Source organism: Deinococcus sp. KSM4-11 (assembly GCF_004801415.1).
Lineage (GTDB): Bacteria > Deinococcota > Deinococci > Deinococcales > Deinococcaceae > Deinococcus.
Window position 1 is genome coordinate 445,794 of sequence record NZ_SSNX01000001.1, and the last position, 228,416, is coordinate 674,209.

The following is a 228,416-nucleotide window of genomic DNA, read 5'->3' on the forward strand; positions in this document are numbered from 1 at the left end:
CCATCGATCAGGCCGAGGCGCTCGCCGCCGCCCGCCCCGACCTGATCGACTACCACCGCGTGGAAGGCGCCAAGCACATCCGCACCTGGAACATCGACCCGAAAGCGTACGACGCCCAGTTGGAAGCCTTCATCGAGAAAGTGTTGCCGGGGGTGAAGCGTGACTGAGCCTTTGATCATTGTGCAGGAGGTCGTGCGGCACTGGTATAAGGAGGAGCGTGGCGGAAGAGCGGCGCAACTGCGAGCACAACTGCCCCGCGAGCTAGCTCTTCCCGTCTTGAGCCCAAAGCAGACAACTAAACTCGTTCACCACCGTGTTAGACCGTTTTTCAGAGATGGAGTTGTTCACACGCCATCCGACCTTAAAGAATACGGCCGTATCCCGGTTGATTCGTTCCGATCGGTTGATATCGTCCTCTCGAATGACTCGATGACTGTTCTGCTTCGTCCGCGCCGCAGTGGCACGCCTCGAAAGAGCTGGCTGATCACGATTGGAGAGTGGGGACAATTTAGATGGAACGAGCGAATTAGATATGAATCGACGTGGGGATATGAGGAAACCACATTGAACGTAGCTCTACTATTACACTTAGAATTTACGACCTCTATTTTTACGGCGATGAAGCCAACTCGTGCATTCGATGATCTGGTAAGTTTGTATTGAATCTAAGGATTTATGCAGTCTTTTGATTATCCATCACCAAGCCTCTAACGCTTACTTAAAAGGAGTAACCACTATGCGTGACGCTGTAATTGTTTCTGCTGTTCGGACGGCCGTGGGCCGTGGGGTGAAGGGCACGCTGGCGAACACCCGCCCGGATGATCTGGCCGCGCTGGTCATGAACGAGGCCGTCAGGCGGGCCGGAATCGAGGCTGGACTCGTCGAGGACGTCTACCTGGGCTGCGCCATTCCTGAGGCCGAGCAGGGCCTGAACGTGGCGCGGCTGGCGGCATTGCGGGCCGGGATGCCGGATTCGGTGGGCGGCGTGACCGTCAACCGCTTCTGCTCCAGCGGCCTCCAGACCATCGCCATGGCGGCGGCGGCCATCCAGACCGGGCAGGCCGACGTGATGCTGGCTGGGGGCGTGGAGTCCATGAGCATGGTGCCCATGAGCGGCCACAATCCCAGCCCCAACTTGGAACTGGTGGATCAGCGTCCCGGCGCCTACATCGGCATGGGCATGACCGCCGAGAATGTGGCCGCCAAGTACGGCGTGAGCCGCGCGGATCAGGACGCCTTCGCGCTGCGGTCGCACCAGCGGGCAGCGGCGGCGCAGGATGCCGGGAAGTTCGACGCGGAGATCATTCCGGTGCCGGTGCGCGTGGACAAGGTGAAGGGCACGAAGCTGAAGTCCGAGACGGTGCCCTTCGACAGGGACGAGCTGATTCGCCGGGACGCCAACCTGGAGGACATGGCCAAGGTGCGCCCAGCGTTCAAGGCGACCGGATCGGTCAGCGCCGCGAACTCCAGCCCCTTCTCCGACGGCGCGGCGGCCGTGCTGATGATGAGCGGCGAGAAGGCGCAGGAACTGGGCCTCAAACCCCTGGCGAAGTTCCTGGGCTTCGCGGTGGCCGGAGTCGATCCGGAGCTGATGGGCATCGGGCCGGTGAAGGCCGTGCCAAAGGTACTGGCACAGACAGGCCTGACCCTGGCGGACATCGACCTGATCGAATTGAACGAGGCGTTCGCGGCGCAGTCCCTGGCGGTGGCGCGCGAACTGGGCCTCAACGAGGACATCCTGAACGTGAACGGCGGCGCGATTGCGCTGGGCCACCCGCTGGGGTGCACGGGCGCGAAACTCACGACCAGCGCCATCTACGAACTGCAGCGCCGGGGCGGCGGGAAGGCGCTGATCACCATGTGCATCGGCGGCGGTATGGGCGCGGCTGGCATCATCGAGGTCTACCCGGCCGAGGGAGCGCAGGCGGCAGACTGAGACCTGAATAAGGGAAGGGGACGGACACGCCCAGTCCGTCCCCTTCCCTTGTGATGCTCAGCGGTTGAGGAATGCGGCCGCGTTCTTCGCGAGGGCCGGACTCACTTTCAACGCCTGAACGGGATGGGCTATGGCGTACGAGTGGGCCAGCGTCCGGGCCGTCTGGAGAGCTGCGGCTGGTGCCCCGACGGTGGCCGTGGTGACGGTGGACGTCTGGATCACGGCCAGCGTGTAGGACGCGAGGGCATTCCCGTTCGCGTCGTACGTGGTGGCGCTGCCCTCGATGGTAGACTTGCCCTGGTAGGTGCCCAGTGCGCCGTCGGCATCGGTTCCGATGAAGTAGAAGTTGGGGTTGCCCGCATTGGCGTCGGCGGTGAAGGCCACCTGCAGCTTGCCGGCGGCAGTGAGTGGCCCCATCAGACTGAAGCCCTCGCGGGTCTTGGCATCGTTGACGTACGGGCCGAAGGCCGCCGTTCGTCCTGCGTTATACACCTCATCGTCGAACAATACGGCGCCACTGTCGATGATCGCGCCTGTCGAGTCGGCCAGGCCCCAGGCCCACAGTCCCTGGTACAGCGTGGTGATGTCATACGCGGCGCTGGTTCCGACGTTCCCGGCGGCGTCGTAGGCCTTGGCCGTGAAGTTCGTGCGGGTGGTCAGAATGTCGATCGAGGGCGACGTGAACGGCGCGGTCGTGTCGGTGCCCACAACCGTGCTGCCCTGGTAGAACTCGACCTTGGTGACGTGGCGGTCGTCGCTCGCGGTGGCGGTCAGGGTGACCGTGCTGTCGGCCGCCACCGCGCTTCTGGACAGGGACACCGACGGTGCGGTGATGTCCGGACCGCTGCTGGTGGTTCCACCACACGCAGTCAGGATCAGGGCGGCGGTGAGGGTGGTCAGGAGAATGGATTTCACGCCTGCACTCTAGAGTCGAGCCGAATCGGGCAACGTCGCACATGACGCAGGCGCGGGCTTCACACAGGGGCCGTCCACCAGTCGTCACAAGGGGTAACCGGCACCGTGCGCTTGTGGCGGGTGTTCAGGAACATGGTCTCGATGCGCGCGGCGGCGCTGTCGTCGATGTCGCGGCCTTCCAGATATGCATCGATCTGGGCGTACGTCACGCCTAGGGCGGCTTCGTCGGGCAGGCCGGGGCGGCCGTCCTCCAGGTCGGCGGTTGGTACCTTCTTCCAGGTGCTCTCGGGCGCGCCGAGGTGCGCGAGGAGCTGCGCGCCCTGGCGTTTGGTGAGGCCGGTCAGGGGAGTGAGGTCCACGCCTCCGTCGCCGTACTTGGTGAAGAAGCCGGTGACGGCCTCGGCGGCGTGGTCTGTGCCGACCACCAGCAGGTTCAGCTGACCGGCGATGGCGTACTGCGCGACCATGCGTTCGCGGGCCTTGACGTTGCCACGCACGAAGTCCCGCAGGTCGGTGCCCAATGCGTCGGCGGCGGCTCGGGCGGCCGCGTCGGCGCTGGGGCGGATGTCCACCGTGACGGCATGATCCGGGTGGATGAAGGCCAGTGACACCTGCGCGTCGGCCTCGTCGGCCTGCGTGCCGTAGGGGAGGCGCACGGCGATGAAGGTGGCCGCGCCGCCTCCGGCCCGCACGCGTTCGGCGGCGAGCTGGCACAGCCGGCCTGCCAGGGTACTGTCCTGCCCGCCGCTGATGCCCAGCACGAAGCCGCTGGCCGGGGTGGTGCCCAGGTACGCGCACAGGAACGAGACGCGCCGCTCGATCTCGGTGGCGGGGTCGATGTCCGGCTGGACGCACAGGTCGGCGCGGATGCGGTCGCGGAGCGCACTCATGATCCGGAGTATGGATCATGGCGGGGGCGGCCCGCGTACACTCGCGGCGTGACGCCCTCACCGCCCCCTTCGGCCCTGTTCACGGACCTGTACCAGCTGACCATGATGCAGGGCTACGTCGAGCAGGGCCTGCACGAACAGGAGGCGGTATTCGACCTGAGTTTCCGCCGCCGGCCGTTCCGGGGCGGGTACGCGCTGTGGGCGGGCCTGGAACCCATGCTCGACGCGCTGGAGGGACTGCGGTTCACGGAGTCCGAACTGGCCTATCTGGATTCACTGGCCCTGTTCCGCCCAGTCTTTCTGGACATGTTGCGCGGCTGGCGCTTCACCGGGCGCGTGGAGGCCTTCCGCGAGGGAAGGGTGGTCTTCGCCCACGAGCCGCTGCTGACCGTGACCGCGCCGCTGTGGGAAGCGCAGCTCGTCGAGACGCTGCTGCTGAACACGCTGAATTTCCAGACCCTGATCGCCACCAAGGCGGCACGCTGTGTGCTCGCCGCCGCGTCCAGCCCGCATGGAGGCACGGTCGTGGAGTTCGGTGCGCGGCGGGCGCAGGGGCCTGACGGTGCGCTCTCGGCCACGCGGGCGGCCGTGGTGGGGGGCGCGACCGGCACGAGCAACGTGGAGGCCGGAATGCGCTACGGCGTTCCTGTGACGGGCACGCACGCGCACGCCTGGGTGGAGAGCTTCCCCGACGAGCTGAGCGCCTTCCGCGCGTATGCGCAGTCGTATCCGGAAACCACAACCCTGCTGCTCGACACGGTGGACACGCTGGGCAGCGGCCTGCCGAACGCCCTGACGGTGGCGCGGGAACTGCGGCAGGCTGGGCATGAACTGCGCGGCGTGCGGCTGGACAGCGGCGACCTCGCGTACCTGTCGCGCCACATCCGCGCGCAGCTCGACGCGGCAGGTTTCCCGGATGTGCGGATCGTGGCCAGCAACGACCTGTCCGAGGACGTGATCGCCGCCCTGATCGCGGAGGGCGCCCGCATCGACGTGTACGGCGTGGGCACACAGCTCGTCACGGCGGGCGGCAGTGGGGGCGGCGCGCTGGGCGGCGTGTATAAGCTGGTGCAGCTGAACGGACGGCCCCGCATGAAACTCACCGCCGATCCCGGCAAGGCCAGCGTGCCCGGCGTGAAGCGGGTGTGGCGTGGGGTCGAGGGTACGGAAGCGGACGCGGCCTACACCTGGGACGTCCTGACCCTGGGCGATCCGCCGACCCCGGGGATGGTCGTGAGCGATCCCGTCAATCCCCTGCGCGCGGCGCGCCTGCCCGCAGGCCTGCACTGGCAGGGTGCCCGCGAGACCGTCATGGAGAACGGCGTCCGCACCGGCCCGCCCGAACCGCTGCCGGACGTGCAGAACCGTGCGCGCGCGGAACTGGCACGGCTGCCCGCCGGAACGCGCCGGCTCCTCAACCCGCACGAGTACCGCGTGAGCCTCGCGCCGGACGTGGCGGCTCTGCGCGACCGGGAACGCGCCCGCCTGCTGGAGGCATCCCACCCGTGAAGGCGCCGGATGGCGCGGTCTTCATCGGCCGCTGCCAGCCGCCGCACGCGGCGCACGTGCAGAGTGTCCTGGCGGCCCTGGACGCGGTGCCGCAGGCGCTGGTATTGCTGGGCAGCGCGAACCTGGCCCGCAGCGTCCGCAATCCGCTGAGCGCCCCCGAACGCGCCCGGCTGCTGCGCGGCGCGGTGCAGGAGGCGGGTGGCGACATTCACCGTCTGACCTTCCGCCCGATTCCAGACCGCTTCGACGGGGCACGCTGGGCAGCCGACGTGAAAGCGGTGGCCGAGGCCGTGTTCGGCGCGGAGGCCCGGATTGCCCTGGTCGGCCACCACAAGGACGAAAGCGGCGCGTACCTGCGCTGGTTTCCCGGATGGACGCGCCGGCCGCTGCCCGGCGTTCCCGGTCTGGACGCCACCAGCATCCGGCGGGCATGGCTGACCGGAGCGACCCTGCCCCAGGGAATCCCTGTCCGCGTGGCTAAGTGGCTCGACGCCTTCGCGGCTCTGCCCGCCTACGCCCGCCTTCGGGACGAATGGCTGGCCGTCGAACTGGCCAACGCTGCCCTGCCGCCCGGAATCCGGCTGGACGAGGAACGCTGGCTGCACGTGCAGGGAGGTCAGGTGTGGCTGCACATCCGGCAAGGCGCCATCGGCCAGGGGCTGTGGGAGCTGCCGGGTCACGTCCTGCCCGCTGGTACCTGGGCCGCTGGGCAGGGCGTCGTCTTCGACCATCCCGGCCGCGCCCTGGTCGGCCAGGCCATCGCCCATGTCTTGCAGGGAACGCTCCCGCCCGGCGTGGTCGGTCATCCGGTACCGCTCCGTACGGCCCTGGCCCGGCCGCGCCGCTTCCACGAAGACCACCACGTCATCCTCACGCGGCTGCTGGAGGCGGGCTGGCCGGATACGCCTACCTCTTCAGGTCGTTCGGTTCATCCCTGATCCAGCCGGTCGTCTTGCGCAGGTTCATCTCACCGAAGGCGCGCAGCCACTCGGTCTCGCTCAGCGTGTTCAGGTCGCGGCCCGCGTACTGTTCGAGCAGCACGGCGCGCATCACGTCCGCCTCGTAGTCGCTGGCGCTCTGGCGGCCCAGGCGCTCCAGCACGGCGTCCGTGGTCAGGTGCTCGTCGATGGTCATGTCAGGCCTCCTTGAGGGTGATGGGGGAGACGGATGCTCTGGCCTTGAGATGCATCCGGCAGGGTCGTGTCCGTGCAGGCGACCAAGGAGTGCGATCCGTCCTGCATTTGGTCGGTGCTGGGCATGGCCGCACTGTCGCGCATCCAGGCGTGCAGAACCGGGGGGCGCCTGACCGTTCGCCTTGCGGTGTTCTCAATGAAGGCCCGGCCCCGCAGGGCCTATCTGCGCTACCCTGACCGGATGCCGGACGCTCCCGCTCCCCGTTCCCGCCTCCGGTTGCGGGTGTCGCCGGCCGCCGAGGCGCACGTCCGGGCCGGGCACCCCTGGGTGTACGAGTCCAGTCTGCGCGCTCAGAACCGCGGGGGCGATCCGGGCGAACTGGCCGTGATCTACGACCGCCGCGACCGGTTCCTGGCCATCGGCCTGTACGATCCGGACTCGCCGCTGCGGGTGCGGGTGCTGCACCAGGGCACGCCCGCCACCCTGGACGACGCGTGGTGGGCCGCCCGCCTGGACGCCGCGCTGGAACTGCGCGCGCCGCTGTTCGGGCCGGACACGGACGGCTACCGGCTGGTGAACGGCGAATCGGACGGCTGGCCGGGCCTGGTGATCGACCGGTATGCGCGCACGCTGGTCGTGAAGCTGTACACCGCCGCGTGGTTCCCACACCTTCCGCGCGTCCTGGCGCTGCTGGCCGACCGCTTCCCGGCCTTCGCGGTGGTGCTGCGCCTGAGCCGCAACATCCAGCAGCGCGCGGCCGATGGGGGGCTGTACGACGGTCGGGTTCTCGCCGGAAACGTCGGGAACGGTACCGTGGTCTTTCACGAGACGGGGCTGGCCTTCGAGGCGGAGGTGGTTCGCGGCCAGAAGACCGGATTCTTCCTCGACCAGCGCGAGAACCGCCGCCGGGTCGAGAAGTACGCGCGCGGGCGGCGGGTGCTGAACGCCTTCTCGTTCAGTGGCGGTTTCAGCCTGTACGCGGCGCGCGGCGGGGCGAGCGAGGTGATCAGCCTCGACCTGAGCGCCCACGCCCTGGCGAGCGCGGAGCAGAATTACGCCCTGAACCCGAAGCTCACGGCCCCGCACGAGACCGTGCAGGCAGACGTGTTCGCGTGGCTGGCCCACACGGATCGCGAATTTGATCTGGTGATCCTCGACCCCCCGTCGCTGGCGCGGCGTGAAAGCGAGCGGGCGGGCGCCATCCGCGCCTACGGGAAACTCGCCGCCGACGGGATCGGGCGGCTGGCGAGGGGGGGCATGCTCGTCAGCGCGTCGTGCTCCGCGCACGTCAGCGCCGAGGAATTCTGGGACGCCGTGCGGGACGCCGCCGATCGCAGTGGTCGGACGTGGCGGGAGCTTCACACGACCCGTCACGCGCCGGATCATCACGCCTCGTTCCCCGAGGCGGAGTACCTGAAGGCGATCTACGTCCAGCTCGATTGATCACGCCCCGGCTGGTCATGTAAACAGGGAGGTCGGATAGGACGTAGGAGAAGAGATTCGGCCTGGGCGATCCGCCCACCTTCAACTGCGTGTGATTACGCTCCTGGCGTAACATGGTGGTGTGGAGGCCATACCGCGCAAGATCATCCACGTCGACATGGACGCCTTCTACGCGTCCGTGGAACAGCGGGACGATCCGCAGCTGCGGGGTCGGCCGCTGGCCGTCGCCTGGGGCGGCCGACGCTCCGTGGTGCTCACGGCCAGCTACGAGGCCCGCCCCTACGGCGTGCACTCGGCCCTGCCGCTGTACCGCGCGCTGGAACGCTGTCCTGACCTGCGCGTCGTGGAACCGCGCTTCGAGGCCTACCGCGAGGTCAGCCGCCTGATCAGGAGTGTATTTCAGACCTACACGCCTCTGGTGGAACCCCTCTCGCTAGATGAAGCGTACCTGGACGTCACCACGCCCCGGATGGGCGGGCCGAGTGCCACGCGCATCGCGCAGGCCATCAGGGCCGGTATCCGCGAGCAGACGGGCCTGAGCGCCACGGCGGGCGTCAGCGTGAACAAGTTCCTGGCCAAACTCGCCAGCGGAATGAACAAACCCGACGGCCTGACCGTCATCCTGCCTGCCGAGGTGGACGCCCTGCTCGCTCGCCTGCCGGTGGGCGCGTTCCACGGCATCGGCCCGGCCACGGCGGCCCGGCTGGACGCGATGGGCATCCAGTCGGGCGCGCAGCTCCGCGCAGCCTCCCAGGACGACCTCGTGACGCGGTTCGGCGCGATGGGCACGCACTTCTGGCGCATTGCCCACGGTCTGGATGACCGTCCCGTCGAACCGGACCGGCCGTCCAAGAGCATCGGCACCGAGGAAACCTACAGCGACGACCTCCGCACGATCCAGGCTGTCCAGGCCCGGCTGCCCGTGCTGGCTGAGGGCGTCGAACGCCGCCTGGCACGGGCTGGACTGGCCGCGCACACCGTGATCCTGAAACTGAAATTCGACGACCGACGGGTCATCACGCGCCGCGTCACGCTGCCCGGCGCCGTCCACCGAGCGCCGGAATTGGCGGAACTGGCCGCCCGCCTCCTCACGTCCGGCCTCCTCGCCGGCCGAGGGGTGCGGCTCGCCGGGATCACCGCCGCCGGCCTGTGTCCGGTGGGGGAGACGCCCAGCCAGCCCCAGCTGTTCGGCGGCCTCGCCTGGAACGCCTGACCCCCGACGGAGGCTAAAGGTGGCGTCAGGAGTTGAGGACACGCCGCGACCCGTGGTCAGTTAGCGTGAGGGATCATGCCCACCCACGTGGTTCCAGCGACCGTGCTGCCCCGACGTCTGACCATCCCGCTCCTGACCATCCTGAGCGCGCTGCTTGGGGCCTGTGACGACGGCACCACGGGTGGAGGCACGCCGCAGCCCGTCCCCGTCTCCACGATCAGCGGCACCGTCACGCTGCCCGGCGCGACCTCCACGGCCCTCCCGCACACGCGCCCGCTGCGGCCCGGCGAGGTGCTGCGGGCCTCCGGCGGTCAGCCCTGGGCCGTGCAGGGCGCCGCGCACTCGACGCTGCAGTCCGGCGCGGTCATTCCCGGCGAGTACCTGATCGTGTCGCGGACGGGCCTGTCGGCCCAGACGGTCTCCGCCACGCTTTCGGCGCTCGCGGTACCGACGGTCGGGACGCTCCGGCTCGCGCGGGCGGCGGGTGCTCCGACCATCGGCCTGTCGCTGTACCGCGCAGACCGTCGCCTGAGCGCGGTGCAGTCCAGCCGCGTCCTGACCACCCTGGCGGCCCAGCCGGGCGTGATTAGCGTCAGCGCGAACCGGCGCATGGATGCCCTGGCCACGCCGAACGACATGTACTACCCACTGCAATGGCATTACCCCGCCATCAACCTCCCGGAAGCCTGGAACCACACCACCGGCAAGGCCATCACCGTGGCCGTCGTGGACACCGGCATCATCACCCATCCGGATTTGTCCGGACAGGTGCTTCCCGGGATGGACTTCATCAGCGACATCACCCAGTCCGGAGACGGGGACGGCATCGACACGGATCCCACCGATCCTGGCGGGAGCGAGTACCACGGCTCCCACGTTGCCGGAACCATCGGCGCCAGGAGCAACAACGGTATCGGCGTGGCCGGCGTCGACTGGGCCGCGAAGATCCTGCCGGTGCGCGTGCTCAACCAGAACAGCGGCTCGCTGGCGGACATCCTGATGGGCACCCTGTGGGCGGCAGGCGAGAAGGTCGACGGCGCTCCCATGAACCCGAATCCCGCCCGCGTCATCAACCTGAGCTTGGGCGGCGCCGGCGACTGCACGGCCGCCGAGCAGCAGGTCTTCTCACAACTGAAGGCCAAAGGGGTTGTGACCGTCGTCGCGGCCGGGAATGACAACGTGGACGCCACCACCATCTCGCCCGCGAACTGCGCGGACGTGATCACGGTCGGCGCGGTCGGCCCGGACGGTCGGCGCGCTCCGTACTCCAACTACGGCCCGCGCATCGACGTGATGGCCCCCGGCGGGAATTCCAGCCTGGGCGTGACGGTCGGCGCGGACACGTACCCCGGCGGCGTCCTGAGCACCACCTACGACGACGCCACCAGCACCTACCAGTACGAATTCCTCGACGGCACCTCGATGGCCAGCCCGCACGTGGCGGGCGCGGTGGCTTTGCTGCTGGGGCAGAATCCTGCCCTCACGCCCGCCCAGGTGCTCGCCCGCTTGAAGGCCAGCGCCGTTCCGCTCGGCAGCCGGTGTGACATCACGGACGGATGTGGGGCCGGGCTGATCGACGCCAGCGCCTTACTGACGGGCGTGACGCCCACACCCGTCCCGACACCCACCCCGACCCCGCCGAGCAGGCCTCCCCTCGTCGAGGCACTGTACATGAATCTCAGCAATCCGGCTCAGCCACCCGATTACCGCCGCAGTGCCTCTATTCAGCTGCCCCTTGATAGTTTGGCCCCTGGATACGTCCTGAAAGACCTCCAGGCGGGATCCTATCTCGTTCGCGCGTGGCAAGATCTTAACGGCGACGGGAAGGTGAACGAGGGCGAACCCTACGCCGAGTATCCTAACTACATCACCGTCACGACCACCGCACAGGACATCACGGGCATCGACCTGACGCTGCAGGCCTACTCGGTGCAGTCCGCCGGGCTGAACGGCTCCAGGGCTTCCCTCGCCACTGTGAAGGCGGCGCTGGAAACGCTGATCCGCATGGGCCGCTGAACGAAGGCCCGCTAGACTCCGGCACATGCAACACCTCCGAGCCGTGATCCTCGATCTGGACGACACCCTCTTCGATGACACCGCCTGCACCCGCGCGGGCCTGGGTGCCCTGGCCACCCGGCACGGTATCGACCTGCACCCCGATGACCTGTTCGCCCGGCACGCCGCGCACATTCACGCCATCGATCCCCTGCTCTTCCGGGGAGAGATCGATGCCCACGGCGCCCGCGTCCTGCGCTTCACGCGCCTGCTGACGGAACTGGGCGTGCCGAACCCGGACGGCGAGGGGGCCACCGTCACGTACCGAGAAAGCTACCGCGCCCACTGGCAACTGCTCGCGGGAGCTAACACCCTCCTGCACACGCTGCGCGGGCGCGGCCTGAAAACCGCGATCCTCACCAATTACGTGCGCGAGGTGCAGCACGAGAAACTCTCGCACTTCGGCCTGGACGCCCTCGTGGACGCTGTGCTGTGCATCGAGGACGTGCCCGCTCCGAAACCCGCTCCGGGGGCGTATCACGCCGCCTGCGCCGCTCTGGATGTCGCACCCGCGCAGACCGTGATGGTCGGCGATTCGTGGACGAACGATGTGCAGGGCGCACGGGACGCGGGCCTGCACGCCGTCTGGATCAACCGCCGTGGGCTGGCCGCGCCGCTCCCGGACGTGGCCCAGGTCACCGCGCTCGATGAATTACCCGGTGTGCTCGGCCTGGTGGGCCGTGCGGCTCAGCGCTGACGCCAGCCGCTCCAGATCGGCCTCCACACTCCACAGGCCAGGCAGCACGTACTTCTCGATGATTCCCAGCGATTCCGCGTCCTGCTCTGGACGCGTGTGCTCGTGCAGCATCCAGCCGATATCCGCCGCCAGATCCTCCAGCGGCCGGCGGCACAGGTAGAAGCCCAGCGTATCCAGATCGGTCGTGAACTCCGTCCCCAGCCCCGCACGGTACGCGGGCAGGACCTCCGCCAGACGGGCATGCAGCATCCACAGGTCATGCTCGGGCGGGGCCAGCCGAGCCGTCTCCCAGTCGACGAGCCACAGGTTTCCCGTCGCGTCCCGCATGACATTCCCGCCGTGTGCGTCCGTATGGCACACCACGAAGGGCTGCGCTCGGTGACGGGCGCGTTCCGCGAACGCCTGGGCGCGATCCAGCACACTCAGGATCGTTGCACGCTGGGGAACCAGCAGGTCGCGCAGAGCTAGCAGCCCCGGCCGCGCGTCCGCTGGCAGCTCATGGATGGTTCGGAGGGTGTCCGTGAGCACAGCCTCGAACGGCATTCCAAACTCCTCGGGGGGCATCGGCAGAGCGGAGGTCTCTGGCAGGAGGCTCGCCGATCCCGCGTGCAGTTGTCCCAGCAGCAGCGCCAGCTCGGGCAGCGCCGTCTCCCAGTCCGCTCCCAGATTCACCGCGTCAATCCACGCGTAAGCAAAAACCCGGTAGCCATCGATGTCTGCCACCCACCCACCATCGACGGTCGGCATGGGCTCGGGTACACGGCCCAGCGTTCCCGTCGAGCGCAGGGCCTGAAGCAGCGGCAGTTCTGCCAGGGCACGCGCGGTCACCTGCTCGCCGTACACGGTAGGTGGCATGGCCTTCAGGAAGCACTTCCCGGACGGCCCCACGGCCCGGTAGGCAGGCGCGGTACCGTCCGGCAGGAAGGTCAGGGACTCCACGTTCAGACCGAAGGAAGAGCGCACGGCGGCGAGGAGAGCGGCGTGGTCGATGGGCGGCTCGGTGGCCATTACAGCGGAGGGTGACCGAGCTGGTCGACGAATCCGGCCTGAAGGCCGAGTAGTTCCTCAAAGGGCACCACATCGCGCTGACGTTCCGAGACTGAAGGCCCTTGAGCCCAGAGGAACGGATACACCAGAACACCCTCATCCCCTGACATTCGGGCGCAGTCCTGCTCCCAGCCAAGCCACCGCACCGTGGCATAAAACTGTGCCAGAGCACCAGCGGATGTCATCCACTCTAGGAAGTCGGTGTACCCCATGCCCAGGGGTTCCCACGCGAGCAAATCTGGAGCCAAGTAACTGACGCGTCCTGGGTCTGGCCCAAACGCGCCACCATTGAGTGCGAACTGCCCGCCCAGGACGTCATCGGCCACGACCGCATATCCACGGCCAGGGTGTGGATTAGCGTTCTGAAACCCCCGCTGGCAGCGAGGATGACCGCCAGCACCGCGCAGCCGGAGCCAGCCATGATCGACCAAGAGACCCGCAGAATGAAATACAAGTGCGCCCAGCGGACTCCTCAGAGTGACCTGAGTAAAGAGCAGTGCTCCGCTGGCATGTTCTGGTGTAGCGGGCAATACCTCAACCGGTACTGCCGAGGTACCGAGGACGCCTTGCACCTGCGGCCAGGCGGGATCGTGAACCTGAATGAGATCAGTCAGTGGACGGGTCACGGCAACAGCCTACACAGCCCTGGCCAGCACATTGCCAACAGCTACAGCACGTGCCTGCCATAATTTCAGCCCGCCACCGTCGCTTGCTTTTCAGCTCCTTCTCCGGCTAGGTGCAGCCACGTGCTCATGACGCTGTCGGGGTTCAGGCTGACCGAATCGATGCCCTGTTCCATCAGCCACCGGGCCAGGGCAGGGTGGTCGCTGGGGCCCTGCCCGCAGATGCCCACGTACTTCCCGGCCCGTTTGGCGGCGGCGATGGCCTGGGCCATCAGGGTCAGGACGGCCTCGTTCTGCTCGTCAAACAGGTCGGCGACCAGCCCGGAGTCGCGGTCGAGCGCCAGCGTGAGCTGCGTGAGGTCGTTGCTTCCGATGGAGAAGCCGTCGAAGTGTTCCAGGAACTGGTCGGCGAGGATCGCGTTGCTGGGGATCTCGCACATCATGATGATCTTCAGGCCCCCATCTCCATCGACCGCACCGTCGCCGCGCCTGAGGCCGTTCCGGCCCAGGATCTCGATGATCTGCGCGGCCTCGCCGACGGTGCGGACGAAGGGAATCATGACCTGCACGTTCGTGAGGCCCATGTCGCTCCGCACGAATCGGATGGCCTCGCATTCCAGGGCGAAGGCGGCGGCGAAGTCCGGACTGCGGTAGCGGCTGGCCCCGCGGAAGCCGATCATGGGGTTTTCCTCGGTGGGCTCGTAGGCGCGCCCGCCGATCAGGTGGGCGTACTCGTTGCTCTTGAAGTCGCTCAGGCGGACGATCACGGGCTTGGGCGCGAAGGCGGCGGCGATGCTGGACACGCCCTCGGCGAGCTTCTGGCGGAAGAACTCGCGGGGGCTGGCGTACCCGGCCGTTTTCACGTCGATCTGGGCCTTCACGTCCTCAGGAACGTCCGGGTAGTCGAGCAGGGCGCGCGGGTGGATGCCGATCACGTTCGAGCAGATGAATTCCACGCGGGCGAGGCCCACGCCCTCGTTCGGCAGGGCCGCGAAGCTGAACGCCCGGTCGGGCGAGGCGACGTTCATCATGATCTTCAGGCCGATCTCGGGCATGGCGTCCAGTTCCACGCGGTTCACGCGGAAGGCGAGCCGGCCCTCGTACACGGAGCCGGTATCGCCCTCGGCGCAGGAGACCGTCACCTCCTGCCCGCTGCGGAGGTCGCGGGTGGCGGTGCCGCTGCCGACCACGGCGGGAATGCCCAGTTCGCGGGCGATGATCGCGGCGTGGCAGGTGCGTCCACCCCGGTTGGTCACGATGGCCGAGGCGCGTTTCATGACGGGTTCCCAGTCAGGATCGGTCATGTCGGCGACCAGCACGTCGCCGTCCTGCACGCTGTCCATCTGCGAGATGTCCTTCACCACGCGCACCGTGCCCGCCCCGATCCGGTTGCCCACGGCGCGGCCCTCGATCAGCACCGGGCCCTGGCCGGTCAGCTCGAAGCGTTCCATAACCTTCCCGGTGCGGCTCTGCACGGTTTCCGGGCGGGCCTGGAGGATGTAGATCAGGCCGTCCCGGCCGTCCTTGCCCCACTCGATGTCCATGGGGCGGCCATAATGCTCCTCGATCGTCACGCACTGCCGCGCGAGTTCCGTCAGGTTGCCGTCCGAGAGACTGAACGTGGCCCGCTCGGATTCCGGCACCGCCAGCGTCTGCACCCCACCGCCATCGGCATACGTCATCTTCTTCGCCTTGCTGCCCAGCGTGCGGCGCAGGATGGCCTGCTTCCCCGCCTTCAGGGCAGGTTTGTACACGAAGAACTCGTCCGGATTGATGGCGCCCTGCACCACCAGTTCGCCCAGGCCGTACGCGGCGGTGACCAGTACGGCGTCCCGGTAGCCGCTCTCGGTGTCGAGGGTGAAGGCCACGCCGCTGGCCCCCAGGTCGGTGCGGACCATGCGCTGCACGCCCGCCGAGAGGGCCACGTCCGCATGCGCAAAATTGTGGTGGACGCGGTAGGCGATGGCGCGGTCGTTGTACAGGCTGGCGAACACCAGCCGGACATGGTGCAGCACGGACTCGATGCCGCGCACGTTCAGGTAGGTTTCCTGCTGCCCCGCGAAACTCGCCTCGGGCAGATCCTCGGCGGTCGCGCTGGATCGCACGGCCACGTCCGGGTCGGGCACGCCGGAGTCCAGTGCCAGGGCAGCGTAGGCCTCGCGGATCGCGTGTTCCAGGGCGGCGGGCAGCGACGCGTTCTCGACCCAGCCGCGAATCTCACGTCCGGCGGCGACCAGCGCCGTCACGTCGTTCACATCCAGCGCCGTGAGCGCCGCGCCGATCTTCTCCTCGATCCTGTTCTCGCTCAGGAACAGCCGGAAGGCGTCGGCCGTCGTGGCGAATCCGCCGGGCACGCGCACGCCCGCCCCCGCGAGGCCCTGGATCATTTCGCCGATCGAGGCGTTCTTGCCACCCACGATCTCCACGTCGGTCATCCTTAGTGTACCCAGCACGCGAATCATATCCATTGGCTTTCTCCGGTGTGACGAGGCTTTTCGGGTAGGTGGCGGAGGGGATTAGTGTGTCGAACTCCCGTCAGCTTACCGGCAAAGCGCCCCGCTGTCCGTCACCCGCTGGGGGACTCGACCGGGTTCCGACTATCTGGGTCACTCGACCGTGAAATCCGGCCCGGGCCATGCCACTGTGGCCCATGCCGGAGCCACGCACCGTCCTGATCGTCAGCGACCACACGGGCCTCACCGCCGAGAGCATTGCCCGCGCCCTGCTCACGCACTTTCCGCAGGTGCCCCTCAAGTACCTGCGCCGCCCATTCACAGCCAACGTGACCGCCGCGCAGAGCGTGGCCCGCGAGGTCAGCGCCCTCGCCGCGCGGGGCGAGCGGCCCATCGTCTTCACGACCGTCACCCAGGCGGACGTCATGCGGGAACTCCAGGCCGCACCTGCCGCCGTCTTCGACCTGCTCGGCCCCGGCCTGGACGCGCTGGAGCAGGAGTTGACCGTGCCGGCTGTCCGGCAGGTGGGCGGCCACCACGACATGCACGACCCGCAGGACTACCTGAACCGTATGGACGCCTTGGACTTCGCCCTCGCCACGGACGACGGCCTGGGCGACCGGCAGTACGGCCTGGCGGACGTGATCCTGGTCGGCGTTTCGCGCGCCGGCAAGACCCCCACGAGCCTGTTCCTGGCCCTTCAGCACGGCGTCCGCGCCAGCAACTATCCGCTGGCCGAGGACGACTTCGAGCGCGACAGTCTGCCCATCCCGCTGGAGGCCCACCGCGCGAAACTGCACGGCCTGACCATCGATCCGCGGCGGCTGCACGCCATCCGCACGCAGCGCAAGGCGGGGAGCCGGTACGCCAGCCTGGAACAGTGCGAGTTCGAGGTTCGGCGCGCCGAGCAGCTCTTCCAGCGGGCCGGACTCCCGGTGCGCGATACGACCTCCGCCAGCGTGGAAGAGATCGCCGCCGGGATCCTGACCACGCTGCGCCGGGGATAGGCTGCGCCATGGCCGCCGACCTGCTGGACACCCTGCTCGACTCGTGGGATCGCACCAACCGCATCATCGTGAACCTGCTGCGGGCCCTGCCGCCCGGCGGTCTGGAAGCCCGCGCCCTGCCCGGACATCCCACCGTCGCGCAGATGCTCACGCACGTCGCGTACGTGCGGCTGGCGCTGGTCGAGGAGAATGCCCCGGAGGCCGCCCGTCCGATTCCTGAGGAGGAATGGCGCGCGGAGACTGACCCTGACCGGATTGCCCTGGAGCTGACCGGGAGTGCGGCGGCCGTGCGGGACGCCGTGCGCGGCCGGATAGTGCAGGGACGGATGCTGGACGACCGCTACGATCACCCGCTCCTGCTCCTCCAGCATCTGATCTGGCACGAGGGCTACCACCACGGCCAGATCAAACTTGCCCTCCAGGCCGCCGGAATCCCCATCGCGGACGAGGCGGTTGGCCCCCTGACCTGGGGCGTGTGGATGCGCCGGAGCTGATAAGAGGATGGGGCGGGTCTGGGAGCGCGTTCCAGACCCGCCCCATCGCCTCTATCAGAGGTTCTTGGGGCCCTGCACCCGCTCAGCGCCGCGTGCGGTAGCGGCGGATCAGGGTATTCGTGCTGCTGTCGTGCTTCAGCTCGGGCTCCTGCGCCGCGTGCAGTTCGGGCACGATCTTCCCGGCCAGCACCTTGCCCAGTTCGACGCCCCACTGGTCGAAGGAATTGATGTTCCACACGGCCCCCTGTACGAAGACCTTGTGCTCGTACAGGGCGATCAGGGCACCCAGGATGCGCGGCGTCAGGCGGTCGGCGAGGATGGTGTTGGTGGGGCGGTTGCCTTCGAACACGCGGTGAGGCGCCAGGTCCGGCGTGACACCCTCGTCCAGCACCTGCTCCAGCGTCTTGCCGAAGGCCATCGCCTCGGTCTGGGCAAACACGTTGGCCATCAGCAGGTCGTGGTGCGGCGCTTCATCGCCGAGTGGCAGCGGGTTGAGGGTCTGACAGAACCCTATGAAATCGCAGGGAATCAGCTTGGTGCCCTGGTGGATCAGCTGGTAGAAGGCGTGCTGCCCGTTCGTGCCCGGCTGCCCCCAGATGACCGGGCCCGTCTGATAATCCACGTGCTGGCCGTCCAGGGTAATGTGCTTGCCGTTGCTCTCCATGTCCAGCTGTTGCAGGTACGCCGGGAAGTACGCGAGGTACTGGTCGTAGGGCAGCACGGCGTGGCTCTGAGCATCGTGAAAGTTGTTGTACCAGATGCCCAGCATGCCCAGCAGCACCGGCAGGTTGCTCTCCAGCGGCGCGGTGCGGAAGTGCTCGTCCATATCGTGAAAGCCCGCAAGCAGCTCCCGGAAGCCGTCTGGGCCGACCGCCAGCATCAGGCTCAGGCCGATGGCGCTGTCCATGGAGTAGCGTCCCCCCACCCAGTCCCAGAAGCCGAACATGTTCGCCGGATCGATCCCGAATGTCTGCACGGCCTCCGCATTGGTCGAGACGGCCACGAAATGCCGGGCCACGGCGGCGTCGTCTTTCAGCGCTGCGAGCAGCCACGTGCGGGCGCTCCGGGCATTCGCCATCGTCTCCTGCGTGGTGAAGGTCTTGGAACTCACGATCACCAGCGTCTCGGCCGGGTCGAGGTCGCGGGTCTTCTCGACGAGGTCCGTGCCGTCCACGTTCGAGACGAAGCGCAGGGTCAGGTTCCGCTGCGCGTAGTGCTTCAGCGCCTCGGCGGCCATGACCGGCCCCAGGTCGCTGCCGCCGATTCCGATGTTCACGATGTTCTTCAGGGGCTTGCCGGTATAACCCAGCCACGTGCCGCTCCGCACCTGATCCGCGAAGGCCGCCATCCGATCCAGGACGTCATGAACGTCCGGTACCACGTTGCGGCCGTCCACCATCACCGTGGCGTCCCTGGGCGCCCGCAGGGCGGTGTGCAGTACGGCGCGGCCCTCGGTGACATTGATCTTCTCGCCCGCGAACATCGCGTCACGCTTCTGCGGCACGTGGGTTTCGCGCGCCAGGTCGAGCAGGAGCTTCATCGTTTCGTCCGTCACACGGTTCTTGCTGTAGTCCAGGTAAAGGCCCGCACCCTCGGCGCTCAGGCGTTCTCCCCGGGTGGCGTCGGCTCCAAACAGGGTGCGTAGAGTCATGTTTTTGCTGTCCTGAGCGTGTTTTTCCAGGGATTGCCAGGCAGTGGTCTTGGTGAGCGTTGCCGTCATGTGTGAACCTCCTGAGGAGCCCGGCCCGGTGGCCTACCCCCGAACGATGCCACGATACCCCCCCGCCCGGAGGGCCGGAATTAATTGTCCACGCGGTGAGAGGGACGTGTGAACGCGCCCCGTAACCTGCCTCATGCAAAGGAACCGACCACTCACTCCATGGGAATCGCGGGGCACCCCGGCCAGTGCGCTCCCCCACCGTCGCCCCGGTCAGCCTGCTCCCCAGCGCAGTGGCTACACGCCACAGACCCTGACCTCCGCCTTGATCGCCGAGGAACAGCGTCAGGTCTTCGCGATCCTCAATCGCCTGCGCCAGGCCCGCCTGCGCTGAGCATCCGACCCGCACCGGACGGTGCCCGTCTCCCGCCAGTTCGTACCAAGCGGCCCCCACCGGATTTCGACCGGTGGGGGCCGCTTGGGATTGGTAAGACTGCTGGCTTACTCCTGATCAGGCGTGGTCGAGGCAACCACCGCGCCAGGGGCCAGGGCACCGTACATCAGCAGCGAGAAGCGATCCTGCCAGTCACGCTGCACTTCCCGCTGGTCGCGGTGCCCACCGTGCAGCAGGGCCAGCAGGCAGGCATCGACCAGCAGGGCGCTGAGCATGCCCACGTTCGCCTCGGGTCGAAGGTTGCCCTGGTGCTGCATGGCCAGCAGTACCGGCTCGACCAGGGCGCCCAGCGTCAGGGCCGTTCTCAGGCCCGCTCCCGGCTGGCCGGACGCCGACTGGGCCGGGCCGACCGGCGCTGTTCCGTGGGCCTCCGGCGCCACGTGGGCAGTGCCCAGCACGGCCTGTCCGACCGCGCCCGCCAGGTGGCGGTAGCGGACGCCCAGGTCAGCCATGCGCGTGGTCACCTTCTCCCAGACCTGCTGCGGATTCGCGCCCGCGTGCAGGCGGGCCAGGGCGTCGTCCCGGCTCTCCGCGACGGCCTTCTCGAAATGGGCGAGGAGCATGTGCACCTTGCTGGGAAAGTATCGGTACAGGTTCGTGCGGCTCACGAAGGCAGCGCGGGCGATGTCCTGCGCGCTGGTGGCTTCGAGACCGCCACGCGCGAACAGCTCGAACGCGACCCGCGCAATGCGGTCACGCCTGGCCTGCTCCTGCTCGAGACGGTCTACCTTCACACGAACAGCATACTGTGCCCGATCTGCGGGAATGTTCGGGCCGCCTGATCGGGTGTTCACGTGCCCTTGGGATGCTGAGCGCCATCCCACTGTGGCTGGCGTGGCTGGAGCAGCCCTGCATTTCCCACCATACCCCCAACGCCCCCCGCTCGCTGTGAGGTCTTCGCCTGACAGCTCATGAACCCTGGGCCTAGAGTGGCTTACCGGGGCCCGCCCCAGGGCAGGCGCCGCCGGGAAAAGGCGAGGTGAGGTCTGTGCACATCTACAAGCTGTCCGGCCGGAACGTCGAAGTCACCGATGCAATGCGCGACTACGTGGAGGACAAGCTCACGCGGCTTGACCGGTACCACGACCAGATCACGGACGCGCGGGTCACCCTGACCGTCCGCGATGTCCGCGACGCGGCCCGCCGCAACCGGGTCGAAGTGCAGCTGAACGTGCCCCACGGGATTATCCGCGCGGAGGAACACCACTCCGACATGTACGCCGCCATCGACAAGGCCAGCGACGTGCTCGAACGCCAGCTGCGCAAGTTCAAGACCCGCTACATGAAGCACCGCCATGACGCCGTGCCGCAGCCCGAGCCCGGCCCGGCCGAGGCGGATGTGAACGCCGGCTACGACGATGTCAGCGAGTTCAGGCCTGAGATCGTCCGCACCAAGCGCTTCGAGCTGCGCCCCATGAGCCCGGAGGACGCCGTGGCCCAGATGGAGGCCCTCGGGCATGATTTCTACGTGTTCGTGCACATGAAGTCCGGGCATTCCGCCGTCGTGTACCGCCGCAAGGACGGGCACTTCGGCCTGATCGAACCGAGCGCCTGAACGCGGCGTGATCCGGGGGTGGGGCGCGTCCCCACCCCTCACGTTGTGTTCACGTGCCCCGCAGGCCCGGCGCGGCAATCTGCTAGCCTGCGCCTCGTTGTGATCGCGTACGTGATCAATCCAGGTACCAGCGGCGTGAAACTCGCGTGCGCGCTCATCAAGCCGAGCGCCAATCCCTCGCTGCCCGGCCAGCTGCGCGTGACCCTCACCCGCGATGAATTGCCCCTGGACGCGCCGCCCACCGCGGCGGATCTCCCGGAACTCGTCCGGAACATCCTGGAACTCACCAAGGACTGGGAAGCGCCGGACGTCATTGTCGGCCGGGGGGGCCTGATCGGGAAAGTCAGCGCCGGCACGTACCCGGTCACGCCGGAACTGGCCGAGTACGCCGTGCAGGGCGAGCGCTCGCAGCTGCCCGGCAACCTGGGCGGCCCGCTCGCGCTGGCGGTCGCGCAGGAACGGGGGGTGCCCGCGTATATCGTTGATCCGCAGAGCGTGGATGAACTCCTGCCTGAGGCGCGTGAAACGGGGCTGCGCGGCCTGAAGCGGGTTTCCCAGTTCCACGCCCTGAACGCCCGCGTGGTCGCCCGTCACGCCGCCCACGAGATCGGCAAACGGCTGGCCGAGGCCCGCGTGGTGGTGGCGCACCTGGGAGCGACCACCTCGGTCACCGCGTTCGAGCAGGGTCGCGCCGTCGACACGAGCGGCACCGGCCCGGACGGCGGCCCGCTGGGCGCGCTGCAAAGCGGCCCGCTGCCCGCCCGGATGCTGCTGGCCCTGGCCCGCGAGCACGGAGAGGAACGTGCCCTGGAGCTGCTCGCCGCCGGGGGTGGCTTCCTGTCCCTGGCGGGCAGCGCAAACCTCAAGGAACTTGAAGCGCGGTCTGCCAGTGACCCCGAGGTGCAGGCGGCGGTGGCCGCCTTCGTGCATCAGGTCTGCAAGGCCGTCGGCGCCCAGACCGGAGCGCTCCGGGCCCGCCCGGACGCCATCGTGATTACCGGCGGCATCGCCAAGTGGGAGGACGTGGTCGACCGCATCGAGCGGCGCCTCGCGTGGATCGCGCCGATTCTGGTCATTCCCGGCGAGCTGGAACTCGAAGCCCTTGCGGAGGGCGCCGGCCGGGTGCTGCTCGGCCTCGAGGCCGCCCGCGAGTGGAAGGCGCCCGCGTCCGCCGGGAGCTGAGTGGCCCGCCGCGCGCCAAGGGTCTCTCCAGCGCCGATCCGCGCGACCTCAATGTGGCGGGTCGATCAGGTGTTCCTGGCCCGGCGCGGCATGCGCGTCGAAGTGACCTGCTCGCTTGTGAACGATCAGGGCGGCCTGCGCAACCTGTCCATCACGGCGCCAACGGACGACCCCACCCAGGCTGTGCGGCACGCGGCGCGCTTCATTGCGGGGAAGGGCAACGTGAGCGGCGCGCGGCAGGCCCGCGTGCGCTGGACACGCGAACAGGCGACCACCGCGCAGGACGCCCTGATCCGCGACCGCGCCCTGGAAGATGAATTTCTCGACGAGTTCGAGGAGACCCTGGCCGCCGTCCGGGATCAGCAGCGCTGAGTGGTGCTCCAAACGCACCGTGGCACGGTGATGAGCGAACGTGCAGGGAACGGGCACTTGTGCCGGTGGGCGGCAGGTGTACACTCGCCTCTACACACCTGACTGTCTGCCGGCGTCCGTCCGCCAGCCCTGCCGTTCACCCTGAAAGGATCGGTGGTTCAAGTGCCCGTCCGTATTGTGAGTGTCGCCGCGCACAGCGGCGCTGGTAAAACCACGTTGACCGAAGCCCTGCTGCACCGTAGCGGGGCCACTTTGCGTCTGGGCCGTGTGGAGGACGGCACGACCGCCAGCGACCACACCGACGCCGAGCGGGCCCACGGCTTCTCGATCTCGACCGGCGTGGTTCGTCTGACCCACCGCGACACCGAGATCACCATTCTGGATACGCCCGGCTACGCGGACTTCGTGCGGGAGATCCGGGGGGCTGTGCGCGCCGCTGACGCCGCCTTGATCGTCGTTAGCGCCGTGAGCGGCGTGGAGGTCGGCACCGAGCGCGTGTGGGCCACCGCCGACCGCTTCTCCATGCCGCGGCTGGTCGTGGTCAACAAGATGGATCGCGAACGCGCGGACTTCTTCGCGGTGCTAGCCGACATCAAGGCCAGCCTGAAGGGCTCCTCGGCGGCCGTCGCCGTGCCTGTTGGAGAGGGAACGGACTTCACGGACGTCGTGGACGTCTTGAGTGGTCGAACCTCCGGCGGGCAGGCGGCGCCGGACGCCCTGCGAACCGTGCTGCGCGAGGCACGTGAGAACCTCGTGGACACCATCGTCGAGACGGACGACGACCTGATGAACCGCTACCTGGAGGGCGAGGAGATCACGGAGGACGAGCTGCGTACCGCCCTCCTGCGCGCCACCCACACGGGCACCCTCTACCCAGTGCTGCCCGTGAGCGCCACGACCGGGGTGGGTCTGGATGTCCTGAGCGACCTGCTGGTGGATGGCCTGCGCTCGGGGCGGGAACGCGGCCCCGTGACCGGCCTCGACGGACAGACCCGCGAGCCCCGCGCGGACGCGCCCTTCAGCGCCCGCGTGTGGCGCATGAGCATCGACCCCTTCGTGGGAAAGATCGCGTACATCCGCGTGTGGAGCGGCACCCTGAAACCCGGCGACACCGTGCGGAATACCACGCGCGGCATCGACCTGAAACCCGCGCACCTGTACGTCATGAACGGCAAGGATCTGACCGAGGTACCGGCACTCCAGGCGGGCATGATCGGCGTCCTGACCAAACTCTCGGATCTGCACACCGGGGACACCCTCGCCGATCCGGCCCAGCCCATCGAATACGACCCGCTGTGGCTGCCTGACCCGGCCCACACCGTCGCCCTGCATCCCGTCACGCGGCAGGACGAGGACAAGATCGGCGTGGCCATCGCCCGCCTGATGGAGGAGGATCCCACCCTGCACTTCACGCGCGAGGCGCAGACGGGCGAGCAACTCCTGAGCGGCATGGGCGACATGCACACCACCATCGCCATCGAGAAACTCGCTGCGCTGGGCGTGAACGTCACCACCACGCCCCCCCAGATTCCGTACCGCGAGTCCATCCACGCGAGCAGCGAGGCGCAGGGCAAACACAAGAAACAGAGCGGCGGGCACGGCCAGTACGGTGATTGCAAGATCCGCATCGAGCCCGGCGAGGGCTACGGCTTCAAGAGTGCCGTGGTGGGCGGCGCGATTCCCGGCAAGTACATTCCCAGCATCGAGAAGGGCGTGCAGGACGCCATGCTCCGGGGAAGCCTCGCCGGGTACCCCCTGCAGGACATCCACGTGACCGTGCTCGACGGCAGTTACCACGACGTGGACAGCAGCGACATCGCGTTCCGCACCGCTGGCAGCCTTGCCCTGAAGAATGCGCTGGAAGGCGCTCGGCCCGGCCTGCTGGAACCCGTGATGCTCCTGAAAGTCCGCGCGCCCGCCCAGTTCACCGGCGATCTGATCGGCGACCTCCAGACCCGCCGCGCCCGCGTGCAGGGCATGGAACCCGAAGGCACCGTCATCACCGTGACCGCCGTCGTGCCGCAATCGGAACTGCAGACCTACTCCGCCGACCTGAGAAGCCTGACCGGCGACCGGGGCGCCTTCAGCGTCAAACCACACGGATATCAGGACGTGCCCGAGCACATCGCCAGGAAGGTCATCGAGGATCGAAAGGCCGTCCTGGCGAACGCCTAAGCGTCAGTCAGGAGCTTGCCCTGTCCAGAACGCACTGAACGGGTACCATCGAAGCTGCCCGCTGTCGAGCTCGCGTTCGCGCCATACGAACTGATCGCCTGCACCAGGCGTGGTGGCCAGAATGTCCTCTGGTTGTACGACAGCCGGATTGAGGCGTGTGCTTCGGAGATGGATGACCTCACCGAATCGCGTCAGCAGCAGGGTGTTGTCCGACCGGGTGATCCTGAGCAGTTCCGTCGCGGCGTTGTACGTGATGACCGTCTGGGCGGCCAGCCGGGCCGTAGAGGGAAGAGCCACATCTGCCGTCTGAGGCGGAGTGTCCAGTGCGAGCTGATACTCGACGGTGCCGCCTGTGGCCAGGGAGACGCGGAGTGCATCACGCCCAGTCAGCCACTCGACATCAAACATCTGCACGTCCTCTGTTCTGGCCTGGAACACCTGCTGCTCCGTTCGGGCGTTGAAAACCACCAGTTCGGCGCCGCTATACCTGAGCGCGGCCAGGAGTGGCGCTGTACGGTGCCAGCGAACGCTGGCCCACACGTCGGAATTTCGGCCGGTGGGCAGTTGCCAGACCACTAAGCCGTCTCTGGCATGAACCACGGCCAGCAGGTTGTACTCGCCCGCAGCGGCGATGAACTCGCCGTCATGGCTCCATGACGTTGCGTACACCGCTAAGCCGAGATCGACATGCCACTGTTCCACACCGGTCGCCGCGTTGAGGATGAGAAGCGCCTCGGAATGGGAGCCGACCGCGATCCACTCGCTGTCGGGGCTGAAGGCCAGGCCCTGTGTCCACTCGCCAAGGTGATGCGACCAGATGATGGCACCAGATGACGCGCGAATCAGCGTGACCCAGCCCTCCTCACCGCTGGAGCACAGCAGTTGACCGTCCGGGCTCCAAATGACTGTGACAATCGCGTCCTGTTGAATGCGTGCGTGCCAGCGCGTGTGACCCGTTCGCGCGTCAACAATCCTCAAGTGGTGATCCGCCTCAACAATGGCAAGCCCAGAGCCGTCAGGGCTGACGCGGTCGAACTCCATGGGTCGTTCACCAGGGAACCCCTGACGGTCTTTCTTTCGCTCCTCTCCCAGCCGATCGAAGAGTGTGATGATCATGCACTGGCTTCCACAACCGGCATGTATTCGAGGAGGGTTCGACATGGGCTCGGAGGGTGCAACGCTGCACTCTCACTTTTTCCAGCATTCGTCATGACACGGGAATCCGGTGGTCAGACTTCGTTGCTGCGGTCACCTCGTCGGCCGCGCCGCTGAACTGGGCGGCGTAGAGCCCGGCGTACAGGCCGTGGCGGGCGAGCAGTTCCTCGTGCGAGCCCTGTTCGACGATCTGCCCGTCCTGCATGACCAGGATCAGGTCAGCGTCGCGGATGGTGCTCAGCCGGTGCGCGATCACGAAACTCGTGCGGTCGCTTCGCAGGGCGGCCATGGCCTGCTGCACCAGCAGTTCCGTGCGGGTATCCACCGAGGAGGTGGCCTCGTCAAGGATCAGCAGATCGGGGTTTGCGAGGAAGGCGCGGGCAATGGTGATGAGCTGCTTCTCGCCGGCGCTGATGTTTCCAGCCTCGTCGTCGAGCACGGTGTCGTAGCCCGCGGGCAACGAGTGCACGAAGCGGTCGACGTAGGTGGCCTGCGCGGCGGCGAGGATCTCGGCGTCGGTGGCACCGGTGCGGCCATAGGCGATGTTGTCGCGGATGGTGCCGGCGAACAGCCAGGTGTCCTGCAGGACCATGCCGATCCTTGAGCGCAGTTCCCGCCGGGGCAGTTCCGTGATGTCCACACCATCCAGCGTGATGCGCCCGCCACTGAGTTCGTAGAAGCGCAGGATCAGGTTCACCAGCGTCGTCTTGCCTGCGCCGGTGGGGCCGACGATGGCGACCGTCTGGCCCGGCTGCACGGTCAGGTTCAGGTGCTGGATCAGAGGCCGGTCCGGAGTGTACGAGAAGCTCACGTCCTCGAAGCGGATCTCTCCGCGCGCCACAGGCGTCGGCCGCGCGGCTGGCGTGGCCACCGCGTCCGGCAGCTGTTCAGGCGCGTCCAGCACCTGGAAGACCCGCTCGGCGCTGGCCACGCCGGATTGCAGCAGGTTCGCCATGGAGGCCACCTGCGTCAGCGGTTGAGTGAACTGCCGCGAGTACTGGATGAAGGCCTGCACGTCGCCCAGCGAGAGCTGCCCGGACGCGACCCGCAGGCCGCCGACCACGGCGATGGCCACATAGTTGAGGTTCCCGAGGAACATCATGGCGGGCATGATCGTGCCGCTGATGAACTGCGCTCCGAAGGCCGCGCCGTACAGTTCGTCGTTCTTGACCTTGAAGGACGCGTCGGCCTCCTGCTGGCGGCCGTAGAGTTTCACGAGGCCGTGCCCGGTGAAGGTCTCCTCGATCAGGCCGTTCAGTTCCCCGGTGTGCTTCCACTGCCGCACGAACAGCTTCTGCGAGCGTTTGGCCACCGCGCCGGTCAGGGCCATGGACAGCGGAATGGTGACCAGCGCGATCAGGGTGAGCAGCCACGACAGGCTGAACATCATGCCGATCACGGCGACCACTGTCAGCAGCGACACCAGCAGTTGCCCCAGGGTCTGCTGCAGGCTGGTGCCCACGTTGTCCACGTCGTTCGTCACGCGGCTCAGCAGTTCCCCGCGCGGCTGGCCGTCCACGTAGGGCAGGGGCAGGCGGTTGAGCTTCGCAGCCACGTCGGTGCGCAGGCGCGACACGGTGCCCTGGATGACGCTGGCCAGCAGGTAGCCGGACAGCCACTGCAGCCCGGCCGCGATCACGTACAGGCCCAGGGCGAGCAGCAGCACGCGGCCCAGCGCGGTCATGTCGATGCCCTGGCCGGGCGTGAGGGTCATGGAGGCGAGCAGGTCGGCCATGCGGCCCTGGCCGCTGGCGCGCAGCCCTTCCAGCGCCGCCTCCTTGGTCGTGCCGGCGGGCAGACGGGCGCTGATGAACCCGGAGAAGATCAGATCGGTCGCGCGGCCCAGGACACGCGGCCCCAGCGCACTGAGCGCCACGCTCAGCACCGACAGGAGCACGATCACGGCCACCTGGGCGCGGTAGGGCGCGAGCTTGCCCAGCAGGCGGCGCGCGGACGGGCCGAAGTTCGACGCCTTCTCACCGGGCACGCCCATCTGCATGTGGGGCGGCCCGCCCCGGCGGACGCCGGCCGGGCCACGCCGGGCCTCGGCGGCGCGTTCCTCCTCGCTGCGGACGCCTTCGCCACGGGTCATGCGGCCACCTCGTCCTGGGCGGCCTGCTGGGACTGCACGATTTCCTGGTAGGTGGGGCAGGTCAGCAGGAGGTCGTCGTGTGTTCCCTGGCCGACGGTCCGGCCGTCGTCGAGCACGATGATCTGGTCGAAGTCCACGATGGTCGAGACCCGCTGGGCGACCACGATCATGGTGGCGTGCTGCGTCACCGGTTTCAACGCGCGGCGCAACCGGGCGTCGGTGGCGAGGTCGAGGGCCGAGAAGGCGTCGTCGAACAGGTACACGTCCGGGCGGCGTACCACGGCGCGGGCGATGGCGAGGCGCTGGCGCTGGCCGCCGGAGACGTTCGAGCCGCCCTGCGCGATCTTCGCGTCCAGGCCGCCGTCCATGGCGGCCACGAAGTCCTCGGCCTGCGCGATCCGCAGGGCGTCCCACAGTTCCTCGTCGGTGGCGTCGGGTTTGCCGTAGCGGAGGTTGCTGGCGACCGTGCCGGAGAACAGGAAGGGCCGCTGCGGCACGAAGCCCACGTGCGGCCACAGGCTGTCCAGGTCGAGGTCGCGCACGTCCACGTCACCCAGGCGCACGCTGCCGCCCGTTGCGTCGAACAGGCGTGGAATCAGGTTCAGCAGCGTGGTCTTGCCCGCGCCGGTGCTGCCAATGATGGCGGTCGTCTGGCCGGGTCTTGCCGTGAAGGACACGTGCTCCAGCACCGGCACCTGCGCGCCCGGATACTGGAACGACACGTCCCGCAGTTCGATATCGGCGGCATGCAGCGCAGCGGTGACCGGATGTGCGGACGGCACCACCGAGGAGTCCGTGTCCAGCACGGCGCTGATCCGCTCGGCCGACACCGAGGCGCGCGGAATCATCATGGACATGAAGGTCGCCATCATGACGGCCATCAGGATCTGCATCAGGTAGGCCATGAACGCGGTGAGTGCGCCGACCTGCATCTCGCCGTTCTGCACGCGGCCCGCGCCGAACCACAGCACCGCCACCGTGGACACGTTCAGCACGATCATCACGATGGGGAAGACCAGGGCCTGAAGGCGGCCTACCGTCAGGGCCGCGTCCGTCAGGGTGGCGTTCGTTTCCCCGAAACGGGCGGTCTCGACGTCCTCGCGCACGAAGGCCCGCACCACGCGGATACCGGTGATCTGCTCGCGCAGCACGCGGTTCACGGAATCGATGGCGGTCTGCACGATCCGGAACTGCGGCAGCATCTGCCGGATCACCAGGCCCACGCCCAGGATCAGCAGTGGTACGGCCACCGTGATCAGCCACGACAGGGCCACGTCCTGCCGCAGCGCCATGATGATCCCGCCGATCATGGAGATCGGGGCGTTGACCATCATCGCCAGCGACATGAACATCAGCGTCTGCACCTGCGTGACGTCGTTGGTGGTGCGCGAGATCAGGGTGGGTGCGCCGAACTGCGCCACCTCGCGCGACGAGAAGGTGCCGACCCGGTGGAAGATTGCGGCCCGCAGGTCACGGCCCAGGCCCATCGACGTTCGGGCGCTGTAGTACACGGCCCATACGGTCGCGCCGATCTGAAGCAGGCTGAACAGCAGCATCCACCCGCCGGTGTGCAGGATGAAGGCGGTGTCGCCTACGGCCACGCCCTTGTCGATGATCTCGGCGTTCAGGGTGGGTAGATACAGGGCGGCCAGGGTCGTCGCCAGTTGCAGTGCCAGCACGGCCAGGATGGCTCTGGTGTACGGCCGGGCATACGTCAGGATCAGGCGGATCAGCATCGGAACTCCTCCGGCGGCGCTGAACTCACGGCGCGCCGCTCCACTCCGGCATGATGCGCCCATCTGGCCCGCCCGACCTCCGCCGAATGGCCAGTGGTGCCCGGCCGGGTCACGGCGCTACGATTGGGTGAGGAAGAGTGCCGCGCGGGTCACACGGCGCGTCCCTGGGGGCAGGGAAGATCGTCGGGGCTCCGGGACGGCGGGCCAGACGTTCGCCCGGGGACGTGTAGCATCGGGCGCATGACCCCTGCCGTGATTGCCGATCTGCGTTCCGATACCGTCACCACGCCCACGCCTGCCATGCGCGAGGCCATGGCGCAGGCGGCGGTGGGCGACGACGTGTACGGCGAGGATCCGACCGTCAATGCCCTCCAGGCCGAGGTGGCGCGCCTGACCGGTCATGAGGCGGGGCTGTTCATGCCGTCCGGCTCGATGACCAACCAGGTGGGGATCGCCGTGCACACGCGCCGGGGCGAGGAGGTCATCTGCGCCGAGGGCAGCCACATCTACGAGTGGGAGCTGGGCATGATGGCCGCGTTCAGCGGCGTGGTGCCGCGCTTCGTGCCCGCGCCGCTGGGGGTGCCCGCGCCGGAGGACGTCCGCGCGGCCGTGCGGCATTCGGTGCACCAGTCGCCCACCGGCCTGATCAGCCTGGAGAACACGCACAACAAGGCGGGCGGCACTGTGATCCCGCTGGACGTCCTCGCGCAGATCCGCGCTGTGGCCGACGACGAGGGTTTGCCCCTGCACCTCGACGGCGCGCGGGTCTTCAATGCCGCCGCCGCGCTGGGCGTGCCGCTCTCCGAGATCACGCGGCACTTCCACACGGTCAGCGTGTGCCTGAGCAAGGGGCTGGGCGCGCCGGTGGGCAGCGTGCTCGTCGGCAGCGCCGAGCATATGAAGGAGGCGCACCGCTACCGCAAGATGCTCGGCGGCGGCATGCGGCAGGCGGGCATTCTCGCGGCGGCGGGCCTGATCGCCCTGCGCGACGGCCCGACCTGGCTGCAGGACGACCACAGCCGGGCGCGCACCCTCGCCGAGGCCCTGGTCGGGGCCGGGTATGACGTGAACCTCGCGGCTGTCCAGACGAACATCATCTATGCGACCATCCCGGACGCCGCTGGGCGCAGCGCCGCGTGGGCCGAGAAGGGCGTGCTCGCCAATGCCCTCGGGCCGGATTCAGTGCGCTTCGTGCTGCACCATCAGATCGACGACGACGCGCTGGACGGCGCGATCCGGGTGCTGACCGCCTGACCGCCGCCACTCCCCCCAAGGGCGGAGGACGGCTGCGGGCCGCTCAGGGTAGGCTCTGGGTATGACCTGGCCGGACGCTCCCCTCGTTGCCGCCGACACCCAACCGGGTTCCACCGTCCCGCAGGGTGCGCCGGGCGTCCGGGCCGTCGACGGCAACCGCGCCGCGCTGACGCTGCTGATCGTGCAGAACGTGGTCGCGGCGCTGGGCGTGGGGCTGGACGTGCCCAGCGGCGGCAAGACCCTGCACGTGGGCCTTCACCTGCCGCTCGGGAGTGCGCTGCTGCTGTCGTTCGCCGTGCTGGTGCTGGTGGCCTTCACGGCCTTCCGCCCGGCCATGCGGGCACTCATGCAGGATTCCCGCTGGCGCACCCCGCCGTCGTGGGGACTGGCGCTGGCGGCCTTCGTGCTCGCGTTCCTGGTGTCGCGGGCCTTTGCGCTGGCGTATGTGAGTTTCTTTCCGGACTCGATCAGCGCCGTGCCGCAGTTCCTCACGACGGGCTCGGCGCTGGTGCCCATGCTGCTCGCGGCGGGCCTGCTGGTGCCGCTGGCCGAGGAGATCGCCTTCCGTGGGCTGATGATGCGCGGCCAGGAACGCGCCGCCGGATTTACGGTGGCCGCGCTGGCGACCACCGCCGCCTTCGCGGTCGCGCACGGCGTGCCCGCCAGTGTGGCGGGCATCCTGCCCTTGGCGTACGTGCTGGCGCGGCTGGTGCAGCACACCGGCAGCCTGTGGAACTCCGTGATCGTGCACGCGCTGAACAACACGCTGTCCATCGGTCTGGGCTCGCTCCTGGCCGGACAGAACCTGGGCGATGCCAGCCAGGCTGGCGCGGTGCTCGGCAGCTCCTCGCTGAAACTCCCGCTGGCCATCGGGGCGCTGCTGTTCGGCGTGGTCGTGCTGGTCGTGCTGCACCTGTGGCTGGTGCCCCGCCGCGATTCCACGGAACGCGTGGCCCCCGGCCCCTGGCTGAGCGGCGCATACGTGGTGATCGTGCTGTTCGGCGTGGGCACCATGCTCTCCACCTTCCCCGCCGTCACGCACCTCTTCGGCACGTTGCGCGGAGCGCTGCACTGACGTGATGGCCCCACCGGGCATCATCGACCGCCTCAAACGGCTGGCCCGGAGCCTCAAGGCTGACCTGCACGCGCTGTCCATTGCCGCTCGCGATCCCCGCACTCCATGGGTGGCCAGGATCATGGCGCTGCTGGTGCTCGCCTACGCCCTGAGTCCCATCGACCTGATTCCCGATTTCATTCCGGTGCTCGGCTACCTGGATGACCTTCTGCTGGTGCCGGCCGGCCTGTGGCTGGCCCTGCGCCTGATCCCGCCGGAGGTGATGGCCGACGCCCGGGCACGGGCGTCGGCGCACCCGGCCCGATTGCCTCGCAGCACGCTGGGACTGGTCTTCATGCTGCTGGTCTATGCCGCCCTGATCGCGCTGCTGGGCTGGTGGTGGACGCACCGCGTGCATCCTGCCGGGTAGGATGGCCGGGCATGGCCCGCACCCGCATCCGCCCACCCGATCCGCTGCCCATCCTGAACGAACCGGCCGCGCCGCTGCCCACGCTGCTGCTGACGGGGCCACGGGTGTTCGCGGCGGCGCTGGCCCCCACCACCCCCCGCGCGTGGCGCTACGGGGCGGTCGTCGTGCTCAGCTCGGTGCTGTCCGGGCTGGCCTACACCCTGGTCGTCCGTCACGCCACGGTGCACGCGGCCACGGTCGCCGAAACGCCGGTTCCGGGGCTTCCCGCGCTGCTGGTCGATGTCCTGGGCGGCATGTTCCTGGGCCTGCTCACGGCTGTCCTGATGTGGGGACTGGGGTTCCTGGGGGCCGGACGTGCGGCCCGATCCGCCGAGGTGTACGGCGCGAGTTTTGCCCTGCTGCCGCCCCTGTGGCTGCTGGTGATCCTCTGGACGCTGCTGACCCCGGCCGCCGCGTGGCTGCCCGACGCGGCGGCGCTCCAGGCCGCCGGATCGAATCTCGGGAATCTCCAGATCGCGGGCCTGCGGACGGCGGCCGGCACCCAGGCGGGCTTCCTGCTGCTGGTCGTGACGCTGCTGGGCACCGTGGCCCAGTGCGCCCTCGCCTTCCCGGCCCTGCGGGTTCTGACCGGCAAGCCGCTGCGCGCGGCCCTGGGGAGCCTGCTGCCGCTGCTGCCCGCGCTGCTCGTCCAATTCGTGGGGGTGGCCCCGCTGGCCATCGCCGCGCTGTCCCGGCCCCCCGGCGCCTGACGGAGGTCACGCGCTGCGGTGACCCTCTAAATAGGTCTACGACGCGCCCGATCCCAGCACGCTGTGCGCGGGATCCCACAGGCGCCACAATTCGTACACGCCGACCAGGGTGTGCAGCACGACCTTGGCAGCAATTCCGGCCAGCAGGCCGATCAGGGTGCCCCACGCGGAACGCAGGGAGTCCGGTACTGACTTGCGCACGACCAGCAGTTCCGCCAGGAATGCCCCCGCGAGCGGTCCCAGGATCAGCCCGAAGGGAATGACCGGCAGCAGCCCTACTATGCCGCCGATCAGCGCGCCCCACATGGCCTGCCGGCTGCCTCCATAGCGCCGCGCGCCCCACGCCGACGCGACGTTGTCCACGCTCATGATCAGCACGGTAATCACCGCGAAGGTCAGCAGGAAGGGCACGTCCGGCCACGCTTGGAAGCCGTCGAGCAGCGTGGCGACCACGGTGCCCAGAAAAATGATCAGCGTGGCGGGCAGGCCGGGCACGAAAGTGCCGATCATGCCGACGATCCACGCGAGCAGGAAAATCAGGAAGGGAAGGGTCATCTCGGTCTGCGGGTACGCGTTCCGGTGCGCATGGGTTCCGCCGAACAACGAAAACCCCCACACGGTGGTGGGGGGATCTTTGGTTGCAGGGACAGGATTTGAACCTGCGACCTCCGGGTTATGAGCCCGACGAGCTACCAGACTGCTCTACCCTGCGATACCTTGAACAACGCACTGTCCATATGCTGCTTGGCGTTACATTTCGCGTCCCAGAGGGCCTTTCCTCTGAAGCGCTCAGGAATAGTACCCCTCAATCCCGGAACTGTCAACTGTGCCTCACGTGCCGGTCTCCGCCGCTCGGGAAGCTGGGTCACGGCCGCTGCCCCGGCGGGCCGCTACGCTGGGCAGGTGGACGACTCCGACAGCGACATCCAGGCCCGCAAGATGCACCACATCGAGGCCTGCCTGCAGCCGCAGAGCCAGTACCAGACGGTCACCACCGGCCTGAGCCGGGTGCCCTGGCCATACCGTGCACTGCCGGAAGTGAACCTGGACGACATCCGGCTACAGACCTCCTTCCTGGGCCACCCTCTGAGCGCCCCCGTGCTGATCGGCGCGATGACCGGCGGAGCGCAGCGGGCGGAGACCATCAACCGCCATCTGGCCGTCGCGGCCCAGCGCCTCGGCCTGGGCATGATGCTCGGCTCGCAGCGGGTGATGCTGGAACGCCCCGAAGTCACGCCGACCTTCCAGATCCGCGACCTCGCGCCGGACATCCTCTTGATCGGGAATCTGGGGGCCGCGCAGTTTGGCCTGGGCTACGGCGTGGCTGAGGCGATCCGCGCCGTGCGCGAGGTGGGGGGCGACGCCCTGGCCATCCACGCCAATCCACTCCAGGAAGCCATGCAGGTCGGCGGTGACACGCGCTGGCACGGCCTGGCCGAACGCCTCGCGGACGTGATTCCCGCGCTGCCCTTCCCGGCCCTCCTCAAGGAGGTTGGGCACGGTCTGGACGTCCGAACCGCCCGTGCGGCGGCGGCGGCGGGTTTCGCTGCCCTGGACGTGGCCGGAGCGGGCGGAACGAGCTGGGCGCGGGTCGAGCAGCTCGTCCGCCACGGGCAGGTGCGTTCCGCCGACCTGTGCGAGTTGGGCATACCAACCGCGCAGGCCCTGCAGGACGTGCGCGACGCCGTGCCCGGCGTCCCCCTGGTCGCCTCAGGGGGAATCCGCACGGGCCTGGACGCCGTCCGTGCCCTGGCGCTGGGGGCCCAGGTCGTCGCTATTGCCCGGCCGCTGCTGGAGCCTGCGCTGGACAGTGCCGACGCCGTCGAGGCGTGGCTGGCTGCCTTCATTCATGAGCTGCGCACCGCCCTGTTCGTGGGCGGCTACGCGAGCATCGACGAGCTGCGCCCCGCCCTCGGCTGGCCGCGAACCCTGATCTCGCGTTCTTAACGCAGACGGCCCAGCGCCTTGCGGATCAACGCGTCGGCGGACTGGGCCGGGTCGGCAGCCAGCAGTTCCGCCACGGCAGCCCGCACCTGCGCCTCGCGGAAGCCCAGGGCGAGCAGGGCGTCCACCGCGTCCCGCCCGGCGGTCGTGGCGACCGGCGCGGCGCGGCCCCCGCTGCCTGTGGCGGGCGCGGCCAGATGCTCCGGCACCTTGTTCTGCAGCTCCAGCACCAGCCGCTCGGCGGTCTTCTTGCCCACGCCGCTCACGCTGGACAGCAGTTTCACGTCGCCGCCCAGCAGGCCCTGCGCCAGCGCCGACACGGGCGTGGCCGACAGCAGCGCGAGCGCCAGCTTGGGGCCCACGCCGCTCACGCCCGTCAGCAGATCGAAGAGCCGCACGGAATCCTGATCCAGGAAACCGAACAGCAGCTGGGCATCCTCGCGCACCACGAACCGAGTGTTCAGCTCGGCCGGCTGGCCCACGACCAGCTTCGCCAGCGTCCCCGCCGGACACTGCACCTCATAGCCGACGCCGCCCGCGACGACCACGGCGCTGTTCTCGCGCACTTCACGCACCACGCCGGACAGGAAGGCAATCATGAAGGCGATTCTAGAGCAGTTCTCCGAATTCTGCGCCCAGAACAGGGGATTTCTGGTCAGTCAATGCTCGTCCGGCACGGCTCAGGTCGAAGGCCGTGGACGCTCTTCGGTCAACGGTATCAGCCCGGAGCGCCGGAGCGTCCGGCGTTCAGAACCGAGGCTCCTCGCCGCGCCATACTGCCCGCATGCCCACCATCCGCCCTGCCCGCGAGTCCGACCGGGACGCCCTCTACTCTATCTGCCTGGAAACCGGCGACAGTGGCGAGGATGCCACCGGCCTGTACGCAGATCCGCTGATCCTGGGGCACGTGTATGCCGGGCCTTACCTGTCGTACGCGCCAGATTTCGCGTTTGTGCTGGAGGACGCTGAGGGTGTGGGTGGTTACGTGATCGGCACGCCCGACTCGCGCGCCTTCGAGGCCACGCTCGAACGGGAGTGGTGGCCGAAGCTGCGTGCCCAGTACCCAGATCCGGCCGCGATTCCCCGCGAGTCGCGCACGCCCGATGAGCGGATCATGGCGGTCATCCACGACCACACCCGCAAAACCAGTGACGTGTACGACGCCTACCCCGCCCACCTGCATATCGACCTGCTGCCGCGCATGCAGGGGGGCGGCAATGGCCGGGCCCTGATGGAGCGGCTGTTCACGGCCCTGCGGGACGCTGGCGTCCCCGGCGTCCATCTGGGGGTGGGGGGGCGCAACACCCGCGCGCAGGGCTTCTACCAGCACCTGGGGTTCCGGGAACTGGAACGGACGAATGGCGGGATCACCCTGGGCTACATGCTGTAGAGCAGATCAGAGGCGCTGGATGGATCGCCCCGCGCTCAGGGCGGCCAGTGCGGCGGCCATCGCCCCGGACACCACCGCGCCCCACACGAAGCCGTGCGCTTCGTGTCCGCTGGGCGAGGCGAGCAGCAGGGGGCTCAGGAACTGCCCCAGGAACACGGCGCTGCTCATGCCCGCCGTGACCCGTCCCCGCCACGCGGGCGGCGTGAGGTCGGCCAGCCAGGTGTACAGGTTCGGGAAGACCAGGCCGCCGCCCAGCCCGCCTACGAGCAGGCCCGCGATGACCAGCGTCAGGCCCGTGGCGGCCGAGACGAGCACCCACCCGGCCGCCACCAGGGCGAAGCCCAGCGCCGCGACCCGCCGGGGATCGAAGCGGCCGGCGGCGCGGGCGTACGCCAGTGAAGTCACGGCGGACGTCAGGGCAAAGACGCCCAGCAGGAGGCCGGTCAGGCCGGGGGCCGCTCCCAGGGTGCGCAGCAGGAAGGGGCCCTGGGCGGGCATCAGGTAGAAGACGATCATGTACCCCAGGGCCAGGGCGTAAATCACGGCGATGGAGCCCCAGCGGGGCGGCGTGGTGTCCACGGTCTCGCCTGGCAGAGCCGTCGCCACCCCGCGCGGCAGTCTCAGCACCAGCGGCAGCAGCAGCGCGGCCAGCAGGTACAGCGCGAAGGGGGAGCGCCACGACTGCGCGGCCAGCAGGCCGCCCAGCGGGAACAGCAGGGCCCCGCCGAAACTGGCGAAGGCCGCCTGCTGGCTCAGGAAGCGGCCACGAGCGGGGCCACTGAACAGGTCGTTCACGAGCGCGCCCGCGGCGGTCATGGTGCCGGCGACCGCGAGACCCAGTACGACCCGCCCGATCAGGACGCCGCCCAGCGTCGTGGCGATCAGGCCGCTCGCGCCGCCCAGCGCGTAGAGCACCAGCGACCCGAGCAGCACCGGCCGCCGGCCGTAGCGGTCGGCCAGGCTGCCGCTCAGAGGAGCGCTGATGGCGATGACCAGCCCCACGATGGTCAGGGCCAGCTTGACCAGAAACGTGGCGTTCGGCGTGTCGGCAAAATGGGCCTGCATGGCGGGCAGGGCCGGGGCGATGGTGGCTCCCGACATGATCGTGAGGGCGGACAGCAGCAGGATCGTGACCTGGGTCAGGCGGTCGGGCAGCGCGGCAGCTGGCGGTGACGCTGTCCGTCGGTTCACGATGGTGGGAGCGGGCGTGGTCATGACCGCCACACTAACTTTATAAAGTCAAGCGGAACGGGTCTCAAAGCACAACTGTGGCAGGATCCCCGGCGCTACACTGGCGTCATGCTCCGCCCGGCCTCCTCCATGAGCATGCGAATGCCCCGGCGGGCCTGAGACCTTCGGGCAGGCAGCGGGGCGCACTTTCCAGGGAGTGCGCCCCCTTCACCTGTGCCCACAGGTCACACGGATTTCGCACCACTCGAATTCTGTGGATGCGTCTTCCTGCCTCCTGCTCCCTGCCAGCAGACCGGAGCTGGACACGGCGCGGCATTCAACCGGAGTGCGTATCCTGTGCAGGTTGACCGGCGTGCCTCCCATCAGGGCAAGGGCCGGAAAGGACGAACACATGAGCGACAGCAACTCGTTTTTCATCACCACCGCGATCGACTACGCCAACGGCGCCCCACACATCGGGCACGTGTACGAGAAGATCCTCGGCGACGCCATCGCCCGCTACCAGCGCCTCGCCGGACGCGACGTGACCTTCGTCATGGGCACGGACGAGCACGGCGAGAAGATCAGCAAGGCCGCCGCGAAGGCGGGCGTGACTCCGCAGGAACTCGTGGACGACCTGTCGGAACGCGCCTTCCAGGGCCTGTGGAAGCGGCTGGAGATCAGCCAGGACTACTTCATCCGCACGACCGACACCCGCCACAAGAAGTTCGTGCAGCAGGTGCTGCAACGCGTGCACGACAGCGGCGACATCTACTTCGCCGAGTACGAGGGCCTGTACTCGGTGGGCGCGGAACGCTACGTGACCGAGAAGGAACTCGTGGAGGGCAGTGACGGTGTCCGCCGCTACCCCGGAGACAAGGACGCCCCGGAACTGCGGCGGGAAGCGAACTACTTCTTCCGCATGGAGAAATACCAGGAGTGGCTGCGCGCCCACCTGCTCGCCCACCCCGACCTGATCCAGCCCGCCGGATACCGCAACGAGGTGCTGGAGATGCTCAAGGAGCCCATCGGCGACCTCAGCATCAGCCGCCCGAAAAGCCGCGTGCCTTGGGGCATCGAACTGCCCTGGGACGCCGATCACGTGACCTACGTGTGGTTCGACGCCCTGCTGAGTTACCTCACGCCGCTGGTCAGCCAAGGCCAGGACGCGGCCGTCAGTGGTCAGGCATGGCACGTGATCGGCAAGGACATCCTCAAGCCGCACGCGGTGTTCTGGCCGACCATGCTGCACGCCGCCGGGCTGCCCGTGTACCGCCGCCTGGTCGTGCACAGCCACATCCTCGCGGAGGACGGCCGCAAGATGGGCAAGTCCCTGGGCAACGCCATCGACCCCGAGCGGCTCGTGAACAGCTACCCCGTGGACGCGATCCGCTACACCATCCTGCGGGAAGCGTCCCTGAGCGCCGACAGTCCGTACGGTGAGGGCATCCTGGTCGCCCGGCTGAACAGCGACCTCGCGAACGACCTGGGCAACCTGCTGTCGCGCACGGTCAGCATGATCCAGAAGTACCGGGGCGGCGTGATCCCGGCCGCGCACGAACCCACGGACCGAGAACGCGAGATCGAGGCTGCCGCGCTGGCTCTGCCCGGCCAGATCCTGGGCCTGGTGGACGACCTGAAGATCAACATGGCCATCGAAGCCGCCATGAACTTCGTGCGCGACCTGAACCGCTACATCGCGGAAAGTGCGCCGTGGAACCTCGCCAAGTCGGAGGACACCCAGCGTCGCCTGGACACCGTGCTGTATACCGCCGCCGAGGGCCTGCGCGTCGCCAGCGTCGCGCTGGAGGCCGTGATTCCCGTCAAGGCCCGCGAGCTGCGTGCCCAGCTCGGCCTTGGAGGTCAGACCTACGCCCTGCACGGTGCGTGGGGCCTCACGCCCGCCGGAACGAAGGTGCTGGGCGGCGCGATCCTGTTCCCCAAACCCGAGGCCCAGCCAGACGCCGTCCCCACCCCCGCGCCCCGCAAGGAGACCCCCGCCGTGACCCAGCCCGCTCCCGCCATGTCTGCTCCCGTGACTCCGGTGGCCAGCGCCACGCCGGCCGCGTCCGAACCCCTGATCTCCATCGACGACTTCGCCCGCATCGACCTGCGCGTCGCGGAAGTGGTGGCGGCCGAGGCGGTCGAGAAGGCCGACAAGCTGCTGAAACTCACCGTGAAGCTCGGTGGGGAGACGCGCACCGTCGTCAGCGGCATCCGCAAGTGGTATGAGCCCGAAGCGCTCGTCGGGCGCAAGGTGATCCTGGTGGCCAACCTGAAGCCCGCCAAACTGCGCGGCATCGAGTCGCAGGGCATGATCCTCGCCGCCGAGGACGACCAGGGGAACCTGGATCTGGTCGGCCTGACGCTTGACCTGCCGAGCGGCACCAAGGTGCGGTGAACGCCCCGCCACAGCCCGCCCGGGGCGAGGCGTACACTGGCCGCATGCCATTCGTGGTGGTGTCCGGACTGTCGGGCAGCGGCAAGAGCACCGTGCTGCGCACCCTGGAGGACGCTGGATTTTTCACCACCGACAACCTCCCGCCGGAACTGTGGGGAACCCTGCACGATCTCGCGCGTGCGCGCGGCCTGCACCGCATCGCGGTCACAACCGACGCCCGCACCCGCGAGTTCCTGAGCGCCCTGGACGACAGCTACGCCCGCCTCGCCCGCCGGGAGGAGCAGCTGCACATCCTGTTCCTGGAGGCAGACGCCAGCGTCCTGATCAAACGCTTCAACTTCACGCGGCGCGAACATCCGCTGGGCGACACGCTGCTCGTCGACTTCGCCCGCGAACGCGACTTGCTCGCGCCCATGCGGGGCATGGCCGACACCGTGATCGACACGACCAACCTGAGCGCCAAGGAACTCTCCGAGCGGGTGCTGGCCCTCCTGAAACTCGACCATGACTTCCGCCTGAGACTGATGTCTTTCGGCTTCAAGCACTCCCCGCCGCGCGACGTGGACCTTGTGCTCGACGTCCGCACACTGCCCAACCCTTACTACGATCTGGAACTGCGCCCGAAGACGGGCCTGGATCCGGCTGTGGCCGCCTACGCCTTCCAGGGCGAGGATTCCGAGGCCTTCTACACGGAACTGCGCGACTTCGTGCGCGTCGCCGCCGAGCGGGCCAGGAAATCCGGGCGCCACGGGTACACCGTCGGGATCGGCTGCACGGGCGGCCAGCACCGCAGCGTGGCCGTGGCCGACCGGCTGGTGCGTGACCTCGCGGACCTCAACCCGCAGGTCACGGATCACCGCGACATGAAGGAGGATCAGGGGTGAGCGACCCCCCGCTCAGCCGCGACACGGACTTCCGCACGGAGGCCCGCGCGCGCGGCGAGCACGTCCGCCGCCGCGCCCGGGTGTGGATGGCGCCGGGCATCGGCGTGAAACGCTGGCTGGCCCTGTTCATCGCCTGCACCTTCGTGGGCGCCGTGGGATTCCTGCATTTCACGTGGACGGGGCCGCTGCATTTCATCGCCACGAAGTGGATCTTGTGGCTCAACAACCTGATGACGCCGGGCGTGCTCCCCCTCTACGTGGTCGGCGTCGGGGTGACCGTCCTGGCGTTCGTCGGCGCGCTCGTGAGCATCTTCATGCTCAACCAGACCATGTTGCAGGGCGTAGGCAGCAAGCCGGGGCAGGCCGTAGACAGCATCCTGGAGCAGCGCAACCTGTCGCGCGGGCCACGCCTGGTGGCCGTGGGCGGCGGGACTGGCCTGTCGAACCTGCTGAGCGGACTGCGCAGTTACTCCAGCAACATCACGGCGGTCGTCGCGGTTTCGGACGACGGGGGTTCCAGCGGGCGGCTGCGCGAATCGCTGCAGATGATCGCTCCCGGTGACCTGACCGACTGCTACGCGGCCCTGAGCGACAGTCCCGTCATGGCCCGCCTGCTGCTACACCGCTTCCAGCGCGGTGACGGGATTGAGGGCCACACCTTCGGGAACCTGATGCTGGCCACGCTCTCCGAGGAGCAGGGTGGCCTGGGTGAGGCCATGAAGGACATTCACGAGGTGCTGCGGATCCGGGGACGGGTGTACCCCGCCTCGACCCGTCCTACCACGCTGGTGGCGCAGCTCAGCGACGGCCGGGAGATCCGGGGCGAGAGCCGGTTCGCGACGCAGGTCGGCACCGCCCGCATCACCAGGGTGCGCCTCGATCCACCGGAACTTCCTGCCCTCCCGGACGTACTGGACGCCATCCGGGAGGCCGGACAGATCGTGCTCGGTCCGGGCAGCCTGTTTACCTCGATCATCCCGGCGCTGCTCGTGCCCGACATCGCCCGCGCCATCCGGGAGTCGTCGGCGCCCGTGGTGTACGTGGCCAGCCTGATGACCGAACCCGGAGAGACCGACAACCTCACCCTGGAGGAACACGTGCAGGCCATCACCGCGCACCTGGGCCGCGCGCCCGATCGGGTGCTGGTGAACAGCGCCAGCCCCCCGGACGATGTGATGCGCCGGTATGCCGCCGCGGGCGCGCACCTGCTCGACCTGCATGGCGCGAGCCCGGATCTGCGGGGCCGGGTGACCCAGTTGCCCCTGATCCAACACGGACAGGCCCGGCATGACCCGGAAGCGCTGGCCCAGGCGTTGATGGCCCTGCCCTCGCGCCCCACTGCCTGATCAGCACGCCGCTCGCCCCTCCCTGCCTACGCCACGCCACCGTTCCGGCCTCGGCACGCTGCTAGGCTCTGGAGATGACGGCGCTGGAAGAAAGCCAAGAGCAGACCACGGTCCGCAACCTGGGCGTGCAGGCACGCGCCGCCGCCCGCGTGTTGCGCTCGCTGCCCACCGAACGCAAGACCGCCGCGCTGCGCGCCATTGCCACCACGCTGCGGAACCGCCGGGCGGACATCCTGGCGGCGAACGCCCGCGACGTGGCAGCCGCGCTCGTCAGCGGCCTTCCCGATGCGATGGTCGCCCGCCTGCACCTTGATGACCGGGTACTGGACGGCATCGCGGCGGACGTCGAGGCGGTCTCACGCCTGCCCGATCCGGTAGGGGAGACCACGCCCGAGGTCACGCAACCCAGCGGCATCCGCGTGTCCACCCGGCGCGTCCCGCTGGGGGTGCTGGGCGTGATCTACGAGTCCCGCCCGAACGTGACGGTGGACGTGGCCGCGCTGGCCGTGATGAGCGGGAACGCCGTGATCCTGCGCGGCGGCAAGGAAACCGTGCACTCCAACGCCGCCCTGGGCGACGCCGTGGCTGCCGCTCTCGCCGCGCAGGGCCTCCCGCCACAGGCCGTGCAGGTCATCCGCGACCCGGCCCGCGAGCGCGTACTGGAACTCCTGAAACTCGATGACCTCGTGGATGCCATCATTCCGCGCGGCGGCGCGGGCCTGCACCGCTTCTGTGTGGAGAACGCCACCGTGCCCGTCATCGTCGGTGGAATAGGCGTGGTTCACCTGTACCTCGACCAGTCGTTTACCCGCGACCCGGCCGACGTCCAGATCGCCGTGCAGATCATTCGCAACGCGAAGGTGCAGAAACCCAGCGCGTGCAATGCCCTCGACACCCTGCTGATCGACCGGGCCGCCCTGCCAAGCCTGCCCGCGATCGCGCGTGACCTCGCCGCGCAGGGCGTCACGCTGCTCGCCGATCCCGAAGCCCGAGTCCGGCTCGACGCGGCGGGAATCCGGGCCCAGCCCGCACAGGACGGCGATTTCGGACATGAGTTCCTGGCGCTCACCGCCAGCGTGAAGGTCGTGTCCGGCCTGGACGAGGCCCTTGACTTCATCGCTGCGCACGGCAACCACACCGACGTGATCCTGAGCCGAGACGCCGCTCAGATTCAGCGCTTCGTGCAGGACGTGGACTCGGCCGCCGTGGTCGTGAACGCCAGCCCACGCTTCAACGACGGCGCACAACTCGGCCTGGGCGCGGAGGTGGCCATCAGCACCCAGAAACTCCACGCCCGCGGCCCCATGGCCCTGCGGGAACTGACCACCACGAAGTGGGTCGTGATGGGAGACGGGCAGATCCGGTCGTGACCTCGCGAGAACTTACTGCGGTCGCTGACACTGTCACCATCGGCCACCTTCCGACGGAGAGGAAGCCGGGCTGAGGCGGTTGTTCGTCAGCTGTCTCCTTTATCCGCTGCCGAGGTTCTGAACCCAAGAGTCAGCGGTTGCAGGCGAACCCTCCCCAGCCCTACACACCGACCGGTACATCCACCCCGAGTTCCGCCAATACGGTTCTGATCGCGGGGGCATCGATGCCGCTGCGGGCGTGGACGCTCTCGACACTGGCATGCTCCTGGAACGCGTCCGGAATGCCCAGCACGCGCACAGGAGTCTTCAGGCCCCAGGCGTTCAGCGCTTCCAGAACAGCGCTGCCGAAGCCGCCCACCACCGTGTTGTCCTCGACGGTGACGATGGCGCGGGCCCGGCTGGCGATGGCCCTGAGCATGGTCTCGTCGAGCGGTTTGACGAACCGGGCATTCACGACCCCCACGCCATCCAGATCCGCCGTGGCCCGCAGGGCGTAGTCCAGGCCCTTGCCGCCCGCCAGGATGACCACGTCGTCGCCCTCCCGCAGCCGTTCCCAGGTGCCCCACTCCAGGGTCGGCCAGGTGCCGTCCGGGACGCGTTCGGTGGTGCCGCGCGGGTAGCGGATGGCGAACGGTCCAGCATGTTCCTGGGCGTACTTCAACATGCCGCGCAGTTCGCGGGCATCTTTGGGCAGGCCAATCCGGACGCCGGGAATGGAACGCAGGAAACTCAGGTCGAACACGCCGTTGTGGGTGGCCCCGTCCGCCCCGACGATCCCGGCCCGGTCGATGGCGAAGGTGACGTTCAGGTGCTCGATGGCCACGTCGTGCAGCACCTGATCGTAGGCGCGTTGCAGGAAGGTGGAGTAGATCGCCACGATGGGCCGCAGGCCCTGGAGGGCCATACCGGCGGCGGCGGTCACGGCGACCTCCTCGGCAATGCCGACGTCCAGGTAGCGGTGCGGGTGGGCCTTGCTGTACGCGACCAGGCCGCTGCCCTCGCGCATGGCGGGCGTGATCACGAAGGTGCGCGGATCCAGTTTCGCGAGTTCGGTCACGGCGTCCCCGAAGGCGTTGCTCCAGGAGTACGCCGTGCTGGACACGAAATCACCGGTCTCCGGGTCGAACTTGCCCGGCCCGTGCCAGTAGATGGGATCGGCCTCGGCGTAACTGAGGCCCTTGCCCTTCTTGGTGACCACGTGCAGGATCGTCGGGCCGTCGAGTTCCACCAGACGTTCCAGCAGCCACACGAGTTCCTGCACGTTGTGGCCGTCCACCGGCCCCACGTACCGCACGCCCATCGTCGCGAAGGGGTTCACGCTGGCCGGATCGAAGAAGTGCCGGGTGCTGCTCTTGGCGCGGCTCATGAAGTTCGCCAGCGGCCGACTGACCGCCTGCACGGCCTTCTTGCCAGCGCCTTCGCCCTCCTGGAACCACTTCTGCACCTGCAGGCCGCGCATGAACTTGTTCATGGCCCCCACGTTCTCGGAGATGCTCATCTCGTTGTCGTTCAGGATGATCAGCATCTTGCGCTGCTTGTCCCCGATCGTGTTCAGCGCGGCCAGCGCCATGCCACCGGTCAGCGAGCCGTCGCCGATCACGGCGGCCACGTGGTAGTCCTGACCCAGCGCGTCGCGGGCCATGGCCATGCCCAGCGCGTTCGCCAGCGAGGTGCTCGCGTGCCCCACGGTGATCGCGTCATGCTCGGACTCGCTGACCTTCGTGAAGCCCGACAAGCCGCCCTCCTTCTTCACAGTGGCCATCTGGTCGCGGCGGCCGGTGAGCATCTTGTGCGCGTATGCCTGATGCCCCACGTCGAACAGGATGCGGTCACGCGGCGAGTTCAGCACGTAGTGCAGCGCCACGATCAGGTCGGTCGCACCGAGCGAGGACGCCAGGTGCAGACCGCCGACCGAGCAGACGCGCACGATCTCGTCGCGCAGTTCCTGGGCCAGTTGCGGCAGCTGGTCGCGCCGGAGTGTCTTCAGGTCGTCCGGGGAATTCACCGAGTCCAGCAGGCGCTGGGGAACGGGCACGAGGTCGTGGGATGTCATGGTTGTCCTCCCGTGCGGGCGGTGAAGTTGCGGGCGGTGAGCAGCAGGCCCTCGGGCGTGCGCACCTCGCCCACGAAGGGCGTGAACCACACCTGCTGCGTGGCGGGGAACAGGCCGCCCAGCGTGTCGCTGATCTGGCGGGTGACGACCCACACGTCGAAGGTGCCGGCCGGGGTCTGCACGAACCGGCGATCCTGCACCAGGTAGCGGTACGTCAGGGTGCCCTGACCCTGCACCGTACCGTCGTCTGCCCGGATGGTCACCTGGCTCTGCCCGTCCCAGCTCAGGCCGACCTTCCACGCCCCCTCGGCGGGGTACTCCAGCCAGGGCGGGGTGAGCTGGACGTTCACGCCGGGCTTGTTCAGGCCGTGCAGATGAACGCCGGCAGGGTCATAGGTGCGGTACCACGTCTGATCGGCCCCGCGTCCAGTGAGCTGCGTGGCCTGCACCGCCTGAGCGCCGTACACGGTGGCTCCCCTGGCGTTCAGCGAATATGGCAGGCCGCCGCTCGCCTCGCCTTCCGGAATGTACGACCACGCGAGGCCTGTCTCATGGGGGTAGAAGGACACGCTGGTCACTGGAGTGGAACTCTGCACGGTACCGGTGGCCGCGCGGGGCGCGCAGGCCCACAGCGCCGGGCTGAGCAGCGCGGCGGCCAGGGTCGCTCGCAACAGGGAAGGGCCGGTCATGGGACACAGCTTAGAGGGCCGCTGCCCCTTTGGTCTGTCATGAAACATGAATTCGCCCTGACCTGGAATCGAGAGGGTGTGCTGACCGGACGCGTTCCCGTGTGTCAGCGGGCCGAGACGGATCAGCCCGCCTCTGCCAACACTGGCGGAGGCGGGCTGCGGAGAGGTGAGGCTCAGCGGTCGTTCGTCGGCCCCTGCACCTTCGCCTTCAGCGCCGTGAAGGCGTCCTCGATGGCCTGGTCGCGGCCCAGATCCTTGAGCTGCGCGTCGAAGTCGCCTTCCTTACGCAGATCGGCGGACGCCTTGTTGCGGTCTTCCATGCCCGCTACCTTCTGCTCCATGTCCTCGAACGCGTCCATCGCTCCGCCCGCCTTGTCGAAGCCCGACACGCGGTCGAGCGTCGCGCCAGCCTGAGCAGTCTTCTGCCGGGCGGCCAGCAGGGACTTCTTGGATTCCATCTCGTCGATCTTCGCTTCCAGTGCCCGCAGCTGGGTCTTGAGCTGGTCGATGGTCGTGGTCTGCACGGTGCGCTGCTCTTCGAAGCCGGCCGCGAGATCCTTGGTGTTCTGCGAGCGGCGCAGGGCCTCGCGGGCCAGCTCCTCGTTGCCGCCGCGCAGGGCCTCTTCGGCCTTCTTCGCGTACTCGTCGCTCAGGCGGCGGTTGGTGGTCGCCTCGCGGTCGAGCTTCGCGGCCTGGGCCATGGCGTCAGCCACCTCGCTGCGGGCCTCGCCGTACGCGGAGCGCATGTCGCGCAGGGCCTGCTCGATGATCATGCTGGGATCTTCGGCCTTGGAGATCAGGTCGTTCACGTTGGCGCGCAGCAGTCGGGACAGTCGGTCAAGGATGGTCATGGTGGTTCCTCCTGAAAGGGCGCGGTGCATGGGGCGGCCGTCGCCGGGAATGATGCCGCCAGCATGGTGCGGTTCCGCGGGTGCGGGGCGGCCTGGTTCGGCATCCATCATTACGCAGCCGTGCCCGGCTGGGTTGCGTCTGGAACCGCCGGGGCCGGATTCTTAAGACCGCCTGAAGACTGCGTGAGTGCATGGCGGCACTCCGGTTCAGCCTACGGGCCACCCCGGTTGAACCCAGACAGGTCACAACTGGACTGGGAACGATCCGGGTACCACGAACCCTGCCGACGGGCCGGGGCGTTCGTCGGAGTAGCTGATCGCCCTTAGGATCAGAACACGATGGGCTTAAGGCCGATGCTGTCCGCTCCACAGGCGACCGTCATGTCCTTCCCGGCGGGCGTGACCGTGCAGCCCAGGGCCCGCAGGCCCGACACCGGGAAGATCAGGTTCTTGCCGTCCGTGGCAGGAGCCAGCGGCAGCTCGACGGAACCGCCGTCCGTCTGGGCCTTGCGCTGACCGACGGTGACGGTCAGGGTGGACTGATCCGGCACGCTCAGGCGAAATTTGCCGGCCCCCAGGCTCGTGACCTTCACGACGCCCGCCAGATCGCTGCCGAGCACGTAGGGCTGACCACGCGTGATGCCCGCCGGGGCCTTGGGTGTACCGGCAGCCGCCGCGCGCGCCTGCACGGCGTCCACCACGACCAGCGATTCCTGATCCGCCAGGGTGCTCAGCAGGACGAAGGCCCCCACCGGGTCGCCCGCCTTCGCGGATACGAGCAGCGTGCTGGCCTTGCCGGCCGTCTTCCAGTCGCCCACGGCGCGGGTGGTGAGGCGACCTTTGATCAGCGGACGCAACGAGGCCGCGCCGCTCTTGACATACAGGCACACTGCGCTCGGGCTGAGTTTCAGAGCGGCCGGGCAGGTCACGATCTGACCGCGCACGGCCGCGCTGATGTCCACCGCCACCGCGCTGACCGCCTGGGTTGTCGCCGACGACGGTGCCGTCGGGGCGGAGGGAGTGGGCGCCGGGCTGGACTGCGCGCCCGCCTGCATCCCGAGGGTCAGGGCGGCCAGGGCCAGCAGGGTGAGCGTGCGCGGAGGCCGGGCGAAATGATGAGAAGGCATATGCGGGCATCCTATGCGTCCTGCATGAGCGGCGACTTTGAACGGTGGCGGTGGCCTCCGGCGGACGTTGTGCGCGTCCCGGACGGCACGGATGCCGCCTGGGGCGTGAAGGTCTTCACAGCGGCGCGCCGGGTGGGCCGGATATCGTCTGCCCTGATGGTCAGTGCCCCCGCCCGCCCCGCCCGCGCACGAAGCGCCGCCGAGAAAACCCAACGCCGAGACGACATCCTGCGGGCCGCCGAACGCCTTTGGACGACGTCCACCTACACCGACCTGAGCATGAACCATGTGGCCCGCGAGGCCCAGTTGGCCAAAGGCACCCTGTACCTGTACTTCGACACCAAGGAGGAACTGTTCCTCGCGCTGGTGTCCGAACACCTCCAGACTTGGATGACCGACACCATCCGGCTGTTGCAGGAGCGCCAGCCGGGCACGCCGGCCACCGTGGCCGACGCCCTGCTGGACGCCAGTTCCGATGTGGTGCCGCTGCGCCGACTGCTGCTGCTGCTGGGCACCGTGCTGGAACGCAATGTCCGCCCGGAACTCACCCGTGACTTCCGGCGTGAGGTGACGGCCCGCGTCCAGCTGCTGGTCGCCCACCTCCCGTTCAGCCGACAGACCAGCCTGCGCATCCTCCAGCACCTGTATGCATTGGCCATCGGCTGGCAGCACCTCGCCGAGGAGTTCACCGGCGCGGCGACGCCTGACGTGACCGGCGTGCCGACAGCGGATCCATATGCCGAGGAATTCGAACTGGCCATGCGGGCGGTCATCGACCGGATCGCCGTCCAGGATCTGGTGACCGGCCAGGCCTGAGCTAGAAGCTGTTTGGTTCCTGGACCGCTGCTGCCTTCCCGGCAGTTCCACGACGTCGCCTACTGCGGTCGACTGGAGTGTCCAGCGCGTGGAGCGGGAGCCAGCCAGGGGTGAGTCCATCAGGGCGGCCTGTCCTTCGCGGCTGCGTATGCTCTGGGAATGACCGGACCGTCCCCTGCCGCCACTCCCGCGCCTGACCCCATGAACGTTGCCACCCTGACCATCGCCTGCCCGGATCGCAAGGGCATCGTGGCGGCCGTGTCGCAGTTCCTGCACAACCACGGCGCGAACATCATCCACAGCGACCAGCACTCCACGGATCCGGCCGGGGGCACCTTCTTCATGCGCATGGAGTTCTACCTGGACGGCCTGGATCTGGCCCGCGAGGCCTTCGAGCGGGCCTTCGCCGGCGTGGTTGCCGAACCCTTCGGCATGGACTGGCGGCTGTGGTACCGCACGGAACCCAAGCGCATGGCGATCCTGGTCAGCCGGTACGACCACTGCTTTTTAGACCTGCTGTGGCGCAAGCGGCGGGGGGAACTGCACGTGGAGATCCCCCTGATCATCAGCAACCACGACGACCTGAAGCGCGACGCGGAGATGTTCGGGATTCCCTTTCACGTGGTCAGGGTCACGAAGGAGAACAAGGCCGAGGCCGAGGCCGAGCAAGTGCGGCTGATGCACGAGGCGGGCGCGGACTTCGCCGTGCTCGCCCGCTACATGCAGATCCTCTCCGGCGATTTCCTGCGGGGCTTCGGTCGGCCCGTCATCAACATCCACCATTCGTTCCTGCCCGCCTTCGTCGGCGCGAACCCATACCGGGCGGCCTTCAACCGGGGCGTGAAACTGATCGGCGCGACCAGCCATTACGTGACCGAGGAACTCGATGCCGGGCCGATCATCGCGCAGGACGTGATTCCCGTGACGCACCGTGAAACGCCGGACTCGCTCATGCGCATGGGCCGCGATGTGGAACGCCAGGTGCTGGCCCGCGCGGTGAAGGCCCACGTGGACGACCGCGTACTGGTGCACGGCAACAAGACGGTCGTGTTCTGAGCGGGGACGGCCCGGCACGTCAGGCCCTGCTGGACGAGGGCGACCGTCTGGCCCGCGATCTGGCGCAGACGCTGCACGTCACGCTGGAAGGGCAACCGCGTGTGATCCTGCTCGGTCGATCCCTGGCCGTGAACCTGATCCCGGCCTTCCAGGAGACCCTGGAGGTCATCAGCCGCCGCGCGGGACGACCCCTGCACGCCCTGCTGGTGACCGACGGGCGCGACCGGCCAGTGCTGCAGGTGGTGGACGGGGACGGAGTGATCCGCCGCGCGTTGCCCGCCGACGACCTGATCCGTGACCTGTTGTACATGCGGGGACGGCTGGAGCCGACGGTACGCGGCCACCTGCAGGACGGCGTCTCCGGTGACGAGCACCATGCGACGCGCGCTCTGGTGGCCTGCCTGAAAAGCCGGGCCGTCCTGAGTGCCATGCAGCGACTGGTGTCGGCCCTGCTGATTCCCTGAGTCCACGACTGTGATTCCCGCTACGCTGAGTCCATGTCGATCGTGTACCTGATCCTGCTCACCCTGCACAACATCAACCGCTGGCTCGTGCTCATCACGGGCGTGTGGACCCTCGTCCGCACCATTCCGGGCACGGGGAGCCGCAGGCCGTTCACCGCCGCAGACCGACGCCCGATCGTGGCGTTCACCGGCACCGTTCACCTGCAACTGATCCTGGGCCTGCTGCTCTTCGCCTTCCTGGGAATGCAGCACATCCCGGTGTTCGCCGGAGCGCCCAACGCGGGCTTCCAGTGGCAGCACCTCGGCCTGGGGCTGCTGGCGGCGATCACCGCCACCGTCGGCAGTGCCCTGAGCCGCCGCGCCCCCACCGATCAGGGCAAGTTCCGCGTGGCGACCACCTGGACGGTCGTGACCCTGCTGCTGGTGCTGCTGCTGATTCCGTGGTGGCGGCCCCTGCTGCGGCTGTTCACCGCCTGACGATTCGCCCGTCAGGCCACGCCAGCCACGCCAGTGACCGGCCAGCGCTGGCGTGGGGCTTCTGCCCGTTGCTCCTGATGCCGCTCGAAGCGCCCATTCAGGCTGATCCGCTCGCCGAAGGAGTGCGGCGCTTCCGGCGTGAAGCCAAGCGGTGTGAACCGGGCCGACAGGTGGAGCATCGCCTCGGCCTGCTCGACCGTCGGTTCACCCAGCGTGTAGTGCCCCGTGTGCCCCGCGAGGCCCAGCAGCAGCGCCTCGGCCAGTGCCATGGGCAGGCGCTCGTGCCCCGCGTGCGCACCGGCGTGGCGCCGGATGCCCCTGGCACAGCACAGGCCGCCATCCACAACCTGCACGTCCGGACGGTCGAGCAGCAGGGTGGGCCGGGTCACGCGGGGTCGGGTCTCGTCCAGCACGACGGCATTCCGCCCCAGGTGCCCGGCGCGCAGGTCTGCGGCTGCGCGGCTGAGCAAGACGACCAGGCCGCAGGACGGCACCCCGCCCAGGTCGGTCGAGACGTCCGTCCGGCCGTGTCCCAGGTGCTGCTGCATCTCACGCAGGGCACCCGCATGTCGGCTGATCAGCAGCAGCGGCTGCTCGGTGCGCCGGGCGAGCAGCGCGGTCACGCAACGCCCGATGCCGCAGGCGGCCCCGACGATCGCCACGCGCGTAGTGGCTGGGCAGTGGGCGAGCAGCCGCACCACACTCTGGAAGACCAGCGCGGCCGCGAACGCGTCTCCGGTCGTGAGGCCGATCTCGTCCACTCCACGCAGGGCCAGCCCCCGCGCCGTGGCCAGCGCCGTCAGGCCGCCCAGGCCGACCGTCTGCGCTCCCAGCTTCTGGGCCTGCCCGATGGCCCGCCCGATGGCCTGGCGGGCACGCGGCGTGCCCGCCTTCAGTTCCGCTGGGGTCACGGGCACGGCGATGATCCAGCCGGCCGGCCGTTCCGGGTTGTCCTCGGAACGCAGCGTGTCCGTCGTGACGGGGGGCAGGGACAGGCGCCGGGTCAGGCGGGCGCCGGGCAGCCACGCGAGCGGTCCGGTCACCCGGCCCACGACCCCGACCCCCTCCGCCCCGGGATGCGTCAGGTACGCCACCGGATGACGCGGACGGTAGGTCGGCACGGCCTCGGAGTCGATGTTCATGCGGACAGTTTGCGCGGCCCGGCATGATCGAACCATGACCACTTTTCGCCCCGGCGTGACTGCCCTCAGCGGCTGGGTTCGATGATCACCTTTCCGGTCGTCTTGCGATCCAGGATGTCCTGGAAGGCGCGGGCACTGTCCGCCAGACCGTAGGTCGGCCCGACCTGCGGCGTGACCTGCCCGCTGCCTACCAGGGCCGTGAGGGCCAGCGCGGCCTCGGCGGTGGCGGCCCGGTCGTACATCAGGCTGGTCAGCCACAACCCGGTCACGGTCAGGTTGCGCTTCATCAGTTCCACCGGGCGGAGGGTCGCCTGCTCGCGGCTGGCGTTCCCGATCACGATGATCCGGCCCTGGCCGGCGGCCATGTCCAGGCTCTCCTGGAAGCGTCGGCCACCCACGACCTCCAGAATCAGGGGAACACCCTGGCCGCCGGCTGCGTCCCGGACTTTCTGCACGCGCTCCTCGTCGTCCTGGAGAAGCGTCACATCCGCGCCCAGGTCACGCGCGAGCTGGAGTTTCTCATCGGTGCTTGCCATGGCGATGACCTGCATCCCCAGGGCCTTCGCCAGCTGGATGCTGGCCGTGCCGAGTGCCCCGGCCGCCGCCTGCACCAGCACCCACTCGCCGCTCGTCCCGCGCCCCAGGGTTTTCAGACCGTGGTACGCCGTGAAGTACGACACGGGGAAGGCCGCCGCCTGGGGGCCGGTCAGGGTCTGCGGCACCGGGATCAGCCCGGCGGCGTTCACGACCGAATACCGCGCCAGGGCGCCCGAACCGCCGAGCGCCGCGACCCGCTGTCCGACCTGCACGCCCGTGACACCTTCGCCGAGCGACTCGACCAGGCCCGCGAATTCCATGCCGGGCGTGTACGGAACCTTCGTGCGCGTGAGGTACTCGCCCGCCACCGCCAGCACGTCCGCAAAGTTGATGCCGACGGCCTCCACCTCGATGCGCACCTCGCCGGGGCCGGGGGTGGGCACGGGCACGTCGCGCAGTTCCATCACGTCGGGCGGACCGAGCCGCTCCACCACCATCGCCTTCATCGTGTCCGTCATGGCGCCAGCATACCGGCAGTTCCCCAGGAAGTGAACGTTGACGTACACCATGAACGCTTACGTGTTTGACCGGGTACAGCAATCGTGGAAAGCTATGGGCCGCACACCGCAATCCAGTCCTCGCCCCATCCCAGGAGGCCCAATCCATGAGCATCGTCGACCACTCCCGCCAGGATGACATTCTCGTTCTGACCATCAACAACCCGCCCGTAAACGCCTTCTCACCCGGCGTCCCCGAGGGCCTGAAAGCTGGCCTGGACGCCGCCGCCAGCGACGACGGCGTGAGGGCCGTCGTGATCATCGGCGGAGGACGGACGTTCGTCGCCGGGGCGGACATCCGGACCTTCAATCTGCCCCGCGACCAGGCTCCAGACCTGCGCGGCACCATCGAGAAACTCGACGCCTTCGGGAAACCCACCGTCGCCGCCATTCACGGCACGGCACTCGGCGGTGGCCTGGAACTCGCCCTGGCCTGCACGTACCGCGTGGCCGTGCCTGACGCGCAACTCGGCCTCCCGGAAGTGAAACTGGGCGTCCTACCCGGTGCGGGCGGCACGCAGCGCCTGCCCCGCGTGGTCGGCGCGCAGAAGGCCCTGGACATGATGCTGAGCGGCACCCCGATCCGGGCCACCGAAGCCAGCCAGCTCGGCCTGATCGACCGGATCGTGGACGGTGACCTCCTGGCCGGTGCCGTCGAGTTCGCCCGCGAGCTGGCCGAGGCCCGCCCCCTCCCGCGCATCAGCGACCGCAGCGTGCCGGGTGCCCGCCCGGACGTCTTCGCCGCCGCCCGGGTGGGCATCACGAAAACGCACCGGGGCCAGCTCTCGCCGTCGCTGATCATCGACCTCGCCGAGATGGCCGCCACCACGCCCTTCAAGCAGGGCTGGGACGCCGAGGCCGGGAAGTTCATGCAGGCCAAGGACTCGCCACAGTCGCGCGGCCTGCGCCACCTCTTCTTCGCCGAACGCGAGAGCGCCAAGATCCCAGGCATCACGAAAGACACGCCCACCACGGACATCCGCCGCGCCGGGATCATCGGGGCGGGCACCATGGGCGGCGGCATCGCCATGAATTTCCTGAACGTCGGCATTCCCGTGACCATCGTCGAGACCACCCAGGATGCCCTCGACCGCGGCCTGGGCATCATCCGCCGCAACTACGAGAACTCCGCGAAGAAAGGCCGCATGACTATGGACGACGTCGAGAACCGGATGTCCATGCTGACGCCCACCCTGGACATGGCCGACCTGAACGACGCCGACATCATCATCGAAGCCGTGTTCGAGAACATGGACGTCAAGAAGGACATCTTCACGCGCCTGGACGCCATCGCCAAGCCCGGCGCAATCCTGGCGAGCAACACCAGCACCCTCAACGTGAACGAGATCGCCAGCGTCACGAAACGCCCCGAGAGCGTCATCGGCCTGCACTTCTTCAGCCCCGCGAACGTCATGAAACTCCTGGAGATCGTCCGCGCCGACAAGACCAGCGACACCGTGCTGGCGACCAGCATGGCCCTCGCCAGGAAAATCAAGAAAGTCGGCGTGGTCGTCGGCGTGTGCGACGGTTTCGTCGGCAACCGAATGGTGCACCGCTACGGCGACGAGGCCCGCAAAATCGTCGAAGAAGGCGCGCGCCCCGAGGACGTGGACGCCAGCATGAACGAACTCGGCCTCCCCATGGGGCCGTTCCAGATGAGCGACATGGCGGGCCTGGACATCGGCCATGCCATCCGCCAGCACCAGGCGAAGGTGCGCGGCGAGCCCAAACCCGACGGCTGGCTCGACCGCATCGTCGAAACTGGCCGCAAGGGCCAGAAGACGCAGGGCGGCATCTACGACTACGACGAGACGCGCAAGCCCAGGCCCAACGCAGAGATGCAGAAACTCATTGAGGACTACCGCGCCGAGAAGGGCATCGTTCCCCGCGAGATCAGCCAGGAGGAGAGCACGCAACGCCTGGCGTACTCCCTAGTGAACGAGGGCGCGAAGATTCTGGAAGAGGGCATCGCCCAGCGCGCCGGGGACATCGACGTGATCTACATCTACGGCTACGGCTTCCCCGCCTACCGGGGCGGCCCCATGCAGTACGCCAGCGAACAGGGCCTGAAGAACGTCGTCGCCGACCTGGAGAAGTACGGCCAGACGCCCGCGCCCCTGCTGAAGCGGCTGGCCGACGAGGGCAAGACCTTTGCGGACTTTGATGCGGAGAAGGGGCGGGCCTAACGTAGATCGGCGGCTTGGAGCAGTGTTCCGCCCGACGCGGACGCAATCGCATTAAGTTCAGATTCTGAAACGGTGCCCTCGGCCAGCAGAATCACCGGAAAGCGAGCGAGCTCTGGGTACTCCTCCCCTCCAAACTGAGGATCGAAGTTGTCGCGCAGCATATATTTCGCCTCCTTGCCTTCTTGCACGAATCTGTATAGCTCGTAAAGTCCGATGTACGAGGACTCGCGCGGTTCGAACTTGACTCCCAGGAACGCCTCAAGCACTTTCTGAATCTCCGCGCGGTTTCTGGAAATGTACCCAATTCCGACCATCTGACCAGCCTAACGACCAAAGGAGTTTCCGCATGCCTGAAGCTGTCATTGTTTCCACTGCGCGCACGCCCATCGGGAAGGCCTACCGGGGCTTCCTGAACGACACGCACGGCTCCGACCTGGGCGCGCATGCCGTCACCCACGCCGTCCAACGGGCCGGGGTCGATCCGTCCGAAATAGAGGACTTAATCATGGGGGCCGGGAACCCGGAAGGGGCGACCGGCTCCAATATCGCCCGGCAGATCGCGCTGCGCGCCGGATTCCCCGTGACGGTCAGCGGCGTCACGGTCAACCGCTTCTGCTCCAGCGGTCTGAACACCATTGCCCTGGCGGCAAATCACGTGATGGCCGGGCAGGGAGACATCTTCGTGGCGGGTGGTCTGGAGAGCATTTCCCTGACGCAGAACGAGCACGCGAACAAGTTCCATCTGCGCGGCGAGTGGCTCATGGAGCACAAGCCGGCCATCTACATGCCCATGCTGGAAACGGCAGAGATCGTCGCGAAGCGCTACGGCATCACGCGCGAGCAGCAGGACGAGTACGCGCTCCAGAGCCAGCAGCGGACAGCGGCGGCGCAGCAGGCCGGGAAGTTCGACCACGAGATCGTGCCCATGACGGCCACCATGAAGGTGCAGGACAAGGCGACCGGCGAGATCAGCGGGCAGGAAGTCACCCGCACGCTGGACGAGGGGAACCGTCCAGACACGACCCTGGAGGGCCTCCAGAAGCTCAAGCCGGTGTTCGAGGGCGGCGTCATCACGGCCGGGAATGCCTCGCAACTGTCCGATGGCGCGGCGGCCGTGGTCGTCATGAATGCTGACGTGGCGCGTGAGCGCGGTCTGGAACCCCTGGGGCTGTTCAAGGGCTTTGCCATCGCCGGATGTGAGCCCGACGAGATGGGCATCGGCCCGGTGTTTGCCGTGCCTAAGCTCCTGAAACGCCATGGTCTGGGTGTGGAGGACATCGACCTGTGGGAACTGAACGAGGCCTTCGCGGTGCAGGCCCTGTACTGCCGTGACCGACTGGACATCGACCCCGCGAAGTACAACGTGAACGGCGGCAGTATTTCGGTCGGGCACCCCTACGGCATGAGCGGCGCTCGCCTGACCGGGCACGTCCTGCTGGAAGGCAAACGCCGGGGCGCGAAGCATGTGGTCGTGACCATGTGCATCGGCGGGGGCATGGGCGCGGCGGGCCTGTTCGAGGTGCTCTGACCCGGAGCAGGCGTCATTTGGCATCAGCGGCGCGACTACAATGCCCGGCATGTCGGACGTTTCCATGAACAGGCCGGGCGAGATTCGCAGGGATGACCTCGTGGCGTGGCTGAATGATTACCTTCACGTGGGCGCGTTCAAGGACGTGAGCCTGAACGGGCTTCAGATCGAGGGCACAGACGTAATCCGGCGCGTGGCCGCCAGCGTGGACACCAGCGTGAAGACCCTCCAGCATGCGGCAGACAGCGGTGCGGACATCCTGCTGGTGCATCACGGACTGTTCTGGGGCAAACCCCTGCCCATCACTGGCCCGCACCGGGAGCGTATACGCACGGCCATCCAGGCCGACCTGAACCTGTACGCGGCGCACCTGCCGCTTGACGCGCATGCTGAGGTGGGGAACAACGCGATGATGGCGAGGGCACTGAGTCTGGGGGGAATCATCCCGTTCGGTGAATTCGCCGGGCAGACGATCGGCGTGGCGGGCGACCTGCCCTTCGAGCTGTCTTTGCAGGACTTCGCGGATCGCATCCAGAAACTGACCGGCGAGATCTGCCTTGTGCATGGAGGGGGCGTGCCCACCGTGCGCCGTCTGGGTATCTGCTCTGGCGAGGGCTCGGGCCTGATTCCGGAAGCGGCGGCGCTGGGCCTGGACACGCTGCTCACCGGCGAGCCCGCGCACAAACACTTCAATGACGCCTTCGAGTACGGCGTGAACGTGGTCTTCGCCGGGCATTACGAGACCGAGGTGTTCGGCGTGCGCGCCCTGGCGGCGAAAGTGGAGGATCAGTTCGGCCTGCCGTGGCAGTTCCTGCACCATCCCACCGGCCTGTGACGGGACTGTTCCTCACCTTCGAGGGGCCGGAGGGAGCGGGCAAGAGCACGCAACTCGCCCGGCTGGTGGCACGCCTAGAAGCGGAGGGCATCGCCCACACGGTCACGCGGGAACCCGGCGGAACGCCCCTGGGAACCCGTGTGCGCGAGGTGCTCCTCGATCCGGCGCTGACCATCGACCCGCTGCCGGAATTCCTGCTGTATTCGGCAAGCCGGGCGCAACTCGTGGCGAACGTCATCCGGCCCGCGCTGGACAGGGGAGACGTCGTGGTATGCGACCGGTACGCGGATTCCAGCCTCGCGTACCAGGGAGCCGGGCGGGGGCTTGATGCCCGACTGCTCGGGGACATTACGCGGGCGGCCACGGGGGGCCTGACCCCACACCTGACCGTGCTGCTCGACCTTGATCCGGTGCTGGGGCTGGAGAGGGCCGCGCGGCGCGGGCAACCGGACCGGCTGGAGCGAGCGGATCTGGCGTTTCACCAGCGGGTGCGGGACGGGTTCCTGGTGCTGGCAGAGCAGGAACCGGCCCGATTTCTGCTGCTCGACGCCGTGCTGGCCCCGGAGATCCTGGCGGATCGGATCTGGCATGCCGTGCGGGCGCGGGTTCACACGGTGCCGGGTCAAGGCCGCACGAACCCTATTTCCTGAGTCGTCCCTGTGTGCCCGCGCCCGGTTCGATCTTCACGCCGGGCACCTTCACTTCAAAGATCGTGCCCCAGCGTTTGCCGGTGATCAGCAGCGTGCCGCGTTCAGGCACGTAGGCGATGCCATTGGGCACGTCGTCGAAGGTCAGGGGGCGGCCCCCCTGGATGGCCTGGGTGCTGGCCTCACGGGTCAGATCGGACACGTCGATCCAGGCGGTGACCCGGCCCGTCTGCGGGTCGATCCGGGCGATCCGGTCGCTGAGCCACAAGTTGGCGTAGACGTTTCCCTGCACGTACTCCAGCTCGTTGAGGTTGCGGATCGGCTGGCCGTCATCGGTGACGTTCACGCTGCGTTTCACCGAGAACGTTTTCAGGTCGCGCCACACCAGGGTGGCACTGCCGTTGCTCATGATCAGCTGTTTGCCATCGGTGGTCAGGCCCCAGCCCTCGCCGGTGTACCGGTACTGGCCGGTTTCCTTGAGGGTGGTGGCGTCGAACGTGAAGGCGATGCCGTCCTGCCACGTCAGGTGGTACGCCGTGCCGCCCACCACGGTGATCCCCTCGCCAAACGCCGTGGCGAGCGGGGTGGAGGCGGCGACCTGCACTTTCCCGGTCTTCAGGGTCGAGATGCGCACACCGGAGTCGCCAACCTGCCCGGTGCTCTCGGCATACAGGCCGCGCCCCAGGTACTGGAAGCCTTCCGTGAAGGCATTCCGGTCGTGTGGAAAGCGCGCGACGACTGTCGGGACGATGACCGGAGCGCGGGCCGGGAGGGGAACAGTCTGGCCCAGGCCCACGGGGGCGAGGAGCAAGGTCACGGTGAGGGCAGGGAGAACGCGCACAGCCCCATGGTAGGGGCTAACTTTTCCAGGCGCGCTGCTCGTCTGCTCCGCGTGAAGATCACGTTCAGGTCGACTGGACGGCGCGGGCCGTCGCTCGAACGGCCTCGTGCGGGTCGTCGATCAACGCGTGGAGCGCCTCCGGCTCGGCCCACTGACCCAGGGCCCACGCGGCCGCCTCCCGCACCTCCCAGGCCGGATCGGTCGTCCCGGCCAGCAGCAGGGTCCAGCCCTCCGGCGCGCGGGTGTTGCCCAGCACGGTCAGGGCGTTGCGCGCCATGCCCTTGCGCCTCGGCCGGAGGAACGCCGTCCCAGCGAAGGCCCGCTCGAAGGCGCGTTCGCCCGTGTCGAAGAACCGGGAAAGATCGGGGAACGCCAGGTTCGGATCCGGCCGGAGCAATGCCGCCAGTGGCCCCGCATGCTCACTCCACGGGCAGACCTCGCTGCACACGTCGCACCCGAACAGCCAGTCGCCCATACCCGAGCGCAGGTCATGCGGCAGCGGCCCCCGGTGCTCGATGGTCAGGTAGGAGATACAGCGCCGCGCGTCGATGGCCCGGTCGTCCCCGATGGCGTTCGTGGGACACGCCGAGATGCAGCGGCTACAGCGGCCACAGCGATCCGGATGTGCGCTCACTGTTCCCTCGAAGGGCAGATCGGTCAGCAGCGCCGCCAGCGTCACGAAGGCGCCCAGGCGGGTGCTGACCAGCATGCCGGACTTCCCGCGCCAGCCCAGGAAGCCCTGCGCGGCGTACAGGCGTTCCATGACCGGGCCGTGATCCACGTACCCGCGCGCGCGCACGCCCAGGGCGGCGGCCTCCGCTTCCAGGCGGTTCAGGATCGGCTGGAGCTGATCGTGGTAATCGGGTGTCCAGGCGTAACGGGCCACCCGGCCCACGCGAACGCCGCCCACTGGTTTCGGTGGCTCCGCGAAAGCGTGCGACACCCCCAGCACGAGCACGCTGCCCACGCCCTCCAGCCGGGACGCTGGATCGGCGCGGGCCGGCAACTGGCGTTCCAGGTACGCCATCCCCGCGTGCCGTCCGGCGGCCAGCCACCCGGCGTACTCGGTCACCGCGTCCACGGGTACCACGGCCGGAGCCCAGCCAACCGCGTCCGCGCCCGAGTGCTGCGCGAGGTCGGCGAGAAGTTCAGCGGCACCCATGCCCGGAAGTATGCCGTCCGGACCGTGATGCCGCTGTCACTCGCTGAACGGTGGTGCGTTACAGGCTGGCTTTGGCGAGCGTCCAGGCGTTCTCGAACACCTCGCCACGCTCCGGCCGGGCCATCACCCGGCCCAGCCCCTGGGCCAGGCTCATGGTGGGAATGTTGACCTCAGTCTGGCGCTTGATGCCCTCCCACGCCGCCTCGCAGCGGGCCGTGTCGCCAGCACCGGCCATCAGGGTGAACCGTACGCCGTCGCCGGAGAGTTCCAGGCCGCACAGGTCGCCGTTCTCCCGGCCGCAGCGGGCTGACTTGAACGTCACGTTGTGCAGGTTCTTCCACTTCAGGGTGTCGGCCACGAAGCCAGCGAACAGCCGGGCGGGCAGGTCCTTGCGCCCGGAGTACCGCACGGTCAGGTGCGTGACGCGGGGCAGTTGCCGCGCAGCGTCCGGCGAGTCGAACACCTGCGCCAGCGCCTCACGCCACGGTGCGCTGCGGCTCCAGCCCAGGTCGGCCAGGGCGTAATGCCGCGCCGGGGGAATATCCAGCGTCAGCGAGTCGCAGATGATCTGGTCGGCCACGTCGGTCAGCTCGTGCATCAACACACCGCCGGGCTTGGTGTCCGCGCCCCACCACACGTGGTTCACGGTCGCCGGGCGCAGCAGGGGCAGGATTGCGCCCTGGAGCTGCTGCGGGTTCGCGTCGAGAATCAGGCGCTCCACGTACAGGCCGCCCGCCTGCGGCACGAGGCTCGCGTGCACCTTCAGGTCGTCGCTGCCGTCCATCACGCCGATGATCTGCCGGCCCGCGAAGCGCCCCTCCAGCCCCGCCAGGGCCTCCTCGACGCGCCTGACGTGCGCGTGGACGGTCAGGGCCACGATGTTGCCCGTGTACGCGCGGGTTTCCACGTTCGTCTGCGCCCACAGTTCGTCCAGCGTGGCCTGCGCCTTGCGGACGCTGGTGTCCACTGGCCCCAGGCGTTTGAGATCCGTCGCGTAGGTCACAGCCGTCTCCAACGACGATCCGGGCCGATCAGCTCGTCGGCGGCCTCGGGACCCCAGGTGCCGGAGGTGTAATTCGGGAATTCGGGGGCGCTCACGCCATCCCACGCTTCCAGGATGCCGCTCACGAGCTGCCACGCGTGATCGACCTCATCCTCGCGGGGGAACAGGGTCGCGTCGCCCAGCATGGCGTCCAGCAGCAGGCGCGAGTACGGACTTTCCAGCTGCGCGCCGAACGCGTCGTAGCGGAAGTCCATGACCACCTCGCGCAGCACCATCTCCTGCCCCGGCGTCTTGGAGCTGAACTTGAGATTCACACCCTCGTCCGGCTGGATACGGAATGCCAGCACGTTGCGTTCCAGGCCGCCGGGGAAGATGCCCAGCGGCGGGCGCTTGAACACCACGGCGATTTCCGTGACCTTCTTCGGCAGCCGCTTGCCGGTACGCAGGAAGAACGGCACGCCCTGCCAGCGCCAGTTGTCCACTTCCAGCTTCACGGCCACGTAGGTCGGCGTGGGACTGCCCGGCTTCACGTTGGGTTCCTGGCGGTAGCCGGGCACCTTCTCGCCGTCCATGGTGCCGGCCCCGTACTGGCCACGCACGGCCACGCTCTTCACGCGGCCTTTGGGGATTTCCTTCACGGCGCGCAGCACCTTGACCTTCTCGTCGCGGATCGCGTCGGCATCGAAGGCGGCGGGGGCTTCCATGGCGGTCAGGGCGAACAGCTGCATCAGGTGGTTCTGCAACATGTCGCGCACCACCCCGGCCTCCTCGTAGTACCCGGCGCGGCCTTCCAGGCCGAGATCCTCGGAGGCGGTGATCTGCACGTGATCCACGTAGCCACGGTTCCACAGCGGCTCGAAGATGGCGTTCCCGAAGCGGATCGCCATCAGGTTCTGCACGGTCTCCTTGCCCAGGTAATGGTCGATGCGGTAGACCTGCGATTCGTCCCAGACGCGGTGGATGGCGTCGTTCAGGGCGCGGGCGCTGGCCAGATCGCGGCCGAAGGGTTTCTCGATCACGATGCGCCGCCAGCCCTCGGACTCGTCTGCCAGGCCCAGGCGACCCAGGCCGCTGCTGATCGGCTCGAACAGGCTGGGTGGGGTCGAGAGGTAGAACAGGGCGTTCTTGCGCCCGCCGTGCGCCTCCTCGGCGCGGTCGAGTTCCTTGCCGACCAGGTCGTATACCTCGTCGCCCGAGAAGTCCCCGTACTCGTAGTACAGCAGTTCCCGGAACTTCTCCAAGTTGCCCGGCTGGATCGCGTCGGTCTCCTTACTTTCCTTCAGGGCGGAGAGCGCGTAGTCCTTGAACTCCTCGTCCGTCATCGCCTGGCGGCCCACGCCGACAATGTTGAACGCGCTCCCCAGCAGGCCGTCCTGCCACAGGCCGAACACGGCGGGCAGCAGCTTGCGGCGGGCGAGGTCGCCCGTGGCCCCGAAGATCACCAGCGTGGCGGGTTCGGGGGCGCGGTTACGGCGCATGTGCGTCCGGAAGGGGTTGTGGCCGTCGCCGCCGGGAACTGCCGCCGGAACGCGTTTGCGGGACTTGCGCTGCGCCGGCTCGGCCTTCTGGGCTGGCTGGGCCACTCCGACGTCCTTCGCGGCGTCCTTCTGTTCCACGGCGGCGCGGACTGCGCGGGCCGTCGTCGCCTTGGCCGGGGCTTTCGCTTTGGCCACGCTGGTGCGGGCAGGGGAGGTGGAGGGGGCCTTCTTCGCGGTCGCGGGCGTCTTGGCCGGGGGTTTGGCGCTGGTTCCCGCCGCTTTCTTGGGCTTGGTCATCCCTTATCCCCGACGCTCTGCTTGCCCGTCTCGCCGAGCTGCTCGGCCTGGGAACCCGTGCCGCCGCCAGAGGCCGCGTGTATGTTCTCGGGAGCGGCCACCTTCGGGTGATCCCCGGCCTTGACTTCCGGCACCATGCCTTCCTTCTTGGGGGACTCCAGGGTCTTGACGGCGTGCCCGCCGAACGAGCGGCGCATGGCCGACAGCATCTGCCCGGCGTAGCTGACGTCCTGCTGGCTGCGGAAGCGCATCTGGGTCGCCAGCGTGATGACGGGCGTGGGCACGCCCAGTTCGATGGAATCAATGATCGTCCAGCGCCCCTCGCCGCTGTCGGCCACGTAGTCCGACAGCGAGTCGAAGTCGGCGGAGTTTTTGAGCGCCTCGGCCGTCAGGTCGAGCAGCCACGACCGCACCACCGAGCCGTGTCGCCACAGTTCCGCGATCTGCGCCATGTCCAGGTTGAAGTCCTGGTGGGCTTTCATCAGTTCGAAGCCCTCGGCGTAGGACTGCATCATGCCGTACTCGATGCCGTTGTGAACCATTTTCACGTAGTGCCCGCTGCCCGACGGGCCCATGCGTCCCCAGCCCCGGTCGGCGGCGGGCGCCAGCGTCTCGAAGACCGGCCGCAGGCGTTCCACGGCGTCTTCGGATCCGCCGATCATCATGGCGTACCCTTCGGCCAGGCCCCACACGCCGCCGGACGTGCCGACATCCACGAACTTCAGGCCCTTGGCGGCCAGTTCCTCGCCCCGGCGCTGCGTGTCGTGGAAGTTGCTGTTCCCCCCGTCGATGATGATGTCGCCGGGAGCAAGCCGGGCTGCGAGGTCGTCGATGACCGACTGGGTGATCTTGCCGGAGGGCACCATCACCCACACGGCGCGCTCGCCGGGATCACCGAGCGCGGCGATGAAGTCATCCATGGAGCGTGCGCCCTGCGCGCCGTGGGATTCGATATTTCGCAGGGCGTCCTCGCTGCGGTCGTAGCCGACCACGTGGTGCCCGCCCTGCTGGAGCCGGAGCACCATGTTCCCGCCCATCTTGCCCAGGCCGATCATGCCGATCTTCATTCCGTACCTCCCGTGGTCGGAAGCGCTTCCACGCTCCCTCCCACTTTCGATGGGCATGATACGCGTGGCGGCCCAGGGCGCTAGGCCACCTGACCTGAAGAAACGGTAAGCGCGGGCGCGGGCCATGGGCGGAGACGCCGTGACCAGCGGGACGAATGCGGGGAGGAGCAGATGCTACCGTGACGCCATGAGCGTCCCCGCCCCCACCACGCCTGCCGCCCTGCTCGACCGGGCAGCGAGCGGCGCGCGGCTCACCCACGGCGAGATCACGGCCCTGTACGACCTGCCTGTGCCCGAGGTCGCCTCGGTCGCCAACGCCCTGCGTGCCGTGCGCCGTGACCCCGCCGTCGTGACCTTCCTGATCGACCGCAACATCAACTACACCAATGTGTGCAACGTTGGCTGCAACTTCTGCGCCTTCTACCGCACCAAGCGCCAGAAGGACTCGTACACCCTGGACTACGAGCAGATCTCCCAGAAGATCCGTGAACTGGAAGACGTGAACGGCACCCGCATCCTGCTCCAGGGCGGCGTGAACCCGGAACTGGGCCTGGAGTACTACACCGGTCTGCTGCGCCATGTGAAGGCCCACCACCCGACCATCCGCATTGACGCGTTCTCGCCCGAGGAAGTCTTGTTCATGGAGAAGACCTTCGGGCTGACCCTGGACGAACTGCTCGACACCCTGATCGAGGCGGGCCTGGACGGTCTGCCCGGCGCGGGCGGCGAGATCCTGGAAGACGATGTGCGGGCCAAGGCTGCCCCGGCGCGCATCCGCAGCGACGACTGGTTCCGCATTCTGGATGCCGCGCAGCGCAAGGGCCTGTACACCATCGCCACCATGGTCATCGGCTTCGGCGAGAGCTTCGCGCAGCGGGCCAGCCACCTCACCAAGATCCGCGCCCAGCAGGACAAGGCGCTGCGCGACTACGGCGGGAACGGATTTTCCGGGTTCGCCATGTGGACCCTCCAGACCGAACACACGCGCCTTGCCGGCAAGGCTCCCGGCGCGACCGCGCACGAGTACCTGCAACAGCTCGCCATCGCCCGGATCGCGCTGGACAATATCCCCAACATCCAGGCGTCTTGGCCCGCGCAGGGCTTCAAGGTCGCGCAGGCCGCGCTGTATTACGGCGCGAACGACCTGGGCTCGACCATGCTGGAAGAGAACGTCGTCTCTGCGGCCGGCGGGCATGGGCGGCACCAGGCCACCGTGCGCGAGCTGATCCGCATTGCCGTCGATGCGGGCTTCACGCCCGCCATCCGCAACAGCCTGTTCCAGATTATCGACTGGCCCGATGTCGGCGCGGCCCTCCACCAGCTCGACTCGAATCCGGAGCGTGAGCGTGCCGTCGGTGCTTCCGGTTAACGGGCCGGACACCGGCGTCGCGCGCAAGACCATGCTGGCCCTGGCGTACATCCTGTGCGAGCGTCGGCCACACGGCCCTCCGTCCGGCGCGGCCGGGCCGGGTGAGTGGGAGGCCGAGGCGCGCTTCCTGCTGCCCACGCCCACGGCCTTCCTGGAGGCACTGGAGGCGGCCGGGCTGGCCGACCGGGGCCACCCCACCGATCTGGGCGTGCAGGTCAGCACCGACATCCTGTTCGAGGACGGAGACATCGTCGGGCAGACCGTGGTGAGGCCCGAGGAGATCCACGAGTTACTGCCCCATGTCGATGACCCGACCCGCTTGCGCCTGCACGCCTGGGACGCCTTCGCGAAGGCCCTGGAACTTGACGGGCAGGATGCCCGCCTGGTCATCTGGTTCATCCGTTGAGTCGCGCGTCGACTGCTATCCAGCGTCACGGTGACGCGCGGCCTGCCCCCTATGCTGGGCGCATGATCGAGTCCCTCATCGGCCACACGCCCCTCGTGCAGCTCCAGCGCGTCATCGAGCCCGGCATGGCAGACGTCTTCGTGAAGCTCGAGGGCCAGAATCCCGGCGGGAGCATCAAGGATCGCACGGCCCTGGGCCTGATCGAGGACGCCGAGCGCCGCGGTGTGCTGAAGCCCGGCGGCACCATCGTGGAACCCACCAGCGGCAACACCGGCATCGGGCTGGCGCAGGTGGCCGCCGCCAAGGGCTACACCCTAATCCTGTGCATGCCCGCCAGCATGAGCGAGGAACGCCGGCGCACCCTCGTGGCGTACGGCGCGAAACTCGTACTGACCGAACCCAAGCGCCGCATGCTGGCCGCCATTGAGGAGGCCGAAAAGATCGCCGAGGAGACCGGCGCCGTCATGATGGGCCAGTTCACCAACCCCGCGAACCCCGCTGTGCACGAGGCCACGACCGGCCCGGAACTGTGGGAGCAGATGGATGGCCGCATCGACGCGTTTGTCTATGGGAGCGGCACCGGCGGCACCATCAGCGGTGTGGGACGGTACCTCAAACGCCAGAACCCGTCCGTGCAGATCGTGGCCGTGGAACCCGCGCGCAGCAACGTCCTGACTGGCGGCGAGATGGGCACGCACGGCTTCCAGGGCATGGGGCCGGGCTTCATTCCCGCGAACCTCGATCGCAGCGTCATCGACGACGTGATCGACGTGTGGGAAGAAGACGCCTACCCGCTGGCCCGCCGCCTGGCCCAAGAAGAAGGGATCTTTGTCGGGATGAGCAGCGGGGCGATGGCCTGGGGAGCGCTGGAGGTCGCCCGCCGCCTCGGGCCCGGAAAGCGGGTTGCGACGATTGCCTGCGATACGGGCGCGCGCTACCTGACCACCTCCCTGTTCAGCGACGAGCCCGGCACCCCAGCCGGCTACCAGCCGTACTCAAGGGAGCTGCTGACGCCCTGACCGTCAAGACTGCAGTCACTGGCATTCGCATCATCGACCGTCAGGCTGTGGCCGGGGGCCGCCTACTCTGACCTGGCTGCCCGACCGAGCCTGGGTGATGGGCTCGATCTTGAGAGTCGGGCACGAGGGAACGAACCCTCGGCATTGCCGCAGGATGCAGCCGCTGACCTGAACGGGGCACCGTGGAGCGTTGTCACCTAGAATCCGGAATTGTGGGACGCTGGCACGGGCGAACCGGGGGAAGTCGCTAGACTATTCGTCTAGACCACTCCCTGCGAGGTTCCCCGATGACGCTGGACGACATCCTCAACGCTCCATCCCCTGCCTCCGCGTGGATTCTCGCCCAGGACTGCGCGGAAACCGGCCTCCAACCGGACGACATCCGTGCCGAGATGCTCCGCCGGATCGGGCAGATGCGGGACAGCATCCAGCGCGGCCTGAGCAGCGACGCGCGGAGCATCACCGGAATGGTCGGCTGGAACGCGAAAGGCCTATGGGATGCCTCCGACGCCCTCCAGAGCCCCCTGCTCAAGCGGGTGCAGGCCTATGCCATGGCCGTCAACGAGGAGAACGCCCGTATGGGCAAGATTGTCGCTGCGCCCACGGCCGGGAGTGCCGGCACCATCCCCGGCGCCCTCATCGGCGTGGCCGACCATCTGGGTCTTCCCGACGAGCGACTGGTTGATCCCATGATTCTCGCCGCGGGGGTCGGCAAGGCCATCAGCAAACGCATGTTCATTTCCGGCGCGGCCGGGGGGTGCCAGGCCGAGATCGGGAGCAGCGCCGCTATGGCTGCCGCCGCCATCGTCGAACTCCTAGGCGGCACGCCCCGCGCGGCCGTCCACGCGGCCAGCATGGCCCTGATGAACACCATCGGGCTGGTCTGTGACCCGGTCGGCGGGTACGTAGAGGTGCCCTGTGTGAGCCGCAACGCCTTTTATGCCGTGCATGCGGTGAGCGCCGCGCAACTGGCCCTGGCCCAGTTGGAATCCTTCATTCCGCCCGATGAGGTGCTGGGCGCGATGGCCTCGGTGGGCCGCATGATGCCCGCCGCCCTGCGCGAAACCGCCGACGGCGGCCTGGCCCAGACGCCCACCGGCCTCGCCGTGACCGCCCGTATGGAAGGCAAGGGTGGGGAAACGGGCGGGATGATCGAACTGCCGATGGCTTAAGGCGAGCCGAATGTCCACCTGCACGATTGGGCGACCCTGTTGCTGGGCTGAATTCAGCTGATTGGTGAAGAAGGATGCCCCATCATCAGCGGGACGTCGATTCCCAGGGCCTCGCGAAGTTCCGCGTGCGAGTCGAGGAACCTCGTCACGCCGACCTCGGCCAGCGCGTCACGCCCGTCGTGCGAGAGGTGGCCACCGGCCAGCAGGCCCCAGACGGTCGCGCCGGACGCCACGCCTGCCCGAGCGCCGGGTGCACTGTCCTCCACGACCAGACAGCGGGTCACGGGCACGCCCAGTTGCGTGGCGGCGTACTCATAGAGCGCCGGGTCCGGTTTGCCTACGCCGCCCACGACGGAAGGATCGTAGGCATGTGGGCCGACCAGTGCCGTCAGTCCGGCTCCATCGAGTTTCAGGTGCAGGCGATTCTTCTCGCTGTTGCTCGCCACGGCGAAGGGGATTCCGGCCGCTTTCAGGGCGCGCAGCGTGTCGGCTGCACCGTCGATGACGGGCACATGCGAGAACGCGCCGTTGAAGCGCTCTCCCAGCATGGGCAGGAAATCCTCCGGCGCTTTCCAGCCGCGTTCCTCGTCGAGCTGGCGCAGCACGCCCTCGAAGCGTTGCCCGCTGGTCAGTCGGGTGATCTCGGCGGCACTCAGGTGCAGGTCGCGTTCCGCGAAGATCTCCGCCCACAGCGCCCCGATGATCGTCTCCGTATCGATCAGGACGCCGTCCAGGTCGAACAGGACGGCGGCGAAAGAGCTGCTCACAGGTCGCTGTCCGGGCCGTGCTCCCACCCGGCCAGGATGTGCACATGGGTGTGGAAGACCATCTGCCCGCTGCCAGCACCGCAGTTGACCACCAGTCGGTAATCCGGCGCATGCTGCCGGGCGACCTTCACGGCCGTCAGCCACAGATCGCCCATCTCGGCCGCGTCGGTGATCTCGTCCACCCGGGTCGTGACTTTCTTGGGAATGACCAGCAGGTGGATGGGCGCCTTGGGGGCAATGTCCTGAATGGCGATGTACCGGTCGTCTTCATAGACGATGGTGCTGGGAATCTCGCGCGCGATGATCCGTTCGAACAGCGTGGGCTGGGCGGTCATGCTTCCACTCTACGCGGCATCTGCAAGGGCGCGCCGCCTGAAAGACATTGACCTGACGACACATACTCGACCTGGATGAACTGTTCTGCCTGGCTCCATCCGGCGCGCATCTGGCCGGACGATCTTCATTCCACCTTCATCTTGGGGGGAGGCGTGATCCGATTCCCATGTGGCCTGCTTATACCCACATGTAAGCGAAGACCGGACGGTGCCCGCACCCGAAGGACAAGGCCAGCCCCCAGACCTGATCGAGGTTCACGCCATCCTGGCGTGCGCCGAGGCCGGTCACACCCCGTAAGCAGGAGACGATCATGACGAACATTGACGACCAGAACACCAGCACCCCCGAAGGCATGAACCGCCGCGCCGCCATGGGCTTCCTCGGCAAGATCGGGATGGGCACCGCCGCCCTGGGCCTCGCCGGCACCGGCGCGCTGGCGGCACCCACGAAGAACATCGATGGCGACGTCCTGAACTTCGCCCTGAACCTCGAATACCTGGAGGCCGCCTTCTACTTGGCCGCCGTGGGCCGCCTGTCGGAACTCAAGGCCATCGGCGGCGACGCCGAGATCAAGCTGCCCGCCAGCCTGGACATGATGCGCGGCATGCAGTTCAAGGACAGCGGCGTGCAGGCCCTCGCCAACGACATCGCCGAGGATGAGCTGTCGCACGTGAAGTTCCTGCACGGCGCGCTCGGCAAGGGTGCCGCCATGCGCCCCGTGATCGACCTGGCCGGTGCCTTCGACGCGGCCGGGCAGGCGGCCTCGGGCGGCGCGATCAAGGGCTTCAACCCCTACGCGGCCGACCTGTTCTTCCTGCACGGCGCGTTCATCTTCGAGGATGTGGGCGTCACCGCCTACAACGGCGCGGCCACGCTGATCACCAACCCCGCGTACCTCCAGGCGGCGGCGGGCATCCTGGCGGTCGAGGCGTACCACGGCGGCGCCATCCGCGCCATGCTGTACCAGCAGCGCCAGGTCACGGCGGCGGCGGGCCTGTACGTGGGTCAGGTCGTCCAGGCGATCAGCAACCTGCGCGGCAAGGTCGGCGGCGGCAAGGACATGGGTCTCACCGACGCGAAGGGCATGGCGGTTATCGCCCCGGCCGACTCGAACGGCGTGGCCTTCTCCCGCAGCACGCGCGAAGTGCTGAACATCGTGTACCTGGCCCCCGGCGCACACAAGGGCGGCTTTTACCCGAACGGCCTGAACGGCAGCATCAAGTAAGCCCTGCTCCTGCGGGCGGCCCGGACATGGTTCCGGGCCGCCCTTTATTCGTTCCGCGTTAGCCTGGGCGGGTGACCCGCGACCTCACTCCAGCGGCCCTGCGCGCGGCGGCCCGCCGAACCCTGGAACGCCAGGCGACTCTCCAGGCGGCCCTGAACCACATGGGCTTCGTGCAGGCCGACCCGATCCGCGCGCCCGCCCGCGCGCAGGATCTCACCCTGATGCAGCGCGTGTCCGGCTACCGGGCCGGCGATCTGGAACGGCTCTACCCCACGCTGGATGTCGAGGAGGACATGATCCCCAATTACGGGTTCATGCCCCGCCACGTGCAGGCCATGCTGCACCCGCGCGAGGTCGCGTCCACGCGCATCGAGCGGGAACATCCGGAACTGCTGGATGAGGTGAGGACGCTCCTGAACGAGCGTGGCGAACTTCACCCGAAGGACGTGATCGCGGCGCTCGGCGCCCGCACGGCCACCAACTACTGGGGCGGGCAGAGCAGCGCCACCACGCGTGCTCTCGATGCCCTGCATTACCGGGGCGAGGCCCGCGTGACCCGCCGCGCTGGAGGCGTGCGCGTGTACGGTGTCGCCCAGCATCTGCACGGCGTCCGCGCGGCTCCATTGCCCGACCCTGAGCGGCTGCGCGCTGTCGTCCACCTGCTGGCCGCGCTGTACGGCCCACTGCCGGAGGCCAGTCTGGGCCACCTGATCTCGCTGTCGGGTTTCGGCCTGCCGCACCTGCGCTCACCCCTGCGGGCCGCCTTCCGCCACGCGGTCAAGGAGGAACTTGGCGCGGCGAAAGTCAGCGGCGTGAAGTACGTCTGGCTCCCGGAACGCAATCCGCACGCGGCTCCCACACCACGCGGAGTCCGGATCGTCAGTCCCTTCGATCCCCTGGTGTGGGATCGCCGCCGGTTCGAGCACCTGCACGGCTGGGCGTACCGCTTCGAGGCGTACACGCCGCCCGCCAAGCGCACCATGGGCTACTACGCGCTCCCAGTGTTTCAGGCCGAGAAGGCGGTCGGCTGGGCGAACCTGAAAGTGGAAGGGGGAGATCTCCTCTCGGAGATCGGACTGGCCCCAGGCATTCGCGAGACCGGGGCCTTGCGTCGCGGCATCGACGTGGAACTGAACCGGTACCGGGCGTTTCTTGGCCTCCCCACCTGAGCATGATCCACACGACACTCAGACGCCTATGATGGGCTGGATATGAGCGCAGCAGCAACGGAACGCAAATACTTCGGCACAGACGGTGTCCGGGCCGTGGCCGGCGAGTTTCCACTGACGGCCGCGTGGGTGATGGGCCTAGGCGCCGCCGCCGGCGAGGTTCTCCTGCAGGGCCGCCCTAAGGCCCGCGTGGTGATCGGTAAGGACACCCGGCAGAGCGGCGACATGCTGGAGGCCGCCCTGGCAGCGGGCCTCACGAGCCGTGGGGTCGATGTCGTGCACGTCGGCGTCCTTCCGACGCCTGGCGTCAGCTACCTGACCCGGCACCTGAAGGCCGATGCGGGCGTGGTGATCAGCGCCTCGCACAATCCCTACGAGGACAACGGCATCAAATTCTTCGGCGCAGACGGCCAGAAACTCAGCGACACGACCGAACTGGACATCGAGGCCGCCCTCGACCGGGTGACCACACTGGCCCCCGTGACCGGCGTGCGGATGGGCAGCGTGACCAACTACACCGAGGCGGAGCGGCTGTATGTCGAGTACCTCAAGTCGCACGCGCCGAACCTGCGGGGCCAGCGGATCGCGCTGGACTGCGCGAACGGCGCGGCCTTCCGGGTGGCCCCACGCGTGTTCCAGGCGGCGGGCGCGGACGTGTTCGCCGTGTACACCACCCCGGACGGCCACAACATCAACCGGGGCTGTGGCAGCACGCACCTGGAGCACCTTCAGGCCATCGTCCGGGATGGCCCCTACGACCTGGGCGTGGCCTTCGACGGTGATGCCGACCGCGCCCTGTTCGTCGATTCGCGCGGCAACGTGGTGCACGGCGACCACATGCTGCTGCTGAACGCCCGCGCGCGCGGCGAGAAGGCCGTGGTCACCACCATCATGGCGAACATGGCGCTGGAGGTGAAACTCCAGGAGTCCGGCATTCCCCTGGAGCGCACGGCCGTCGGCGACCGCTACGTGCACGAGCGGCTGCATGGGCAGGAACTGCACCTGGGCGGCGAGCAGAGCGGGCACATCCTGTTCCTGGACGTGTCTCCCACCGGGGACGGCGTCCTGACCGCCCTGCTCACGCTGGCGAGCATGCAGAGCCAGGGCACGACCCTCGACACGCTGCACGATGATCTCGTCATGTTTCCCCAGACCCTGGTGAACGTGCGTGTGGGCGACAAGAAAGCCATTGCCCGCGACGAGGTCGTGCAGGCGGCGGTCGAGTCCGCCGAGGCGCGGCTGGCCGGGCGGGGCCGCGTGAACCTGCGTCCCAGCGGCACGGAGAACCTGATCCGGGTCATGGTGGAGGGCCAGGACAGCGAGGAGATCCATGAAATCGCGCGGGAACTCGCAGCCCTGGTCGAGACGCGCGGACAGCGCACCGTGTGAACGCCGCCCACAGCGGGGCCGCATTACGTTCACAGTAGAATGGCCGGTATGACCTCCGGCTCTCCCGACACGCTGGTGCTGATCGACGGGCATGCGCTGGCCTTCCGTTCCCTTTTCGCGCTGCGGCGGGGCGAACCGAACGTCCCGCGCCTCACGAACGCGCACGGCGAGGCGACCGACGCCATCCACGGCTTCATGAGCCTGACGCTGCGGCTTGCGAAGCAGCGCTCCAACCAGGTCATCGTGGTGTTCGACCCGCCGGTCAAGACCTTCCGGCACGAGCAGTTCGACGGGTACAAGGCCGGGCGTGCGGAAACGCCGCCCGACCTGCACCGGCAGGTGGATCGCATCCGCGAGATCGTGGACGCCGTGGGGCTGCCCCGCCTGGAGGAACCCGGCTACGAGGCCGACGACGTGATCGCCACCCTGACCCGCATGGCCGAGGGCACGGGCATGCAGGTGAGGATTGTGACGAGTGACCGCGACGCCTACCAGCTGCTTGACGACCACGTCCGCGTCATCACCAACGATTTTTCGCTGATCGGCCCGGACGAGGTCTTTGAGAAGTACGGCGTGACCGTGCGTCAGTGGGTGGACTACCGGGCCCTGACCGGCGACGCCAGCGACAACATCCCCGGCGCGAAGGGCATCGGCCCCAAGACCGCCTCGAAGCTGCTCCAGGAATACGGCAGCCTGGAGGGCATCTATGAAGCGGCCAGGGCCGGTACCCTGAAGCCCGACGGCACCCGCCAGAAGCTGCTGGACTCCGAGCAGAACGTGAAGTTCAGCCACGAACTGTCCTGCATGGTCACGGATCTGCCGCTGAAGGTGGAGCTCGGCACCGGCCGACTGCCCGGCAATCCAGCGCGGCTGGAAGAACTGCTGACGGAACTCGATCTGCACGCGGTGCGGCGGGCGCTGGCCAGCCTGGATGCCCGCGACGCGTCCATGCCGGACTCCATTCACGATCAACGCGAGCAGTCCGGCCCGGCCCACCCGGAACGCGACCCAGGGCACGGGCCGCTGCCCACCCCAGAGGTGCAGCCGTGGAGAACGCCGGGCCAGAACGTCGTGTGGGGGTACGTGCTGTCCCGCGAGGACGACCTGACCGCCGAGCTCGTCGGGGCCGCCGTCTTCGAAGCCGGTGACGGGCCCGGAACGGTCAGGACAGCCCCCACCCACGAACCCGACGAGTGGAAGAAGGCCGCGGTCTACGCCACGCCGGTGGGTCTGTTCGGCGAGCCGGAGGCGGCGGCGCCCCTCACCAAGACGCAGCAGAAGGCAGCGGAGAAGGCGCAGCGTGAGGTCGAGAAGGCGGCCGCGAAACTCCGCGACCAGTTCCCTGCCACCGTGGACGATGGGGAATTTATTGGCCAGAAGCGGGTCACTGCCGCTGCAGCGAAAGCGCTGGCGACCCACCTGAGCGTGCGCGGCCTGAACGTTGAACCCGGCGACGACCCCCTGCTGATGGCCTACCTGCTCGACCCGGCCAACACCACCATGACCGCCGTGGCCGAGCGCTACCTCAAGACCTCCTGGCCCGCCGATGCCGCCGGCCGCGCCGCCCAGACGGCCCACCTGCTGGACATCCTCCCTGGTCAGCTCGACGCCCCCCGGACCACCCTCTACCACGACATGGAGGTGCCGCTCTCCAGCGTCCTGGCCCGCATGGAGGTGCGCGGCGTAAGGCTTGACAGCGAGTACCTGCGCAGCCTGAGCGCGTCCACCGGCCAGCGGCTCGCCACGCTGGAGGCGCAGATCCACTCGCTGGCCGGGCGCGAATTCCAGATCCGCAGCCGCGATCAGCTTGAGGCGGTGCTGTACGACGAACTCGGCCTCGCCAGCGGCAAGAAGACCAAACTGACCGGCAAGCGCAGCACCGCTGTGGCTGCGCTGGAACCCCTGCGGGACGAGCACCCGATTATTCCCGCCCTGCTGGAATACCGTGAACTGGAAAAACTGCGCGGCACCTACCTCGACCCGCTGCCGAACCTCGTGAACCCGCGCACGAACCGGCTGCACACCACCTTCGCGCAGGCGGCGGTGGCCACGGGCCGCCTGAGCAGCCTCAACCCGAACCTACAGAACATTCCCATCCGCAGCGAGACCGGCCGCGAGATCCGCAAGGGCTTCATCGCGGATCACGGGTACTGCCTGATCAGCGCCGACTACTCGCAGATCGAACTGCGCCTCCTGGCACACATTGCCGACGATCCGCTGATGCAGCAAGCCTTCCTCGAAGGCGCGGACATCCACCGCCGCACCGCGTCCCAGGTCCTTGGCCTGGACGAAGCGACCGTCACCGCGAACCAGCGGCGGGCCGCGAAGACCGTGAACTTCGGCGTGCTGTACGGCATGAGCGCCCACCGTCTGTCGAATGACCTGGGCATTCCGTATGCCGACGCCGCCGGCTTCATCGAGGTGTACTTCAGCACCTACCCCGGCATCCGGGGCTACATCGACCGCACCCTGGACTTCGGCCGGCAGCACGGCTACGTCGAGACCCTCTACGGTCGCCGCCGCTACGTGCCGGAACTCGTGGCCACCAACCGCACGCTGCGTGAGGCGGGCGAACGGCTCGCGTACAACATGCCGATCCAGGGCACCGCCGCCGACATCATCAAACTCGCCATGATCAAGCTTGACCGGGAACTCGATGCGCTGGGCGCGCGCTTACTGCTGCAAGTCCACGACGAACTGCTGATCGAGGCGCCCGAGGACAAGGCCGACGCCGTGGCGGCCATCACCAAGGAACTCATGGAAGGAGCCGCGCAGCTCAAGGTGCCACTGGCCGTCGAGGTCGGCGTGGGGCCGAACTGGTACGACACGAAGTGATGCTGTGGCAGGGTAGCCTGCGGCCATGACCATCAGGGCATTGTTCTGGGATATCGGCGGGGTGCTGCTCACGAACGGCTGGGATCGGGAACAGAGGGCCGATGTGATCCGCCGGTTCGGGTTGGACGTCACCGAGTTTACGGAGCGCCACAAGCTGGCTGTGCCGGAGCTGGAACTGGGCCGGATGACGCTCGACGAGTACCTGTCTCAGACGGTGTTCTACGCGCCTCGCGACTTCACCCGCGAGGCCTTCCGTACGGCGATGGAAGCTGAGAGTCAGCCGCACGAGGACGCTCTGGCGTTGGCCCGTGACCTGTCGCAGCGGCACCGGTGCTATTCGCTGAACAACGAGGGCGCAGACCTGAACGACTGCCGCATCCGCACGTACGGCCTGCATGACGTCCTGCTGGGCTTCTTTACCTCGTGCTACCTGGGGGTGATGAAGCCGAACCCGGCGATCTACCGCCTGGGCCTGAGCCTCGCCAACGTCCGGCCGGACGAGGCCGTGATGATCGACGACCGCGCGCAGAACGTGGAAGCGGCCCGGTCGGTGGGCATGCAGGCGGTGCAGTACGTGAGCGCCGCGCAGCTCCAAGAAGAGCTGGCGGCGCTGGGTGTCATTTGAAGGCCTGGCTTCAGACCTTGACGAATTCCTGAACACCCATCACGAACATCACCGCGCCGCCCACGGGCACCTCAACGGGATCGCTGACCATGCTCTCGTTCTGCTCGCCCATGGGAACGCTGGGGGCGACCAGGCGGGTGCGGGTGCGGCAGGTCTGGCGGACGAGTTTCTTGAGATCCTCCATGCGCTCATCGCTGACGCCGATCATCAGGGTGGTGTTGCCCTCGCGCAGAAAGCCGCCGGTGCTGGCGAGCTTGGTGACGTCGAAGGAGTGGTCGGCCAGGACGCGCATGAGCGCGGAGGCATCGGCGTCCTGAATCACAGCGAGAACCAGCTTCATGCCGGGCAGGATATCAAATGCCGTGTGCGGATACGGTCAGGGCCAGAACGTCTGTCAGCAACGAAAAAGCCCCCGGTCTGGGGGCTCGTCGTGGTGTCCGGGCGTGCGCTCAGGCGACCTGCTTCTTGCGGGTGGTGGGCTTCTCGGCGGCGGCCTGTTCCTGTCCAAGCGCCTGCGTTTCTTTCAGGCGGAAGATCACCAGGCTGCCCACGAAGGTGCAGGTGATCATGCCGTGCGCATTCAGCAGGCTCAGGGCGGCCATGACGTCCTCGCGGGTCAGGCGCAGCTGCTCGCTCATATACAGGGCAGAGTCGGCGCGGCCTTCGAGGTAGTCACGGACTTTCTTGGCGTCGATGGTCAGGGGCGTGGCCGGCACGTCGGCCAGACCGGGGTCGGCGAGGCCGTAGACGGCGCGGGTGCCGGTGCCGGGGAGGCGGCGCACACGACCCTGGTCAAGCAGGCTGGCGAGCGCGGCGCGCAGGTGAGACAGCGCGAGGCTGGTGGTTTTGGCGAGTTCGGTCTCGACCCATTCGGGCTTGCTTTCAAGAGCGCGCAGCACCAACTTCTCGTTGGCGCGGCGGGTTTCCTGCAGGTCTTCAAGGGTGGGGGGATTGAACATGCGGGCCTCCGTGGGGCACTGCGGCATGATCCTTGTCGGGTATGGCCGCAGGTTGAGGGGTGTTCATTGACCGGCTGGGGTGTCGGGAAGGGGCAAGCCAGGCAGTGAACCGAGTACAAGTGCACCGTTCAGCGCAACTTTCCTATTATATTCATTTTTTCTCTCATTTTGGATGAGTGAATGGGGTGTTGACATTGATCTTGAGGGCAGAAATGCCGGTGCGGTTGCGCTGGGTCGCGCGGTGCACGGCACTTTCATGTGAAAATACCGTCCCGATTTGCTGGACAACTTGAACGATTCAGACTGCTGGCGGCCGGTGCTCCGTTGGGCTGTGCGGTGATTATCGAAAGGGCCGTTCGCAGACCATGCAACGTCACACCCCGCGAGCGCGTACCCTGCACCGGACACCTCCACGTCCGCACGGGAGACGCATGCTTGAACTGCACGACATCACCAAGACCTATGGCACCTACCAGGCACTGCGGGGCGTCTCACTCCGCGCCGCCGACGCGGAAGTCTTCGGGCTGCTCGGCCCCAACGGCGCGGGCAAGACGACCCTGCTCCGGATTCTGGCGACGTTGCTGCGGCCCACCAGCGGCAGCGGCACCGTGAACGGGATCGACCTGCTGAAGGATCCGGAAGCGGTGAGGCGCATTGTGGGCGTCGTGAACGGCGGTATGGGCCTGCCCGCCCGCCTCACGGGCCGGGAGGTGCTGCGATCCTTCGCTGGTCTCTACGGAATGGGGAAGGTGCAGACGGAAGCCCGCATCGTGGAACTCGACACCCGCCTGGAACTGGGCCGCACCCTGGACGTCCGGGCGGGCGAATACTCGTCGGGCATGAAGCAGAAGGTCGTGATTGCCCGCGCGGTACTGCATGATCCGGCCGTGCTGATCCTTGACGAGGCCGCCAGCGGCCTGGACATCTTCGCCCGGCGCACCCTGCTCGATTTCGTGCAGGCCAGCCGCGCGCCGGGCCGTCTCACGCTGTACTCCACGCACGTCATGAGTGAGGCTGAGGAAGTCTGCGACCGCGTGGCGATCCTGCACCAGGGCCAGCTCCTGACGGTCGGCACCATCCCGGAGGTGCTGGAGGCCACCGGGGAGCGCACGCTGGAACGCGCCTTCTTCGAACTCGTCCAGGGTCACGATGACCGCCAGGGAGCTGCCCATGCCGTCTGAACGCCTCCGCCCGGCCCTGGTGTGGCAGATCGCGGCGCGCGACCTGCTCTCCACCATCCGTGACCGGCGCACGCTGAACGCTACGATCCTCATGCCCATGATCCTGATCCCGCTGTTCACCCTGGGCCTTCCCCTCATGCTGGGCAGTTTTATTGGCGGGCAGCAGCAGGAACGCCAGAAACTCGGGGTGGTCGGTGAGCTGCCGCCCGCCCTGCGCGCCGCCCTCACCAAGGACGAGACGTTGGCCGACGGCACGCTCGTCCGCGCCGGCGTGATCCTAGAGCCGGTGCCGGATGCTCGCGCCGCCGTGCAGTCCGGGACGGTGGACGCCGCCGTGCAGCCCGCCACGCCCATTCCTACGCAGGCTGGGCACGCCCAGGGCACCCTGGAGGTCTACGCCAAGCTGAACAACATGCGCGCCCAGGCGGGCGCCTACTCGAAGGTGCAGGACGTGGTGAACGCCTACAACCGCACCCTGACCCTCGACCGCCTGAAGACCATGGGCCTGGATGCCGGTGTTCTCACGCCCGTCACGCTCAAGAGCGTGGACGCGAGTCCGCCGCAGGAACAGCGCAGCGGACAGCTCGCGTTCCTGGTACCCATGCTGATGCTGCAATTCATTCTCAGCGGGGCCATGGCGACCGCCGTGGACGCCACCGCCGGAGAAAAGGAACGCGGCACTCTCGAAAGCCTGCTGGTCGCGCCGGTGCGGCGGGGGGAGGTCGTGGCCGGGAAACTGCTCGCCACGACCATCACAGCCCTGACCAGCGCGTGCTTCAGCGTGCTCGGCTTCATCCTCAGCGGCCTGCTGGTCGGCGTGTTCACACGGGGCCGCAGCGGAGCGAGCGCCGAGATCACGCAGGCGATGGGTGGTCAACTGACCCTAGGGGTCGGCGGCGCCCTGGCCCTGCTGGGCGTCGCCCTGAGCGCCGCGCTTCTGATCAGCGCCCTGCTCATCACGGTCGGAATCTACGCCCGGTCGTTCAAGGAAGCGCAGACGTACATCGCGCCCCTCTCCCTGGCGATCGTGCTGCCCGCCGTGATGTTGCAGTTCAGCGACTTCCTCACACTGAACACCGGCCTGTACGCCCTGCCGCTGTTCGGCGGCATGCTCACCCTGCTGGAAATCGTGCGGGGCAGCGTGACCCTCTCTCACGTCGGCGTGGCAATCCTCGCGAACCTGGTGGGCACTACCCTCCTGGGCCTGCTGGCCCGCCGCTCGTTCAACCGCGAGGAAATCATCTTCAGGAACTGATCGGCCGGTGCCCGAGGGACACCCGCCTGCCGGACGGCACGCTGGAGCGACCTACAATGCACGGCGATGCGCCTGGCGATCATCGCGGACATTCACGGAAACGCAGACGCCCTCGACGCCGTGCTGCGGGACGCCCACCAGCAGGGCGCGGAGCGCGTGATCGTCAACGGCGACGTCGTGAACCGTGGCCCCGATTCCGTGGAGGTCATGACCCGCCTGCTCGCCGAGCCTGGCGTCCGCTTCACCTTGGGAAACCACGACGACCTGCTCCGGCTGTGGCAGACGCGCAGCGCCACCCTGCCCGCCGACTGGTTCGACGATCCCTTCTGGGGGGCCACCGCGTGGAGCACCGAGCAACTCGACCGGGCCGGCCTGCTGCATGTGCCGCAGGATTGGCCACACACCCTTGTGCTGGATGAACCCGGCCTGCCTCGCGTGCTGATCGCCCACGGCACCTCGGAGCATTACCGTGAAGGGCTCAGCGAACGAACCCGCCCGGAGCGCGTGACAGCTCTCCGGCAGGCGGCCGACGGTTCCGTCTATGACGTTCTGATCGGCTCACACATCCACCGCCCGGCGCACTCCACTACAGCAGGCGCAGTCGTCATGAACACGGGCGCAGTCGGCTTTCCCGCCAATGGCGACCCCAGAGCCCAGTACCTGCTGCTCACGGCCACCTTGACTGGCTGGGACGCCGAGTTCCGCGCAGTACCCTACGACCGCAGCGGCGTCATCGGGCGCTTCCAGACCAGCGGCCTGCTGGGCACGGGCCTGAGTGCCACCATCTTCCTGGAGGAACTCCTCAGTGCCCGCAGCCTCTACACGCCGTACTGGGAGTGGACGGAAGTGGGAAGCCTCCAGCGCACGCCGGAGACCTGGAACCGATTTCTGAACGGCCAGCTCACGCCCCTTTACTGACTCGGGAACAGTCTTGGCCTGTCCGCTGTAGTGGTTCACAGACGAAGGCCCGCTCCAACGCTGGAGCGGGCCTTCGTCTGTGGGCTGTTATTTCAGGGTCGGGGGGATAAGCACGGCGTCGATGCTGTACACAACGCTGTTGCCGGCCGTCATGGGCACCGAGTTCGCCAGCATGGCACCGGTGATGGTGGTGCCGTTAAGGACACCCAGCATCACGTTGCCACCGTCGCCCTTCAGGTCGATGCTGCTACCTTCCAGGCTCTTGAGCTGCGCCACGTTCAGGCCGGCGTCCACCACCTTGCCGCTCACGACGTGGAACAGCAGCACCTGCTTAAGTTTGGCCGGATCAGCATTGAGCGTGTCCAGAGTCGCCTGCGGCACCTTGGCGAAGGCATCGTTGGTCGGCGCAAAGACGGTGTAGTCACCGGTGGCCAGCGTGTCGGCCAGCCCAGCTTTCTGGATCAGCGACACGAGCGTGCTGTACTGCGGCAGACCCTGAAGCAACGCCACGACGTTCGCGGGAGCTGCCGTGGTGGTGGTCGCCGTGGTGGTGGTCGCCGTGGTCGTGGTAGCGGCCGCAGCCGTATCTGTGGTGGTGGTGGTGGCTGCAGTGGTGTCTACCGTGGCAGCAGGAGCCGTAGGAATCACGAGGTTGGGCGGCAGGAGCACTTTGTCGATCACGAAGACGGTGCCGTTGCTGGCTTCGATGGGCGCGCCGTCCACCTTCGCATCGCCGACCATCTGCATGGTGCCATCCGAGGAGACGTTGATGCTGTCCCCCTCGGCGCTGGCGACCTGCTTGAGCGCGGCGAGCTGCTCACCGGTCTGCTTGCCGACGACCACGTGGTACATCAGCACCTTCTTGAGCGTGGCGGGATCGCTGGCAATCAGGGCCAGCTGATCCTGATCCAGAGCGTCGAAGGCGGCGTTCGTCGGAGCGAAGATGGTGTACTCGTTGGCCATGATCACGTCGGTCAGGCCCGCATCGCTGAGCAGGTCGCGCAACGTGGTGAAGCGGTCATCGTTCACGATCACGTCGTACAGCGTGTTGCTGGCCATGCTGTCGTCCGCCTGGGCGCTGGTGTCCGCGGCGGCCGTCGTGTCTGTGGTGGTCGCGGTGGCATCGGCTGCGGTGGTGGCGGTATCCGTTGTGGTCGTCGCCGTGGCCGTCGTATCGGTCGCCGTCGCGTCGGTCGTGGCGGCAGCGTCCGTGGTAGCCGTGGCGTCCGTGGTGGCGGCCTCGGTCGTGTCGGTCGTCGTGGTGGCTGTATCACTCGCCGTGGCCGTGTCGGTCGTGATGGTCGCGCCGCTCAGCGGAAGCGCCGGAATCGAGGAAATATCCACGGCTGCAGGCGCAGCATCCGTCGCCGGAGCGGGCGCAGGGGTGGCATCTGCGGCCGGTGCGGCCGGAGCCGGGGTCGCGTCGGCCGCCGCCGCTGGGGCAGGGGCGGGAGCAGGCGCCGCCTCGGCCACGGGTGCAGGCTCGGTCACAGCCGGGGCCGCCGTGTCCATCGCGGGCATCAGCACGGTGTCGATCACATGGACGATACCGTTGCAGGCCATCACATCGGTCTTGGTCACGTTGGCGTTGTCGACCATCACGGATTTGCCGTTGACGGTGATCAGGACGCTGGAACCTTCCAGGGTGGTGGCACTCGACATGGTGACGACCTTCGCCGCCGGGGCCTTGCCCTTCACCACGTGGTACAGCAGGATCGACTTGAGCATGGCCGGGTCATTCAGCGCAGCGGCCAGCGTGTCGCTCGGCAGTTTCGCGAAGGCGCCGTTGGTGGGCGCGAACACCGTGTACTCACCGCTCTGGAGCGTCTGGGTCAGGCCGGCCGAATCGAGCGCCGTGGCGAGCGTGCTGAAGTTCGGGTCGCCCATGACGATCTGCGCGATGGTCTTGCAGGCGGCGGGAGTGGCGGGAGCAGCTGGAGCGCCGCCACCACCGGCGAGCGCCGGGGTGGCAAGCATCAGGCCGAGCGTGAGCAAGCTGGTTTGCTTCTTCATCAAATCACCTCTGAGTGAAACTGGATTGCCAATTGTCCGAGTCCCAATCTTCCCCAGAACGTCTGGAAATGCAACCAATGGCGTCAGGTACGCAGGTCGTCTAAATGAACGCACGCCGGGATTTGGGTGACCTCTCACGGTCGCCTCATTCGTGCAACGGGTCAGTTCCTGCAATTGCCGCTGAACGATTCAAGCCCACCAGCTGCTTGAGGGCCGCCCTACTTCCCGAAGTAGTCCGGTAGATCCGCCTCGGTGACCAGCACGTCGCGTGGTTTGCTGCCCTGGTGCTTGCTGACGATGCCCATGGCCTCGAGCAGATCCATCAGTTTGCCTGCGCGGGCATGACCGACTGACAGGCGCCGCTGCAGTCGGGACACACTGCCCTGGCCCTCCTCAATACAGATCTGCGCGGCCTGCCTTAGTAGGGGATCGCTGAAATCCATGTTCGACCGATCGGTCGTGGGGCCGGAGGCCTCGATGCCGCCCTCGAAGTCCGCGCCGTAGGTCTCGACGAATACGTCTTCGAACACCTGCCGCCGTAACTCCTCGGTGATCCGCACCGATTCCAGTTCACTGATGTACGGCCCCTGCAACCGCAACGGTTTGACTAGGCCCGGCTGGTAGTACAACATGTCGCCCATACCGGTCAGGCGCTCGGCCCCCATGGCGTCCAGGATCGTGCGCGAATCGTGGCTGCTGCTCACCGCGAAGGCGATGCGCGCCGGGACGTTCACCTTGATCAGGCTGGTCAGGATGTCCACGCTGGGCCGCTGGGTCGCCAGAATCAGGTGCATGCCGGTCGCGCGGGCCATCTGCGCGAGGCGCATGATCGCGGACTCGACCTCCTTGGGACTTGTGATCATTAAGTCCGCAAGCTCGTCGATGATGATGACGAGGTGCGGCAGTTCCACGTCGCCCGTCTGGCGCATCTTCGCGTTGAACTGCTCCAGGTTCTTCGCGCCGACCTGGGACATCATCTTGTAGCGCCGTTCCATGTGCGCCACGGCGCCCAGCAGCACACCCGCCGCGTCGACCGGATTCGTGACGACGCTCCGTACCAGGTGTGGAATGCCGTCGTAGGGCGTCAGTTCGACCATTTTCGGGTCGATCATCAGGAAGCGCAGTTCGGTCGGCAGGTACTTGAACAGCAGCGAGGTGATCAGGGTGTTCACGCACACCGACTTCCCGCTGCCGGTGCTGCCCGCGACCAGCAGGTGCGGCATCTTCGCCAGGTCTCCGACCATCAGTTCCCCGTCGATGCTCTTGCCCAGAATCACCGGCAGCCGCGCCCGTGTGGCCCGGAACGACGGGGCGGCCGCCGCCTGGTGGAAGGTCACGGGTTCACGGTCGGTATTGGGCACTTCCAGGCCGATCACGCTCTTGCCGGGCACCGGGGCCTCCACACGCACGCCCCCCACGGCCAGCGCGCGGGCCAGATCGTTGCTGAGACTGGCGATGCGGCTGATCTTCTCACCCGGCGCAGGTTCGATCTCGTAGCGGGTGACCGTAGGGCCGCGCGCGAAATCGACCACGCGGGCCTGCAGATTGAAGTGCCGCAGGGTCTCGTCAATTAGCCCGGCCCGTTGTCGTGCCGCCATGTCGAGCTGGGCGGAGTTCGCCCCCACGAGCGGTACCGGATCGAGCAGGTCGTAGCCGGGCAGGGCTAGCGGGAGCGCGCCGACGGCAGGCCGCATGGCAAGTTCAGCGACGTCGTCTTCGGAATCCTCGTCCCACGGTGCGCCAGCTGGAGACTTCGGCGCCTTCGCCTGCACGCCGCCGCTGCCCAGCAAGGGCGTGACCTTCCGTGGAGGAACGGGCTCCAGGGTAGCTGGGACATCCGGCATCGGGGTCTCCGAACCCCCCGGGCCGAAGGGGAGATCTTCGTCCTCCCAACCGTGGAATGGGTCGAGGGCGCTGGCAGACTCGCCGGGCGATACCTGACGCTGGGCCGGGAGTACGGCGATCGCGCTTGGGGAACTGTCGAACCTGGACAGCCCGCCGAAGGCGACCGGCGCCTGAGGCACAGGCTCCGTGCCAGCGTCCAGTCCACCGGAAAAATCGAAATCGAGACGCGGCGGTGCCGGGTCGCGCGGCATGCTCATGGCCTCCGCCCGGCGCAGGGCTTCCTCCTGCGCGCGGGCCAGCCGGGCCTGCCACTCCTCCGCGTCGCCCAGCGTGCCATCCGGATCGGCGGCCAGCGCGCTCGCCAGTACGTCCGCCACCTCCGTGGGTGCCCGGTCGAAGGCGGCCGCGAGTTCCGGCCAGCCTGCATATTTCACCGCCCGCTCCTGCCACACGATGAACTCCGAGGTAAGCGCCTGCCAGCCCTCCACGCGTTCCCGGTGCGCGGGCCATTCGCGCGTCAGGATGCCCGTGTCGGCCTTCCCGAGCGCCTTCTCGGACAGCTTGCGTTCGCGCTCCAGTTTGCCTGCGCGGCCGGCCAGACGCTGCAGATCCATGACCATCGAGCGGCGCAGCCGCTCCAGGGTGCCGCTGGCCAAAGTGCTCGGCAATTCCACGCACAGCTCGTGCCGGCCCGCGCGCAGATCGTTCGCGAGCGCTTCGACGTTGGCTCCTGCCTCCGGCGCTTCGCCCGCCACCAGATCCCGCAGATCCCGACCCGCATTTCCCACGAAGGTCTTCGTGACCTCCCGCCACGCCGCCAGATCCCGGTCGAGGTGCTTGAGTCCAGCCTCGTCCAGCGATCGGACGCTCCGCTGGGTGGCCCGCAGCTCCTCGTGCTGCGCGCGGAGCTCCTTCGAGTCCGGATAGAGCCGGCGTAGGGCGTCTAGCTCACGTGCCTGGGCACTGAGGGTCTGCCGCGCCTCGCTCCGCGCCCGCGCGGCTCCCTGGCCCTCCTGCCGCGCCTCGATCACGCCCTGCACACCGGCACTCGCGCCGCCCAGCAGCACGCTGACCTTTCTGAACACGCCCTTGAGAACGAACAGGGGAGACAGCCGCAGCATCAATTCCGCTCCGAGCGTGAACGTCACCACTGGCACGATGACCGCCATATAACTCATCGCCCGGAACAGTGGCGCCATCACCAGTTCCACCAGCTGACCGGCCCTGCCAGGCTCGACCACATCGTGTGCCGCCATGGCCGACAGCACGACGATCACGCCACCCGTCACGCGGCGCGTCAGGTTCCGCAGGTCGCGCCCCAGGAACACCAGCACGCCGTACGCCACGGGCACCAGCGGCAGCAGATAGGCTCCCCAGCCCAGCCACGTCAGCAGGGCCGCGCGCGCCTCTGCCATGAGGCTCACCGTGCTGCGGCCCGGCACAGGATCGCCGGCACCCATCAGGACGGTCACGGCCAGGAAAATACCGAGGGCGAACAGAACAAGCCCAAGTGCCTCACCGTCGAAGCGGCTGACCGGGGGTGCGCTTTTCGCACGAGCTTTCGCCATGGGCCGCAGTGTACCCCACCACGGCGTGGGAACGGGCATCATTGCGCGGCTGGCACAGCATTTGACGTGAAGGATCGGTCAGCAGAAGGCGGCGCATAATGCCCGCGTGACCCTCCACCTTCCGGCCGCCCTGATCGAAGCGCTCTGGGCGCACGCTGACCGGGAAGCACCGAACGAATGCGTGGGCGTGATCGGCGGCACTAGCGAGGGCAAGAGCCTGCACGCCACCGCGCTCTACCCCCTCGTGAATATCGCCTCGAGACCCGACTTCGAGTACCTTGCGGATCCCGGTCGCCTGCTCCGTGCCCTGAAGGCCATGGACGCCGATGGCCAGCACCTCGTCGCCCTGTACCACAGTCACCCGAGCGGCCCCGCCTGGCCGAGCCAGACGGACACCCGCCTGGCCGTCTACCCCGTACCCCACATCATCGCGGATCTTCGGAGCCGAACCCTCCAGGCGTTCCGGCTGCCAGAAGGTGAACTGGTGCCAGTGCGCACCACTGTTTGAATCTCAAGATATTCAGAACCGTTAACCACAGCAAACTGGCCCCAGAAACAGGGCCAGTGTCTGTCGATTCCCGAATCTATTTGCTGAGCGTCCCAATGATGCTGAACATGGGGAGGAACATCCCGGCCACAATCGTTCCGACGATACCGCCGAGAAAAACGATCATGATCGGCTCAATGGCAGCGGTCATCCCCTCGACGGCCTCATCCACTTCCCGATCATAGAAGTCACCGACTTTGTCCAGCATGGAGTCCAATGATCCGGTTTCTTCGCCAATGGCCACCATGCTGACCACCATGGGCGGAAAAATCTTGCTGGTGGCCAGGCTGGAACTCATCTGATCCCCAACCATGACCACGTTCTTCGCATTTTCGATGGCTTCCTCGACGATCGCGTTGTTGGCGGTGCCCTTGGTGATCTCGAGACTCTCGATGATGTTGACGCCAGAGCTGATCAGCAGGCCGAACGTGCGAGCAAAGGAGGCGATGGCGCTTTTCTTCAGTAGATTACCGAAGATAGGAATACGCAGCTTGATTTCATCTATGATGTGCCGCCCTTTGGGGGTCGCGTAGTACCAGCGATACAGGAACGTCACGGCGGCTCCAATGACGACAATGTACAGAGTGCCGTGCTGAAGGAAGTTGGAGGTGGCCATCAAAACCTTCGTAATCGTGGGCAGAGGAGCGTTAAGCTGTGCCAAAATCCCGGCGAACTGCGGAACGATCGTTGTCAGCAAGAAGTAGGTAATCAGGAGGGCGAAAACCAACACGATCACGGGGTACGTCAGTGCACTCTTGATCTTGCCGCGCAGAGCGAGATCCTTTTCCTGAAAGTCGGCAATCCGTTCGAGAACGGCGTCCAGGGTACCGCTGGTTTCGCCCGCCCGGACGAGGTTGACATATAGCCGGTTGAACAGCTTTGGGTACTTGACGAGCGTCTCGCTCAGGGGGGTGCCGCTCTCCACGTCGGTTCGCATGGCCTTCACGATGTCCTGGAAGCCCTTGTGCTCCAGCTGACGCTGCAGGATCGCGAGGGACTGCACCAGCGGCACGCCCGCATTGATCAGCGTGGCCAGCTGCTTGCTGAAGATCGCCACCTGCTTGAGACTGGGAGGCCGGTCACTCAGGAAAGGAATCTTGACATCGGCGCTCAGGCCGGCCTTCGGCGGCTTGATCTCGACGATCATGAGGTTCTTCGCGCGCAGGGCGTCTCGCACCTGGGCCAGCGAATCGGCCTCCATCTGAGATTTCAGCACCTTCCCGGAGCGGTCGCGCACACGGTATTCGAAGACAGGCATACCCGCCGAGTATAGTCAGGTGGTCTTGCGGTCGCCTTACAAAGCGCAGTTCTGCCATGCTGGCCACCGTGTGAGGAAGGAAACGCACATGCACACTGATCTCCCATCCCTGCCGGGCGACTGGCCCACCAGCATCACGTCAGCCGTAGAGCGGTTGATGGCCGGTCAGGTCGTGGCCTACCCGTCTGAAACGGTGTGGGGTCTGGCGGTACACCCGGATGCGGCCGCCGGGGTCGAACGGCTGTGGCGACTCAAGGGTCGTGACCCGCTCAAGCCTCTCCAGATGTCCAGTGCAGATGTCGAGTGCGCCCTCCTCCTCGCTCAAGAGGATGCTGAACTCACCGCGTTGGCCGCGCTGTGGCCCGGTCCGCTGACGGTGGTGGCCCCTGCGTCTGACCGCTGCCCGCCTGCCTTCGCGCCGGGTGGCCGGGTGGGCCTGCGCGTGCCCGATCATCCGGTCGCCCAGGCCCTGTTGCGTGCGGCCGGGGGCTACCTGGTGACCACGAGTTGCAACGTGTCTGGACGCGCCCCGGCGACCACCTTCGCGGAGGCTACGGCCATGGGGCTGGCGAATCAGGTGCTGCCCGATGGAGGCATTCGGTCTGCCGGACTGGCCAGTACGGTCGTCATCGTTCCCGGTGGCGAGGTGCTCCGGGAAGGGAGTGTCGGCACCGATCAGATCAGCCGTCTCCTCCAGGCCGCGCGCCGGGATCAGGCGGACGGCCTGTGACCTACCCGCCTCGGGCGGTGATCGGTGCGGCCCTTCTCGCCGCCGGCCGCCCTGTGGCCGCGAGGGAACTGGCCGACATCCTGAGCCTCGACGAGGCGGCGACCCGCACCGAGGTGGCGGCGTTCGCAGGGGCCCTGGCGGAGCACGGCCTCGGCTTCGCGGTGGAGGAGGTCGCCGGAGGGTACCGCCTGGTGGTGCCGCCGGGACTGGCGGGCTCTCTGGCCCCTTTGCTGGCCCCGCCCGCCCTGCCGGCCCTGAGCGCAGCGGCCCTGGAGGTGCTCGCGGTGATCGCATACCGGCAGCCGGTCACCCGTGCGGAGATCGAGGCAATGCGTGGTGGCAGCGCGGGCACGGTCGTGACCCTCCAGGAGCGTGAGCTGGTGAAGGTGACCGGCACGTCCGACGCAGTGGGCCACCCGCTGCTGTACGGCACGACCGAGCGCTTCCTGCTGGAGTTCGGTCTGGGCAGCCTGGCCGACCTGCCCCCCTTGCAGGGTGAGGACTTCGCCCATCTGCTGCGTGGGTAGGGCGGCCGTTGCTCCCGGTGGGGGGGCGCGCAGGTGCCTTGCCCTTCTGGAGCGGATGACAGAAGATGACAGGTGGCCTCGAGGATCTGCGCGATTGATCCCGGGGGCTCCTCTCGAATGACGAACACCACGGCCAGCCTCGAAACTTTCGATTTTCTGGAACTCCTGTACCTGCTGACGGATCAGGGTCGCAGTGGCGTCCTGACGGTCTTCCGGCCGGACGGTCAGTTTCAGGCGTGGATCGAGGGCGGCCGCGTCCGTCACCTGGAGTTCGGACGCGACCGGGGTACCAAGGCGCTCGTCACGCTGATGGCCGACCCGCGCGGGCGCTTCCAGTTCGATGAGGGCCTCACGCACTCCGATCCACGGATGGATTCCCCCCTGGACGAGGTGACCCTGGAGGTGCTGGACGCCCTGCCGCCGCCACCGCTGGGCTTCGACGGCCCGGCCCGCTTCACGTCCAGGGAGCGCCTAGGCCGACTCCGCTGGACCCTGCGGGAACAGGCCACCTTGCAGATGGTGGACGCCCAACGGCCGGTGGCGGAGATCGGCGTGGATCCGGAGGCCCGGCGCCTGCTGGAAAAACTGCACCGGATCGGTCTGCTCACCAGCCGCAAGTCCCGCGTGGCCCGCCTGACTGTGACGGTCACGCGCGAGGTGCAGGGGGTGGCCCTGGTCGATGAACTGATCTTCAAACGCTGGAAGGAAGATACGGTGCGTCACCCCCAGAGCATTGCCGTGCGTACCGATGACGGTGAGGTGTACACCTTGCCGGTGCGGAGCGGCAGCAACCTCGCCGCGCTGCTGATGCTCCCCCCGGAACTGCTGATGCGTACGGGTCTGCGGGCGGGCGACAGTGTCCTCGTGCGTCCCATCTGAAGCCGCGCGGAGCAGCGTCGCTCCCAGCGCAGGAGACGCCGCTACACTGGCACGGTATGTCCGGCCTGCACACTGCCACCTCCCTCGTCCGAGCCGTCCTGGCCCGCGAGACCACGCCGAGCGATCTGCTCACCGAGACCCTGGCCCGAGCCGAGGCGGCCGCCGCCCTGAACGCGCTCGTGAGCCTCAATCCGCACGCCGGGGCGCAGGCTGAGGCGGTCGAAGCCCGCGTGGCCGCTGGCGAGCCCCTGCCATTGGCGGGCCTGCCGGTCATCGTGAAGGACAACATCAACGTGACCGGCACCCGCACCACCTGCGGCAGCCGCATCCTCGACCGATACGTCAGCCCGTACACGGCCACCGCCGCGCAGCGCCTGCTGGACGCCGGGGCGGTGATTGTCGGCAAGGCCAACATGGACGAATTCGCCATGGGATCCAGCACCGAGAGCAGCGCCAGCGGCCCCACCCTGAACCCCTGGGACACGGATCGCGTGCCCGGCGGCAGCAGTGGCGGGAGCGCGGCCGTGGTGGCTGCCGGGATCAGTTCCGTCGCGCTGGGCAGCGACACGGGTGGCAGCGTCCGGCAACCGGCGGCCCTGTGCGGCGTGTACGGCCTGAAACCCACCTACGGCCGCGTCAGCCGCTATGGGCTGGTGGCCTATGCGAGCAGCCTCGACCAGATCGGGCCGCTCGCGCACCACGCCGAAGACCTTGCCCTGCTGATGAACGTCATCGCCGGACACGACCCCCGCGACGCGACCAGCCTGGATGCTCCCCCTAAGTTCCGGGCGGGCACCCCGGATGACCTGCGCGGCCTGCGCGTGGGGGTGATCCGCGAGAGCTTGGACGGCAACACCCAGGGCGTGACCTCGACATTGACCTCCACCTTGGACGCCCTGCGCTCTGCGGGCGCGACCGTGCAGGAGATCAGCATTCCGGAACTGAAGTACGCCATCGCCGCGTATTACCTGATCGCCATGCCGGAAGCCAGCTCGAACCTCGCGCGCTTCGACGGCATGGTCTACGGCCACCGCGAACCCGGCGCGGACGTCACAGCCAGCATGACCCTCACGCGCGAACGCGGATTCGGACGGGAAGTGCAGCGCCGCATCATGATCGGCACGTACGCCCTGAGCAGCGGCTACTACGACGCGTACTATTCCCGCGCCATGAAGATCCGCCGCCGCCTCGCGGATTCCTTCGCCGCCGCCTTCCAGAGTGTGGACGTCCTCATCACGCCGACCAGTCCATTCCCGGCCTTCCGGCGGGGCGAGAAGTCCAGCGATCCCCTGGCCATGTACGCCGCCGACGTGGACACCGTGGCTGTGAACCTCGCCGGCCTGCCCGCCCTGAGCGTCCCCATGGGCTTCGAGACCGTGAACGGGACGGAATTGCCCATCGGGATTCAGTTCATCGCCCCCGCCCTGCACGACGAACTGCTCGTGCGAATCTCGGGCGGACTGGAGGGACTGGGAGTCGTTCAGGCCAGAGTCGCTCCCGCCTTCGCCTGAAAGGACGGAATCTCCTGGTCGGCCTGAATTCACTCTTCAGCTCCCAGATCTGCTCCGTCAGTCCGGCAGCGCCGCGCAGATCTGGTTGCGTCCGCTGTGCTTGGCGCGGTAGAGCTGCTCGTCGGCCACAGAGATCAGCTTCTCGTGGTTCGCGACCAGCGGTTCGCAGGCGACCCCGATCGACAGCGTGACCACTAGCCGGGGGTGGATCTGAGTCCAGTCGTACGACCGCACGAGATCCTGCACGCGCTCGCATACGCTGATGCCCTGGGCGAGCGGCGTGTTTGGGAACACGAACAGGAATTCCTCGCCCCCATACCGGCCCACCGAGTCCATGGATCGGACGGCGGCCTGGAACAGCTGCGCCACCGTCCGCAGCACCTGATCGCCCACCAAGTGAGAGAACTGATCGTTGATCTGCTTGAAATGATCGATGTCCGCCATGGCCACACTCAGGGCCCGGCGGGTGACGCGGGCCTGCGTGTACTCGTCCTGCAACAGGTTCTCGATGTGCCGGCGGTTGTACAGGCCGGTCAGGCCGTCCTCCGAGAGCTGGCGTTCCAGCAGCCGCGACTGCTCCTCGAGCATGTTCACGAGGCTGCTCTTCTCGGTGTTCGACCGCTCCAGCGCCTCGTTTGCGCTGGCGAGTTCGATGGTTCGCAGGCGGTAGATCTCCGCCTCCGATTTCGCGCGTTCCACTTCCAGCTGCGACATCATCGAGCGGGTCTTCATGGCCGCCACCTGATCGTGGATCTCGCGTTCGATCTCGTGGTGTTGGCGGTAGAAGTGGAAGGCGTCCGCGTGCTGTCCCTCGTGGGCAGCGATTTCCGAGAGCTGCTGGTAGATCAGCATTTCCAGGTCGCGCATCCCCCGTCCCTGGGCGGCTGACAGGCCATCCAGGTAATAGGCGCGGGCCTCGGCGTACTCGCCGAGCGTCTGGTGCAGGCGCCCGAGTTCGAAGCGGTTCCAGGGTTCGTTGGTCGGAAGGTCCGCCTCGACGGACTGCTCGATCGCCTCACGCAGCAGCACCTTGCCCCGTTCAGGATCGCCAAGCCTGGCGGCGGCCTTGCCGGCCGTGGCCAGCCCAAGGTTCATGACCGCGAGGTTTCCGGTCTGGCGGGCCATCGACACGGCCTCCTGGGCGGCCTGAGCGGCCAGCTCGATCTGATCCAGGTCGAAGGCGATGGTCGCCATGGTATGTAGGGCATCCTCCTGACCGTGGAGCACGCCCAGATCGCTGAACAGATCCAGGCTCTCCTGCACGAACTGCTGCGCCTGAGTCCAATCCCGGTTGCGGTAACTGAGGTTGCCCAGATTGTGCAGCAGCTGGGCTTCCCGCAGCCGATCCATATGATCGCGGGCGATCCTGAGGGCCACGCTGAGCTGATCCGTCGCCTTGGCGTAATCCTGCAGGTTGTTGTACACGGCCGCGATGAAGTTCGCGCAGTCCGCCTGGAGTCCGGGATCATCGAGCCGCACTCCGATGTCCATCCCCTGCGAGAGGTGGGCAAGGGCCTCCTCGTAATTGCCCGCATCGAAACAGTAGTACCCCTGCGTGCGGTGCGCGAGGCCCAGCACACGCTCGTCCGTGCCGTTCCGGGCGATCTCCATGGCTCGCGCCGCCAGGTCGGCTCCGACCCGGCTGTCACTGCGGCGCACCGCCCAGGCCCGGTCGATCATTTCCTTGACTTCCAGGGTCTCGGCATTGGGTGTCACCACTCGGCGAGCGGGCAGTTCAGGGCTGGTCGAAGTGGGGCCGGAGGTCGAACCGTGCGGCGCGGCCCCCCCCTGGATCAGGCGCAGTAGGTGCTCCACGATGTCCGGATCGAACTGCGATCCTGCCTGCTGGATCATCTCGTCCAGCGCGGACTGGACGGGCCACGCTTCCTTGTAGGGCCGCTCGGTGATCAGGGCATCGAACACGTCGGCCACCGCGACGATCCGGCCGCTGATGGGGATGTCGGTCGAGGCCAGTCCGCGCGGATACCCGCTGCCGTCCCAGCGTTCGTGGTGCGTCATGGCGATCTCCTCGGCCACGCGCAGGAGCCGGGATTTGCTGCCCTCCAACACCTTCGCGCCGATGACCGTGTGGAGCTTCATACGCTCGAACTCTTCGGGGGAGTAGCGGCCGCTCTTGAGCAGGATGTCGTCGCCGACGCCGATCTTGCCGATGTCATGCAGGCGCGCGGCCCAGCGCAGCAGGTCGATCTCCTCCTGCGGCAGCCCCATGGCCTCGGCCAGGGACGCGCTGAGTTCACCGACCCGGCGGGTGTGTTGCCCAGTCTTGTCGTCCCGGTACTCGGCAGCGAGGCCCAGGCGGTTCACGATCTCGATCTGCACGGCCTCGAGTTCCGCCGTGCGCAGGCGCACCGTCTCCTCGGCCTGGATCCGCGCCAGCTGGGATGCGTCGTTCAGCTGTCGGTACATCTCCGTCTCGCGCCGCGCCCGCTCGGCCTCGAACCGGGCGGTCATCGACTGGGTCTTGCGCTCGTTTTCCTCGGTGAACAGTTCGCGTTCGAGATCCCGGTACGCCCGCAGGTGCGGGTAGGCCTCCGCGAGCTTCGCCTGGGCTTCCAGCCCCTGGAACAGGCTTTCCAGGATCGAGAGCTTCGAGGCGTGAAGTTCGTGGGTCGTGGCCAGGGCGAGGGCCTCGTCCAGGGAGGCGCGGGCCACCTCGGCATGTGACCGGCGGAATTCCAGGCGGCCCAGGCTGAGCAGGGCGTTCACCCGCCCCTGCACGTCGCTGGTTTCGGTGGCCCAGTACGCGGACTGGCTGAACATGTCGTGCGCCTCGTCCAATGCTCCCTGGTCGAAGTGCACCTGCCCCACGTTGTCGTACAGGTCGATCAGGTGATGGGTCAGGTCATGATCCCGCGCCAGACCGATGGCCTGGGTGAGGATCTTCTGGGCCTGCTCGAACTGCCCGAGATCCTTGTGGGCCAGGCCGCTCATTCCCATAGCACCCAGTTCGGTTTCCAGGTCGCCGCAGCGGCGGGCCTGCTCCAGGCCGGGTACCAGGAACGACAGCGCCTGCGCAGGCTGCGCCATGGTCAGGAAGATGCGGCCGATATTCACGTTGCAGGCCGCGCGCACGTCGTCCGGGATTTCCGAGTACTGGTCGCATAGCTTCTGGCACTGGTACAGGGCCGAGAGGGCGTCTGCGTGCGCGCCCAGGTACGACCACACCATGCCGATGTTGTTCAGGCACAGGCCCTGACCCACCCGGTCACCATTGCGGGCGCGCAGTTCCACCTCGCGTTGCAGGGCATTCACGGCCACGTTGAACTGACTGCACTGCTGCGCCGCGGTGGCGAGCATGGACAGGGCCTCGACCTCCTGCGCGTCGTCCTCAAGCTCATGGGCCGTGTCGGCGTAGGCCCGGCAGGCGTCCACGAGATCCTCGCTGCTGCCCAGCTGGGCCAGTTCCCGGCAGCGCGCCGCGTGCAGGGCGAGCAGCTCGGCAGGACTGTCCGTCACGTCGGCCTGCGGGTCGTCTCCAGCCCGTGGGGACAGGCCCAGCAGCAGATCATCCATCGGTTCACCCATAGTATCGCCTGTCTGCCGAGGCTGCCCCGGGCGGTGTCTGCAGGCCTTCGAGCGCGCGCTTGAACAGCTCCGACACCGAGGCGCCGTCCTCTGGACAGACTGTGTCCGCGACCAGCAGCTCGATCCTGAAGGGAGCGCCGGTCACGAAGTCGTTCAGGGTGCCGCGCAGCCGATCCTGCCAGCCGCGCACCGCGTCCAGTCTGTTCAGCCCGGCGGGAATCCGGAGCATGGCCGCGAAGGTGGCGCCGTTCAGGCGGTAGGCCCGGTCCTCCGCACGGCGGCAGGTGTCCAGCGCCTGGGCCAGCTTCGCGATCAGGTCGTTGCCGCCCGCGTACCCCACGGTGGCATTCACGAAGCGGATGTTGGCGACCTCGACGATGGTCAGCACGAAGCCGCCGCCGTGCCGGGCCGTGTACGCGACTTCGGACGTCAGGTCGTTCAGGAACGCCTGGCGGTTGCCCAGTCCGGTGTACTCGTCGGTCAGGGCCGTCCGTTCCATGGCCTGCATGTGCAGATGCCTCGACAGGTTCAGCGCCAGCGACTGCGCGGCCGTTTCGAGCAGGGGCATGGATTCCACGGAGTGGCCGCGACCACCCGCTGGATCGAAGGCGTGGATGAGGAGAGGCTGCCCGAGCACATCGCACGACACGCTGATCCCGCCGGGCATGTCGGGGCTGATCGCGGGGCCTTCAAAGCGGGTGCCGTCGTGCCGGTAGCATGCCAGGGCGGGGCCGTCCGCGTGCGGATACCACGCGGCGCAGGCGGCGTAGCCGGTCAGGCGGGCCAGCACTGGCAGGCCCAAGCGCATCAGGTCGGGCACCGTGTGCGCCTGCTCCAGTTGTCGGGTCAGCAGATTCAACAGTTCCGCCTGCTGGATGGAGCGCAGTAGCTGCTCGGTGCGTTGCTGGACGCGTTCTTCGAGCCCGGCGTTCAGCACCCGCAGTTCCTGCTCGGCGGTGCGGCGCAGGTCGATCTCCATGTTCAGGCGCAGCGCCGGGTTGACGAGTGAGGCCACCGCCTCCAACTGCGCGTAGATGTTCACGTCCCACGACACGCCGGGTGCGCCGACCACGGCCAGCGTACCCCATACGGCGTCGGCACCAGCCAGCGGCAGCAGGGCCGCCGGCTGGTGCTCCTGGCCCCAGGCGGCTGTGTAGAGCGGCTCATGGCCTTCGAGCGGTGGCAGATCCGACCAGGGGATGCCGGTCGAACCGGCCGCGCCACGAACCAGCCACGGCATGGCCATGCGCGCGGCGCCTCCCTCGGGCCGGGTGAGCAGCGCCACTCCGCGCAGGTACAGGTTGCTCGCCAGGGTCGCCTCGACCTCCTGGAGCACGCCATCGGTGGAACTCACCCGCAGGATCCGGCGGCCCAGATCGAGCAGCATCCGGGCGTCGCTGGAGAGGTGCTGGTAGTGCGGCAGCGACTGTTGCTGCGGCGGCGCCCCCGGCCGACGGTAGCCGGCCCCGCGTACCGTCTCGATCAGGTGCTCGCCCGTCTTGCGGCGGATGCGCTTGACGTAGGCGTCGACGATCCGGTCATCTCCGCCAAAATCCAGGCCCCAGACCCGTTCCAGGATCTCCCCGCGGCTGAACAGCCGGCCGGGGTGCCGTTCGAGCAGCTCGAACAGCGCTTCCTCCTTCGCTGTCAACGAGGAGCGGGCTGGAATGTCCACGGACGCGCTCACAGGCCGGCACTCCTGGAGGGCCGACGGCGGCTCGGCGCTGTCGCTGGGAGCGGGCCGTTCACTGGGGGAGACATGCTGGGATCAGGCATCACGACGGTCCGGCGGGCAGTGGAAAGGTGGCTCCACAGCGCTGTCCGGGCCGGATCATGCGATGTGAAGTAAACCCCATGGCCCATGCTCTCAGGGGGGCGCTTACAGATTCCTCTCATCGCCTTCATCAAACCCAGGTAACTGAAACGGTGGTCTGGACAGCATTTCTATGCTTGCAGACATAAACCCGCCAGCTGACCTGTTGTTCATCCCCCGGCGGGGGCCGCGCTTCGCCACCGGGCAAGCGCGCAGGGTGGAGTGAGGCCCGCTCAGACGAGCCCGCCACGGCGACGCATCTCATCCTGAAGCGCAGGCACGGCCACGTCGCGCACCCGCCCCGCATGCCGGTGGGCCGCCCACGCTGCCGTAATCCCCGCCGCCTCGCCCATGGTGTGACAGTTCTGCTGCACGCGAATACTGGACTGCGCCTCGAACGTGCTGCTCGCCGCGCGGCCCGGCACCAGCAGGTTCGCCACGCCCACCGGCACGATGCAGCGCAACGGGATGTCATGGAACGCGTCTCTGGCGAAGTACGGTGCCGTGCCCTCGCGGTCGTGCAGCAGCCGGTCGCCGCCCCTCACGGAGTGGATGTCCACCGGGTAGTGGTTGCGGCAGATGCTGTCGGCAAACCGCGCACAGTCAAGGATGTCCTCCAGCGTGAGCGTGTACTCGCCCGTGATCCGCCGGGACTCACGGATACCCACCATCGGGGCGACGACACCGATGAAGGCCGCCTCGCAGCCCGGCAGGTACCGGCGGCAGAAGGCCGTCAGTCGGTCAATGCCCTCCCGGCCGTCCACCTGCGCGGCCGAGAGCTGCCACGGATCGGCTCCGTCGTGCAGGTCATTGCGGATGCGGGGGCAGTTGAAACTGATCTCGCCTGGGCGGCCCGGAACGCTGAACCCCTGGAAGTAATCCCCATCCCGTTCCAGCAGCACACCGTCGCTCACCGCCTGCCGGAACAGCGGCTCCAGCGTGGAGTTCTTGCCCCAGACCATCCAGAAATGCATGAACTGTGGGCTGTCCTGCCCCTGGCCCTGCCCTTGCAGGAAGGCGCACAGCCGCGCCGTATCCACCCCGGCCAGCGTGAAGCGCAGGCTCATGGCCTGATGCACGCCGTCCAGGTCGCCACCCCGCATGGGCACGCCGGCCAGGGCCGCCACGTCCGCGTCACCGGTCGCGTCGATGAACACGCGGGCACGCACCGCCTGCAACCCCCCCTTGTTGTGAACCACCAGCGCCTCGATCTGCTCCCCGTTCATGCTCGGCTGAACCACATGCGTGTGGTACAGCACCTCACCCCCGGCTTCGAGCAGCATCTGCTCCAGCACGAACTTCATGCCTTCCGGATTGGACCAGTTGTCGTTCCCGCCAGGATCGGTCGCGCCGTCTCCCCGCGCGTCCAGCCGACGCTTGAGTTCATCCGTCAGGCCCCGGTTCAGATTTTCGCCCGCCGAGACGTTCCGCATCAGGGGGGTGACCCAGCCGTTCGTGCCGGTGCCCCCCAGACTGCCCAGCGCCTCGATGACCAGCACCCGCGTGCCCGTGCGGGCCGCCGCAATGCCGGCCATGGCACCCGCCGTGCCACCCCCGGCCACGATCACGTCCCATGTCCGCTCCAGCGTGCGGTAGGGAAGGGTGTGGGCTTCAGGGAATGTCATGGATCGTCACCCCCACGCGATCCGCAATCAACTTGGCCGTGGCACGAAGGCTCCGGGTATTCAGTTCGTCTGGCGGCGTCACGTCGATGAGCTTGCCTCCGCTGTGGATCATCACCAGCCTCCACCCATACCCACGATGTCGCAGGGTCATGCCTTCGAAGGTCTGGAAAGGAACCGTCAGCGCTTCGCCCAGAGGGGCATCGGCCTTCTCGATGGTTACCACGCGGGTGGCCGTGTCCACCGTAATCCGCCCACCCCGCACGGCGCGCTGGTGCACCCCGTAGCCGACGAAACACAGCGCGATCAGCAACTCGAACGGACTGGGGGGCAGGTGCCCTTCTTTGAGGGCCACGGCCCACTGGATCACGGTGGTACCGAGGATCAGGAGCCCGGCCAGGAGCAGCACCCACCATGCCGCGCCGCCCGGTTTCATCGCCTCCAGCCGCAGCAGGGTCGGCGTGTCCTCCGTCACCACCCACCGCCGGAAATCGAGCCTCGCAGCGGCCCGGTTCACGGACTGGCCACGTCCGCTTGAACGCTGACGGTGCCATACGACGCGCCGTTCACGACGATCTCGAAGGGATCAGTGCGGGCGGGGGTGCCCGGATCGGTATAGGTGCGTTTCTCCCAGCCGATGATCGCCGGACACGCGACCTTCAGGCCGCTCTGGGTGCTGCCAATCGCCCGGAGTTGCAGGACACCAGCCCTCCGCTCGGCCTCGAAGCGCTTGAAGGACTGACAGCCGCCCACCGTGACCTCCACCAGCACGGCCAGGGGGGCAGTGGCCGCCACGCTCGCCGGGAACGCCACGCTCTTGATCTCCATGGCGTATTCGGATGGGACCGGCCCACTCTGGGTTCCGCAGCCGGTCAGGCCGAGGGCCACCGCAAGGCCCAGCGCTGCTGCCCAATCCTTCATCCCTTCACCGCGCCTTCCAGGCCCTTCATGAAGTACCGCTGCCCGAAGGCGAACACGATCAGGATCGGGATGATGGTGATAACCGCCCCCGCCATCACGGCGCGGCTGTTGGTGGAGAAGGTGCCGCTCAGTTCCAGCAGCCCGGCCGAGAGCGGCATGAGTTCCTTGTCGGGCAGCATGATCCGCGCCCACAGAAAGGAGTTCCAGTACGCCACGAACTCGAAGATCGAGAAGGCCGCGATGGTCGGCATGGCCAGCGGCAGCATGATCCGCCGCCAGATGCTCAGTTCGCTGGCCCCGTCGATCCGCGCCGCTTCAATAAGTTCCAGCGGCACGCTCAGGTAGGCCTGCCGGATCAGGAACAGGCCCACGATGCTCGCGATGCCGGGAATGACGATGGCGAGGTACTGCCGCGCGGCGTCCAGGATCGGGTTGGTCTGCTGGAGCAGGCCCAGCTTGATCACGGTGATGTAGTTGACGATCAGTCCGGACTCGTTGGGCAGTACCATCAGCGCCAGGATCGCGTAGAAGATCAGGTCGCGGCCCGGAAAGCGCATCTTCGCCAGGGGATACGCGGCGAGGGTGGCGAGCAGCACGGTCAGAGTCACGCCCAGCGTGCAGACGATCACGGAATTCAGGATTAGCCGCCAGAAGGGGACGGTCGTGCCGCTCCACATGACCGCGTAGTTCTTCAGGCTGATGGCGGCGGGCAGGATCTTGGCCTGGTAGATGTTCCCGGTGGGCTCCAGCGACGTGATCAGCGTCCAGTAGAACGGGTAGAGCATGATCAGCGCGATCACGACCAGCACGGCGTACGCGAGCGCGTTCATGAGCAGGGTGGTGCGGCGGCGGCGGGCCTTGATCTGCGCGGCGGCCGCGGCGTACGCGTCGGTCGTGGCCGGGCGGGCGGGGGAGAGGGTCACGTCAGCCATCGACCCTGCCTCCACGGGTGAGCCGGAAGTTGATCAGGCCGAAGATGATGCTGATCACCGCGATGATCAGGCCAGCGGCGGCGGCCAGGCCGTACTGGAAGTCCTGGAAGGCCTTGGAGTAGGTGTAGAACAGGGCCGAGTACGTGCTCCCGGCCGGGCCGCCCTGCGTCATGACATAGATCTCCTCGAACACCTTGATGGCGCTGATGGTCGAGAGCAGCGAGCACACCAGGATCGTCGGCCGCAGGCCCGGAATTGTGACATTCCAGAACACCTGCCAGCGCGTCGCGCCGTCGATGGTGGCGGCGTCGTCGAGTTCCTGGCTGACGTTCTGGAGCCCCGCGAGGTATAGCACCATGTAATAGCCGATGCCCTTCCAGAGGGTCACGAACATGACGGCCAGCAGGGCGGTCGCCGGGTTATTCAAGAGGCCACGGTCATCGCGCATCAGACCCACGGCGCGCAGCACGGCGTTCACCGGGCCGCCCTGCTGGTACATCCAGTTCCACATCAGGCCGGCCACGGCGAAACTCGTGATGGCCGGCACGTAGTACGCCGTGCGGAAAAACCCGACGCCCTTCAGGGGCCGGTTGACGAGCAGAGCGACCAGCATGCTCAGCACCTGGATGACCGGCACGACCAGGATGTACTTCAGCGAGTTGCGCAGCCCCGACCAGAACTGCTCGTCCTGCATCAGCGTGCGGAAGTTCTCCAGCCCCACCCACTGCGGCGGCGAGATGATGTTGTACTTCGTGAAGGCCAGGAACGTTCCGAAGAACACCGGCCAGGTGTGGAACATCACCAGCAGGATCAGGAACGGCAGCATGAAGGCGTAGGCAATCAGGGTGTTGCGCGCCGTGACGCGCGCGCCCGCGCTGCCCAGCCGGTGCTCCTCGCGGCGCGACCGGCGGTTGGGGGTGGAGGTCATGGGCGGTAGTGTACGCAGTCCAGGGTGAACCGGCGTGAAAAAGCGGGCACACGCAAAAACCCCCGCGCTGGGCGGGGGCTGATCACGGAAAGCTGAGGCGCGGCCCTCAGTGGCCGTCGCCATCCTGGGCTTCGCGCTTGCCCTCGTTATACTCGGCGTGCGCTTCGGCGTTGTGGACTTCGGCCTTCGCACGGTCTTCCAGGGCCTTGGCCTTATCCGAAACGTGCCCCGTGACGGCGTGAGACACGTCATGGGCGGCCTCACGGGCGCGATCGGCAGCCTCGTTCACCTTGGCCTTGGCGGCGTCCAGCATGTTTTCGGCGGTGCTTTTATCACTCATCAGTCGAGTCCTCCTGAAGTTGAATTCCCGGTGAGGGTGATTCCAGACTGACCGCGCCGTGCCAGGAGGGCATGAGGACTCGTTCAGGGCGTGACCATCAAGCGTCCGGTCTCCCTTGGGGGTTCCCTCATGCGCGTGGCACGCGGGCCCTGTCGGATCACGGTTGCCTCAAGGTCGCATGGACACTTGAACCCTGACGTTCACCCGATGGCGCTACAGTGTTCCCCGACATGGATAAGCACATCAAGGTGCCCGACCAGGGCGAGAAGATCAGCATGCGCAGCGGCGTCCTCACGGTACCCGACCAGCCCATCATTCCCTTTGTGGAAGGCGACGGCACCGGGGCTGACATCTGGAAGGCCAGCGTCCGTGTGCTCGACGCGGCGGTGGAAAAAGCCTACGGCGGCAAGCGCAAGATCGCCTGGATGGAGGTCTACGCCGGCGACAAGGCCAACGAGGTCTACGGTGAAGCGGTGTGGCTGCCCCAGGCGACCATCGACGCCTTCAAGGAATATCTGATCGGGATCAAGGGCCCGCTCACCACGCCGGTTGGCGGCGGCATCCGCAGCATCAACGTGGCGCTGCGCCAGGAACTCGACCTGTACGCCTGCCTGCGTCCGGTGCAGTACTTCGAAGGCGTGCCCAGCCCGGTCAAGCACCCGGAGCACGTGGATATGATCATCTTCCGCGAGAACACCGAGGACATCTACGCCGGAATCGAGTACATGGCCGGTACGCCGGACGCCGCCAAGATGCGCGACTTCCTGGTGAACGAGATGGGCGTCAAGAAGATCCGCTTCCCCGACTCCAGCTCGTTCGGCGTGAAGCCGGTCAGCAAAGAAGGCACGGAGCGGCTGGTGCGCGCTGCGATCCAGTACGCCCTCGACAATGGCCGCAAGTCGGTCACCCTGGTGCACAAGGGCAACATCATGAAGTTCACCGAGGGCGGCTTCCGCGACTGGGGATACGAGCTGGCCAAGAAGGAATTCGGCGGCGTTGAGATCGACGGCGGCCCGTGGCTGAAGCTGCCCGGCGGAATCGTCATCAAGGACGTGATCGCCGACGCCTTCTTGCAACAGATCATCCTGCGCCCCAAGGAATACGACGTGATCGCCACGTTGAACCTCAACGGCGACTACATCTCTGACGCGCTGGCCGCGCAGGTCGGCGGAATCGGCATCGCGCCGGGCGCGAACATCAACTACGTGTCGGGGACGGCCGTGTTCGAGGCCACCCACGGCACCGCGCCCAAGTACGCCGGCAAGGACGTCATCAATCCCTCGTCCGTGATCCTGTCGGGCGAGATGATGCTGCGCTACCTGGGGTGGACGGAAGCCGCTGACCTGATCCTGGCCTCCCTGAGCAAGACCATCGGCCAGAAGACCGTGACCTACGACTTTGCCCGTCTGATGGACGGCGCGAACGAGGTCGGCACGAGCACCTTCGCGGACGCGCTGATCGAGAACATGTAAGTCCAGAGCACACGGTACAGAGGGCAGGGGGCCACCGTTCGTGGTTCTCTGCCCTCCGCCTTGGCTGCTCTGCACTATTCTCCGCGCATGTCGCGCGTGATCCTGGCCCTGATCGGGGTGATTCTGCTGGCCGTGGTGGCGCTCGCGCTGCTGTGGCTCCTGGGGCAGGTGATGGCCGGCGTGGGGGCCTTCGTGGTCGGCACGGCCGGGGTGCTCTCGCGCCTGCTGTGGTTCCTGATCTTCACCGGCGTGCTGTCGGGGCTGGTGTACTTCGTGGCCAGCGCGTGGCGGCCCGCCGCGAAGACTGCAGTGCCTGCCGGCGCTCCAGCAGTCCGTCTGAACGAGGCCGCAAGCGCATTCGCCGTGCCGTCGCCCGTGGTCGGGGCTGCGCCGGTCAGCGAGCCCACGGCGTCCAGCGGAACGCCGGTTCCTGACGTTTCAGCGACCGACCCACCAGACCATCCGGCCCGGTTCACGGGCCGGGCGGACGTCTATGCCGCCGCCCGGCCCGGCTACCCGGCCGAACTGGGCACCTGGCTCGAGTCGTCCGAACTCCTGGCCGCGCCGGTCGCCGATGTCGGGGCCGGGACAGGACTGTTCACGCGGCTGCTGCTGGGCCAGGGCGCCACGGTTCGTGCGGTGGAGCCGAATGACGAGATGCGCGCCCAGCTTGAGCGGAGCCTCGCGGACGCCCTGACGGCCGGAACCCTGAGCGTTCATGCGGGAACGTCGGAGGCGACCGGATTGCCCGACGCTTCCGTGAGTCTGGTGACGGCGGCCCAGGCCGCCCACTGGTTCGACCCGGCGCGAACCGTGGTGGAGTTTCGGCGGATCCTGGCGCCGGGCGGCAGGGTGCTGCTCGTCTGGAACGACTGGCGCGCTGTTGCCCTGCCCTTCAACCGTGCGTATGGCGATACCATCCGTCCCTTTCTGGCCGCAGGAACACCGGAGGTGGCGACCCGCGTTCCCGAGGAGCGCCTGCCTGCCCTGCTGCCCGGCGGGTTCGAGCGGCAGGAGTTCACCCACGAGGTCACCCTGACCCGCGAGCGGCTGCATGCGCTGGCGGCCAGCGTCAGTTACCTGCCAGGGCCAGACTCAGCCGCGTATCCGGCCCTGACGCGGGCCCTCGATGCGGTGTTCGACGAACACGTGACAGGGGAGGGCACGGTCTCATTCGGGTACCGAACCCACGCTTTTCTGGGCTCGCTCGGCTGACAGCGGCCACCCTGGCGTGTTACGCTGAGGACAGAACGCTGCCCGGTCTGTGCCGGGTCGAAAGGAGGTTCCTGCCATGGCCACCGCTATCGACGATCCGCGCCGCACCGGCTACGCCGCCGAGGTCGTGGCGAACACCCTGCTCGACATGGCCCGCGCCGAGGATCGCGAACTGACCCAGATGCAGGTGCATAAACTGGTGTTCATCGCGCACGGATTCACGCTCGCGCTGCTGGGCCGGCCCTTGATGTACAACACCGTCCATGCGTGGAAGAACGGCCCCGTGGTGCGCAAACTCTGGCAGCACTGGGGGGAACGTGGCACCCGGCCCATCAGCGGCCCGCTGCCGGTCGCGCCGGGCGAACCGGATCTCGGCGGCGACCCCGAGGTGATGGAGGTCATCCGCTCCGTCTGGAACGCCTACGGCGGCATGGACGGCGTGGAACTGTCGCGCCTGACCCACACCAGCGGCAGCCCCTGGGCACAGGTGTACGGACAGAATGGCGACCTGATCCCGAACGAGATCACCCGCGAGTACTACACGGGACTGGCCCGCAGTGCCTGAACCGGCCGTCGACCTGCCGACCACACCTGCCGCCTCTCCTGAGCCCTCCGTCCCTCCGTCCGATCCTGTGGGGGAATCGACCTCCATCTCGCGCGTGATTCAGCTGGGGGCTGCCGCCGAGCGCCGCAACGCCGACCTGGACACCCGCACCCGCGAACTGCGGTACCGGGAGCGGGTCGATCAGCGGGTGCTGCGGCTCCTGATCGGCCTGAGCGTCTTCGGCGTGTCCGTCCTGTGGCTGGTCGCGGACGTGACCCTGACCCTCGCGCAGGGCTTTGGCGTGCTGTTCGGGCAGACCTTCAAACTCGACCCGACCATCATCATCGCGTTCCTCACCACCAGCACCGCCACGGTCATTGGTCTGTTCCTGGTCTTCCTGCGCTGGCTGTACCCCAGCGGGCCGGAGAAAGAGTAGGGGAGGGCGGCAGGAGCGTGGGGCCTCTGGGACAGCGCTGGAGGATGTGGAGGAGACGGGCGAAGCCGCTGGGTGAACCGGCATGACGGATTCGGCCGCTCCTGACCCGATATCCGGTGGGGTTATGACGGAATTCAGCCGAATCTGGCTGGGGCATGCTTTCGCGCACGTAACCCGCGCTCCAGTCGTCCTGCTCGCCTCTGGTACACTGCGTGGCTGTGACGCGCGCGGCCTCTCCCTGACACTGGAGTCCACGGGCGCATTCCCGGAGGACTTTTGAGTTACTGGCGCAACACCATCAAACCCCTGCTGGACGCCGAAACCGGCACCATGTTCAAGCACGCCCCGATCCGCGTGACCCTGGCCTTCCCGAACCGCTACTCGGTCGGCATGGCCTCGCTGGGCTATCAGGTCATCTACCGCATGTTCAACAACGAGGAGGGCGTCGCCTGTGAGCGCACCTTCCTGCCGGACGACGTGGACGCCTTCGAGAAGACCGGTCAGCCCCTGCCGACCGTCGAGACCGGCCGGGAAGCCGGGGACTGCGAACTGTTCGCGCTGAGCGTGTCCTTCGAACTCGACCTGACGAACATCATCCGCACGCTGGACGTGGCGGGCATCCGTCCGCTGCGTGAGGAACGCGACGACACGGACGCCGTCGTGATGATCGGCGGACCGTTCACCAGCAGCAATCCCTACCCGCTCACGCCCTTCGCGGACGTGATCGTGATCGGCGACGGCGAGCAGATCGTGCCGGTGGTGTCCGAGGCGCTGCGTGAGGCGACGTCGCGCGAGGATTTCTACGACCTGATCGACGGAATGCCCGGCATCTTCCTCCCGGCCCGGCACTCGCACGAGCCCACATGGGCGACCGCGCCGAAGGAACTGCTGCCGGCGTACTCGCAGATCGTCACGCCGCATTCGGAACTCAGCAACATGTTCCTGGTCGAAGCGCAGCGCGGCTGTCCCCGCCCGTGTACGTTCTGCCTGGCGCGTACCATGTACGGCCCCAACCGCAACAACCAGGCACAGGAACTGCTGGACACCATCCCGGACTGGGTGGAGAAGGTCGGACTGGTGGGCGCGGCGCTCTCGGACTTCCCGCACACGAAGTACGTGGGCCGCACCCTGACCGACCGGGGCATCAAGCTCGGGGTGAGCAGCATCCGGGCCGATACGGTGGACACGGAACTCGCGGAAATCCTCAAGGCGGGCGGCCTGCGGACGTTCACGGTCGCCTCAGACGCGCCGAGCGAACGCCTGCGCCGCTGGCTGAAGAAGGGCATCACCACCGAGGACCTCATCAAGACGGCGCACATCAGCCGCGACCTGGGGTTCAAGGGCATCAAGGTCTACATGATGATCGGCCTGGGGCCCGAGAACGACGACGACATCAGCGAACTGATCTCGTTCACGAAGGAACTCGCGGGCATCAACCGGATTGCGCTGGGCATCAGTCCCTTCGTGCCCAAACGGCACACGCCGCACTTCGCCGATCCCTTCGCGGGCGTGCAGACCATCGAGAAGCGCATGAAGCGCATCCAGAAGGAGCTGCGCACCACCGCCGAACTGCGCAACGTGTCGGCCAAGTGGGCGTGGGTGGAGTCCGTGATCGCGCGCGGCGGCCCCGAGGTGGGCATGGCTGCCCACCAGATCTACCGGAACGAGAGCATCGGCGCGTGGAAGAAGGCCCTGGACGAGGTCGGCTGGCACGACGAATTCGAGACGAATTCACCGGTCATCGACCTGCCGCCCGGCCAGTACGAGGCGAAAGACGTGTCGGCACACGCGCAGGGTCTGGCCGTTTAGTCGTCCAGCCACGGAAAGCTGTCCGGGTCGCGTCTTGACCGCTCGTCGAGCTGCGCGTCCTCGTAGGCGTGAATCCTGTCCAGGAAGGGAAAATCGTCGGGCCGCACTTCCACGCGGAACACAGGCTTCACTGCGTCCAGACTGGCGCAGTGGTGGGAGGTATAGGTGACACCGAACGCTTCACCGCCGGGTTCGCACTCGAAGACGTGCCCGGGCAGCAGGTAAACCCAGCCGGTGCGGAAAGCCCGATGCTCGACTGCATGACGACTCGCGCCGAAGAAGTAGAGCGGAAGGGCCTGACCGTCGACGTGGGCGGTGACGGCTGCATTCACCACCCGCATCGGTACGGCGGGCCGGTTCATGATGGCGAAGAACATCGCCCAGATGCCGTCTGACGAAGCGTAGACGGCCTGACGGTTGCCGAAGTCGCCCACGTCGTTCGACTGGCGCGGTTCGAAGACGGTGATCTCGCCGCTGCCCGTGCCGTGCGCCATGTATCCGCGCCGGTCGCACAGCCAGCACAGAAGGACCCACACGGGAACGGTGTCCGGGCGGTGAACCAGCCCGGAGGCGAGACCAGCCTGTTCTAGATCCTCCAGGGTCTCCCGGTGTGCGTCGACGTCGAACGGGGGCCGGGTCAGCCAGAAGGAAGGCAGTGGCATGTGCTGGTTATAGGCCAAGCGCTCCGTGCAAGGGGATGCGCCGCCATCGTCTGCCGGTTCCGCCATTCCGCCCGGACAACACGCACCTGCACCAACCAGAAACCGCCCTACGTGGGGCGTTTTCGGGAACATTGTTACGCCCGTGATGAAATTGACTGCCCGTATTCTGTACACTACGGCATGACCGAGCCGCATCCCGTTCTGCCCGGCGTGCGCGGGAGGGGCGCGGCCTTCAACGTTCCAGTGCGCTTCGAGCGTCTTTCCTACGATCCGCATGACACCACCGAGGAGGGTTTCGAGCGGCGTGAGTACGCACCCCGCACGCAGTTCTACCGCGACCACGCGCGCACCATCATCGCCACGAACACCTCGCCGGACATTCCCTACCGGGCCAGCATCAATCCATACCGGGGTTGCGAGCACGGCTGCACGTACTGCTACGCGCGGCCCACCCACGAGTTTCTGGGCCTCAGCGCGGGCCTGGACTTCGAATCGAAGATCATGGTGAAGCTCGACGCCGCCACGCTGCTCCGGCGCGAACTGTCCGCACGGAAGTGGAGGCCGCAGGTGATCGCCATGAGCGGCGTGACTGACATCTACCAGCCGGCCGAACGCCACTACCGCCTGACCCGCGCGTGCCTGGAGGTGCTGCTGGACTATCGCAACCCGGTGGCACTGATCACCAAGAACGCGCTGATAACCCGCGACCTCGACCTGCTAGGAGAACTCGCCCGGCGGCACCTCGTCCGGGTCGCGCTGAGCATCACCACGCTCGACGAGGAGCTTCTCCGGAGCATGGAGCCCCGCACCAGCACGGCCCAGGCGCGCCTGGACGCCGTGGCCCGCCTCACCGACGCCGGGGTGCCGGTCAGCGTGATGGTCGGCCCCGTGATTCCCGGTCTGAACGACGACGAGCTGCCGCGTATCATCCGAGCAGCGGCCCGTGCGGGCGCGGTGAATGCCGGCTATAACGTCGTGCACTTTCCAGGTGTGACGGCCGACCTGTTCCTGGACTGGCTGGAGCGTGAACAGCCGGAACGCCGCGCCCGCGTGGAGGCCCTGATCCGCGAGGTGCGGGGCGGGGAGCTGAACGACCCGCGGTTCGGGCAGCGCATGACCGGTACCGGGCCGTACGCCGAGGGAATGCGCGCCCTGTTCCGGGCGGCCCTGCGTCAGGCGGGATTGCCCAGGCCGGGCGCGGCCCTCGACACGTCACGCTTCCGGGTGCCCAGCGCGATGCCCTCGTTGTTCGGAGAGCTGGACTGACCTTTCGAATGGCATGTCCAGCGGCGTCAATTCCAGTCAAGCTCACGCCGCCACGGCCCTGAACGCGCAGAATGCGACCTATGAGTGACCCAGCGCACCGCCCGCAGACCATGGCGGAGAAAATCCTGTCGCAGCGCGGCGACCACGTGGTGTACGCCGGTGACCTCGCGGTGGTCGAGGTCGATCAGGTCATGGTCGTGGATTCCATCGCCCAGAGTTTCATCGAGCGCATGCAGCGCGATCTGGACGCCACCCCGAAGTTCCCGGAGCGCGTCAGCATCGTGATCGACCACGTCGCGCCCGCCAGCACCGTCAGCGTGGCCCAGGCCCAGAAGGAAGCGCGCGAATATGCGGCACAGACGGGCGTCCGCCTGTTCGACGTCGGGCGAGGCATCTGCCACCAGGTGCTGATGGAAGAGGGCCTCGCCCGGCCCGGCTGGATCGTGCTGGGCAGCGACAGCCACTCCACCACCTACGGCGCGGTGGCGGCCTTCGGCACCGGCATGGGCGCGACCGACATCGCCCTGGCCGCCGCGAGTGGCAAGACGTGGCTGAAGGTGCCCGAGAGCGTCAAGGTGACGTTCACGGGCACTCTGCGCCCCGATGTGGCCGCGAAAGACGTCGCGCTGGAGATGATCGGTCGCCTCGGCGCCGACGGAGCCACCTACCAGAGCATCGAGATGCACCCCGGTGACCGCTTCACGCGCGGCGAGCGCATGACCCTCGCCAACCTGTGCGTGGAGGCGGGCGCAAAGGCCGGTCTGGTCGTGCCCGGTGGCGAGATCCTCACGGAGTACGGCTACGACGTGCCCGAGTGGATCTACCCGGACGAGGGTGCCACCTACGTCCGGGCCATCGAGATCGACCTCTCCGCCCTGCACCCCCGGATGTCGGCCCCGAACGAGGTGGACAACGTCTACAACGTGGCCGAGTTGCGCGACCAGCTGCGGGACACGCCCGTGGATCAGGTGTTCATCGGAACCTGCACGAACGGGCGCATCGAGGACCTGCACGCGGCTGCTGACGTCCTGCGGGGGCAGCGGGTCGCGGCGGGGACGCGCCTGCTGGTCATTCCGGCCAGCAGCGAGGTCATGGAGCAGGCCATGGCCGACGGTACCCTCCTGACCCTCCAGCGGGCCGGGGCCGTGCTGGGCACGCCGGGGTGCGGGCCGTGCATGGGCCGCCACCAGGGCGTGCTCGCGCCCGGCGAGGTCTGTGTGAGCACCAGCAACCGCAACTTCATCGGCCGCATGGGTGACAAGGACGCGAAGATCTATCTGGCGAGCCCGGCGGTGGCGGCGGCCACGGCAGTGATGGGTCGCGTGGCGCTGCCCCAGGATGTGCCGGCCGTCGGGGTGGCGGCGTCGGCAGGAGGGCGCTGATGCCCAGAATCTGGAAGTTCGGCGATTCGGTCAACACCGACGACATCCTGCCTGGCAAGTTCGCGCCGTTCATGGCGGGTGAAGACGTGTTCCAGACCTTCGCGTTCCACTACATCCGTCCGGAGTTCGCCTCACAAGTGCGGCCAGGGGATGTCCTGATCGGTGGTCGGAACTGGGGCCTGGGCTCCAGCCGCGAGTACGCGCCGGTGGCCCTGAAGAAACTCCAGATCGGTGGGATCGTGGCCCCCACGTTCGCGCGCATCCATTACCGCAACCTGCTGAACCTGGGTATTCCGGCCTTTGAGTTCGACCTGACCGGGCTGCTGGATGATGGCGACGAAGTGTCGCTGGACGTGAACACTGGCGTGCTGACGTCTGCGGGCGGCACGGTGCAGTTGCCGCCTCCGCCGGAGTTTCTGCGCGAGGCCCTCGCCGAGGGAAGCATCCTGGCCTTCTTCAAGAAGCACGGCCGCTTTCCCGGCGAGCCCGCTCCCTGATGTGGCCCAGCCCCTAAACTGAGGGCATGGCGACGCTGGAAGTGGAATGCCCCGTGTGCTTCGAGGTGCTGGAGCTGAGCGAGGACGACCGGGCCGGGTTGCAGGTGGGCGACGTGATCGTCTGCGATTCCTGCAATGCCGAGATGGAAGTGACCCGCAACGGAGGCGGCGAGGACTTCGAACTGGAACTGATGGGGGTGCTGACCACCTGCCCGAACTGCGGGGAGGAGTTCGAGGTGACCGAGGAGATGGTGGCGGCGGCGCCGGTGGCCACGGGGGCCGATGGCGTGGAGGTGAGTATCGTGCCCTGCCCGCACTGTCAGGCCCGGATTGAGCTGGAGTTTGCGGCCGATGGTGAATCTGCTGTCTAGCTGATTTCACGCGATAAAGTTCAGAGCCGTTAACCTGTCAAACGCAAGGAGTAATCATGTCTGTCATTCAATTTGAAAACCCTGATACCGGCGCGACCATCGAACTGACCAACCCTGAACTCGGCGAACTCGTCATCGACGACGAGACGGGCGTGGAGTACGAGGTCGTGTCCGTCGATCCGCCCCGCCTGGAAGCCGCGCCCAACGAAGCGGAGGACTGGGGCGAGTAAGCCCCCGGCCTTCAGCGGTCAGCCCAGGGTTCTGCCCGGCTGACCGCTGATTGCTGAGGCATCGCCCCGGAGACCCGCATGGCCGACCTCGCTGTCCTGTACGACCGCATCCGCCCCGACGAAAAGATGCTCTTCGAGGCCCTCGACGACCTCGGCGTGCCCTACGACAAGGTGTACGTCCCGCAGCTGAAACTCACCTTCGATGACGCCGGTAAGGCGCAGGTGCCGTGGAAGGTCGCCATCGAACGCTGCGTCAGCCAGACGCGGGGACACGCCGTCACGCGCGCACTGGAAGGCTTCGGCGTCAAGGTCATCAACCCGGCCCACGTCATCGAACTGTGCGGTGACAAACTGGCCACGAACGCCGCCCTGCACGCGGCCGGGCTGCCTACCCCCCGCACCGGCGTCGCCTTCGACGGCGACGCGGCGCTGGAACTCATCGGGGACATGGGCTACCCGGTGGTGCTCAAGCCCACCGTGGGCTCGTGGGGCCGCATGGTCAGCCGCCTGAACGACCGCGCCGCCGCCGAGGCCATCATCGAGCACAAGGAGGTGCTGGGCGGCCCCGCGCACGGCATCTTCTACGTGCAGGCCCTGGTCGATAAGCCCCAGCGCGACATCCGCGCCTTCGTCGTCGGGGGCGAGTGCATCGGTGCCATCTACCGCACCTCCGAGCACTGGATCACGAACACCGCCCGGGGTGCGAAGGCCAGCAACTGCCCGGTCACGTCCGAAATCGCCGATCTCGCGCAGCGGTCGGCCGCCGCTGTGGACGGACAGATCGTCGCCATCGACCTCGTCGAGGATCCCCACGCGAGCAACGACTGGGGCGGGCTGCTCGTCATCGAGATCAACCACACCATGGAATTCAAGAATTCCGTGAGCACCACCGGTGTGAATATCCCCCGCCGCATGGGCGAGTACGCGATCACCCTGCTGGGTTGACCTGAGGATTGCACTTTCGGCGTGGCACCCTGACCCGTACACTGCACGCAGGCACATGCGCTGAGGAGGACAGGACGGTGGCCGGCGAGAACGACTCAGGGCACACAGGGCAGCCGGGCGACCGGGTCACCAGGCCGTCCATCGCGGTGGGCGGCGGGTCCTGGTTCGTGCGCCTGCGCCTGGGAGTGGACGGAGACCTCGAGTTGCACCCGGACACCGAGGCGGCGGCCGCCCACGCGGCCCATACCCGGCTGAACGGCGTGCCGCTCGATACGGTGCTCGGGGCCCGCTGGGGCATCCCGCACCTGCTGTCCACCTCCACCCGGTTGCGGCCCGACGCTACCCTGGTCGATACGGCGATCCTGCACCGCGGCGCCCCAGCCGACTCCTGGCTCTGCCTGAGCTGGGAACGGGCCAAGCCTGTGTCTCCGACGGAGCCATGCGCAGCCACGCCGGACGCCATCACGGCGGAGGTTCTGGACTGGATGACCCTCAGCCCCGAGGACGCCCTGAGTGCCGCCGGTCCCTCCCTTCAGGCGGGCGGGGTGCTGGGTGTGGAGGTCACCGACGGCATCAGCCTTCACCAGTTGCTCCTGGGAGATGCGCCGCCGGTTCTCGAACCGCACGCGCTCCTGCTGGGCACGCCGGACGATCCCGTGGGCCGGATGACCCTCGCCATTCCCCCGGAAGAGGCCCGGCCCGCCGTCCACATGGCCGCCTGGATGCTCACCCAGGTGGCGCAGCGTGCCCGACTGAGACATGAGGTGCGCCGCCGGGACCAGTCGGCGCAGCGCGTCGTGGATCTGCAGCGCGCCGTCCTGTCCGTCGTGAGCGGGGACGCCCCGCCGGAAGCGGCGATCTACGCCGCCACCCGGCTCCTGCACGCGCAGGCCGGCACGCTGATCACGTCGAATTCCGGCAACCGCGCCGCACCTGAGATCTACGGCGGCTGGATCACGGAACTCCTCCGGCAGCAGGTGCTTGCGCGTCTGGCCGAGGACGGCGATCCCCGGCCCAGCTACGCGGTTATGCCAGCCGATCAGGCCCCGGTGCTGATCGTGCCATTGCCCGCCCAGGGCACGCGCCGTGGCGCCTGGGTCTTTCAGCTCAGCCGCCGCCCCTGGTTCCTGCGCCCCACCGTGCTGGACGCCCTGCTGGAGGCCGCCCGCCATCCCGTGCACCTGCACGGCTGGGCGACGCCCCCCGCTCTGGAGCCGGCGGCGACCTCGCGATCAGAGCCGCGCAGCGTGCTGTCCCTGTTGCAGCAGCTCGGCGACCTCGAGGCACCATCGGCGGTGGCTGGGCAGGGATTAAGGTACCTCGCGCCCTCCGGCCACGGCGCGTGGGGGGCCTACCTGGCCGTCAAGGGCGGCCAGGAGCCCAACGGTTCCAGTGGGATCGTTACGCTGAGCAGCGTGCTGCGCATTGGCTCCGACCTCGACCATCCCAGGCCCAGCGTGCTGCAGTCGGTCGTCGCGGCCTTCTGGCATACCGTGGGCCGGGCCGAGGGGCTCAGTCTCAGCGCGCCGCATCCGCTGTTGCCCGCCCCCCTGCAACGCCTGTCGCTCGCGCCGGTGCGTACGGCCGGCGGCGAACGCGTGTCCGGCGTGCTCGTCGTCGGCAACGGCCCCGAGGACGCTCGCGCCGACGCGCAACTGCCCACGCTGCTGGCCGTGCTTGCCCAGCAGGTCGGTCAGGCGGCCGAACGACAGCTGTCGCTCCGGCAGCTGTCCCGGGCGCGCGAACAGACCTTCCGAATTCTGGGCCGCCTTCTGGAATACCGCAGTTTCGAGACCAAGGGCCATACGGATCGCGTGACCAGCCTCGCCCTCAAGCTCGGCCTGCAACTCGACCTGACCTCCGCGCAGCTCACGATTCTGCGCTGGGGAGCGTACCTGCACGACATTGGCAAGATCGCCATTCCGGACGCCGTGCTGCACAAGGACGGCCCGCTGAGCACCAGCGAACGCGGCCAGATGCACGAGCACGTGCTTATCGGCGAGGCCCTGCTGCGCGAACAGGCCCTGGTTCCCGAGGGCGTGCTGGAGATCGTCCGCTCGCACCATGAACGCTGGGACGGAAGCGGCCACCCGGATGGTCTGCGCGGCGACGGCATCCCCCTGCTGGCCCGGGTGTTCTCCGTGGTGGACGTGTACGACGCCCTGACGAGCACGCGGACGTACAAGCCCTCATGGACGCAGGAGCAGAGCCTGGTGGAACTGGCGAACCTGGCGGGTCAGGCGCTCGACCCGAAACTCACGCGGGTGTTCATCGAGATGGTGCGGCGCGGTGACCTCAGCGGCGATGACGGCATGGATGTCCTGGCCGGACTGTCTGCCGACTGAGCCGTGACCGGAGCGCAGACGCGCGCCGTCCCGGCCGCGCTCCCGACGTCTGCACATCTGCGAATCAGGCCCGCCGGGACGCGCACCTGGGCGCCCCTATACTGCCGGGCATGAAGCTCGCGATCGTCGGTGTCGGGAAACTCGGACTGGCCCTGCTGGAGGGCGTCACCGCACGCGGCGTGATTCCGGCCAGCGAGATCGGCCTGCTGGACGCCAACACCACCCGCGCCGGGGAGATCGCCGGACACACCGGGGCCAGGGTGATCACGCGCGCCCAACTGGGCGGGGCCGAGCGCATCCTGGTCGCGCTGCAACCCAGGGTGTTCCCCGAGGTCTGCGAGTGGCTCGCCCTGGAGAATGTCGGGTACATCAGCACCATGGCGGGCGTCAGCGTGGCGACCCTGGTGCGGCGGCTCGGCACGCAGCGGGTCGTGCGGGTCATGCCGAACCTCGCCGCCACGATCGGGCGCAGCCAGACGGCCATCACCGGCCCGCGCGAGGCCCAGGAGGCGGGCGATCTCGCCTTCGCACTGACCGTGTTCGGCGCGGTCGGGGACGCCTATGACCTCCCGGAGCACCTCTTCAACGCGTTCACGGGGATGAGCGCCAGCGGTCCCGCGTACGCCGCCGTGGTGGCCGAGGCCCTGGCAGACGGCGGGGTGCGCATGGGCCTGCCGCGCCCGCTGGCCAACGAACTCGCCGCGAAACTGCTGGTATCCACCGGTGAACTGCTCCAGCGCCGCGCGCACCCCGCCATGCTCAAGGACGAGGTTGCCAGCCCCGGCGGGACAACCATCGCCGGTCTGGAAGCGCTGGAGGCGGCGGGCGTGCGCGGCGGCCTGATCCAAGCGGTCGTGGCGGCCACCCGGCGCGGCACGGAACTCGGCCACGATCAGGAATAGCGGTGAGCGCCGTCCAGCCTGCGGTGGTCGGCACGTGAGCAGCGACGGCCGTGCCTGACCCGGGCCGCGTCAGTCGCACATCGGCGGAAGGTTCCGCCGCGCCCTTCATGACGTCAGACGGCTGTGACGTGAAGAACCGTACACTCCGCCAGTTATGACTGCCTTCCGTACCTCACGGCTCCAGCGTGGCCTGTTCCTGCTGCTGCTGAGCGCGGCTCCGGCGCTGGGAATCACGCCAGCCGGATACTACCCGTACGCCGCCGGCACCCACTGGACGTACTCCAGCGGCGAGATGCAGGTCGTCGGCCCGGCTGTGGTGCACAAGGGTGTGACGGTCACGCCGGTCAGCCACCAGTACGGGAGCACGACCTATACGCAGGATCTGCTCGAAGTCCGGCCGGACGGCAGCGTGTGGCTGCGGGGCGTGAATGCGGGCGGGCGGCTCGCGTGGTTCACCACACCCCTGACCGTCTACCCGCCCGGCCCCCTCCAGCCCGGCATGAGCTGGACGAGCGGCAACAGCGCCCTGACCCTCCGCAGCCAGGTGACCGGGATGAGCGCCCTCAAGCTGGCGGCCGGCACCTTCAATGCGCTCACCATCCGCACCGACACCACCCAGGGCGGCAAGGTGTCCACCCAGATCACCTACTTCGTGCCCACACTGGGGATTGTGCGGTACCAGACGGCCGACGGCACCCTCATCGACCTACAACGCTGACCCCCTGGCCCGGCGGGCCTACTTGCGTCTGGCGCGGTAGGTGAGGAGCTGCGCGTACATCCGGGTGCGGGCTCCGGCCCCCTTCCAGAAGCCGCGCTTCTTTTCCTTCACCACCTGGGCCACGTTCGGCAGCTCGATGTAGTCCCAGCGCGCCCCCGTGCCTTTGAGGTGGGCGGTGATCGCCGGTTCCGGCCAGCGTTCATCCGTCAGGTGGGGAACGCCCAGCAGCCAGTCCCGCCGCGCGACCCGCTGCCCGCTCAGGTGGGGCGTCAGTTTGTTCCCCCAGTCCGTCACGAAGCCGCCGCCCTCAAACACGCCGATGCTCATATCCAGGCTCCCGTCGACCACGGGCCGCACCAGCGCGTCCAGATGCCCAGTGGTCAGGCCCGTGAGGTCGGCGTCGAGCATCACGATGAACGGCGCGTCTGTCGCGTCCAGCGCGGCACCCAGCGCCCGGCCCTTCCCACCGTTCTCCATGAGTTCCACGACTGTGGCCCCGGCCGTGCGGGCCACCTCCGCCGTGCGGTCTGAGCTGCCGTCGGAGGCCACGATCACGTCCGGCGTAAATTCCCGCGCGACCCGCACGACCTCACCGACCGTGCCTTCCTCATTGAAGGCCGGAATCACGACCGCAATCCTCGCGTCGGGGCTGCCGGGCATGCCGATCATGGTAAGCGATCCTGGTCGGAACCGGCGCGCCATGCAGGGGGAGGCGGCGGTACAGCACGGTTGGCGTCGTACACTCCGGTGTTATGGATCTCAAGGCACAACTCAAACAGGCGGTCGACGACGCAGCAGCGCAGCTCGGGATGCCCGTGGACGCCGCCATTCAGGAAACGCCGGCCAGCAAACCCGGCGATTACGGTACGCCCGCCGCCTTCCAGATGGCCAAGTCCGGCGGGGGCAACCCCGCGCAGATCGCCGCTCAGCTCGCCCAGACCGTCGTGCTGCCAGCGGGCTTCAAGCGGGCCCAGGCGGCCGGGCCTTTCCTGAATTTCTTTCTGGATGGCGGGGTCTTCGTGCAGGGCGTCGTGGAGCGGCCCTTCGAGATGCCCGCGCTGAGCGGCAAGGTCGTGATCGAGCACACCAGCGTGAACCCGAACAAGGAACTGCACGTGGGTCACCTCCGCAACGTCGTGCTGGGCGACTCGATGGCCCGCATCTTCCGTGCGGCGGGACACACGGTAGAAGTGCAGAACTACATTGACGACACCGGTCGGCAGGCGGCCGAGTCGCTGTATGCCATGGAGCATTACGGCCGCACCTGGGATGGAGAGCAGAAGTACGACCACTGGCTGGGCGAGGGCTACGTGCGCCTGAACGCCGATCCGGTCAAGCCTGAGCTGGAACCCGGCATCCGCGAGGTCATGCACAAGCTGGAGGTCGGAGCCCTGCGCCCCCTGGTCGAGCAGACGGTGAAGGCCCAGCTGGAAACGTGCTTCCGCGTGGGCGCGACCTACGACCTGCTGGTGTGGGAATCGGACGTGGTGGGCAGCGGCTTCTTGACGCAGGCCATGAACATCCTGGAAGGCAGCGAGTACACGGCGCACCCGGACAGCGGCAAGTTCGCCGGGGCGTTCGTGATGGACGTCTCGTCGTTCATGCCGGGTCTGGAGGAGCCGAACGTGGTGCTGCGGCGCTCCGACGGCACGGCCATGTACGTGGCCAAGGACATCGGGTACCAGTTCTGGAAATTCGGTCTGTTTGAGGGCATGCGCTTCAAGCCGTTCATGACCGCTCCGGACGGCCGGGCCATCTGGACGAGCGCCCCGGACGGCGAGCCCGACACCGACCGCCGCTTCGGGCACGCGGCCGAGGTGATCAACGTGATCGACTCCCGCCAGAAGCACCCGCAACTGCTCGTGAAGAGCAGCCTGGGGGTCGCCGGGCAGCTTGAGAAAGAAGAGCGCAGCGTGCACCTCAGCTACGAGTTCGTGAACCTGAACGGCCAGACCATCAGCGGCCGCAAGGGCATCACCCTCCCCGTGGACGGAGCGCTGGAGGAAGCCAGCCGCCGGGGCTTCGCGGAACTCAGCGCAAAGAACCCGGAACTGGCACAGCGGGCCGATGCCCAGGAGATTGCCCGGCGCATCGGTGTGGGCGCCCTGCGCTTCGCCATGCTCCGCAACGAGCCTAGCCGCTCCTTCGATTTCGACCTCGAGAAGGCCAGCGCCCTGAACGGTGACACGGCCCCGTATATCCAGTACGCGGCGGTGCGGGCCGCGAACATCCTCCGCAAGGCGCAGGAGGCGGGCCATGCGATCGACGGCACCGGCGCCGACTGGGAGGCCGTGCCCGACCTCGACCTGACGCTGGCCAAGCAGGTCGCCAAGCTCCCGGAGGTCGTGGCGCAGGCCGTGAAGGCCCACTCCCCGCACGGGGTCGCGCAGTACGCCCTGGATCTGGCCACGAGTTTCAACGCCTGGTACAACGCGAAAGACCGGCAGGGCAAACCCGCCACGAACGTCCTGCTGTCGGAGCCCGGCCTGCGTGAGGCGCGGCTCGCCCTGGTCGGCCGCTTGCGTCAGGCCTTCGAGGAGACCCTGGAGCTGATCGGCATCGAGATTCCAGCCGCGATGTAAATCGAGGCCACAGGATTCCTGATTGTTAGAGAAGGAGATGGTTGGCCACGCCTTCCCTGCACTTCGCGCTTACTGGCGCGCTTCGGCGAGCTTTTCCAGCCGTTGCAGGAAGGCGACCAGCCGCGCGGCCACGGCAGGACTGAAGCGGTTGCCGCCCATGTGCGCGCCGCTCAGCGTGACCACATCGCTCAGGCCGGGTTCGGCGTAGCTGGTGAGGCGCTGTGCGTTCGTGACGGCGGGCACGACCTTGTCATCGGGACTGCTGACGATGAACAGGGGCAGGGGCGGCACCAGCGCCGTCAGGTGCAGCGGGTCGTAGTCGGAGACCTTAGGGGCGCTCACGGTCAGGGTGGTCAGGCCGTAGGCCGCCCTGATCTCGGTGCGCCGCGACGGGGCGGACTTCCACGCGCCCATCAGGTTCACCCACGCGTCGATCAGGGCCACGCCGCGCACCTCGTAGGGCGCGCCGGGCAGGGCGCTGCGCAGGGCGAGCAGGCCCCCCATGCTCAGGCCCAGGGCGTAGGTGTGGCCATTCCATGGGTACGAGCGGATGGCGGCCAGGTGCGCGGAGGCCGACGTGTACAGGGCATTGGCACTGCCCCAGCTGTTGGGGCCGCCGTCGCCGCTCAGCAGAACGGCAAAGTTCGCCCCGAGCAGCGCATGGATCAGGACGCCCACCTGTGGACTGTCGCGCATGCGTTCGGCTGTCTGGGCGCGGGGATGGGACACGATCACCAGCGGGCAGGGGCGGGCAGCGCACGCGGCGGGGATCTGCAGGTACGACGCGCCGCCGGTCGTGTTCTGCCTGACCCAGCGTCCGACCGGCACGGTGACCCTCACTGGGGCGGGGCTGGCCACAGCGTCGCCGGAGGTGGTGCCACTCAGGGCCAGGCTGCCCACCAGCAGGGCCGACAGGAAGGCAGGCAGCCTAGCCCTTGACGGTGGGCGCGGTGACGTCCAGCCAGCAGGGTAGTCGTGCAGGGAGTGGAGCCGGATGTTCATCCCTACCGTCCGAACAGCAGCAGGCTGACGGGCGTGCGCCGAACCATGTGGGCCAGGAGGGCGGGAATCAGCACGGCGATCATCAGGTAGACGCCGAGGGTGGTCATGACCTGTGCGGCCGAACCGTGCGGCGGGTTCCAGCCCTCCAGAAATTGCAGCACGGCCGGATGCAGCAGGTACACCTGAAGGCTGACGATGCCCAGCCGGGCCAGCCAGCGTTGCAGCAGGCCCGGATTGAGCTGCATGCGCCATACCAGGCCCAGCAGGTTCAGGGCGACCAGGGTGGTGTAGGCCCAGGTGAGTGCGTCGAACAGCACCGGTGTGGCGTGACCCGTGCGCAGGAACCTCAGCGCCTCGGGCAGGTAGATGGCGAACACGGCCACGGTCAGCGCCAGCAGCACCCAGCGGTGCTCCAGCCACCACTGCGGGAATTCGCGCAGGCGCGACCCGACCGACACGCCCAGCAGCAGCGGCAGGATGTACCACAGGACGCTGCTGGTGGGGTAATGCAGATGCAGCACGTAGCGGTTCAGGAAATAGATCCCGATCTGCAACGGAATACCGACCAGCAGCGTGTCCGTGATGCGCGGGCGGCGCCGGGCCACCAGCACCAGCAGCGGCAGCACGGCATACACCTCCAGGGCCACCAGCAGGAAGTACAGGTGGAAGCTCGCCTTCCCGTACAGCAGCCACGAACGCCACTGTGCCGGGTCTTGAAGCGACTGCGCATCACGCTGCCCGGTCCAGATGTACCACAGGGCGTACAGCGTAGTCCACAGCACGTACGGCCACGCGGCGCGCAGGGTGCGCCGGAACGCGTAGCGTCGCAGGTTGTACCGCCGCAGCAGGCTGCGGGTTAGCACCAGCGCCGACAGGAACACGAAGGCGGGCACCGCGAAGTGCAGCGTGCGGTTGATGATCTCGGCCGCGAGGTAAGGAGCCGTTCCCGGCTGGAGGTGCCGCAGGGCCACGCCGGTCGAGTGGTGGATGATGACTTCCAGGATCGTCAGCCCCCGGAAGGTGTCCACGCTGGCCCGCGCGGACGGACGCCGCCGCACGACGCGGGCGGGTGCCTGTGCTGCAGGGGCAGTCAGTGGTCGGCCAAGTGGGTGAACCGTCATGACGCCTCAGCCTCTCCCGCGAACCTCGAAGCCCGCGGCGCGCAGCAGGGTCGCCGCCCGCTGCACTTCCTCGGGACTTTCCAGGCCTAGTCTGAGGGCGCCACCTTCCTCGCGGATGGCGAGCACCTCGATATCCTTGATGTTCACGCTGGCCGCCCCGAGCGCCTGCGTGACCGCCCCGATCTGGTTGGGCTTGTCCGGCACGGCCACCACCAGATCGAACTTGGCGGGCAGCAGGCTGCGTTTCACGACCGGCAGGCTGTCACGCGTGCGTTTGCCCTCCAGCGCGGCGGCCAGCAGTTCCTCTGGATCCTCGAGATCGGCTTCCAGGCGCTCCAGCTGCTTGCGGAAGCGGGCCAGGGCGCCCTTGAGCGCGTCCTTGTTCTCGACGACCATGTCCCGGCTCATGCGAGGGTCGCCGCTCGCCACGCGCGTCAGGTCGCGGAACCCACCGGCGGCCAGCAGACTCAGGCGTTCGTCGCGGGCGACCATGTGGGTCATGGCCAGACTCGCCAGGTACGGCAGATGGCTGATGGTGGCGACCAGCGCGTCGTGCGCTTCCGGCGGCATCACGACGGGCGCGGCCCCCAGGTGTTCCACCAGCAGTCGGGCGCGGCTCAGCGCCGTCAGGGGCGTGGACTCGGTCGGTGTGAGCACCCACACGGCGTTCTCCAGCAGTGAGGCATTCGCGTGGGCCACGCCGCCACGCTCGCTGCCGGCCATGGGGTGTCCGGCCACGAAAGCCCGCACGCCGAGCCGCTCCATCTCGGCGGCAATGCCGCCCTTCACGCTGCCCACATCCGTCACCAGCGCGGCCGGGTTCAGGAATGGAGCGAGTTCGCGGGCCAGGGGAATCAATGCCCTCATCGGGGCGGCGAGGATCACCAGATCTGCACCCTGCAGCCACTCGCCGGGCGCGGTGCGCACTTCGTCCACCACGCCCAGCGCCTCGGCCTCGCGCAGCACGTCCATGCTGGCGTCCAGGCCGATCACGCGCCGCGCCAGGAAGCGCTGCCTCAGGCCCAGCGCGACGCTGCCGCCGATCAGGCCCACCCCCGCCACGACGGCGGTGCCGAACAGCGGGGCGGGCGTCACGGGCGCGGCGTCGGCGGTCATGATCGCGAGGCTACCACGCGTTTTCTTCTCATTTTCTCGCAGATTCAGACACTGACGCCAGCACGCCGTTCAGATCGCCACAGGTGACGCCTCGGAGCTCGGCCATGGGAACCACGGGGAAGGCAGTTGGAGGCGGGCACGCCGGGAAGACCATGCCCTGTGCTCCCTTTCAGTCGCGGCCTGCATGGAATGATCCCTATCAGGCCGCGTCCTGCTAGAGTCCGGACCGTGCCCGGCCCCGATGTCCTGCTCTACGGTCTGCCTCTGGCCTTCCTGGCAGGCTTTATCGACGCCGTGGCGGGTGGGGGAGGCACCATCACGCTTCCCACCTTGTTCCTGATGGGTCTCACGCCCGCACAGGTGGTGGCGACCAATAAACTTCTGGGTATTTTCGGCTCTGGGAGCTCCACCGTACAGTACGCCCGCAAAGGGCATATCGAGTGGCCGCTGGTGGGCCGGCTGGTGCCGCTCGCCCTGGCGGGCAGTGGGCTGGGGGCCCTGCTGGTGCGCTTCATTGATCCGGCCGCGTTCCGGACGCTGGTCGCCGTGGTGATCCTGGGCGTGGGCCTCCTGGTGCTGGTGAACAAACGCTTCGGCCTGGACGACCGCTACCCCGGCCTCACCGCTCGCGTCCTGGCCCTGACCATTCCTGGTGCCTTCATCGTGGGTGTGTACGACGGCTTCCTCGGGCCGGGCACCGGCACCTTCCTGATGTTCCTGTTCGCGCTCTCGGGCTTCAACCTCGTGCGATCCAGCGGGAATGCCCGCGCCATCAACTTCGCGACGAACCTGGGCGCGTTCATCGCCTTCCTGATCGGCGGGCAGATGGTGTTCTGGATCGGCCTGCCGATGGGCGTCGCGAATGCCCTGGGCGCGGTGGTCGGAGCGCGGATGGCAATGCTGCGCGGCAGCGCCTTCGTGAAGTGGATGTACGCGGTGATCGTGGTTCTGGTGGCTGCCCGCCTGCTGTTCTTCTGAGGCTGGCCCGCGGATGAACCTTTCCGAAAGTCACGGCTCTCCTGGCTGCCCGCCCACCCGCCCGCCACAATACCCATATGACCCAGACCTCCACTCCGACTGGTGATCCCTCGACCTCGGCCTTCTCGCATGCGATCCTCGCCGGCGGTTGTTTCTGGTGCACCGAGGCCGTCATGAAGGACGTCCGCGGCGTCGCCACCGTCGAGAGCGGCTACATCGGCGGGCACGTGGCCAAGCCCGATTACCGCAGCGTGTGCACGGGCACGACCGGCCACGCCGAGGCTGTGCGCGTGACCTTCGACCCTGCCCAGGTCAGTTACGAGGATCTGCTGGGCCTGTTCTTCGCCACGCACGATCCCACCAGCCTCAACCGCCAGGGGGCGGATACCGGCACGCAGTACCGCAGCGCGATCTTCCCGCTGAACGCCGAGCAGGAACGGCAGGCCCGCGAGGTCATCGCGAACCTGGACAAGGAGCAGGTGTTCGACCGGCCCATCGTGACCTCAATCGAACCGGCCACCACCTTCCACGTGGCTGAGGACTACCATCAGGACTACTACGCCCGCAATCCGGGCCAGGGCTACTGCATGGCGGTCATTGCCCCGAAGGTTGCCAAACTCCGCAAGTACTACGGCGACAAACTGCGCGCCTGAGCTACCTCTGCCGGGCGAGCCGCTCCTCGACGTTCCGGCGGAACCGGACGGCCAGCGGGTAGGCCAGCAGGGACGTCAGGAACTCGCGGGAGGGATGGCGGTCGTACCAAAGGTCGAACAGGTCGCCGATGGTCGGCGCTCCGGGCGGGCCGGGCCGCAGGGCGGCCACATCTCCGGCACCGATGGCGCCCGCGCGGAGCACACGCAGATATGCGCCAGGCCGCCGCATCTGCGTAAAGCGCTTCACGAAGTCCGGGTCGCCCACGTTCGCGGCCAGCGTGGCGCAGGGGATGCGGGGAGCCGTGACCTCCAGCGACAGGCCGGGCGTGCCGTCCGGGGTCATGAACTCTAGGCGGTCACCGATGCTCAGGTCGGCCGATTCCAGGGCGTCCAGGACGACGTTCTCTCCGAATGCGCCGGGTTGCGGCGCTGTCCCGAGCGAGGCCGTCCAGGCGTCCAGATCCGGCTGGGTGTACACATATACGGCCTGATCCGGCCCGCCGTGATGCCTGACGTTCAGCACGTGGTCTCCTATCAGGCCGGCTGGCAACACGTCCACCCGGCCCGGCTGGGGCTGCTTGCGGATTCCAGTCTTCGTCGCCTTCGACCCGATCATGACCGTCGCTGGCTGGGCCACCAGCACCGTCTGCACCCGCACCCGCCGAGGAATCGTCATACCACGAGGCTAACAGCCGCCTCGCGGCCCGTGCGTGCTCAAGGTGACGTCTGCCCCGGCCCCGCCGCGCTGACCGTGCTGAAATAGGTTCATGAGCCCTTCGCCTCTGCCCACCACGCCGCCGGACTCCGGCCGCTGGGACGTTCCGGCCGAGGCGGGGCGCTGGCCGACCCTGGCGGTCTTGCTCGGCCTGTACGCGGTGAGCGTCACGCCGTCGTTGGGGGCGCTGCTGCACGGGCAGACGGCACACCTGGCATCGGGAACCGTCACTGCCTGTGGCACGGCCCTGTTGCTGGGCTTGCTGTGGCGGGGGCACGTCTGGGCCTGGCGCGTCACCGTTGGCCTGAGCATGGTGGCGGGCCTGCTGGTCTTCGTGGTCGGCATGCTCGCGACGACCGCCGGGCCGACCGGCTGGGTGGTGACCGGCGCCGGCCTCGCCTACCTGCTGCTGGGGACGGCGCTGGTGGGCACGCCCGTCATCCGCGCTTTCCTGGATCGGCGCTGGGCCGAGCGTGCGGGACGGCACCGGTGACGGCGGGCGGAGGAGAGGGCGGACGGCGCTTCACGGTACTGGGCACCAACAATGCGTTCGTCTGTGGACACTGTGGCCGCCAGGTCGCCCCGCTGCGCAACGGTAGTGTCCGCAACCACTGTCCGCACTGTCTGCACAGCCTGCATGTGGATATCCAGCCCGGCGACCGCGCCAGTACGTGCCACGGCCTGATGGTGCCTGTGGCCGTCGAGCAGAGCGGGAAGAAGGGCTGGGTGCTGGTGCATCGCTGCACCAGATGCGGCTTCGTGGGCCGCAACCGCGCCGCCCTGGACGATCCCGACCAGCCAGACGACTGGGACGCCCTGATCGCCATCAGCACCCGGCCACCCGTCTGACTCCGCCCGGTCGGCGCCAGGGCTGGAACGGTATCCTGCGCGCATGGCCTTGTGGGTGTTTTTCGGTTTCATCGTGCTCAGCGCGACCTTCGTCCTGGTACTCAGTCAGGGGCCGCTGAAAGCCGCTCCGAACGCCGGGGCGCTGCGCACGGTCGCCTACGCGCAGTACGCGGCGGCCCTGCTGCTCGCGCTGGCCCGCGTGACGGGGGTCGCGTGACGGGTCTGTCCGGCGGCGAGCCGCAGCTGATCGACCTGGACTTCGGGCAGATGCCGGGCGTGATCGCGTCCTACGTGTTCGACACCGGCGATGGCCTGGCGGTCGTGGATACCGGGCCGACGAGCACGCTCGGTCCGCTGGAGGCTGGCCTGGCTGGCCTGGGCGCCACCCTGGACGACGTGCGGCACCTGCTGCTGACCCACATCCACTTCGATCACGCGGGCGCGGCGGGCACCATCCTGGCGCGCGTCCCTTTTGCGCGAGCCTACGTGCACGAGCGCGGCGCTCCCCACCTCGCCAGCCCGGAGCGCCTGTATGCCAGCGCCCGGCAGATCTACGGCGAGCACATGGAGCGGCTGTGGGGCGAGATGCGGCCCATCGATCCGGAGCGCCTGACTATCCTGAACGGTGGCGAGACCCTGAAAGTCGGGACTCACCACATTCAGGTGGCGTACACGCCCGGACACGCCGTACACCACGTCACCTACCGCGACGGACCGGAACTCTACGTGGGGGACGTCGCGGGCGTGCGCCTCACCACCGACCAGACCACCCGCGCCCCCACGCCTCCGCCGGATATCGACCTGGAACGCTGGCGCGACAGCGTATCGGGGCTGCGCGCACAGGACGTGGAACGCCTGCACCTCGCTCACTTCGGCACGCATGCCCAGGAACCTGCCCACTGGGACGGCCTGCTGGCCACCATGGACATTGACGCGGGCCGCGTCCGGGCCGGACTGGACGCCGGGCAGGACTTCGAGACCATCTCGGCGGCATTCAGCGCGACTCTGATGGCCGAACTCGCGGCCGAGGGCCCGGACCTCCCCGCCCGCTATGACTTCGCATGTCCCCCGTGGATGAGCGTGCAGGGCCTGATGCGCTACTGGCAGCGGCGCGCCGCCCGCCCCCAGTCGGTGGGCGACTGATGCGCGTCCTGGTGATCGGTGGCGGGGGCCGCGAGCACGCCATCGTGCATGCCTGCGCCCGTGCGGGTCATGAGGTGCTGTGTACGCCCGGCAACCCCGGCATCGCCAGCCTGGCCCGCGTCGTGGACAGCGCCCAGGACGCGGCGGCGCTCGCCGCTCTGGCCGCGACTGAGGCGGTGGACGTCGTCATCGTCGGCCCCGAAGCGTACCTCGCGGCAGGTGTGGTGGACGCGTGCCGCCAGGTCGGGATTCCCGCCTTCGGCCCTACGCGGGACGCGAGCCGCCTGGAGGGCGACAAGGCCTGGAGCAAGGCCTTCATGAACCGCCACAGCATTCCCACTGCGCAGCACCGCGCATTCACTGCTCTGGACGAGGCGCTTGACTATGTGGAAGCGCTGCCTCTCCCCATTGTCGTGAAGGACGCGGGTCTGAAGGCCGGGAAGGGCGTGACCATCGCCCATTCCGTGGCTGAAGCCGGACACGCTCTGCGCGAGATCTTCACGCAGGAGGGTGCCCAGGCCGTGGTCGAGGACTTTATGACCGGCCAGGAGGTTACGATCCTCGCCTTATGTGACGGCACGCGGTACGCCCTGACGCCGCCCAGTCAGGATCACAAGACCATCTTCGAGGGCGATACCGGGCCCATGACCGGCGGCATGGGCGTCATCTGCCCCTTTCCGGTCGATGTGGCCACCATGCTGGCCATCCGCGAGCGGATCATCGAGCCTACGCTGGCGGGCATGCGCGCCGAGGGACTGGAGTACCGGGGCGTCCTGTACGCGGGCCTGATGCTCACGCCGACCGGGCCGAAGGTCGTTGAATTCAATGCCCGCTTCGGCGACCCGGAGGCGGAGGCCGTGCTGCCCCTGCTCACCTCTGACCTGGCCCGGCACGCGCTGGACGCGGCCTTGGGCCACCTCGACCCGGCCGGGGTGACCTTCAGCGAACTGGCGAGCGCCACGATCATCCTCGCTGCCCCCGGCTATCCCGGCGAGCCGGAGCGCGGCATTCCGCTCACGTTGCCCACCACGGAGCCGCATCAGGTCATCTATCACGCCGGAACCCGTCTGGACGGCCCCCGCCTCGTCAGTCACGGCGGCCGGGTGCTGGCCGTGACCGCCACTGCGCCCACCCTGGCCCGCGCGCTGGGCGACGCCTACGCCTTGGCCGACCGGATGGAGTTTCCGGGCGCGCAGTTGCGGCGGGACATAGGCGGGCGGATCGGCGTGGTGCCCGAACCCGCCTGATTGGCCGTTTGACCCGCCTTCGCCTGCGCGCTAGCATTCCAGACCGTGACCTGAGTCCAGGCACGTGTGCCGGTGTGGCGGAATGGTAGACGCACTCGACTCAAAATCGAGCGGGAAACCGTAGGGGTTCAAGTCCCCTCACCGGCACCACCCTTATTGAGAGGCTTTCTATGACCCTGATCCTGAATCTCTTCCTCGTGCTCTTCGCCGTCACCTGCCTGGCGCTGGTGTTCTTCGTACTGTTGCAGACGCCCAAGCAGGCTGGTCTGTCGGCCAGCATGGCCTCGGGCGGCTCGCTGCTCGGCGGGCGTGGCGTGGAGGGCGGCATCGTGCGCGTGACGAGTGTGCTGGGCGGCCTCTTTATGCTGCTGGCCATCCTGATTTCGTTTATCTCCCGCTGAAGACCGAACTCTCATATCCGGCTGCGCTGTCCCGCGTGGCCGGAAACTTTCAGATATTCAACTTTCATTCGATAAGTACAGTTGGATTCTTGGCTACATTCGCAAAGCTGACCCGCAACTGATTAGAAAAATTGACACAGTTCAAATGAATGTCTTGACCTAGCCTAAGCCGATCCATATATTGACCCCGCAGGAAACATGTACCCAGTCCACCCACCAGCCAGGTCACCACTGGCCGGTTCCCTGTAAAACGATCCGGAGGTTTCAATGAAGAAAGCCCTGACCCTTGCTCTTGCCCTGATGGGAAGCGGTGCCTTCGCGGCGCCGTTCGTGCTGCCGGCGGCCTGGATGGCGCAAAACCCCAGCGAAGCCAAGACCGGCGGCGAGTTCCGTCAGTCGAGCATCTCCGACTTCAAGACCTTCAACCCCTTCACGACCGCCGAAGCCGGCAACATCCCGGATCTCATCTCCGGTCTCGTTGGGCTGTACACGCAGGATCCCACCAACGACAAGTTCATCCCACAGATGGCGGATGCGATGCCGACCATCAGCAACAACGGCAAGAGATTCGTCGTGAAGATCCGCCAGGGCATGAAGTTCAGCGACGGCCAGGCCATCACTGCCGACGACTGGGTCACCACCTTCAAGCTCCACACTGACGACAAGATTGGCAGCAACTCCTACGACAACTTCTTCCTGAACGACAAGCCGATCACGGTCAAGAAGCTCGACACCTACACGCTGCAGTTCGACTTCCCGCAGGTGAGCGCCAGCGCCCTGAACCGCATGTCCTATACGCCCTGGCCCGACCATATCTTCGGGCCGGTGTACAAGAGCAAGGGCGCCGACGGCATCAAGGCGATGTGGGGCCTGAGCACTGCTCCTTCGACCGTCGTCTCGCCTGGCCCCTGGACCATCAGCAGCTACTCCGCTGGGCAGCGCACGGTGCTCAAGAAGAACCCCGCTTTCGGCGAGTGGTTCAAAGATGGCGCCGGGAAGCCCCTGCCGTACCTCGACACCGAGAGCTTCACGATCGTGAAGGATCTCAACGCGGATCTTGCCGCCTACCTGGCCGGACAGATCGACGTTTTCGGCGCGAGCAAGGCCGACGACCTCGCCCAGATCAAGAAGGCCATCGACGGCGGCAACCTCAAGGCGACGCTGGTGCCGAACGTCGGCCCGAACTCCACGTCCCAGTGGATCGTCTTCAACTGGAACAAGGCGGGCGACGCCACCAAGCAGAAGCTGTTCCGCGACGTGCGCTTCCGTCAGGCCATGAGCCACATCGCCAACCGTCAGGCCATGATCCAGCTCGCGCTGGGCGGCCTGGGCAGCGAGGTTTACTCCGGCGTGTACCCGGTCTTCAAGAACTACCAGTACGCCAGCACGCCCACCTACAAGTACGATCTGGCGGCGGCCACCAAACTGCTGAACCAGATGGGCTACACCAAGAAGAACAGCGACGGCTACCTGGTCGACAAGGCCGGGAAGGTGCTGGAATTCACCCTGACCACCAACTCCGGCAACAACGTCCGTGAGCAGCTCGGCCAGATCTTCCGCGACGAGGCCAAGAAGGTCGGCGTGAAGGTGAACTTCACCCCGGTGGACTTCAACACCCTGGTTGGCCAGCTGCTGGCCAAGGGCGCGGATCGTCCCTTCGACGCGATCCTGCTGGGACTCTCCGGCGGCGACAACATCTGGCCCTACGGCAGCAACGTGGTGCCCTGTGGCGGCAACCTGCACGCCTACAACGTGCCCAGCGACGGCAAGTGCCTGAACGCCCAGGAAAACCTGATGACCAAGCTGTACTACCAGGGAGACCAGACCCTCGACGACGATGCCCGCCGCAAGATCGGCGAGCAGCTCTCCAAGGTCGAGGGGCAGAACCTGGGCTTCATCTACCTGGTGGCCACGAACTACCACGTCACATACAACAACCGCCTCGGCGGCGAGTACAAACGTGACCTGTGGGATTCCTACTACGGCTCACGTCCGGGCACCGGCCTGACGACCTTCATCAAGTAACGATCAACCAGTCCCACATGGACGGGGGTGGTTCGCGCTCGCGGGCTGCCCCCGCCCCCATGGCACACAGGAGAACTGCATGATTCCCTTCCTTGTCAGGCGACTGGTTCAGGCGATTCCCACGCTGCTGCTGTCCAGTCTCCTGATCTTTTTCGTGATCTCACTGGCCCCGGGAGATTTCCTGACCCCGGCGCGGCTGAACCCGAACATCTCCCAGGCCCGCCTGGACGCCCTGACGCACAATTTCGGGCTGGACAAGCCGCTGGTCGAGCAGTATTTCCTGTGGCTCAAGAACATCCTGCACGGCGAATTCGGCCTGTCCTTCTCGTATCAGGCGCCGGTGTGGAACATCATGATCCCGCGCATCGCCAATTCGCTGTGGCTGGTGCTGCTCATCACCGTCGTGTTCTACGGCATTGCCATCCCGGTCGGCGTGTTCGGGGCCGTCCGGCAGAACAGCCTGGGCGACCGCAGCGTCAACGTGTTCATGTACTTCCTGCTGGGATTCCCGAGCTTCTTCCTGGCGCTGATCGCCCTGTATGCACTGTTGCAGATCATCTTCGCGACGCACTGGGCCATCCCGATCGGGGGCATGACCAGCGCAGATCACGACACCCTGTCTCCCGGCGGCAAGATCTGGGACGTGTTCAGACACCTGCTGGTTCCTGGAATCCTGCTTGGCATTCATTCCACGGCGGGACTCTCGCGGTACGTCCGCGCCCTGATGCTCGAGGTCATGAATTCCGACTACATCCGCACCGCCCGCGCCAAGGGGGTCAGCGAGTCGTCGGCCATCTGGAAGCACACCTTCCGCAACGCCATCCTGCCCATCGTGGCAGGGATCGGCGGTGAACTGCCCGGACTGATCAGTGGGGCCGGGTTCATCGAGGTGGTCTTCGCCTATCCGGGCATCACACCCATGCTGCTCGACGCCCTGAATGCCCAGGATCTGTACCTGATCGCGGGCTTCACCATGATGACGACCATTCTGCTGATCATCGGCAATGCCATCAGCGACATGCTGCTTGCCTTCGTCGATCCGCGCGTGAAACTGGGGTGAATGTGACGACCACTGCACCTACGCCCCCGCAGTCCGCGCCACGTCAGCGTGGGCAGTCCCAGCTCAGCGTCGCCTGGGGCCAGTTCCGCAAGAACCGCCTGGCCCGCTTCGGTGGGGTGTGCCTGATCCTGCTCTACGTGATGGCGCTGTTCGCACCCTTCATCGCCCCAGATGGCCTGTCGAACTACTCGACGACCAACATCACCAAGTTCCACCCGCCCACCCCGATTCACATTCGCAATCCAAAAACCGGCGCCTACACCCGGCCGTTCGTGTTCCAGTACACGCAACAGCTGAACATGGACACCTTCGTGAACGAGGTGCGGCCCACCGAGGAGATGTGCCCCATCTACCTCGGTGCCCGGGGCGACTCCTATAAGCTCTTCGGTCTGATCCCGAGCAACGTCCACCTGTTCGGGACGGGCAATCCGGACTGCAAGGTGTACCTGTTCGGCGCCGAGACCCTCGGCCGCGACCTGTTCACGCGCGTCATGTACGCCTCACAGATCTCGCTGACCATCGGCCTGGGCGCCACCATCCTCACCACCCTGATCGGCCTGTTCGCTGGGGCTGCCGCCGCGTACTTCGGTGGCGTGGTCGACACGCTGGTCATGCGTCTGGTCGAGGTGCTGGCCGCGATTCCCACGCTGTTCCTGCTGATCCTGCTGCGCGCCATCTTCCCGCAGAACATCAACCCGATCTTCGCGCTGTACGTGGTGCTGCTGCTGCTGGCCTTCGTCAGCTGGGGCGGCCTGGCACGAGTCACCCGTGGGCAACTCCTCAGCGTGCGCGAGCTGGACTTCGTGGCGGCGGCCAAATCACTCGGCGCGAGCGACAACCGCATCATGTGGCGGCACCTGCTGCCCACCATGACCACGTACACCATCGTGACCCTTAGCCTCGGGATTCCCGCCGCGATCCTCACGGAATCCGGCCTGAGCTTTCTGGGTATCGGCGCCGTGGAACCCTACGTCTCGTGGGGCAGTCTGCTCACCCAGGCGCAGGAGGGCGGCTTCTCCAGCTTCACGTCGCGGCCGTGGGTGCTGATCCCGGGATTCTTCATCGTGTTCACGGTTATGTGCTTCCAGCTGCTCGGCGACGGCTTGAGGGACGCGTTTGACCCTCGCAAACGGCAGTAATACCACTTTTAATAGGTATGATGCGTAACGTGAATTTCCCGGAGGAACCATGACCCACCAGGGCGAGACCCTACTGGCCGTGAACGGCCTGAAGACCTACTTCTACACCGACGACGGCGTCGTGAAAAGTGTGGACGGCGTGACCTTCCACATCAAGAAGGGCGAAACCCTGGCCGTCGTGGGTGAATCCGGCTCCGGCAAGAGCGTGACCAGCCTGTCGGTCATGCGGCTGATCGCCATGCCCCCCGGCAAGATCGTCGAGGGCGAGATCCTGTTCACCGGGAAGGACGGCGTGCAGAAGAATCTCGTCTCCTTGCCCGAGTCGGACATGCGCAAGATCCGCGGCAACGACATCTCCATGATCTTCCAGGAACCCATGACCTCGCTGAACCCGGTGTACACGGTCGGCGACCAGATCGCCGAGGCCGTGCAGCTGCACCAGGGCAAGAACAAGAAAGAGGCCATGGGCGTAGCCACCGATATGCTGCGCTTCGTGGGTATTCCCGCTCCGGAAAAGCGCGTGCACGAGTACCCGCATCAGATGTCCGGCGGGATGCGCCAGCGCGTCATGATCGCCATGGCCCTGAGCTGCAACCCGGCCCTGCTGATCGCGGACGAGCCGACCACGGCGCTCGACGTGACCATCCAGGCGCAGATCCTCGATCTGATGCGCAAGCTCCAGACCGACATTGGCATGAGCATCCTGTTCATCACGCACAACCTGGGTGTGGTGGCCGAGATGGCCGACCGCGTAGTGGTCATGTACGGCGGCCGCGTGGTCGAGGAAGGCGACGTGATCGAGATCTTCAAGGCGCCCCGTCACCCCTACACCATGGGCCTGCTGAACTCGATTCCGCGTCCCGGCGAGTACACGCACATTCCGGGGCAGCCCAAACCGCGCCTGGAAGCCATTCCCGGCAACGTCCCCAACCCCCTGAACCTGCCGCCCGGCTGCGCCTTCGAGCCCCGCTGCAAGTTCGCCGTGCCGGACTGCTCCAAGGCGGTGCCCGCGCTGGAGGACACCGGTCACGGCCACATGGCCCGCTGCATCCGCTGGCGTGAATTCGAACAGGCCCAGGCCGAGGTGACCGCATGACCGCCCCCGCCCCCAGCACCTATACCGGCGTCGACCGCGGCATGGCCGCCAAGGGCGACACGCTCCTGGACGTCCAGCACCTCGAGAAGTACTTCCCGATCCGCGGCGGCCTGCTGTCGCGCGTGGTCGCGAATGTGAAGGCCGTGAACGACATCTCGTTCAACATCAAGCGCGGCGAGGTCGTCGGGCTGGTCGGCGAGTCCGGCTCCGGCAAGACGACCGCCGGGCGCGCCATCCTGCGCCTGATCGAGCCCACCGGCGGGCAGGTGATCTTCAACGGCACGGACATCACCAAGCTGTCCAAGTCGCAGATGCGCGATTACCGCCGCGAGATGCAGATCATCTTCCAGGATCCCTTCGCCTCGCTGAACCCCCGCATGACCGTCTCCGACATCATCGGCGAGGCCATGCAGATCCACAACCTGCATCCCGGCAAGGGCCGCATCGACCGCATTGCCGAGCTGCTGCAACGCGTCGGTCTGCGGCCCGAGCACATGCGCCGCTACCCGCACGAGTTCAGCGGCGGGCAGCGCCAGCGCATCGGGATTGCCCGCGCCCTGGCCGTCGATCCCACCTTCATCGTGGCCGATGAACCGGTGTCGGCGCTCGACGTGTCGATCCAGGCGCAGGTCGTGAACCTGATGCAGGATCTGCAGGAGGAACTCGGCCTGACCGTGCTGTTCATCGCGCACGACCTGCACGTCGTGGAGTACATCTGCGACCGCATGATCGTGATGTACCTGGGCCGCATCATGGAGATCGCCCCAAGCCGCGAGCTGAACACCGCGCCAAAGCACCCGTACACCGAAGCGCTGCTCTCGGCGGCGCCGGTGCCCGACCCGACCGTGAAGCGTCAGCGCATCATCCTGGAAGGGGATATTCCCAGCCCGATCAACCCGCCGTCCGGCTGCGTGTTCCGCACGCGCTGCCGCTACGCGATCGCCGAGTGCGAGCACACCGTACCGGAGCTGCGGGAAGTGAGCCCGAACCACTTCAAGGCCTGTATCCGCGACGACATCCTGTAAGTCGGCGCGCCCCGCAGTCATCCCGTCCCGCTGGGGCGGGATTTTTCTGTTCCGTTTCTGATCGAACCTCTCACATCTCACAATTCGGTTAAGGGCACCATGACCGCATGAAACCCAGTTCCAACCGATGCGCTCTGCTCGCCGCCGCCCTCATCTCGTCCCAGGCCCTCGCCACGGATCTGCGCATCTACCCGTCCTTTACCGAAGTCCGTCAGCCCGTCACGTCCACCGGCACCACGCTGGACGTCACCCTGCCCCAGGCCGCGTGGGAAAACGTCCTGGCGGGATCGCTCGACCTGGAGGGCCTGCCCTTCGACAGTGTGGCCCAGACGCAGCAGGCCAACTGGCTGAGTGGCCTGGAAGGCAAGACTGTGTACCTGCGCCGGGGCGACAAGACCGAACCCGTCACGCTCGTGCGCGCCCGTGACCTGCTGGTCAAGGACGCGCAGGGACGGTTTTTCAACGTGAACTTCGGCGACCTGCAGTTCACCGCTCCCCCGCCGCTGAACCCCCAGAGCCCCAGTCAGACCCTCACGTACACCCTGCCCAAGGCCGGGAGCGGCACGCTGACCTACCTGACCCGCGCCATCACCTGGGCGCCGCGCTACACCCTGAAGGCCAGCAGTGACGGCGCGAACCTGAGCGCTCTGGCCGACCTGCGCAACACCACGGAACTGCCGTACACGGTCAAGGCCACGGAACTGTATGCCGGCGACGTGACCGTGCAGGCCAACCCACAGGCCGAGGCGTCAGGCTACGCCAACGACGCGCTCATGCGCGCCGTGCCCAGCGCCGCCGCGCCCGCCCCCAAGATCCAGAGCCAGGGCGAACTGCGCGGACTGACCCGCTACGACCTCACCACGCCCTTCACGCTGCCCGCCAACAGCGTCATCACGCTGCCGTTCCTGACGCCGAAACTCACCAAGTTCGAACGCTATGTGGGCCTGGACACCTATTTCAACAGCGGCACCCAGGACGGCACCTTGAACCGTTTTTACCGCCTGGAAGCGGATCAGCGCCTTCCCGCCGGCCCCCTGACCGTGCGCGAGGACGGTCGTCTGGTCGGACAGACCAGCCTGCCCGACACGCGCGAGGGCGGCACCATCAACTTCAGCCTGGGCGAGGATCCCGATGTCGAATACACCCGCACGGCGCAGCTCGTCCGGCAGGATAAGGACACCAAGGGCAACGTCACCCGCACCACGTACAAGGTCACGTACGCCTTCGAGAGCAGCAAGGATCGCCCCATCCGCGCCGAGATCAGCGAGCGCATCGGCGGCCGGATCATCATCATCGACGCCCTGAGCCCCGTGCAGAACCAGGGCGTGGCCAGCCTGAAACTCGACATTCCCGCCAAGGGCAAGATCAGCAAGAGCTTCACCGTGGTGATCGCGAACAGCTGACCGCCCACTGACCAGCGTGATGAACAGGGCTTCCCGCTTCAGGCAGGGGAGCCTCGTTCTTGCGTCCCCTTAGAGAATGCCTTCCAGATAGGCCAGGACGTCCACCTTCACGGGCATGAAATAGGCGTGTTGATTTCGCTCGCGGGCGAACCGCAGCAGGTCGGCGGCGAAGGCGCGGTTGCACTCCAGCGTGGGCGTGAACGTCCGGGGAAACACGGCGTGGTTGCGCGCCCGCCAGTAGTTCAGGCTGGATTCAGTGAGGATGCTCGTCGCGCCCCACCACATCTGCGCGCCGTCCGGAATCAGGTCGCTGTAGGCGTCCATGACGCGCAGGTCGAAGAACGGCTGCGTGAAAAACCCGGTCGCGCCGGCGTCCAGCTTGCGCTCCAGGTAATCACGTTCCCGCGCGAACGACTGCCGGTATGGATCGAGGCCGGCGTACACGGTCAGGTGCGGAGCGTCGCGCCGGACGCGGCGGATGAGATCCACGGCGTCCTGGTCGTACACCCTCGCGCTCATGTCCGCGGGGGCGTCACCCGTGACGACCAGCACCTCGGTGATACCGTGCTCGTCCAAGCTGGACAGGAAGGGGAGGGCTTCGCGTGGGTTGAAATCCACCGCGCGCAGATGCGGCACCGCCCGGTGGTAGGGCCGGGCGTACGAGCAGCCCAGCCACGAGCGCAGTGAATAGCGCGTCAGGTCCGGCACGTTCACGGTGTCCACCCCAGGCAGTGACGCCACCACCTGGGCGATCTCGGCCCGCAGACCGCTGCGCGAACGGGGCACGAGTTCCACCGAAATGCGCGTCTCGGGCCGGGCGGTCAACGGGCGACCTCGGGCACCCTCGCCGGGTCGTAGGCAAGGATCGGCCCCAGCCAGCGTTCCACCTCGCCCAGGGCCATGCCCTTGCGACGGGCGTAGTCCTCCACCTGATCGCGGCCAATCCGGCCCACCGCGAAGTACCGCGCGTCCGGATGCGCGAAGTACAGGCCGGACACGGCGGCGGCCGGCCACATGGCGCAGGATTCCGTGAGTTCCAGCCCGATCTCCTGCGCGCCGAGCACGCGGAACAGCGTGCGTTTCTCGGTGTGGTCGGGCTGGGCGGGGTAGCCGGGCGCGGGGCGGATGCCGTCGTAGCGCTCGCGGATCAGGTCGTCGGTGCCCAGCGATTCGCCCGACGCGTAGCCCCAGTGGCGGGTGCGGACGTCGCGGTGCAGCTTCTCCGCGAAGGCCTCGGCCAGCCGGTCGGCCATGGCCTTCACCAGGATGACGTTGTAGTCGTCGTGCTGCGCCTCGAACACGGCGGCCAGTTCGTCCGCACCGTGGATGGCGACCGCGAACGCGCCGATATGGTCGCCCTGTGGCGCGATGAAATCGGCAAGTGCCACGTTCGGGGTGGTCTGCTCGCGCTGCTGGCGCAGGGTGTGCAGGTGAACCACGCCAGGCAGCGATTCCCGACCGGCAGCGAGTTCATGGGTCGCGAAGTCCAGCGTCTCACCGGCCGGGACATCCGGGCCGACCTGCACGGCGATGTCGTCTCCGTCCCTCTCTGCGGGCCACAGGCCGATCACCCCACGCGCGGTCAGCAGCTGCTCGGCGATCACGCGCCGGAGCAGCGCCTGGGCATCAGCCAACAGCTTGCGGGCTTCCTCGCCACGCAGGGGATCACTCAGGATGTTCGGGTAGATGCCCTTCATCTCCCACGCAATGAAGAACGGCGTCCAGTCGATGAACTCCAGCAGTTCTGCGATGGGTTGATCGATGATCTGTCGGCCCAGCTCCTGCGGGGCAGGCGGGACGATGGGGGAGAGGATGGGCGCACGTTCCCGCGCCGCCTCGATAGGAATCAGCCTGATCTGCCGGTCGCCATGCCGTTCGCGCAGGGCGTCGTACTCCACGCGCACTCGCTCCTGCACGGCGCGCGGGTCGGCGAGCAGATCCGCCGTGGTCGTCACGGCGCGGCTGGCATCCAGCACGTGCACCACGGGACCGGGATAGGCCGGGTCGATCTTCACGGCCGTGTGGGCGCGGCTGGTGGTCGCCCCGCCGATCAGCAGGGGAAGGGTCAGGCCCCGGCGGGTCATCTCGCGCGCCACGGTAACCATCTCGTCCAGGCTGGGGGTGATCAGTCCGCTCAGGCCGATCACGTCCGCGCCGATCCGCTCGGCCTCGTCCAGAATGCGATCCGTCTGCACCATCACGCCCAGATCCGTGACCTGATAGCCGTTGCAGGCGAGCACCACGCCCACGATGTTCTTCCCGATGTCGTGGACGTCGCCCTTGACGGTCGCCAGCAGCACCCGGCCCTTACCACCTGCCTCCTGCTTCTCGGCTTCCATGTAGGGCGTCAGGTACGCCACGGCGCGTTTCATGACGCGGGCGGACTTCACGACCTGCGGCAGGAACATCTTCCCGGCCCCGAATAGATCCCCGACGACGTTCATGCCGTCCATCAGCGGCCCCTCGATGACCAGCAGCGGCGACCCCAGCAGGCGGTAGGCTTCCTCGGCGTCGGCGTCCACGAAGTCCGTTATGCCCTGCACGAGGGCGTGTTTCAATCGTTCCTGCACGGGCAGGTCACGCCACGGACTGCCCGCACCGACCTCGCGCTTCACGCCCTTGTAGCGGTCGGCGAGTTCCAGCAGCCGCTCGGTCGCGTCCGGGCGACGGGCGAGGATCACATCCTCCACGGCGTCGCGCAGCTCGGGCTCGATGTCCTCGTATACGGCCAGCATTCCGGCGTTCACGATGCCCATGTCCAGCCCCGCGCGGATCGCATGGTACAGGAAGACGGCGTGCATCGCCTCGCGCACGTGGTTGTTGCCCCGGAACGAGAACGAGACGTTGCTGATCCCGCCCGAGACCAGCGCGCCCGGCAGGTTCGCCTTGATCCAGCGGGTCGCCTCGATGAAGTCGATGGCGTACCGGTCGTGCTCCTCGATGCCTGTGGCAACGGTCAGCACGTTCGGGTCGAAGATGATGTCCTGCGGCGGGAAGCCCACCTGTTCGGTCAGCAGCCGGTACGCGCGGGCCGTGATTTCCTGGCGCCGCGCTAGGTTGTCTGCCTGCCCCTGCTCGTCGAAGGCCATCACGACCGCCGCCGCGCCGTAGCGCCGCAGCAGCCGGGCGCGTTCCAGGAACTTCGCCTCGCCGTCTTTGAGCGAGATCGAATTCACGACCGCCTTGCCCTGCACGCGCTTGAGGCCCGCTTCCAGGATCTCCCACTTGCTCGAATCGAGCATCAGCGGCACGCGCGAGATGTCCGGTTCGCCGGCCAGCAGGTTCAGGAACTTCACCATGGCCGCCTCGCCGTCGAGCATGCCCTCGTCGAAGTTCACGTCCACGATCTGCGCGCCGTTCTCGACCTGCTGCCGGGCAATTTTCAGGCCCGCGTCGAAGTCGCCCGCCAGGATGGCTTTGGAGAATTTGGGGCTTCCGGTCACATTCGTCCGCTCGCCCACGTTCACGAAATTCAGCTCCGGCGTGACCTTCAGGGGTTCCAGTCCGCTCAGGCGCAGCACGGGCGGCAGCAGGGGCGCGGTGCGCGGCGCCACGTCCCTCACGGCCTCCGCGATGGCGCGGATGTGCTCGGGCGTGGTGCCGCAGCAGCCGCCCACGATGTTCACCAGTCCGGCCCGGGCGAACTCGCCCAGCACCGCCGCCGTCTGCTCCGGGGTCTCGTCGTACTCGCCGAAGGCGTTCGGCAGGCCCGCGTTCGGGTGGACGGACACCAGCGCGTCCGTACTGCCCGCGATCTCCCGCAGGTGGGGGCGCAGCAGTTCCGCCCCCAGCGCGCAGTTGAGGCCGAGGCTGAACAGGTTGGCGTGGCTGGTGCTGATCGCGAAGGCCTCGGGCGTCTGGCCGCTCAGGGTGCGGCCCGAGGCGTCCGTAATCGTGCCCGACAGCATAATCGGCAGGGTCTTCCCGGTGCGCGCGAAGGCCTCCTCGCAGGCGAACAGTGCCGCCTTCGCGTTCAGGGTGTCGAACACCGTCTCCAGCAGCAGCAGGTCGGCTCCGCCCTCGATCAGGCCCTCGGCCGCGTCGGTGTACGCTGCGACCAGATCGTCGTAGGTCACGTTGCGGAACTCCGGTCGCTCCACATCCGGCGAGAGGGTCGCCGTGCGGTTCGTCGGCCCGATGCTCCCGGCCACCCAGCGCGGCTTCCCGTCGCGGGCGGTGAACTCGTCCGCGATCTCACGGGCCAGCCGCGCCCCGGCCACGTTCATCGCGCGGGCCATGTCCTCCGTGCCGTAATCCGCCTGACTGATGACCGTAGAGTTGAAGGTATTCGTGCTGGCGATATCCGCCCCCGCCTCGAAGTACGCGCGGTGCACGGCGCGGATCACCTCCGGACGGGTCAGCTGGAGCAGATCGAAGTTGCCCCGGTACATCCGCAGCGGGTCGGCACCGTCCCAGCGAAAATCGCCTTCCGTCAGACCCGCCTGCTGGAGCTGCGTGCCCCACGCACCATCGAGAATCAGGATTCGTTTCTGCGCCTCGGCGCGAATATCCGTGCTCACACTCCACCTCAGTGATGTCAACGGCCGCCAGTGTGCGGCCAAAGTCGTCGTTCGCGCCAGTCCAGCGCCGCCTCCGGGCCATCGTCCCCGCGCGCACCATCGTCAGCGCACCCACGCGGGTCTTTCCTGAGGGCACCGCGCCGAAATGTTGGCCGGTTGCCACGCCATCACGGGGCAGGAAACACCCTCCGGCGATTCTGGATGACCGCGCCCAAGGGGCACGATGGCGCCAGCATAGCGCACGCCCAGCACGGAAAAAGGGACGTGGAGTGGACAGGGGTGGGTGAACGTGCAAGCCCCACTCGAAGCGGCCGGTATCGGAGCGACCGACCGGCGCTGGATGATTCAGGTGGCACTAGACGGGCCTGGGTGTCACCCGCCGCTGTCGGAGCAGGTCGCCGGGTCGGAGGCTGCACTTATCGTCGTCTGGGTTGATGCTGGACTCGGGGTGATTCCGAACCACCGCGTCACGTCGGCCTCTGGTGTTGGTCAATTCCACACGCACCACAGCAGGGAACGGATTGCGGGCGTCCGGGCAGGTAGGCTGTGACCATGCTCCGTCACGTCCTGGTTCTTGCTGCGCTGGCCCTGATCCCGCTCGCGTGGGCCCAGGACGTGTCGATCGTTCCTGAAATTCCGCCGCTGCCCGCCGACACGCTCCCGGCGCCTGCCGTGCCTGCACCGGTGGTCGTACCGCCCAGTCTGGCCGCACCGACCACCGTGCCGCTTGCGCCGAAGCCGGTGGCCCTGCCGGGTGTCCGTGGCACGCTCACCGTGGCGCGCACTTTGAAGGGGGTGGTGCCGCTGACCTTCACGATCCGCGCTGGCGGCACGCCCATTAAGTTCGGTGTGCGGCGTGACAACTCCCAGAATTGCGCCTTCGCGCCACTGGTTCGGGTCGTGCAGGTCGGAACGCAGCAGGTCGTCTATCCCGCCGCTGGTAGCCAGAAGCGACTGTGCACCCAGGAGATCGTCACGAAATCCACGGCTTCCACCGGCATGGTGTCGTTCAGCCGCGACCTGACCCTGCCGCCCGGCGAGTACATGGTGGAGAGTTGGCTGACCGGCCTGGCGAACGGCCAGCTCGTCAAGGTGGCGGCCATTCCGGTGCGCGTGTCGGTGAAGTGAGACCCCCGCGGGCCACTCTGTTTGGGCGGAAGCAATTCCGGACGGCGCCGGTGCGGTAGCGTCAGGTCATGAGTTCTGCAGCGAGGCCCGTGACCCTGATCACCGGTTCGGTCGGCGGGATCGGCACGGCCCTGGCCCACCTGCTGGCGCCGGCACATGACGTGATTCTGTGCGGCCGTGATCCTGGTCGCCTGGAGGCGCTGCGGGCGGAGGTGGGCGGCGGGACACTCGTGCTCGATCTGGAGCGTCCGGAGACGTTCGGGGCGGCGGTGGCGGCGCTTGGACGCGTGACGAACGTGGTGCACAACGCCGGGGTCGTGGAGCTTGGGCCGGTGGCGGCGCAGGGGCACGAAGTCTGGACGCGCACGCTGGCGGTCAATACCGTCGCCCCGGCCGAGCTGACCCGCGTGCTGCTGCCCAGGCTCCGGGAGGAGCGGGGCGCCGTGGTGTTCGTAAATTCTGGCGCGGGCCTGAGCGCGAACGCGGGCTGGGCCTCGTACGCGGCCAGCAAGTTCGCGCTGCGTGCCCTGGCCGAGGCCCTCCGCGCCGAGGAGGCCCCGTACGGCGTCCGGGTGGGCACGGTGTACCCTGGCCGCACCGCGACGGCCATGCAGGCCCGCGTGCGTGCCCAGGAGGGCGGCGTCTACACCCCCGAGGCATACATCGAACCGCTCAGTGTGGCCCGCGCGATTCAGCTCATGCTCGACGCTCCCGCTGACGCGGAGTTCACCGACCTAACCATCCGGGCGAGGCCCCGCGTGTGAGCGAAGGGCCGACCTTCGACGTGATCGTCGTCGGGGCCGGGCCGGCCGGTCTGAGCGCCGCACTGACGCTGGGGCGCTCGCGCCGCCGGGTGCTGCTGCTCGACGGAGGGCCACCCCGCAACGCCCCGGTCGACGCCGCGCACGGCCTCCTCACCCGCGACGGCATTCGTCCCGCCGCCCTGAAAGCCCAGGCACTGGCCGATCTTGAACCCTACGGGGTCGACATCCGGCACGAACTGGCCCGCGAGGTTCGGCTGGTCGATGGCGCGTTCCGTGTGCGGATCGGGCTGGATTGGCTCCGCACCCGTCGCCTCCTCTTCGCCACCGGCGTGCGGGATGTCCTGCCGAACGTGGCTGGGCTGCGAGAACGCTGGGGAACCGGCGTGTACCACTGTCCGTACTGTGACGGCTGGGAGCATCACGGCAAGGCGCTGGGCGTCTACGGCCGGGGTCAGACTGGGCACCACCTGGCCCTGACCGTCCGGGCGTGGTCAGACCGCGTAACCCTGCTGAGCGACGGCCCCAGCCTGCTCACCCCGGCGCAATGCCAGGATCTGGAACGGGTGGGGATCCGGGTGCGGGAGCAGTCGATCCGCGCCCTGACCGGGCAGGACGGCGTCTGCGTGAGCTTCCACGGCGCGCCGCCCCTGGCCCTGGATGCCGTGTTCGTCTCGCCGGAACAGGAGCAGGGCAGCTCCCTGCCCGCCGCGCTGGGCTGTGAGCTGAACGACCGGGGCCGCGTGGTCGTCGACGCGAATGGCGAGACCAGCGTGCCGGGCGTGTGGGCCACCGGCGATATGACCGGCGCGCCCCAGTACGTGGTGCACGCGGCGGCGGTCGGCATGCAGGCGGCCACCTGCATCAACACCAGCCTGATCCACGAGGATGTCCGGGCCCTGGGCGCGGCCTTCCACAAGGGCCAGCTCTCCGAGTGAAGGCCGTCCTGTTCGATCTGGACGGCACCCTGCACGACCGCGTCAGCACCCTCAGGGTGTGGTTGTCCGGGCACGTCACGAGATTCGATCTGCCGGAGGAGTTCGCGGCCCGCTTTCTGGAACTGGACGATTTCGGGTACGGCCCCAAGTCAGTGGTCATGCCGCAGCTGAGGCGGGAACTGGCCCTCACGCCCAGCAGCGCCGAGTTGCTGGACGATTACTTCGTGCATGCCTTTTCGGCTCCAGTCCGGATGCCGCACGCCTACGAGGTGCTCGTGGCCTTGCGGAGCCGGGGCGTGCGGGTCGGACTGGTCACGAACGGCTCCTCGGTGCAGCAGCGGCAGACGGTGGCCGGACTGAGAGTTGGTGCCCTGGTCGACGACCTCGTGATCAGCGAGGAGGTCGGCGTGAGCAAACCCGATCCCCACATCTACACCCTGGCGCTGGACCGTCTGGGCGTGGACACGGCCGCCGATGCGTGGTTCGTGGGCGACTCACCCCGCAACGACGTGTGGGGGCCGCAGCAGATCGGCATGCGCGCCGCGTACCTCCCCACTGGACATGCCCTGAACGGCGAGGTGCCGGACGCCCGGCTGCGGGATCTGCGGGACGTCCTCACGCTTCACTGACGGTGGGCGGTACCATTCCTCCCGTGCGTGAGCCGCTGCCCGACCTGCCGATTGCCGAGGTGTTGCCTGCCGTCCGGGCGGCCCTCGCGGCCAACCCGCTGGTCGTGGTGCAGGCCCCACCTGGGGCCGGGAAAAGTACGGCGCTTCCGCTGGCCCTGCTGGACGAACCGTGGCTGGCCGGTCAGGGCATCGTGATGCTCCAGCCGCGCCGCGTGGCGGTGCGCGCCGTGGCCGCCCGGCTGGCTGAGGGCCTGGGCGAGGACATGGGCGGGAGGGTCGGCTCGCGCGTGCGCTTCGAATCACGGGTGTCGGCCCGCACGCGCCTGGAGGTGGTGACCGAGGGCATCCTCACGCGCCGGTTGCAGCGCGATCCGGAACTGCGCGGAGTGGGGCTGGTCATCCTCGACGAGTTCCACGAACGCAGCGTCAACGCGGACCTGGCGCTGGCCCTGCTGCGCGAGGTGCAGGGCGCGCTGCGGGACGACCTGCGCGTCCTGGTCATGAGTGCCACCCTGGACGCCGCGCTGCCCGGACGTCTGGGCGCGCCGCTGGTCGCCAGCGAGGGCCGCGCGTACCCGGTCACGGTGCGGTACCTGCCGCTCGATCCAACGGGCCGGGTGGAAGACGTTGTGGCCGCAGCGGTGCGGCGGGCGCTGGCCGACGATCCCGGCGACATCCTGGCCTTCCTGCCCGGCGTCCGCGAGATCCGGAGCGCGCAGGGTCAACTGACCGGTGTGGATGCGGCCGTGTTGCCCCTGTACGGCGATCTGCCACTCGCCGAGCAGCAGCGGGCGCTAAAACCCGATCCCGGAGGACGCCGCAAGGTGATCCTGGCCACCTCCATCGCTGAGACCTCGCTGACCATCGACGGGGTGCGGGTGGTCGTGGACGGCGGGCAAAGCCGGACGCAGGCCTTCGATCCCGCCACCGGCCTGACGCGCATGGTCACGTCGCGGATCACGCGGGACGCCGCCACCCAGCGCGCCGGACGCGCGGGCCGCACCGCTCCCGGCGTCGCCTACCGCCTTTGGAGTGAGCGCACCCACGCTCTGCTTGCGGAGTCCAGGCCGCCCGAGATCCTGGACGCCGACCTGGCTCCCCTGACTCTGGAACTCGCGCAGTGGGGCAGTCCGGAGCCAAGTGATCTGGCGTGGCTCGACGCGCCGCCCGCGCCCAGGATCGAGGCGGCGCGCACGCTGCTGCGCGGCCTCGATGCCCTGACGGACGCGGGGCGGATCACGCCTGTGGGCACCCGGCTGCTGGAGTTCCCCACTCACCCCCGGCTTGCCCACCTGCTGTCCAGCGGAGCGGCCGCTGGCCTGGGTTCACTCGCCGCGGATGTGGCCGCGCTGCTGGAGGAACGTGACCCGCTCCCTCCGGGCAGTGGCAGCGACCTCACGGATCGGGCTGCCGCGCTGAGGCTATGGCGGCGGCGCTCGGTCACCAGGGGAGACCCCGCCGTTCTGGAACGGGTAGAGCGTCTGTCCCGACAGTGGCGGCGACTGCTGAACGTCCCGGCCGACGACGAAGTGCCCACCTCGTGGGATGTGGGCGCCCTGATTGCCCTGGCCTACCCGGAACGGATCGCACTGGCCCGCGAGACGCAATCCGGCCCCCCACCGGGGCGCTTCCTGCTCGCGGGCGGTCAGGGAGCGGCGCTTCCCGAAGGAGACGCGCTGACCGGCGTGGCCACCCTGGCGGTGGCCCACCTGGACGCCCGGACAGCCGAGGCGCAGATCTACCTGGCCGCCCCCATTGATCTTCAGCTTCTGCGCGAGCAGGCGGTATGGCACGATGAGGTGCGCTGGGACACCCGCGCGGGCACGCTGATCGCCCAGCAGGAGCGGCGCCTGGGCGCCCTGGTGCTGGACGTCCAGCCCCTGCGGGACGTGCCCGTACAACAGCGGGTCGAGGCGCTGTCCGGAGCGATCCGCAGCGAAGGCCTGCACCTGCTGTCCTTCCCGGCAGAGGCGGCCCAGTTCCGGGCCAGGATCGGCTCGCTGCGCGCGTGGCATCCGGAGGAAGACTGGCCGGATCTCTCAGACGCGGGGCTGCTCGCCACTCTCGAGGCCTGGCTGGGCGTGGCCCTGGGAACCGTCCGGAGCCGGGACGATCTGGCCCGCCTGGACGTCCGCAGTGGCCTTTCCACGCTCCTCCCGTGGAACTTAACCCGAGAGCTGGACGACCGCGCGCCCACCCACCTCACCGTGCCCACCGGGAGCCGCATCCGCCTGGACTACCGCGCCGACGGTGAACCGCCCATTCTGGCCGTCAAACTCCAGGAACTGTTCGGTCTGGCCGACACGCCCACCGTCGATCACGGCCGGCGGCCGGTGCTGCTGCACCTGCTCTCGCCGGCCGGGCGGCCCGTGCAGGTCACGCAGGATCTGCGCTCGTTCTGGAACAGCTCGTACTTCGAGGTGCGCAAGGATCTGCGGGGCCGTTACCCGAAGCACCCCTGGCCGGACGATCCGTGGTCTCACCGCCCTATGAAGGGCACCACCAAACGGGGCGTGTGACCACTGGTCCTACTGCATAGCGTGCATGGGAGGGGCGATGAGTATCGCCGCATGGTGGTATACGGCCGGATCGAGGTGACGCCGAACCCCTCATCGAAGGCGATGGAGCAGTGTCGCCTCCACTCCAGGGGGATGGCCCAGCTCTCGCTCATCTGCTAAGGCGCAGGCGTACTTTCCATGACGCCCGGATCTCCCTAACGCCCCGCCTCGGGACGTGGCGGGAGACCAACGGTCTCAGCGTGGAACCTACCTCGACCACCCGTGGACGGAGGACTGTCGTCCTGTAGTCCAGTCTGACTACGAGGGTCTGATCGCGGTAAACAGAACGCGCGTGAAGGCGTAGTACACACGGTCGCCGGGGAACTCTGCGTGCAGGCGTGCCCGGTAGGATTCCAGAAAGCGGGCGGCATCGGCGTCGCCCAGCCTGGATAGGTAGGGCACCAGGGCCGTCCCGCGCGTCCACTCGATCAGGCCGTCCGCGCCGCGGAGGACGACGGGGTACACCTTGCTGATGGCGGTGATGTCCGTCGCCCCGAGCGCGTCGAGACTTTCGGCGTACCCGGCCGGCGTGAGCACCGGGGAGGCGCCCTGGGCCGTGCCGAAGCGCGTGAACCCACCGAGTTCGTCCGTGAACTCGTCGGCGGTGGCGGTCAGCAGGCGGTGGCTGGCGTGGTCATGGTTGGCGGGCACCTGCACAGCCAGGACACCGCCGGGGGCCAGCTGCCGCCAGAGCTGGGCCAGCAGGGCGGGATGGTCGGGCAGCCACTGCAGGGCGGCGTTCGAGTAGATCAGGTCGTAGGTTCCGGTGAGCTGAGCAATGTCCCCCTGCTCGAAGCGCAGGTTGGCGGCCTGCCCAGCCGGGGTTCTCGCCAGCATCTCCGCGCTGCTGTCCAGTCCCAGCACCTGCGCGTCCGGGAACCGCCGGGCGAGTTCCAGGGTCTGTTCGCCGGTGCCGCAGCCGAGATCTACCACGCTGCGGTAGGGACGCTGCGGAATCATGGCCAGCAGGTCGTGGGCGGGGGCGCTGCGGGCGGCCTGGAACCGGTGGTACTGGTCGGGATTCCATGTCATGGGGGCAGTGTAGAACCCGTCATCCGGACGCCTGTGCGTACTTGAGTGGTAACAAGTTGCCGGCAATGGAAAACCCGTCCCAGACAATGCGGACGGGTCTCTTGGATTGCGGTTCAGATCAAGCTGGCCAGGGCCCCGCCGAGGATCATCAGGATCAGCACGAGGCCCATGGCGACCATCGTCTGTCGAGGGCTGGCCTGCGGACTCATGCTGCCCGTCCCTGGCCATTGCCGCTGGCCGAATCGGGGTGCAGGCTGCTCAGGGCTGCCTTGAGATGCTTGTACACCTCGCGCTGCAGGTCGAGATCCTCGGGCAATTCGTAGCGCAGCTGTTCCATGGCCTGCACCAGATGCGCGCCGCCGGCGGACCGTTCGTGATCCGGCCGTGCCCAGTCGGGCAGTTCGGGCGTGGACGCCGGAGCGCGTTTGGTGTCATCCCAATCGGCCCACTGCTTGGGCAGGTCGTACAGGTAGCGGCCGATGCCGAAATGCACCGCGCAACGTTTCAGGGCGTCGGAACTGGCGGCCTTCAGCGTGCCCAGATCCCCTTCCGGGGCCTCGCCGATGTCCTCGCGGGTCACGCCGAGGATGGTCAGGCGGCCCTTGACAGTGGGCAGACGGGTGCCGGGGATCACCTCGACCTCGAAGTTCCACGCATCCGGGCAGATGGCGTCCAGCCGATCCTGCACGGCGCGGGCGTCGATATGCGCGAGCATCAGGGCGCGTTTGCGATCCTTGCTGACCACGCCGGGCTTCCAGCCGACCAGGTGGGCAGGGAAGGGGGCCTGGAGTCGTTTCTGGACGTCGCTCAGCTTCATGGATTTAGTCTATAACATAATGGCGTTACGGTCAAGACAGAATGGCCCCCGAAACATTCGCATTCCGCTCATGCCGAGCGACACGAGAACGCCGCTCCAGCCCTTGGTCCGGAGCGGCGCTGAGATGGGAAGTTACTTCGTTTCGACCAGCTTGTAGCTCCCGCTGCCCGAGTAGGCGTAGACCTCCCAGCGGTAGGTGCCGCTGGCCGCCGCGTACGAGATGTTCTCCGTCGCCGTCGAGCCGGTGCTGGAGGCCACATCCGTCCAGCTGCCGTTTACCAGCTTGGACAGGTAGAGGTCGAAATCCACACCGCTCGGGCCGGTTAGGTTGCCCTTGAGGGTGCCGCCCGCATAGCTGAACCCGCTGGAACTGGGCTTGAAGGAACTGCTGCCCGACGTGACCGACCCTGTGTAGGTCGTGGTGCCGGTGGGTGGGGGCGGCGTGACTGTGCCCGTGCCGGTGTACAGCAGCAGGTTGGGACTGCCGGTGCCGACGCTCGCCAGTACGCCGCTGGTGGCGTTCGCCTTGAGGGCACTGGTCACCTGCGCCACCGTGTACGAGGGGTTCGCCGCCAGGATCAACGCCACCGCGCCCGTCACGTGCGGGGTCGCCATGCTCGTGCCGCTGATGGTGTTGGTGGCGGTGTCACTGGTGTTCCAGCTGGAGGTGATGCCCGTGCCGGGCGCGAAGAGGTCCACGCACGAGCCGTAGTTCGAGTAGGAGGTGTCGCGGCTGTCGGTCTTCGTCGCGGCCCCGACCGTGATGGCGCTGGGTGCCCGCGCTGGGCTGGAGCCACAGGCATCGGCGTTGCTGTTCCCGGCGGCCACCGCCATCACCAGCCCGGAGTTCGTGGCGCTCGTCACCGCATCATCCACCGCCTGGCTGGCGCCGCCGCCGAGGCTCATGTTCGCCACGGCTGGGCCGCTGCGGTTGCTGGCTGCCCAGTTGATGCCGGCGATCACGCCGGAGTTCGTGCCGCTGCCCGAGCAGTCGAGCACCTTCACGGCGACCAGCTTCACGCCCTTGGCGACGCCGTAGGTGCTGCCACCCACCGTGCCGGACACGTGCGTGCCGTGGCCGTTGCAGTCGGTGTTCTGGCCGTCCCCGGTCTCGTTGATGCCCCACACGGCCCGGCCGCCGAACTGGCTATGCGTGGTGCGGATGCCCGTGTCGATGATGTACGCCGTGACGGTGCTGGCCGTGGTGCTGTAGGTGTAGTTGCCGTCCAGCGGCAGGTTGCGCTGGTCGATCCGGTCGATGCCCCAGGTGGCTCCGGTCTGGGTGGCGTCCGCGTGCACAGCAGCGTCCTGTTCCACGTACTTCACGGCCGGATTGGCGCGCAGGATCGCGAGGTTCTGCGTGCTCAGGCGGGCAGAGAAGCCATGAATGGTCTGGGTGTACAGGTGGCCGATGCTCACGCCCTGCGGATCGAGGCCGAGCGACTGGATCAGGGCGCCGCTGCTCTGGGTGCTCAGAGCGCTGCTGCTGCCCTGGCTCATCACCACGATGTACTGCCCGGGGATCGCTGCCGGGTTGCTCGTGCCGAGCAGCGGGGCCGCCGTCCCGGCCGTGTGCCCACGGGTGGTGCCCTGCGCCGTGGTGTCCTGTGGAGCGCTCTGGGAGCAGGCGGCCAGCAGCAGCGTGGTGGCGAGGGTGCCAAAAGCAAAACGAATATCCTTCATCCGAACCTCCAGGGGGGACGTGGGCGTTCCGTGAAACTGTGCTTGACGACGTCGTTCTACTGGCACTTCGACGAATCTTAATGACGTCCTCTAGACAACTGGCCGTATGGGTTCAGGGCACCACACAAACGCCTTTTTGCGTGCTGGAAATGCTTTCTTTTGCCAGTCCAAAAATGAGAAGACGCGCGGTATTCCACACGCCGGGCGCCAATCTTCATGCTCGCTTCACGATCTGGATGGCCGATGCCACTGCAACCCCATCAAGGTTCGGCGTTCACCATGGGCGGCCACGTCCAGACGCACACGATTTCCATGCCCGGCCGTCTGCGTACCATGCACGTATGAGCCGTACGGCCACCCTGACGCGCACCACCAGCGAGACGGACATCACGGTCCGCCTTGACCTCGACCAGCCGGGCTCCGAACCGTCCACCTCCGGCCACGGTTTTTTCGACCATATGCTCGACGCGCTGGCCCGGCACTCGCGGCTTGGTATGAGCGTCCAGGCCAGCGGCGACCTGCACATCGAACCCCACCACCTGATCGAGGACACCGGCATCACCCTCGGTCAGGCGCTCTCGCAGGCGCTCGGCGACCGCAGGGGCATCGAGCGCTACGGCAGCGCCTTCGTGCCCATGGACGAGACGCTCGCGCACGTGGTCATCGACCTGTCCGGCCGCGCCCACCTGGCCTTCGAGCCTGAGACCCTCGACATCTGGGGCACGGCCGGCGGCATGACGCACTACCACCTGCGCGAATTCCTGCGCGGGCTGTGCAACCACGGCGGCATCACCCTGCATGTTCGGGTGCTCGCCGGACGGGAAGCCCACCACGTCATCGAAGCCGTCGTGAAGGCCCTGGCCCGCGCGCTGCGGGACGCCGTGCAGGTCACGTCCGACACGCTGCCGAGCACAAAGGGCAGCCTGTGAGCGCGGGCGTGCTGCTGCTCGACTACGGGGCAGGCAACGTCCGCAGCGCCGCGAAGGCCCTGGAACGCGCCGGCATGACCGTGACGGTCAGCGCCGACCCCGCCGACGTGCCGCACGCCGATGCGCTGGTCGTGCCCGGCCAGGGGCACTTCCGGCAGGTCATGGAAGCCTTCGACCACAGCGGCTTCCACGTGCCTGTCCTGGACGCCGCCCGCGCGGGCACGCCCATCCTGGGCATCTGTGTGGGCATGCAACTCCTGCTCGACGGCTCGGACGAGGCGCCGGGCGTCGCGGGCCTCGGTCTGGTGCCCGGCCAGGTGAAAAAATTTGACGCGGCGCCGGATCACAAGGTGCCGCAGATGGGCTGGAACGGCCTGGAGCTGCGCGGCGACCCACCCCTGCTGCGCGGCCTGAGGGAGGGCGCCTATGCCTACTTCGTGCATTCGTACTACGTGCCCGCCGATGTTCCCGTGACCGACGGAGCACTCGCGCACTACGGCGTGCCGTTCTGGGCGGCCTTCAGCGCCGGGAACCTGCACGCCACGCAGTTCCACCCGGAAAAGAGCGGCGCGGTCGGCCTGGGCATCCTGGAACGCTTCCGCCGCAATGTCCTGAACTGACGGTTCGGCGTGGCTGGACGTCCCGCCGACCACCCCCGCTCCCTGCGCGACAATCAGGCATGACGCAGACCCAGCCTCAGACCACCCCCAATGTGGACATCGACTGGTCCACCCTGGGCTTCAGCTATATCCGCACGGACTTCCGGTACCTGAGCCACTGGCGGGATGGAGCATGGGACAGCGGTACCCTCACCCGCGACAACGTGCTGCACATCTCCGAGGGCTCGACCGCGCTGCATTACGGACAGCAGTGTTTCGAGGGCCTCAAGGCGTACCGCTGCGCGGACGGCAGCATCAACCTGTTCCGGCCAGACCAGAACGCCGCGCGCATGCAGCGCAGTTGCGAGCGCCTGCTGATGCCTGCGCCGAGCACCGAGGCGTTCATCGAGGCCTGCCGGCAGGTCGTGAAGGCCAACGAGCGCTTCATTCCGCCCTACGGCACGGGCGGAGCACTGTACCTGCGGCCCTTCGTGATCGGCGTGGGAGACAACATCGGCGTGCGGACCGCCCCGGAGTTCCTGTTCAGCGTGTTCTGCATCCCAGTCGGCCCGTACTTCGAGGGCGGCCTCACGCCCCAGAACTTCATCACGTCGCCCTACGACCGCGCCGCGCCGCACGGCACCGGCGCGGCCAAAGTCGGCGGGAATTACGCGGCCAGCCTGCTGCCCGGCCAGGAAGCCAAGGCGCGGCAGTTTGCCGACGCGATCTACCTCGATCCAGAAACGCACACCAAGATCGAGGAGGTCGGCAGCGCGAACCTGTTCGTGATCACCCAGGACGGTTCCACCTTCGTGACGCCGAAGTCCCCGAGCATCCTGCCCAGCATCACCAAGTACAGCCTGCTGCACATCGCCGAACACCGCCTGGGGCTGAAGGTCGTCGAGGGCGACGTCTTCATCGACGGTCTGGACGCCTACTCGGAAGCGGGCGCGTGCGGCACGGCGGCCGTCATCACGCCCATCGGCGGCATCCAGCACGGCGAGTCGTTCCATGTCTTCCACTCGGAGACGGAGGCGGGGCCGGTCACGAAGCGTCTGTACGACGAGCTGGTCGGCATCCAGTACGGCGACCGGCCCGCGCCGGACGGCTGGATCGTCAAGCTCTGACCCGCTCCGTCCGGCTCATGGGGCACCCGGAACCGCGCGGGCTGGGCTGCGCATCCATTGGGTAGACCGGCGTTGCCCGCATCCCAGATTGGCCAAACCATGATGTTCGGGCACGGTATGAACCGACCCTCCTGAACGGGCGGGCGGCCCGGTACACTCGGGATATGACCGAACCGCTTCCGCTCGACCACGGCCACCTGCAGAAGCTCGTCACGGCCGATCTGGTGCGCCCGGATCACCTGCTCGGCGCGCACCCCATCACGGAAAACGGCATCGAGGGCGTCCGCTTCGCAGTGTGGGCCCCCGCCGCCCAGCACGTCAGCGTGGTCGGGGATTTCAACGGGTACAACGGCTTCGACAACCCCATGCAGCGCCTGGATTTCGGGTACTGGGGGGCCTTCGTGCCGTCGGCCCGCAACGGACAGCGGTACAAGTTCAGGATCACTGGCAGCGATGGCCGCACGGTGGACAAGATCGATCCTTACGGCAAATTCTTCGAGGTGCGCCCGGCCACGGCGAGCATCGTGTGGCAGCACGACTACGCCTGGAACGACGATGCTTGGCTGGCCGCCCGGTCGCAGGGCTTCGACCAGCCCGTCAGCATCTACGAGGTGCACCTGCCCAGCTGGAAGAAGCGCGGCGACGGCTGGTTCCTGAACTACCGCGACCTGGCGCGGGAACTCGGCGAGTACGTGACCTACATGGGCTACACGCACGTGGAACTGCTGGGCGTCATGGAACACCCCTTCGACGGCTCCTGGGGCTACCAGGTCACCGGGTACTACGCGCCGAGCTCCCGCATGGGCACGCCGGAAGATTTCAAGTTCTTCGTGGATCACCTGCACGGCCTCGGGATCGGCGTGCTCCTCGACTGGGTGCCGGGGCATTTCCCCACGGACGAGTTCGCCCTCGCCAAGTTCGACGGCGGCCCCCTGTACGAGTACGCCGATCCGCGCAAGGGCTTCCATCTCGACTGGAACACCTACATCTTCGATTACGGCCGCAACGAGGTGCTGATGTTCCTGGTCGGCTCGGCCCTCACGTGGTTGCAGGACTACCACATCGACGGCCTGCGGGTCGACGCCGTAGCTAGCATGCTGTACCTGGACTTCTCCCGCACCGAATGGATTCCGAACGTGCACGGCGGCCGCGAGAACCTGGAGGCCATCGCCTTCCTCAAGCGCCTGAACGAGGTCGTGCACCACATGGCCCCCGGCTGCATGATCGTGGCCGAGGAGAGCACCGCCTTCCCCGGCGTGACCACCCCCAGTCCCTACGGCCTGGGCTTCGACTACAAGTGGGCGATGGGCTGGATGAACGACAACCTGCGGTACTTCGAGGAAGATCCTCTGTGGCGCAAGTACCACCACCATGCCCTCACCTTCTACAACGCCTACCGCACCACCGAGAACTACGTCCTGGCCATCAGCCACGATGAGGTCGTGCACCTGAAAAAGAGCATGGTCATGAAGATGCCCGGCGACTGGTACCAGCAGCGCGCCGGGTACCGCGCCTTCCTGGCCATGATGTGGGCCACGCCCGGCAAGAAACTGCTGTTCATGGGCCAGGACTTCGCGCAGTCGACCGAGTGGGCCGCCGCCGACGGCCTCCCGTGGTATATGGCCGACCAGCCGGATCACCACGGCGTCATGAACCTCGTGCGCCGCCTGAACACGCTGTACCGTGAGCGACCCGACTGGCACACCGGCGACCTGAAGGACGAGGGCCTGCTGTGGGTGAACGCCGATGACGCGGACAATTCCGTGTACGCCTTCATTCGCCGCGATCCCGACAGCCCGGCCTGGAGCCTTGTCGTGGCGAACATGACGCCTATGTTCCGTGAGCAGTACCCGGTCGGCACCCCCCAGGGCGGCGAGTACCGTGTGCTCCTCTCGACGGACGACGGCGAGTTCGGCGGTTTCGGCACCCAGCAGCCGAACCTGACGGCCACGGACGACGGCTGGAACATGCAGACGCACGCGCTGCGCCTGAACCTACCGCCCAACAGCGTGGTGGTGCTCGAGGCGCTGGACGTCCCGACGGTGAGCGAGCAGCGGTGACCGCCCCGCCCCCCCGGCCGGACGCCTGGACGATCCTCAGTCTGGTGCTGCTGGCCGCGCTGGCCGTGCTGCTGTTCCTGCCGCTGCTGGGTGCGCCGACCCCCAGTCCTTGGCTGGTGGCCGCGCTGCTGCTCGTCCGGGTGGGCGTGCAGGTCATGCGGGCACGGACGGATGAGCGCCTGCGACGCCCCACGTCGTGGGCCTTCGACCTGCTTCTGATTGGGCTGCTGTTCTACACGCTCGCCAACCGCCCGCCCGGCTGATCCCATGGGCAGCGGCCTGTCACAGGGGTTCACTGGCCCTATGCCCAGTCTTCTTCAAATCTTCAAAGAGCCTTCCGACAATGCCGGGCGTGCCGACCCTTCCTCGACTCCTGCGCGCCCTGCGACCCGCCTACCGGGTTCGCAGCGTGTACGAGCGCGTCCTCGGAACCGAGGTCGAGGTGCAGGTTGTGGCCGACTCCCAGGCCCAAGCGGAAGCCGCCGAGCAGGCCACGCTGCTCGAGATCGGGCGGCTGACGGGAATCTTCAACCGCTTCGATCCGGCCAGTGAGCTGCGCCGCTGGCTGGATCGTCCGGGCGAGGCCGTGACGCTCAGCGCCGAATTATTGGACGTGCTAAGGCAGGCCGACCACTGGCGCCGGGTCTCGAACGGGGCGTTCCATCCTGGAGCCGACGCCCTGGGCCTGGAATGGCAGGCGGCCGCCCGCCAGGGCCATCTCCCGGACGCCGCCACGCTCTCGGCCCTGGTCACAGCAGTGCAGGCCGATCCCTGGACGCTGCACGGTGATGGGACGGCCACGCTCCATGCCCGCTTCCCGTTGGGCCTGAATGCCGTGGCGAAGGGGTACATCGTCGACCGGGCCGCCGAGATAGCCGCGGGGATGCCCGGCGTTCAGCGGGTGCTGGTCAACGCTGGCGGTGACCTCCGCACTCTGGGGCCAGGCGGCGTGACGGTGGCCGTGGCCGATCCATCCACCGTGCGCGACGATGCGCCTCCCATCGCGCGGGTGCGAGTAACGAGCGGTGCTCTGGCCACCAGCGGGAACGCCCACCGGGGCGTGGAGATTGCCGGGCAGTGGTACTCGCACGTGATCGACCCCAGATCCGGGCAGCCGGTGGCGGGCACCCTGGGCGTGACGGTTGTGGCCCCGGATTGCGCCACGGCCGACGCGCTGGCCACCGTGGCGGGCGTGCTCGATGCAGCCAGCGCCCTGGCGCTGATGGACACCCTGGCGTCCTGTGCGGCCCTGATCGTGACCGCTGACCGTCAGGTGCGCGTCAGTGCGCGCTGGGAGGCTTTAACGTCGCCCTAACCCCATCACGGCATGGTCAGTGCGGCGCACGCCCACCCATCCCATCCCCTTCTTCCCCAGGAGTCCCGACATGACCGACACCCGACGCAGCTTCCTCGGCAAACTCGCCGCCACGACCGCCACCCTCACCCTCGGGCGCTTTGCCGGGGCGGCCGCGCCTGCCTCGACGGCCAAGGTCTGGGCGACCGGCATGGCCCTGGACATCACCTTCACGGTGGCCACCAAGGCCAGCGGGTACATCAAGCGGCCCTTCGTGGCCGTGTACATCGAGGACGCGCAGGGCAACACGGTTCGCAACCTGACGGTCTGGCTCAAGCAGGATCGCCTGAATCCTCGCTGGCTGGCCGAACTGAGCCGCTGGACGCGCCAGAATAGCGACCTCGTCGCGACCATCAGCTCGGCCACCCGGAATCCCGGCACCTACGCCGTCTCGTGGGATGGCAAGGACGACAAGGGCAAACTGGTCAGCCAGGGCGACTACTACGTGGTGGTCGAATCCGCCCGCGAGCACGGTCCCTACTCGCTGGTTCGTGAGAAGGTCACGGTCGCGGCGGCGGCCTTCAAGAAGACCCTGACCGCCGACAATGATATCGAGGCTGCCAGTGTCAGCTTCGGCAAGGCCTGAGGTGACGGAGACGGACGACCTGTTCGAGACGTCCGTCTCCGCCTCCCGCCCTGCCAGACGGGCCCGGAGCAGCCGCGCCCAGGCGAACGTCACGCTGCGCTGGCTGCACACCTACACGTCCATGATCAGCCTGCTGGTCGTGCTGTTCTTCGCGCTGACCGGCATCACCCTCAACCACCCGGACTGGGTCTTCGGCACGGGGGATGTCAAGAGCACCCTCACGGGCACCCTGCCCGCCGGGTGGATCAAGGACGGCACCGTGAACTGGCTGACGGTGGCTGAGACGCTGCGCGCCGACCAGAACCTGAAAGGGCGCGCCGGCGAGACCCGCTTCGACGGCAATGAGGCCGACATCTCCTTCGTGGGACCGGGCTACTCCGCCGACACGGCCATCGTCGCCGCAACCGGGAAGTACACGGTGAACGTGCTGCAGCAGGGGGGCGTGGCCGTCATGAACGACCTGCACCGTGGCCGGGATACCGGCGGCGCGTGGAAGTGGCTGATCGACCTCAGCGGCGGCATTCTGGCGCTCGTGGCCATCACCGGGATCGGGATCCTGCTCTACCTGAAGAAGACGCGGAATCAGGCCCTGACCGTCATGGGCCTTGCCAGCGTGGTCGTGATCGCGCTCGCCTGGCACGCCATCGCCTGAAGCCACCTATGACGGTGCTCGACCCCGTGGCACCAGATGCACGGGGTCGTTTCTTGCTGGCCGGACAGCGATAGCGAGCCGCCGGACAGAGCGGCGGGTGCCCCGGCGCTATGCTCCGCCGCATGTCCATGACGCCCGAGGAAGTCCGCGCCTTCTACGATGCCCACCGAACTGTCCGGCAGTACGTGACGAACGACGACGGCACGCCGATTCCCCTGCCGGCCGATCACCTGGACGCCCTGCTGCATGCCGCGCAGCGGGCGCCGACCGACGCGACCGCACAGCTGTACTCGCTGGTGCGGATCACCCGCCCGGATCTCCGCGCCCGCCTGGTGGACCTGACCACCAACGCGCACATCGCCACTGCGAGCGAGGCCTTCATCGTGTGTGCCGACGTTCACCGCGTGACCCGCGTGCTGGACGTCACCGCTCACCAGCCGGGGCACTGGCCGGCCATCGCTGTTCATTTCGGGATCGGGGACGCGGTCATGGCCGGCACCAACCTGCTGACGGCAGCCGAGATGCTCGGCTACCAGGGCTGCTGGATCGGGGGTGTCATGAACGGCCTGGACGGCATCATCACGGATCTGAACCTGCCCGCTGGGGTGCTGCCCTTCGCGGCGCTCACCATCGGCCGTTCGGCGGAGAACACCCCGTACCGTCCCCGCGTGCCCCGCCCGCTGGTCATTCACACCGACGCCTACCACGCCGCCACGGACGACGAGATCCGCACGGCCGTCGAGGTCATGAATCCCATCGCCTCGCGCGGCGGCCTGCCCGGCGACTGGGCCCGCCTGATGAACGCTTACTTCGGCGAGGGCGGCAGCATGACCAAACGGGAACCCGTGCTGCGGGCCGCCCTGGAACGCCAGGGGCTCGCCGTGGAGCGCATGGACGGGTAAGGGCCCTCAAGCCGCGTATCCTGCCTGCCATGACCACAGACCACCAGTACGACCTCACGACCCTGGCGGCCCGCGCCGGCGAGGAAGCCCGTCCGGCGGGCAGCGTCGCCCTGGCCGAGCCCATCTACCAGAGCACCGTGTACGCGTTCCCCGATCTCGAGACCCTCGACTGGGCGATGTCGGGGGAACAGCCGGCGGCGTTCTACTACCGCAACGGCACGCCGAATGCGGGCACGCTGGAGCGCGCTCTGGCCGTCCTGGAGGGTACCGAGGCGGCCCTGGCGGCGGGCAGCGGGATGGCGGCCATCAGCGCGGCGCTGCTCGGTATCCTGAAGGCGGGAGACCACGTGGTCGCGGACTCCAGGCTGTACGGGGTGTCCTACGCCCTGCTGGCCGAGGAATTCCCCCGCCTGGGCATCGAAGTCACCTTCGTGGACGCCTGCGACCATTCGGAGGTTGAAGACGCGTTCCGGGACACCACCCGTGTCCTGCATGTCGAGAGCCTCACGAATCCACTGCTGACCGTGCCGGACGTGCCCGCGCTCGCCACCCTGGCCCACGCCAGGGGAGCGCTGCTGTCGGTGGACAACACCTTCGCCAGTCCGGCCATGTTCCGACCGGCCCTGCACGGCGCGGACCTTGTGACGCACTCGGTCAGCAAGTACCTCAGCGGGCACTCGAACGCGTTCGGGGGCGTGGCCTGCGGCCGGGCCGACCTGATCGCGGCGGCCCGTACCCGCCTGCTGCGTCTGGGCGGCACCATCAGCGCCTTCGACGCCTGGATGACCATGCAGGGCCTCAAGACGCTGGGCCTGCGGATGCGGGCGCATTCGGGCAATGCCCAGGCCGTCGCCGACGTCCTTGTCAACCACCCGCGCGTGCGGGCCGTGTACCATCCTGGCCTCAGTGACCACCCGCAGTTCCATCTGGCCATGGATCTGTTCCCGCATGGCTTCGGCGGCATGCTCAGCGCCGACATCGAGGACGCGCCGGGTTTCGTGAAGGCCCTGGCTGGCCGGATTCCTCTGGCGCCCTCGCTCGCAGACGTCATGACCACCATCTCCTGGCCGTGGGGCACGTCGCACCGGGCGTTGCCGGAAGCCGAACGCCGCCGCCTCGGGATCACGCCGGACCTGCTGCGGCTGAGCATTGGCATCGAGGACATCGGCGATCTGTTGAATGACTTCGAACATGCGCTGAACAGCTGAGTTGGGGCGCCGATCTGCGTGGAAAGGCGGTGGGGACTACCATCTATTTCGACAATTGGATATGAGATTGCCGCTTTTCGGCTGTGCTATCCCTCGGGCATCATGCCGGAAAGCAGGTGACTCATTCCCAGTCCCACTCTCGCCAGTCGCTCGCTTTCGCAGCTGAGGTCGACGAAGCGGGCGGCCGAGCCTCGTTTGATCGGCCCGGCACCGGATACCACGGATAGACGGCGTTCAGGGCATCGTCCAGTCGGGCACGCAGCAGCGTTTTCAAGTCGTCCTGTTCGGTCTGGGTGAGCTTGCCGATCCGGGTCGAATGATGCTCGAACACCGTCTCCAGCGTGGGCAGGTAGGGATCGCGGGCTTTGCGGACAGCACCGGTACGGAGCGGCTCGGGCTGAATGGTCGGGGCATAGGAGAGGGCCGCCTCCTCAATCTGCCGCTGACGTTTCGCCCGCCGCTCGGCGCGGCTGCGCTCCGACCGCTCGCGGGCATCGGCGGCGCGAGCCTGAGCGGCCAGGAAGTCGTCGAGCCGCTCCACGTCCAGCACGCGGGCCTCCACGTACAGCTTCACCGGGGGCAGACGCCGGCGGCCCATCTTCAGGCCGTTCGGGCGGGTGCGGTCATGCTCGCCCAGGAAGCGGGCGATCAGCGCTGGCGTCCAGCCCCGATCCTTGAGATCCTGGGTGGCCAGAAAACCGTCCGGGTTCAGGGACATGGACGCTCCTCCCTGAGGGTCACGGATCGAGGGGCGTCCACTCGCGTCGCAGCAGATCGAGCCGGACGCTGTCGTACCGCTCGCCATTCACGACGCGGGCCTCGCGCACCCGGCTGGACTCCTGGAACCCCAGGCGGCGTGCGGCGCGGATCATGCGCTCATTGCCGCCCCAGGTCGTGAAGGTCAGGACGTGTGCATCGGTCTCGTCGAACGTGGCCTGCACCCACAGGGCGAGCGCGCGGGACCCGATGCCCTGCCCCCAGTGCGCGGGGTCGTAGATGAGGACGCCCAGATCCCACCAGCCGCCCCCGGCGGGTTCCTCTTCCGAGCGGTTGACCATGCCCACGCACACGCCATCCAGGTCGATCACGCGTTCGTCCGGGCGGGTGGCGGTCGTCGAGAGCTGCTGCACATACGTGCGGAGCGAGGCGGTAGTGGCGGCCGGATGGAAGTAGGGAGCGTCCCAGCGGCGCCACTCGGCGGTCGGGTCGGCCAGCCAGCGTTGCAGCACGGGCAGGTCGCGGGGCCGCCGGCCCCGGATGGTCACCGCGTGGAAGGGTTGGGTGCCGGCGCTGGTCACGGACGCACTATTCCAGAGTGGGGGCGGGCCGTCAGCAGGCGCGGCCACCGTCCCGCCAGGCCATGTTTCTTCATCCCAGCAGCCGGTGCAGCAACGCTGGGAGCAGCAGCGCTGCCGCAACGCCCAGGGCACCCACGCTGGCGACCAGCACCGCGCCCGCCATGGCGTCCTTGGCGACCTTGGCCAGCGCCTGCCATTCCGGGCTCACCAGATCCACGATCGCCTCGACGGCCGTGTTCACGAGTTCCAGGCTCAGCACCAGCGCACAGCACAGCACAACGGGGGAAACGGTCACATCCAGCCACAGGGCCGTGAGCACGGCCAGCACGCCGCACCAGACCTCCACCCGGAAGTTCGCCTGCGAGGCATACGCGTGCCTGAGGCCGGCCCACGCGAACCCGGCCGACCGCCAGAAGCGCCGCAGGCTCAGGGCCGAGCCGTCGGATTTCAATGCCCGATCCTCACGCACCGTCGGGGAGGGCGGCGCGGGCCGCGTTCCAGGCGTCGTGGAAGACCTGCCACTCGGGGCCGCTCGCACCTTCCTCGAAGCCCAGGCCGTCCGCGTGCGGGTGATCGTGCCCGACCAGATGGGTCAGGCCGTGACTGGCCAGCAGGGCCACCTCATGGGCGAGCGAATGGCCGCGTGCCTCGGCCTGCCGCGCGGCCGTATCCAGGCTGATCACGATGTCCCCCAGGTGCGGCGGCATGAACGGATCGCCAGGCTCCCAGGTCGGGAAACTCAGCACGTCCGTCGCGCTGTCCTCCCCCCAGGTCTCGCGTTTCAGGGTGCGGATGGTGCGGTCACCCACCAGGACGACCGTCACCTCCCGTTCCTGCACGCCGAAGTGCGTCATGGCTGCGTCCAGGCTGGCGCGCACGGCCGGGCGCACCCCGGCTGGCGGGGACTTGCGGACGACGAGGTCGATCATGCCCCAGGGTAGCGTCCCGCCCGGCAGGGTGCCGGACGGCAAACGGGCGGGGGCCACGTCTCCCTGATCCCCGCCCATACAGTCATGTTCAGCTGGGCTGCGCGGGTGGGTCGCTCTCGCCCTCGGGAATGGTGGCGAATTCGCCGCGCCGCGCCCCCCGTTTGTCCTGTTCGGCCTCCTCGGCGGACTCGTAGGCCTTGATGATCCGCCCGACGAGCGGGTGGCGCACCACGTCCACATCCGTGAACTCGTGCCACGCGATGCCCTCGATGCTGCTCAGGATACGTTTGGCCACGGCCAGACCGCTCGTGATGTGGCGGGGCAGGTCGATCTGCGTGACGTCCCCGGTCACGACCACCCGGCTGGAGAAGCCCATGCGCGTCAGGAACATCTTCATCTGCTCGCCGGTGGTGTTCTGCGCCTCGTCCAGGATGATGAAGGCGTCGTTCAAGGTTCGGCCCCGCATGAAGGCCAGGGGAGCGATCTCGATCACGCCGCTCGTCAGGTACGACTCGAATTTCTCCTGATCGAGCATGTCCTGGAGGGCGTCGTACAGCGGGCGCAGGTAGGGATCGATCTTCGCCTGCAGGTCGCCGGGCAGGAAGCCCAGCTTCTCGCCCGCCTCGACCGCCGGGCGGGTCAGGATGATGCGCTTAACCTTCTTCGCCTTCAGGGCCTGCACCGCCATGGCCACCGCCATGTAGGTCTTGCCCGTACCGGCGGGGCCGACGCCGAAGGTGATGTCGCTCTTCTCGATCTTCTCCAGATACAGCTTCTGTCCGGGCGTCTTGGGTTTCAGGCCGCGCGGCAGGCTCAGGCCGTTCACCTGCGTCTCGGCGGCCAGGCTGCGGCCCTCGCCGCTCAGGCGCGCCGAGCGCAGCAGGCTCTCGGGCGTGAGTTCGCCACCGGTGCGCACGACCTCCAGGGCGTCGCGCACCATCCGCTCGGCTTGCTGCACGTCGGCGGGCTCACCGGTCATGGTGACCGCCTCGCCCCGCGCGACCAGCCGCGCCCGGGTGAGTTCACGCATGCGTCTGAGGTTCGCGTCCCCGGCGCCCAGCAGTGCGTACGCTTCGCGCTGGTCGTTCAGGGTGACGGTCGCGGTCGCGCCACCGGTCTGGGGAAGAGCGGAAGGGGACGGGGTGTTCTGGGCGGGGTCAGTCAACGGAACTCCTGTGCGCTCAAAACGCACCCTCCCCCCAGGTGGCCTGGCGGGGAGGGAAGAGGACGTGGGTCATCGGTCGTCCCTATTGTCGGCACTGCCGGTGCAGGTCGTCGTGTTCCACCGCACATTCCCCCCAGCCCGCCGCCAAGTTCCGGCTCCCCGCCTTCAGGAAGCCTTGCTGCCGCGTTCACCCCATGCAGACCCAAGCCGGAAAGCGACAGGTAGACTGATGCCGTGACCGTGCAGGACGCCTCCGCCCTCCCCCTTCAGGCCTTCCTGTTCGCAGACCCGGCCGCCCATTCCCTGTCTCCCCTGATGCACACCGCCGCCTTCCGACACGCGGGCCTGAGCGGGCAGTACGCCGCCATCCGGGTGTCCAGCACGGAACTTGCTGCTGCTGTACACGGCCTGCGCCGGCCCGGCGTGCTCGGCGCGAACATCAGCCTGCCGCATAAACAGGCCGTACTTCCCCTGCTCGACGACCTGACCCCGGCGGCGCGAGCGATCGGGGCCGTCAATACCATCATTCACCGGGAGGGCCAGCTGACCGGCGAGAACACAGACGCTCCCGGCCTGCTGGCAGACTTGCGGGATCTGGGTGTAAATCCACACGGTTTGGGTGGGGTCATCGTGGTGCTGGGGGCCGGTGGGGCGGCGCGGGCCGCCGTGTACACCGGCCTGAACCTTCTGGAGCAAGACGTATACGTCGTGAACCGTACGCCACAGCGGGCCCAGGATCTCGTGGCCTCGTGGCCCGATCGGAACCCGGCCCCGCAGCTCCGGGCGAGCGCCGTCGCCGAGGTGCCCTGGCCGGACGTGACGCTCGTCATCAACGCCAGCAGCGCGGGACTCGACGCGCCGGATCAGACGCCCCTCGATCCTGCCTTCATCGCTCAGCTTCCCCGGCAGGCGCTGGTGTACGACATGGTGTACTCGCCTGCCCAGACGCGCCTGATGGCCGATGCCCGCGTGGCCGGACTCGCGGCGGCCAATGGCCTGGGCATGCTGGCGCAGCAGGCCCGCCTGGCCTTCACGGCCTGGACGCAGTGCGACGTTCCCGTGGAGGTGTTTCGCGGCGCGCTGGAGGAAGGGAGAACCGGAATTCCACGATGAGATGGTTCGATCCGGGACAACGCTGGGCCTCCAGGGCGCCGCTGGTCGTCATGGCGCTGGTGCTGCTGCTCACCACGGCGATGTCCCTGGTGCTCGCCGCCTTCGTGCACGAGCAGCAGTACAACCGCTTCGAACGGGAGACATCGGCCTACACCGAGGCCATGACCGCGCGGCTCGCCGAGTACGAACGGCTGCTCTACGCGACGCGTGCGGCGTGGCAGGTTCATCCGGATTTGCTCGACGGGCCGGCCTTCAAGGCTTTCGTGGCCGGACTCGGCCTGCGCCAGCAGTATCCGGGTGTGCAGACCGTCGGCTACGCGGCGCTCCTGCCGCCGGGTGTCGATGCGAGCCCGCTCGTGGCCCAGCTGAGGACACAGGTGTCTCCCACCTGGACGCTCCGGCAGGGGCCGTCGCCGCAACCGACCCGCGCACCGATCTCCGTGCTCGCAACGACCGGAGTGGCCGACTACAAGGCGCTGGGCTTCGACCTGTACAGCGACCCTGTCCGCCGCGCCGCCCTGCAGGCCAGTGAACGTGCGGAGACCGTGCAGGCGTCCGGCATGCTCACGCTGCTGCAGCCCGGGGCCGGAGGTCAGGCGCTGCCCGGCTACCTGCTGACCGTTCCCGTGACCAAAACCGGCGTGAATGGCTCCCGCCCCGACGGGTTCCTGTACCTGGCCGTCCGGGCCGATCAGTTCATCGAAGGCCTTCCGGCCTCCGTGGCGCAGCGTCCCTTCGATTTCCAGCTGCGGCTGGGCACGGCCACGCTGCTGGGCGTGCCGCTTCCCAGGACGCTGGACTTTGCCCGCACCGTGACGCGCAGCATGGCCGGGCAACGCTGGACCCTGGAGTTTGGTGCGGGCAGCAGTTTCGGCCAGGATTTCGCGGCAATCACGCCCCTGCTGACGCTGTTGGGGGGCCTCCTCACCGCCGGGCTGGCCTTCCTGGTGGTACAGGCGCAGGTTCGGGCCCGCAGCCGCGCAGAACTGCTCAACGAATCGCTGGCCGTGGCCCGCCTGCGGCAGGAACAGGCCAGGGCGGAGTTCGAGGCGATCTTCCATTCCATGCAGGACGCGGCCGCATTCACCGACGAGGTCGGGCTGATCCGGCGGGTGAACCCGGCCCTGAGGGCGCAGTTCGGCGTGGACGGAAGAACGCTGATCGGTCAGCCGCTGTCGGTGCTCCACGCAGACCTGGGTCTGGGCACCCAGGAGTCGTTTCAGGCGATGACCACGCCCTACCTCAGGGCCGATGGGACGGAGTTCGCCGGTGAAGCCCAACGGAGCCCGGTGGTCGATCCGGAAGGACGCCGCCTGGGCCTTCTCGAGGTCGTCCGGGATGTCAGCGAGCGCGTGTCGGCCGAACAGGCCGTGCAGGCGGCCCGGCGCCGCTACCGGGGCCTGCTGGATGCCATTCCGTACATCGTGCGGGTCAGTGACCCTCAGGGCCGCGTAACCTTCGTGAACGCCCCCCATCAGGACGTGCTCGGAACGGACGACCTGATGACCTGTCTGTCGGCCGATGACCAGCAGGCCTACGCCCAGCTGTGTGAAGACGCCATCCGTCACCAACGCCCAGAGCAGCAGGTGCTCCAGCTGACGCTGCGGGGCGGGGAACGCCACTGGTTCATGCTCACCTTCGCGCCGTTCCGGGATGAGCGGGAGCAGGTCGTGGAATGGGTCACGAGCCTGACGGATATCCACGACCGCGTGCAGGCCGAACGCCTGGCGCAGCGCAACGAGGAACGGTACCGGGGCGTGCTGGAGGGCCTGCCCCAGATCGTCTGGCTGACCGACGCCCAGGGGAACTCGGTGTACTTCAACCGCCAGTGGACGGAATACGTGGGGGCGCAGCGAGCTGGTCAGGATTTCCTCGCCCTGATCCACCCGTCGGACCGCGGGGCGTACCAGCGGCGCTGGGACAGCGCGATCCGGGCCACCCGACCCTTCGAGGCCGAGCACCGCCTCCTGGGCCGTGACGACACCTACCGCAGCTTCGTGACGCGGGGGCAGCCGGTGCTGGATTCGAGTGGGCAGGTCATCGAGTGGGTCGGGACGTCGACCGACGTGGACGACTCGGTGTACGCGGAGACGGCCGCCCGCCTGCTCGCCGACGTCTCCGGCCAGCTCGCATCACGCAGCGGTCGCAGCCGGGCCGACCGGCAGGGTTCCTACCAGTCGGCGCTCGATCAGATCACCGCACGCTTCGTGGACAGTGCCGGGCTGTGGGCCGTTCCCCCGATCCAGCTGGTCGCCCGGTCGGCCCGGCACCCAGGCTGGGACGCACCCCACATGCAGACCATGGTGGGTCAGGCCCTGCGGCAGGTGGTGTCCAGCGGCGAGGGGATGGCCCTGACCGCCCATCCATTGCTCCACGCCGTCAGCGTCTCGGGCATTCTTCTGCTGCCGCTGCTGGCGCAGGACGGGACGCTGTGCGGCCTGCTGGGTCTGGCCTATCGGCAACAGCTCACGGAACGCGACACGGAACTGGCGCAGGAACTCGCCAAGCGCTTCGGCGCGGCCCTGGAAAACGACGCGCTCCAGAACCGCGTGTCCCAGGCGCAGGCGGATTTGCGAGCGTTGAACCAGTCCCTGGAAGAGCGGGTCGAGCGGCGCACCACGGAACTGGAGGGTGCGAACCGGGAACTGGAGGCCTTCAGCTACTCGGTCAGCCACGACCTCCGGACGCCGCTGCGGCACATCGTGGGCTTCGGCGACCTGCTGTCCAAGGAGGCGGGCTCGGCAGGACTGTCGCCCAAGGGCCAACGGTACCTGGGGATCATCACCGAATCCGCGTCACGCATGAGCCAGCTGATCGACGACCTGCTCGAGTTCTCGCGGATGGGCCGCCAGGAGATGCGCAGCGTCCCCATCGACCTCGACACCCTGATGCAGGCGAGCTGGCAGGCCCTGGAACCCGACCGCCACGACCGTCAGGTCACCCTGATCACCCATGACCTGCCGACCGTGAACGGGGATCCGACCATGCTGGCGCTGGTGTTCACCAACCTGCTGAGCAATGCGATCAAGTACACCCGGCATCAGGACGCGGCCACGGTCGACGTGAGCGCCATCACCGAAAACGATGAAGTGACGGTGACCATCCGCGACAACGGCGTGGGCTTCGACCCGCGTTACACGGATAAACTGTTCGGCGTGTTTCAACGACTACACCGAGCCGATGAGTTCGAGGGCATAGGCATCGGCCTGGCCAACGTGCGCCGCATCGTGGGTCGCCACGGCGGCCGCGTCTCTGCCACGTCCGAACTGGGCGAGGGCGCGGCGTTCACCGTCACCCTGCCCCGCGAGGCGTCCCAGTGAACGGACTGACCGAGACGCAGGGCACCTACCGCAGTGTTCAGCCCGGCGAGTCCCTGCGGATCCTGCACCTGGAGGACAACGAACTCGATCATGAACTCGTGACCTTCCACCTCGACGGTGAGCTGCCCTGGGACGTGCAGATCACGCGGGTCGAGGACGAGGCCGGTTTTCTGGCGGGGCTGCGTGACGGCCGGCCGCACCTGATCCTCAGCGATTTCGCGCTTCCCACCTACGACGGCCTGAGTGCTTTCCGGGCCGCACACGCCCTGCTGCCGGACGTGCCCTTCATCATCGTGACCGGGGCCATGGGCGAGGAAACCGCGGTCGATACGCTGCGTGAAGGGGTGACCGATTACATCCTCAAGCAGCGCCTGGAACGCCTGGCCCCCGCCGTGAAACGGGCCATCGCCGAGGTCGACGCGCAGGCGAGCCGGGAACTGGCCGAGCGCGAGGTCCGTCAGCTGAACAGCGACCTGAAAACCCGCCTGAACGAGGTCGAGCGCCTGCGCAACGTAGCCGAGCGGCAGAGCCAGCGGCTGGAGATCCAGGCCCGGCAGCTCGAGGAAGCGCTGAACATGCAGAAGACCTTCCTGGCCGAGACCAGCCATGAACTGCGCACCCCACTGACCGCCCTGCACGGCTACCTGCGCCGCGCCGAGCGGGAGGCCGGCGGCAGCCAGACCCTGCAGGACGCGCAGCGGGTCGCCGAGAACATGACCCGCCTGGTCAACGACCTGCTGCAACTCTCGCGCGGCGAACTGGTGCAGAGCATCGAGATGCACTTCATGAACCTGGGGCACCTGCTACGGCAGGTCGGCCGGGATTTCGGGGTGAGCGCACCTCAGGACAACGTGGAGATCGTCGGCGATCCCGGCCGCCTGACGCAGGTGTTCGTGAATCTCGTGACCAATGCCGTGCGGGTCAGCGGTTCCGCAGACAGGGTGTACCTGGAAGTCAGTCCCCGCCCCGGCGAGATCGAGGTGCGCGTCGTCGACCACGGGCCGGGCGTGCCGGACAACGTGAAGCCGAAGATCTTCGACAAGTTCTACCGCGGCAAGGAAGCCGGATCGGCCGGGTTGGGCCTCACCATCGCGCAGCAGGTCGTCACCGCCCACGGGGGCATCATCGACGTGGTGGACACGCCAGGCGGGGGCGCCACCTTCCGGGTGCGCCTGCCCCTGCCCGAAGAGGACGATTAATCCGGGCACCCTTGTTCCCGTGGGCCCGCGCTAGCCTGTGGGCATGAACAAGTCCCTGAACATCACCTGGCTGGGCGAGCAGCGCTATGTGGGCGTGAATCCCTCCGGACAACAGCTGTTGATCGACAACTCACCCACGAAAATCGGGGTCTCGCCCATGGACGCCCTGCTGGGCGCGCTGGCCACCTGCACGGCCGTGGACGTGGTGGACATCATGGCCAAGAAACGCACGCCGCTCCGTGCGTACCGGATCGAGGTGGTGGGCGAACGTGCCGAGACCCACCCGAAGCGGTACACCCACATCACCGTGCGGCACATTGCCAGCGGTGACGGCGTGACCGCCGAGGCGCTGGGCAAGGCGGCACACCTCAGTCACGAGAAATACTGCTCCGTGGCGGCCTCGCTGAACTCGGAGATCATCGTCGAGGCGGTTGTGGAGGACACTCCGGTATCTGTCTGAACTTCAGTCAGACAGCCAGCGGTCATCGGGCCCGGAATGACCCGACTGGAATTCCTTGACTGGACGTAGCTTCATTGCTCTCTGAGGAAGGCGCGCGTCTCGATTCAGGGTGTCGTGGTGCCGGCGGCTGTCGCTGCGGCGTCGGCTCTGGCCTTCGCGGCGTCCTTCACGGCCCGCGCGTGCATCTGTTCGAGTTCCCCGGTGCAGGGTGTCTGGTCCGGCAGGGCATGGTGGCGCTCGTCGAGCTTCAGACACCAGCGGGCGGCGAACATCTTCGCGGCGGCGTTCAGGCCGGGGCCGGAGCCCTCGCCGCCGTTCTGGAAGAAGGTCACGACCAGAAAATTCGGGGTCTGGCCGTTCCCGATCGGGCCGAAGCCCTCGTACCACGCGTTCGTGTAGGCGTAACCCTTGCGAAAGCTGACGCCGTTCTCGGCGGTGCCCGTCTTGCCCGCCGTACGCACCGGAAAGAAGTTCGGCCCCAGGATGTGCTGCGCCGTGCCCCAGCGGGTCGTGCCGGCCGTGGTGATGGCCATACCGTCTTTCACCAGCTGGAAATCCTTCACGTTGCCGGGCACCCGCTCGGCGGGCCGCTTCACGGCCTGGCCGCCGACGGCGTGAACCAGCGAGAGGGGCCGACGCACGCCGAGGTTCTCGATGGTGGACAGCGCCGAGGTCACCTGCGCGGGCGTGACCAGCAGCGAATCCTGCCCGATGGCGAACGACAGCGCCTGACCGGGGTAGTAGACGATCGGGGCCTCGCCCGCGGCCTTGCGGCGCTCGTTCGCCTTGGCGAAGGTCTTCTTGAAATTCTCCGGGCTGGGGATGTAACCGGTCTTCTCCCCGGCCAGTTCCAGGCCGGTGTCGCGGCCGAAGCCCAGCTCCTGGGCGCGGCGGCCCAGGTAATTCGCGTAGGTGATCGGGTCGGCGGCAATGGCGGCCTGGTAGAACCAGGTGTTGCACGAGAAGGCGATGGCGAGCTTCCCGTCCACGTCGCCGAGGCTGCCGGTGCGGTGCCAGTTGTAGCGTGGACCGCCGTAGCGGATGTACGGCAGGCAGTTGAACGTCCGGTTGCCCCACTTCTCCACGAAGGCCAGGGTGGAGGTCGGTTTGAACACACTGCCGGAATCGAAGGTCTGCACGGCGCGGTTCTGCATGACCGCGTCCACGCTGTTCGAGGTCAGCGCCTTGGTCCGGGCCGCTGGATCCGGACTGGGCACGCGTGAGAACCAGTTGGGATCGTAGGTGGGGCTGCTCGCCATGGCCAGCACCTCATTGGTGCGCGGGTCGATGGCGATGATCGCGCCGCGCACGAGGCTCTCGGGCGGCACGCTGTACTTCTTGCGGCCCAGGTTCACGTCCACCAGCCCCTCTTGCAGCGCCTGCTCGGCGGCGCGTTGCAGGGTCGAGTCGATGGACAGCGTGATGTTCTGCCCCTGCTTGCCCGGGTCGATGATCCGCTCCGTCTGGGGGCGGCCACCGGCCGTCACCTCGCGCCGCCGCAGGCCGTTCTTGCCCTCCAGGGTGGTCTGCAGGCTGGCCTCAAGACCGGAGCGGCCCACCAAATCACCGACCGTATACCCGCCGTTCTGCACCTGATCCTGCGTGGCTTCCTGCACGTAGCCGAGCAGGTGCGCGGCCAGCGTGTGCTGCGGGTAGATGCGCTCCAGACGCGGCCGCAGTTCGAGCGACGGTATCAGCACCGTGTACTCGTACAGCGCCGCGAGATTCTTCTCGGGCACGTTCCGCGCCAGGATGACCTCGGTTTCCTTGCTGCGATCCGGTTCGATCGGCTGGCCATTCCGGATCATGTCTGGCTGGATGCCCGCCAGGTATGTGATCTTGTCCCACGAGCTGATGGCCTGGGCACGTTCCGCCGGATCGCGCCGCCCGGCGTACACCAGATCCACGGCCAGCCGGTTCGTGGCGAGCAGCACGCCGTCGCGGGTGCGGATTTCGCCGCGCAGCGCCCGCACGACCTCGTCGCGCTGGAAGTTGCTGGTGGACTGCACCGCGTACTGGCTGTGCTCCAGGATCTGCAACTGGTACAGCCGGGCGCCCAGGCCGCCCAGCAGGACACTGAAGGTCAGGGCCGTCCACACGACCCGCGCGGCCCCGTTCGAACGTGTCCTCGTGGGTGAGGCCGCCGGAGCGCCACTCGCCCGTCGCCGCAGCCGATCCCGGCGGTCGATCACGTCCCCGGCGCGGCTCACGTCAGATCCTCAGGCGAGGAGCGCGGCCCCAGGCCCCAGGTGATGCAGCGTTCCCACACGCCCGCCAGGATAAGCGTTCCCATGAACACCACCGGAACCGTCCTCACCAGCAGCGGCACCGTGACCAGATCCGAGCGCAGCCAGTACGTCAGGGCCAGGAAGGCCAGCCATTCGCCCAGCACGGCGGCCAGCACCGTCAGGAGACCCTGCACCGGCCCGCTGTTCGAGAAGTACCGCCTCACGACCAGCACCAGCAGCGCCCCGCCTGCCACCCCGGCGGCGTGCAGCCCCAGCATGCCGCCACCGAGCACGTCCTGCAGCAGGCCGACCAGATAGGCGGCGACCAGCGCCCACGCGGGACGCACCCGCCACGCGAGGCCCGCGCCGGTCAGCAGGAACAGATCGGGCGCGGCAATGGCCGCCGCGTCGGCCAGCCGGGACAGCAGGCCCTGGGCGGCGATCAGCAGGACGAGGTACACGGCGGGCCGCAGCACGCGCGCCGACCCCCGCCGGGGCATCCGATCGATGGTCATGCCCTCCCCCCGGTCACAGGCCCTCCAGGATGGTGACGTCCTCGACCACACCGACATCCACGGACGGTTTGACGATCACCACGCGGTTGAGGTCGTTCGGGCCGAGCGGCAGCACCTTCTCAACCGTCCCCACCCGGATGCCCACCGGGAACACGCCGCCCAGGCTGTTTGTGACCAGCACGTCGCCGACCTTGATCGGCACGGACCTCGAGAACTCGGCGCGCATGCGGTCCGGGGGAAGGCCCTGTGCCAGACCGCGCCCCCCCTTGTTGCCGTCGAGGCTCACGCCCACGCTGCTCTCGGGATCGACCAGCGCCACCACCGTGGACTGTGTGTCGGCCACGTCGGTCACCTGACCGATCAGCCCGCCGGGCACCGTGACGGGCATGCGGACGCGCACCCCGGCGTTCCGGCCGAGGTTCAGGGTCAGCCGCGCCATCAGCGGACTGGGCGACACAGCCACCACCTGCGCGATGCCCACCGCGTTCGGGGCCTGGGTGCGTGTGATCACGTCCAGCTGCTTGAGGCGCGCCGCCTCGCGCGACAGGAGTTCATTGCGCTGCCGCAGCACGTCATTCTGTTTGCGGAGGTTGGCATTGTCGTGGGCCAGGGTGCGCTCGTGCACGAGTGAATCGTAGGCGTGGCGCAGGTTGTCGGCCACGGTCACGCTGATGCGGGTGATGGGCACGGTCGTGGACCGCAGCGCGGCCGGCGCGACCACCTGAAACCGCGTGGCGACCATGCTCACGGCGAACAGGAGCGCATACACGAGCAGGAGCCGCCGCCAGTTCACGCCGGATGAACCTCGATCCCAGGACCTTCATTCCACACCGGCACGCCCGCCGTGCGGAGCGCGCGTATGACGACCGAGAGCGGAAAGCCGACGACAGTGCTGTATTCCCCCTCGATCCGCTCGACCAGCGCCATGCCCAGCGCCTGGATGCCGTAGCCACCGGCCTTATCGAGGCCCTCGCCGGACGCGGCGTAGTACGCGATTTCGGCGTCGCTCAGGGCGCGGAAGTTCACGTCGGCGCGGGCCACCTCGACCTGCTCCTGGCGGCCATGCACCACGGCCACCCCGGTGTAGACCTGATGGGTGCGGCCCGACAGCGTGCGCAGGAACGAGGCGTTCTCGGCCGCGTCGGCCGGTTTGCCCAGCAACGACCCCTCCAGGGCGACCACGGTGTCGGAGCCGATCACCACCGCGCCCTGGGCGCTCTGGGCCACAGCCCTCGCCTTCAGGAGCGCGAGCTCACCCGCCAGCGCGTAGGGTTCGGACGTGGCGCTGTCCTCGGGTTCGCCGCTCACCTGCACGCGGAAGGCCACGCCGAGCAGGCCCAGCAGCTCCCGGCGCCGGGGACTGCCGGAGGCCAGCACCACCTCCGGCACCCCGCTGCGGGTGCCCGCGCTCCCACCCGACATCAGTACCCCTCGCCCGTTCGGTCGCCGGCCACCAGCGCCACGCCGCCCGAGGTGCCCAGGCGGGTCGCACCGGCCTCGATCATGGCCCGCGCGTCGTCCGGGGTGCGGACGCCGCCCGCCGCCTTGATCTGCGCGCGGCCCGCGATGACCTCACGCATCAGGCGCACGTCGTCCAGCGTGGCCCCGCCCGTGCCGAAGCCGGTGCTGGTCTTCACGAAGTCCGCGCCGCCCTGCACGGCCGCCTCGGTCGCGCCACGCTTCTGCTCGTCGTTCAGGTAACACGTCTCGATGATCACCTTCAGCACCCGGTCCGGAATGGCCTTGCGGACGGCCCGAACGTCGGCCTGCACGGTATCCCAGTCGCCCGCAAGGGCCGCCCCGATGTGGATCACCATGTCGACCTCGTCCGCGCCCGCCTCGGCGCTCAGGCGGGCCTCGACGGCCTTCTGCTCGGAACCCACGGCCCCCAGCGGAAACCCGCAGACCGTCGCGATCTTCACGTCACTGCCCGCCAGGGCCTGCACCGCCAGCGGAATGTACACGGGGTTCAGGCACACGGCGTAGAAGCCGTGCTCGCGCGCCTCGGCGCAGAGCTGCTCGATCTCGGCGCGGGTAGCCGTCGCTTTCAGGAGGGTGTGGTCGATGTAGGGCGCGAGCTTCACGCCCCTCAGCATACGCACCGCAACTTGAGAACGCTCAACCACCTAAAGATGCACGGCCGAACTAGCCGAGGTAGGCGTTTAGAAACGTTACCGGCGCGTGGTGTGCGTTAGCCTGGGGGCATGACCGAGTCCACGATTACCCCCACGGCCGGCAAGCCCTTTCCCGAGTTCTCGCTGCCGGACGCGCAGGGCCAGACGCACACGCTGTCCGGCCTGCATGGACGCTACGTGGTGCTGTACGCCTACCCGAAGGACGACACGCCCGGCTGCACCAAGGAAGCCTGCGATTTCCGCGACAACGCCCTGCTCAAGTCCCACGGGGCCGCGATCCTGGGCATCAGCGCCGACGACGCCGGAAGTCATGCCGACTTCGCCGAGAAGTTCAGCCTGCCCTTTCCGCTGCTGGTCGACGAACACGCCACCTACCTGAAATCCATCGGCGCGTATGGCGAGAAGAACATGTACGGTAAGGTCACCGAGGGCATCAAGCGTCAGACCTTCCTGGTGGATCCGGATGGACGTCTGGTGAAAGCCTGGCTGGCCGTGAAGGTCGACGGCCACGCCGACGCGGTGGCCGACGCCATCGACCGGGATCGGGCCCGCCGTGCCTGAACACAACGGTCTGGAGGCGCTGAAACAGGAGGCCGCGATCCGCGCGTGTGCCCTCGTGCACAGCGGCATGCGCGTCGGCCTGGGCACCGGCAGCACCGCGAAATACGCCATCGAGGAACTCGGCCGCCGCGTTCAGGCCGGGGAGCTCACGGGCATCGTGGGCGTGGCGACCAGCGAGGCGAGCGACACCCTGGCCCGCAGCGTGGGCCTGGCCGTCGAGGCGCTCGATCCCCGCCCCCTGGACATCGCCATCGACGGCGCGGACGAGATCGACTCCCAGTTGAACCTGATCAAGGGCCTGGGCGGCGCGCTGCTGCGCGAGAAACTCACCGAGGTGCAGGCCCGGCAGCTGGTCATCGTCGCCGACCACACCAAGACCGTGACCCACCTGGGCCAGAAGGCCCCGCTGCCCATCGAGATCGCCCGCTTCGGGTTCCTGAGCACCATCGAGCGGCTGCGTGGTCTGCTGCCCGGCGGTCGCCTGCGCCAGCCGGGCGCACAGCCCTATGTAACCGACAACGGCAACTACATCTACGATGCCCAGCTGCCCGCCCAGTTCGACCCGGCGCAGCTGGAACGGCAGCTCAAGGGCACACTGGGCGTCGTCGAGACCGGCTTCTTTCTCGGGATGGCCACGCACGCCTTCGTGGCGGCCCCAGACGGCGTGACCGAACGGATCCGGCCACCGTCCTGAGTCAGCTCAATCCAGAGTGCCCAGCGCGCGCTGAAGTCCTTCCAGCTGTGCCCGGAACGTGACTGGATCCCGCGTGGGGAGGTCGCACGTGCGGTTCCGGCAGACGTACCCCTGACCGTCCCCAGGGCGGCCCTCCAGCACCGGCAACTCACCGCCCGGCCCGCTGAAAGTCAGGGCCGTGAAGGGGAGGGCAACGGTCGCGGCCACCTCTTCCAGTGTCCGGCGCTCGTCCCGCGTGCCGATGATCGCCACCTCGGCGTGCGGGGCGTTCAGGAACGCTGCCGCCTGCCACAGCCCGCCAAAGCCGCCCGTGGCGGCCAGCATGTCCGACCCGAACGCGTTCACGGTGCGCCGCGCCTTGTCCTCCGCGCCCGGCACGGAGAAGTACCGGTCCATCCACAGGGCCAGCAATGCGGCGGCGGCATTGTCGCTGATCACGGCGGAATCGAAACCCGGCGCCTGCCTGGCCAGCAGCGTCTCGGCCCGCCCTCCAGACGCCATGAACACGCCGGAGTCGTCGTTCCAGAAGTCCCGCTCGATCACTGCCCATAATTCCCTGGCCCACTGCAGGTGCGCCAGATCCCCGTCCGCCTGGAACAGGGCGACCAGGCCGAGTCCGACCAGGGCATGGTCTTCCAGCAGGCCCTCGACCCGCGCCGTGCCGTTCGCCCAAGTGTGGTGCAGGGTGCCGTCGGGCCGGCGCAGCTGACCGTGCAGGAAGGCAGCGATCTCCCGCGCGATGTCCAGCAGCGTGTCGTCCTGAAGGAGGCGGGCCGCGTCGGCAAAGGCGGCCAGGGCCAGGCCATTCCACGAGGCGAGCACTTTGGTGTCGGTCCCGGGCTGGGGACGGACCGTGCGCGCGGCCAGCAGACGGGTCTTCAGGGCGTCCAGCCGGGTCGCCAGTTCCGCCCCTGGGGTGCCCGTGGCTGTGGCGAGGGTGGCGATGGACTGGGCCACATGCGGCACGCTCCGGCGTCCATATTCCGGACGGTGTGGATCGAGGAAATCCCCCGCAGCGGTGATGCCCAGGTGCGCCATCACCAGCTCGGCGTCCGAGTCCTCCGGGATCACGGCGCGCACCTCCTCCGGCGTCCACGTGAAGGTCAGTCCCTCCACGCCCTGCGTATCGGCGTCCTGGGCGGAATACAGACCGCCGGCCGGATCGCGCATCTCTCGGATGAGGGAGTGCAGGGTGGAGCGGGCCGCACGTGCGAAGGCGTCGTCACCGGTGTATTGCCACGCGACCAGCAGGGTACGCGTGAGCTGCGCGTTGTCGTACAGCATCTTCTCGAAGTGCGGCACGCGCCAACGGTCGTCCACCGAGTACCGGTGAAAGCCGCCCCCCAGCTGATCGTGGAGGCCGCCCGCGAGCATGGCCCGCAACGTGCCCACGGCCATATCCCGGCCATCCGGGCGGGTCAGCAGGAAGTCCAGGGTCGTCGGCGCCGGAAACTTCGGAGCGCGGCCGAATCCGCCAAGCGCTCCGTCGTACGCGCGGCGCAGGTTGGCAACGGCGCGTGCCGGGGCGTCGTCCGGCAGAGCACCCGAACCGACTGTGGGACGGCTGGCCTCGCGGATGTGGGCACTCAGGGTCTGGGCGCTGCCCAGCAGCTGGTCGCGCTCCTCCTGCCACGCGCGGCCCACCGAGGCCAGCACCCGCTGGAAGCTGGGCAGACCGTGGCCATCACGGGGCGGAAAATACGTGCCCGCGTAGAAGGGTTCGGCGTCCGCCGTCAGGAACACGGTCATGGGCCAGCCGCCCTGCCCGGTCGTGGCCTGGGTGGCGGCCATGTACACGGCGTCCACGTCCGGGCGCTCCTCGCGGTCTACCTTGACGTTCACGAACTGCGCGTTCATGACGGCGGCCGTGCCGGCATCCTCGAAACTTTCGTGCGCCATCACATGGCACCAGTGACAGGTGGAATACCCCACCGAGAGCAGCACGGGCACGTCCCGCCGCCGCGCCTCGGCGAAGGCTTCGGGCCCCCATGGATACCAGTCCACCGGGTTCCCGGCATGCTGCAGCAGGTACGGGCTGGATTCCTGGGCCAGTCGGTTCATACCAGGAGCGTAGCGTCAAGGCCAACGCCGCAGCGCACGGGAACGTGAATGCCGCCTGGAGTAGACCTCACACCCGCGAAGGCGGCCAGAAGCGTCACACTAAGGCGTATGGCACCACCCGAGTCTCTCTCCGCCGATCCTGACCATGCTGGCGCCATCGACAACCCCGTTCGTGTCCGCGCGGGGTTTTCCCTCACCTTCGAGGTGCCCCACCCCACCCCGATGCTGTTTGTCGTGCAACCCAAGAACCGGCTGGACGCCACCGGAACGCGTCAGCGCATCATCGACCAGCGGCCGCTCGGCTCGGCCGAGGGCATCCACACGTATACCGACGTGCACGGCAACGTGATCTGGCGCGTCCTGGCCCAGCCCGGCACCTTCACGCTCGGACACGATCTGATTGCGGAGATCACGCGGTACCCCGATCCGCAACTGCACACCCTGCGCAAGATGCCCGTCGAGGAACTCCCAGACGAGACCATCGGGTACCTGCTGCCCAGCCGCTACGTCGACAGCGACCTCGTGAGTGCCGAGGCCTGGGATCGCTTCGGGCACATTCAGGGCGGGTGGGCACAGGTGCAGGCCGTGAGCGACTTCCTGTACTCGGAATGCAGTTACGGCTACGGCAGCAACTCCACCACCACGGCCAAGCAGGCCTTTGACAGCAAGCGGGCGGTGTGCCGGGACTTCGCGCATATGGGCGTCGCCTTCTGCCGCTCGCTGAACATCCCTGCGCGGTACGTGTGCGGGTACATGCCGGACATCGACATCGTGCCGGATCCTGTGCCCATGGATTTCCACGCGTGGTTCGAGGCCTTTCTGGACGGCCAGTGGCGCACCTTCGACGCCCGGCACAACAAACCCCGCGTGGGCCGGGTGCTGATCGCGCAGGGCCGCGACGCCTCGGACGTGGCCTTCACGACCACCTTCGGCAGTGCCCGCCTGACCCATATGAAAGTCTGGGCCGACGAGACCAGCTTCGAGTCCACCCTGGAGACGCCACCGAACCCGCGTGTGTTCTGAACGGGATCACAAGGGCAGTCAATATGGGTGCCGGCCATGAGCCATGTGGTGGGTCACCCCGCTAGACTCCCTGCATGAGCACCCTTTCCCTTCCTCAGGGCTTCCAGGCGGCGGTCATGGCCGCGGGCATCAAACCCAGCGGCAAGACGGATCTGAGCGGAGTCGTGTCGGCCACCCCCTGCACCTGGGCCTTTGCGGGCACCCGCTCGACCACGGCCGCCGCCTGCGTGACCCGCAACCGTGACCTGTACGCGGGCGGTCGGGCCGTGCGGGGCCTGCTGGTGAACGCCGGGAACGCGAATGCCGCCACCGGCGCCCGAGGCGCGAACGACAACGAGGACATGGCCGACGCCTACGGCAGCGTGCTGAACATGCCCGCCGAACAGGTGCTGACCGCCAGCACCGGCATCATCGGGCACCTGCTGCCCATGGATCGGGTGCTGAGCGGCATCGAACACCTGCCGGACGAGCTGGGCACGGGCGCGGAGGACTTCGCGCACGCCATCATGACCACGGACACCCGCGTGAAGCTCGCGCAGGCGACCCTGCCCGGCGGAGCGCGGATCGTGGGCACCGCCAAGGGCAGCGGCATGATCCACCCGGACATGGCCACCATGTTCGCCTTCGCATTCACCGACGCCGAGGTCGGACAGACCGCTCTGCGCGCCGCCTTCCCCGGCATCGTGGCCCGCACCTTCAACGCGGTCACGGTGGACGGCGACACCAGCACCAACGACATGGCAATCGTCCTGGCAAACGGCGAGGCGGGACACGTCGATCCTCCTGTGTTCCTCAAGGCGCTGGAGGGTGTCATGCGCGACCTTGCCCGGCAGATCGCCGCCGACGGCGAGGGCGCGACCAAGCTCCTCACGGTGCGTGTCACGGGGGCCCGGACGGAAGCGGAGGCGCTCCAGGCGGCCCGCACCTGCTGCGTGAGCCCGCTGCTGAAGAGTGCCGTGCATGGCAACGATCCCAACTGGGGCCGCGTGATCATGGCCGTCGGGCGCAGCGGCGCAGGCGTGGACGTCGAGCGCATGAAGGTCAGCGTGCAGAGCCAGCCAGTCTTCGCGGGCCGCCCCCTGCCCTACGAGGACGCGGCCGTCAGCGAGAGCATGAAGGCCGACGAGGTCGTGTTCGACGTGCATCTGGGGGTAGGCGAGGCCCACGGCGAGGCCTGGGGCTGCGACCTGAGTGCCGAGTACGTCAGCATCAACGCGGACTACACCACCTGAAGGCCCGCACGTTCACGCTCCCTTGAGGGCGGCGCCCGGATCGGACAGCGAGCGGTAGCGTGCTCCATGACGTCCATTCCGCGTTCCGCCCTGGCCCGCCCTCTCGATCTGAGGTACCCGTCGAACCGGGTGGCCGCACTGGTTTCACTCGCCGCCCTGCTGCTTTCCCGGCGTCAGGGCCACAGCTGGCCATCGGCCCTGGAGCGCTCTGGAATGTGCTTCCTCACGTGGGCGATGGCGCGTGAACTCGATCCCGATCACCCCATGACCGCGAATCTGGCGATGCCGCTCGCGTTTGTGTTCGGCCCCTCCCGTTCCAGCAGCACCCTGGCCGGTTTCGGCGTGCTGAGCGCCTTGCGGCTGCTGGCCGACACGACCGGCGAGCGGCCGACCCAAACCGATCACCTTGGCATGCTGGTTCAGGCCGTCTTGAGCGCTCGCGCGGGCAGTGGGGTGGCCGCTCTGATGCCTGCCGTCGCGTCCGTGGTCGTGACCCATGACCTGCCGTCGGCCCTCCCACTGGCAGCCCTGCTGGTGCCCGGCCGGGTTCGGGAACCCTCCGGCCGGTGGGCGCTGCTGCCCCTAATCGCGGCCCTGGCGGTCACGCCGGCCCTTATCCGACCGGAAGCCGTCGAAAGCGCGTGCGACCGTGCGCCCCGGACGGTGCGGCCCACGGATCTGCGGCGGGCGCGGGCCGGGGCCGCCGCCGTGCTGGCCCTCGGTCTCCTCACCCGCCAGCCTGCCGGACTCCCCGCCCTGGCCAGCGCCGTACTGAGCGTGGGGCTGCGCCGTTGCCGGACCCACGGATCGCGCGGCCCCGCGGTTGATTGACCGTCAGCGCGGCCGGTGGGTGGCGCGGCGCTACACTTCTCAGCGATGCCTGCGCCCGACTCGCCCCTCGCCCTGATCGGCCATGCCAGCGCCGCCGCCCGCGCCCTGCGCGACCTGGGGCTCGTGGCGATCACCGTCCCCACCGATGACCTGGACGGTGCCCTGAGCGCGTGCCGTACCCTGCGCTTCACTGGAGCCCTGGTGCACCCGTCCATGGAGGCGGCCCTGTTGCCGCTCACGCAGGCGGATCCCGTGGCCGTGCGGGCGGGCCGGGTCGATGCCATCGCCTTCGCTGGCGGCGTTCACGGCACCTTCGCCCTGGCCGACGCCCTGACCGACACCATCGAGGCGAGCGGCTACGCCACGCGCGGAGCGAGCGCCCTGCTGGTCGGTCTGGCTGCGCGGGATCTGGCGCTGGCCCTGCCGCTGACCCGCCTGGGCTTCACGGACATAGGCGTGGTGGCCGAGACCACCCCGGAAGCCGAGGGTGCGGCCCGCCACCTGCCGGCCGGCGTGCGTTCCTACCCGATGAGCCGCCGTGATCCCTCCGTGGCCACGCTGGCCGAACGCGCCGACCTCGTCGTCCTGACGGGCGGCAGCCTGCCCACCGGACTGCTGCAGCCCTACCACACGCTGGTGGATCTGACGGGCCGCGCCCAGCAGCGCTCAGCGGCCGGCACCGTGATGGATCTGTCCAGACTCCCCGCGCAGCGTCTGGGTCGGCAACTGGCGCACGCGACCGGGCAGCGCTTTCACGTGGACGAGCTGACGACGTTGTTGCCCGCCTTCGGCTGACCCAAGGCGAACGGGCAGCGGCCCATGTTCTGCCGCCGCCCGTTGCCCGATTGTCCTACTGGGTGCTTCGCGGGTCGAGCACGTCCCGCAGGCCGTCGCCGAGCAGATTGAAGCCGAGCACCGACAGGAAGATCGCCAGTCCGGGGAAGACCATCGTCCACGGCGCGTCCACGTAGTACTGGCGGGAATCGCTGATCATGGTGCCCCATTCCGGCAGAGGTGGCTGGGCGCCGATCCCCAGGAAGCCCAGGGCCGCGACCTCGATGGTCGCCGTGGCGATGCTCAGGGCGCCCTGCACGATCAGCGGCGACAGCGAGTTCGGGAGGATATGCCGGAAGATGGTGCGCGTCTGGGAGGCACCCAGTGCCCCGGCGGCCTGCACGAATTCCCGCTCGCGCAGCGAGAGCACGACCGCCCGAGCGAGGCGCATGTACACCGGCACCTGCACCAGCGACACGGCCAGCATGGCGGTTACCAGTTGCGGACTGTTCAGCGCGAACAGGCGGTCGAGACCGGCGATCAGCAGCGGTGGGTTGTCGGTGCTGAAGATGCTGGCAAAGCCGATGGCGAGCAGGATGCCGGGGAAGGCGAGCATCACGTCGGTGATGTACCCCATGACGTTGTCGAACCAGCCGCCGAAGAAGCCCGCCAGGACGCCCAGCAGCGAGCCGATCACCAGGGCCAGCACCGTGCTGACCACGCCGACCTTCAGCGAGATGCGGGTGCCGTGCAGCGTGCGGGCATACACGTTGCGGCCCAGGTTGTCCGTGCCAAAGGGGTACGCCCACGCGTTGAACGTGCCGCTGGCCGGATCGCGGTACACGTCCGCGACGTCCTTGTCCCACAGGCCGAGGATGCTGGGCGGCTTGAGGTTCAGGCGGTAGTTGCGATCCGTGGTGGGGTCGTAGGGTTTGATGACCTGCGCGAACACGGCCAGCAGGACGAACAGGGCCACGATGACCGCGCCCGCCCGGCCGGGACCGCTGCGGCGGAAGCGCCGCCAGAAGATGCTCTCCTGCCGCTTCACGGGCGCGGTGGTGGGTGGAGTGAGTGCCGTCATGTGCTCACCTGTACTGAATGCGGGGGTCGAGGGCCGCGTAGCTGAGATCCACGAGCAGGTTCACGACGCTCACGACCAGCGCGGCGAAGATCACCCCGCCCTGGATGACCGGGTAATCTCGCTGACTGATCGCGTCGTACACCCACGAGCCGATTCCCGGCCAGGAGAAGATCGTCTCGGTCAGCACCGCCCCGCCCAGCAGCGCCCCGGCCTGCAGGCCGATCACGGTCACCACCGGCAGCAGGGCGTTGCGCAGCGCGTGCTTGAGGGTCACGCGGTTCGGGGCGAGCCCCTTGGCCTTGGCGGTGCGCACGTAGTCCTGGCCGAGCACGTCCAGCAGGCTCGACCGGGTGATCCGCGCGATGATTGCCAGGGGAATGCTGCCCAGCGCGATGGCGGGCAGGATCAGGTGCCGCAGTACGTCCCAGAAGGAGCGCCCGTCGCCGCGCAGGATCGAGTCCAGCAGGTACAGGCCGGAAATCGGTCTGAGGGTCGATTCGTTCCCGATGCGGGCGCTCGGCGGCAGCCACCCGAGTTTCACCGCGAAGAAGTACGAGAGCAGCAGGCCCAGCCAGAACACCGGCATGCTCACGCCCACCAGGCTGATGGTGGTGGCCACGTTGTCCCAGAAGGAGTTGCGCCGCAGGGCCGCGATCACCCCAGCTGGCAGCCCGACGGCCAGCGCGAAGATCAGTGCCGACAGGCTCAGTTCCGCCGTGGCGGGAAACCGGGCGCGCAGCTCGTCCCGCACCGGGATGTTGCTCTTGAGGCCCGAGCCCAGGTCGCCGTGCAGCAGGGCATTGACGTACTTCGGGTACTGGGCGTCGAGGGGATTTGCCGGATTGAAGAACCACGGCTTGTTCAGGCCGAGCTGTTCACGCAGACGGGCGGCGGCCTCCGGCGTGCCACGCTCGCCCAGCATCACGGTGGCCGGGTCGCCGGGGATCGAACGCACGAAGACGAACACGACCAGGCTGATGCCCAGCATGACCAGCGCAGTCCGCAGCAGGCGGCGGATCAGGTAAGTGCCCAAAGGAAACCCCCGGAAGGATCAGGTGGTGAGGGGGCGTGGGGCGGGCGATCACCGCGCTGTCGCCACCGCGCCCGACCACAGAAAAGGGGGGGCAGACCCCGAGTGGATCTGCCCTCCCGAGCGGCCGGTTTACTTCTTGCCGAGCAGGGTGATGGTGTTGAAGGACTCGCTGCCCAGCGGGCTCGGCACCCAGCCCTTCACGTAGACGCGCGCGGCGGCCAGCGGTGAGGAGTGCACGACGGGCACACGGTACGCGGCGTTGTAGGTGATCTCGTGGATCTGTGCGTAGACCTTGGCCTTGTCTGCCTGCGAGGTCGCGGCCCGGCCCTTCTCGAGCAGCGAGACGAGGTTCGCGGGCGCCCAGTTGATGTCGTCGCTGGCGTTCGCGCCGTAGTACGCGCCGTAGAAGTTGTCCGGATCGCCGTAGTCGCCGGTCCAGCCGATCATGTACATGTCGAAGCCGGGTTCCTTGTTGCGGTCGTCCAGGTACTTGGCCCAGTCCTCGGTCTTGAGGTTCACCTTGATCCCGACGCCGCTCAGGTCGGCGGCGATCGCCTCGGCAATGGGCTTGGGCGTGGGGAAGTACGGGCGGCTGACCGGCATGTACCACAGGTCGATCGAAAAGCCGTTCGCGTAGCCCGCGTCGGCCAGCAGCTTCTTGGCGGCGGCCGGGTCATAGGTGTAGTCGGCGGGCACCTTGCTGGAGTTCGCCCAGGCCATGACGGGCGGCAGGAATGAGGCGCTGCTGGTGCCGAGCCCGTTCCAGAAGGCGTCCACGATGGCCTTCTTGTTGATGGCCATGGCGATCGCCTGACGCACCTTGTCGTTTTTGAGGTACTGGTTGCGGTTGTTCATGGACACGAAGCCCACGTTGAAGCTCGGGCGCTTCACGGCCACCAGGTTCTTATCGGCCTGGATGCTCTTCAGGGCGTCCGGCGTGAAGTCGTTGGCGAAATCGATGGTGCCGGCCTTCAGCTCGTTCAGGCGCTGGGACGCGTCCTTGATGGAGCGGATGACGACCGTGTCGACGCGCGCCTTGGTGCCCCAGTAGTCCGGATTGGCCTTGAGGGTCACGCGGTCGCCGGTCTGCCAGCTCTGGAACACGAAGGGGCCGGTGCCGACCGGGGTGCTGGCGGGCGTGCCGTACTTCGCGCCGTCCTTTTTGATGGCCGCGGGGCTGGCGATGCCGAAGTACCCGGCAGCGAGCACGTTGGGGAGCACCGAGGAGGGCTTGTTCAGATCCACGCGCACCGTGGTGTCGTTGACCTTCACGATGCCCTTGATCACGGCCGAGGCGTCGCCCTTGTAGCCGCCGAGCAGGTCGCCCACGATCTCGTAGGTGCGGCCCTGGTCACGGAAGCCGTACGGATCGGCCTTGTCCCACCAGCGGTTCAAGTTGAACACGATCGCGTCGGCGTTCATGGGTGTGCCGTCGGTGAACTGCACGCCCTTGCGTAGGGTGAAGGTCCACGCGGTGTTGTCGGCGTTCGCCTTCCAGGAGGTCGCCAGGCCCGGCTTGAGATCCGTGGTGCCGTCCTTGAAGTCCACCAGCGTGTCGTAGATCTGGCGTTGCACTAGGATCGAGATGCCGTCGGTGATGTTCCCGGATTCCAGGCTGACCGGATCGCCGTTCGCGCCGAACACCAGGGTGCCGGCGGCCGAGGCGGCGGGGAGGGTGGCAAGCAGGGCAGTGATCAGAAATTTCTTCATAGGGCCTCCACACCCGACCGGGACGCCCGCCCGCCTGCATGGAGCAGGACGGGGTGGGGCCGGGGGGTGTCAAACGTAAACAAACGTGCGTTCAGGGTAGGGGCCGTCCGGGGGGGTGTCAAGGTCGCAGGCCCGCTGGACGACCTGTGAAGATGCCGCCGCTCAGGGCCGGTCGCCGATCACGGTCAGCCCGATCAGGGTGGGATTCGCGTTCTTGCCGTCGCTGACCAGCGTCACCGAACGGATCACGCTGTCGGGTTTCGGGTTCGGCCACTCGAGCACGGGCACGTTCACGGCCAGACCGTCCCGCGTCTGACCGGTGAAGCCCGGCGCGGGAACCATCGAGGACGTGACGGTGTCCGTCCAAGCGCGGATGTTCCGGCCGTACTCCAGCGGCACGCTCAGGGTCGTGCCGTCCGCGTACGCGATCTCATAGTGGCCGATCACCTCGCGGGCCAGCGCGCCGGGCCAGCCGGTCGTGTGCAGGAAGGCCAGGGCGTCGGCGCGGCGGTTCAGGTCGATGGTCGCGCGATCCGGCAGGTCTTTCGCGGCCGGGCGGGAACCGCGTAGCATCACGGCGCCCTGCACGTCGAAAGTGTAGGCGCCCAGGCGCGCCACGCCCAGCTTCAGGGCCGAGAGGTCGATGTCCGGGCCTTTGAGGATCCAGCCCTTGTTGTCGGCGTCCGTGAGCGACCGGGTGACCAGCGGCGCGAGGTTCACGGTCGCGCCCGGCGCGGCGCGGTAGGGGAGGGGCTGGTACAGGTCACGGTAGGCGCTGACCGGATCGGCCACGGTCGGCCCGTCCGGATTCCAGAAGGCCGACCCGGCCCGTACGTAGGGCACGCCCTGATCCGCCTGCCCGTCCCAGATGCTCGGGTTGCCGAAGTACCCGTTCCAGCGGGTCTGGATCATGCCCTGGACGCCGGCGGCCACGCTGGCCTTCGCCATGCCCTCGGGATTCCCGGCGTCGAGCCAGCTGGCCCCCAACACCGGGAAGCCCAGCCCCTTGATTTTGCCGAGCATGTCGACGCCCGTGCCCGCCGTGTAATTCCAGTACGCCACCTGGATGTCCTTGGGCAGCCGGGCCGGCAGGGTGCCCACCACGGCGTCCGCGAAGGCCGTGTCGTGCCACAGCATGGTGCTCACGCCCTGTGCCTTCAGCGCGTCGTGGAGCTTCACGACGTCGTTCACCACCAGCGTTTCCAGGCCCACCGCCTTGCCGTTGTCGCGGGCCGGAAAGCGGTCGCGGCTCCGAAGTTCGTCGTGGCCGATGTGCAGCCGCTGCGGGCGGAACAGCTCCACCGCCTCCTTGAGCACCGGCAGCACCACCCGGTCATACGTGGCGGGATTCAGGGTGTCGTAGGCCCACGGGCTCTGGCTGCCCTCGTCCTGCCGCAGATCGAGGTTCTTGCCGCCGTAGAACATCCACCCGGCGTGGCTGAGGGTCTCGACCAGCGGAATGACCTCCAGGCCATACGAGCGCGCCAGGTCGGCCACGCGGCGGGCCTCGGCCTTGGTGGCGCCCCTCGGATGGGCGTACCCGCCGGCTTTCGCGGTGTCCCACTGCACGTAATCACTCATGATCAGCACGCCCGAGTACTTCAGCTGAGCCAGCATGGGAATCAGCCGGTCGTTCACGGGCTGGCTGAACTGATCCAGGTAGATCATGGCGATCCGGTCTTTCAGCGCCGGGAAGTCGCTGATCTGCGCGTACCGCAGGCCCGTGGGGGTCAGGAGTTGCCGCAGAGTCTGGATCCCCTCGTACGCTCCGCGGGCGTCCGCGCCGACCACCCACGCGCCGCTGGCGTCCACCCACAGGGCGTAACCCTCGGCCACCGTGGTGGCCAGGCCCGCCGTCTTTGCCTTCGCGGCGAGGGCCGGGTCGGCCACGGTGCCCACGGTGATCGCCGGGCCGCTGGGCGCAGCGTCCGCAAGCGGGGCGCCCAGGCGGGTCGTCCATTCGGCCTTCAGGTCACGGGCGGCCCACGTCAGTTCCGGGGCGCGGCCCACGATCCTCAGGCCCAGCCCCGTCAGCGGCAGGCTCCCGCTGGGGAAGGTGGCCCGGCGCGGCGTGGGAATCAGGGCCACACGCGGTTCCTGGGCCCGGGCCTGGCCGGTGGGCGTCAGGGTGACCGGCGTGGCACCGGCGGCCCCCGCGACGAGCGCGGCGCTGGCCAGCACCGCCGCCAGCGCGGCCTGGAGTGGAGTCGGATTCATTCGAGTCATGGTGCACGTCCTTCCTGACCGGGCGGTGATGCCAGCACAAGAACGGGCATCCGGGCCGAGCCGAATGCCCCCTGGCTGGTTCGCGGCTTCAGAGGCTGGCGTTCCAGGCCTTCACGATGTCGTCCAGCGCCTGCTTGGCCGTCTTCTGACCGGCCATGGCCGCCTCCACGTTGTCCTTGAACACCTTGTTCAGCTTGCTGGCGTCCGGGTAGACCAGCGTCAAGTCGCGGGCCTTCTTGAGCTCCGTGCTGGACACCAGTTTGCCCTGGTCGATGGCGCTCTGGCCGCCCTGCTTGAAGAATTTGTCGGTGCTGGCCTTCACGGTCGAGGGAAAGGTGGTCTTGGTCACGCGGCTGAACTGCAGCTGGTTCAGGTCGTTCGTGAGGAACAGCGCGAGCTTCTGCGCCAGGGCCTTGTCCTTCACGCCCTTGGGCACCGTGAAGCCCATCAGCGGCGTGTGGATCACGTTCCCCGCGATGTTGATCGGGTAGGGCGCCACCCTGGTCACGTCGTAGATTGCCTGGTTGTCGTTGGCCACGCGCAGGATGAACTGCGGCCCGGTGATCAGCATGCCCAGCTTGCCCGACGAGTACAGCTCGGTCGCGGCGGCGAAGCCCCGGCGCATGGTGTCTTCCGGGATGTACCCCTTCTTGTACAGCTCCACGTAGGTTTCCAGCAGCTTCACGTGCTCGGGGCCGTTGAACACGGCCGTGCCGCCATCCTTACTGAAGATCGGCAGCCCGGCCTCCTGGAAGACGTACAGCATGTTGATGCCGTTGATGTTCGGCATGAAGCCGTACATGCCGGTCTTGTCCTTGATCTGCCGGGCCGCCGCGATCAGGGTCTGGATGGTGCGCGGCGGGTTGGCCGGATCGAGCCCCGCCTTCTTGAAGATGTCCGTGTTGTACGCCACGACCTTCGGCGCCCAGTACCACGGCACGCCCATGACCTTGCTGTCGAAGGTGAAGGTCGAGAGCGGGGACGCGAAGTACAGCTTCTTCTGAGCGTCCGTCAGGGTCAGGGGTTCCAGCGCACCCTGCTGGACGAGTTTCACGGCCATGTCCGACGACAGGTTCACGGCGGCGGGCGGCCGGCCCGACGCGACGGCGGCCAGCAGCTTCTGCTCCATGGCCGAGGCGGGCACATCAACCCACTTGAGTTCCACGTCCGGGTTGTCCTTCTGGAAGGCCGTCACCAGACGGTTCATCTCGTCGTTGAACAGGGGAGCCAGCGAAATCGTCCAGAACTCCAGCGTGGTCTTCTGGGCGCTGGCGACGGAGGTGCTGGCGGCGATCACGGCGGCGGTGAGAAGCCAGGGCTTGGGACGCTTCATGGGAACTCCTTGGGGAATCGTGGATCAGGCCATGACGCTCGGCCGGACAGGTGACAGGGGAAGGCTGGGATGATGCCCTCAAACTGTACTGTCCCGCCCGCGCAGGTGCCTGAGAAGTCTGGCCCGGCCCTCTCATCCCGCCGTGGTGATGACAGTGAGCTGGTTCGCACCTGTCTGGCCACCCGATACCGGCCGCCTGGACTACGCTGGGCCGGTGACCGCCCCCCTGCTCCCCGGTGCCCTGGCGATGGTGGATATCCCCGGCCCGACCCTCGACGACGACACCGCCGCGCACCTGCGCCGCTACGGCGTGAAAGCTGTGTGCCTGTTCGGCAAGAACGTGCAGACGGCCGATCAGCTCCGAACCCTGTGCGCGGATCTGCGCAGCGTGCTGGGCGAGGACGTCCTGATCGCCCTCGACCATGAGGGGGGCGCCATCGTACGGCCGGACTTCTGGCCGTACGCGCCGAGCGCCATGGCCCTGGGCGCGGCGGACGATCCCGAGCTGACGCAGGAGGTGCACGCGGCCCTGGCCCGGCAACTGCGCTCTGTTGGCATCAACTGGAACTTCACGCCGGTGCTGGACGTGAATGTCGATCCCGCCAATCCCGTGATCAGCGAGCGCGCCTTCGGGGGTGACCCGGCGCTGGTGGCCCGGCATGGCCGCGCGTCACTGGACGGACACGCGCAGGAGCACGTCGCGGCCTGCGTGAAGCACTTTCCGGGCCACGGCGACACCCACCTCGACTCGCACTACTCGCTGCCGCGCGTCACAAAATCGCGCGCCGATCTGGACGAACTGGAACTCGCTCCCTTCCGGGAGCTGCTGGCGCACACGCCCGCCGTGATGACCGCGCACATCATCTTCGATGCGCTCGACCCCACGCTTCCTGCCACGCTGTCCCGCCCGGTGCTCACCGGCCTGCTGCGCGAGGACTGGGGGTACGACGGCGTGATCGTCACGGATTCCATGGGCATGAAGGCCATCGACGACAACTATGGCCGGGGTGAGGCCGCCGTGCTGGCCCTCAAGGCCGGAGCCGATCTGGTCATGGCGCTGGGCCGGCGCGAGGTGCAGGAGGCCACCCTGGACGCCATGGCCGCCGCCCTCGCCGGGGAACTCGATCCGCACGCCGTCGAGGCCAGCCTCAACCGCTTGCGGGCCCTGGCCCGGCAGGCGCCGGCCCTGGCCGACCCCTCCCTGAACCCGCAGGACGATGCCGCGCTGATGGCCCTCGGCTGGGCACGCGGCCTCAGTGTGTACCGCGATCCCCTCCCTCCCACTCTGGACAGCCGGATCCTGCTTGTCTGCGAACGCTACGCCTACCGTGAGAACGTCAGCGAGCGCGGTGTGGACGCCGACACCATCGCCCGCGACCTCGGCACGCTGTACGACGTCACACTGTACGCCTACGACACGGCGGCCGACCTCGACTGGCCCGCCCTGCGCCACGAGGCCGAGAGCAGCGGGCACACCCTGGTGCTCGCCACCACCGGCCGCCACCGCCATCCGGCCCTGCTGGGACTCACGCCCGATCTGCACCTGGCCCTCTACAACCCCTACGCGGTTCTGACGGTCGACGCTCCCGCCGTGCTCACCTACGGCTTCCGCCCTGGAGCGCGGGCGGCGCTCCTCGACTGGTTCCGCACCGGAACCACCCTGGGCGGGCACGTGCCGTTCGAGACGGCCTGAGCTGAACCCCGTGATCTGACGGGTTCACTTCAGTTCGACCCCGTTCATCTGCTCGATCAATTTCAGGGCGGCGGTGTGGTCTTCCTGAGCCCCGATCACGCGGGCGGCGGCGCGGTACAGGGCGGTGACCTGGGCGATCACCGGGGCGCTCCCCCTGGCCGTCTCGGCCATGTCGAGCGCGATGCCGGCATCCTTGGCGAGCAGGCCCAGGCCGAAGGTGGCGGGAAACTCACGGGTCAGCACCCGCTGCGGAATTAGGTTCTCCGTGGTGTTGCTGCGCCCGCTGCTGGCATTGATCACCTCCAGCGCGGCGCCCAGCTGCACGCCGTGCAGGCCCAGGATGGCCAGGCCCTCGCCCGCCGCCCACAGATTCACGGCCAGCAGGGCATTGTTCACGGCCTTCACGGCAAAGCCCGCGCCCGTGTCGCCCACGCGCACCAGTTTGCCCGCGAACGCCAGATGCGGCCGGACGGCCTCCACCTCCACCTGCGGGCCGCCCACCATGACGGTCAGCGTGCCGGACTTCGCGGCCGCCGTGCCGCCGCTCACCGGAGCGTCCACGAAGCGGACGCCCGCTGTCCGCAGCTGGTCGCGCTGCCGTGGCGCGGCGTCCGGGTGCCCGCTGGTGCAGTCCACCCACACGCTGCCCGGGGTCAGCTGCCCAAGGACGGCGTCCAGCACCTCATCCACCTCGGCACTGGTCGGCAGGCACGACACGATCAGGTCGGCCCCGGCCGCCTCCTGCAGGGTCACCGCCACACTGCCGAATTCCGCGGCATGGGCCTCGGCCCGGCCTGGCGTGCGGTTCCAGACCAGCGTGCGGCCGCCCGTCTCGCGGCTGCGGGCGGCCAGGTGACCGGCCATCGGAAAGCCCATGGCCCCTAGGCCCAGAAAGGCGACGGTCGAAAAACGGCTGGTGAGCGGAGTGTCCATGCCCGTCAGGCTAGTCCCTGCGGGCGCGGGCGTGTCCTCAGTCCAGGGAAGAAGCCGTACCCGGCAGGGTCAGCCCCGGCTCCGCGGGCCCGAAGCGTTCGCGCAGGAACCGGCCCTGGGTCAGCAGTCGGTCGGCCGTGGCGTGGTCGTGCCGCAGCGCCTCCCGGACGCCATCCTCCAGCAACCGGAGTTGTTCGGTGAGCAGCACGTCGGCCGGTTGGCCCTGCGCGGCCAGGGTGCGCCGCGCGCCGTCCGTGAGCCCCAGGTAGGCACGCAGCGTGTCGGGCAGGTAGGCGTCCCTCGTCTGCGAGAGCAGGTAGGCGGTGCGGGCATCCGACTGGGTGGGCTGCTGGGCATCCACGACCGTACACAGCAGCGTCCACGCCGCGGTGCGGGCCGGTTCGGGCAGGCGCAGCACCAAGGTCTCCACGCCCTCCGCGGGCACGGCCTCCGGTGCGGGCAGGGCGGCCACAGCGGTGTCCGCTGACGGCAGGGCCCGGCGCTGCGCCTTCGTACTGTTGTCGACGTAGGTGATCAGGGCGATACCGCCGAAGATCACCATCAGGATCAGCACCGCGATCATGCGTGCATCCTAGATCACGCTCAGGGGGCCGTCTTGTCGGTGGCGGGCGTCGTGGTCGCGGCGCCCGTCACGCTGCCCAGCGATTTCAGGTCGAGTAGGAAGTTCCCGGTGGACGGCAGCATGACGGTCTGAATGGTCGGGGCGAGCTTCTCGGCGACCGTCAGCTGGATCAACTGAGGGTTCTCGCGCAGCGCCTTGCCGCGCAGCGAGAGGGCCTGCGCTTCACCCTTGGCCTGTTCGACGGCGGCCTTCGCCGCGCCCTGCGCTTCCACCACGGCCCGCTGCGCGCTGATGCTCGACTGCTGCAGGCGGTTGCGTTCCACCGCCACCTGCTGCTCGGCCGCCTGCTTCTGCTCGATGGCCTTGGCGATGGAATCCGGGATTCTCAGCTCGCGCAGCAGCACCGAGTCGAGGATCAGGTTGTTGCGGGTGAAGACCTCCCGCAGGGCCGTCGTGATGCTCGCCTCGACCGCCTGCCGCTGCGTGCTGATGATGTCCGCCGCGCTGAACTGACCGATCGCGTCGCGCACCTTGCTGCGCACCTGGGGACGGATCACAGTCTGCAGGTAATTCCGCCCCAGTTCCTTGTGCAGGATCGCGGCCTTGGCCCGGTCGATGCGGAACTGGACCGTCACGTCCGCCGTGATGTCCAGCCCTTCCTTGCTGCGGGCACGGATGGCGCCCTCGGCATCGGTCGAGTTCGGGGCATCGTGGGCCAGCGTGACCTCCTGCAATCTCGCGTCGTACAGGTTCACGTGATCTACGAAGGGCACCACGAAATGAATGCCCTCCTGCAGCACATCGGGCTTCACCCCGCTGAAGGAACTGAAGACGACGCCCACGAAGCCCGCTGGAATCACCTTCACGCCCTGCGACACCACCCACACCACCGCCAGCAGCGCCAGCAGGCCCAGCCAGACGCGCCGTCCTGGCGAGGGAAGAGTCACGCGGGGCATGTTCACGGTTCGGGCCGGGCCTGGAGTGGTCATGCCCTCACTACGGGCCACGACCACCGGGAGTTGCACGTCGCGGTCAGTCCACGGTGGGGGGGATGATCTCGTCCACGTACACCCAGCGGCCTGCCAGCCGCGTGAAGGCGCTGCGTTCGTGGATACGCAGGGTCTCGCCGCTCTGGCGCAGCGTCGCCGTGAACACGACCTCCTCGTTCTCGGCCGAATGCACCGTCAGGCCCGTGTATTTCGTGCCGTCCTCCAGATGCAGGCGCGCAGGGCGGGTGTCCGGGTGCCAGGTGTCCAGCACGAAGGCCGCGTTGCGCAGGGCGTAGGCGCTGTAGCGGGCGCGCATCAGGATCTCCGGGCTCGCGGCGGGACGTGAGCCGTCGTGGGCGGGGCCGCAGCAGTGCGCGTAACTGCGTCCACTGCCACACGGGCAGGATTTGAACGGAGGGTACGCGAGCGCCATGCCGTCACGCTAGCGCGCCCACCGCGCCGGGGCGACCCACTTGTGCGCGGCGGCCGCTTCCCCCGACCGGGGGGTCGGCGCTGGGCGGGCATAATGGCCGCAATGCAGCACCCCGACGTCATCACCTCCATGCAGAACCCGCAGGTCAAACGGCTCGTCCGCCTGCGCTCCCGGCGCGAGCGCGAGCGCGACCACGTCATCCTGATCGAGGGCGCCCGGGAGCTGAACCGCGCGGTGGGCGCGGGCCTGGACGTGCAGGACGTGTACCTGTGCCCGCCGCTGTACTCCCCGGAGGCGGCGGACGTGGCCGGGCGCCTTCCGGGCCGCCACACGCACCTGTCCGCGCCCGCCTTCGAGAAGGTGAGCGTACGCGATCACCCGGACGGCGTGCTGGGGCTGGCGGCCTCACCGACCCCGACGCTGCCGGAGCCTGCGCAGGACGCCGTGGTCGTGGTGCTGCACGGCCTGGAGAAACCGGGGAATGTCGGGGCGATCGTCCGCACGGCCGACGCGGCGGGCGCGGCCGGTGTGATCGTCCTGGGCCGGGGGGCCGACCCCTACGGCCCGAACGTGATCCGGGCCAGCCAGGGCAGCGTGTTCACGGTTCCTGTGGTGGCCTGGGAGGAAGCTCCGGCCCTCGAGTGGCTGCGCGGCCACGGCTTCACGCTGGTCGCCTGCACGCCGGACGCCCCCCGCCCGTACTGGGACATGCCCCTGACCGGCCGGGTGGCGCTGCTGCTGGGCACCGAGCACCAGGGCCTGCCCGACGACTGGCGCGAGGACGGTGCGGTGAGTATTCCCATGAATCCTGGCGGCGGGGCCGACAGCCTGAACGTGGCCACGGCCGCCGCCCTGATGCTCTACGAGAGTGCCCGGCAGCGGCATGCCCAGCTTGCCAGCGGGAGCCGCGCATGAGCGCCGGACTCGATCCGTACCGCGACTGGCTGCGCAGCCGCCTCAGCGAGGAACTCGGCGTCAAGGAGGCGCAGCTGATCATCCAGGGCGCCGTTCAGCGCCGGGGCTGGCCCGCCGTGCGGACGCTCGGCCCGAGGGACGTGGTCGCCGTGTTGCAGGACGTGTACGAGAAGATGCGCGAGCGCGTCGGAGACGGCCGCGCGGACAAGTGGCTGGAAGTCACCACGGTCGACCTCGCACGCTTCGCGGAGACCGTGCCTGTGCCGGCCAAGGGGGCCGCCGAGGGAGCGCTGCCTACGCCACCGCCGGTGCGCTGGGGCCGCCGGGCGCATGACCTGCCGCTGCTGCTGGCCCGCGCGCACTCGGAAATCGCGGCCCGCAGCCTCACCGCGATCCGGGCCAGCACGGTCATGTCGAGCCTGGAGCGTGCGGCGGAATGGGACGTGCAGGCCACCCTGGCCGAGGTTCGGCGCTGGGAAACCGAGGACCGCCTGACCCGCCTGAGGTCCGATCACGCGCGCATCGAGGTCGCGGATCAGGTGGCGGCGGCCGTCGCCCAGGCCCAGGTGCTGCGCCTCACGGTGCGGGAACTGGAGAATGCGGCCCGTGGCGGTCAGGCCGTGGATGGCCAGCTGGCCCACAACCGCCTGATGTCCACCCAGACCGACGCCTTCTTGGAGACCTTCACGCCCCTGATCGACATGACCGACGCGGACCTCGTGTTGCCGGACGTCGAGACGGACCTCGACAGTGCCCGCTTCTCACTGGGCGTGCCGCTGCACCCGAACGTGCTGCGCGCCCGCCATACCCTGAACTACGCGCAGTGGCAGGCAGGCGACGCCGGAGACGCCTCGCCCGGCGTGCTCCACGCGCAGCATGACCTCCATCTCGCGGAAGCCGAGGCCCGTGAGCAGCTCGACTCGACCCTCGAGAGTGCACGCCGCCACCAGGATCAGTTCAACACGCTGGCGGTGAAGGCTACGGGGCTGGATCAGCGCGCCGCTCGGCTGGCTGGTTCCGGCGGCGACGCCCTGAGCATCGCCCGCATTCGGCTGGAGTGGCGGCAGACCCGCAGTGCGGCGCGTATCCAGGCCCACCGGTTCCTGGAAGCCATCTGCTTCCTGGAAGGACTCGTCAGCGAGACCTGAGACCAACGGAGCGGTGAAGGGTTCCAGGTCGGTTCGCTCCTGGTCAGTCCGTTTTAGAAAGTCTCTGACGTAGGGATCAGTACCGCTCGTCCTGCCGGGGGGGCAGCCGTACGACGCTCAGCATGTACTGGCCAAGTGCCTGGATAGCCGCGTAGAAGCGCTCGAACTCCAAGGGTTTGACCACGTAGCTGGCGGCATTCGCCTGGTACGAGCGCATGATGTCTTCCTCGCCGGCACTGGTGGTCAGCATGATCACGGGAATGGTCATGAGGCCGGGATCGCGCTTCAGTTCCCCCAGCGTTTCCAGCCCGTTCATCCTGGGCATGTTGATGTCCAGCAGGATCACGTCCGGGCGCACGCCGCCGGGAGCCCGCAGGAGTTCAAGCGCTTCCACGCCGTCCCGGGCGACGCGCAGACGGTTGTAGACCCCCGCCTCGGCGAAGGCCTCCTGGGTGAGGAGGATGTCCGCCTCGCTGTCCTCGACCAACAGGATCTCGATCGGTAAGGGCGGGGTCGTGGACGGATTGGATGGGTTCATGACTGTCCTTGAGGCTGATGGGACGCGCCGGCCAGCCGAATGGCTGCGGTCGCCCCGTCAGGCCTGTATCCAGTGTGACGCCCGGATTCCGTAGGTGAGGGCACGTTCGCTTCACGCTCCGGTTACGGGGCCTTGAGGGCTTCTTGACCTGCGGTGCGTGGAGGAGCGGTCGTTGGAGCCCCTGCGGACTGGAGCAGGAGTGCCGATCGAACGCGGAAGGCCGCACTAAGCTGACGGGCGTGAATCTCCTCCAGCACTCTTTACTCGGCGGCACGTCGTTCCGGAGTGTGGCTGACCTGCTCAGCGGCCTGAACTGGCACGAGGCGGCCCGCAAGACGCCGGGCGTGCCGTACACGCTGGCCGGACTGATCTACCACCTGTCGGTCACGCAGCGGGCCAGCCTCGATCTGGCGAGCGGACGGGCCGAGACGTGGCCGGACGCCCTGTCCGTCTGGCCGGACCACTCCCCGACCCGCGCGGAGTTCGAGGAACGCCTCGGCGACCTGCAGGCGGGCCTGGCCGAGGCGCAGGTGCTCGCGGAAGATCCGTCGCTGCGCGCCCGCGAGATCCTCGCAGATCTGGCCGTCCACAGCGCCTACCACTGGGGGCAGGTGGCCCTGCTGCGGCGGCTGTACGGCACCCTGCCGGTGCCCGGCCCGGCGTGACGGTCATTGTCGGCAGCACCAACCCGGCGAAGGTGAACGCCGTGCGGGACGTGTTCACCACGCTGTACCCGGAACTGGAGGTGCGTGGCGTGGCGGCGGCCAGCGGCGTTCCAGACCAGCCGCTCGGCGTGGCCCAGACCCGGCGCGGGGCGGTCCAGCGGGCCAGGGCGGCGCTCGGCGTCGAGGGAGCGTCATGGGGCCTGGGCCTGGAGGGCGGCGTGCGCTTCGAGGGGCGGGGGGCGTGGCTGTTCGGCATCGTCGCGGCGGCGCGGCCAGGCGAACCAGTTCACACAACCCGCAGCGCGGAACTGCTCCTCCCGGAGCACGTGGCAAGGCGCCTCCGGGCGGGCGGGGAGCTCGGGCCGGTCATGGATGACCTGCTGGGAACCGTGGATATTAAGAAGGGCGTGGGGACGGTGGGGGCCTTCACGCGGGGACTGGTCACCCGGCCGCAGGTGTGGTCGCAGGCCGTGGCGCTCGCCATTGCGCCGCTGCTCACGCCCGAGCTGTACGGCGTCCGCTAAGCTGCCCGGATGACTGCCTCCGACGTCAAGGTCAGCGACAACGAAGCCCGGCACCGCTACGAGATCAGCGTGGATGGACGGGTGGCCGGGTACGCCGAGTATCAGGACGTGGCGGGAGCGCGCATGATGCCGCACACCGAGATCGAGGAGGGCCACGAGGGGCAGGGCCTGGGCGGCACCCTGGTGCGCTTCGCCCTGGACGACATCCGCGCGCGGGGGGTGCATGTCCTGCCCATGTGTCCCTTCGTGGCGTCGTTCATGCGGGACCACCGTGAGTACGCCGATCTCGTTCAGCCGGGGCAGCGCGCGGTGTTCGGCCTGTGATCCGGTGTGGGCGGGCCTAACGCTTGTTAGGCTGGAACCATGTCCTGGCTCCACACCCGTCAGATCGGTTCGTTCCGCGTCACGTCCCTCACGGACGGCCAGTTTCGGCTAGACGGCGGTTCCATGTACGGCACCGTTCCGAAGGTGCTGTGGTCGCGCGTGACGGTTGCCGATGAGCACAACCGCATTCCCCTGCGCGTTAATCCGCTGCTGATCCAGCAGGACGGCGAGAACATCCTCGTCGAGACCGGGTTGTGGGACGGCGGGGGTGAAAAGTTCGACTCGATCTATGCCGTGGATCGCGACGAAACCGTGTTCCGGGGTCTGGCGGCGCTGGGGCTAGGCCCCGAGGACATCACTACCGTGATCTGCACTCACCTGCACTTCGACCACGCAGGCCGCAACGTGACCGCCCTGGGCGACCCGACCTTCCCCAGGGCCCGCTACGTGGTGCAGGCGCAGGAACTCGACGATGCCCGGCATCCGCACGAGCGCAGTCGGGCCAGCTACGAACCGGAGACCTTCGAGCCCATCCTGCACGCCGGGCTGTTCGACGTGATCGACGGCGGGCATGAGCTGCGACCCGGCCTGAGCGTTCTGCCCCTTCCCGGCCACACGCGCGGCATGCAGGGCGTGGTGCTGCGGGATGGGGGCCAGACCCTGGTGTGCGCCGCAGACCTGCTGCCCACGCTGAACCACGCACCGCTACCGTACATCATGGGTTTCGATCTGTACCCGGTGCAGACGCTCGAGACCCGCAAACGCTATTTCCCGCAGTGGCTGGAGGAGGGTGCGGTGATCTGCACGCCGCACGACCCGCTGGTGGCGTTTGCCCGGCTGACCCTGGGCCCGAAGGGGGCCTTTCAGGCGCAGCCGGATCAGGTTGCCGTCTCCCCCTGACGGACGGGGCCGGGCATCCGCCATGATGCTGACGTGCAACTGTTGAACACCGTGTAGTGTGGCCCGGTATGAGCGCCGTGCCCGCAACCAGCCTGTCTTCTGAATCGATCAAGTCGCCGGCGCGAGAGATCGCCGGAATCGCCGTCCCCGTCAGCCTGGAAATGGTCATCCAGCTCGTCCTGGGCTTCATCAACCAGGTCATCGTGGGTACGCTCGGGGCCGTCTCGGTCGCGGCGGTCGGCCTCAGCGGCAGCCTGGGCTTCCTGTTCTTCATCACCCTGGGCGCGCTCGGAAGCGGCACCAGCATCCTCGTCGCACGGCGGGCCGGAGCCGGTGACCGGCACGGCGTGAACACCGTCATGACCGTCACCACCGCCCTGAGTGTGGTGCTCGGCGCGTTGATCACTGGCGCCGTGTACTTCCTGGCTGGCCCGCTGCTGGGCCTCGCGGGCGGCGCGGCCGACGTGACGCGCGTCGCTACGCCCTACCTGCAGGTATTGATGGTCTCACTGGTGCCGGGCATGCTCGGCTGGGTGTTCAGCGGCGCCCTGCGCTCGCTCGGCCACGCGCGTACGCCGCTGGTCGCCACGATCCTCAGCGTCGCCATCGAGAGCGTCCTGGCGTACTCCCTGGTGTTCGGCGTCGGCCCATTCCCGCAGCTCGGGGTCGTGGGAGCCGCGTGGGCCATCGTCGTGGCCAACACCTTCAAGGCCCTGTACCTCGCCGCGCAGATCTACGGGCCGCGTCATCTGGCAGAACTCCACATTCCGCCCCCGCGCTCGTGGCGCGAGGTCGCTGCGCCCCTGCTGACCCTCACTGCCCCCATCGCCTTCACGGAGTTCGCGTGGAGCCTCGGCGGCTTCCTGTACGCCGCCGTGTTCGCCCACGTGGGCACACAGGCGCTCGCGGCCAGCCAGATCTCCGCGAACCTGGAAAGTGTGTTCTTTATCTCCTCGTTCGGCCTGATGAGCGCCGCCACCGTGTTCATCGGCCGCAGCCTGGGGGCCGGGGACGCCACCGCCGCGCAGGGCTGGCTGCAGCGCATCCTGCGGGCGGGACTGATCACGGCGCTCGTCAGCGGGGCGCTCTACGCCCTGAGCGCCCTCGCCGTGCCGGTGCTGTTCCCGCGCGTCGGCCCGGAGGTGCAACAGCTCGCCGTGATCGGCATCCTCATCACGGCCGTGAGTCAGGTCGTGAAGGTGCGGAACATGATCATCGGCGGCGGGGTGCTTCCCGGCACCGGCGACGGCAAGGGCGTCCTGATCGGGGACGTGGTCGGGGCCTTCGTGATCGGCCTGCCGCTTGCCATCTTCCTCGGGCTGTACACGCCGCTGGGCGCGTGGGGCGTCTTCCTGGCGCGTGGGCTGGAAGAAGTCAGCAAGGTCATCATCTTCGAGTGGCGCCGCCGCCGCGTGGACTGGCCTCGACTGGCCCATGAGCAGGCCGGAACGGTGGCCGTCGCGGCCCACTGAACCGAGGTCAATCGGCCGGAACCGGCTGGATGGAGGCCGGGCGGATCGCACGTTTGATTCGCCCGGCCTGCTGCATGGCCGGCCGCTCGACCAGCCGGTACATCAGTTCGGCCACCGGGAAGGTCAGCGTAAACGAGACCAGCAGCAGCCACGGAATGGACAGCCGCTCGGCCCCGAGCCGGACGACCAGCGTGAGCACCAGCGTGTGGTACAGGTACAGGCTGTAGCTCACACGGCCCAGCCACTCTGGCACCGGGCGCTCCAGCCAGGTACGGAACGGCGCCCAGCCCATCGCCAGCGCCACCAGCATGGCCGAACCGAAGAGCGTCACCGTGTCGTTGACCGTCGCCCGCAGCCAGCCCACGTCCGGCTGCCAGCCATACCACTGCACGGGGATCAGCAGCAGGGTGGCGGCCAGGACGATCGCTGGCACCGGGGTCGGCCAGCGGGTCACCGTGCGCGCCACCAGACCATGATGCCGTGACAGCCACGCGCCCAGCACGAACATCGCGAGGTACCGCAGCAGATTCGTGGCGATGTCCCCGGTGCCGAACACGTAGTGTGCGGCCAGCAGGAGCACGCACAGCAGCGGCGTGAAGATCCGGTGCTGCCGCGCCAGCAGCACCACGACCGGCAGCAGCAGCGACAGCCACATCTCCCATTTCAGGCTCCACACGACTGGCAGGAACGCCCACTGGGTCAGACCCTCGTCCATCCGGCCCAGCATCAGCACGTGCTGCACGTAGGCAGGGACGCCCGCTTCCTTCCAGATGTTCTCGAACCACCCGCTGGTGCCATTCACGGACGCCCACCCCAGCCGCCAGAACGCCAGCGCGGCCAGCGTGACCGCCACGATGAACGGCACCCACACGCGCCACACGCGGCGCACCACGAAGTTCAGCATGTCGAGTTCCTCGCCACGCCACACCGGGAGCGTCAGCACGAACCCCGACAGCAGGAAGAAGAACGACACCGCCTCGCCGCCCGCCCAAAACAGGTGCAGCGGCGTGAACGACAGCCAGTCGAACCAGCCGCCCACACCCGTTTTCGTGGGGAACAGGTCGGGGAAGACCAGCAGGTGATGGTGAATGACCACGACCAGAGCCGCCAGTCCGCGCAGACTGCCCAGTGCATTGAAGCGCATGCCCGATTGTAGGCACCCGCACAGGGTGGTCTGCGGACGCCGCCTAGGAGGTCTGGAGCACGTTCTGGAGATCCGTGACGTTCAGGCCCTTGGACCGGGCATCCAGCGCCACCTGCCCATCTTTCAGGGCCACGATCCGCTGACCGAGGTGCAGGGCCTCGTCGAGCTGGTGGGTCACGAAGACCACAGTGACCTTCTGCTGCCACCAGATGCCCAGCAACTCGTCGGCCAGGGTCGTGCGCGTCTGGATATCCAGGGCGCTGAAGGGCTCATCCAGCAGCAGCAGACCGGGCTTCACGGCCAGGGCACGCGCCAGACTGACCCGCTGGCGCTGACCGCCCGACAGTTCGTGCACGCGGCGATCGGCGTAGCCGTCCAGCCCCACAAGTTTCAGCGCCTCGGCGGCGCGCACGTTGCGGTCGGCGCGTTTCAGGCGCCTGAGGCCGAACTTCACGTTCCCGGCCACGTCCAGCCAGGGAAACAGCGCACTTTCCTGCTGCACCAGCGTCAGGCTGTGGTGTGGACCGCGCACGGCCTCATCGCCCAGCCGGATCACGCCCTGCTGCGGGCGCAGGAACCCGGCCAGCAGGCTCAGGAGGGTGCTCTTGCCGCTGCCGGACGGGCCGACCACGCACAGGAACTCGCCAGGCTGCACGTGCAGGTCGATGGGCCCCAGACCCACACGGCCCTTGTAGTGGTAGCTCACTCCGTCGAGCGTGAGGCTCGCACCCGGATGCGCGGCGAGAGTGCTGTCCTCCATCCCGGTCACGGCGGAGGTCGCGGTGGGGGCGGGGTCGCGTTCCACGGTTGAGGTCATTGTGTCACCTCCAGGCCATAGTCCCGCCGGACGCGGGCTTCCACGGTGCGCAGCAGCAGGTCGAACACGCCGCCGATCACGCCGATGATGATGATGGTCGCCAGCACCAGCGCCACGTTCGCCGTGTTCCGCCCGACCTCCAGCTGCTCACCCAGGCTCTTAGAACCGGCGATCAGCAGTTCCCCGCCAACCAGCGCCCGCCACGCAAAACTCCACGCGGTTCTCAGGCCCGTCAGGACGCTGGGGACGGCCGCCGGCAGCAGTACCCGCCACGTCAGGGCCGGTCCACGGGCGCCCAGGGTTCGCCCAGCGATCCGCAGCGCCGGAGGGACGTTCAACAGCGCGCCGGACACCGCCAGCGCCACAGGAATGAAGCCCTCCAGGATCACCACGAACAGCACCGCGCGCTCATTCAGGCCCAGGAACAGGATCGCAAACGGGACGAAGGCAATGCTGGGCACGCTCTGGATCCCGGTCAGGTACGCCCCCAGCGCAGAACGTACTGGCGGCCACGCCCCCATCAGCAGGCCAACCAAGCCGCCCAGCACGACCGCCGCCGCGTACCCGGTCAGCACCCGGCGCAGGCTGCCTGCAATGGCGGCAAGCAGCTTGCCATCCTGCGGGCCGGTGCCCCACAGACCGTATGCCACTTCCGTCCACACCGCGTGGGGGCTGGGAAACACGTAGGGCGGGTAGACCTTCAGGATGTCGGTGACCAGCCACCACAGGCCCAGGATGACCAGCAGCCCCAGCAGTTGCCACAGCGCAGTGCGCCAGCGGCTGGAGGGGGTACTGGGCGGAGCGAAGGAGTCGCCGGGAGTGCGGGAGGCCGTCATGGGGTTACTTCCGTATGAACGGGGCGAGATCCGGGGCGCTGCGGGCGTACCCGGCCTCGACGTTCAGCGCCGCGTACTCCTTGAGGGCGTCCAGATCCAGTGCGGTCGTGAAGCGCGTGCGGGCGAAGGCACGCTGGAGCACGCGCAGATCGATCTTGTCACCGGTCAGCTTCTCCAGCTGGCTGTTCACGGCCGTCTGTGCCGCCGCCGGATTCTTGGTCAGGTAAGCCACCGCCTCGGTGTGCGCCTTCAAGAAGGCCGCCACGAGGGTGGGGTTTGCGTCGGCGAACTTCGCGTTCACGATCACGATGGTCGTGGGGTACTTGCCGTCGCGCCACACGGTCTTCTCGCTGCCGATCACCTTGTTGCCCTGCGCCTCGAGGACCGCGCCCCAGGGTTCGGGCACCAGCGTCGCGTCCGCGCGCTTCCCGGCAAAGGCGGCGAGGGTGTCGGCGGGCGGAATCGGCACGATGGTGACGTCCCCGCCGTCGCTCTTGGACTTCAACCCCTGCTCCTTGAGGATGTGGCGCAGGCTGATGTCCTGCGTGTTCCCCAGGCTGGGCACCGCGACGGTCTTGCCAGCCAGATCCTTATACGACGTGATGCCGCTGTCCTTGCGGGCCACCAGCACCGCGCCGGCCTCGGACGCGCCGGCCAGGAACTGCACCGGCATGCCGCGTGCCGCCGCGCTGATCGCCGGGCCGGGGCCGACGTAGGCGATGTCGATCTGCCCAGCCGCGAAGGCCTCGGTCAGCGTCGTGCCGGACACGAACTGCTTGGGATCGAGCTTCACGTTCCCCAGCGCCTTCTGGAAGGTGCCGCGCTCCAGGCCGATCAGGGCGGGCGCGTGGGTGAGGTTGGGGAAAAACCCCAGCCGGACGGTGGTCGCGGACTGGGCAGTGGCATGGGGCGTCAGGATCAGGATGGCCGCCAGGGCGGCCTGGGACGCTCGGCGGGTCACGGGCAGTGGGAACAGGGAACGGCGCATGGGCTCCTCCTTGAGAGATGTGCAGCGGCAGATCGGGCGCGAGTCCTGCGTATGGTGACGGCCCAGTTCATGAAGAACCTGTGATAAGCACCGGGCGGATCTTCAGGATTGTTAGCCGGGCGGTCAGCCAGCGTTCTTGTACGCGCGGCGCAGCACCTCGGCCACTTCCGGACGGGTGAACTCGCGCGGCAGATCCTCGCCGGCACGCAGTTTCTCGCGCACCTTGGTGCCGCTCAGGATCAGGTGGTGGCTGCTGTCGTGGGGGCAGGTGCGGGGGCTCACGAGTTGCCCGCAGGACTGGCAGTAGAAGGTGTGCTCGAACCGCAGGATGCGCATGCCCAGTTCCTCGGCCGTGAACGCGCGGAAGATCTCCTGCGCGTCATAGGTGCCGTAGTACGAACCGACGCCCGCGTGGTCGCGTCCCACGATGAAATGGGAGGCCCCGTAGTTGCGCCGGGACAGGGCGTGCACGATCGCCTCGCGCGGCCCGGCGTAGCGCATGGCGGCCGGATACACGCTCAGCAGCGTGCGGGCCTGCGGGTAGTACTTCTCCAGCAGCACCTCGTAGGCCTCCACGCGGGTCGCGGCGGGGACGTCGTCGCCCTTGGTGGTGCCCACCAGCGGGTGCAGCAGCAGGCCGTCCACCAGTTCCAGGGCCACCTTCTGCAGGTACTCGTGTGCGCGGTGGATCGGGTTGCGGGTCTGGAAGGCAACCGTGGAGCGCCAGCCGCGCGCCTCGATCACCTGGCGCACCTCGGCGGGCGTGCGGTGGTGGCTCGGGAACGCGCCGCGCGGCACCTCGAACAGCGTGACCGGCCCCGCCAGGTTCACGTCGCCCTGGGCATACAGCGCGGCCACGCCGGGGTGCGCGGCGTCCTCGGTGCGGTAGACCTCGCAGGCTTCCCAGCCCTTGCGGGCGTCGTAGTGCTCCTGGATGTCCAGCGTGCCCACGTCCTGGCCGCCGAAGGTCAAGACGACCGTACCGCTCAGGCGGGCGGCGTCCTCGCGGGTCACGGGCAGCGTGATGGGAATGCTCCACGGCGTGCCGTCCGCGAGGCGCATGCGCTCGATGATCGAGGTGTAGTCGGCCTCGTTCACGAAGCCGGTCAGCGGCGAATACGCGCCCGTGGCGATCAGTTCGAGGTCGGCGTACGACCGTTCGCTGATGTCGATGCGGGGCAGGCCGAGCAGGCTGGCCGGGTCGAAGTCGTGACCGGGGCGGCGGACACGGTTCACGAGCGTGCCGCCGAGCGGCGTGGGCAGGGTGGAGGTCTCGGTCATCAGCGTGGGCATGGGGTCTCCGGGTCTGGGCTTCAGTGGATGAAAGTGGTCAACTGGTTAGGGAAAAAAAAGGGATGGATCAACCCAGGAAACATCGCATTCGCAGGCCGGGCATCATAAGCGGTTGTCTCCGGCCCACAGGCCGCACTCGGTCTTGCCCTTGCCGGCCCAGCGGCCCGCGCGGGCGTCCTCGCCGGGGCGCACAGCGCGGGTGCATGTCCAGCAGCCCACGCTCAGGAAGCCGTCGAAATACAGGGGGTTCACCGGCAGGTCGTGCTCGGTGGCGTACGCCTCCAGCTGCTCGCGCGTCCAGTGGGCGAGCGGATTGACCTTCACGCGCGCTCCACTGTCCTCCACGAAGGGAATATCGGCGCGGGTGCTCGCCTGATCGCGGCTGCGGGCGTTCAGCAGCGCCGAGGGTGAGTGCTGCCGCAGGTAATTCTGGAGGGGCGCGACCTTCCGCACCGCGCAGCAGGTGTCCGGATCGCTCGCGTACAGCGCCGGATCGGTCTGGCCGTCCTCGGGGTGGGCGCCGGCGTTCAAGGTCACGAATCTCAACTCGGGGTACCGCGCGGCCAGCCGGTCGCGGGTCGCCAGCGTCTCGGGGAAGTGGTAGCCCGTGTCCACGAACACGACGTCGCCCCGGTAGCCCGCTCGCACGGCCAGATCGATCAGCACCACGCCGTTCAGGTTGAAGGCGCTGGGCATCAGCACGTCCGGGTGCGCGGCCATCGCCCAGCGGATCACGTCCAGCGGATCCGTCTCCGCCGTGAAGGCCTCCGGGCTGGGCACGGGAAGGCCAACTTGCAGGAGCGGACGGGCACCATCCGAGATGGTCATAGCCCCAGCCTTCCCAGGAGCTGCTGGATGCCGTCCGTCACGGAGATCTTGTGGGTTTCGAGGTGCACGTCCGGAGCGTCGGGCTTCTCGTACGGGTCGCTCACGCCGGTGAAGTGCGGAATCTCGCCGGCGATGGCCCTCAGGTACAGGCCCTTCACGTCACGCTCGGTGACGACTTCCAGCGGCGCGTCCACGAACACTTCCAGCGCGCTGGGGAACGAAGCCAGTACCTCGCGCCGGGTGTCGGCATAGGGGCTGATGGCGCTCACGAGCACCGTCACGCCGTGCTTTGCGAGCAGGCCCGCCACGAAGCCGATCCGGCGGACGTTCGTGTCCCGATCCGCCTTCGTGAATCCCAGGCCCTTGCTGAGGTTCTCGCGCACGGCGTCGCCGTCCAGCAGTTCCACGGCCACGCCGCGCGCCTGAAGTTCGGCGTACAGGGCGCTCGCCAGCGTGCTCTTGCCCGCACCGCTCAGGCCGGTGAACCAGACCACGCGGCCGGTACCGATGGCGCTGCGCTCGGCGGTGGCAGTCACGCCGTCACCAGGGCCTTGTGCCCGTTCAGGACGGCATCCGGCGCGAAGTGCTCATGGCCGATGCGGTCGCTGTACTCCACGAAGCTCTCGCCCGGCTGCTTGTTCGCCTGGAACTCGGCCAGCACGGCGTCGGTGTACTCGTTCAGCCGCTCGGCGGGCACGGCCCCCTTGAGTTTCGTGCCGGTGCGCTGCGCCTGCCCGATGCTTCCGGCCAGATGCACGTTGTAGACCTCGTGGACGGTGCCGTCCGGATCGGTCTTGTTCGCGCCCATGAAGCCCAGGTCGGCCACCTGGTAGCGCGTGCAGGCGTTGCTGCACCCGGTCAGGTTGATGGTGAAGGGCACATCCAGACCGCTGAACTTCGCCTCGATGTGATCCACGAGGTTCGCCGTGCGCTCCTTGGTCTCGGTTAGCGCGAGGCGGCAGAACTGGTTGCCGGTGCACGCGATGGTCGTGCCGCGCAGCGTCGTCTTGGGCGCAAGGTCAAGAGCGGCCAGCTCGGCGCTTAACGCGGCGACGTCCGCCGATTTCACGTGCGGGATCACCATGTTCTGGAAGGCAGTGGTGCGCAGCACGCCCTTGCCGTAACGGTCGGCCAGATCGGCCAGCGCGCGGGCCTTGTGCGGGTTGATTCGGCCCACGGTGGTCGCCACGACCACATAGTTCAGGCCGTCCGCCTGCGGATTCACGCCCAGCACGTCGTTGCCGCCGAAGCGCGCGGTGGGCGCGGCAGGGCCGTCCGTGAGCTTGCGGCCCAGGTACTCAGTCTCGACGATCTCGCGGAACTTCTCCACGCCGATGTCCTTGATCAGGAACTTCAGGCGGCTCTTCTTGCGGTTCTGCCGGTACCCGTGGTCGCGGTACGCGCCGGCGATGGCCCGGCCGACCTCCACGATCTCATCGGGGCGGATGAACACGCCCAGCCGCTTGGCGAGGTGGGCGACGGCGCCGAGGCCCCCGCCGACCCACACGTCGAAGCCGACCTCCCCGTTCACCCGGTGGGCCAGGAAGCCGATGTCGTTGATCATGTGGATGCCTTCCAGCTCGGGCACCGCCGTGAGGCTCATCTTGAACTTGCGCGGCAGATCCTGGAAGTCCGGATTGCCGGTCAGCGTGCCCTCCATCGCGTGGGCCAGCGGGCGCACATCGATGATCTCGCGGGCATCCAGACCAGCCAGGGGCGAGGCGATGACCGCGCGCACGGTGTCGCCGCAGGCTCCCTTGGGGTGCAGGCCCAGCGGCTCCAGCCGTTTGAAGATCTCCGGGATCTTGTCGATGGTCAGCCAGTGGAACTGGAACGCCTGACGATCCGTCACGTCCAGGAAGCCCCGGCCGTATTCCTCGGCGATGTTCGCGACCTCGCGCATGGTGGCGGTGGAGAACTCGGCCGCCGGAACGCGCACGCGCATCATCAGGAAGCCGTCCTCCTGGGGGCGCTGCGGGTAGACGCCCGCCCACTTCAGCAGATCGATGCGCTCAGGGTCGATGAAGCCCTGGGCGGCGTACTGCGGAATCAGGTCGAAGATCTCGAAGGGAGGAAGTTCTTTTTTCAGGGTCTCGATGTCAGACATGGGCAGGCTTTTCCTTTGACGTCGCGGTGGATCGGGGCGCGTCAGCGCTTCAGGACGGTGTAGCGGAGGCGGCGGTACTGGAAGTACATCAGGCAGCCCATACAGATCTTCTTGGACAGGTTCAGGGCGGCCAGCGCGATCACGATAAGGCCCAGCCCCGCTCCGACCCCGCTCAGGCCAGCGAAGGTGAACAGCGCGGAGGCGAGCAGGAAGGTGCCACCCACACCCTGCGCGAACTGGTGCGCGCGCGGATCCTCATCGACGACCTCGGGCTTCAGGCCCAGCGGGCGGCCGAGCAGGCGGTACGCGGCACGCATGGGCGAGACGTCCGGGGCAATCGCGCCGACCAGCATGGCGGCGCCGAGCACCAGCGTGAACACCGGCAGCGTCAGGAGAACCGCCAGCACGGTCACGGCGATCACCGTGACCTGATTGAATTTCAGGGCGCTGAGATCTGTGCGGGCCGGGCGCGAGACGGCAGGAGAGGGCGAGGTAATCATTGATGAAAAGAGTAATCTTCTAAAGCCGACAAAACAAGTCAACTGATCACCACTGTCTGGACGACTGGCGTCACTGCCAGAGAAACGCCGCCTTCAACTTCTGGGCTCGTCACATGGAATGTTGCAAGCGTCGCAAAAGTGGCCCGAGCTTCACGTGTCGAGTGGATCTGGCGTTCTGCACAGATAAAAGATGTCCTGCCCACCTTGAGGCAACTTTCGGAGCCAGCGGCCCGTACTGTGAGCGCAGGCACCATCTCGCCACCCGACCCGGAGGACTGCCATGATCTCGACTCCACCCCCAGCTCCCCATCGCCCCAAGGCACGCCGCTCGCCGGTGGCCGCCATCGCCCTGACCGTGCTGGTCGCCCTGGGTGCCGTGGCGGGGGCCACCGCCATCTTCGCCGGACGCACGCAGGTTCTCGCGCAGGATCTGACCATGCAGCTGAATTCGGCGGCCGGGGCCACCGGCATGGTCACCGTCACCCAGACCGGCTACCAGCGAGGGCTGACGGCGTCCACCCAGACCATGACCGTCAGCGTGCATCCCCAGGGCAGCGACGCGCCGCTGGATGTGATCCTGACCAACCACATCCAGCACGGGCCGCTGCCCGGACTGCGGGGCGTGGGGCAGGCGATCATCGACACCGAGATCTCCTTCACCGATCCTCAGGTGCAGGCGGCGTACCTCAAGGCCTTTCCAACGCACCGGCCCACCCTGCATACCCTGGTCGGCCTGGGAGGCGGCACGAGAACCACGCTGAACGTCCCGGCCGGCAGCGTGACCGATCAGGGCACCACCGTCACGTGGCAGGCCGCGGACGGCACCCTGAACGTGGCTGGGCCACTCACCACCACGGCCATGTCCTGGCCAGGCCTGAAGGTGGTCGCCGGGGAGGGGAGCGCCACCATCGCTGGGCTGACTGTGACGGGCACGTCCAGGCGTGATCCGGCCAGCACCGTGCTCGGCACCGGCTCCGGCACTCTGGCCGTGCAGAAGGTCTCGGTCACGGGCAGCGGGCAGAACCTTGATCTGGGCGACATGAAGGTCAGCAGCGAGACCACTGAGGCCGGGGGGTACTACAGCAGCGCCGTGAAGTACGACGTGGCCACGCTCTCGGTCGCCGGACAGGTGCTGAACGATCTGCAGCTGCACCTGGGAGTAAACCACCTCGCGGGCGCCCCTCTCCAGCGGATCGTGACGCTGATGCAGAACGTTCAGAAGACGTCCGGGACGCCGGCCGTGACCAGCCGCGCGGTTCTGCCGGACTTCACGCCGGCCCAGCAACAGCAGCTCCAGAATGATCTGCTCGACCTCGTGAAAGGTCAGCCTGTGCTCCAGCTCGACCGCCTGAGCGTGCGTCGCCCCGCCGGAGATGTCGTCCTGACCGGGCAGGTCAGCATCCCCGGCGCCGCCACCCTGAGTGCCGAGCGATTAGCCCAGGTGGCACAGACTCCGGCCATGCTGGGCAGCATGCTCGCCATGAACCTCGATGTGCAGGGCAACGAGGCGGCCGTGACCGACCTCGTGGGCTCGTTCGGAGCCACCGGGGCAGACTTCGCGCGTAACATCCAGGCCATGGAGCAGGCCGGATATGTCACGCGCAGTGGCGCCCAGCTCAGCACCAAGCTGCGGGTTCAGGACGGGGCCTTCACCATGAATGGCAAGGCGCTGGGCCAGTAGGCCCGCGCGCCGTAGACTCGGGACATGACCACCCATACCGTGCATGTGGGCCGCGTGACCCGCGACCTGCCCGTCGTTCCTGTCGCCCCCGGCGTCAGCGTGGCCCTATTCAACATGCTGGGCGACACCGAGGTCACCGAGGAAGCCGGCCGTGAACTGGCGAAGATGATTCCGCCCGAGGTCACCGTGCTTGTCACGCCCGAAGTGAAGGCCGTGAGCCTCGCGCATGTCATCAGCCGGGAGAGCGGCAAACCGTACATCGTGATCCGCAAGACGCAGAAGCCCTACATGGTCAACCCCGTGGCGCGCGAGGTCGTGAGCATCACCACCGGGAAACCCCAGCTGCTGGTGCTGGACGGCTTCGACGTGGACAAGATCCGGGGCCACAAGGTCGCCATCGTGGACGACGTGGTGTCCAGCGGCGGCACCCTGAACTCGCTGCGGCAGATCATCGAGGAGGTCGGCGGCGAGGTCGCGGCGGTACTCGCCGTGTTCACGGAGGGCGACGAGCGCCCCGAGGTCACGGCCCTCGGTCACCTGCCGCTGTTCACGTGAGCGCGCCCGCATCCGCCCTGACCGTCCGCATCGGTGACGTCGAGCGCACCCTGCCCACCGTGCGCGCCGGCAACCTGGGCCGCGTGCCGCTGGTGGAATTCATCGGTGATCCGGAGTTCACGAACGCCGCTGCCCAGGCCATGCTCCCCCTGATCCCGGAGGGCACCGACATCCTGCTGACGGTCGTCACGAACGCGCTGCCGCTCACGCATGAACTCAGCGACCGCTCGGGGCTGCCCTACGTGTGCGCCCGCAAGAAACGCCGGACGTACATGCAGGCCCCGCTGATCCAGGACGTGCCCAGCCTCAGTCTGGGCGTGGCTGAAACCCTCTGGCTCGACGGGCCGCACGCCGAGCGGCTGCGGGGCAAACGGGTCGCCATCGTGCAGGACGTGATTGCCAGCGGGGGCACCGCGCAGGCACTCGCCCGGTTCGTCGTTCAGTCGGGCGGAACAGTCAGCGGGTACCTCGCGGCCTTCCGCCAGGGACAGCCCGTCATGCCCGTCGCGGCGTTGCAGAACCTGCCAGGCCGCTTGCCCTGACCTACTCTTTCTTCGCGAGCAGGCCCGGCAGGTCGTCCGCGAGGTGGCGCATGGGGAGGGCGAACACCGTGCGCGCCGGCTCGTTGGGCGCGGTGTTGCCTTCCTTCAGCATGGCGTACTGATCCTTCGTGATCGGCGGGTTGGGCAGCACCTGCATGAGCGGCACCGCCAGATTCATCAGCGCCAGCGGCACGGGCACGATGGGTTTGGACTTGCCCAGGGCCCCGAGTTCCAGTTCCAGCAGTTGCCGGAACGTGAACTCATCCGGGCCGGTGAGCGCGTAGGTCTGTCCGGCACTCGCGTCCGAGGCGACCGCGCTAGCAAAGGCCGCCGCCACGTCCTGTACGCTGACCGGCCGGAACGGGAATGATCCGTCGCCGATCTGCGGCACGACCGGCCCGGTGCTGACCAGTTCCCGCAGCACCCGGCCGAAGAAGTCATCCCCTGGCCCGAAGATCAGGCTGGGCCGGAAGATCGTGTACGGCAGGCCGGACGACCGCACGAGCGCCTCGGCCCGGCCCTTGGTGGCGCTGTAACCGCTGGCACTCTGCGGATCGGCTCCCAGCGCGCTCATGTGCACGTACCGCCCGCCGCGCGGCACGGCGGCCAGCACGTTACGCGTGCCCTCGACATGCACGCGCTCAAAGGTCTGGTCGCCCTTCTCCACGATGATCCCGACCAGATGCACGACGGCGTCCGGGTCGGCCTGGCCGACCGCCCGCTGGACGCTGCCCGGATCGGTCACATCCAGCTTCAGGGGATGGGCGCTGGCCACGGGCCGGCCGTCGCGGCTGCCCGCCCAGACCTGATGGCCCGCTTCCTGCAACGTCCGCACGACCGCTCCACCGACGAAGCCGCTGGCCCCCGTCACGAGTACCTTCATAGTTCCTCCTGACGGCCTGTGGCCGCGCCGGGCGATCTCAACCGGCTGGCGATCAGCGTGGCCGCCGCACCGAGATCCGGCCCGGAATGGATGCCCCGCAACTCGACGGCCAAGTCCGGCCGCTGGTTGATCAGCGCCCCACCCAGGAACAGGGGCAGGTTCAGGTCGTCCAGATCGTGGCGCTGCGCCCGCATGCCCGGCAAGGCCCACTCGCCCTGGAGGGCCAGCACGATGGCCGCCGCGCCACGGTGCCGGGCATACACGGCCAGGTCGCCCAACGGGGTGTTCGCACCCACGTAAGCGACACGCACGCCCCGGCGGCCCAGGACGAGTGTCAGCATCATCAGGCCCAGCTCATGCTGCTCGCCCGGCGCGCACGCGGCCACGACCAGCGGCCCAGCGGTGCCGGGCACATCCGTGGTGTTCATCATGGCGCCCAGCCGGGCCCGCAGGAAGGCGCTGGCCTGATGTTCGTGCGACACGGTGATCTCGCCCTTCTCCCAGCGCTCACCGATCTCGACCAGCGTGGGAGTGATCACATGCGCCAGTACGTCCTCCTGCGACAACTGTGTGTGGGCTTCTCCCAGAATGGCCTGAGCCCGGGCAGGATCCGAGGCCAGCAGCGCGGTCGTCAGGTCAGCGGCCAACGTCCCGGCGTCTGTCGCGACCCGGGAGCCCGACGGCAGGGGATCGAGACCCACCAGGGTCAGTTCCGCCGCGCGGCTGGCCGCGACGCCCTGCATCAGGTGGGCCTGCATCCGTCCGATCTCGACCACGTCCTGCGGCGAATACAGGCGGTAGCCGCTGCTGTTGCGTACCGGACGCGGAAAGCCGTAGCGCCGTTCCCACTGCCGCAGGGTGGTGGCCGGCACGCCGGTCTGCGACTCGACTTCGGAGGCCGTGTACATGGCGGTGTGCGGTGGGAGCGCGGCGACGTCCATTCCTGTCCATTGTTCAGGACGTGCGGCACTCCGATGGTAAGCATTCGTCCCCTCACCCGGATCCGGGCCGCATCTGCCGGACTGGGTGAACCTACAATGCAGCCCGGACGACCATGCGATCCCGCACCCAGACCCTTCCCGCGACCCTGCCCCTGCGACGCCTGTTGACGGTGTCGCGGCCCGCGTTGTGGATCAATACCATCGGCACCCTCGTCACGGGCGTATGGCTTACGGGCCGGTTGTACACCCTCGAGATCGACGTCTTACTGCTGCTGGCCTACCTGACGCTGCCCTTCAATCTGCTCATCTACGGCTTGAACGACCTGTGGGATCGTGAGGAAGACGCCCGCAGTTCCCGCAAGGGCGGCTGGCAGGGAGCGCGACTGGCCGACCGGGAAGCGGCCCCTTTGCTGCGGGCGACGCTGGCGTGGAACCTGCCGCCCCTGCTGGTGCTGGCCATCGTCCTCCCGCCGCGCGCGACGCTGGTCCTGGCCGTGGCGGCGGCGCTGTTCGCGGCGTACAGCCTGCCGCCCCTGCGCCTGAAAGCGCGCCCGGTTCTGGACGGGCTGAGCAATGTCGCCTACGCCCTGCCGCTGGCCCTCCCGGCCCTGGTGCTGGGTACGTCCGTGCCGTGGCTGCCGCTGCTCGCCCTGATGGCCTACTCGGTGGGAAAGCACGCCTTTGACGCCGTGCAGGACATCCCAGCCGACCGTCACGTGGGCACCACGACCATCGCCACCGCGCTCGGCGTGCGGGGGTCGGCGTGGTACGCGCTGGGCTGGTTCACGGTGGCGGCGGCCCTCCTTGTCCCAATTTCAGGTCTCACGGCGCTGGCGCTGGCCCTGGCCTGTGGTGGCATGGCCATCGCCCTCCTGTCCCGCCCTACGCCGGAGCAGGCGGCCCGCCTGTACCCGCTGAGCATCGTGACGCCATGGATCGTGGGCACCGTTGCAGGCGTGCAACTCGTGTACCTGCTGGCCCGTGGTCTGTGGCACGGCCCCTGACCTGTGTCCCAACTCCACTCTGTCGGTGTGATTGGGGGCGGCCTGGCGGGGCTGGCGCTGGCGGCCCTGCTGGCGCAACGCGGGCATAGTGTCACCGTGTACGATCGCGACCGCGCCGGCGGCAAGCTGCGCCGGGAATCTGTGGGCGGCCTGACCTTCGATACCGGCCCCAGCCTTTTCACCTTCCCGGACGTATGGCGCGCGTATCTGGCCCGCCTGGGTGAACGCGACCCGCTCGATCTGCGCCCGATTCCCGGCGGTTTGGGCATGCACCACACTCCCTTCGGTTCCGTGGCCCTGCCCGTTCCGGAAGGTCACGCCCTGTTCCACCAGTGGCAGCGGTACCTGAGGGCTGTGGCGCCCCTCAGACCCCACGTGACGGCCCTCCTGACGACTCCTCCCGATCTGGGCGATCCGACCTTTCGGCGGGCGTCATGGGCGCTGTTGCGGGTCATCGGGCCCCATCTGACGGCCGCCTCGTGGCTGCGTGACCAGAACCTGGCCCCTGCCCTTGAACATGCGCTGGCGACCCATGCCCTGAACGCGGGGCTCGCTCCCCAGGAGGCTCCGGCACTGTACGCCCTGATTCCTGGGCTGCTGAATGCCGAGGTCTTCGCTCCCGCCTTGGGGATGGGAACGCTGCTCGATGCCCTCCAGGACATGAACGGGCGGCGTGGCGTGGCCGTCCGCGAGGCCGCCGAGATCGTCCGCCTTCGGGACACCACGGTTACGCTGGCGTGTGGGGAGGCCACCAGGCATGACGTGGTGGTCAGCGCCATCGATCCGGTTCGACTCGCGGCCCTGCGGAACCGGTCGCTGGGCAGTCCGGTGGCCCGCCGAACCGTGAGCGGACTGGCGCTATACGTGGCACTGACCCGGCCGCTGCCGTTGCCCGCGACCAGCATCGTGGCTCCCGACGACTTCACAACCTTCCGGGAGGCGATGCGTGCCGGAGCCCTGCCGCCGACCACCCTGGCCCTGGTCCACCACGCCTTTCCACGACTGGCCGTACTGCTGAGCACCCCGGCCACGGGCCGATCCCTCGCGCCGGATCACCCGTGGGTACAGACCCAGCTCCACCGTCTGGAACGAATGCTCGACACACCCGGTCTGCGGTCGACTGGAGTGGACACAGTTGGTCTCTCGCCCGACCACTACGCAGCGGGGGGCCATCCCGGTGGAGCGATCTACGGCCTGGGCCTGCCGCCCTGGCGGGCCGGGCCGTTCCACCCGCAGCCCTACCGCGTGGCCCGCAACATGTGGCAGGTGGGCACAGGTGTCCATCCGGGCGGCGGGATCCCCGCCATTCTGGGCGGCGCGCTGATGGTGGACACGTTGATGGCCCGATGAACCGAATAGAAACAGCCCCCACGGAAAGTGGGGAGCTGCGGTGGTGGCCGACTTCAGTTGCCGGTGATGGCCTTGTAGGGATCGACCAGGCCGTAGCCGAAGTTATTGTCCTTGCCGGTCGTGCCGAGGTCCTTGGCGGTGCTGGTCAGCAGGTTCAGGAGCTGGGTGTTCGTCAGGGTGGGCTTGGCGGCCCAGACCACGGCGGCGGCGGCCGAAACGTGCGGGGTGGCCATGCTGGTGCCGTCGAAGTACTCGTAGTCGGCGGTGGTAACCGAGACCGTGCCGGTGGTCGGCAGTTTGGTCAGCAGGGACTGGCCGTCGGTCTGCTGGAGGCCTACGACTGGGATGGTATACGTATTCGTGAGGCTCATGCCCAGGGGGCCGGCCGCGTTGTTGTAGATCATCACGGCCTTAGCGCCACTGGCGCTGGCATTGGCGACCTTCTCCTCGAAGGTGCAGGTGCCGCGCGAAATCAGGGCGATGGTACCGGCCAGGGCCGCGTTGCGGGTGCTGGTGCCGCAGAATTCGTTGTTCCCGGCGGTGCCCGTGCCGTCGCCAGCCTTGACGATGGTGCCGGTGAAGGTGGTCTTGCTGGACTTGTCGGCGCCGGTCACGCCCGTGAAGGTCACACCGCCCCCATTGGCCGAAGCGGCCGCCCCCGCACCCAAGGGCACGCTGCTGAGCACGCCCACGCCGGGGCCAGACAGGTCAACCTGCGTGCCGAAGTTGCTGAAGCTCGCCTTCGCCAGGGTGTTGTCCACGGCGGCCACACCGACCACGTTGGTGTAGGCGGCCGGGTACGAGACGGCGGCGCCGTCGTTCCCGGTGGCCGCCACGATCAGGGCGCCCTTGTTGTACGCGGCGGTGTAGGCGCGCTGTTCGGTTGTGGTCTTGCTGCCGCCGCCCAGGCTCATGGAAATGACGACCTTGTCTTCGGCGCCGCCCTGTGATTTCAGCTGGGCCACGCACCAGTTCACGCCGTTGATGATCCCGGCGCTGCTGCCCGAGCCCGCGTCGCCCAGCACGCGCGCCATGTACAGGTCGGTGCCCGAGGCCACGCCGCCCACACCGTTCGCATCTTCGCCGGGTTGCAGACCGGCCGCTCCAGTGCCTGAACCATACTGCGCGAAGACCGTGCCGGACACGTGCGTGCCGTGGTGCGAGACGTCGTTCAGGGCGTAGGGGTCGTTCCGGTTGGCCTCGGTGGTCACGAAGTTCTTGAAGCCCTTGAGCTTGTGCTGGAACTCCGGGTGGGTGCCGTCGATGCCCGTGTCCGTGATGCACACGGCGACCTTCGTGGTGGCCGCGCCAGTGTACCCGGCCGTGCGGAGGGCCGGCACCCGCAGGGCGTTGTCGCCCCAGGTGTACTCCCCGTTGGGCGTGTAGACCGCCTGGGTGGTGATGGGCGTGCCGGTGCCCGGTTTGGCGGTGGCCTCAGCGTCCGTGGACAGGTGCCGGCTGCCCAGGGCATGATGCACGGCCTCCTGTTCCACATACTCGACGAGGGGGTTCGACCGGAGCTTGGCCAGCGCAGCGGGCGTGAGCCTTACTGCGGCGGCGCTGATGTCGGCCCACTGGCTGGTGACGACGCCACCTGCCGCGGCGATGGCCAGTGCCTGCACGGCCGCCTGCTCGCTGAGGCTCTGGGTGCCCAGGCTGGTCTGCTTGAAGCCCACCAGGTAGGCCGCCGTGCTGTCGGAGACGGCGGGTGCACTGGCGGCGGGCGACACGGCCGTCTGCTGGCTGCACGCGGCGAGGGTCAGGGCGAGGGTGGCGGCGAGCAGGGAGCGCGTGTGCTTCATGAATCCTCCGGAGAACGCAGCGAGGGACGACCGGGCCGACACAGGGCCGCCGTGGATCGACCCTCGGAGGGGATGCGGGCCTGAGCGTAGTGTTCTGAAACGGTTGAGCTGCAGTGAACTGGGGCGAATCCTAAAGTGATGTTCTGACAGTTCGTTCAACTTGTCTAGGTAGGATTGATCCCGGATCAAGAAAAACGGGAAAGCCCGCAGTTCACGATGTTTGGGGTGCGCCTGTAGTCATGGCGAATGACATGCCTTCACCGGTGCGGCTTTCCGAATGTGAAGGCTGATGCGGCGGCCATGTCTTTAGAACCCCAAAGGGCTCATGCACCGGAGGAAGTCATTCCCCCAGTGCATGAACGTGATCCCGCGCTGACCTACCAGCGTTCGGTCACCGTCTTGAGCTGCATGAAGTTCGCGAGGTAATCCGGGCCGCCCGCCTTGCTGTCCGTGCCGCTCATGTTGTATCCGCCGAACGGCTGCACACCCACGATGGCCCCCGTGATCTTGCGGTTGAAGTACAGGTTGCCGGCCTCGAACTCGTTCCGGGCCTGCTCCAGCCGGGCGCGGTCGCGGCTGCACACCCCGCCCGTCAGGCCGTACTCAGTGCTGTTGGCGATGTCCAGGGCGTCCTGCCAGTCCCGCGCGCGGATCACCGACACGACCGGCCCGAAGATTTCCTCCTGCGCCAGCCGCGCGTCACGCTTCACGTCGCCCACGATGGTGGGCTGCACGTAATACCCCTTCCTGCCGTTGGCCTCGCCGGTGGCTTCCCCACCCGTCAGCACGGTGCCCTCGGTCGGCGCGAGCTCCAGATAGCCCTTGATCTTGTCGAAGCTCATCTGGTTCACGACCGCCGTGACGTTGGCGTTCTCCTCGCCCGTCCCGACCTTCAGCGCCTTCGCCCGCTCCACGAACCCGTTCACCACCTCGTCGTACACGGCGTCCACCACGATCAGGCGGCTCATGGCCGAGCACTTCTGACCGTTGAAGCCAAACGCTCCCTGTACCGCCGCCGTCACGGCCACGTCCAGATCGGCGGTCTCGTCCACGATCAGGCCGTCCTTGCCGCCCAGTTCCAGAATGACCTTCTTGATCCACTTCTGGCCCGGCTGCGTCTTGGCGGCGACCTCATTGATGTGCAGGCCCACCGCGCGACTGCCCGTGAAGGTAATAAAGCGGGTCTTCGCGTGCGTCGTCAGGTACTCCCCGACTTCCTTGCCGACGCCCGGCAGGAACTGGAGCACCCCCGCGGGCATGCCCGCCTCCAGCAGGATATCCACCACGAAACCGGCGATCAGGCCGCTGTCCTCGGCGGGCTTGGCGATCACGCAGTTCCCGGCCACGATGGGCGCGGCCAGCATCCCGACGAAGATCGCGCACGGAAAGTTCCACGGCGAGATGCTCACGCCCACGCCCAGCGGCAGCGACATCAGGCCATTCTCCTCACCCTCGTACCACGTCGTCTCGGACGAGCCGAAGCCCGCGTACTTCATGGCGCTGCGGGCGTAGTACTCCAGGAAGTCGATGGCCTCGGCCACCTCCACGTCAGCCTCAGCGTAGTTCTTGCCGACCTCGATGCTCATCAGCGCGCACGCCTCCAGCCGACGGCGCTGGAGGATCGCGGACGCCTTCAGCAGAATGCGGGCGCGGGCGTCCACGTCCCACTTCTTCCACGACTCGAATGCCGTCCACGCGCCCTGCAAGGCCCGCTCGGCATCGTCGATCGTCGCCTTCGCCGTCGTACCCACCACCTCCGAGGTGTCGCAGGGGTTCAACGAGGTCAGCTTCTCGGCGGTGTCCACCCGTTCGCCGTCGATGATCAGCGGGTAGTGCTTGCCGACCAGCTCGTCACGAACCTTGTGGAGGGCGGCCTGGTAGGCCTTGACGTTCTCGTCCTTGGTGAAGTCGATGAAGGCCTGCGGGCGGTAGTCCTGGATTTTCAGCATGGTGGGGCTCCTTAGAATGACTCTTGCTTCGTCTTTGAAAAAATCGAATCTGCTTTCCGTCGAACCGACTGATTTCCCAACCGCGCAGCTTTGAGAACGTATTCCCTCGATACTCCACTCAGCTCAATTATGGCGTGCAGCATGGATGACCGTAGTGATAGATCCTTCTCGGACAAAGCTACTGAAAAATAATTCTCCAGTTCATCATCGGTTAAGCGCTTGCGTTCACTTAGAGCAGTCTTAAAAAGACGCCATCTATAGTGCTCGGTGTTCCTGTCGTCTGCCGAAGAAAAAAGAGCGTATGTGGCCAAAATATTTTCTTCGCTGACGACCTTTAACCATGTAGCATTTAGCTCAAGTTCTTGGAAGACATCTTGTAAAGATCGTGAGATCACACCTTCAACCCTTCAACATCCCGCGCAGCACGAACATGACGTTTGCGGGGCGCTCGGCGATCCGGCGCGAGAAGTACGCGTACCAGTCGCGGCCGTAGGGGATGTACGCGCGGACGCGGTAGCCGGCGGCAGCGAGGTTCTTCTGGAGATCGCGGCGGATGCCGTAGAGCATCTGGAACTCGAAGGCGTCCTTGGAAATGCCGTTGGCGAGCACGAAATGCTGCACGTCACGGATGATGCTCTCGTCGTGCGTGGCGACGTTCACGTAATTGCCGGCCTTCATGTGGGCGTACACGAGCTTGCGGTAGCTGGCGTCCACGTCGGCCTTGACGGGCATGGCGACCGTCTCGGGTTCCAGGTACGCGCCCTTCACGATCCGCAGGTTGGGATGCAGGTCGTTCAGGGCCGCGCGGTCGGCCTCACTGCGGTACAGGTACGACTGGAGGACGCTGCCGACGTGTTCGCAGCCGAACTCGCCGATCAGGGTACGGAGTTGCGCCAGGGTGATGTCCACGCGCGGGTGGTCTTCCATGTCCAGGCACACGAACCCGCCGTATTCCTTGGCCCGGCCGACGATCCGGCGGGCATTGGTGAGCCCCAGATCCTCGCCGTTCACGGTCTTGCCCTGCCCGACGCTGCTCAGTTTCACGCTGACGTATGGCTTGATGCCCTGGGCGTGCGCGGCGTCCATGAGGTTCAGGACATTGTCGGCGAACTCGGTGCATTTCTCGGGCGAGTCGATGAATTCGCCGAGCAGGTCGAGGTTGCTGAGAATGCCGTCTCTGTCGAGCTCCCGCACGGCATCTAGGGCGGTCTGGATGCTCTCGCCGGCCACGAAGCGCTGGGCGACGCTCCAGCCGCGTGCACGGACGATCTTCTCGATGGCTTTCTGCCCGGCGACGGTTAGGACGGTCTTGCGGTACATCTGGTCGATCATTGGGTGGCTCCTAGGTCGTGCAGGACGAGGGTGGCGAAGGTGCGGACGTGCGTGCGTGCGGCCTCGCGGGCGGCGTCCGCGTCCCGGTCGAGGATGGTCTGGAGGAGCGTGGCGTGCTGCGCGGCCGTGTCCGGGTGGGCGTTGTACGTGCGGGTCTGGTGTTTGATCAGGGCCACGCGTTGTTCGAGGTCGCGGGCCAGGATGCCCAGCACCGTGTTGTGGGCCGCTTCCGTGACAGCGCGGTGGTAGGCGAGGTCGAGGCGGGTCTGTTCGCGGTAGTCGCTGCCCCGCGCGGCGTTCAGGGTGGCCAGGGCGGCGCGCAGGGTGACGGCGTCGGCGGCGGTGTGACCCGAGGCGGCCAGGGCGGCGGCCAGTCCATCGAGTTCCTCGCGCACCACGTAGGCGTCGCGGGCCTCGGCGGCGCTCACGGTGCGAACGCGCACGCCCTTGTTAGCTTCGGTGGTCAGCAGGCCGTCCTGGGTGAGGCGCATCAGGGCTTCGCGGATGGGGGTGCGCGACACGCCGAGTTGTTGTCCCAGTTCCACCTCGCCGAGCCGCTCGCCGGGGGCGATGTCGCCGTCCAGCAGGGCGCGGCGCAGGTGCTCGTACACGCCGTCGCGAACCAGGGTGGGACGCTCAAACGAGGTCATTGTGGATATTGTATACAATATTCTGACAGCAGGCAAGAGGGACGTGGGGAGGGATTACTCTTTGCCCGGTGTCCCCGAATCTGGGGTGGGCCGCTCCGTCAACCATTGCAGGGGCCGCAGCACGAACAGAAAGAGCAGCGTCGCGCCCGTGGCGAACACATACAGGTGCAGGCCACACGCCACGCCGACCCCGGCCGTCGCCAGCAGACTGGCGGCCGTGGTCAGGCCCCTCGCCCGCTCTCCCTTGCCCGACGAGAAGATCGTGCCCGCTCCCAGGAAGCTCACGCCACTCACCACCGCCGCTAGCACGCCCACCAGATCGAAGCGCACCCCGGTGGCCGGTGAGGCGTACTGCACGATCAGTTCTTCGGCCAGTACCACGAACAATGCCGCGCTGATGCCCACCAGCATGTGCGTCCGCAGCCCCGCGCCCGAGCGGTGCGCCTCGCGTTCCCAGCCGATCAGACTGCTGAGCCCGGCCGCAACCAGCAGGCCCGTCAGGAGCCGCAGCTCGGACAGAATGGACGGCCAGACCTCGTTCACCAGTTCAGGCTAGCGGCCCCGCTGGGTGGCGGCAAGGCTGGATGGCCCGGATGCCAGGCTGCAATCACGCCCTTCAATCCATCGTCACGGGTTCGATGGGGAAGATGCGCCCTGCGAGGTGCTCCAGGCCGCGCGTCCCGGCCCGTTTCTGGCAGCCGTCGGTGCCCACGCACAGGGTCACGTAGCGCGTCAGGCGGCGGCCAACGTGCACGCGGTACACGGCGGCCTCGCTGCGGCTGCGGGTGTAATGGCACAGGTCGCAGTGCAGGGCCTTGTTGCCCTTGGGATCCAGGGGCGTGAATTCGGCCAGCTGGTCGCCCTGCACCAGGGCCAGACGGCCGTCCGCGACCGGGTACAGGCCCAGGGTGGGCGGAGCCTCGGCCGGGTCTTGCCCGAAGAGTTCACGGTGGGTTTCCGGGAAGAGTTCCCGGAGCAGATCTCGGACGCTGTGGTCACGGCGATGCGCGTCACTCATTGTCGGCAGTGTACCCGCGCGGCCCCGGCGTGAGTGTGGATGCTGGCACAGCCCGGCGCCGGGTGCGCCGTTAGACTGCGGAATGTGAGGTCACGAACTGCCAACCGGAGCGGCATCGTCATCCGGCGGCGGGTGACGCCAGCCGGCGACATCATCGTGACGCTCCTGACTCCGCAGGGCAAACTGAAGGCCGTGGCGCGCGGCGGGGTGCGCGGTCCGCTGGCCAGCCAGCTGAACCTGTTCCACCACGTGGGCGTGCAGGTGTACCAGGGGCCGCACAACGACCTGGCCAGCGTGAAACAGGCTGTGCTGGAAGGAGCGTTGCCGAGACTGGCCGAGCCGGAACGCTACGCCTTCGCGCACCTGCTCGCCGAGTTCGCCGACGCCCTGTTCCAGGAGGGTGAGTTCAGCGATCAGGCCTTCGAGCTGTTCGCCGGGGCGCTGCGGGGTCTGTCCCACCAGCCCGATCCGGAATGGGTGGCCCTGGTGCTCAGCCACAAGCTGCTGGCCCTGGCGGGCTTCGTGCAGAATATCGGCCACTGCGCCCGCTGCCGCGCGCCCGAGCCGTCACATCCCGATCCGCTGGGCGGGCAACTGCTGTGCTCGGCGTGCTCCAGCCTCCCCGCGTACCCGCCCGAGGCCCTGGCCTTCCTGCGGAGCGTGGTGCGTCAGACCGTGCGGGTCAGCATGGACGCCCCCGTGCCACTGCCCCAACGCCCGGCGCTGTGGCGCGCGCTGGAGCGGTACGTCACCGTGCATGTGGGCAATGTGCAGTCGTGGCGGCAACTGCTGCCCACCACCCTGCCGGTGATCGACCGACCTGCCTGAATCCCCGAATCGACGCCCAGGACGGTGGCCCGACGGCTACCGGCCCAGAGCCGCAATCGCTCCGAGCAGGGCCACCGGCGCCGTCTCGGCCCGCAGGATCCGTGGCCCCAGGGTGACCGGCGTGGCGCCACGACTTGTCAGCGAGTCGACTTCCTGTGCGGTCAGACCCCCTTCCGGGCCGGTCAGGATCGTGACCGGCGACGACCAGTCCAGGGCGTCCGCCAGGCGGGTCACCGAGCCCGGCTGCGCGACATACAGCTCGCCCTGCCAGCGCAGCTCCCCGAGCGCGATCGGCTCCAGGACGGCCGGAATCACGGTGCGGCGGGACTGTTTGGCCGCCTCCTGCGCGACCCGCTCCAGCCGCTGGAGTTTCTGAGTGCCGATCTCCCGCGCGTCGGCCCGCGCCGTCACCAGCAGCTGCACGCGGGCCACCCCCAGTTCTGTGGCCGCCCGGACGACATCCACCAGCTTGTCCCCCTTGAGCAGCGCGACCGCGAGGGTCAGCGGGAACGGCGTCTCGGCGACGCCGTCAAGCACGTCCCCGAGCTGCAGTTCGGCGTGCAGGTCGTCCAGCGCGGTCACGGTCGCCTGCGCTTCTTGGCCCCGGCCGTCGAACACGCGCACGGTCTCGCCTACCCGGACCCGCAGGACGTGCAAGTGCCGCACTTCACCCGGCCCGAGCCGCATGACCGACTCCAGCGCCGGCACCAGCACCCGGTGCCCGTCCGAGGGGCCGGTGAGCCTCCGCTTCACCGGGGAGCGCAGGCCGTCACGAGCGCCCACTCACCGTCCTGCCGCACCAGGACATCCGTGACTCCTTCCCGGTCGAGCGCGTCCTGCACCAGCGGCAGTTTCCCGACCAAGATGCCCGTCAGCACCAGCGATCCCCCCGGCTGCAGGTGGGCCAAGTACTCGCCCGCCAGCAGGTCGTGCAGTTCCGCGTACAGGTTCGCGACCAGCACGTCGAAGATGCCGTCAGGCGCCGCGTGCTCGGGCAGGTCGCTGCCCAGCGTGCCCTCCAGGAAAGTCACGACTGCGCGCGGCACACCGTTGATCTCGGCATTCTCCCGGGCAATCGGGATGGTCTGCGGATCGATGTCCACGCCCAGCGCGGCCTGCGCCCCGAGCAGCGCGGCGGCGATGGCCAGCACGCCGCTGCCGGTGCCCACATCCAGCACGCGCTGGCCCTGCAGGTTCAGGGCTGACAGGGCTTCCACGGCCATGCGGGTGGTCGCATGGTGGCCGGTGCCGAAGGCCATGCCGGGCTCGATGATCAGCGGAAGCTGCCCGGCCGGTACCTCCGCGGTCAGCCAGGGCGGAACGATGGTCACCCGGCCGGCCGTCACGGGTTTCAGGTTCGCCTTGAATTCGGCCAACCAGTCCTGGTCAGCCTCCTGACGCCACTCGCCGTCCGCCACCTCGGCGGGGAGATCCGTGCGGCCGTCGAAGTACGCGCGGATCGAGCCGGCGCGTTCCTCCAGGCCGGTCGCGCCGGCGTCCCACAGCAGGTCGAGGTGGTTCTCACGGGTGTCGAAGGTGCCAGGCAGGTGGTACACGAGCATGCGCCGAGTGTACTGGCCGCCGTGCCATCGTCGCCGGGCCGCAGGCCTTACCCTGCCGGTCATGACCCGCGCCCTGTACCACGACCTGCCGCCCCGCCTCGACTTCACCGCCACGGTCACGGCGGTGGACGGTTCCCGCGCCCTGCTGGATGCCACGGCCTTCTATCCCGAGGGCGGGGGCCAGTCGGGCGATACGGGCCTCCTGCGGTGGAGTGGGGGAGAGGCGACCGTCACCGCGACGCGCAAGGACAAGGCCATGGGCCACATCTGGCATGACCTGACCGGCGCGGTTCCCGAAGTGGGCACTCCCGTGAGCGGTGAGGTGGATCCGGGCCCCCGCTGGCGGCACACGCAGCGGCATTCCGGCGAGCACCTGCTCGCCCAGGCCTTCGCGCGCGTGAATCCGGCGTTCGCGGTCGAGGCGGTGAGCATGACCTCGCCGGAATGCACCCTCGATCTGCGCGGCGAGCCCACCGAGGCCGACGTGCGCGCCGCCGAATCCCTGCTGCGTGAGACGCTGGGCCGGACGGACCTGCTCCTCCGCACGCCGGTCGTGGCCGAACACGACCTCCACGAGTACCCGCTGCGGCGCACCACGAAAGTGCGCGGCGAGGTGCGCCTCGTGATCTTCGAGGACGCTTTCGGCGCCCCGTTCGACGTCAGTGCCTGCGGTGGTACCCACGTGCCCCGCGCCAGTCTCGCCTCGCCTGTGGTCGTCCTGCGTACCGAGCGCATCAAGGGCGGCCTGACCCGCGTGGTGTTCATGGCGGGAGAGGAGGCGGCAGAGTACCTCAGCGGCGTGTACCGCGACGCCCGTGCCCTCGCGCAGACATTCAGCGTCCCCGTCGCCCGCCTGGCCGAGCGGGTGGATGCGCTGTGTGAAGACCTGCGGGTAACGTCCGATACCCTGTCGGCCACGCGCAAGGTTCTGGCCAGAACCCTCTTGGACACGGTTCCCTGCCGCGAAGTTGGCTCCCGGAGCCTTCAGCTTCATGCCCTCGACGATCCCGCTCTTCTGACCGAACTGCTGATGCTGGTAGACACCGGCACGGTCGTGGCCGCCGTCACGCCTACGGGCCGCTGTGGCATCGCCACCGGGCATCCGGACGAGGACGCCGGGGCGCTGCTGCGTTCGGTCCTGACCCGCACCGGCGGCAAGGGTGGCGGGAAGCCCACCCTGGCGCAGGGGCAGACCGAGCAGCCGGACGTCTTTCTGGAGATGGTGGCGCAGGTGCTCGCCGAACGCTGAGGGCTGGGCCCCTGCTAGCCTGTTCGCGATGAGCATTCACCTGAACGCCGAACCCGGCCAGATTGCCGAGACCGTCCTGCTGCCGGGCGATCCCCTGCGTGCCCGGCACATAGCCGAGACCTTCTTCGAGAATCCGGTGCTGCACAACACCGTGCGCGGCATGAACGGCTACACCGGCACCTACCGGGGCCAGCGCGTGAGCGTCCAGGGCACGGGCATGGGCATCGCGTCCTCGATGATCTACGTGAACGAACTCATCACCGGCTACGGCTGCCAGAACCTGATCCGGGTGGGCACGGCAGGCAGCTATCAGGAACACGTGCGCGTGCGCGACATCGTGCTCGCGCAGGCGGCCTGTACGGACAGCAATATCAACAACATCCGTTTCGGGGCGAAGAACTTCGCGCCCATCGCAGATTTCGGGCTGCTGCAGCGCGCCCATGCGATTGCGCAGCAGCGCGGGCACACCACGCACGTGGGCAACATCATGAGCAGCGACACCTTCTACCACGACGAGTTCGACCAGTACAAACTCTGGGCCGAGTACGGCGTACTGGCGGTGGAGATGGAAGCGGCCGGGCTGTACACCCTGGCCGCCAAGCACGGTGTGAAGGCGCTGACGGTGCTGACCATCAGCGACCACCTTGTGACCAAGGAGGAAACGACCGCCGAGGAGCGGCAGGTGACCTTCAACGCGATGATCGAGATTGCGCTGGACGCCGCCCTCGGGCTGTAATACGGAATTCGAGTGGGTCGAAGACGAACCCGATCAGAGCGCGTGTGAACAACCTGTGGAACTGGAGCGGTAGTAAGGCATGCCGATCTGTTCACGGCAGGTCTTGGAATCGCGCAAGTTCCGTATAGGCGCGTTCTCAGCGCTTCTGGAGCCTTGCGATGAAGAAGCCGTCGATGCCGTCCAGAGGCACGGTCAGCACCCCTGGCCCAGCGGAAACGTGCGGCACCTCCAGGGCGGGTACGTCCACCGCCTGAAACTCTGGGTGCTCGCCGAGGAAGGTCGTGACCACGTCCGGCCCTTCCTGCGGGGTCACAGAGCACACCGAATAGACCAGGGTGCCTCCCGCCGCGACGAGTTCCGCCGCCGACCGCAGCATCCGGGCCTGGAGAATCGCGGCCTGCTCGACCCCGTCCGGCGTGAGGCGGAGCTTGATCTCCGGGTGGCTGCGCAGCGTGCCGGTGCCGGTGCAGGGCGCGTCCAGCAGCACCAGAGGGGCCGGTTCTGTGTCTAGCGGCTGCGTGAGGTCGTGCGTGATGAATGTGGCGGCCAGACCAAGCCGCTTCAGGTTGCGCCGCGCGGCCGCGTGTCGGCCGGGCTGGATGTCCACACTCGTGACCTGGGCGCCGCGCGCCGCGAGCATGGCCGCCTTGATGCCCGCTCCACCCGCCAGATCAAGCACCAGCTGCCCATCGACCGGCCCCAGGGCGGCGACGCACGCCAGACTGGCCGGGTTGATCGGCTGGGCCTGTCCGGTGCGGTAGGCCTCGGTCTCCCGCAGGGGCCGACCCAGCTCAACCCGGTCGGCTCCCTGAACGCCCGGCGTGACCAGGCTGCCCTCGACCTCCAGCGTGGCCACGCCGGCGTCGGACAGGCTCAGCCACAGCGGTTGTGGCTCGAGCAGACTGGCCATCACGGCATCAGCCTGTGGCCCGTACGCCGTCCTGTAGACCGATGCAAGCCAGTCCGGCAGCTCGGAGGCCGGAGCGTCCGGCGCGGCCTCCACGCGGCGCAGCACAGCGTTCACCAGTCCCGGCGGGGCCAGGCGGGCCTCCCTGGCCAGGTTCACGTATTCGCTGACGACCGCGTGGGCGGGCGTATCGAGGTACAGCTTCTCGAAGGTGCCACACATGAGCAGCGTCCACACTTTAGGGTGGGTGCCGGCGTCCAGCATGGGCGTCAGGGCCGCGCGCAGACTGGAGTGGTGCCGCAGCGTGCCGTAGACGAGGTGGGTGGCCAGCCCGGCATCGCGGGCCGGCAGGTGCGCAGCGTGAAGCGCGGCGTCCAGCGCAGGCGCAGCGAACGAGTCACCGGCCATGACGCGCATCAGGACGCGCACGCCGAGTTCGCGGGCGGGATTGGGAGGAACCGGGCGGCGACCGGTGGGGGAGGGGCGGGTCATCGGCGCAGCATACGGGCTGCGGGGCGGGCCAGCAGGCATGCCGTCCTTCCAGGGAGGCGCCTTGCCGACCACCACCGCCGTGGAATCGCCCGAATCAGCGCACCGGGACGGGCTCAGGCAGCGTCACTTTCGGCCGTGCCACCAGCGTCCACACCAGCGCGGCGCCCAGCACGCTGCCGCTCAGCAGGTACGGCGCGCTGTGGCCCACATGCTGGTACAGGCCCGTGCCGATCAGCGGACCGGTCATCCGGCCCAGGGCCAGCGCACTGGAATTCAGTCCGGCGACCGTCCCCTGCTCGTCCGTACCCACGCTGAGGCTGAGGGCGGCGCTCAGGCTGGGGCTCAGGA

Annotated in this window: 214 protein-coding genes and 2 tRNA genes (2 of these 216 cut by a window edge); 121 read left to right on the top strand and 95 right to left on the bottom strand. The window is 68.0% G+C overall.

Annotated elements, in window-relative coordinates:
• Together E7T09_RS02235 and E7T09_RS02240 are read left to right on the top strand one after the other, a co-directional pair.
• A protein-coding gene (locus tag E7T09_RS02235; RefSeq protein WP_136387500.1) for a S9 family peptidase crosses the window boundary here: on the top strand, positions 1-167 show its 3' end. 1,018 nt of this gene lie to the left of the window's left edge; the window shows 167 of its 1,185 coding nt (coding positions 1,019-1,185); its start codon lies beyond the left edge, outside the window; the stop codon is at positions 165-167.
• A 569-nt stretch (positions 168-736) separates the two neighbouring features.
• Entirely contained in the window at positions 737-1,936 is a 1,200-nt protein-coding gene (locus E7T09_RS02240; protein WP_136387501.1) for a thiolase family protein, read from the top strand.
• A gap of 57 nt (positions 1,937-1,993) precedes the next feature.
• On the opposite strand, the gene E7T09_RS02245 is transcribed toward E7T09_RS02240, so the two are convergent.
• On the bottom strand, positions 1,994-2,851 hold the full coding sequence (locus E7T09_RS02245) for an Ig-like domain-containing protein (protein ID WP_136387502.1): 858 nt from the start codon (positions 2,849-2,851) through the stop codon (positions 1,994-1,996).
• 59 nt (positions 2,852-2,910) lie between these two features.
• On the bottom strand, positions 2,911-3,741 hold the full coding sequence (gene nadE / locus E7T09_RS02250; RefSeq protein ID WP_136387503.1) for an ammonia-dependent NAD(+) synthetase: 831 nt from the start codon (positions 3,739-3,741) through the stop codon (positions 2,911-2,913).
• 48 nt (positions 3,742-3,789) lie between these two features.
• Between nadE and E7T09_RS02255 the strand changes: the two genes are divergently transcribed.
• Both E7T09_RS02255 and E7T09_RS02260 read left to right on the top strand, forming a co-directional pair.
• The gene (locus tag E7T09_RS02255; RefSeq protein WP_255578386.1) at positions 3,790-5,250 is read left to right on the top strand and encodes a nicotinate phosphoribosyltransferase; all 1,461 of its coding nucleotides are present in this window, start codon (positions 3,790-3,792) and stop codon (positions 5,248-5,250) included.
• Complete coding sequence (locus tag E7T09_RS02260; protein ID WP_240741572.1) at positions 5,247-6,188, top strand: ADP-ribose pyrophosphatase; 942 nt, start codon at positions 5,247-5,249, stop codon at positions 6,186-6,188. The genes E7T09_RS02255 and E7T09_RS02260 overlap by 4 nt, the downstream gene beginning before the upstream one ends.
• On the opposite strand, the gene E7T09_RS02265 is transcribed toward E7T09_RS02260, so the two are convergent.
• A complete protein-coding gene (locus E7T09_RS02265) occupies positions 6,157-6,384 on the bottom strand; it encodes a hypothetical protein (RefSeq protein ID WP_136387504.1) in 228 nt (75 codons plus the stop codon). The two genes, E7T09_RS02260 and E7T09_RS02265, sit on opposite strands and share 32 nt — an antisense overlap.
• 240 nt (positions 6,385-6,624) lie before the next feature.
• Between E7T09_RS02265 and E7T09_RS02270 the strand changes: the two genes are divergently transcribed.
• The 4 genes from E7T09_RS02270 to E7T09_RS02285 all read left to right on the top strand — a co-directional run bounded on the left by E7T09_RS02270 (position 6,625) and on the right by E7T09_RS02285 (position 11,792).
• Positions 6,625-7,827 (top strand): 23S rRNA (cytosine(2499)-C(5))-methyltransferase, encoded by a 1,203-nt coding sequence (locus E7T09_RS02270; RefSeq protein ID WP_136387505.1) that lies wholly within the window; start codon positions 6,625-6,627, stop codon positions 7,825-7,827.
• Between the two features lie 121 nt (positions 7,828-7,948).
• On the top strand, positions 7,949-9,040 hold the full coding sequence (gene dinB, locus E7T09_RS02275) for a DNA polymerase IV (RefSeq protein WP_136387506.1): 1,092 nt from the start codon (positions 7,949-7,951) through the stop codon (positions 9,038-9,040).
• Positions 9,041-9,115: 75 nt separating this feature from the next.
• Complete coding sequence (locus tag E7T09_RS02280) at positions 9,116-11,056, top strand: S8 family peptidase (protein WP_136387507.1); 1,941 nt, start codon at positions 9,116-9,118, stop codon at positions 11,054-11,056.
• Between the two features lie 25 nt (positions 11,057-11,081).
• Positions 11,082-11,792, top strand: coding sequence for an HAD family hydrolase (locus tag E7T09_RS02285; protein WP_136387508.1), 711 nt, complete (start codon positions 11,082-11,084; stop codon positions 11,790-11,792).
• Here the strand turns inward: E7T09_RS02285 and E7T09_RS02290 are convergent.
• The 3 genes from E7T09_RS02290 to ppsA all read right to left on the bottom strand — a co-directional run bounded on the left by E7T09_RS02290 (position 11,748) and on the right by ppsA (position 15,930).
• Positions 11,748-12,800 carry an aminoglycoside phosphotransferase family protein gene (locus E7T09_RS02290; RefSeq protein ID WP_136387509.1) on the bottom strand — a complete coding sequence of 351 codons (1,053 nt, stop codon included), beginning with the start codon at positions 12,798-12,800 and terminating at the stop codon, positions 11,748-11,750. The genes E7T09_RS02285 and E7T09_RS02290 overlap by 45 nt on opposite strands.
• The gene (locus tag E7T09_RS02295) at positions 12,800-13,465 is read right to left on the bottom strand and encodes a DUF2625 family protein (RefSeq protein ID WP_136387510.1); all 666 of its coding nucleotides are present in this window, start codon (positions 13,463-13,465) and stop codon (positions 12,800-12,802) included. Before E7T09_RS02295 ends, E7T09_RS02290 begins: the two co-directional genes overlap by 1 nt.
• A gap of 65 nt (positions 13,466-13,530) precedes the next feature.
• Positions 13,531-15,930: a phosphoenolpyruvate synthase gene (gene ppsA, locus E7T09_RS02300; RefSeq protein ID WP_136387511.1), complete on the bottom strand. Its 2,400-nt coding sequence runs from the start codon at positions 15,928-15,930 to the stop codon at positions 13,531-13,533.
• Between the two features lie 182 nt (positions 15,931-16,112).
• Here ppsA and E7T09_RS02305 point away from each other — a divergent pair, with 182 nt between their 5' ends.
• Both E7T09_RS02305 and E7T09_RS02310 read left to right on the top strand, forming a co-directional pair.
• Positions 16,113-16,922, top strand: a complete 810-nt coding sequence (locus E7T09_RS02305) for a pyruvate, water dikinase regulatory protein (RefSeq protein WP_240741573.1) — start codon at positions 16,113-16,115, stop codon at positions 16,920-16,922.
• Between the two features lie 8 nt (positions 16,923-16,930).
• The gene (locus tag E7T09_RS02310) at positions 16,931-17,416 is read left to right on the top strand and encodes a DinB family protein (protein WP_136387513.1); all 486 of its coding nucleotides are present in this window, start codon (positions 16,931-16,933) and stop codon (positions 17,414-17,416) included.
• 82 nt (positions 17,417-17,498) lie between these two features.
• On the opposite strand, the gene pgi is transcribed toward E7T09_RS02310, so the two are convergent.
• A complete protein-coding gene (pgi, locus tag E7T09_RS02315; protein ID WP_136387514.1) occupies positions 17,499-19,136 on the bottom strand; it encodes a glucose-6-phosphate isomerase in 1,638 nt (545 codons plus the stop codon).
• Positions 19,137-19,269: 133 nt separating this feature from the next.
• Between pgi and E7T09_RS02320 the strand changes: the two genes are divergently transcribed.
• Positions 19,270-19,467, top strand: a complete 198-nt coding sequence (locus E7T09_RS02320; RefSeq protein WP_136387515.1) for a hypothetical protein — start codon at positions 19,270-19,272, stop codon at positions 19,465-19,467.
• A 107-nt stretch (positions 19,468-19,574) separates the two neighbouring features.
• Here the strand turns inward: E7T09_RS02320 and E7T09_RS02325 are convergent, their stop codons facing one another.
• On the bottom strand, positions 19,575-20,261 hold the full coding sequence (locus E7T09_RS02325) for a TetR/AcrR family transcriptional regulator (protein WP_136387516.1): 687 nt from the start codon (positions 20,259-20,261) through the stop codon (positions 19,575-19,577).
• A 254-nt stretch (positions 20,262-20,515) separates the two neighbouring features.
• On the opposite strand from E7T09_RS02325, the gene hpf reads away from it, so the two are divergent.
• The 4 genes from hpf (at position 20,516) to E7T09_RS02345 (ending at position 24,811) form a co-directional block, all read left to right on the top strand.
• Positions 20,516-21,082, top strand: a complete 567-nt coding sequence (hpf, locus tag E7T09_RS02330) for a ribosome hibernation-promoting factor, HPF/YfiA family (RefSeq protein WP_136387517.1) — start codon at positions 20,516-20,518, stop codon at positions 21,080-21,082.
• Positions 21,083-21,181: 99 nt separating this feature from the next.
• Positions 21,182-22,264: a butyrate kinase gene (locus tag E7T09_RS02335; protein WP_136387518.1), complete on the top strand. Its 1,083-nt coding sequence runs from the start codon at positions 21,182-21,184 to the stop codon at positions 22,262-22,264.
• A complete protein-coding gene (locus tag E7T09_RS02340; RefSeq protein WP_168734660.1) occupies positions 22,265-22,636 on the top strand; it encodes a hypothetical protein in 372 nt (123 codons plus the stop codon).
• Positions 22,637-22,798: 162 nt separating this feature from the next.
• Positions 22,799-24,811 carry a translation factor GTPase family protein gene (locus E7T09_RS02345; protein WP_136387519.1) on the top strand — a complete coding sequence of 671 codons (2,013 nt, stop codon included), beginning with the start codon at positions 22,799-22,801 and terminating at the stop codon, positions 24,809-24,811.
• A 3-nt stretch (positions 24,812-24,814) separates the two neighbouring features.
• Here E7T09_RS02345 and E7T09_RS02350 read toward each other — a convergent pair whose 3' ends face one another.
• The 3 genes from E7T09_RS02350 to E7T09_RS02360 form a co-directional block, all read right to left on the bottom strand.
• The gene (locus E7T09_RS02350; protein WP_168734661.1) at positions 24,815-25,927 is read right to left on the bottom strand and encodes a WD40 repeat domain-containing protein; all 1,113 of its coding nucleotides are present in this window, start codon (positions 25,925-25,927) and stop codon (positions 24,815-24,817) included.
• Positions 25,928-26,018: 91 nt separating this feature from the next.
• Complete coding sequence (locus tag E7T09_RS02355; RefSeq protein WP_136387521.1) at positions 26,019-28,058, bottom strand: ABC transporter ATP-binding protein; 2,040 nt, start codon at positions 28,056-28,058, stop codon at positions 26,019-26,021.
• A complete protein-coding gene (locus tag E7T09_RS02360) occupies positions 28,055-29,794 on the bottom strand; it encodes an ABC transporter ATP-binding protein (protein WP_136387522.1) in 1,740 nt (579 codons plus the stop codon). The genes E7T09_RS02355 and E7T09_RS02360 overlap by 4 nt, the downstream gene beginning before the upstream one ends.
• Before the next feature lie 240 nt (positions 29,795-30,034).
• On the opposite strand from E7T09_RS02360, the gene E7T09_RS02365 reads away from it, so the two are divergent.
• From E7T09_RS02365 to E7T09_RS02380, 4 genes are all read left to right on the top strand, one after another.
• A complete protein-coding gene (locus E7T09_RS02365; protein WP_136387523.1) occupies positions 30,035-31,048 on the top strand; it encodes a low specificity L-threonine aldolase in 1,014 nt (337 codons plus the stop codon).
• A gap of 61 nt (positions 31,049-31,109) precedes the next feature.
• Positions 31,110-32,123: a CPBP family intramembrane glutamic endopeptidase gene (locus E7T09_RS02370; protein WP_136387524.1), complete on the top strand. Its 1,014-nt coding sequence runs from the start codon at positions 31,110-31,112 to the stop codon at positions 32,121-32,123.
• Positions 32,124-32,127: 4 nt separating this feature from the next.
• Positions 32,128-32,532, top strand: coding sequence for a YkvA family protein (locus tag E7T09_RS02375; RefSeq protein ID WP_136387525.1), 405 nt, complete (start codon positions 32,128-32,130; stop codon positions 32,530-32,532).
• Positions 32,533-32,543: 11 nt separating this feature from the next.
• The gene (locus E7T09_RS02380; protein ID WP_136387526.1) at positions 32,544-33,281 is read left to right on the top strand and encodes a hypothetical protein; all 738 of its coding nucleotides are present in this window, start codon (positions 32,544-32,546) and stop codon (positions 33,279-33,281) included.
• 36 nt (positions 33,282-33,317) lie between these two features.
• Here the strand turns inward: E7T09_RS02380 and E7T09_RS02385 are convergent, their stop codons facing one another.
• Positions 33,318-33,836 carry a DUF456 domain-containing protein gene (locus tag E7T09_RS02385; protein WP_136387527.1) on the bottom strand — a complete coding sequence of 173 codons (519 nt, stop codon included), beginning with the start codon at positions 33,834-33,836 and terminating at the stop codon, positions 33,318-33,320.
• Positions 33,837-33,916: 80 nt separating this feature from the next.
• Positions 33,917-33,993 (bottom strand) — tRNA-Met (locus tag E7T09_RS02390).
• Between the two features lie 227 nt (positions 33,994-34,220).
• Here E7T09_RS02390 and fni point away from each other — a divergent pair.
• Positions 34,221-35,228 (top strand): type 2 isopentenyl-diphosphate Delta-isomerase, encoded by a 1,008-nt coding sequence (gene fni / locus E7T09_RS02395; protein WP_240741660.1) that lies wholly within the window; start codon positions 34,221-34,223, stop codon positions 35,226-35,228.
• Here fni and ruvA read toward each other — a convergent pair.
• A complete protein-coding gene (ruvA, locus tag E7T09_RS02400) occupies positions 35,225-35,824 on the bottom strand; it encodes a Holliday junction branch migration protein RuvA (RefSeq protein ID WP_136387529.1) in 600 nt (199 codons plus the stop codon). The genes fni and ruvA overlap by 4 nt on opposite strands.
• A gap of 185 nt (positions 35,825-36,009) precedes the next feature.
• Between ruvA and E7T09_RS02405 the strand changes: the two genes are divergently transcribed.
• Complete coding sequence (locus tag E7T09_RS02405) at positions 36,010-36,615, top strand: N-acetyltransferase (RefSeq protein WP_136387530.1); 606 nt, start codon at positions 36,010-36,012, stop codon at positions 36,613-36,615.
• Between the two features lie 6 nt (positions 36,616-36,621).
• Here E7T09_RS02405 and E7T09_RS02410 read toward each other — a convergent pair whose 3' ends face one another.
• A complete protein-coding gene (locus E7T09_RS02410; protein WP_136387531.1) occupies positions 36,622-37,830 on the bottom strand; it encodes an MFS transporter in 1,209 nt (402 codons plus the stop codon).
• 367 nt (positions 37,831-38,197) lie between these two features.
• Between E7T09_RS02410 and metG the strand changes: the two genes are divergently transcribed.
• The 4 genes from metG (at position 38,198) to E7T09_RS02430 (ending at position 43,786) form a co-directional block, all read left to right on the top strand.
• On the top strand, positions 38,198-40,186 hold the full coding sequence (metG, locus tag E7T09_RS02415) for a methionine--tRNA ligase (RefSeq protein ID WP_136387532.1): 1,989 nt from the start codon (positions 38,198-38,200) through the stop codon (positions 40,184-40,186).
• Between the two features lie 44 nt (positions 40,187-40,230).
• A complete protein-coding gene (gene rapZ, locus E7T09_RS02420; RefSeq protein ID WP_136387533.1) occupies positions 40,231-41,070 on the top strand; it encodes an RNase adapter RapZ in 840 nt (279 codons plus the stop codon).
• Positions 41,067-42,416 carry a uridine diphosphate-N-acetylglucosamine-binding protein YvcK gene (gene yvcK, locus E7T09_RS02425; RefSeq protein ID WP_370293650.1) on the top strand — a complete coding sequence of 450 codons (1,350 nt, stop codon included), beginning with the start codon at positions 41,067-41,069 and terminating at the stop codon, positions 42,414-42,416. Before rapZ ends, yvcK begins: the two co-directional genes overlap by 4 nt.
• A gap of 74 nt (positions 42,417-42,490) precedes the next feature.
• Positions 42,491-43,786, top strand: coding sequence for a glutamate-5-semialdehyde dehydrogenase (locus tag E7T09_RS02430; protein WP_136387534.1), 1,296 nt, complete (start codon positions 42,491-42,493; stop codon positions 43,784-43,786).
• Positions 43,787-43,946: 160 nt separating this feature from the next.
• Here E7T09_RS02430 and dxs read toward each other — a convergent pair whose 3' ends face one another.
• From dxs to E7T09_RS02450, 4 genes are all read right to left on the bottom strand, one after another.
• Positions 43,947-45,839 carry a 1-deoxy-D-xylulose-5-phosphate synthase gene (dxs, locus tag E7T09_RS02435; protein WP_136387535.1) on the bottom strand — a complete coding sequence of 631 codons (1,893 nt, stop codon included), beginning with the start codon at positions 45,837-45,839 and terminating at the stop codon, positions 43,947-43,949.
• Positions 45,836-46,528, bottom strand: a complete 693-nt coding sequence (locus E7T09_RS02440) for a hypothetical protein (protein ID WP_136387536.1) — start codon at positions 46,526-46,528, stop codon at positions 45,836-45,838. Before E7T09_RS02440 ends, dxs begins: the two co-directional genes overlap by 4 nt.
• A gap of 173 nt (positions 46,529-46,701) precedes the next feature.
• Positions 46,702-47,379, bottom strand: a complete 678-nt coding sequence (locus E7T09_RS02445; RefSeq protein ID WP_136387537.1) for a PspA/IM30 family protein — start codon at positions 47,377-47,379, stop codon at positions 46,702-46,704.
• A gap of 329 nt (positions 47,380-47,708) precedes the next feature.
• On the bottom strand, positions 47,709-48,506 hold the full coding sequence (locus E7T09_RS02450) for a hypothetical protein (RefSeq protein ID WP_240741574.1): 798 nt from the start codon (positions 48,504-48,506) through the stop codon (positions 47,709-47,711).
• Positions 48,507-48,530: 24 nt separating this feature from the next.
• On the opposite strand from E7T09_RS02450, the gene E7T09_RS02455 reads away from it, so the two are divergent.
• The 4 genes from E7T09_RS02455 (at position 48,531) to E7T09_RS02470 (ending at position 51,319) form a co-directional block, all read left to right on the top strand.
• Positions 48,531-49,322, top strand: a complete 792-nt coding sequence (locus E7T09_RS02455; protein WP_240741575.1) for a TetR/AcrR family transcriptional regulator — start codon at positions 48,531-48,533, stop codon at positions 49,320-49,322.
• Positions 49,323-49,481: 159 nt separating this feature from the next.
• Positions 49,482-50,378 carry a formyltetrahydrofolate deformylase gene (gene purU, locus E7T09_RS02460; protein ID WP_136387538.1) on the top strand — a complete coding sequence of 299 codons (897 nt, stop codon included), beginning with the start codon at positions 49,482-49,484 and terminating at the stop codon, positions 50,376-50,378.
• A gap of 101 nt (positions 50,379-50,479) precedes the next feature.
• Entirely contained in the window at positions 50,480-50,842 is a 363-nt protein-coding gene (locus E7T09_RS02465; protein WP_240741576.1) for a hypothetical protein, read from the top strand.
• 33 nt (positions 50,843-50,875) lie between these two features.
• Positions 50,876-51,319, top strand: a complete 444-nt coding sequence (locus E7T09_RS02470) for a hypothetical protein (RefSeq protein WP_136387540.1) — start codon at positions 50,876-50,878, stop codon at positions 51,317-51,319.
• A gap of 11 nt (positions 51,320-51,330) precedes the next feature.
• Here the strand turns inward: E7T09_RS02470 and E7T09_RS02475 are convergent, their stop codons facing one another.
• Both E7T09_RS02475 and E7T09_RS02480 read right to left on the bottom strand, forming a co-directional pair.
• The gene (locus E7T09_RS02475; protein ID WP_136387541.1) at positions 51,331-52,461 is read right to left on the bottom strand and encodes a semialdehyde dehydrogenase; all 1,131 of its coding nucleotides are present in this window, start codon (positions 52,459-52,461) and stop codon (positions 51,331-51,333) included.
• A 65-nt stretch (positions 52,462-52,526) separates the two neighbouring features.
• Entirely contained in the window at positions 52,527-53,516 is a 990-nt protein-coding gene (locus E7T09_RS02480; protein WP_136387542.1) for an NADPH:quinone oxidoreductase family protein, read from the bottom strand.
• 146 nt (positions 53,517-53,662) lie between these two features.
• Here E7T09_RS02480 and E7T09_RS02485 point away from each other — a divergent pair, with 146 nt between their 5' ends.
• Entirely contained in the window at positions 53,663-55,741 is a 2,079-nt protein-coding gene (locus E7T09_RS02485; RefSeq protein ID WP_136387543.1) for a 3-hydroxyacyl-CoA dehydrogenase NAD-binding domain-containing protein, read from the top strand.
• Here E7T09_RS02485 and E7T09_RS02490 read toward each other — a convergent pair.
• A complete protein-coding gene (locus tag E7T09_RS02490) occupies positions 55,738-56,055 on the bottom strand; it encodes a hypothetical protein (RefSeq protein WP_136387544.1) in 318 nt (105 codons plus the stop codon). The two genes, E7T09_RS02485 and E7T09_RS02490, sit on opposite strands and share 4 nt — an antisense overlap.
• Before the next feature lie 32 nt (positions 56,056-56,087).
• Between E7T09_RS02490 and E7T09_RS02495 the strand changes: the two genes are divergently transcribed.
• The 3 genes from E7T09_RS02495 to tmk are packed head-to-tail and all read left to right on the top strand — an operon-like array spanning position 56,088 to position 58,754.
• Positions 56,088-57,269, top strand: coding sequence for an acetyl-CoA C-acyltransferase (locus tag E7T09_RS02495; RefSeq protein WP_136387545.1), 1,182 nt, complete (start codon positions 56,088-56,090; stop codon positions 57,267-57,269).
• Positions 57,270-57,318: 49 nt separating this feature from the next.
• Positions 57,319-58,104 (top strand): Nif3-like dinuclear metal center hexameric protein, encoded by a 786-nt coding sequence (locus E7T09_RS02500; protein WP_370293654.1) that lies wholly within the window; start codon positions 57,319-57,321, stop codon positions 58,102-58,104.
• Positions 58,101-58,754, top strand: a complete 654-nt coding sequence (gene tmk, locus E7T09_RS02505; protein WP_136387547.1) for a dTMP kinase — start codon at positions 58,101-58,103, stop codon at positions 58,752-58,754. Before E7T09_RS02500 ends, tmk begins: the two co-directional genes overlap by 4 nt.
• Here tmk and E7T09_RS02510 read toward each other — a convergent pair.
• The 5 genes from E7T09_RS02510 to gnd form a co-directional block, all read right to left on the bottom strand.
• Entirely contained in the window at positions 58,744-59,592 is an 849-nt protein-coding gene (locus tag E7T09_RS02510) for a glutaminyl-peptide cyclotransferase (RefSeq protein ID WP_136387548.1), read from the bottom strand. The genes tmk and E7T09_RS02510 overlap by 11 nt on opposite strands.
• Positions 59,593-59,656: 64 nt before the next feature.
• Positions 59,657-60,754, bottom strand: a complete 1,098-nt coding sequence (gene queG / locus E7T09_RS02515) for a tRNA epoxyqueuosine(34) reductase QueG (RefSeq protein WP_136387549.1) — start codon at positions 60,752-60,754, stop codon at positions 59,657-59,659.
• Between the two features lie 58 nt (positions 60,755-60,812).
• Positions 60,813-61,757 carry a glucose-6-phosphate dehydrogenase assembly protein OpcA gene (locus tag E7T09_RS02520; protein ID WP_136387550.1) on the bottom strand — a complete coding sequence of 315 codons (945 nt, stop codon included), beginning with the start codon at positions 61,755-61,757 and terminating at the stop codon, positions 60,813-60,815.
• Positions 61,754-63,532, bottom strand: a complete 1,779-nt coding sequence (gene zwf / locus E7T09_RS02525; RefSeq protein ID WP_136387551.1) for a glucose-6-phosphate dehydrogenase — start codon at positions 63,530-63,532, stop codon at positions 61,754-61,756. Before zwf ends, E7T09_RS02520 begins: the two co-directional genes overlap by 4 nt.
• Positions 63,529-64,599 carry a phosphogluconate dehydrogenase (NAD(+)-dependent, decarboxylating) gene (gene gnd, locus E7T09_RS02530; RefSeq protein ID WP_136387552.1) on the bottom strand — a complete coding sequence of 357 codons (1,071 nt, stop codon included), beginning with the start codon at positions 64,597-64,599 and terminating at the stop codon, positions 63,529-63,531. Before gnd ends, zwf begins: the two co-directional genes overlap by 4 nt.
• 187 nt (positions 64,600-64,786) lie before the next feature.
• Between gnd and mqnC the strand changes: the two genes are divergently transcribed.
• The 4 genes from mqnC (at position 64,787) to sdaAA (ending at position 68,565) form a co-directional block, all read left to right on the top strand.
• Positions 64,787-65,968 carry a cyclic dehypoxanthinyl futalosine synthase gene (mqnC, locus tag E7T09_RS02535; RefSeq protein ID WP_136387553.1) on the top strand — a complete coding sequence of 394 codons (1,182 nt, stop codon included), beginning with the start codon at positions 64,787-64,789 and terminating at the stop codon, positions 65,966-65,968.
• Entirely contained in the window at positions 65,946-66,374 is a 429-nt protein-coding gene (locus E7T09_RS02540) for a hypothetical protein (protein WP_136387554.1), read from the top strand. The genes mqnC and E7T09_RS02540 overlap by 23 nt, the downstream gene beginning before the upstream one ends.
• A gap of 62 nt (positions 66,375-66,436) precedes the next feature.
• Positions 66,437-67,393 (top strand): cysteine synthase A, encoded by a 957-nt coding sequence (gene cysK / locus E7T09_RS02545; protein ID WP_136387555.1) that lies wholly within the window; start codon positions 66,437-66,439, stop codon positions 67,391-67,393.
• 287 nt (positions 67,394-67,680) lie between these two features.
• Positions 67,681-68,565 carry an L-serine ammonia-lyase, iron-sulfur-dependent, subunit alpha gene (gene sdaAA, locus E7T09_RS02550; protein WP_136387556.1) on the top strand — a complete coding sequence of 295 codons (885 nt, stop codon included), beginning with the start codon at positions 67,681-67,683 and terminating at the stop codon, positions 68,563-68,565.
• A 53-nt stretch (positions 68,566-68,618) separates the two neighbouring features.
• Here sdaAA and E7T09_RS02555 read toward each other — a convergent pair whose 3' ends face one another.
• Both E7T09_RS02555 and E7T09_RS02560 read right to left on the bottom strand, forming a co-directional pair.
• Entirely contained in the window at positions 68,619-69,332 is a 714-nt protein-coding gene (locus tag E7T09_RS02555) for an HAD family phosphatase (RefSeq protein WP_136387557.1), read from the bottom strand.
• A complete protein-coding gene (locus tag E7T09_RS02560) occupies positions 69,329-69,667 on the bottom strand; it encodes a histidine triad nucleotide-binding protein (protein WP_136387558.1) in 339 nt (112 codons plus the stop codon). Before E7T09_RS02560 ends, E7T09_RS02555 begins: the two co-directional genes overlap by 4 nt.
• A gap of 311 nt (positions 69,668-69,978) precedes the next feature.
• Between E7T09_RS02560 and E7T09_RS02565 the strand changes: the two genes are divergently transcribed.
• The 5 genes from E7T09_RS02565 to E7T09_RS02585 all read left to right on the top strand — a co-directional run bounded on the left by E7T09_RS02565 (position 69,979) and on the right by E7T09_RS02585 (position 76,911).
• Positions 69,979-70,893: a ferritin-like domain-containing protein gene (locus tag E7T09_RS02565; protein ID WP_136387559.1), complete on the top strand. Its 915-nt coding sequence runs from the start codon at positions 69,979-69,981 to the stop codon at positions 70,891-70,893.
• 71 nt (positions 70,894-70,964) lie between these two features.
• The gene (locus E7T09_RS02570) at positions 70,965-72,062 is read left to right on the top strand and encodes a DNA glycosylase AlkZ-like family protein (protein WP_240741577.1); all 1,098 of its coding nucleotides are present in this window, start codon (positions 70,965-70,967) and stop codon (positions 72,060-72,062) included.
• A 42-nt stretch (positions 72,063-72,104) separates the two neighbouring features.
• Positions 72,105-73,451 carry a phosphoglucosamine mutase gene (glmM, locus tag E7T09_RS02575; RefSeq protein WP_136387560.1) on the top strand — a complete coding sequence of 449 codons (1,347 nt, stop codon included), beginning with the start codon at positions 72,105-72,107 and terminating at the stop codon, positions 73,449-73,451.
• Positions 73,452-73,499: 48 nt separating this feature from the next.
• Positions 73,500-76,286: a DNA polymerase I gene (gene polA / locus E7T09_RS02580; protein ID WP_136387561.1), complete on the top strand. Its 2,787-nt coding sequence runs from the start codon at positions 73,500-73,502 to the stop codon at positions 76,284-76,286.
• 25 nt (positions 76,287-76,311) lie between these two features.
• Positions 76,312-76,911, top strand: a complete 600-nt coding sequence (locus tag E7T09_RS02585) for an HAD family phosphatase (RefSeq protein ID WP_136387562.1) — start codon at positions 76,312-76,314, stop codon at positions 76,909-76,911.
• Between the two features lie 10 nt (positions 76,912-76,921).
• On the opposite strand, the gene E7T09_RS02590 is transcribed toward E7T09_RS02585, so the two are convergent.
• Positions 76,922-77,251 carry a cyclic-di-AMP receptor gene (locus E7T09_RS02590; RefSeq protein ID WP_136387563.1) on the bottom strand — a complete coding sequence of 110 codons (330 nt, stop codon included), beginning with the start codon at positions 77,249-77,251 and terminating at the stop codon, positions 76,922-76,924.
• Positions 77,252-77,360: 109 nt separating this feature from the next.
• The gene (locus E7T09_RS02595; protein ID WP_136387564.1) at positions 77,361-77,870 is read right to left on the bottom strand and encodes a transcriptional regulator; all 510 of its coding nucleotides are present in this window, start codon (positions 77,868-77,870) and stop codon (positions 77,361-77,363) included.
• A gap of 431 nt (positions 77,871-78,301) precedes the next feature.
• Between E7T09_RS02595 and E7T09_RS02600 the strand changes: the two genes are divergently transcribed.
• The 3 genes from E7T09_RS02600 to E7T09_RS02610 all read left to right on the top strand — a co-directional run bounded on the left by E7T09_RS02600 (position 78,302) and on the right by E7T09_RS02610 (position 81,224).
• Positions 78,302-79,051, top strand: coding sequence for an ATP-binding cassette domain-containing protein (locus E7T09_RS02600; protein WP_136387565.1), 750 nt, complete (start codon positions 78,302-78,304; stop codon positions 79,049-79,051).
• Positions 79,041-80,306: an ABC transporter permease gene (locus E7T09_RS02605; protein ID WP_136387566.1), complete on the top strand. Its 1,266-nt coding sequence runs from the start codon at positions 79,041-79,043 to the stop codon at positions 80,304-80,306. Before E7T09_RS02600 ends, E7T09_RS02605 begins: the two co-directional genes overlap by 11 nt.
• 66 nt (positions 80,307-80,372) lie before the next feature.
• Entirely contained in the window at positions 80,373-81,224 is an 852-nt protein-coding gene (locus E7T09_RS02610) for a metallophosphoesterase (RefSeq protein WP_136387567.1), read from the top strand.
• Between the two features lie 87 nt (positions 81,225-81,311).
• Here E7T09_RS02610 and E7T09_RS02615 read toward each other — a convergent pair whose 3' ends face one another.
• Both E7T09_RS02615 and E7T09_RS02620 read right to left on the bottom strand, forming a co-directional pair.
• The gene (locus tag E7T09_RS02615) at positions 81,312-83,237 is read right to left on the bottom strand and encodes a fasciclin domain-containing protein (RefSeq protein WP_136387568.1); all 1,926 of its coding nucleotides are present in this window, start codon (positions 83,235-83,237) and stop codon (positions 81,312-81,314) included.
• Positions 83,238-83,455: 218 nt separating this feature from the next.
• Positions 83,456-86,650 (bottom strand): DNA translocase FtsK, encoded by a 3,195-nt coding sequence (locus tag E7T09_RS02620; RefSeq protein WP_136387569.1) that lies wholly within the window; start codon positions 86,648-86,650, stop codon positions 83,456-83,458.
• 106 nt (positions 86,651-86,756) lie between these two features.
• Between E7T09_RS02620 and E7T09_RS02625 the strand changes: the two genes are divergently transcribed.
• Complete coding sequence (locus tag E7T09_RS02625) at positions 86,757-87,158, top strand: Mov34/MPN/PAD-1 family protein (protein ID WP_136387570.1); 402 nt, start codon at positions 86,757-86,759, stop codon at positions 87,156-87,158.
• A gap of 76 nt (positions 87,159-87,234) precedes the next feature.
• Here E7T09_RS02625 and E7T09_RS02630 read toward each other — a convergent pair whose 3' ends face one another.
• The gene (locus tag E7T09_RS02630) at positions 87,235-88,455 is read right to left on the bottom strand and encodes a type II secretion system F family protein (RefSeq protein WP_136387571.1); all 1,221 of its coding nucleotides are present in this window, start codon (positions 88,453-88,455) and stop codon (positions 87,235-87,237) included.
• A gap of 88 nt (positions 88,456-88,543) precedes the next feature.
• Between E7T09_RS02630 and E7T09_RS02635 the strand changes: the two genes are divergently transcribed.
• From E7T09_RS02635 to gatA, 4 genes are all read left to right on the top strand, one after another.
• Positions 88,544-89,185 carry an L-threonylcarbamoyladenylate synthase gene (locus tag E7T09_RS02635; RefSeq protein WP_136387572.1) on the top strand — a complete coding sequence of 214 codons (642 nt, stop codon included), beginning with the start codon at positions 88,544-88,546 and terminating at the stop codon, positions 89,183-89,185.
• A complete protein-coding gene (scpB, locus tag E7T09_RS02640) occupies positions 89,182-89,712 on the top strand; it encodes an SMC-Scp complex subunit ScpB (RefSeq protein WP_136387573.1) in 531 nt (176 codons plus the stop codon). The genes E7T09_RS02635 and scpB overlap by 4 nt, the downstream gene beginning before the upstream one ends.
• 117 nt (positions 89,713-89,829) lie before the next feature.
• A complete protein-coding gene (locus E7T09_RS02645; RefSeq protein ID WP_136387574.1) occupies positions 89,830-90,591 on the top strand; it encodes a DUF4388 domain-containing protein in 762 nt (253 codons plus the stop codon).
• Between the two features lie 56 nt (positions 90,592-90,647).
• The gene (gene gatA, locus E7T09_RS02650) at positions 90,648-92,102 is read left to right on the top strand and encodes an Asp-tRNA(Asn)/Glu-tRNA(Gln) amidotransferase subunit GatA (protein ID WP_136387575.1); all 1,455 of its coding nucleotides are present in this window, start codon (positions 90,648-90,650) and stop codon (positions 92,100-92,102) included.
• A gap of 57 nt (positions 92,103-92,159) precedes the next feature.
• On the opposite strand, the gene E7T09_RS02655 is transcribed toward gatA, so the two are convergent.
• The 8 genes from E7T09_RS02655 to E7T09_RS02690 form a co-directional block, all read right to left on the bottom strand.
• A complete protein-coding gene (locus tag E7T09_RS02655; protein ID WP_168734662.1) occupies positions 92,160-95,636 on the bottom strand; it encodes a diguanylate cyclase in 3,477 nt (1,158 codons plus the stop codon).
• A 4-nt stretch (positions 95,637-95,640) separates the two neighbouring features.
• Positions 95,641-97,335 (bottom strand): winged helix-turn-helix domain-containing protein, encoded by a 1,695-nt coding sequence (locus E7T09_RS02660; RefSeq protein ID WP_136387577.1) that lies wholly within the window; start codon positions 97,333-97,335, stop codon positions 95,641-95,643.
• 359 nt (positions 97,336-97,694) lie between these two features.
• Entirely contained in the window at positions 97,695-99,086 is a 1,392-nt protein-coding gene (locus E7T09_RS02665; RefSeq protein WP_136387578.1) for an FAD-dependent oxidoreductase, read from the bottom strand.
• A complete protein-coding gene (locus E7T09_RS02670) occupies positions 99,073-99,558 on the bottom strand; it encodes a hypothetical protein (RefSeq protein WP_136387579.1) in 486 nt (161 codons plus the stop codon). Before E7T09_RS02670 ends, E7T09_RS02665 begins: the two co-directional genes overlap by 14 nt.
• 38 nt (positions 99,559-99,596) lie before the next feature.
• The gene (locus E7T09_RS02675; protein ID WP_136387580.1) at positions 99,597-100,004 is read right to left on the bottom strand and encodes a hypothetical protein; all 408 of its coding nucleotides are present in this window, start codon (positions 100,002-100,004) and stop codon (positions 99,597-99,599) included.
• Complete coding sequence (locus E7T09_RS02680) at positions 100,001-100,936, bottom strand: carbohydrate ABC transporter permease (protein ID WP_136387581.1); 936 nt, start codon at positions 100,934-100,936, stop codon at positions 100,001-100,003. The genes E7T09_RS02675 and E7T09_RS02680 overlap by 4 nt, the downstream gene beginning before the upstream one ends.
• Positions 100,929-101,864, bottom strand: coding sequence for a carbohydrate ABC transporter permease (locus E7T09_RS02685; protein ID WP_136387582.1), 936 nt, complete (start codon positions 101,862-101,864; stop codon positions 100,929-100,931). Before E7T09_RS02685 ends, E7T09_RS02680 begins: the two co-directional genes overlap by 8 nt.
• Before the next feature lie 106 nt (positions 101,865-101,970).
• Entirely contained in the window at positions 101,971-102,204 is a 234-nt protein-coding gene (locus E7T09_RS02690) for a hypothetical protein (RefSeq protein WP_136387583.1), read from the bottom strand.
• Positions 102,205-102,434: 230 nt separating this feature from the next.
• Between E7T09_RS02690 and icd the strand changes: the two genes are divergently transcribed.
• From icd to E7T09_RS02715, 5 genes are all read left to right on the top strand, one after another.
• Positions 102,435-103,676 (top strand): NADP-dependent isocitrate dehydrogenase, encoded by a 1,242-nt coding sequence (icd, locus tag E7T09_RS02695; RefSeq protein WP_136387584.1) that lies wholly within the window; start codon positions 102,435-102,437, stop codon positions 103,674-103,676.
• Positions 103,677-103,763: 87 nt separating this feature from the next.
• On the top strand, positions 103,764-104,891 hold the full coding sequence (locus E7T09_RS02700; protein WP_240741578.1) for a class I SAM-dependent methyltransferase: 1,128 nt from the start codon (positions 103,764-103,766) through the stop codon (positions 104,889-104,891).
• 76 nt (positions 104,892-104,967) lie between these two features.
• On the top strand, positions 104,968-105,456 hold the full coding sequence (locus tag E7T09_RS02705) for a Panacea domain-containing protein (protein ID WP_136387585.1): 489 nt from the start codon (positions 104,968-104,970) through the stop codon (positions 105,454-105,456).
• Entirely contained in the window at positions 105,449-105,871 is a 423-nt protein-coding gene (locus E7T09_RS02710) for a hypothetical protein (RefSeq protein ID WP_240741579.1), read from the top strand. The genes E7T09_RS02705 and E7T09_RS02710 overlap by 8 nt, the downstream gene beginning before the upstream one ends.
• A gap of 276 nt (positions 105,872-106,147) precedes the next feature.
• The gene (locus E7T09_RS02715) at positions 106,148-107,680 is read left to right on the top strand and encodes a radical SAM protein (RefSeq protein WP_136387586.1); all 1,533 of its coding nucleotides are present in this window, start codon (positions 106,148-106,150) and stop codon (positions 107,678-107,680) included.
• Here E7T09_RS02715 and E7T09_RS02720 read toward each other — a convergent pair.
• Positions 107,677-108,360 (bottom strand): hypothetical protein, encoded by a 684-nt coding sequence (locus E7T09_RS02720; RefSeq protein WP_136387587.1) that lies wholly within the window; start codon positions 108,358-108,360, stop codon positions 107,677-107,679. The two genes, E7T09_RS02715 and E7T09_RS02720, sit on opposite strands and share 4 nt — an antisense overlap.
• A 162-nt stretch (positions 108,361-108,522) precedes the next feature.
• Between E7T09_RS02720 and E7T09_RS02725 the strand changes: the two genes are divergently transcribed.
• From E7T09_RS02725 to E7T09_RS02765, 9 genes are all read left to right on the top strand, one after another.
• Positions 108,523-109,608: a PA0069 family radical SAM protein gene (locus E7T09_RS02725; RefSeq protein ID WP_136387588.1), complete on the top strand. Its 1,086-nt coding sequence runs from the start codon at positions 108,523-108,525 to the stop codon at positions 109,606-109,608.
• 80 nt (positions 109,609-109,688) lie between these two features.
• Positions 109,689-110,990 carry a homoaconitate hydratase family protein gene (locus E7T09_RS02730; protein WP_168734663.1) on the top strand — a complete coding sequence of 434 codons (1,302 nt, stop codon included), beginning with the start codon at positions 109,689-109,691 and terminating at the stop codon, positions 110,988-110,990.
• A complete protein-coding gene (locus tag E7T09_RS02735; RefSeq protein ID WP_136387590.1) occupies positions 110,990-111,487 on the top strand; it encodes a homoaconitate hydratase in 498 nt (165 codons plus the stop codon). The genes E7T09_RS02730 and E7T09_RS02735 overlap by 1 nt, the downstream gene beginning before the upstream one ends.
• 26 nt (positions 111,488-111,513) lie before the next feature.
• The gene (locus tag E7T09_RS02740) at positions 111,514-111,858 is read left to right on the top strand and encodes a hypothetical protein (protein WP_168734664.1); all 345 of its coding nucleotides are present in this window, start codon (positions 111,514-111,516) and stop codon (positions 111,856-111,858) included.
• Positions 111,859-111,914: 56 nt separating this feature from the next.
• Entirely contained in the window at positions 111,915-112,088 is a 174-nt protein-coding gene (gene lysW, locus E7T09_RS02745; protein WP_136387591.1) for a lysine biosynthesis protein LysW, read from the top strand.
• 78 nt (positions 112,089-112,166) lie between these two features.
• Positions 112,167-113,033 carry a lysine biosynthesis protein LysX gene (lysX, locus tag E7T09_RS02750; RefSeq protein WP_136387592.1) on the top strand — a complete coding sequence of 289 codons (867 nt, stop codon included), beginning with the start codon at positions 112,167-112,169 and terminating at the stop codon, positions 113,031-113,033.
• Positions 113,034-113,110: 77 nt separating this feature from the next.
• A complete protein-coding gene (locus E7T09_RS02755) occupies positions 113,111-115,378 on the top strand; it encodes an HD-GYP domain-containing protein (protein ID WP_136387593.1) in 2,268 nt (755 codons plus the stop codon).
• Positions 115,379-115,488: 110 nt separating this feature from the next.
• On the top strand, positions 115,489-116,280 hold the full coding sequence (proC, locus tag E7T09_RS02760; protein WP_136387594.1) for a pyrroline-5-carboxylate reductase: 792 nt from the start codon (positions 115,489-115,491) through the stop codon (positions 116,278-116,280).
• A gap of 154 nt (positions 116,281-116,434) precedes the next feature.
• Positions 116,435-116,998 (top strand): hypothetical protein, encoded by a 564-nt coding sequence (locus E7T09_RS02765; protein WP_136387595.1) that lies wholly within the window; start codon positions 116,435-116,437, stop codon positions 116,996-116,998.
• Between the two features lie 18 nt (positions 116,999-117,016).
• Here E7T09_RS02765 and E7T09_RS02770 read toward each other — a convergent pair whose 3' ends face one another.
• Positions 117,017-117,658 (bottom strand): glycosyltransferase family 2 protein, encoded by a 642-nt coding sequence (locus E7T09_RS02770; protein WP_136387596.1) that lies wholly within the window; start codon positions 117,656-117,658, stop codon positions 117,017-117,019.
• 92 nt (positions 117,659-117,750) lie between these two features.
• Here E7T09_RS02770 and E7T09_RS02775 point away from each other — a divergent pair, with 92 nt between their 5' ends.
• Positions 117,751-119,580 carry an arginine--tRNA ligase gene (locus E7T09_RS02775; RefSeq protein ID WP_136387597.1) on the top strand — a complete coding sequence of 610 codons (1,830 nt, stop codon included), beginning with the start codon at positions 117,751-117,753 and terminating at the stop codon, positions 119,578-119,580.
• 69 nt (positions 119,581-119,649) lie between these two features.
• Here the strand turns inward: E7T09_RS02775 and E7T09_RS02780 are convergent, their stop codons facing one another.
• Genes E7T09_RS02780 through E7T09_RS02790 form a run of 3 tightly spaced genes read right to left on the bottom strand, consistent with a single transcriptional unit; the run spans position 119,650 to position 122,819 of the window.
• Positions 119,650-120,582 (bottom strand): alpha/beta hydrolase, encoded by a 933-nt coding sequence (locus tag E7T09_RS02780; RefSeq protein ID WP_240741580.1) that lies wholly within the window; start codon positions 120,580-120,582, stop codon positions 119,650-119,652.
• 2 nt (positions 120,583-120,584) lie between these two features.
• Entirely contained in the window at positions 120,585-121,703 is a 1,119-nt protein-coding gene (locus tag E7T09_RS02785) for an acyltransferase (protein ID WP_136387598.1), read from the bottom strand.
• Between the two features lie 6 nt (positions 121,704-121,709).
• Complete coding sequence (locus E7T09_RS02790) at positions 121,710-122,819, bottom strand: prephenate dehydrogenase (protein WP_136387599.1); 1,110 nt, start codon at positions 122,817-122,819, stop codon at positions 121,710-121,712.
• Positions 122,820-123,047: 228 nt separating this feature from the next.
• On the opposite strand from E7T09_RS02790, the gene E7T09_RS02795 reads away from it, so the two are divergent.
• Positions 123,048-123,797: a TSUP family transporter gene (locus tag E7T09_RS02795; protein WP_136387600.1), complete on the top strand. Its 750-nt coding sequence runs from the start codon at positions 123,048-123,050 to the stop codon at positions 123,795-123,797.
• Between the two features lie 77 nt (positions 123,798-123,874).
• Positions 123,875-124,450: a peptide-methionine (S)-S-oxide reductase MsrA gene (gene msrA, locus E7T09_RS02800; protein ID WP_136387601.1), complete on the top strand. Its 576-nt coding sequence runs from the start codon at positions 123,875-123,877 to the stop codon at positions 124,448-124,450.
• 1 nt (position 124,451) lies between these two features.
• Here msrA and E7T09_RS02805 read toward each other — a convergent pair whose 3' ends face one another.
• A complete protein-coding gene (locus E7T09_RS02805) occupies positions 124,452-125,126 on the bottom strand; it encodes an MOSC domain-containing protein (protein WP_240741581.1) in 675 nt (224 codons plus the stop codon).
• A gap of 91 nt (positions 125,127-125,217) precedes the next feature.
• Between E7T09_RS02805 and E7T09_RS02810 the strand changes: the two genes are divergently transcribed.
• The 13 genes from E7T09_RS02810 (at position 125,218) to E7T09_RS02865 (ending at position 136,553) form a co-directional block, all read left to right on the top strand.
• Complete coding sequence (locus E7T09_RS02810) at positions 125,218-125,658, top strand: hypothetical protein (RefSeq protein WP_136387602.1); 441 nt, start codon at positions 125,218-125,220, stop codon at positions 125,656-125,658.
• Positions 125,655-126,014 (top strand): RNHCP domain-containing protein, encoded by a 360-nt coding sequence (locus E7T09_RS02815; RefSeq protein ID WP_136387603.1) that lies wholly within the window; start codon positions 125,655-125,657, stop codon positions 126,012-126,014. The genes E7T09_RS02810 and E7T09_RS02815 overlap by 4 nt, the downstream gene beginning before the upstream one ends.
• A 43-nt stretch (positions 126,015-126,057) precedes the next feature.
• A complete protein-coding gene (locus E7T09_RS21790) occupies positions 126,058-126,231 on the top strand; it encodes a hypothetical protein (RefSeq protein ID WP_168734665.1) in 174 nt (57 codons plus the stop codon).
• 50 nt (positions 126,232-126,281) lie between these two features.
• Complete coding sequence (locus E7T09_RS02820) at positions 126,282-127,157, top strand: MBL fold metallo-hydrolase (RefSeq protein WP_136388450.1); 876 nt, start codon at positions 126,282-126,284, stop codon at positions 127,155-127,157.
• Positions 127,157-128,404, top strand: a complete 1,248-nt coding sequence (purD, locus tag E7T09_RS02825) for a phosphoribosylamine--glycine ligase (RefSeq protein WP_136387604.1) — start codon at positions 127,157-127,159, stop codon at positions 128,402-128,404. The genes E7T09_RS02820 and purD overlap by 1 nt, the downstream gene beginning before the upstream one ends.
• A gap of 68 nt (positions 128,405-128,472) precedes the next feature.
• A tRNA-Leu gene (locus E7T09_RS02830) sits at positions 128,473-128,554 on the top strand.
• 26 nt (positions 128,555-128,580) lie between these two features.
• On the top strand, positions 128,581-128,805 hold the full coding sequence (secG, locus tag E7T09_RS02835) for a preprotein translocase subunit SecG (protein WP_136388451.1): 225 nt from the start codon (positions 128,581-128,583) through the stop codon (positions 128,803-128,805).
• 267 nt (positions 128,806-129,072) lie between these two features.
• Positions 129,073-130,830 (top strand): ABC transporter substrate-binding protein, encoded by a 1,758-nt coding sequence (locus E7T09_RS02840; RefSeq protein ID WP_136387605.1) that lies wholly within the window; start codon positions 129,073-129,075, stop codon positions 130,828-130,830.
• 79 nt (positions 130,831-130,909) lie between these two features.
• A complete protein-coding gene (locus tag E7T09_RS02845; RefSeq protein WP_136387606.1) occupies positions 130,910-131,890 on the top strand; it encodes an ABC transporter permease in 981 nt (326 codons plus the stop codon).
• A 2-nt stretch (positions 131,891-131,892) separates the two neighbouring features.
• A complete protein-coding gene (locus E7T09_RS02850; protein WP_136387607.1) occupies positions 131,893-133,029 on the top strand; it encodes an ABC transporter permease in 1,137 nt (378 codons plus the stop codon).
• Positions 133,030-133,078: 49 nt separating this feature from the next.
• Complete coding sequence (locus tag E7T09_RS02855; protein WP_136387608.1) at positions 133,079-134,125, top strand: ABC transporter ATP-binding protein; 1,047 nt, start codon at positions 133,079-133,081, stop codon at positions 134,123-134,125.
• On the top strand, positions 134,122-135,150 hold the full coding sequence (locus tag E7T09_RS02860; protein ID WP_136387609.1) for an ABC transporter ATP-binding protein: 1,029 nt from the start codon (positions 134,122-134,124) through the stop codon (positions 135,148-135,150). Before E7T09_RS02855 ends, E7T09_RS02860 begins: the two co-directional genes overlap by 4 nt.
• Positions 135,151-135,257: 107 nt before the next feature.
• On the top strand, positions 135,258-136,553 hold the full coding sequence (locus tag E7T09_RS02865) for a DUF4139 domain-containing protein (RefSeq protein WP_136387610.1): 1,296 nt from the start codon (positions 135,258-135,260) through the stop codon (positions 136,551-136,553).
• A gap of 69 nt (positions 136,554-136,622) precedes the next feature.
• On the opposite strand, the gene E7T09_RS02870 is transcribed toward E7T09_RS02865, so the two are convergent.
• Positions 136,623-137,378, bottom strand: coding sequence for a methylenetetrahydrofolate reductase (locus tag E7T09_RS02870; RefSeq protein ID WP_136387611.1), 756 nt, complete (start codon positions 137,376-137,378; stop codon positions 136,623-136,625).
• Positions 137,375-141,073 carry a methionine synthase gene (gene metH / locus E7T09_RS02875; RefSeq protein WP_168734666.1) on the bottom strand — a complete coding sequence of 1,233 codons (3,699 nt, stop codon included), beginning with the start codon at positions 141,071-141,073 and terminating at the stop codon, positions 137,375-137,377. Before metH ends, E7T09_RS02870 begins: the two co-directional genes overlap by 4 nt.
• A 552-nt stretch (positions 141,074-141,625) precedes the next feature.
• Here metH and E7T09_RS02880 point away from each other — a divergent pair.
• The 5 genes from E7T09_RS02880 to hrpB all read left to right on the top strand — a co-directional run bounded on the left by E7T09_RS02880 (position 141,626) and on the right by hrpB (position 147,048).
• The gene (locus E7T09_RS02880) at positions 141,626-142,201 is read left to right on the top strand and encodes a hypothetical protein (RefSeq protein ID WP_136387613.1); all 576 of its coding nucleotides are present in this window, start codon (positions 141,626-141,628) and stop codon (positions 142,199-142,201) included.
• Between the two features lie 68 nt (positions 142,202-142,269).
• Positions 142,270-142,965: an SDR family oxidoreductase gene (locus tag E7T09_RS02885; protein ID WP_136387614.1), complete on the top strand. Its 696-nt coding sequence runs from the start codon at positions 142,270-142,272 to the stop codon at positions 142,963-142,965.
• The gene (locus E7T09_RS02890) at positions 142,962-143,900 is read left to right on the top strand and encodes an NAD(P)/FAD-dependent oxidoreductase (RefSeq protein WP_136387615.1); all 939 of its coding nucleotides are present in this window, start codon (positions 142,962-142,964) and stop codon (positions 143,898-143,900) included. The genes E7T09_RS02885 and E7T09_RS02890 overlap by 4 nt, the downstream gene beginning before the upstream one ends.
• The gene (locus E7T09_RS02895; protein ID WP_136387616.1) at positions 143,897-144,529 is read left to right on the top strand and encodes an HAD family hydrolase; all 633 of its coding nucleotides are present in this window, start codon (positions 143,897-143,899) and stop codon (positions 144,527-144,529) included. Before E7T09_RS02890 ends, E7T09_RS02895 begins: the two co-directional genes overlap by 4 nt.
• A 14-nt stretch (positions 144,530-144,543) precedes the next feature.
• Entirely contained in the window at positions 144,544-147,048 is a 2,505-nt protein-coding gene (gene hrpB, locus E7T09_RS02900; protein ID WP_370293760.1) for an ATP-dependent helicase HrpB, read from the top strand.
• Between the two features lie 297 nt (positions 147,049-147,345).
• Here hrpB and E7T09_RS02905 read toward each other — a convergent pair whose 3' ends face one another.
• From E7T09_RS02905 to E7T09_RS02915, 3 genes are all read right to left on the bottom strand, one after another.
• Positions 147,346-148,119 (bottom strand): methyltransferase domain-containing protein, encoded by a 774-nt coding sequence (locus E7T09_RS02905; RefSeq protein ID WP_136387617.1) that lies wholly within the window; start codon positions 148,117-148,119, stop codon positions 147,346-147,348.
• Between the two features lie 205 nt (positions 148,120-148,324).
• Entirely contained in the window at positions 148,325-148,936 is a 612-nt protein-coding gene (locus E7T09_RS02910; RefSeq protein WP_136387618.1) for a Rad52/Rad22 family DNA repair protein, read from the bottom strand.
• Between the two features lie 132 nt (positions 148,937-149,068).
• Complete coding sequence (locus tag E7T09_RS02915) at positions 149,069-150,619, bottom strand: S8 family peptidase (protein ID WP_136387619.1); 1,551 nt, start codon at positions 150,617-150,619, stop codon at positions 149,069-149,071.
• Positions 150,620-150,960: 341 nt separating this feature from the next.
• On the opposite strand from E7T09_RS02915, the gene hisB reads away from it, so the two are divergent.
• From hisB to E7T09_RS02965, 10 genes are all read left to right on the top strand, one after another.
• Positions 150,961-151,548, top strand: a complete 588-nt coding sequence (gene hisB, locus E7T09_RS02920) for an imidazoleglycerol-phosphate dehydratase HisB (RefSeq protein WP_136387620.1) — start codon at positions 150,961-150,963, stop codon at positions 151,546-151,548.
• Positions 151,545-152,168 carry an imidazole glycerol phosphate synthase subunit HisH gene (gene hisH / locus E7T09_RS02925; protein ID WP_136387621.1) on the top strand — a complete coding sequence of 208 codons (624 nt, stop codon included), beginning with the start codon at positions 151,545-151,547 and terminating at the stop codon, positions 152,166-152,168. Before hisB ends, hisH begins: the two co-directional genes overlap by 4 nt.
• Positions 152,169-152,227: 59 nt before the next feature.
• Positions 152,228-153,274 carry a branched-chain amino acid aminotransferase gene (locus E7T09_RS02930; protein WP_136387622.1) on the top strand — a complete coding sequence of 349 codons (1,047 nt, stop codon included), beginning with the start codon at positions 152,228-152,230 and terminating at the stop codon, positions 153,272-153,274.
• 164 nt (positions 153,275-153,438) lie between these two features.
• Entirely contained in the window at positions 153,439-155,334 is a 1,896-nt protein-coding gene (locus E7T09_RS02935) for a 1,4-alpha-glucan branching enzyme (protein ID WP_136387623.1), read from the top strand.
• Positions 155,331-155,597 (top strand): hypothetical protein, encoded by a 267-nt coding sequence (locus tag E7T09_RS02940; RefSeq protein ID WP_136387624.1) that lies wholly within the window; start codon positions 155,331-155,333, stop codon positions 155,595-155,597. Before E7T09_RS02935 ends, E7T09_RS02940 begins: the two co-directional genes overlap by 4 nt.
• A gap of 80 nt (positions 155,598-155,677) precedes the next feature.
• On the top strand, positions 155,678-156,649 hold the full coding sequence (locus tag E7T09_RS02945) for an FAD:protein FMN transferase (RefSeq protein ID WP_136387625.1): 972 nt from the start codon (positions 155,678-155,680) through the stop codon (positions 156,647-156,649).
• A 70-nt stretch (positions 156,650-156,719) separates the two neighbouring features.
• Positions 156,720-157,274, top strand: a complete 555-nt coding sequence (locus E7T09_RS02950) for a DUF2271 domain-containing protein (protein WP_136387626.1) — start codon at positions 156,720-156,722, stop codon at positions 157,272-157,274.
• A gap of 1 nt (position 157,275) precedes the next feature.
• The gene (locus E7T09_RS02955) at positions 157,276-157,926 is read left to right on the top strand and encodes a PepSY-associated TM helix domain-containing protein (RefSeq protein ID WP_240741583.1); all 651 of its coding nucleotides are present in this window, start codon (positions 157,276-157,278) and stop codon (positions 157,924-157,926) included.
• 122 nt (positions 157,927-158,048) lie between these two features.
• Positions 158,049-158,828: a nitroreductase family protein gene (locus tag E7T09_RS02960; RefSeq protein ID WP_240741584.1), complete on the top strand. Its 780-nt coding sequence runs from the start codon at positions 158,049-158,051 to the stop codon at positions 158,826-158,828.
• A gap of 29 nt (positions 158,829-158,857) precedes the next feature.
• Complete coding sequence (locus E7T09_RS02965) at positions 158,858-160,036, top strand: PLP-dependent aspartate aminotransferase family protein (protein WP_136387629.1); 1,179 nt, start codon at positions 158,858-158,860, stop codon at positions 160,034-160,036.
• A gap of 121 nt (positions 160,037-160,157) precedes the next feature.
• Here E7T09_RS02965 and E7T09_RS02970 read toward each other — a convergent pair whose 3' ends face one another.
• From E7T09_RS02970 to E7T09_RS02990, 5 genes are all read right to left on the bottom strand, one after another.
• The gene (locus E7T09_RS02970) at positions 160,158-160,754 is read right to left on the bottom strand and encodes a hypothetical protein (RefSeq protein WP_136387630.1); all 597 of its coding nucleotides are present in this window, start codon (positions 160,752-160,754) and stop codon (positions 160,158-160,160) included.
• Between the two features lie 19 nt (positions 160,755-160,773).
• A complete protein-coding gene (locus E7T09_RS02975; RefSeq protein WP_240741585.1) occupies positions 160,774-161,334 on the bottom strand; it encodes a GNAT family N-acetyltransferase in 561 nt (186 codons plus the stop codon).
• A 70-nt stretch (positions 161,335-161,404) separates the two neighbouring features.
• Positions 161,405-161,785, bottom strand: a complete 381-nt coding sequence (locus E7T09_RS02980) for a diacylglycerol kinase (RefSeq protein WP_136387631.1) — start codon at positions 161,783-161,785, stop codon at positions 161,405-161,407.
• Between the two features lie 10 nt (positions 161,786-161,795).
• Positions 161,796-162,263: an rRNA maturation RNase YbeY gene (ybeY, locus tag E7T09_RS02985; RefSeq protein WP_168734667.1), complete on the bottom strand. Its 468-nt coding sequence runs from the start codon at positions 162,261-162,263 to the stop codon at positions 161,796-161,798.
• 88 nt (positions 162,264-162,351) lie between these two features.
• On the bottom strand, positions 162,352-163,428 hold the full coding sequence (locus E7T09_RS02990; RefSeq protein ID WP_168734668.1) for a PhoH family protein: 1,077 nt from the start codon (positions 163,426-163,428) through the stop codon (positions 162,352-162,354).
• 234 nt (positions 163,429-163,662) lie between these two features.
• Here E7T09_RS02990 and aroE point away from each other — a divergent pair, with 234 nt between their 5' ends.
• The 4 genes from aroE to E7T09_RS03010 are packed head-to-tail and all read left to right on the top strand — an operon-like array spanning position 163,663 to position 169,520.
• Entirely contained in the window at positions 163,663-164,541 is an 879-nt protein-coding gene (gene aroE, locus E7T09_RS02995) for a shikimate dehydrogenase (RefSeq protein ID WP_240741586.1), read from the top strand.
• On the top strand, positions 164,538-167,861 hold the full coding sequence (locus tag E7T09_RS03000; protein WP_136387634.1) for a PAS domain S-box protein: 3,324 nt from the start codon (positions 164,538-164,540) through the stop codon (positions 167,859-167,861). Before aroE ends, E7T09_RS03000 begins: the two co-directional genes overlap by 4 nt.
• On the top strand, positions 167,858-169,060 hold the full coding sequence (locus E7T09_RS03005; RefSeq protein ID WP_240741587.1) for a hybrid sensor histidine kinase/response regulator: 1,203 nt from the start codon (positions 167,858-167,860) through the stop codon (positions 169,058-169,060). The genes E7T09_RS03000 and E7T09_RS03005 overlap by 4 nt, the downstream gene beginning before the upstream one ends.
• 43 nt (positions 169,061-169,103) lie before the next feature.
• On the top strand, positions 169,104-169,520 hold the full coding sequence (locus tag E7T09_RS03010) for an OsmC family protein (RefSeq protein WP_168734669.1): 417 nt from the start codon (positions 169,104-169,106) through the stop codon (positions 169,518-169,520).
• Positions 169,521-169,624: 104 nt separating this feature from the next.
• On the opposite strand, the gene E7T09_RS03015 is transcribed toward E7T09_RS03010, so the two are convergent.
• From E7T09_RS03015 to deoC, 5 genes are read right to left on the bottom strand one after another with little or no spacing between them, the layout of a single operon-like run.
• The gene (locus E7T09_RS03015) at positions 169,625-171,730 is read right to left on the bottom strand and encodes a penicillin-binding protein 2 (protein ID WP_240741588.1); all 2,106 of its coding nucleotides are present in this window, start codon (positions 171,728-171,730) and stop codon (positions 169,625-169,627) included.
• A complete protein-coding gene (locus tag E7T09_RS03020; RefSeq protein ID WP_136387636.1) occupies positions 171,727-172,263 on the bottom strand; it encodes a Rod shape-determining protein MreD in 537 nt (178 codons plus the stop codon). Before E7T09_RS03020 ends, E7T09_RS03015 begins: the two co-directional genes overlap by 4 nt.
• Positions 172,264-172,276: 13 nt before the next feature.
• Complete coding sequence (gene mreC / locus E7T09_RS03025; protein WP_240741589.1) at positions 172,277-173,056, bottom strand: rod shape-determining protein MreC; 780 nt, start codon at positions 173,054-173,056, stop codon at positions 172,277-172,279.
• Positions 173,053-173,685, bottom strand: a complete 633-nt coding sequence (locus E7T09_RS03030) for a Maf family nucleotide pyrophosphatase (RefSeq protein WP_136387637.1) — start codon at positions 173,683-173,685, stop codon at positions 173,053-173,055. The genes mreC and E7T09_RS03030 overlap by 4 nt, the downstream gene beginning before the upstream one ends.
• The gene (gene deoC / locus E7T09_RS03035; RefSeq protein WP_136387638.1) at positions 173,685-174,347 is read right to left on the bottom strand and encodes a deoxyribose-phosphate aldolase; all 663 of its coding nucleotides are present in this window, start codon (positions 174,345-174,347) and stop codon (positions 173,685-173,687) included. The genes E7T09_RS03030 and deoC overlap by 1 nt, the downstream gene beginning before the upstream one ends.
• A 120-nt stretch (positions 174,348-174,467) precedes the next feature.
• Here deoC and E7T09_RS03040 point away from each other — a divergent pair, with 120 nt between their 5' ends.
• Together E7T09_RS03040 and rpiA are read left to right on the top strand one after the other, a co-directional pair.
• Positions 174,468-174,959, top strand: coding sequence for a peroxiredoxin (locus E7T09_RS03040; protein ID WP_136387639.1), 492 nt, complete (start codon positions 174,468-174,470; stop codon positions 174,957-174,959).
• On the top strand, positions 174,952-175,653 hold the full coding sequence (gene rpiA, locus E7T09_RS03045; RefSeq protein WP_168734671.1) for a ribose 5-phosphate isomerase A: 702 nt from the start codon (positions 174,952-174,954) through the stop codon (positions 175,651-175,653). Before E7T09_RS03040 ends, rpiA begins: the two co-directional genes overlap by 8 nt.
• Positions 175,654-175,659: 6 nt before the next feature.
• On the opposite strand, the gene E7T09_RS03050 is transcribed toward rpiA, so the two are convergent.
• The gene (locus E7T09_RS03050) at positions 175,660-177,714 is read right to left on the bottom strand and encodes a thioredoxin domain-containing protein (RefSeq protein ID WP_136387640.1); all 2,055 of its coding nucleotides are present in this window, start codon (positions 177,712-177,714) and stop codon (positions 175,660-175,662) included.
• Between the two features lie 108 nt (positions 177,715-177,822).
• Between E7T09_RS03050 and E7T09_RS03055 the strand changes: the two genes are divergently transcribed.
• The 4 genes from E7T09_RS03055 (at position 177,823) to E7T09_RS03070 (ending at position 181,595) form a co-directional block, all read left to right on the top strand.
• Entirely contained in the window at positions 177,823-178,737 is a 915-nt protein-coding gene (locus E7T09_RS03055) for a transglutaminase family protein (RefSeq protein ID WP_136387641.1), read from the top strand.
• Positions 178,738-178,811: 74 nt separating this feature from the next.
• Positions 178,812-179,969: a bifunctional glutamate N-acetyltransferase/amino-acid acetyltransferase ArgJ gene (gene argJ, locus E7T09_RS03060; RefSeq protein WP_136387642.1), complete on the top strand. Its 1,158-nt coding sequence runs from the start codon at positions 178,812-178,814 to the stop codon at positions 179,967-179,969.
• Positions 179,970-180,035: 66 nt separating this feature from the next.
• Positions 180,036-180,800: a hypothetical protein gene (locus tag E7T09_RS03065; RefSeq protein ID WP_136387643.1), complete on the top strand. Its 765-nt coding sequence runs from the start codon at positions 180,036-180,038 to the stop codon at positions 180,798-180,800.
• Positions 180,801-180,845: 45 nt separating this feature from the next.
• Positions 180,846-181,595, top strand: coding sequence for a shikimate dehydrogenase (locus E7T09_RS03070; RefSeq protein ID WP_136387644.1), 750 nt, complete (start codon positions 180,846-180,848; stop codon positions 181,593-181,595).
• 55 nt (positions 181,596-181,650) lie between these two features.
• On the opposite strand, the gene E7T09_RS03075 is transcribed toward E7T09_RS03070, so the two are convergent.
• The 5 genes from E7T09_RS03075 to E7T09_RS03095 all read right to left on the bottom strand — a co-directional run bounded on the left by E7T09_RS03075 (position 181,651) and on the right by E7T09_RS03095 (position 188,957).
• Positions 181,651-182,655, bottom strand: coding sequence for an ABC transporter permease (locus E7T09_RS03075; RefSeq protein WP_136387645.1), 1,005 nt, complete (start codon positions 182,653-182,655; stop codon positions 181,651-181,653).
• 4 nt (positions 182,656-182,659) lie between these two features.
• Positions 182,660-183,688: an ABC transporter permease gene (locus E7T09_RS03080; RefSeq protein WP_136387646.1), complete on the bottom strand. Its 1,029-nt coding sequence runs from the start codon at positions 183,686-183,688 to the stop codon at positions 182,660-182,662.
• 129 nt (positions 183,689-183,817) lie between these two features.
• A complete protein-coding gene (locus E7T09_RS03085) occupies positions 183,818-185,398 on the bottom strand; it encodes an ABC transporter substrate-binding protein (protein ID WP_136387647.1) in 1,581 nt (526 codons plus the stop codon).
• Between the two features lie 162 nt (positions 185,399-185,560).
• Positions 185,561-187,615: a beta-N-acetylhexosaminidase gene (locus E7T09_RS03090; protein ID WP_136387648.1), complete on the bottom strand. Its 2,055-nt coding sequence runs from the start codon at positions 187,613-187,615 to the stop codon at positions 185,561-185,563.
• A 97-nt stretch (positions 187,616-187,712) separates the two neighbouring features.
• Complete coding sequence (locus E7T09_RS03095; protein WP_136387649.1) at positions 187,713-188,957, bottom strand: sugar ABC transporter substrate-binding protein; 1,245 nt, start codon at positions 188,955-188,957, stop codon at positions 187,713-187,715.
• A gap of 214 nt (positions 188,958-189,171) precedes the next feature.
• On the opposite strand from E7T09_RS03095, the gene E7T09_RS03100 reads away from it, so the two are divergent.
• Positions 189,172-190,650 (top strand): glycoside hydrolase family 3 protein, encoded by a 1,479-nt coding sequence (locus E7T09_RS03100; RefSeq protein WP_240741590.1) that lies wholly within the window; start codon positions 189,172-189,174, stop codon positions 190,648-190,650.
• Positions 190,651-190,674: 24 nt separating this feature from the next.
• Here E7T09_RS03100 and E7T09_RS03105 read toward each other — a convergent pair whose 3' ends face one another.
• Genes E7T09_RS03105 through E7T09_RS03120 form a run of 4 tightly spaced genes read right to left on the bottom strand, consistent with a single transcriptional unit; the run spans position 190,675 to position 193,588 of the window.
• Positions 190,675-191,583 (bottom strand): NAD(P)-dependent oxidoreductase, encoded by a 909-nt coding sequence (locus tag E7T09_RS03105; protein ID WP_136387650.1) that lies wholly within the window; start codon positions 191,581-191,583, stop codon positions 190,675-190,677.
• A 37-nt stretch (positions 191,584-191,620) separates the two neighbouring features.
• Positions 191,621-192,166, bottom strand: a complete 546-nt coding sequence (locus E7T09_RS03110) for a hypothetical protein (RefSeq protein WP_136387651.1) — start codon at positions 192,164-192,166, stop codon at positions 191,621-191,623.
• Positions 192,167-192,186: 20 nt separating this feature from the next.
• On the bottom strand, positions 192,187-193,155 hold the full coding sequence (locus E7T09_RS03115; RefSeq protein ID WP_136387652.1) for a prohibitin family protein: 969 nt from the start codon (positions 193,153-193,155) through the stop codon (positions 192,187-192,189).
• 43 nt (positions 193,156-193,198) lie between these two features.
• Positions 193,199-193,588 (bottom strand): YchJ family protein, encoded by a 390-nt coding sequence (locus E7T09_RS03120; protein WP_136387653.1) that lies wholly within the window; start codon positions 193,586-193,588, stop codon positions 193,199-193,201.
• Between the two features lie 102 nt (positions 193,589-193,690).
• On the opposite strand from E7T09_RS03120, the gene E7T09_RS03125 reads away from it, so the two are divergent.
• Both E7T09_RS03125 and E7T09_RS03130 read left to right on the top strand, forming a co-directional pair.
• Positions 193,691-194,503: an RNA methyltransferase gene (locus E7T09_RS03125; RefSeq protein ID WP_136387654.1), complete on the top strand. Its 813-nt coding sequence runs from the start codon at positions 193,691-193,693 to the stop codon at positions 194,501-194,503.
• Positions 194,500-195,651, top strand: a complete 1,152-nt coding sequence (locus tag E7T09_RS03130) for a hypothetical protein (RefSeq protein ID WP_136387655.1) — start codon at positions 194,500-194,502, stop codon at positions 195,649-195,651. The genes E7T09_RS03125 and E7T09_RS03130 overlap by 4 nt, the downstream gene beginning before the upstream one ends.
• A 76-nt stretch (positions 195,652-195,727) precedes the next feature.
• On the opposite strand, the gene E7T09_RS03135 is transcribed toward E7T09_RS03130, so the two are convergent.
• Positions 195,728-196,189, bottom strand: a complete 462-nt coding sequence (locus E7T09_RS03135; protein WP_136387656.1) for a response regulator — start codon at positions 196,187-196,189, stop codon at positions 195,728-195,730.
• A 239-nt stretch (positions 196,190-196,428) separates the two neighbouring features.
• Here E7T09_RS03135 and E7T09_RS03140 point away from each other — a divergent pair, with 239 nt between their 5' ends.
• From E7T09_RS03140 to E7T09_RS03160, 5 genes are all read left to right on the top strand, one after another.
• Positions 196,429-196,854, top strand: a complete 426-nt coding sequence (locus E7T09_RS03140) for a DinB family protein (protein WP_136387657.1) — start codon at positions 196,429-196,431, stop codon at positions 196,852-196,854.
• Positions 196,851-197,378, top strand: coding sequence for an inosine/xanthosine triphosphatase (gene yjjX, locus E7T09_RS03145; RefSeq protein ID WP_136387658.1), 528 nt, complete (start codon positions 196,851-196,853; stop codon positions 197,376-197,378). Before E7T09_RS03140 ends, yjjX begins: the two co-directional genes overlap by 4 nt.
• Positions 197,379-197,387: 9 nt before the next feature.
• Positions 197,388-197,702, top strand: coding sequence for a GNAT family N-acetyltransferase (locus tag E7T09_RS03150; protein WP_136387659.1), 315 nt, complete (start codon positions 197,388-197,390; stop codon positions 197,700-197,702).
• Between the two features lie 39 nt (positions 197,703-197,741).
• The gene (locus tag E7T09_RS03155; RefSeq protein ID WP_136387660.1) at positions 197,742-198,602 is read left to right on the top strand and encodes an MBL fold metallo-hydrolase; all 861 of its coding nucleotides are present in this window, start codon (positions 197,742-197,744) and stop codon (positions 198,600-198,602) included.
• Positions 198,603-198,670: 68 nt separating this feature from the next.
• Positions 198,671-200,074, top strand: coding sequence for an MATE family efflux transporter (locus E7T09_RS03160; RefSeq protein WP_136387661.1), 1,404 nt, complete (start codon positions 198,671-198,673; stop codon positions 200,072-200,074).
• A 7-nt stretch (positions 200,075-200,081) separates the two neighbouring features.
• On the opposite strand, the gene E7T09_RS03165 is transcribed toward E7T09_RS03160, so the two are convergent.
• From E7T09_RS03165 to E7T09_RS03205, 9 genes are all read right to left on the bottom strand, one after another.
• Positions 200,082-201,218, bottom strand: a complete 1,137-nt coding sequence (locus E7T09_RS03165; RefSeq protein WP_136387662.1) for an acyltransferase — start codon at positions 201,216-201,218, stop codon at positions 200,082-200,084.
• A gap of 43 nt (positions 201,219-201,261) precedes the next feature.
• Positions 201,262-202,035 carry an ABC transporter ATP-binding protein gene (locus E7T09_RS03170; protein WP_136387663.1) on the bottom strand — a complete coding sequence of 258 codons (774 nt, stop codon included), beginning with the start codon at positions 202,033-202,035 and terminating at the stop codon, positions 201,262-201,264.
• Positions 202,032-202,871, bottom strand: coding sequence for an ABC transporter permease (locus E7T09_RS03175; RefSeq protein WP_136387664.1), 840 nt, complete (start codon positions 202,869-202,871; stop codon positions 202,032-202,034). The genes E7T09_RS03170 and E7T09_RS03175 overlap by 4 nt, the downstream gene beginning before the upstream one ends.
• 4 nt (positions 202,872-202,875) lie before the next feature.
• Positions 202,876-203,859, bottom strand: coding sequence for an ABC transporter substrate-binding protein (locus E7T09_RS03180; protein ID WP_136387665.1), 984 nt, complete (start codon positions 203,857-203,859; stop codon positions 202,876-202,878).
• A gap of 123 nt (positions 203,860-203,982) precedes the next feature.
• Entirely contained in the window at positions 203,983-205,152 is a 1,170-nt protein-coding gene (gene sat / locus E7T09_RS03185) for a sulfate adenylyltransferase (RefSeq protein ID WP_136387666.1), read from the bottom strand.
• Between the two features lie 102 nt (positions 205,153-205,254).
• Complete coding sequence (locus E7T09_RS03190; protein WP_136387667.1) at positions 205,255-205,980, bottom strand: phosphoadenylyl-sulfate reductase; 726 nt, start codon at positions 205,978-205,980, stop codon at positions 205,255-205,257.
• Positions 205,977-206,516 (bottom strand): adenylyl-sulfate kinase, encoded by a 540-nt coding sequence (cysC, locus tag E7T09_RS03195; RefSeq protein ID WP_136387668.1) that lies wholly within the window; start codon positions 206,514-206,516, stop codon positions 205,977-205,979. Before cysC ends, E7T09_RS03190 begins: the two co-directional genes overlap by 4 nt.
• Entirely contained in the window at positions 206,513-208,087 is a 1,575-nt protein-coding gene (locus tag E7T09_RS03200) for a nitrite/sulfite reductase (protein WP_136387669.1), read from the bottom strand. Before E7T09_RS03200 ends, cysC begins: the two co-directional genes overlap by 4 nt.
• A gap of 41 nt (positions 208,088-208,128) precedes the next feature.
• On the bottom strand, positions 208,129-208,587 hold the full coding sequence (locus E7T09_RS03205; protein ID WP_136387670.1) for a DUF4395 domain-containing protein: 459 nt from the start codon (positions 208,585-208,587) through the stop codon (positions 208,129-208,131).
• A 280-nt stretch (positions 208,588-208,867) separates the two neighbouring features.
• On the opposite strand from E7T09_RS03205, the gene E7T09_RS03210 reads away from it, so the two are divergent.
• The 3 genes from E7T09_RS03210 to E7T09_RS03220 are packed head-to-tail and all read left to right on the top strand — an operon-like array spanning position 208,868 to position 211,365.
• Positions 208,868-210,268 carry a YdgA family protein gene (locus E7T09_RS03210; RefSeq protein ID WP_136387671.1) on the top strand — a complete coding sequence of 467 codons (1,401 nt, stop codon included), beginning with the start codon at positions 208,868-208,870 and terminating at the stop codon, positions 210,266-210,268.
• 24 nt (positions 210,269-210,292) lie between these two features.
• Positions 210,293-210,823 (top strand): phosphoribosyltransferase family protein, encoded by a 531-nt coding sequence (locus tag E7T09_RS03215; protein WP_136387672.1) that lies wholly within the window; start codon positions 210,293-210,295, stop codon positions 210,821-210,823.
• On the top strand, positions 210,820-211,365 hold the full coding sequence (locus E7T09_RS03220; protein WP_136387673.1) for a phosphoribosyltransferase family protein: 546 nt from the start codon (positions 210,820-210,822) through the stop codon (positions 211,363-211,365). The genes E7T09_RS03215 and E7T09_RS03220 overlap by 4 nt, the downstream gene beginning before the upstream one ends.
• A 1-nt stretch (position 211,366) precedes the next feature.
• On the opposite strand, the gene E7T09_RS03225 is transcribed toward E7T09_RS03220, so the two are convergent.
• On the bottom strand, positions 211,367-212,248 hold the full coding sequence (locus tag E7T09_RS03225; protein WP_136387674.1) for an NAD-dependent epimerase/dehydratase family protein: 882 nt from the start codon (positions 212,246-212,248) through the stop codon (positions 211,367-211,369).
• The gene (locus tag E7T09_RS03230; RefSeq protein ID WP_136387675.1) at positions 212,245-213,189 is read right to left on the bottom strand and encodes a B12-binding domain-containing protein; all 945 of its coding nucleotides are present in this window, start codon (positions 213,187-213,189) and stop codon (positions 212,245-212,247) included. Before E7T09_RS03230 ends, E7T09_RS03225 begins: the two co-directional genes overlap by 4 nt.
• Before the next feature lie 113 nt (positions 213,190-213,302).
• Between E7T09_RS03230 and E7T09_RS03235 the strand changes: the two genes are divergently transcribed.
• Both E7T09_RS03235 and E7T09_RS03240 read left to right on the top strand, forming a co-directional pair.
• Positions 213,303-214,193 carry a UbiA family prenyltransferase gene (locus tag E7T09_RS03235; RefSeq protein ID WP_136387676.1) on the top strand — a complete coding sequence of 297 codons (891 nt, stop codon included), beginning with the start codon at positions 213,303-213,305 and terminating at the stop codon, positions 214,191-214,193.
• 27 nt (positions 214,194-214,220) lie between these two features.
• Positions 214,221-215,543 (top strand): NAD(P)/FAD-dependent oxidoreductase, encoded by a 1,323-nt coding sequence (locus tag E7T09_RS03240; RefSeq protein WP_240741591.1) that lies wholly within the window; start codon positions 214,221-214,223, stop codon positions 215,541-215,543.
• 53 nt (positions 215,544-215,596) lie between these two features.
• On the opposite strand, the gene E7T09_RS03245 is transcribed toward E7T09_RS03240, so the two are convergent.
• The 6 genes from E7T09_RS03245 to E7T09_RS03270 all read right to left on the bottom strand — a co-directional run bounded on the left by E7T09_RS03245 (position 215,597) and on the right by E7T09_RS03270 (position 222,294).
• Entirely contained in the window at positions 215,597-217,345 is a 1,749-nt protein-coding gene (locus tag E7T09_RS03245) for a S8 family serine peptidase (RefSeq protein ID WP_136387678.1), read from the bottom strand.
• A gap of 377 nt (positions 217,346-217,722) precedes the next feature.
• Positions 217,723-219,294 carry an L-glutamate gamma-semialdehyde dehydrogenase gene (gene pruA / locus E7T09_RS03250; protein WP_136387679.1) on the bottom strand — a complete coding sequence of 524 codons (1,572 nt, stop codon included), beginning with the start codon at positions 219,292-219,294 and terminating at the stop codon, positions 217,723-217,725.
• A 399-nt stretch (positions 219,295-219,693) separates the two neighbouring features.
• A complete protein-coding gene (locus E7T09_RS03255; protein ID WP_136387680.1) occupies positions 219,694-220,626 on the bottom strand; it encodes a proline dehydrogenase family protein in 933 nt (310 codons plus the stop codon).
• Entirely contained in the window at positions 220,623-221,276 is a 654-nt protein-coding gene (locus E7T09_RS03260) for a GntR family transcriptional regulator (protein WP_136387681.1), read from the bottom strand. Before E7T09_RS03260 ends, E7T09_RS03255 begins: the two co-directional genes overlap by 4 nt.
• A 54-nt stretch (positions 221,277-221,330) precedes the next feature.
• A complete protein-coding gene (locus E7T09_RS03265; protein ID WP_136387682.1) occupies positions 221,331-221,819 on the bottom strand; it encodes an MgtC/SapB family protein in 489 nt (162 codons plus the stop codon).
• Positions 221,820-221,892: 73 nt separating this feature from the next.
• Positions 221,893-222,294: a hypothetical protein gene (locus tag E7T09_RS03270; RefSeq protein ID WP_136387683.1), complete on the bottom strand. Its 402-nt coding sequence runs from the start codon at positions 222,292-222,294 to the stop codon at positions 221,893-221,895.
• A gap of 84 nt (positions 222,295-222,378) precedes the next feature.
• Here E7T09_RS03270 and recO point away from each other — a divergent pair, with 84 nt between their 5' ends.
• Positions 222,379-223,122 (top strand): DNA repair protein RecO, encoded by a 744-nt coding sequence (gene recO / locus E7T09_RS03275; RefSeq protein ID WP_136387684.1) that lies wholly within the window; start codon positions 222,379-222,381, stop codon positions 223,120-223,122.
• Positions 223,123-223,158: 36 nt separating this feature from the next.
• Here the strand turns inward: recO and E7T09_RS03280 are convergent, their stop codons facing one another.
• Positions 223,159-223,875, bottom strand: a complete 717-nt coding sequence (locus tag E7T09_RS03280) for a 16S rRNA (uracil(1498)-N(3))-methyltransferase (protein ID WP_255578396.1) — start codon at positions 223,873-223,875, stop codon at positions 223,159-223,161.
• On the bottom strand, positions 223,872-224,684 hold the full coding sequence (locus E7T09_RS03285) for a 50S ribosomal protein L11 methyltransferase (RefSeq protein WP_136387685.1): 813 nt from the start codon (positions 224,682-224,684) through the stop codon (positions 223,872-223,874). Before E7T09_RS03285 ends, E7T09_RS03280 begins: the two co-directional genes overlap by 4 nt.
• Before the next feature lie 61 nt (positions 224,685-224,745).
• Between E7T09_RS03285 and E7T09_RS03290 the strand changes: the two genes are divergently transcribed.
• Together E7T09_RS03290 and deoD are read left to right on the top strand one after the other, a co-directional pair.
• Positions 224,746-225,933 (top strand): alanyl-tRNA editing protein, encoded by a 1,188-nt coding sequence (locus tag E7T09_RS03290; RefSeq protein WP_136387686.1) that lies wholly within the window; start codon positions 224,746-224,748, stop codon positions 225,931-225,933.
• Positions 225,934-225,961: 28 nt separating this feature from the next.
• Complete coding sequence (gene deoD / locus E7T09_RS03295; protein WP_168734672.1) at positions 225,962-226,669, top strand: purine-nucleoside phosphorylase; 708 nt, start codon at positions 225,962-225,964, stop codon at positions 226,667-226,669.
• 136 nt (positions 226,670-226,805) lie between these two features.
• Here deoD and E7T09_RS03300 read toward each other — a convergent pair whose 3' ends face one another.
• Both E7T09_RS03300 and E7T09_RS03305 read right to left on the bottom strand, forming a co-directional pair.
• Positions 226,806-228,068, bottom strand: coding sequence for an RsmB/NOP family class I SAM-dependent RNA methyltransferase (locus E7T09_RS03300; RefSeq protein WP_136387688.1), 1,263 nt, complete (start codon positions 228,066-228,068; stop codon positions 226,806-226,808).
• 94 nt (positions 228,069-228,162) lie between these two features.
• Positions 228,163-228,416, bottom strand: partial view of an MFS transporter gene (locus E7T09_RS03305; RefSeq protein ID WP_136387689.1) — the 3' end only. 994 nt of this gene lie beyond the right edge of the window; the window shows 254 of its 1,248 coding nt (coding positions 995-1,248); its start codon lies beyond the right edge, outside the window — the gene reads right to left on this strand; the stop codon is at positions 228,163-228,165.

Excerpts from the sequence above, each read along its gene's own strand:
- E7T09_RS02240 (WP_136387501.1), top strand. The coding sequence starts at position 737 with ATGCGTGACGCTGTAATTGTTTCTGCTGTTCGGACGGCCGTGGGCCGT.
- nadE (WP_136387503.1), bottom strand. The coding sequence starts at position 3,741 with ATGAGTGCGCTCCGCGACCGCATCCGCGCCGACCTGTGCGTCCAGCCG.
- E7T09_RS02265 (WP_136387504.1), bottom strand. The coding sequence starts at position 6,384 with ATGACCATCGACGAGCACCTGACCACGGACGCCGTGCTGGAGCGCCTG.
- E7T09_RS02270 (WP_136387505.1), top strand. The coding sequence starts at position 6,625 with ATGCCGGACGCTCCCGCTCCCCGTTCCCGCCTCCGGTTGCGGGTGTCG.
- E7T09_RS02280 (WP_136387507.1), top strand. The coding sequence starts at position 9,116 with ATGCCCACCCACGTGGTTCCAGCGACCGTGCTGCCCCGACGTCTGACC.
- E7T09_RS02285 (WP_136387508.1), top strand. The coding sequence starts at position 11,082 with ATGCAACACCTCCGAGCCGTGATCCTCGATCTGGACGACACCCTCTTC.
- E7T09_RS02290 (WP_136387509.1), bottom strand. The coding sequence starts at position 12,800 with ATGGCCACCGAGCCGCCCATCGACCACGCCGCTCTCCTCGCCGCCGTG.
- ppsA (WP_136387511.1), bottom strand. The coding sequence starts at position 15,930 with ATGGATATGATTCGCGTGCTGGGTACACTAAGGATGACCGACGTGGAG.
- E7T09_RS02305 (WP_240741573.1), top strand. The coding sequence starts at position 16,113 with ATGCCGGAGCCACGCACCGTCCTGATCGTCAGCGACCACACGGGCCTC.
- E7T09_RS02310 (WP_136387513.1), top strand. The coding sequence starts at position 16,931 with ATGGCCGCCGACCTGCTGGACACCCTGCTCGACTCGTGGGATCGCACC.
- pgi (WP_136387514.1), bottom strand. The coding sequence starts at position 19,136 with ATGACGGCAACGCTCACCAAGACCACTGCCTGGCAATCCCTGGAAAAA.
- E7T09_RS02320 (WP_136387515.1), top strand. The coding sequence starts at position 19,270 with ATGCAAAGGAACCGACCACTCACTCCATGGGAATCGCGGGGCACCCCG.
- E7T09_RS02350 (WP_168734661.1), bottom strand. The coding sequence starts at position 25,927 with ATGATCATCACACTCTTCGATCGGCTGGGAGAGGAGCGAAAGAAAGAC.
- E7T09_RS02355 (WP_136387521.1), bottom strand. The coding sequence starts at position 28,058 with ATGACCCGTGGCGAAGGCGTCCGCAGCGAGGAGGAACGCGCCGCCGAG.
- E7T09_RS02360 (WP_136387522.1), bottom strand. The coding sequence starts at position 29,794 with ATGCTGATCCGCCTGATCCTGACGTATGCCCGGCCGTACACCAGAGCC.
- E7T09_RS02365 (WP_136387523.1), top strand. The coding sequence starts at position 30,035 with ATGACCCCTGCCGTGATTGCCGATCTGCGTTCCGATACCGTCACCACG.
- E7T09_RS02370 (WP_136387524.1), top strand. The coding sequence starts at position 31,110 with ATGACCTGGCCGGACGCTCCCCTCGTTGCCGCCGACACCCAACCGGGT.
- E7T09_RS02375 (WP_136387525.1), top strand. The coding sequence starts at position 32,128 with ATGGCCCCACCGGGCATCATCGACCGCCTCAAACGGCTGGCCCGGAGC.
- E7T09_RS02380 (WP_136387526.1), top strand. The coding sequence starts at position 32,544 with ATGGCCCGCACCCGCATCCGCCCACCCGATCCGCTGCCCATCCTGAAC.
- E7T09_RS02385 (WP_136387527.1), bottom strand. The coding sequence starts at position 33,836 with ATGACCCTTCCCTTCCTGATTTTCCTGCTCGCGTGGATCGTCGGCATG.
- fni (WP_240741660.1), top strand. The coding sequence starts at position 34,221 with ATGCACCACATCGAGGCCTGCCTGCAGCCGCAGAGCCAGTACCAGACG.
- ruvA (WP_136387529.1), bottom strand. The coding sequence starts at position 35,824 with ATGATTGCCTTCCTGTCCGGCGTGGTGCGTGAAGTGCGCGAGAACAGC.
- E7T09_RS02405 (WP_136387530.1), top strand. The coding sequence starts at position 36,010 with ATGCCCACCATCCGCCCTGCCCGCGAGTCCGACCGGGACGCCCTCTAC.
- E7T09_RS02410 (WP_136387531.1), bottom strand. The coding sequence starts at position 37,830 with ATGACCACGCCCGCTCCCACCATCGTGAACCGACGGACAGCGTCACCG.
- metG (WP_136387532.1), top strand. The coding sequence starts at position 38,198 with ATGAGCGACAGCAACTCGTTTTTCATCACCACCGCGATCGACTACGCC.
- rapZ (WP_136387533.1), top strand. The coding sequence starts at position 40,231 with ATGCCATTCGTGGTGGTGTCCGGACTGTCGGGCAGCGGCAAGAGCACC.
- E7T09_RS02430 (WP_136387534.1), top strand. The coding sequence starts at position 42,491 with ATGACGGCGCTGGAAGAAAGCCAAGAGCAGACCACGGTCCGCAACCTG.
- dxs (WP_136387535.1), bottom strand. The coding sequence starts at position 45,839 with ATGACATCCCACGACCTCGTGCCCGTTCCCCAGCGCCTGCTGGACTCG.
- E7T09_RS02440 (WP_136387536.1), bottom strand. The coding sequence starts at position 46,528 with ATGACCGGCCCTTCCCTGTTGCGAGCGACCCTGGCCGCCGCGCTGCTC.
- E7T09_RS02445 (WP_136387537.1), bottom strand. The coding sequence starts at position 47,379 with ATGACCATCCTTGACCGACTGTCCCGACTGCTGCGCGCCAACGTGAAC.
- E7T09_RS02450 (WP_240741574.1), bottom strand. The coding sequence starts at position 48,506 with ATGCCTTCTCATCATTTCGCCCGGCCTCCGCGCACGCTCACCCTGCTG.
- E7T09_RS02455 (WP_240741575.1), top strand. The coding sequence starts at position 48,531 with ATGAGCGGCGACTTTGAACGGTGGCGGTGGCCTCCGGCGGACGTTGTG.
- purU (WP_136387538.1), top strand. The coding sequence starts at position 49,482 with ATGACCGGACCGTCCCCTGCCGCCACTCCCGCGCCTGACCCCATGAAC.
- E7T09_RS02470 (WP_136387540.1), top strand. The coding sequence starts at position 50,876 with ATGTCGATCGTGTACCTGATCCTGCTCACCCTGCACAACATCAACCGC.
- E7T09_RS02475 (WP_136387541.1), bottom strand. The coding sequence starts at position 52,461 with ATGAACATCGACTCCGAGGCCGTGCCGACCTACCGTCCGCGTCATCCG.
- E7T09_RS02480 (WP_136387542.1), bottom strand. The coding sequence starts at position 53,516 with ATGACGGACACGATGAAGGCGATGGTGGTGGAGCGGCTCGGTCCGCCC.
- E7T09_RS02485 (WP_136387543.1), top strand. The coding sequence starts at position 53,663 with ATGAGCATCGTCGACCACTCCCGCCAGGATGACATTCTCGTTCTGACC.
- E7T09_RS02490 (WP_136387544.1), bottom strand. The coding sequence starts at position 56,055 with ATGGTCGGAATTGGGTACATTTCCAGAAACCGCGCGGAGATTCAGAAA.
- E7T09_RS02495 (WP_136387545.1), top strand. The coding sequence starts at position 56,088 with ATGCCTGAAGCTGTCATTGTTTCCACTGCGCGCACGCCCATCGGGAAG.
- E7T09_RS02500 (WP_370293654.1), top strand. The coding sequence starts at position 57,319 with ATGTCGGACGTTTCCATGAACAGGCCGGGCGAGATTCGCAGGGATGAC.
- queG (WP_136387549.1), bottom strand. The coding sequence starts at position 60,754 with ATGGGTGCCGCTGAACTTCTCGCCGACCTCGCGCAGCACTCGGGCGCG.
- zwf (WP_136387551.1), bottom strand. The coding sequence starts at position 63,532 with ATGACCAAGCCCAAGAAAGCGGCGGGAACCAGCGCCAAACCCCCGGCC.
- gnd (WP_136387552.1), bottom strand. The coding sequence starts at position 64,599 with ATGAAGATCGGCATGATCGGCCTGGGCAAGATGGGCGGGAACATGGTG.
- mqnC (WP_136387553.1), top strand. The coding sequence starts at position 64,787 with ATGAGCGTCCCCGCCCCCACCACGCCTGCCGCCCTGCTCGACCGGGCA.
- cysK (WP_136387555.1), top strand. The coding sequence starts at position 66,437 with ATGATCGAGTCCCTCATCGGCCACACGCCCCTCGTGCAGCTCCAGCGC.
- sdaAA (WP_136387556.1), top strand. The coding sequence starts at position 67,681 with ATGACGCTGGACGACATCCTCAACGCTCCATCCCCTGCCTCCGCGTGG.
- E7T09_RS02560 (WP_136387558.1), bottom strand. The coding sequence starts at position 69,667 with ATGACCGCCCAGCCCACGCTGTTCGAACGGATCATCGCGCGCGAGATT.
- E7T09_RS02565 (WP_136387559.1), top strand. The coding sequence starts at position 69,979 with ATGACGAACATTGACGACCAGAACACCAGCACCCCCGAAGGCATGAAC.
- glmM (WP_136387560.1), top strand. The coding sequence starts at position 72,105 with ATGAGCGCAGCAGCAACGGAACGCAAATACTTCGGCACAGACGGTGTC.
- polA (WP_136387561.1), top strand. The coding sequence starts at position 73,500 with ATGACCTCCGGCTCTCCCGACACGCTGGTGCTGATCGACGGGCATGCG.
- E7T09_RS02585 (WP_136387562.1), top strand. The coding sequence starts at position 76,312 with ATGACCATCAGGGCATTGTTCTGGGATATCGGCGGGGTGCTGCTCACG.
- E7T09_RS02590 (WP_136387563.1), bottom strand. The coding sequence starts at position 77,251 with ATGAAGCTGGTTCTCGCTGTGATTCAGGACGCCGATGCCTCCGCGCTC.
- E7T09_RS02595 (WP_136387564.1), bottom strand. The coding sequence starts at position 77,870 with ATGTTCAATCCCCCCACCCTTGAAGACCTGCAGGAAACCCGCCGCGCC.
- E7T09_RS02600 (WP_136387565.1), top strand. The coding sequence starts at position 78,302 with ATGCTTGAACTGCACGACATCACCAAGACCTATGGCACCTACCAGGCA.
- E7T09_RS02605 (WP_136387566.1), top strand. The coding sequence starts at position 79,041 with ATGCCGTCTGAACGCCTCCGCCCGGCCCTGGTGTGGCAGATCGCGGCG.
- E7T09_RS02610 (WP_136387567.1), top strand. The coding sequence starts at position 80,373 with ATGCGCCTGGCGATCATCGCGGACATTCACGGAAACGCAGACGCCCTC.
- E7T09_RS02615 (WP_136387568.1), bottom strand. The coding sequence starts at position 83,237 with ATGAAGAAGCAAACCAGCTTGCTCACGCTCGGCCTGATGCTTGCCACC.
- E7T09_RS02620 (WP_136387569.1), bottom strand. The coding sequence starts at position 86,650 with ATGGCGAAAGCTCGTGCGAAAAGCGCACCCCCGGTCAGCCGCTTCGAC.
- E7T09_RS02630 (WP_136387571.1), bottom strand. The coding sequence starts at position 88,455 with ATGCCTGTCTTCGAATACCGTGTGCGCGACCGCTCCGGGAAGGTGCTG.
- E7T09_RS02635 (WP_136387572.1), top strand. The coding sequence starts at position 88,544 with ATGCACACTGATCTCCCATCCCTGCCGGGCGACTGGCCCACCAGCATC.
- E7T09_RS02645 (WP_136387574.1), top strand. The coding sequence starts at position 89,830 with ATGACGAACACCACGGCCAGCCTCGAAACTTTCGATTTTCTGGAACTC.
- gatA (WP_136387575.1), top strand. The coding sequence starts at position 90,648 with ATGTCCGGCCTGCACACTGCCACCTCCCTCGTCCGAGCCGTCCTGGCC.
- E7T09_RS02655 (WP_168734662.1), bottom strand. The coding sequence starts at position 95,636 with ATGGATGATCTGCTGCTGGGCCTGTCCCCACGGGCTGGAGACGACCCG.
- E7T09_RS02665 (WP_136387578.1), bottom strand. The coding sequence starts at position 99,086 with ATGACATTCCCTGAAGCCCACACCCTTCCCTACCGCACGCTGGAGCGG.
- E7T09_RS02675 (WP_136387580.1), bottom strand. The coding sequence starts at position 100,004 with ATGAAGGATTGGGCAGCAGCGCTGGGCCTTGCGGTGGCCCTCGGCCTG.
- E7T09_RS02680 (WP_136387581.1), bottom strand. The coding sequence starts at position 100,936 with ATGGCTGACGTGACCCTCTCCCCCGCCCGCCCGGCCACGACCGACGCG.
- E7T09_RS02685 (WP_136387582.1), bottom strand. The coding sequence starts at position 101,864 with ATGACCTCCACCCCCAACCGCCGGTCGCGCCGCGAGGAGCACCGGCTG.
- E7T09_RS02690 (WP_136387583.1), bottom strand. The coding sequence starts at position 102,204 with ATGAGTGATAAAAGCACCGCCGAAAACATGCTGGACGCCGCCAAGGCC.
- icd (WP_136387584.1), top strand. The coding sequence starts at position 102,435 with ATGGATAAGCACATCAAGGTGCCCGACCAGGGCGAGAAGATCAGCATG.
- E7T09_RS02700 (WP_240741578.1), top strand. The coding sequence starts at position 103,764 with ATGTCGCGCGTGATCCTGGCCCTGATCGGGGTGATTCTGCTGGCCGTG.
- E7T09_RS02705 (WP_136387585.1), top strand. The coding sequence starts at position 104,968 with ATGGCCACCGCTATCGACGATCCGCGCCGCACCGGCTACGCCGCCGAG.
- E7T09_RS02725 (WP_136387588.1), top strand. The coding sequence starts at position 108,523 with ATGACCGAGCCGCATCCCGTTCTGCCCGGCGTGCGCGGGAGGGGCGCG.
- E7T09_RS02730 (WP_168734663.1), top strand. The coding sequence starts at position 109,689 with ATGAGTGACCCAGCGCACCGCCCGCAGACCATGGCGGAGAAAATCCTG.
- E7T09_RS02735 (WP_136387590.1), top strand. The coding sequence starts at position 110,990 with ATGCCCAGAATCTGGAAGTTCGGCGATTCGGTCAACACCGACGACATC.
- E7T09_RS02740 (WP_168734664.1), top strand. The coding sequence starts at position 111,514 with ATGGCGACGCTGGAAGTGGAATGCCCCGTGTGCTTCGAGGTGCTGGAG.
- lysW (WP_136387591.1), top strand. The coding sequence starts at position 111,915 with ATGTCTGTCATTCAATTTGAAAACCCTGATACCGGCGCGACCATCGAA.
- lysX (WP_136387592.1), top strand. The coding sequence starts at position 112,167 with ATGGCCGACCTCGCTGTCCTGTACGACCGCATCCGCCCCGACGAAAAG.
- proC (WP_136387594.1), top strand. The coding sequence starts at position 115,489 with ATGAAGCTCGCGATCGTCGGTGTCGGGAAACTCGGACTGGCCCTGCTG.
- E7T09_RS02765 (WP_136387595.1), top strand. The coding sequence starts at position 116,435 with ATGACTGCCTTCCGTACCTCACGGCTCCAGCGTGGCCTGTTCCTGCTG.
- E7T09_RS02770 (WP_136387596.1), bottom strand. The coding sequence starts at position 117,658 with ATGCCCGGCAGCCCCGACGCGAGGATTGCGGTCGTGATTCCGGCCTTC.
- E7T09_RS02775 (WP_136387597.1), top strand. The coding sequence starts at position 117,751 with ATGGATCTCAAGGCACAACTCAAACAGGCGGTCGACGACGCAGCAGCG.
- E7T09_RS02780 (WP_240741580.1), bottom strand. The coding sequence starts at position 120,582 with ATGAACATCCGGCTCCACTCCCTGCACGACTACCCTGCTGGCTGGACG.
- E7T09_RS02785 (WP_136387598.1), bottom strand. The coding sequence starts at position 121,703 with ATGACGGTTCACCCACTTGGCCGACCACTGACTGCCCCTGCAGCACAG.
- E7T09_RS02790 (WP_136387599.1), bottom strand. The coding sequence starts at position 122,819 with ATGACCGCCGACGCCGCGCCCGTGACGCCCGCCCCGCTGTTCGGCACC.
- msrA (WP_136387601.1), top strand. The coding sequence starts at position 123,875 with ATGACCCAGACCTCCACTCCGACTGGTGATCCCTCGACCTCGGCCTTC.
- E7T09_RS02805 (WP_240741581.1), bottom strand. The coding sequence starts at position 125,126 with ATGACGATTCCTCGGCGGGTGCGGGTGCAGACGGTGCTGGTGGCCCAG.
- E7T09_RS02810 (WP_136387602.1), top strand. The coding sequence starts at position 125,218 with ATGAGCCCTTCGCCTCTGCCCACCACGCCGCCGGACTCCGGCCGCTGG.
- E7T09_RS21790 (WP_168734665.1), top strand. The coding sequence starts at position 126,058 with ATGGCCTTGTGGGTGTTTTTCGGTTTCATCGTGCTCAGCGCGACCTTC.
- E7T09_RS02820 (WP_136388450.1), top strand. The coding sequence starts at position 126,282 with ATGCCGGGCGTGATCGCGTCCTACGTGTTCGACACCGGCGATGGCCTG.
- purD (WP_136387604.1), top strand. The coding sequence starts at position 127,157 with ATGCGCGTCCTGGTGATCGGTGGCGGGGGCCGCGAGCACGCCATCGTG.
- E7T09_RS02840 (WP_136387605.1), top strand. The coding sequence starts at position 129,073 with ATGAAGAAAGCCCTGACCCTTGCTCTTGCCCTGATGGGAAGCGGTGCC.
- E7T09_RS02845 (WP_136387606.1), top strand. The coding sequence starts at position 130,910 with ATGATTCCCTTCCTTGTCAGGCGACTGGTTCAGGCGATTCCCACGCTG.
- E7T09_RS02855 (WP_136387608.1), top strand. The coding sequence starts at position 133,079 with ATGACCCACCAGGGCGAGACCCTACTGGCCGTGAACGGCCTGAAGACC.
- E7T09_RS02860 (WP_136387609.1), top strand. The coding sequence starts at position 134,122 with ATGACCGCCCCCGCCCCCAGCACCTATACCGGCGTCGACCGCGGCATG.
- E7T09_RS02865 (WP_136387610.1), top strand. The coding sequence starts at position 135,258 with ATGAAACCCAGTTCCAACCGATGCGCTCTGCTCGCCGCCGCCCTCATC.
- E7T09_RS02880 (WP_136387613.1), top strand. The coding sequence starts at position 141,626 with ATGCTCCGTCACGTCCTGGTTCTTGCTGCGCTGGCCCTGATCCCGCTC.
- E7T09_RS02885 (WP_136387614.1), top strand. The coding sequence starts at position 142,270 with ATGAGTTCTGCAGCGAGGCCCGTGACCCTGATCACCGGTTCGGTCGGC.
- E7T09_RS02905 (WP_136387617.1), bottom strand. The coding sequence starts at position 148,119 with ATGACATGGAATCCCGACCAGTACCACCGGTTCCAGGCCGCCCGCAGC.
- E7T09_RS02910 (WP_136387618.1), bottom strand. The coding sequence starts at position 148,936 with ATGAAGCTGAGCGACGTCCAGAAACGACTCCAGGCCCCCTTCCCTGCC.
- E7T09_RS02915 (WP_136387619.1), bottom strand. The coding sequence starts at position 150,619 with ATGAAGGATATTCGTTTTGCTTTTGGCACCCTCGCCACCACGCTGCTG.
- hisB (WP_136387620.1), top strand. The coding sequence starts at position 150,961 with ATGAGCCGTACGGCCACCCTGACGCGCACCACCAGCGAGACGGACATC.
- E7T09_RS02930 (WP_136387622.1), top strand. The coding sequence starts at position 152,228 with ATGACGCAGACCCAGCCTCAGACCACCCCCAATGTGGACATCGACTGG.
- E7T09_RS02935 (WP_136387623.1), top strand. The coding sequence starts at position 153,439 with ATGACCGAACCGCTTCCGCTCGACCACGGCCACCTGCAGAAGCTCGTC.
- E7T09_RS02945 (WP_136387625.1), top strand. The coding sequence starts at position 155,678 with ATGCCGGGCGTGCCGACCCTTCCTCGACTCCTGCGCGCCCTGCGACCC.
- E7T09_RS02950 (WP_136387626.1), top strand. The coding sequence starts at position 156,720 with ATGACCGACACCCGACGCAGCTTCCTCGGCAAACTCGCCGCCACGACC.
- E7T09_RS02960 (WP_240741584.1), top strand. The coding sequence starts at position 158,049 with ATGTCCATGACGCCCGAGGAAGTCCGCGCCTTCTACGATGCCCACCGA.
- E7T09_RS02965 (WP_136387629.1), top strand. The coding sequence starts at position 158,858 with ATGACCACAGACCACCAGTACGACCTCACGACCCTGGCGGCCCGCGCC.
- E7T09_RS02970 (WP_136387630.1), bottom strand. The coding sequence starts at position 160,754 with ATGTCCCTGAACCCGGACGGTTTTCTGGCCACCCAGGATCTCAAGGAT.
- ybeY (WP_168734667.1), bottom strand. The coding sequence starts at position 162,263 with ATGATCGACCTCGTCGTCCGCAAGTCCCCGCCAGCCGGGGTGCGCCCG.
- E7T09_RS03000 (WP_136387634.1), top strand. The coding sequence starts at position 164,538 with ATGAGATGGTTCGATCCGGGACAACGCTGGGCCTCCAGGGCGCCGCTG.
- E7T09_RS03010 (WP_168734669.1), top strand. The coding sequence starts at position 169,104 with ATGAACAAGTCCCTGAACATCACCTGGCTGGGCGAGCAGCGCTATGTG.
- E7T09_RS03020 (WP_136387636.1), bottom strand. The coding sequence starts at position 172,263 with ATGACCATCGATCGGATGCCCCGGCGGGGGTCGGCGCGCGTGCTGCGG.
- E7T09_RS03030 (WP_136387637.1), bottom strand. The coding sequence starts at position 173,685 with ATGTCGGGTGGGAGCGCGGGCACCCGCAGCGGGGTGCCGGAGGTGGTG.
- E7T09_RS03040 (WP_136387639.1), top strand. The coding sequence starts at position 174,468 with ATGACCGAGTCCACGATTACCCCCACGGCCGGCAAGCCCTTTCCCGAG.
- E7T09_RS03050 (WP_136387640.1), bottom strand. The coding sequence starts at position 177,714 with ATGAACCGACTGGCCCAGGAATCCAGCCCGTACCTGCTGCAGCATGCC.
- E7T09_RS03055 (WP_136387641.1), top strand. The coding sequence starts at position 177,823 with ATGGCACCACCCGAGTCTCTCTCCGCCGATCCTGACCATGCTGGCGCC.
- argJ (WP_136387642.1), top strand. The coding sequence starts at position 178,812 with ATGAGCACCCTTTCCCTTCCTCAGGGCTTCCAGGCGGCGGTCATGGCC.
- E7T09_RS03065 (WP_136387643.1), top strand. The coding sequence starts at position 180,036 with ATGACGTCCATTCCGCGTTCCGCCCTGGCCCGCCCTCTCGATCTGAGG.
- E7T09_RS03070 (WP_136387644.1), top strand. The coding sequence starts at position 180,846 with ATGCCTGCGCCCGACTCGCCCCTCGCCCTGATCGGCCATGCCAGCGCC.
- E7T09_RS03075 (WP_136387645.1), bottom strand. The coding sequence starts at position 182,655 with ATGACGGCACTCACTCCACCCACCACCGCGCCCGTGAAGCGGCAGGAG.
- E7T09_RS03085 (WP_136387647.1), bottom strand. The coding sequence starts at position 185,398 with ATGAAGAAATTTCTGATCACTGCCCTGCTTGCCACCCTCCCCGCCGCC.
- E7T09_RS03090 (WP_136387648.1), bottom strand. The coding sequence starts at position 187,615 with ATGAATCCGACTCCACTCCAGGCCGCGCTGGCGGCGGTGCTGGCCAGC.
- E7T09_RS03095 (WP_136387649.1), bottom strand. The coding sequence starts at position 188,957 with ATGAAGCGTCCCAAGCCCTGGCTTCTCACCGCCGCCGTGATCGCCGCC.
- E7T09_RS03105 (WP_136387650.1), bottom strand. The coding sequence starts at position 191,583 with ATGGACACTCCGCTCACCAGCCGTTTTTCGACCGTCGCCTTTCTGGGC.
- E7T09_RS03110 (WP_136387651.1), bottom strand. The coding sequence starts at position 192,166 with ATGATCGCGGTGCTGATCCTGATGGTGATCTTCGGCGGTATCGCCCTG.
- E7T09_RS03115 (WP_136387652.1), bottom strand. The coding sequence starts at position 193,155 with ATGACCACTCCAGGCCCGGCCCGAACCGTGAACATGCCCCGCGTGACT.
- E7T09_RS03120 (WP_136387653.1), bottom strand. The coding sequence starts at position 193,588 with ATGGCGCTCGCGTACCCTCCGTTCAAATCCTGCCCGTGTGGCAGTGGA.
- E7T09_RS03125 (WP_136387654.1), top strand. The coding sequence starts at position 193,691 with ATGCAGCACCCCGACGTCATCACCTCCATGCAGAACCCGCAGGTCAAA.
- E7T09_RS03130 (WP_136387655.1), top strand. The coding sequence starts at position 194,500 with ATGAGCGCCGGACTCGATCCGTACCGCGACTGGCTGCGCAGCCGCCTC.
- E7T09_RS03135 (WP_136387656.1), bottom strand. The coding sequence starts at position 196,189 with ATGAACCCATCCAATCCGTCCACGACCCCGCCCTTACCGATCGAGATC.
- E7T09_RS03150 (WP_136387659.1), top strand. The coding sequence starts at position 197,388 with ATGACTGCCTCCGACGTCAAGGTCAGCGACAACGAAGCCCGGCACCGC.
- E7T09_RS03155 (WP_136387660.1), top strand. The coding sequence starts at position 197,742 with ATGTCCTGGCTCCACACCCGTCAGATCGGTTCGTTCCGCGTCACGTCC.
- E7T09_RS03160 (WP_136387661.1), top strand. The coding sequence starts at position 198,671 with ATGAGCGCCGTGCCCGCAACCAGCCTGTCTTCTGAATCGATCAAGTCG.
- E7T09_RS03165 (WP_136387662.1), bottom strand. The coding sequence starts at position 201,218 with ATGCGCTTCAATGCACTGGGCAGTCTGCGCGGACTGGCGGCTCTGGTC.
- E7T09_RS03170 (WP_136387663.1), bottom strand. The coding sequence starts at position 202,035 with ATGACCTCAACCGTGGAACGCGACCCCGCCCCCACCGCGACCTCCGCC.
- E7T09_RS03175 (WP_136387664.1), bottom strand. The coding sequence starts at position 202,871 with ATGACGGCCTCCCGCACTCCCGGCGACTCCTTCGCTCCGCCCAGTACC.
- E7T09_RS03180 (WP_136387665.1), bottom strand. The coding sequence starts at position 203,859 with ATGCGCCGTTCCCTGTTCCCACTGCCCGTGACCCGCCGAGCGTCCCAG.
- sat (WP_136387666.1), bottom strand. The coding sequence starts at position 205,152 with ATGCCCACGCTGATGACCGAGACCTCCACCCTGCCCACGCCGCTCGGC.
- E7T09_RS03190 (WP_136387667.1), bottom strand. The coding sequence starts at position 205,980 with ATGACCATCTCGGATGGTGCCCGTCCGCTCCTGCAAGTTGGCCTTCCC.
- E7T09_RS03200 (WP_136387669.1), bottom strand. The coding sequence starts at position 208,087 with ATGTCTGACATCGAGACCCTGAAAAAAGAACTTCCTCCCTTCGAGATC.
- E7T09_RS03205 (WP_136387670.1), bottom strand. The coding sequence starts at position 208,587 with ATGATTACCTCGCCCTCTCCTGCCGTCTCGCGCCCGGCCCGCACAGAT.
- E7T09_RS03210 (WP_136387671.1), top strand. The coding sequence starts at position 208,868 with ATGATCTCGACTCCACCCCCAGCTCCCCATCGCCCCAAGGCACGCCGC.
- E7T09_RS03215 (WP_136387672.1), top strand. The coding sequence starts at position 210,293 with ATGACCACCCATACCGTGCATGTGGGCCGCGTGACCCGCGACCTGCCC.
- E7T09_RS03225 (WP_136387674.1), bottom strand. The coding sequence starts at position 212,248 with ATGAAGGTACTCGTGACGGGGGCCAGCGGCTTCGTCGGTGGAGCGGTC.
- E7T09_RS03230 (WP_136387675.1), bottom strand. The coding sequence starts at position 213,189 with ATGGACGTCGCCGCGCTCCCACCGCACACCGCCATGTACACGGCCTCC.
- E7T09_RS03235 (WP_136387676.1), top strand. The coding sequence starts at position 213,303 with ATGCGATCCCGCACCCAGACCCTTCCCGCGACCCTGCCCCTGCGACGC.
- E7T09_RS03245 (WP_136387678.1), bottom strand. The coding sequence starts at position 217,345 with ATGAAGCACACGCGCTCCCTGCTCGCCGCCACCCTCGCCCTGACCCTC.
- pruA (WP_136387679.1), bottom strand. The coding sequence starts at position 219,294 with ATGCTGAAAATCCAGGACTACCGCCCGCAGGCCTTCATCGACTTCACC.
- E7T09_RS03255 (WP_136387680.1), bottom strand. The coding sequence starts at position 220,626 with ATGATCGACCAGATGTACCGCAAGACCGTCCTAACCGTCGCCGGGCAG.
- E7T09_RS03260 (WP_136387681.1), bottom strand. The coding sequence starts at position 221,276 with ATGACCTCGTTTGAGCGTCCCACCCTGGTTCGCGACGGCGTGTACGAG.
- E7T09_RS03270 (WP_136387683.1), bottom strand. The coding sequence starts at position 222,294 with ATGAGTGACGCGCATCGCCGTGACCACAGCGTCCGAGATCTGCTCCGG.
- E7T09_RS03285 (WP_136387685.1), bottom strand. The coding sequence starts at position 224,684 with ATGCTCGTGTACCACCTGCCTGGCACCTTCGACACCCGTGAGAACCAC.
- E7T09_RS03290 (WP_136387686.1), top strand. The coding sequence starts at position 224,746 with ATGACCCGCGCCCTGTACCACGACCTGCCGCCCCGCCTCGACTTCACC.
- deoD (WP_168734672.1), top strand. The coding sequence starts at position 225,962 with ATGAGCATTCACCTGAACGCCGAACCCGGCCAGATTGCCGAGACCGTC.
- E7T09_RS03300 (WP_136387688.1), bottom strand. The coding sequence starts at position 228,068 with ATGACCCGCCCCTCCCCCACCGGTCGCCGCCCGGTTCCTCCCAATCCC.